192 protein-coding genes, 5 tRNA genes, 3 rRNA genes, 1 pseudogene and 4 riboswitches (2 of these 205 only partly in view) are annotated in these 225,516 nt (G+C 71.6%); of the genes and pseudogenes, 67 read left to right on the top strand and 134 right to left on the bottom strand.

Going from position 1 to position 225,516, the window contains the following annotated elements; translation table 11 throughout:
• The 3 genes from solA to ACUYMY_RS04425 all read right to left on the bottom strand — a co-directional run.
• Positions 1 to 1,085, bottom strand: the 5' portion of a protein-coding gene (gene solA / locus ACUYMY_RS04435; protein WP_481702414.1) for an N-methyl-L-tryptophan oxidase. 91 nt of this gene lie to the left of the window's left edge; 1,085 of the gene's 1,176 nt are visible here — the first part of the coding sequence; it begins with the start codon at positions 1,083 to 1,085; its stop codon lies beyond the left edge, outside the window.
• Positions 1,086 to 1,164: 79 nt separating this feature from the next.
• Entirely contained in the window at positions 1,165 to 1,932 is a 768-nt protein-coding gene (locus tag ACUYMY_RS04430) for a TIM barrel protein (RefSeq protein WP_481702413.1), read from the bottom strand.
• Entirely contained in the window at positions 1,929 to 3,095 is a 1,167-nt protein-coding gene (locus tag ACUYMY_RS04425; protein ID WP_481702412.1) for a Gfo/Idh/MocA family oxidoreductase, read from the bottom strand. The genes ACUYMY_RS04430 and ACUYMY_RS04425 overlap by 4 nt, the downstream gene beginning before the upstream one ends.
• A gap of 157 nt (positions 3,096 to 3,252) precedes the next feature.
• Here ACUYMY_RS04425 and ACUYMY_RS04420 point away from each other — a divergent pair, with 157 nt between their 5' ends.
• Positions 3,253 to 4,236, top strand: coding sequence for a LacI family DNA-binding transcriptional regulator (locus ACUYMY_RS04420; protein WP_481702411.1), 984 nt, complete (start codon positions 3,253 to 3,255; stop codon positions 4,234 to 4,236).
• Between the two features lie 147 nt (positions 4,237 to 4,383).
• Here ACUYMY_RS04420 and ACUYMY_RS04415 read toward each other — a convergent pair whose 3' ends face one another.
• The 5 genes from ACUYMY_RS04415 to ACUYMY_RS04395 all read right to left on the bottom strand — a co-directional run bounded on the left by ACUYMY_RS04415 (position 4,384) and on the right by ACUYMY_RS04395 (position 9,704).
• A complete protein-coding gene (locus ACUYMY_RS04415) occupies positions 4,384 to 5,409 on the bottom strand; it encodes a Gfo/Idh/MocA family protein (protein ID WP_481702410.1) in 1,026 nt (341 codons plus the stop codon).
• Positions 5,406 to 6,410 (bottom strand): Gfo/Idh/MocA family oxidoreductase, encoded by a 1,005-nt coding sequence (locus ACUYMY_RS04410; protein WP_481702409.1) that lies wholly within the window; start codon positions 6,408 to 6,410, stop codon positions 5,406 to 5,408. The genes ACUYMY_RS04415 and ACUYMY_RS04410 overlap by 4 nt, the downstream gene beginning before the upstream one ends.
• A 168-nt stretch (positions 6,411 to 6,578) precedes the next feature.
• Positions 6,579 to 7,562 carry an ATP-binding cassette domain-containing protein gene (locus ACUYMY_RS04405; protein WP_481702408.1) on the bottom strand — a complete coding sequence of 328 codons (984 nt, stop codon included), beginning with the start codon at positions 7,560 to 7,562 and terminating at the stop codon, positions 6,579 to 6,581.
• Between the two features lie 18 nt (positions 7,563 to 7,580).
• The gene (locus ACUYMY_RS04400; RefSeq protein ID WP_481702407.1) at positions 7,581 to 8,636 is read right to left on the bottom strand and encodes an ABC transporter permease; all 1,056 of its coding nucleotides are present in this window, start codon (positions 8,634 to 8,636) and stop codon (positions 7,581 to 7,583) included.
• A 75-nt stretch (positions 8,637 to 8,711) separates the two neighbouring features.
• Positions 8,712 to 9,704, bottom strand: coding sequence for a substrate-binding domain-containing protein (locus ACUYMY_RS04395; protein WP_481702406.1), 993 nt, complete (start codon positions 9,702 to 9,704; stop codon positions 8,712 to 8,714).
• A 308-nt stretch (positions 9,705 to 10,012) separates the two neighbouring features.
• Here ACUYMY_RS04395 and ACUYMY_RS04390 point away from each other — a divergent pair, with 308 nt between their 5' ends.
• Both ACUYMY_RS04390 and iolB read left to right on the top strand, forming a co-directional pair.
• A complete protein-coding gene (locus tag ACUYMY_RS04390; protein WP_481702405.1) occupies positions 10,013 to 10,753 on the top strand; it encodes a GntR family transcriptional regulator in 741 nt (246 codons plus the stop codon).
• Positions 10,754 to 10,797: 44 nt separating this feature from the next.
• Complete coding sequence (gene iolB / locus ACUYMY_RS04385) at positions 10,798 to 11,706, top strand: 5-deoxy-glucuronate isomerase (protein ID WP_481702404.1); 909 nt, start codon at positions 10,798 to 10,800, stop codon at positions 11,704 to 11,706.
• A 159-nt stretch (positions 11,707 to 11,865) separates the two neighbouring features.
• On the opposite strand, the gene ACUYMY_RS04380 is transcribed toward iolB, so the two are convergent.
• The 9 genes from ACUYMY_RS04380 to ACUYMY_RS04340 form a co-directional block, all read right to left on the bottom strand.
• Positions 11,866 to 12,753, bottom strand: a complete 888-nt coding sequence (locus ACUYMY_RS04380) for a sugar phosphate isomerase/epimerase family protein (protein ID WP_481702403.1) — start codon at positions 12,751 to 12,753, stop codon at positions 11,866 to 11,868.
• Positions 12,750 to 13,787, bottom strand: a complete 1,038-nt coding sequence (locus ACUYMY_RS04375; RefSeq protein ID WP_481702402.1) for a Gfo/Idh/MocA family protein — start codon at positions 13,785 to 13,787, stop codon at positions 12,750 to 12,752. The genes ACUYMY_RS04380 and ACUYMY_RS04375 overlap by 4 nt, the downstream gene beginning before the upstream one ends.
• A 32-nt stretch (positions 13,788 to 13,819) precedes the next feature.
• Positions 13,820 to 14,731, bottom strand: a complete 912-nt coding sequence (locus ACUYMY_RS04370) for a sugar phosphate isomerase/epimerase family protein (protein ID WP_481702401.1) — start codon at positions 14,729 to 14,731, stop codon at positions 13,820 to 13,822.
• A 13-nt stretch (positions 14,732 to 14,744) separates the two neighbouring features.
• Entirely contained in the window at positions 14,745 to 16,244 is a 1,500-nt protein-coding gene (locus ACUYMY_RS04365; protein ID WP_481702400.1) for a CoA-acylating methylmalonate-semialdehyde dehydrogenase, read from the bottom strand.
• 30 nt (positions 16,245 to 16,274) lie between these two features.
• Positions 16,275 to 18,227, bottom strand: a complete 1,953-nt coding sequence (iolD, locus tag ACUYMY_RS04360) for a 3D-(3,5/4)-trihydroxycyclohexane-1,2-dione acylhydrolase (decyclizing) (RefSeq protein ID WP_481704956.1) — start codon at positions 18,225 to 18,227, stop codon at positions 16,275 to 16,277.
• Between the two features lie 14 nt (positions 18,228 to 18,241).
• Complete coding sequence (locus tag ACUYMY_RS04355) at positions 18,242 to 19,225, bottom strand: Cgl0159 family (beta/alpha)8-fold protein (RefSeq protein ID WP_481702399.1); 984 nt, start codon at positions 19,223 to 19,225, stop codon at positions 18,242 to 18,244.
• On the bottom strand, positions 19,222 to 20,211 hold the full coding sequence (iolC, locus tag ACUYMY_RS04350) for a 5-dehydro-2-deoxygluconokinase (RefSeq protein ID WP_481702398.1): 990 nt from the start codon (positions 20,209 to 20,211) through the stop codon (positions 19,222 to 19,224). Before iolC ends, ACUYMY_RS04355 begins: the two co-directional genes overlap by 4 nt.
• Before the next feature lie 176 nt (positions 20,212 to 20,387).
• Positions 20,388 to 20,792 carry a tautomerase family protein gene (locus ACUYMY_RS04345; protein ID WP_481702397.1) on the bottom strand — a complete coding sequence of 135 codons (405 nt, stop codon included), beginning with the start codon at positions 20,790 to 20,792 and terminating at the stop codon, positions 20,388 to 20,390.
• A gap of 204 nt (positions 20,793 to 20,996) precedes the next feature.
• A complete protein-coding gene (locus ACUYMY_RS04340; protein WP_481702396.1) occupies positions 20,997 to 22,304 on the bottom strand; it encodes an MFS transporter in 1,308 nt (435 codons plus the stop codon).
• A gap of 105 nt (positions 22,305 to 22,409) precedes the next feature.
• On the opposite strand from ACUYMY_RS04340, the gene ACUYMY_RS04335 reads away from it, so the two are divergent.
• Positions 22,410 to 23,768, top strand: a complete 1,359-nt coding sequence (locus tag ACUYMY_RS04335) for an FAD-binding oxidoreductase (protein WP_481702395.1) — start codon at positions 22,410 to 22,412, stop codon at positions 23,766 to 23,768.
• Positions 23,769 to 23,814: 46 nt separating this feature from the next.
• Here ACUYMY_RS04335 and ACUYMY_RS04330 read toward each other — a convergent pair whose 3' ends face one another.
• The 4 genes from ACUYMY_RS04330 to ACUYMY_RS04315 all read right to left on the bottom strand — a co-directional run bounded on the left by ACUYMY_RS04330 (position 23,815) and on the right by ACUYMY_RS04315 (position 29,889).
• Entirely contained in the window at positions 23,815 to 25,353 is a 1,539-nt protein-coding gene (locus tag ACUYMY_RS04330) for an aldehyde dehydrogenase family protein (RefSeq protein ID WP_481702394.1), read from the bottom strand.
• Between the two features lie 63 nt (positions 25,354 to 25,416).
• On the bottom strand, positions 25,417 to 27,027 hold the full coding sequence (locus tag ACUYMY_RS04325; protein ID WP_481702393.1) for an APC family permease: 1,611 nt from the start codon (positions 27,025 to 27,027) through the stop codon (positions 25,417 to 25,419).
• A 356-nt stretch (positions 27,028 to 27,383) separates the two neighbouring features.
• A complete protein-coding gene (locus ACUYMY_RS04320) occupies positions 27,384 to 29,024 on the bottom strand; it encodes a GMC family oxidoreductase (RefSeq protein ID WP_481702392.1) in 1,641 nt (546 codons plus the stop codon).
• A 184-nt stretch (positions 29,025 to 29,208) separates the two neighbouring features.
• Positions 29,209 to 29,889 carry a hypothetical protein gene (locus ACUYMY_RS04315; protein WP_481702391.1) on the bottom strand — a complete coding sequence of 227 codons (681 nt, stop codon included), beginning with the start codon at positions 29,887 to 29,889 and terminating at the stop codon, positions 29,209 to 29,211.
• A 68-nt stretch (positions 29,890 to 29,957) separates the two neighbouring features.
• Between ACUYMY_RS04315 and ACUYMY_RS04310 the strand changes: the two genes are divergently transcribed.
• Complete coding sequence (locus ACUYMY_RS04310; protein WP_481702390.1) at positions 29,958 to 30,377, top strand: Lrp/AsnC family transcriptional regulator; 420 nt, start codon at positions 29,958 to 29,960, stop codon at positions 30,375 to 30,377.
• 48 nt (positions 30,378 to 30,425) lie between these two features.
• Here the strand turns inward: ACUYMY_RS04310 and ACUYMY_RS04305 are convergent, their stop codons facing one another.
• Entirely contained in the window at positions 30,426 to 30,593 is a 168-nt protein-coding gene (locus tag ACUYMY_RS04305; protein ID WP_481702389.1) for a hypothetical protein, read from the bottom strand.
• Positions 30,594 to 30,860: 267 nt separating this feature from the next.
• Here ACUYMY_RS04305 and ACUYMY_RS04300 point away from each other — a divergent pair, with 267 nt between their 5' ends.
• A complete protein-coding gene (locus ACUYMY_RS04300) occupies positions 30,861 to 32,291 on the top strand; it encodes a GntR family transcriptional regulator (RefSeq protein WP_481702388.1) in 1,431 nt (476 codons plus the stop codon).
• A 73-nt stretch (positions 32,292 to 32,364) separates the two neighbouring features.
• Here ACUYMY_RS04300 and ACUYMY_RS04295 read toward each other — a convergent pair whose 3' ends face one another.
• Genes ACUYMY_RS04295 through glyA (ACUYMY_RS04265) form a run of 7 tightly spaced genes read right to left on the bottom strand, consistent with a single transcriptional unit; the run spans position 32,365 to position 41,140 of the window.
• The gene (locus tag ACUYMY_RS04295) at positions 32,365 to 33,741 is read right to left on the bottom strand and encodes an L-serine ammonia-lyase (protein ID WP_481702387.1); all 1,377 of its coding nucleotides are present in this window, start codon (positions 33,739 to 33,741) and stop codon (positions 32,365 to 32,367) included.
• 34 nt (positions 33,742 to 33,775) lie between these two features.
• Positions 33,776 to 34,645 (bottom strand): formyltetrahydrofolate deformylase, encoded by an 870-nt coding sequence (gene purU / locus ACUYMY_RS04290; protein WP_481702386.1) that lies wholly within the window; start codon positions 34,643 to 34,645, stop codon positions 33,776 to 33,778.
• A 3-nt stretch (positions 34,646 to 34,648) separates the two neighbouring features.
• Positions 34,649 to 35,341, bottom strand: a complete 693-nt coding sequence (locus ACUYMY_RS04285; protein ID WP_481702385.1) for a sarcosine oxidase subunit gamma — start codon at positions 35,339 to 35,341, stop codon at positions 34,649 to 34,651.
• Positions 35,334 to 38,240, bottom strand: a complete 2,907-nt coding sequence (locus ACUYMY_RS04280) for a sarcosine oxidase subunit alpha family protein (RefSeq protein ID WP_481704955.1) — start codon at positions 38,238 to 38,240, stop codon at positions 35,334 to 35,336. Before ACUYMY_RS04280 ends, ACUYMY_RS04285 begins: the two co-directional genes overlap by 8 nt.
• A 59-nt stretch (positions 38,241 to 38,299) precedes the next feature.
• On the bottom strand, positions 38,300 to 38,614 hold the full coding sequence (locus tag ACUYMY_RS04275; RefSeq protein WP_481702384.1) for a sarcosine oxidase subunit delta: 315 nt from the start codon (positions 38,612 to 38,614) through the stop codon (positions 38,300 to 38,302).
• Between the two features lie 19 nt (positions 38,615 to 38,633).
• Positions 38,634 to 39,851, bottom strand: a complete 1,218-nt coding sequence (locus tag ACUYMY_RS04270) for a sarcosine oxidase subunit beta family protein (protein ID WP_481702383.1) — start codon at positions 39,849 to 39,851, stop codon at positions 38,634 to 38,636.
• Positions 39,851 to 41,140, bottom strand: a complete 1,290-nt coding sequence (glyA, locus tag ACUYMY_RS04265) for a serine hydroxymethyltransferase (RefSeq protein WP_481702382.1) — start codon at positions 41,138 to 41,140, stop codon at positions 39,851 to 39,853. Before glyA (ACUYMY_RS04265) ends, ACUYMY_RS04270 begins: the two co-directional genes overlap by 1 nt.
• 124 nt (positions 41,141 to 41,264) lie before the next feature.
• Here glyA (ACUYMY_RS04265) and ACUYMY_RS04260 point away from each other — a divergent pair, with 124 nt between their 5' ends.
• Together ACUYMY_RS04260 and ACUYMY_RS04255 are read left to right on the top strand one after the other, a co-directional pair.
• Positions 41,265 to 41,927 (top strand): GntR family transcriptional regulator, encoded by a 663-nt coding sequence (locus ACUYMY_RS04260; RefSeq protein ID WP_481702381.1) that lies wholly within the window; start codon positions 41,265 to 41,267, stop codon positions 41,925 to 41,927.
• A gap of 105 nt (positions 41,928 to 42,032) precedes the next feature.
• Complete coding sequence (locus ACUYMY_RS04255; protein WP_481702380.1) at positions 42,033 to 42,845, top strand: IclR family transcriptional regulator; 813 nt, start codon at positions 42,033 to 42,035, stop codon at positions 42,843 to 42,845.
• A gap of 100 nt (positions 42,846 to 42,945) precedes the next feature.
• Here the strand turns inward: ACUYMY_RS04255 and ACUYMY_RS04250 are convergent, their stop codons facing one another.
• Positions 42,946 to 44,082 (bottom strand): aromatic ring-hydroxylating oxygenase subunit alpha, encoded by a 1,137-nt coding sequence (locus tag ACUYMY_RS04250; RefSeq protein ID WP_481704954.1) that lies wholly within the window; start codon positions 44,080 to 44,082, stop codon positions 42,946 to 42,948.
• Between the two features lie 72 nt (positions 44,083 to 44,154).
• Entirely contained in the window at positions 44,155 to 45,333 is a 1,179-nt protein-coding gene (locus ACUYMY_RS04245) for an NAD(P)/FAD-dependent oxidoreductase (protein ID WP_481702379.1), read from the bottom strand.
• A 252-nt stretch (positions 45,334 to 45,585) separates the two neighbouring features.
• On the opposite strand from ACUYMY_RS04245, the gene ACUYMY_RS04240 reads away from it, so the two are divergent.
• The 4 genes from ACUYMY_RS04240 to ACUYMY_RS04225 are packed head-to-tail and all read left to right on the top strand — an operon-like array spanning position 45,586 to position 51,376.
• Entirely contained in the window at positions 45,586 to 45,936 is a 351-nt protein-coding gene (locus ACUYMY_RS04240) for a bifunctional 3-phenylpropionate/cinnamic acid dioxygenase ferredoxin subunit (protein ID WP_481702378.1), read from the top strand.
• Positions 45,937 to 45,970: 34 nt separating this feature from the next.
• On the top strand, positions 45,971 to 47,917 hold the full coding sequence (locus ACUYMY_RS04235; protein ID WP_481702377.1) for a BCCT family transporter: 1,947 nt from the start codon (positions 45,971 to 45,973) through the stop codon (positions 47,915 to 47,917).
• A 26-nt stretch (positions 47,918 to 47,943) separates the two neighbouring features.
• Complete coding sequence (purU, locus tag ACUYMY_RS04230) at positions 47,944 to 48,846, top strand: formyltetrahydrofolate deformylase (protein WP_481704953.1); 903 nt, start codon at positions 47,944 to 47,946, stop codon at positions 48,844 to 48,846.
• A gap of 22 nt (positions 48,847 to 48,868) precedes the next feature.
• Positions 48,869 to 51,376: a GcvT family protein gene (locus ACUYMY_RS04225; protein ID WP_481702376.1), complete on the top strand. Its 2,508-nt coding sequence runs from the start codon at positions 48,869 to 48,871 to the stop codon at positions 51,374 to 51,376.
• Between the two features lie 320 nt (positions 51,377 to 51,696).
• Here ACUYMY_RS04225 and ACUYMY_RS04220 read toward each other — a convergent pair whose 3' ends face one another.
• From ACUYMY_RS04220 to ACUYMY_RS04205, 4 genes are all read right to left on the bottom strand, one after another.
• Positions 51,697 to 52,320, bottom strand: coding sequence for an MBL fold metallo-hydrolase (locus ACUYMY_RS04220; protein ID WP_481702375.1), 624 nt, complete (start codon positions 52,318 to 52,320; stop codon positions 51,697 to 51,699).
• Complete coding sequence (locus ACUYMY_RS04215) at positions 52,320 to 53,405, bottom strand: S-(hydroxymethyl)mycothiol dehydrogenase (protein WP_481702374.1); 1,086 nt, start codon at positions 53,403 to 53,405, stop codon at positions 52,320 to 52,322. The genes ACUYMY_RS04220 and ACUYMY_RS04215 overlap by 1 nt, the downstream gene beginning before the upstream one ends.
• Before the next feature lie 133 nt (positions 53,406 to 53,538).
• Positions 53,539 to 54,003 carry a DUF2087 domain-containing protein gene (locus tag ACUYMY_RS04210; protein WP_481702373.1) on the bottom strand — a complete coding sequence of 155 codons (465 nt, stop codon included), beginning with the start codon at positions 54,001 to 54,003 and terminating at the stop codon, positions 53,539 to 53,541.
• A gap of 52 nt (positions 54,004 to 54,055) precedes the next feature.
• The gene (locus tag ACUYMY_RS04205; RefSeq protein ID WP_481702372.1) at positions 54,056 to 55,561 is read right to left on the bottom strand and encodes a PucR family transcriptional regulator; all 1,506 of its coding nucleotides are present in this window, start codon (positions 55,559 to 55,561) and stop codon (positions 54,056 to 54,058) included.
• A gap of 165 nt (positions 55,562 to 55,726) precedes the next feature.
• Here ACUYMY_RS04205 and ACUYMY_RS04200 point away from each other — a divergent pair, with 165 nt between their 5' ends.
• The 4 genes from ACUYMY_RS04200 (at position 55,727) to ACUYMY_RS04185 (ending at position 61,019) form a co-directional block, all read left to right on the top strand.
• The gene (locus ACUYMY_RS04200; RefSeq protein ID WP_481702371.1) at positions 55,727 to 57,376 is read left to right on the top strand and encodes a purine-cytosine permease family protein; all 1,650 of its coding nucleotides are present in this window, start codon (positions 55,727 to 55,729) and stop codon (positions 57,374 to 57,376) included.
• 103 nt (positions 57,377 to 57,479) lie between these two features.
• Positions 57,480 to 58,286, top strand: coding sequence for a creatininase (locus tag ACUYMY_RS04195; protein WP_481702370.1), 807 nt, complete (start codon positions 57,480 to 57,482; stop codon positions 58,284 to 58,286).
• Between the two features lie 101 nt (positions 58,287 to 58,387).
• Positions 58,388 to 59,707, top strand: coding sequence for an MFS transporter (locus ACUYMY_RS04190; protein WP_481702369.1), 1,320 nt, complete (start codon positions 58,388 to 58,390; stop codon positions 59,705 to 59,707).
• 52 nt (positions 59,708 to 59,759) lie between these two features.
• Positions 59,760 to 61,019: an aminopeptidase P family protein gene (locus ACUYMY_RS04185; RefSeq protein WP_481702368.1), complete on the top strand. Its 1,260-nt coding sequence runs from the start codon at positions 59,760 to 59,762 to the stop codon at positions 61,017 to 61,019.
• A gap of 89 nt (positions 61,020 to 61,108) precedes the next feature.
• Here ACUYMY_RS04185 and ACUYMY_RS04180 read toward each other — a convergent pair whose 3' ends face one another.
• Both ACUYMY_RS04180 and ACUYMY_RS04175 read right to left on the bottom strand, forming a co-directional pair.
• A complete protein-coding gene (locus tag ACUYMY_RS04180; RefSeq protein ID WP_481704952.1) occupies positions 61,109 to 62,917 on the bottom strand; it encodes a glycoside hydrolase family 15 protein in 1,809 nt (602 codons plus the stop codon).
• 5 nt (positions 62,918 to 62,922) lie between these two features.
• Positions 62,923 to 63,399, bottom strand: a complete 477-nt coding sequence (locus ACUYMY_RS04175; protein WP_481702367.1) for a hypothetical protein — start codon at positions 63,397 to 63,399, stop codon at positions 62,923 to 62,925.
• 104 nt (positions 63,400 to 63,503) lie between these two features.
• On the opposite strand from ACUYMY_RS04175, the gene ACUYMY_RS04170 reads away from it, so the two are divergent.
• On the top strand, positions 63,504 to 64,289 hold the full coding sequence (locus tag ACUYMY_RS04170; protein WP_481702366.1) for an IclR family transcriptional regulator: 786 nt from the start codon (positions 63,504 to 63,506) through the stop codon (positions 64,287 to 64,289).
• Between the two features lie 340 nt (positions 64,290 to 64,629).
• On the opposite strand, the gene ACUYMY_RS04165 is transcribed toward ACUYMY_RS04170, so the two are convergent.
• From ACUYMY_RS04165 to ACUYMY_RS04110, 12 genes are all read right to left on the bottom strand, one after another.
• Complete coding sequence (locus tag ACUYMY_RS04165) at positions 64,630 to 65,232, bottom strand: Rho termination factor N-terminal domain-containing protein (protein WP_481702365.1); 603 nt, start codon at positions 65,230 to 65,232, stop codon at positions 64,630 to 64,632.
• Between the two features lie 110 nt (positions 65,233 to 65,342).
• The gene (locus ACUYMY_RS04160; protein WP_481702364.1) at positions 65,343 to 65,780 is read right to left on the bottom strand and encodes a nucleoside deaminase; all 438 of its coding nucleotides are present in this window, start codon (positions 65,778 to 65,780) and stop codon (positions 65,343 to 65,345) included.
• Positions 65,777 to 66,844, bottom strand: a complete 1,068-nt coding sequence (locus ACUYMY_RS04155) for a zinc-dependent alcohol dehydrogenase family protein (protein ID WP_481702363.1) — start codon at positions 66,842 to 66,844, stop codon at positions 65,777 to 65,779. Before ACUYMY_RS04155 ends, ACUYMY_RS04160 begins: the two co-directional genes overlap by 4 nt.
• 63 nt (positions 66,845 to 66,907) lie before the next feature.
• Positions 66,908 to 67,459: a hypothetical protein gene (locus ACUYMY_RS04150; RefSeq protein ID WP_481702362.1), complete on the bottom strand. Its 552-nt coding sequence runs from the start codon at positions 67,457 to 67,459 to the stop codon at positions 66,908 to 66,910.
• A 308-nt stretch (positions 67,460 to 67,767) separates the two neighbouring features.
• A complete protein-coding gene (gene sucD, locus ACUYMY_RS04145; RefSeq protein WP_481702361.1) occupies positions 67,768 to 68,703 on the bottom strand; it encodes a succinate--CoA ligase subunit alpha in 936 nt (311 codons plus the stop codon).
• A 13-nt stretch (positions 68,704 to 68,716) separates the two neighbouring features.
• Positions 68,717 to 69,886 carry an ADP-forming succinate--CoA ligase subunit beta gene (sucC, locus tag ACUYMY_RS04140; protein ID WP_481702360.1) on the bottom strand — a complete coding sequence of 390 codons (1,170 nt, stop codon included), beginning with the start codon at positions 69,884 to 69,886 and terminating at the stop codon, positions 68,717 to 68,719.
• A 158-nt stretch (positions 69,887 to 70,044) separates the two neighbouring features.
• Entirely contained in the window at positions 70,045 to 71,496 is a 1,452-nt protein-coding gene (locus tag ACUYMY_RS04135; RefSeq protein WP_481702359.1) for an NCS1 family nucleobase:cation symporter-1, read from the bottom strand.
• 46 nt (positions 71,497 to 71,542) lie between these two features.
• A complete protein-coding gene (gene pcrA, locus ACUYMY_RS04130) occupies positions 71,543 to 74,074 on the bottom strand; it encodes a DNA helicase PcrA (protein WP_481702358.1) in 2,532 nt (843 codons plus the stop codon).
• A 61-nt stretch (positions 74,075 to 74,135) separates the two neighbouring features.
• Positions 74,136 to 74,381 (bottom strand): hypothetical protein, encoded by a 246-nt coding sequence (locus ACUYMY_RS04125; RefSeq protein WP_481702357.1) that lies wholly within the window; start codon positions 74,379 to 74,381, stop codon positions 74,136 to 74,138.
• A 23-nt stretch (positions 74,382 to 74,404) separates the two neighbouring features.
• On the bottom strand, positions 74,405 to 74,923 hold the full coding sequence (locus ACUYMY_RS04120) for a DUF892 family protein (RefSeq protein WP_481702356.1): 519 nt from the start codon (positions 74,921 to 74,923) through the stop codon (positions 74,405 to 74,407).
• Between the two features lie 232 nt (positions 74,924 to 75,155).
• Positions 75,156 to 75,341, bottom strand: a complete 186-nt coding sequence (locus ACUYMY_RS04115; protein WP_481702355.1) for a hypothetical protein — start codon at positions 75,339 to 75,341, stop codon at positions 75,156 to 75,158.
• A 131-nt stretch (positions 75,342 to 75,472) separates the two neighbouring features.
• Positions 75,473 to 76,306, bottom strand: coding sequence for an inositol monophosphatase family protein (locus ACUYMY_RS04110; RefSeq protein ID WP_481702354.1), 834 nt, complete (start codon positions 76,304 to 76,306; stop codon positions 75,473 to 75,475).
• Between the two features lie 33 nt (positions 76,307 to 76,339).
• Here ACUYMY_RS04110 and ACUYMY_RS04105 point away from each other — a divergent pair, with 33 nt between their 5' ends.
• On the top strand, positions 76,340 to 76,990 hold the full coding sequence (locus tag ACUYMY_RS04105; RefSeq protein ID WP_481702353.1) for a hypothetical protein: 651 nt from the start codon (positions 76,340 to 76,342) through the stop codon (positions 76,988 to 76,990).
• Here the strand turns inward: ACUYMY_RS04105 and ACUYMY_RS04100 are convergent.
• Positions 76,942 to 77,820, bottom strand: a complete 879-nt coding sequence (locus ACUYMY_RS04100; RefSeq protein WP_481702352.1) for a DUF998 domain-containing protein — start codon at positions 77,818 to 77,820, stop codon at positions 76,942 to 76,944. The genes ACUYMY_RS04105 and ACUYMY_RS04100 overlap by 49 nt on opposite strands.
• A gap of 117 nt (positions 77,821 to 77,937) precedes the next feature.
• On the opposite strand from ACUYMY_RS04100, the gene ACUYMY_RS04095 reads away from it, so the two are divergent.
• Both ACUYMY_RS04095 and ACUYMY_RS04090 read left to right on the top strand, forming a co-directional pair.
• Positions 77,938 to 78,011: transfer RNA gene (locus tag ACUYMY_RS04095), tRNA-Arg, on the top strand.
• A 1-nt stretch (position 78,012) separates the two neighbouring features.
• Positions 78,013 to 78,468 carry a DUF6314 family protein gene (locus ACUYMY_RS04090; protein WP_481702351.1) on the top strand — a complete coding sequence of 152 codons (456 nt, stop codon included), beginning with the start codon at positions 78,013 to 78,015 and terminating at the stop codon, positions 78,466 to 78,468.
• A gap of 136 nt (positions 78,469 to 78,604) precedes the next feature.
• Here the strand turns inward: ACUYMY_RS04090 and ACUYMY_RS04085 are convergent, their stop codons facing one another.
• Together ACUYMY_RS04085 and ACUYMY_RS04080 are read right to left on the bottom strand one after the other, a co-directional pair.
• Entirely contained in the window at positions 78,605 to 79,006 is a 402-nt protein-coding gene (locus ACUYMY_RS04085; RefSeq protein WP_481702350.1) for an NUDIX hydrolase, read from the bottom strand.
• A 117-nt stretch (positions 79,007 to 79,123) separates the two neighbouring features.
• A complete protein-coding gene (locus tag ACUYMY_RS04080; protein ID WP_481702349.1) occupies positions 79,124 to 81,028 on the bottom strand; it encodes an ABC transporter ATP-binding protein in 1,905 nt (634 codons plus the stop codon).
• A 181-nt stretch (positions 81,029 to 81,209) separates the two neighbouring features.
• Here ACUYMY_RS04080 and ACUYMY_RS04075 point away from each other — a divergent pair, with 181 nt between their 5' ends.
• Together ACUYMY_RS04075 and ACUYMY_RS04070 are read left to right on the top strand one after the other, a co-directional pair.
• Positions 81,210 to 81,962 (top strand): hypothetical protein, encoded by a 753-nt coding sequence (locus ACUYMY_RS04075; protein ID WP_481702348.1) that lies wholly within the window; start codon positions 81,210 to 81,212, stop codon positions 81,960 to 81,962.
• Entirely contained in the window at positions 81,959 to 82,666 is a 708-nt protein-coding gene (locus ACUYMY_RS04070; protein WP_481702347.1) for a hypothetical protein, read from the top strand. Before ACUYMY_RS04075 ends, ACUYMY_RS04070 begins: the two co-directional genes overlap by 4 nt.
• Before the next feature lie 184 nt (positions 82,667 to 82,850).
• Here ACUYMY_RS04070 and ACUYMY_RS04065 read toward each other — a convergent pair whose 3' ends face one another.
• The 11 genes from ACUYMY_RS04065 to ACUYMY_RS04015 form a co-directional block, all read right to left on the bottom strand.
• Complete coding sequence (locus ACUYMY_RS04065; protein ID WP_481702346.1) at positions 82,851 to 85,901, bottom strand: alpha-mannosidase; 3,051 nt, start codon at positions 85,899 to 85,901, stop codon at positions 82,851 to 82,853.
• Positions 85,902 to 86,022: 121 nt separating this feature from the next.
• Positions 86,023 to 86,880, bottom strand: coding sequence for a formate dehydrogenase accessory sulfurtransferase FdhD (gene fdhD, locus ACUYMY_RS04060; RefSeq protein WP_481702345.1), 858 nt, complete (start codon positions 86,878 to 86,880; stop codon positions 86,023 to 86,025).
• Between the two features lie 9 nt (positions 86,881 to 86,889).
• Positions 86,890 to 89,217, bottom strand: a complete 2,328-nt coding sequence (locus ACUYMY_RS04055) for an FdhF/YdeP family oxidoreductase (protein ID WP_481702344.1) — start codon at positions 89,215 to 89,217, stop codon at positions 86,890 to 86,892.
• A gap of 71 nt (positions 89,218 to 89,288) precedes the next feature.
• Complete coding sequence (locus ACUYMY_RS04050; protein WP_481702343.1) at positions 89,289 to 90,632, bottom strand: molybdopterin molybdotransferase MoeA; 1,344 nt, start codon at positions 90,630 to 90,632, stop codon at positions 89,289 to 89,291.
• A complete protein-coding gene (locus ACUYMY_RS04045) occupies positions 90,629 to 91,003 on the bottom strand; it encodes a DUF6457 domain-containing protein (RefSeq protein WP_481702342.1) in 375 nt (124 codons plus the stop codon). The genes ACUYMY_RS04050 and ACUYMY_RS04045 overlap by 4 nt, the downstream gene beginning before the upstream one ends.
• Complete coding sequence (gene mobA / locus ACUYMY_RS04040; RefSeq protein ID WP_481702341.1) at positions 91,000 to 91,761, bottom strand: molybdenum cofactor guanylyltransferase; 762 nt, start codon at positions 91,759 to 91,761, stop codon at positions 91,000 to 91,002. The genes ACUYMY_RS04045 and mobA overlap by 4 nt, the downstream gene beginning before the upstream one ends.
• Positions 91,725 to 92,225: an HNH endonuclease gene (locus ACUYMY_RS04035; RefSeq protein ID WP_481702340.1), complete on the bottom strand. Its 501-nt coding sequence runs from the start codon at positions 92,223 to 92,225 to the stop codon at positions 91,725 to 91,727. Before ACUYMY_RS04035 ends, mobA begins: the two co-directional genes overlap by 37 nt.
• A gap of 277 nt (positions 92,226 to 92,502) precedes the next feature.
• Positions 92,503 to 93,252 (bottom strand): NlpC/P60 family protein, encoded by a 750-nt coding sequence (locus tag ACUYMY_RS04030; protein ID WP_481702339.1) that lies wholly within the window; start codon positions 93,250 to 93,252, stop codon positions 92,503 to 92,505.
• 98 nt (positions 93,253 to 93,350) lie between these two features.
• Positions 93,351 to 93,983: a C40 family peptidase gene (locus ACUYMY_RS04025; protein ID WP_481702338.1), complete on the bottom strand. Its 633-nt coding sequence runs from the start codon at positions 93,981 to 93,983 to the stop codon at positions 93,351 to 93,353.
• A gap of 82 nt (positions 93,984 to 94,065) precedes the next feature.
• Positions 94,066 to 94,218: riboswitch (cyclic di-AMP (ydaO/yuaA leader) on the bottom strand.
• Positions 94,219 to 94,445: 227 nt separating this feature from the next.
• Positions 94,446 to 95,237, bottom strand: coding sequence for a M23 family metallopeptidase (locus ACUYMY_RS04020; protein WP_481702337.1), 792 nt, complete (start codon positions 95,235 to 95,237; stop codon positions 94,446 to 94,448).
• 10 nt (positions 95,238 to 95,247) lie between these two features.
• Positions 95,248 to 95,489, bottom strand: a riboswitch (cyclic di-AMP (ydaO/yuaA leader).
• A 168-nt stretch (positions 95,490 to 95,657) separates the two neighbouring features.
• Positions 95,658 to 96,353, bottom strand: a complete 696-nt coding sequence (locus ACUYMY_RS04015) for an iron-dependent transcriptional repressor DtxR (protein ID WP_481702336.1) — start codon at positions 96,351 to 96,353, stop codon at positions 95,658 to 95,660.
• A 216-nt stretch (positions 96,354 to 96,569) separates the two neighbouring features.
• Here ACUYMY_RS04015 and serC point away from each other — a divergent pair, with 216 nt between their 5' ends.
• Positions 96,570 to 97,703 (top strand): phosphoserine transaminase, encoded by a 1,134-nt coding sequence (gene serC, locus ACUYMY_RS04010; RefSeq protein ID WP_481702335.1) that lies wholly within the window; start codon positions 96,570 to 96,572, stop codon positions 97,701 to 97,703.
• A 72-nt stretch (positions 97,704 to 97,775) separates the two neighbouring features.
• Here serC and ACUYMY_RS04005 read toward each other — a convergent pair whose 3' ends face one another.
• Entirely contained in the window at positions 97,776 to 98,339 is a 564-nt protein-coding gene (locus ACUYMY_RS04005; RefSeq protein ID WP_481702334.1) for a DUF3027 domain-containing protein, read from the bottom strand.
• A gap of 2 nt (positions 98,340 to 98,341) precedes the next feature.
• Positions 98,342 to 98,716 (bottom strand): cold-shock protein, encoded by a 375-nt coding sequence (locus ACUYMY_RS04000; protein WP_481704951.1) that lies wholly within the window; start codon positions 98,714 to 98,716, stop codon positions 98,342 to 98,344.
• A gap of 183 nt (positions 98,717 to 98,899) precedes the next feature.
• Here ACUYMY_RS04000 and ACUYMY_RS03995 point away from each other — a divergent pair, with 183 nt between their 5' ends.
• The 7 genes from ACUYMY_RS03995 to ACUYMY_RS03965 all read left to right on the top strand — a co-directional run bounded on the left by ACUYMY_RS03995 (position 98,900) and on the right by ACUYMY_RS03965 (position 107,065).
• Positions 98,900 to 99,181, top strand: a complete 282-nt coding sequence (locus ACUYMY_RS03995) for a hypothetical protein (RefSeq protein WP_481702333.1) — start codon at positions 98,900 to 98,902, stop codon at positions 99,179 to 99,181.
• Between the two features lies 1 nt (position 99,182).
• Positions 99,183 to 101,570, top strand: coding sequence for a helicase-associated domain-containing protein (locus tag ACUYMY_RS03990; protein WP_481702332.1), 2,388 nt, complete (start codon positions 99,183 to 99,185; stop codon positions 101,568 to 101,570).
• Positions 101,571 to 101,611: 41 nt separating this feature from the next.
• Positions 101,612 to 103,249 (top strand): DNA repair helicase XPB, encoded by a 1,638-nt coding sequence (locus ACUYMY_RS03985; RefSeq protein ID WP_481702331.1) that lies wholly within the window; start codon positions 101,612 to 101,614, stop codon positions 103,247 to 103,249.
• Between the two features lie 50 nt (positions 103,250 to 103,299).
• A complete protein-coding gene (locus ACUYMY_RS03980) occupies positions 103,300 to 104,013 on the top strand; it encodes a response regulator transcription factor (RefSeq protein WP_175637500.1) in 714 nt (237 codons plus the stop codon).
• 2 nt (positions 104,014 to 104,015) lie between these two features.
• Positions 104,016 to 105,542 (top strand): sensor histidine kinase, encoded by a 1,527-nt coding sequence (locus tag ACUYMY_RS03975; protein ID WP_481702330.1) that lies wholly within the window; start codon positions 104,016 to 104,018, stop codon positions 105,540 to 105,542.
• A gap of 138 nt (positions 105,543 to 105,680) precedes the next feature.
• Positions 105,681 to 105,971, top strand: coding sequence for a WXG100 family type VII secretion target (locus tag ACUYMY_RS03970; RefSeq protein ID WP_481702329.1), 291 nt, complete (start codon positions 105,681 to 105,683; stop codon positions 105,969 to 105,971).
• An 80-nt stretch (positions 105,972 to 106,051) separates the two neighbouring features.
• Entirely contained in the window at positions 106,052 to 107,065 is a 1,014-nt protein-coding gene (locus tag ACUYMY_RS03965; RefSeq protein WP_481702328.1) for an RNase H family protein, read from the top strand.
• Positions 107,066 to 107,148: 83 nt separating this feature from the next.
• Here the strand turns inward: ACUYMY_RS03965 and groL are convergent, their stop codons facing one another.
• The 4 genes from groL to ACUYMY_RS03945 all read right to left on the bottom strand — a co-directional run bounded on the left by groL (position 107,149) and on the right by ACUYMY_RS03945 (position 111,313).
• On the bottom strand, positions 107,149 to 108,777 hold the full coding sequence (gene groL, locus ACUYMY_RS03960) for a chaperonin GroEL (protein WP_481702327.1): 1,629 nt from the start codon (positions 108,775 to 108,777) through the stop codon (positions 107,149 to 107,151).
• A 270-nt stretch (positions 108,778 to 109,047) separates the two neighbouring features.
• Positions 109,048 to 110,328: an ABC transporter substrate-binding protein gene (locus tag ACUYMY_RS03955; protein ID WP_481702326.1), complete on the bottom strand. Its 1,281-nt coding sequence runs from the start codon at positions 110,326 to 110,328 to the stop codon at positions 109,048 to 109,050.
• A 1-nt stretch (position 110,329) separates the two neighbouring features.
• Positions 110,330 to 110,962 carry a LytR C-terminal domain-containing protein gene (locus tag ACUYMY_RS03950; protein ID WP_481702325.1) on the bottom strand — a complete coding sequence of 211 codons (633 nt, stop codon included), beginning with the start codon at positions 110,960 to 110,962 and terminating at the stop codon, positions 110,330 to 110,332.
• 39 nt (positions 110,963 to 111,001) lie between these two features.
• A complete protein-coding gene (locus ACUYMY_RS03945; RefSeq protein WP_481702324.1) occupies positions 111,002 to 111,313 on the bottom strand; it encodes a DUF3263 domain-containing protein in 312 nt (103 codons plus the stop codon).
• A gap of 219 nt (positions 111,314 to 111,532) precedes the next feature.
• On the opposite strand from ACUYMY_RS03945, the gene ACUYMY_RS03940 reads away from it, so the two are divergent.
• Entirely contained in the window at positions 111,533 to 112,204 is a 672-nt protein-coding gene (locus tag ACUYMY_RS03940; protein WP_481704950.1) for a uracil-DNA glycosylase, read from the top strand.
• Positions 112,205 to 112,236: 32 nt separating this feature from the next.
• A complete protein-coding gene (locus ACUYMY_RS03935; protein ID WP_481702323.1) occupies positions 112,237 to 113,106 on the top strand; it encodes a siderophore-interacting protein in 870 nt (289 codons plus the stop codon).
• Between the two features lie 11 nt (positions 113,107 to 113,117).
• Here the strand turns inward: ACUYMY_RS03935 and ACUYMY_RS03930 are convergent, their stop codons facing one another.
• Positions 113,118 to 114,797, bottom strand: a complete 1,680-nt coding sequence (locus tag ACUYMY_RS03930) for a threonine/serine exporter family protein (protein WP_481702322.1) — start codon at positions 114,795 to 114,797, stop codon at positions 113,118 to 113,120.
• Positions 114,798 to 114,824: 27 nt separating this feature from the next.
• A complete protein-coding gene (locus ACUYMY_RS03925) occupies positions 114,825 to 115,940 on the bottom strand; it encodes a lipid II:glycine glycyltransferase FemX (protein ID WP_481702321.1) in 1,116 nt (371 codons plus the stop codon).
• A 130-nt stretch (positions 115,941 to 116,070) separates the two neighbouring features.
• On the opposite strand from ACUYMY_RS03925, the gene ACUYMY_RS03920 reads away from it, so the two are divergent.
• Entirely contained in the window at positions 116,071 to 116,637 is a 567-nt protein-coding gene (locus ACUYMY_RS03920; RefSeq protein ID WP_481702320.1) for a type 1 glutamine amidotransferase domain-containing protein, read from the top strand.
• Positions 116,638 to 116,789: 152 nt separating this feature from the next.
• Positions 116,790 to 117,479, top strand: coding sequence for a haloacid dehalogenase type II (locus tag ACUYMY_RS03915; protein ID WP_481702319.1), 690 nt, complete (start codon positions 116,790 to 116,792; stop codon positions 117,477 to 117,479).
• Positions 117,480 to 117,490: 11 nt separating this feature from the next.
• Here ACUYMY_RS03915 and ACUYMY_RS03910 read toward each other — a convergent pair whose 3' ends face one another.
• The 12 genes from ACUYMY_RS03910 to ACUYMY_RS03855 all read right to left on the bottom strand — a co-directional run bounded on the left by ACUYMY_RS03910 (position 117,491) and on the right by ACUYMY_RS03855 (position 131,721).
• Positions 117,491 to 118,174 (bottom strand): nucleoside/nucleotide kinase family protein, encoded by a 684-nt coding sequence (locus ACUYMY_RS03910; protein WP_481702318.1) that lies wholly within the window; start codon positions 118,172 to 118,174, stop codon positions 117,491 to 117,493.
• Between the two features lie 86 nt (positions 118,175 to 118,260).
• Complete coding sequence (locus tag ACUYMY_RS03905) at positions 118,261 to 119,673, bottom strand: L-serine ammonia-lyase (protein WP_481702317.1); 1,413 nt, start codon at positions 119,671 to 119,673, stop codon at positions 118,261 to 118,263.
• Positions 119,674 to 119,762: 89 nt separating this feature from the next.
• The gene (gene glyA, locus ACUYMY_RS03900) at positions 119,763 to 121,097 is read right to left on the bottom strand and encodes a serine hydroxymethyltransferase (RefSeq protein WP_481702316.1); all 1,335 of its coding nucleotides are present in this window, start codon (positions 121,095 to 121,097) and stop codon (positions 119,763 to 119,765) included.
• A complete protein-coding gene (gene gcvH / locus ACUYMY_RS03895) occupies positions 121,094 to 121,474 on the bottom strand; it encodes a glycine cleavage system protein GcvH (RefSeq protein ID WP_481702315.1) in 381 nt (126 codons plus the stop codon). Before gcvH ends, glyA (ACUYMY_RS03900) begins: the two co-directional genes overlap by 4 nt.
• 38 nt (positions 121,475 to 121,512) lie before the next feature.
• Positions 121,513 to 122,685: a glycine cleavage system aminomethyltransferase GcvT gene (gene gcvT / locus ACUYMY_RS03890; RefSeq protein ID WP_481702314.1), complete on the bottom strand. Its 1,173-nt coding sequence runs from the start codon at positions 122,683 to 122,685 to the stop codon at positions 121,513 to 121,515.
• 86 nt (positions 122,686 to 122,771) lie between these two features.
• Entirely contained in the window at positions 122,772 to 125,654 is a 2,883-nt protein-coding gene (gene gcvP, locus ACUYMY_RS03885) for an aminomethyl-transferring glycine dehydrogenase (protein WP_481702313.1), read from the bottom strand.
• A 39-nt stretch (positions 125,655 to 125,693) separates the two neighbouring features.
• A riboswitch (glycine riboswitch) is annotated at positions 125,694 to 125,801 on the bottom strand.
• Position 125,802: 1 nt separating this feature from the next.
• Positions 125,803 to 125,901: riboswitch (glycine riboswitch) on the bottom strand.
• A 164-nt stretch (positions 125,902 to 126,065) separates the two neighbouring features.
• Positions 126,066 to 126,251, bottom strand: coding sequence for a hypothetical protein (locus ACUYMY_RS03880; protein ID WP_481702312.1), 186 nt, complete (start codon positions 126,249 to 126,251; stop codon positions 126,066 to 126,068).
• Positions 126,252 to 126,367: 116 nt separating this feature from the next.
• Positions 126,368 to 127,102 carry a hypothetical protein gene (locus ACUYMY_RS03875; RefSeq protein WP_481702311.1) on the bottom strand — a complete coding sequence of 245 codons (735 nt, stop codon included), beginning with the start codon at positions 127,100 to 127,102 and terminating at the stop codon, positions 126,368 to 126,370.
• A 74-nt stretch (positions 127,103 to 127,176) separates the two neighbouring features.
• Positions 127,177 to 127,830, bottom strand: coding sequence for a GNAT family N-acetyltransferase (locus ACUYMY_RS03870; RefSeq protein ID WP_481702310.1), 654 nt, complete (start codon positions 127,828 to 127,830; stop codon positions 127,177 to 127,179).
• Between the two features lie 88 nt (positions 127,831 to 127,918).
• Positions 127,919 to 130,426, bottom strand: a complete 2,508-nt coding sequence (locus ACUYMY_RS03865) for a Tex family protein (RefSeq protein WP_481704949.1) — start codon at positions 130,424 to 130,426, stop codon at positions 127,919 to 127,921.
• Between the two features lie 131 nt (positions 130,427 to 130,557).
• Positions 130,558 to 131,418 (bottom strand): metal-dependent hydrolase, encoded by an 861-nt coding sequence (locus ACUYMY_RS03860; RefSeq protein ID WP_481704948.1) that lies wholly within the window; start codon positions 131,416 to 131,418, stop codon positions 130,558 to 130,560.
• A 66-nt stretch (positions 131,419 to 131,484) separates the two neighbouring features.
• On the bottom strand, positions 131,485 to 131,721 hold the full coding sequence (locus tag ACUYMY_RS03855; protein ID WP_481702309.1) for a hypothetical protein: 237 nt from the start codon (positions 131,719 to 131,721) through the stop codon (positions 131,485 to 131,487).
• A 143-nt stretch (positions 131,722 to 131,864) separates the two neighbouring features.
• On the opposite strand from ACUYMY_RS03855, the gene ACUYMY_RS03850 reads away from it, so the two are divergent.
• The 5 genes from ACUYMY_RS03850 to ACUYMY_RS03830 all read left to right on the top strand — a co-directional run bounded on the left by ACUYMY_RS03850 (position 131,865) and on the right by ACUYMY_RS03830 (position 137,117).
• Positions 131,865 to 132,485 (top strand): L-threonylcarbamoyladenylate synthase, encoded by a 621-nt coding sequence (locus ACUYMY_RS03850; protein ID WP_481702308.1) that lies wholly within the window; start codon positions 131,865 to 131,867, stop codon positions 132,483 to 132,485.
• Positions 132,486 to 132,574: 89 nt separating this feature from the next.
• Positions 132,575 to 133,270: a hypothetical protein gene (locus ACUYMY_RS03845; protein ID WP_481702307.1), complete on the top strand. Its 696-nt coding sequence runs from the start codon at positions 132,575 to 132,577 to the stop codon at positions 133,268 to 133,270.
• A 120-nt stretch (positions 133,271 to 133,390) separates the two neighbouring features.
• Positions 133,391 to 135,586: a transglycosylase domain-containing protein gene (locus tag ACUYMY_RS03840; protein ID WP_481702306.1), complete on the top strand. Its 2,196-nt coding sequence runs from the start codon at positions 133,391 to 133,393 to the stop codon at positions 135,584 to 135,586.
• Positions 135,587 to 135,686: 100 nt separating this feature from the next.
• On the top strand, positions 135,687 to 136,721 hold the full coding sequence (locus ACUYMY_RS03835; protein ID WP_481702305.1) for an NAD-dependent epimerase/dehydratase family protein: 1,035 nt from the start codon (positions 135,687 to 135,689) through the stop codon (positions 136,719 to 136,721).
• Between the two features lie 51 nt (positions 136,722 to 136,772).
• On the top strand, positions 136,773 to 137,117 hold the full coding sequence (locus ACUYMY_RS03830) for a hypothetical protein (RefSeq protein WP_481702304.1): 345 nt from the start codon (positions 136,773 to 136,775) through the stop codon (positions 137,115 to 137,117).
• Between the two features lie 62 nt (positions 137,118 to 137,179).
• On the opposite strand, the gene ACUYMY_RS03825 is transcribed toward ACUYMY_RS03830, so the two are convergent.
• Together ACUYMY_RS03825 and ACUYMY_RS03820 are read right to left on the bottom strand one after the other, a co-directional pair.
• Positions 137,180 to 137,253 (bottom strand) — tRNA-Thr (locus ACUYMY_RS03825).
• Positions 137,254 to 137,412: 159 nt separating this feature from the next.
• Complete coding sequence (locus ACUYMY_RS03820) at positions 137,413 to 138,315, bottom strand: DsbA family protein (RefSeq protein ID WP_481702303.1); 903 nt, start codon at positions 138,313 to 138,315, stop codon at positions 137,413 to 137,415.
• A 217-nt stretch (positions 138,316 to 138,532) separates the two neighbouring features.
• On the opposite strand from ACUYMY_RS03820, the gene otsA reads away from it, so the two are divergent.
• The 4 genes from otsA to ACUYMY_RS03800 all read left to right on the top strand — a co-directional run bounded on the left by otsA (position 138,533) and on the right by ACUYMY_RS03800 (position 143,667).
• Positions 138,533 to 140,005 carry an alpha,alpha-trehalose-phosphate synthase (UDP-forming) gene (gene otsA, locus ACUYMY_RS03815; protein ID WP_481702302.1) on the top strand — a complete coding sequence of 491 codons (1,473 nt, stop codon included), beginning with the start codon at positions 138,533 to 138,535 and terminating at the stop codon, positions 140,003 to 140,005.
• On the top strand, positions 140,002 to 140,808 hold the full coding sequence (otsB, locus tag ACUYMY_RS03810; protein WP_481702301.1) for a trehalose-phosphatase: 807 nt from the start codon (positions 140,002 to 140,004) through the stop codon (positions 140,806 to 140,808). The genes otsA and otsB overlap by 4 nt, the downstream gene beginning before the upstream one ends.
• A 244-nt stretch (positions 140,809 to 141,052) precedes the next feature.
• Positions 141,053 to 142,135, top strand: coding sequence for an ABC transporter ATP-binding protein (locus tag ACUYMY_RS03805; RefSeq protein ID WP_481702300.1), 1,083 nt, complete (start codon positions 141,053 to 141,055; stop codon positions 142,133 to 142,135).
• Positions 142,136 to 142,278: 143 nt separating this feature from the next.
• The gene (locus tag ACUYMY_RS03800; RefSeq protein WP_481702299.1) at positions 142,279 to 143,667 is read left to right on the top strand and encodes a DUF4032 domain-containing protein; all 1,389 of its coding nucleotides are present in this window, start codon (positions 142,279 to 142,281) and stop codon (positions 143,665 to 143,667) included.
• A 52-nt stretch (positions 143,668 to 143,719) separates the two neighbouring features.
• Here ACUYMY_RS03800 and ACUYMY_RS03795 read toward each other — a convergent pair whose 3' ends face one another.
• The 8 genes from ACUYMY_RS03795 to ACUYMY_RS03760 all read right to left on the bottom strand — a co-directional run bounded on the left by ACUYMY_RS03795 (position 143,720) and on the right by ACUYMY_RS03760 (position 158,754).
• Complete coding sequence (locus ACUYMY_RS03795; protein ID WP_481702298.1) at positions 143,720 to 144,370, bottom strand: DUF2461 domain-containing protein; 651 nt, start codon at positions 144,368 to 144,370, stop codon at positions 143,720 to 143,722.
• 45 nt (positions 144,371 to 144,415) lie between these two features.
• On the bottom strand, positions 144,416 to 144,907 hold the full coding sequence (locus ACUYMY_RS03790) for an SRPBCC family protein (protein WP_481702297.1): 492 nt from the start codon (positions 144,905 to 144,907) through the stop codon (positions 144,416 to 144,418).
• Positions 144,908 to 145,055: 148 nt separating this feature from the next.
• Positions 145,056 to 145,172 (bottom strand): 5S ribosomal RNA (rrf, locus tag ACUYMY_RS03785).
• A gap of 176 nt (positions 145,173 to 145,348) precedes the next feature.
• Positions 145,349 to 148,477 (bottom strand): 23S ribosomal RNA (locus ACUYMY_RS03780).
• A 481-nt stretch (positions 148,478 to 148,958) separates the two neighbouring features.
• Positions 148,959 to 150,481 (bottom strand): 16S ribosomal RNA (locus ACUYMY_RS03775).
• The 16S, 23S and 5S rRNA genes sit together here, the layout of an rRNA operon.
• 477 nt (positions 150,482 to 150,958) lie before the next feature.
• Positions 150,959 to 154,858 (bottom strand): 1,4-alpha-glucan branching protein GlgB, encoded by a 3,900-nt coding sequence (glgB, locus tag ACUYMY_RS03770; protein WP_481702296.1) that lies wholly within the window; start codon positions 154,856 to 154,858, stop codon positions 150,959 to 150,961.
• Complete coding sequence (gene treS / locus ACUYMY_RS03765; protein WP_481702295.1) at positions 154,855 to 156,651, bottom strand: maltose alpha-D-glucosyltransferase; 1,797 nt, start codon at positions 156,649 to 156,651, stop codon at positions 154,855 to 154,857. Before treS ends, glgB begins: the two co-directional genes overlap by 4 nt.
• A gap of 75 nt (positions 156,652 to 156,726) precedes the next feature.
• Positions 156,727 to 158,754 (bottom strand): alpha-1,4-glucan--maltose-1-phosphate maltosyltransferase, encoded by a 2,028-nt coding sequence (locus ACUYMY_RS03760; protein ID WP_481702294.1) that lies wholly within the window; start codon positions 158,752 to 158,754, stop codon positions 156,727 to 156,729.
• Positions 158,755 to 158,953: 199 nt separating this feature from the next.
• On the opposite strand from ACUYMY_RS03760, the gene glgP reads away from it, so the two are divergent.
• The gene (glgP, locus tag ACUYMY_RS03755; RefSeq protein WP_481702293.1) at positions 158,954 to 161,563 is read left to right on the top strand and encodes an alpha-glucan family phosphorylase; all 2,610 of its coding nucleotides are present in this window, start codon (positions 158,954 to 158,956) and stop codon (positions 161,561 to 161,563) included.
• A gap of 68 nt (positions 161,564 to 161,631) precedes the next feature.
• Here glgP and glgX read toward each other — a convergent pair whose 3' ends face one another.
• Positions 161,632 to 163,719, bottom strand: a complete 2,088-nt coding sequence (gene glgX, locus ACUYMY_RS03750; RefSeq protein WP_481704947.1) for a glycogen debranching protein GlgX — start codon at positions 163,717 to 163,719, stop codon at positions 161,632 to 161,634.
• Positions 163,720 to 163,893: 174 nt separating this feature from the next.
• On the opposite strand from glgX, the gene ACUYMY_RS03745 reads away from it, so the two are divergent.
• Positions 163,894 to 164,688 carry a carbon-nitrogen hydrolase family protein gene (locus ACUYMY_RS03745; protein ID WP_481702292.1) on the top strand — a complete coding sequence of 265 codons (795 nt, stop codon included), beginning with the start codon at positions 163,894 to 163,896 and terminating at the stop codon, positions 164,686 to 164,688.
• A 9-nt stretch (positions 164,689 to 164,697) separates the two neighbouring features.
• On the opposite strand, the gene rlmB is transcribed toward ACUYMY_RS03745, so the two are convergent.
• The 6 genes from rlmB to ACUYMY_RS03715 all read right to left on the bottom strand — a co-directional run bounded on the left by rlmB (position 164,698) and on the right by ACUYMY_RS03715 (position 169,547).
• Complete coding sequence (rlmB, locus tag ACUYMY_RS03740) at positions 164,698 to 165,708, bottom strand: 23S rRNA (guanosine(2251)-2'-O)-methyltransferase RlmB (RefSeq protein WP_481702291.1); 1,011 nt, start codon at positions 165,706 to 165,708, stop codon at positions 164,698 to 164,700.
• Positions 165,709 to 167,235 carry a cysteine--tRNA ligase gene (gene cysS, locus ACUYMY_RS03735; RefSeq protein ID WP_481702290.1) on the bottom strand — a complete coding sequence of 509 codons (1,527 nt, stop codon included), beginning with the start codon at positions 167,233 to 167,235 and terminating at the stop codon, positions 165,709 to 165,711. It abuts the gene before it with no gap.
• A 63-nt stretch (positions 167,236 to 167,298) separates the two neighbouring features.
• Positions 167,299 to 167,631: a hypothetical protein gene (locus tag ACUYMY_RS03730; RefSeq protein WP_481702289.1), complete on the bottom strand. Its 333-nt coding sequence runs from the start codon at positions 167,629 to 167,631 to the stop codon at positions 167,299 to 167,301.
• 45 nt (positions 167,632 to 167,676) lie between these two features.
• The gene (gene ispF, locus ACUYMY_RS03725) at positions 167,677 to 168,174 is read right to left on the bottom strand and encodes a 2-C-methyl-D-erythritol 2,4-cyclodiphosphate synthase (protein ID WP_481702288.1); all 498 of its coding nucleotides are present in this window, start codon (positions 168,172 to 168,174) and stop codon (positions 167,677 to 167,679) included.
• Positions 168,171 to 168,941 carry a 2-C-methyl-D-erythritol 4-phosphate cytidylyltransferase gene (gene ispD / locus ACUYMY_RS03720; protein ID WP_481702287.1) on the bottom strand — a complete coding sequence of 257 codons (771 nt, stop codon included), beginning with the start codon at positions 168,939 to 168,941 and terminating at the stop codon, positions 168,171 to 168,173. The genes ispF and ispD overlap by 4 nt, the downstream gene beginning before the upstream one ends.
• A 123-nt stretch (positions 168,942 to 169,064) precedes the next feature.
• The gene (locus tag ACUYMY_RS03715; protein WP_043124850.1) at positions 169,065 to 169,547 is read right to left on the bottom strand and encodes a CarD family transcriptional regulator; all 483 of its coding nucleotides are present in this window, start codon (positions 169,545 to 169,547) and stop codon (positions 169,065 to 169,067) included.
• A gap of 292 nt (positions 169,548 to 169,839) precedes the next feature.
• Between ACUYMY_RS03715 and ACUYMY_RS03710 the strand changes: the two genes are divergently transcribed.
• Positions 169,840 to 170,418 (top strand): hypothetical protein, encoded by a 579-nt coding sequence (locus tag ACUYMY_RS03710; protein WP_481702286.1) that lies wholly within the window; start codon positions 169,840 to 169,842, stop codon positions 170,416 to 170,418.
• A 93-nt stretch (positions 170,419 to 170,511) separates the two neighbouring features.
• On the opposite strand, the gene ACUYMY_RS03705 is transcribed toward ACUYMY_RS03710, so the two are convergent.
• Together ACUYMY_RS03705 and ACUYMY_RS03700 are read right to left on the bottom strand one after the other, a co-directional pair.
• Complete coding sequence (locus ACUYMY_RS03705) at positions 170,512 to 171,192, bottom strand: response regulator transcription factor (RefSeq protein WP_077489290.1); 681 nt, start codon at positions 171,190 to 171,192, stop codon at positions 170,512 to 170,514.
• Complete coding sequence (locus ACUYMY_RS03700; RefSeq protein ID WP_481704946.1) at positions 171,189 to 172,349, bottom strand: sensor histidine kinase; 1,161 nt, start codon at positions 172,347 to 172,349, stop codon at positions 171,189 to 171,191. The genes ACUYMY_RS03705 and ACUYMY_RS03700 overlap by 4 nt, the downstream gene beginning before the upstream one ends.
• A gap of 207 nt (positions 172,350 to 172,556) precedes the next feature.
• Between ACUYMY_RS03700 and phoU the strand changes: the two genes are divergently transcribed.
• Positions 172,557 to 173,216, top strand: a complete 660-nt coding sequence (phoU, locus tag ACUYMY_RS03695; protein ID WP_481702285.1) for a phosphate signaling complex protein PhoU — start codon at positions 172,557 to 172,559, stop codon at positions 173,214 to 173,216.
• Positions 173,217 to 173,327: 111 nt separating this feature from the next.
• Here phoU and ACUYMY_RS03690 read toward each other — a convergent pair whose 3' ends face one another.
• From ACUYMY_RS03690 to ACUYMY_RS03675, 4 genes are read right to left on the bottom strand one after another with little or no spacing between them, the layout of a single operon-like run.
• Positions 173,328 to 174,074, bottom strand: coding sequence for a phosphoglyceromutase (locus ACUYMY_RS03690; RefSeq protein ID WP_481702284.1), 747 nt, complete (start codon positions 174,072 to 174,074; stop codon positions 173,328 to 173,330).
• Between the two features lie 9 nt (positions 174,075 to 174,083).
• Positions 174,084 to 174,935, bottom strand: a complete 852-nt coding sequence (locus tag ACUYMY_RS03685; RefSeq protein WP_481702283.1) for a class I SAM-dependent methyltransferase — start codon at positions 174,933 to 174,935, stop codon at positions 174,084 to 174,086.
• Positions 174,936 to 174,986: 51 nt separating this feature from the next.
• Entirely contained in the window at positions 174,987 to 175,307 is a 321-nt protein-coding gene (locus ACUYMY_RS03680) for a DUF2516 family protein (RefSeq protein ID WP_481702282.1), read from the bottom strand.
• A gap of 9 nt (positions 175,308 to 175,316) precedes the next feature.
• Positions 175,317 to 176,486 carry a trans-sulfuration enzyme family protein gene (locus ACUYMY_RS03675; protein WP_481702281.1) on the bottom strand — a complete coding sequence of 390 codons (1,170 nt, stop codon included), beginning with the start codon at positions 176,484 to 176,486 and terminating at the stop codon, positions 175,317 to 175,319.
• A gap of 114 nt (positions 176,487 to 176,600) precedes the next feature.
• Here ACUYMY_RS03675 and tmk point away from each other — a divergent pair, with 114 nt between their 5' ends.
• The 3 genes from tmk to ACUYMY_RS03660 are packed head-to-tail and all read left to right on the top strand — an operon-like array spanning position 176,601 to position 180,065.
• Positions 176,601 to 177,374: a dTMP kinase gene (gene tmk / locus ACUYMY_RS03670; RefSeq protein WP_481702280.1), complete on the top strand. Its 774-nt coding sequence runs from the start codon at positions 176,601 to 176,603 to the stop codon at positions 177,372 to 177,374.
• On the top strand, positions 177,371 to 178,513 hold the full coding sequence (locus tag ACUYMY_RS03665; RefSeq protein ID WP_481702279.1) for a DNA polymerase III subunit delta': 1,143 nt from the start codon (positions 177,371 to 177,373) through the stop codon (positions 178,511 to 178,513). Before tmk ends, ACUYMY_RS03665 begins: the two co-directional genes overlap by 4 nt.
• Before the next feature lie 13 nt (positions 178,514 to 178,526).
• Positions 178,527 to 180,065: an alpha/beta hydrolase gene (locus ACUYMY_RS03660; protein ID WP_481702278.1), complete on the top strand. Its 1,539-nt coding sequence runs from the start codon at positions 178,527 to 178,529 to the stop codon at positions 180,063 to 180,065.
• A gap of 155 nt (positions 180,066 to 180,220) precedes the next feature.
• On the opposite strand, the gene ACUYMY_RS03655 is transcribed toward ACUYMY_RS03660, so the two are convergent.
• On the bottom strand, positions 180,221 to 180,931 hold the full coding sequence (locus ACUYMY_RS03655; protein ID WP_481702277.1) for an HAD-IA family hydrolase: 711 nt from the start codon (positions 180,929 to 180,931) through the stop codon (positions 180,221 to 180,223).
• Positions 180,932 to 181,178: 247 nt separating this feature from the next.
• Here ACUYMY_RS03655 and ACUYMY_RS03650 point away from each other — a divergent pair.
• Both ACUYMY_RS03650 and ACUYMY_RS03645 read left to right on the top strand, forming a co-directional pair.
• Positions 181,179 to 181,251: transfer RNA gene (locus ACUYMY_RS03650), tRNA-Thr, on the top strand.
• A gap of 169 nt (positions 181,252 to 181,420) precedes the next feature.
• On the top strand, positions 181,421 to 183,340 hold the full coding sequence (locus tag ACUYMY_RS03645; protein WP_481702276.1) for an amylosucrase: 1,920 nt from the start codon (positions 181,421 to 181,423) through the stop codon (positions 183,338 to 183,340).
• Positions 183,341 to 183,409: 69 nt separating this feature from the next.
• Here the strand turns inward: ACUYMY_RS03645 and ACUYMY_RS03640 are convergent, their stop codons facing one another.
• The 5 genes from ACUYMY_RS03640 to ACUYMY_RS03620 all read right to left on the bottom strand — a co-directional run bounded on the left by ACUYMY_RS03640 (position 183,410) and on the right by ACUYMY_RS03620 (position 186,915).
• A complete protein-coding gene (locus ACUYMY_RS03640; protein WP_481702275.1) occupies positions 183,410 to 183,769 on the bottom strand; it encodes an SPW repeat domain-containing protein in 360 nt (119 codons plus the stop codon).
• Positions 183,770 to 183,966: 197 nt separating this feature from the next.
• The gene (locus ACUYMY_RS03635; protein ID WP_481702274.1) at positions 183,967 to 184,449 is read right to left on the bottom strand and encodes a universal stress protein; all 483 of its coding nucleotides are present in this window, start codon (positions 184,447 to 184,449) and stop codon (positions 183,967 to 183,969) included.
• A gap of 88 nt (positions 184,450 to 184,537) precedes the next feature.
• On the bottom strand, positions 184,538 to 185,107 hold the full coding sequence (locus ACUYMY_RS03630) for a DUF6328 family protein (protein WP_481702273.1): 570 nt from the start codon (positions 185,105 to 185,107) through the stop codon (positions 184,538 to 184,540).
• Positions 185,088 to 185,357 carry a DUF7218 family protein gene (locus ACUYMY_RS03625; protein WP_481702272.1) on the bottom strand — a complete coding sequence of 90 codons (270 nt, stop codon included), beginning with the start codon at positions 185,355 to 185,357 and terminating at the stop codon, positions 185,088 to 185,090. Before ACUYMY_RS03625 ends, ACUYMY_RS03630 begins: the two co-directional genes overlap by 20 nt.
• Before the next feature lie 82 nt (positions 185,358 to 185,439).
• Positions 185,440 to 186,915 carry a PfkB family carbohydrate kinase gene (locus tag ACUYMY_RS03620; protein ID WP_481702271.1) on the bottom strand — a complete coding sequence of 492 codons (1,476 nt, stop codon included), beginning with the start codon at positions 186,913 to 186,915 and terminating at the stop codon, positions 185,440 to 185,442.
• Positions 186,916 to 187,097: 182 nt separating this feature from the next.
• Here ACUYMY_RS03620 and ACUYMY_RS03615 point away from each other — a divergent pair, with 182 nt between their 5' ends.
• The gene (locus ACUYMY_RS03615) at positions 187,098 to 188,231 is read left to right on the top strand and encodes a glycosyltransferase family 9 protein (protein ID WP_481702270.1); all 1,134 of its coding nucleotides are present in this window, start codon (positions 187,098 to 187,100) and stop codon (positions 188,229 to 188,231) included.
• Here the strand turns inward: ACUYMY_RS03615 and ACUYMY_RS03610 are convergent.
• From ACUYMY_RS03610 to ACUYMY_RS03580, 7 genes are all read right to left on the bottom strand, one after another.
• Positions 188,228 to 188,917, bottom strand: a complete 690-nt coding sequence (locus ACUYMY_RS03610) for an SDR family oxidoreductase (RefSeq protein ID WP_481704945.1) — start codon at positions 188,915 to 188,917, stop codon at positions 188,228 to 188,230. The genes ACUYMY_RS03615 and ACUYMY_RS03610 overlap by 4 nt on opposite strands.
• Before the next feature lie 179 nt (positions 188,918 to 189,096).
• On the bottom strand, positions 189,097 to 190,521 hold the full coding sequence (locus tag ACUYMY_RS03605; RefSeq protein WP_481702269.1) for a PfkB family carbohydrate kinase: 1,425 nt from the start codon (positions 190,519 to 190,521) through the stop codon (positions 189,097 to 189,099).
• A 1-nt stretch (position 190,522) separates the two neighbouring features.
• The gene (locus tag ACUYMY_RS03600) at positions 190,523 to 191,251 is read right to left on the bottom strand and encodes a D-sedoheptulose-7-phosphate isomerase (protein ID WP_481702268.1); all 729 of its coding nucleotides are present in this window, start codon (positions 191,249 to 191,251) and stop codon (positions 190,523 to 190,525) included.
• Positions 191,251 to 192,537: a glycosyltransferase gene (locus tag ACUYMY_RS03595; protein WP_481702267.1), complete on the bottom strand. Its 1,287-nt coding sequence runs from the start codon at positions 192,535 to 192,537 to the stop codon at positions 191,251 to 191,253. The genes ACUYMY_RS03600 and ACUYMY_RS03595 overlap by 1 nt, the downstream gene beginning before the upstream one ends.
• The gene (locus tag ACUYMY_RS03590; protein WP_481702266.1) at positions 192,534 to 193,565 is read right to left on the bottom strand and encodes a glycosyltransferase; all 1,032 of its coding nucleotides are present in this window, start codon (positions 193,563 to 193,565) and stop codon (positions 192,534 to 192,536) included. The genes ACUYMY_RS03595 and ACUYMY_RS03590 overlap by 4 nt, the downstream gene beginning before the upstream one ends.
• Positions 193,565 to 194,623, bottom strand: a complete 1,059-nt coding sequence (locus tag ACUYMY_RS03585) for a glycosyltransferase family 9 protein (RefSeq protein WP_481702265.1) — start codon at positions 194,621 to 194,623, stop codon at positions 193,565 to 193,567. Before ACUYMY_RS03585 ends, ACUYMY_RS03590 begins: the two co-directional genes overlap by 1 nt.
• Entirely contained in the window at positions 194,620 to 195,213 is a 594-nt protein-coding gene (locus tag ACUYMY_RS03580) for a D-glycero-alpha-D-manno-heptose-1,7-bisphosphate 7-phosphatase (RefSeq protein ID WP_481702264.1), read from the bottom strand. Before ACUYMY_RS03580 ends, ACUYMY_RS03585 begins: the two co-directional genes overlap by 4 nt.
• Positions 195,214 to 195,329: 116 nt before the next feature.
• Here ACUYMY_RS03580 and ACUYMY_RS03575 point away from each other — a divergent pair, with 116 nt between their 5' ends.
• Positions 195,330 to 196,274, top strand: a complete 945-nt coding sequence (locus tag ACUYMY_RS03575; RefSeq protein ID WP_481702263.1) for a glycosyltransferase family 9 protein — start codon at positions 195,330 to 195,332, stop codon at positions 196,272 to 196,274.
• A gap of 12 nt (positions 196,275 to 196,286) precedes the next feature.
• Here the strand turns inward: ACUYMY_RS03575 and ACUYMY_RS03570 are convergent, their stop codons facing one another.
• Positions 196,287 to 197,048 (bottom strand): sigma-70 family RNA polymerase sigma factor, encoded by a 762-nt coding sequence (locus tag ACUYMY_RS03570; protein WP_481702262.1) that lies wholly within the window; start codon positions 197,046 to 197,048, stop codon positions 196,287 to 196,289.
• Between the two features lie 46 nt (positions 197,049 to 197,094).
• Positions 197,095 to 197,769: an SDR family oxidoreductase gene (locus tag ACUYMY_RS03565; protein WP_481702261.1), complete on the bottom strand. Its 675-nt coding sequence runs from the start codon at positions 197,767 to 197,769 to the stop codon at positions 197,095 to 197,097.
• Between the two features lie 310 nt (positions 197,770 to 198,079).
• Between ACUYMY_RS03565 and ACUYMY_RS03560 the strand changes: the two genes are divergently transcribed.
• Positions 198,080 to 198,493 carry a hypothetical protein gene (locus ACUYMY_RS03560; protein WP_481702260.1) on the top strand — a complete coding sequence of 138 codons (414 nt, stop codon included), beginning with the start codon at positions 198,080 to 198,082 and terminating at the stop codon, positions 198,491 to 198,493.
• 121 nt (positions 198,494 to 198,614) lie between these two features.
• Here the strand turns inward: ACUYMY_RS03560 and ACUYMY_RS03555 are convergent, their stop codons facing one another.
• Positions 198,615 to 199,580 (bottom strand): DNA topoisomerase IB, encoded by a 966-nt coding sequence (locus tag ACUYMY_RS03555; RefSeq protein WP_481702259.1) that lies wholly within the window; start codon positions 199,578 to 199,580, stop codon positions 198,615 to 198,617.
• Positions 199,581 to 199,723: 143 nt separating this feature from the next.
• Here ACUYMY_RS03555 and ACUYMY_RS03550 point away from each other — a divergent pair, with 143 nt between their 5' ends.
• A complete protein-coding gene (locus ACUYMY_RS03550; protein ID WP_481702258.1) occupies positions 199,724 to 200,626 on the top strand; it encodes an SDR family oxidoreductase in 903 nt (300 codons plus the stop codon).
• Between the two features lie 117 nt (positions 200,627 to 200,743).
• On the opposite strand, the gene ACUYMY_RS03545 is transcribed toward ACUYMY_RS03550, so the two are convergent.
• Positions 200,744 to 201,262, bottom strand: a complete 519-nt coding sequence (locus ACUYMY_RS03545) for a hypothetical protein (protein WP_481702257.1) — start codon at positions 201,260 to 201,262, stop codon at positions 200,744 to 200,746.
• Positions 201,263 to 201,420: 158 nt separating this feature from the next.
• On the opposite strand from ACUYMY_RS03545, the gene ACUYMY_RS03540 reads away from it, so the two are divergent.
• Positions 201,421 to 203,208 (top strand): glycoside hydrolase family 15 protein, encoded by a 1,788-nt coding sequence (locus ACUYMY_RS03540; RefSeq protein WP_481702256.1) that lies wholly within the window; start codon positions 201,421 to 201,423, stop codon positions 203,206 to 203,208.
• On the opposite strand, the gene ACUYMY_RS03535 is transcribed toward ACUYMY_RS03540, so the two are convergent.
• From ACUYMY_RS03535 to ACUYMY_RS03505, 7 genes are all read right to left on the bottom strand, one after another.
• Positions 203,194 to 203,727, bottom strand: a complete 534-nt coding sequence (locus ACUYMY_RS03535; RefSeq protein ID WP_481702255.1) for a very short patch repair endonuclease — start codon at positions 203,725 to 203,727, stop codon at positions 203,194 to 203,196. The genes ACUYMY_RS03540 and ACUYMY_RS03535 overlap by 15 nt on opposite strands.
• A 75-nt stretch (positions 203,728 to 203,802) precedes the next feature.
• Positions 203,803 to 204,657, bottom strand: coding sequence for an aldo/keto reductase (locus tag ACUYMY_RS03530; protein ID WP_481702254.1), 855 nt, complete (start codon positions 204,655 to 204,657; stop codon positions 203,803 to 203,805).
• A 101-nt stretch (positions 204,658 to 204,758) separates the two neighbouring features.
• Entirely contained in the window at positions 204,759 to 205,199 is a 441-nt protein-coding gene (locus ACUYMY_RS03525; protein ID WP_481702253.1) for a hypothetical protein, read from the bottom strand.
• Between the two features lie 8 nt (positions 205,200 to 205,207).
• The gene (locus ACUYMY_RS03520) at positions 205,208 to 205,777 is read right to left on the bottom strand and encodes a bacterial proteasome activator family protein (protein ID WP_481704944.1); all 570 of its coding nucleotides are present in this window, start codon (positions 205,775 to 205,777) and stop codon (positions 205,208 to 205,210) included.
• A gap of 158 nt (positions 205,778 to 205,935) precedes the next feature.
• Entirely contained in the window at positions 205,936 to 206,154 is a 219-nt protein-coding gene (locus tag ACUYMY_RS03515; protein WP_481702252.1) for a YbdD/YjiX family protein, read from the bottom strand.
• The gene (locus ACUYMY_RS03510; RefSeq protein ID WP_481702251.1) at positions 206,151 to 208,430 is read right to left on the bottom strand and encodes a carbon starvation CstA family protein; all 2,280 of its coding nucleotides are present in this window, start codon (positions 208,428 to 208,430) and stop codon (positions 206,151 to 206,153) included. Before ACUYMY_RS03510 ends, ACUYMY_RS03515 begins: the two co-directional genes overlap by 4 nt.
• 82 nt (positions 208,431 to 208,512) lie before the next feature.
• Positions 208,513 to 209,496 carry an NAD(P)H-quinone oxidoreductase gene (locus ACUYMY_RS03505; protein WP_481702250.1) on the bottom strand — a complete coding sequence of 328 codons (984 nt, stop codon included), beginning with the start codon at positions 209,494 to 209,496 and terminating at the stop codon, positions 208,513 to 208,515.
• A gap of 75 nt (positions 209,497 to 209,571) precedes the next feature.
• Between ACUYMY_RS03505 and ACUYMY_RS03500 the strand changes: the two genes are divergently transcribed.
• Together ACUYMY_RS03500 and ACUYMY_RS03495 are read left to right on the top strand one after the other, a co-directional pair.
• Positions 209,572 to 209,659 (top strand) — tRNA-Ser (locus ACUYMY_RS03500).
• A 166-nt stretch (positions 209,660 to 209,825) separates the two neighbouring features.
• Entirely contained in the window at positions 209,826 to 210,620 is a 795-nt protein-coding gene (locus ACUYMY_RS03495; RefSeq protein WP_481702249.1) for a VOC family protein, read from the top strand.
• Between the two features lie 45 nt (positions 210,621 to 210,665).
• Here ACUYMY_RS03495 and ACUYMY_RS03490 read toward each other — a convergent pair whose 3' ends face one another.
• Positions 210,666 to 212,639 (bottom strand): FAD/NAD(P)-binding protein, encoded by a 1,974-nt coding sequence (locus ACUYMY_RS03490; protein ID WP_481702248.1) that lies wholly within the window; start codon positions 212,637 to 212,639, stop codon positions 210,666 to 210,668.
• 38 nt (positions 212,640 to 212,677) lie between these two features.
• On the opposite strand from ACUYMY_RS03490, the gene ACUYMY_RS03485 reads away from it, so the two are divergent.
• The 4 genes and pseudogenes from ACUYMY_RS03485 to ACUYMY_RS03470 form a co-directional block, all read left to right on the top strand.
• On the top strand, positions 212,678 to 214,795 hold the full coding sequence (locus tag ACUYMY_RS03485; protein ID WP_481702247.1) for a prolyl oligopeptidase family serine peptidase: 2,118 nt from the start codon (positions 212,678 to 212,680) through the stop codon (positions 214,793 to 214,795).
• Positions 214,796 to 214,853: 58 nt separating this feature from the next.
• A tRNA-Ser gene (locus ACUYMY_RS03480) sits at positions 214,854 to 214,942 on the top strand.
• Between the two features lie 249 nt (positions 214,943 to 215,191).
• On the top strand, positions 215,192 to 216,277 hold the full coding sequence (locus ACUYMY_RS03475) for a glycoside hydrolase family 15 protein (protein WP_481702246.1): 1,086 nt from the start codon (positions 215,192 to 215,194) through the stop codon (positions 216,275 to 216,277).
• Between the two features lie 167 nt (positions 216,278 to 216,444).
• Positions 216,445 to 216,576, top strand: a pseudogene (locus ACUYMY_RS03470) (recombinase family protein); the annotation flags it as partial.
• 171 nt (positions 216,577 to 216,747) lie between these two features.
• Here the strand turns inward: ACUYMY_RS03470 and ACUYMY_RS03465 are convergent.
• Positions 216,748 to 217,755 (bottom strand): hypothetical protein, encoded by a 1,008-nt coding sequence (locus ACUYMY_RS03465; RefSeq protein ID WP_481702245.1) that lies wholly within the window; start codon positions 217,753 to 217,755, stop codon positions 216,748 to 216,750.
• Positions 217,756 to 217,921: 166 nt separating this feature from the next.
• On the bottom strand, positions 217,922 to 220,126 hold the full coding sequence (locus ACUYMY_RS03460) for a RecQ family ATP-dependent DNA helicase (RefSeq protein WP_481702244.1): 2,205 nt from the start codon (positions 220,124 to 220,126) through the stop codon (positions 217,922 to 217,924).
• A 104-nt stretch (positions 220,127 to 220,230) separates the two neighbouring features.
• On the opposite strand from ACUYMY_RS03460, the gene ACUYMY_RS03455 reads away from it, so the two are divergent.
• From ACUYMY_RS03455 to ACUYMY_RS03445, 3 genes are all read left to right on the top strand, one after another.
• The gene (locus ACUYMY_RS03455; RefSeq protein ID WP_481702243.1) at positions 220,231 to 221,964 is read left to right on the top strand and encodes a thiamine pyrophosphate-dependent enzyme; all 1,734 of its coding nucleotides are present in this window, start codon (positions 220,231 to 220,233) and stop codon (positions 221,962 to 221,964) included.
• A gap of 91 nt (positions 221,965 to 222,055) precedes the next feature.
• Positions 222,056 to 223,501, top strand: coding sequence for a phosphomannomutase/phosphoglucomutase (locus ACUYMY_RS03450; RefSeq protein ID WP_481702242.1), 1,446 nt, complete (start codon positions 222,056 to 222,058; stop codon positions 223,499 to 223,501).
• The gene (locus ACUYMY_RS03445) at positions 223,498 to 223,935 is read left to right on the top strand and encodes a hypothetical protein (RefSeq protein WP_481702241.1); all 438 of its coding nucleotides are present in this window, start codon (positions 223,498 to 223,500) and stop codon (positions 223,933 to 223,935) included. The genes ACUYMY_RS03450 and ACUYMY_RS03445 overlap by 4 nt, the downstream gene beginning before the upstream one ends.
• Before the next feature lie 15 nt (positions 223,936 to 223,950).
• Here ACUYMY_RS03445 and ACUYMY_RS03440 read toward each other — a convergent pair whose 3' ends face one another.
• Complete coding sequence (locus ACUYMY_RS03440) at positions 223,951 to 224,874, bottom strand: EamA family transporter (RefSeq protein ID WP_481702240.1); 924 nt, start codon at positions 224,872 to 224,874, stop codon at positions 223,951 to 223,953.
• A gap of 72 nt (positions 224,875 to 224,946) precedes the next feature.
• On the opposite strand from ACUYMY_RS03440, the gene ACUYMY_RS03435 reads away from it, so the two are divergent.
• Positions 224,947 to 225,516, top strand: the 5' portion of a protein-coding gene (locus ACUYMY_RS03435) for a LysR family transcriptional regulator (protein ID WP_481702239.1). 348 nt of this gene lie beyond the right edge of the window; only the first 570 of its 918 coding nucleotides appear in the window; the start codon lies at positions 224,947 to 224,949; its stop codon lies off the right edge, out of view.

Here is a 225,516-nt window from a genome sequence, read left to right as displayed (position 1 = left end):
TCGACCGTGAGATCGGCGAGGATCTGCCCCATGAGGCTCGCGAACTTCCCGGCGTGCCCGCCGCCGTTGAAGACCGCGACGTGCGGGCTCCCCGGCAAGGTGTCGAGGACGAAGTCCCGGTCCGGGGCCATGTCGTAGACGCACGTCCGGTTGGCCCAGACCGGGCCCACGGCCCGGGGCAGGTGCCGCTCGAGGAAGCCTCGCAGGATCGCGGCCTCGGCGTCGTCGCCCTCGAAGACCCGCTCCTCACTGCTGATGAAGCGCCCGCGCATGTCCCGGGCGAGCTTGACCGCGGGCTCGCCGTAGACCGGGAAGCCGTAGAACGTCTCCTCGCCGTGGAAGATCCAGATCGGGAACCTCTCCGGCGTGAACTCGGCCAGGTTCCCGGAGGTGAAGTAGCCGACCTGCTCCTGGGAGAGCGTGAGGCGGTACTCGAGGCCGAGGTCCGCCATGAGCTCGGGGAGCCAGGACGCCGCCGCGACGACGAGGCTGCCGGCCTCGAAGTCGCCGCCGCCGGTGCGGACGGTGACGCTGTCCGGGTGCACGTCGATGCCCTCGACCCGCGTGTTCGGCAGGAACTCGACGCCGGCGGCGAGGGCGAGCGAGGTGTGCGCTGCAACGGACCGGCGGATGTCGATGAGCCCGCCGGCCTCTTGGTACATGCCCGTCACGTCGTCCTCGATGCGCCACTGCGGGTAGCGGGCGCGGATCTCGCGCGCCGTGAGGTCCTCGTAGGGGATGCCCTCGGCCGCGAGCGCGCGGCGGTAGGCGTCGATGCCGGCGAGGCTCGCCTCTGCCGAGGTCGCCAGATCCAACCCTCCGGTCTTGAGGTACAGCGGCAGGCCGGAGCGCTCCTCGACCTCGGCCCACGCCTCGAACATGGCCGGGGTGAGCCTCGTGTAGTCGGTGCTGTGGTAGGCGTGGCGGATGATCCGCGAGACGTCGCCGGAGGAGTTGAGCGTGTTGACGAGGTCGAACTGCTCGAGCACGAGCACGCGCGTCCCGGCCCGGCGGGACAGCCAGTACGCGGCCGCGGATCCGATCGCGCCCGCCCCGATGACGATGTGGCTGTACCCGTTCTGCATGCACCTTCTCCTTGCCGTGGTCCGGACCATCCTCGCCCAGGTTGGGCGCGGAGCGAGAACGCTGTTCGGCGGGGGCGCCTCAGCGCCCGAAGGCGGCGCCGAAGGCCTTGAGGGCGTCGTCGGGGTCGGCGGCGGCGTAGGCCTCCATCCCCACGGTCCCGGTGTACCCCGCCTCGGCGAGCGCCCGGTGGACGGCGGTGTAGTTGACCTCCCCGGTGCCGGGCTCGCAGCGGCCCGGGACGTCCGCGACCTGGATCCCGCCGACCCACGGCAGGGCCTCGCGGACCAGCTCGATGAGGTTCCCCTCCCCGATCTGCGCGTGGTACAGGTCCAGCATGAGCCGCACGTTGGGGTGGCCGACGGCGCGCACGAGCGCGAGCGTGTCCTTCGCCCGGGCGAGCGGGATTCCCGGGTGGTCCACGATCGTGTTGAGGTTCTCGAGGCAGAACGTGAGCCCGTGCCGCGCGCCGAGCTCGCCGAGCCGCTCGAGCGTGCGCGCGGCCGTGAGCCACATGGTCCCGTCCGAGCGCCAGTGCGGCCGGGCGGCCCGCCCATCCACGAGCTCGGCCGGGTGGACCACGAGGCGGTCGACGCCGAGCTCGAGGGCCGTGGGGATGAGCGCCTCGGCGGTGCTCACCACCTGATCGGCGGTGTCCGGCTCGACGAGCGAGCCGGCCGCGTAGCCGGTCATGGAGGAGATCCTCGCGCCCGTGGCCTTGAGGGCGGCGATGTCCTTGGTGCGCGAGTCCCACATCTCGATCTCGAACCCGGCCTCGTGGATGCGCCGGACGCGCTCCGCGAACGGCAGGTCCGTGAAGACCATCTCGGCGCAGACGGCGAGCCTCACGCGCGCACCCCCTCGGCCTCGGCCGGCGCAGCCGCCGGCGAGCCGGCAGCGGCCGGCGCGGCGCCGCCGTCGTGCGCGGGACCGACGAACGAGCCCTGGACCTGGACGGTTGCGCCCGTCTGCACCGACTCGACGCAGGCGCGGGCGACGGCGAGCGCCCGCCGCGCGTCGGGCAGGCCCGGCGTGAGCGGCACGCCGTGGTCCGGGGCCGGGGTGCCGTCGCGCCGCGCGGCGACGTGCGCGGCGAAGTCGGCGAGCTCGTCCCGGTACGCGTCGGCGAAGAGCTCGACGTTGAGCCGCGGCGTCCGCGCGGAGAGCCCCTCGGCGCCGTAGCGGACGGCGGCGGTCTCGGTCGCGCGGCCGGCCTGGACCATGCCGGCCGAGCCGAAGACCTCCCCGCGCACGTCGTAGCCATAGAGGGCGGAGAAGCTGGCCTCGGCGACGGCGATCGCCCCGTTCGCGTAGCGCACGGTCACGACCGCCGTGTCGAGGAAGCCTACCTCCTTGAACGCGGGCTCGACGAGCGCGCCGGCGACGGCGTGGACGTTCACGGGCTCCGACCCGGCGTTGAACCAGTGCAGGGCATCGAAGTCGTGGATGAGGGTCTCGAGGAACACGGTCCAGGCCGGGATCCCGGCGGCGTGCGGGATGCTGCCGGTGCCGGGATCGCGCGTGAGCGAGCGCAGGAGCTGCGGCGTGCCGACGGCGCCCGCGGCCACGTCGCGCCGCGCGGCGAGGAAGTCCGCGGCGTAGCGGCGGTTGAAGCCGATCTGCCAGTGGATGCCCGCCTCGGCGACGGCGGCCTCGACGGCGGCGAGCTCGTCGAGGCCGAGCGCGCCGGGCTTTTCGCAGAAGACGTGCTTGCCCGCGCGGGCGGCGGCGATCGACAGCTCGGCGTGGAAGCGGGCGGGCCCGGCGATGACGACGGCGTCGATCGCCGGATCGGCGAGGAGGTCGGCGGGGTCTGGGGTCACGGCCGGGACGCCGAGCTCGGCGGCGAGCGCGGAGGGGGCCTCGACGGCGGGGTCCGCGATCGCGGCCAGGACCGCGCCCGGGATGGCGAGGGCGAGGCTGCGGGCGTGGAAGGCTCCCATCCAGCCGGCGCCGATGAGGCCGACGCGGACGGGCTCGGGGCGGGCCGAGGCGATGGGCAGGTAGCTCATGGTGGTCCTCTCGGGGGCGATCCGGCGGAGCTCACGCGGCCGCCGTCTAGATCGATCTAGTCCTGCTGGTCCCGCCAGTGTGGCACGCTCGACGCCCGCTGTCTAGATCGATCTAGTACAGTGGCGGGAAGAGCCCAGAGCATCGAGGGAGGGAGCCATGGCCAAGCGGCCCACCATGGCGGACGTCGCCGCCGAGGCCGGCGTATCGCGCGCGCTCGTCTCGATCGTCTTCCGCGGCGCGCCGGGCGCGAGCGAGGCGACCCGCGAGCGCGTGCTCGCCGCCGCCGAGCGGCTCGGCTACCGGCCGGACACGCGCGCCCGGCTCCTGCGCAGCGCGCGCAGCGGCCTGCTCGGCGTCGTCTTCGCGCTGGACGGCGCCTTCCACGCCGAGCTCGTCGAGGCCCTCTACCCCGCGGCCGCCGCGGCCGGGTTCGACCTTGCGCTGAGCGCGCGCGGGCCGCGGCGCACCGAGGCCGAGGCGGTCGGCTCGCTCCTGGACTTGGGCGTCGAGGCGCTGCTCGTGCTCGCCCCGGACACGCCCGCGGAGGGGCTCGCGGCCCTCCCCCTGCCCGTCGTCGCGGTCCTCGAGCAGGCCGGGCACGACGGCGTCGCGAGCGTCGCGACCGACGAGGCCGCCGGGATCGGCCTCGCCGTGGAGCACCTGCGCGGCCTCGGGCACGCGCGGATCGCGCACCTCGACGGCGGCTCGGCCGTCGGCGCGGCGGCCCGCCGCGAGGCCTTTGCGGCGCTCCTGGGCGGGCAGGCCGCCGTCGTGCCCGCCGGGGCCACCGACGCTGCCGGCATGGAGGCCGCCCGTGCCCTCCTGGCCCTCGCGCGGGAGAAGCTGCCCACCGCGGCGCTCGTGTTCAACGACGAGGCCGCGCTCGGCGTCGTCCACGTGCTGCGCACCGCGGACGTCCACGTGCCGGAGGACATCTCCGTGGTCGGCTACGACGACTCGCGGCTCGCGGCGCTCGCCCACGTGGGCCTCACGAGCGTGCGCCAGGACCCCGACGCGCTCGCCGCGGCCGCCGTCCACGCCGCGGCGGAGGCGCTCGAGGGGCGGCACGAGCACGTCCTCGTGGCGCCCTCGCTCACGGTGCGCTCGAGCACGGCGCCGCCGCGCGCCGTCGTCCGCTAACCAGGCCGCCCTCAACTCCCCCATTCGACGGGGCCGGTGCGCGCCTGACCTCCGGACTGCGTCAGAAAGTGCACAACCCACGGCCGGAACCGCCCCGGATCAGGCGATCCCGGCCCGAGTTGTGCAGTTTCTGACGGTCCGCCCGCGCTACTCCCCCGGGAACACGATCGCGGCCTGGCGCCTCAGCTCGTCCGCGACGCGCAGGGCGAGGATGCTCAGCCCGAGCGGCCGCTCGGCGACCTCGGTCTCCCCTGCGGCGATGGCGCGGGCCGCGGCCGCCGCCTGGAAGTGCAGCCCGTCGACGTGGCTCCCGGCCTCGCCGTCCCAGCGGTGCACGGCTCCGTCGGCGGTCCGGACGGTGAGGCCGCCGGGGCTGTTGAATGGGCCGTCGAACGTGAGGGCTGCCTCCGTGCCGACGACCGTGAGCTGGGCCGGTGTGAAGCCGAGCATCGTCGTCGTGAGCGTGGCCTGCGCCCCGCCCGGGAACCCGAGCAGCGCCGAGAGCTGCCCGTTGACCCCCGAGGGCAGCGCCGACCCGAGGCCGAGGACGCGATCCGGCTCGCCGAGGAGGTCGGTCGCGAGCGCGAGCAGGTAGATGCCGAGGTCGAGCAGCGGTCCGCCTGCGAGGGCCTGGTCGTGGGCGCGGTGGGCCTCCGGGAGGAACTCGCCGTAGTCGCCGATGACGGCGGTCAGCTCGCCGAGGCGGCCGCCGCGCACGAGCTGCCGCGCGACGTCGTACGAGGGCAGGAACACCGTCCAGAGCGCCTCGGCGGCGAAGAGCCCGCGGGCGCGGGCGGCCTCGGCGACCTTCTCCGCCTCGGCAGCGCTGATCCCGAGCGGCTTCTCGATGAGCACGTGCTTGCCGGCCTCGAGCGCGGTGAGGGCCACCTCGAGGTGGGCCGTGTGCGGGGTGGCGACGTAGACGACGTCGACCTCGGGGTCCGCGGCGAGCGCCTCGTAGGAGCCGTGCGCGCGAAGCCCCCGCGGGCCGGCGAAGGCCGCAGCCCGCTCGGGGGAACGCGAGCCGACGGCGGTCACGCGCTGCGTGCCGTGGCGGGCGAGGGACCCGGCGAAGCGCTCGGCGATCCACCCGGGCCCGGCGAGGCCCCAGCGCAGGCTCGGCGCGTCGGCGGGGTCCGGGACGCGGGAGGCGGGGAACGCGAACGCGCTCACGCGTACACCACCGGCACGAACGCGCCGCCGGCGTCGATCGAGGCGGCCAGGGCCGCGGCGACCTCGGAGGCGCGCAGCCCGTCGCGGGCGCTCGCGAGGGGCGACGGTGCGCCGGTCCGGAGCGCGTCGACCCACGCCTGGAGCTCGATCCGGTAGGCGTCCGCGAAGCGGGGCCGCCAGTCCGTGGGGTAGTCCGTGGCGCGGCGCCGGTCCGCGCTGAGCTCGAGCAGGGGCGCCTCGGTGAAGCTCGCGGTGCCGCGCTCCCCCACGAGCTCGAGCCGCGTCGAGTAGCCGTACTCGGCGTTGAGGAACAGCTCGAGGGTCACGAGCGTGCCGTCCGCCATGCGCAGCAGCATGAAGGCCGGGTCCTGGAGCCCGGCGGGCGCGAGCGAGGTGGCCTTGCGGCCGGGCAGCCACGCGGCCTCGGCGACCTCGGTCCCGAGGAGCCAGGGCATCGAGTCGAGCTCGTGGATCGCCGAGTTGGTGATCGCGGAGACGTTGGTCGCGTCCGGGGCGGAGCGGACGTTGCGGCTCACGCAATGGGCCACGAGCGGCTCGCCGAGCTCGCCTCCGGCGAGGCGGCGCCTGAGCTCGGTGTGCGCGGGGTCGAAGCGGCGCATGAAGCCGAGCGAGACGAGGCTGCGCCCGAGCTCCGCGGCGACGGCCTCCTCGGCCTCGACGACGGCGCGGCCCTCCGCGACGGTCGGGGCGAGCGGCTTCTCGCACAGCACGGGCTTGCGGGCGTCGAGGCACGCGAGCAGGAGCTCGGCGTGCGTCGAGTCGTGCGAGGCGATGACGACGGCGTCCACGTCGGGGGCCTTGATGAGAGCCAGCGGGTCGGTGGTGCTGCGCGCGCCGGCGGGGCGGGCGGCCTGGGCGGCGCGCTCGGCGTCGAGGTCCGCGACGAGCTCGACGGCGGCACCGCTCACCGCGCCCGCGAGGTTGCGCACGTGGTCCGCGCCCATGATCCCGGCGCCGACGACGCCCACTCTGATGGTCATGCCTGTCCTTTGCTCGACAATGATGGAACGTTCCAAGGTCAGCCTACCGGCGGTCGACTTTGTCCTGTCAAGGTCTCTCGATTGCGGTGTTGCACGACGACGGCGCGGGGCGGCTGGGTGCCGCACCGCGCCGTCGTGCGTGTCCCCCGGGCCCGAGGTGGGTGGGGGTCAGGCCCGGGGCGCCTCCGCGGCCTCTGCCGCTTCTTGGGGTACGTCGGCCCGCGACGCCTCGGCCTTGGGCGCCTCGGCGGCGACCGCGGCGGCCTCGGCCTTGGCCTCCTTGAGGGCCTGGCTGTGGCCGCCGAGCTGCTCGAGCTCGTGGGCGAGCTCGGCGAGCTCCGCGCCGCCGGCCATCTGGGCGGTGAGCTCCTCGAGGGTGATGTCCTTCTTGTCGTAGTAGCCGATCGAGCGTCCGCGCTTGAGCAGGAGGAACCTGTCGCCCACGGGGAAGGCGTGGTGCGGGTTGTGGGTGATGAAGATGACCCCGAGGCCGCGGTCGCGGGCCTGGAGGATGTAGCGGAGCACGACGCCGGACTGCTTCACCCCGAGGGCCGCGGTGGGCTCGTCGAGGATGAGGACCTTCGCGCCGAAGTGCACGGCGCGGGCGATCGCGACGCACTGCCGCTCGCCGCCGGAGAGCTGGCCGATGGGCTGCTCGACGTCCCGCAGGTCGATGCCCATGTCGGCGAGCTCCTTCTTGGTGATCTCCTTCATCCGCTGCACGTCCATGCGCCTGAAGGGGCCCCAGCCGGTGGTGAGCTCGGAGCCGAGGAAGAAGTTGCGCCAGATGGGCATGAGCGAGACGACCGCGAGGTCCTGGTAGACCGCGGCGATGCCGGAGTCGAGGGCCTCGCGGGGGCTCGAGAGCCTGCGCTCCTCGCCCATGATCGTGAAGGTGCCCTCGTCGTGCTGGTGCAGGCCGGCGATGATCTTGATGAGCGTGGACTTGCCGGCGCCGTTGTCGCCGAGCACGCACGTGACGCGGCCGTTGTCCACGGCCATGGTCACGTCCCGCAGGGCGATGATGTTGCCATAGTGCTTGCCGACGCCGTCGAGCTTGAGCAGGTGCACGGGGCGGTCGGTGAGCGGGTCCGTCTCGTCGGCGAGGAGGGTCTTGTTGCTGATGTGCTGGGCCGCACTGTGCTGGGCCATGGAGGTCACGTCCTTGTCCTACTTGAGTTCCGCGCGGCGCTTGACGATGAGGTTCACGATCGTGGCCAGCAGGAGCATGAGGCCGAGGAAGAACTTGAACCAGTCCGGGTTCCACTGGGCATAGACGATGCCCTTGTTGGCCATGCCGAAGATGAACGCGCCGATCGCGCCGCCGACGGCGGAGCCATAGCCCCCCGTGAGCAGGCAGCCGCCGATCACGGCCGCGATGATGTAGAGGAACTCGTTGCCCACGCCCTCGCCGGACTGAACGGCGTCGAAGGCGAACAGGTTGTGCATGCCCAGGATCCAGCCGCAGAAGCCGACGGCCATGAAGAGGCCGATCTTGGTCCGGGTCACCGGCACGCCGACGGCACGGGCAGCATTGGCGTCGCCGCCAGAGGCGAAGATCCAGTTGCCGACGCGGGTGCGGATGAGCACCCAGGTGGCCACGGCGACCAGGGCGATCCAGAAGAACACCGTGATGTTCACCTGCACCCCGCCGATCACGATCGAGGAGGCGAAGATCGTCCGGGCCGAGTCGAACCCGTCCATGGTCGAGATCGACGGGGAGGAGACCGATCCGCCGATGGCCCGGGTCAGGGCCAGGTTGAGGCCCGTGAGCATGAGGAAGGTCGCGAGCGTGACGATGAAGCTCGGCAGCTTCGTCTTGATCAGGATCCAGCCGTTGACGAATCCGATGGCGAGCGAGACCACGAGGGCGAGCCCGACGCCGACCCACACATTCACGCTGAAGTACCACGAGAACAGGGACGCGGTCAGCGCCGAGGAGATCACGGCGACCCCGGTGGAGAGGTCGAACTCCCCGCCGATCATGAGCAGCGACACGCCGACGGCCATGATCCCGATCGTCGATGCCCCGTACAGCACGGTCGCGAACGCGTTGGGCTGCAGGAACGTGCTCGAGACGAGCGAGAAGAAGACGAACAGGACGACGGCGCCGACGAGCGCCCCGACCTCGGGGCGGCCCAGGAGCTTCTGGAGCGGGCTCCGCCGCCCCATCCGCTCGTCCGCAACGGGAGCGGGCGCCGAAGGCAATGTAGCTGTGCTTGCCATGGAAAGAACTCCTTGTCAGTTCGGGCCGCGCGGCGGGGGCGGGGAGCCTCCGCCGCGCGGGCCCGGATCCTCGAACTAGCGGATGCCCTGCTCGGCGAACTTGAGGACGTCCTCCGCGGACGTCTTGTCCACGATCGTCGGCCCGGTCAGCACCGGCAGCCCGCCGCCGACCTTGAACCCGCCGCGGCTCGCCTGCCAGAGCGCATCCACGGAGCCGTAGCCCTGCAGCCACGGCTGCTGGTCCACCGTGAAGAGCACCGAGCCGTCCGCGATCTTGCCCGCGAGTTCAGCATTCATGTCGAAGCTGGCCACCTTGGCCTGGCTTCCCGCGGACTGCACGGCCTTGAGGATCGTCAGGGTGTAGGGCGCACCCAGGCCGATGATCGCGTCGGCGTCGGCCGTCGCCTGCAGCTTGGCGGTCACGGTGGAGGACACCTGGGTCATGTCCGTGCCGGTGACGTAGAGAGTCTCCGAGGCCGGGACCTTCGCCTTGACGCCGGCGCAGCGATTCTCGAGGCCCACGTGGCCCTGCTCCTGGATCACGCAGATCGGGTGCTTGACCCCGAGGGAGTTCAGCTTCTCGCCCACGGCCTCGCCGGCGAGCTTCTCGTTGGAGCCGAAGTGCGTGAACGCGCCGATCTCCTTGAACACGCTCTCGCCCGCGTTGAGGCTCACCACGGGGATGCCCGCGTCCGTGGCCTTCTTGATCGCATCCTTGAGCGCATCCGGCTTGGCCAGCGTGACGGCGATTCCGTCCACCTTCTGGTCCACCGCCTGCTGGATCAGCTGCGCCTGCCGGCCGCCTTCGGGATCGGACGTGTAGAGCAGGTCGACATTGTCCTTCTTCGCCGCCTCTTCCGCGCCCTTGCGGACGATGTCCCAGAAGGTATCGCCGGGAGCGGCGTGCGTGATGAGGGCGACCTTGATCTTCGGCGTCGATGCGACCTCGCCACCGCCCCCGCCCCCACCTGTGTCAGCCTGACGGCCTCCAGGTGAACATGCGGCAAGGGCGAGCATCGGCACAGCGAGGGCCGCGACGGCTGCGCGGCGCCAGGAGTACTTGGGCAAGGGAATCTCCTTCGATTCATTGGCCCCGCCGGTCACTCCGCCGGACTGGGGGCCTTGGCTTGATCTTGAGTGATCCACCTCACTCATGTCAATAGTTTGTCCACACATAAGCACTAATCTCGGAGCGCTCCTCGCCCGGCGCCGTGGTATGTCACCCCTTGCAGACATGGGCCTTGGATGGAGAGCGGGCCGAAATCCCCCGCAGGATCGGGGTTGCCAGTGCTAGGATCAACTAGGACAATTTGTCCTATCAAATAAACAAGCGGCTCGGGCGTTCCAGGCCCGACGGCGCGGCCCAAGGAGGGGTCATGGCAGCCAGCCTCAACATCCCCATCGACCGCTCGTCCCCGGTCCCCCTGTACCACCAGGTGGTCCAGGGGATCGAGGCGATGATCCGCAGCGGGGCGCTCGAGCCCGGCTCCAAGCTCGAGAACGAGATCGAGCTCGCGGCGCAGCTCAACCTGTCCCGGCCCACGATGCGCAAGGCGATGGACGAGCTCGTCCGCGCCGGCCTGCTCGTGCGCAAGCGCGGGGTCGGCACCCAGGTCGTGGCGAGCCAGGTGCGCCGGCACCTCGAGCTCTCGAGCCTCTGGGACGACCTCTCCCGCGGCGGCAAGGCCCCCTCCACCAAGGTCCTCGCGTTCCGGCACGGCCCTGCCGAGGCCGATATCGCGGACACGCTGCAGCTGCCGCCCGGCGTCGGCGTCTACCACTTCACGCGCCTGCGCTCGGTCGGCGAGAAGCCGCTCGCGCTCATGGAGAACTGGGTGCGGGACGACGTCGCCGAGCTCACCGAGGGCGGGCTGCGCGAACGCGGCATGTACCAGATCCTGCGGGACGCGGGGGTGAACTTCCGGCTCGCCAACCAGCGGATCGGGGCGGCGATCGCTGACGAGTACCAGGCCTCGCTCCTCGAGACGGCCGCGGGCTCGGCGCTCGTGACCATGGAGCGCACGGCCGTGGACGACACGGGCCGCAACGTCGAGACCGGTCGGCACGTGTACCGCGCCGACTCTTACAGCTTCGAGATGACCCTGGTCTCCCGCTGAACCAGCCCAGCGCGAGACCGCGATCCCCTGACGAAAGGACACCCATGGCAGAGTGGGTCTACCCCCTCGGAACGGCTGCGGACGGAGACTGGCAGGTCTCCCTCGGCGCACACGACTCCGCGACCGCCGTCGACGGCTGGGCGCACACGGGCCTCAAGGTCGCCGAGCTCGCCCCGGGCGCGCCGGTGACCCTCGGCGCCGCCCCCGAGGAGCGCATCGTCGTGCCGCTCGAGGGCGCGTTCGCCGTCACGGTCGACGGCGAGAAGTACCAGCTGCGCGGCCGCGCCTCCGTCTTCGCCGGCCCGAGCGACGTCCTGTACAGCGGCATCGGGCGCGAGGTGGAGATCTCCTCGCCCGACGGCGGCCGGGTCGCCGTCGCCCTCGCCCCCGCCAGGGCCGAGTACCCCACGCGGCTCGTACGCGCCGAGGAGACCCCGGTCGAGCTGCGCGGGGCGGGGAACTGCTCGCGCCAGGTGCACAACTTCGGCACGCCGGCCGCGCTCGAGGCCGACCGGTTCATCGTGTGCGAGGTCATCACGCCGGCCGGGAACTGGTCCTCGTACCCGCCGCACAAGCACGACGAGGAGAAGGACGGCGAGACCTCCCTTGAGGAGATCTACTACTTCGAGACGCGCCTCGCCCCCGGCTCGCCGGTCGAGGGCGCGGGCGCCGCTGCGGGCCGGGACCCGGTCGGCTACGCCCGGGTCTACGCCTCCGACGAGCGGCCGATCGACGTGCAGGCCGAGGTGCGCACGGGCGACGTCGTCCTCGTCCCCTACGGCTGGCACGGCCCCGCGATGGCCGCCCCCGGCTACGACCTGTACTACCTCAACGTCATGGCCGGCCCGGGCCGCGTGCGCGAGTGGCTCATCAGCGACGACCCGCACCACGGCTGGGTCCGCCAGACCTGGGACGCCCAGGCGATCGACCCCCGCCTCCCCTTCACGGCCTGACCATTTCGGTACGCACGACGGCGGGTGCCCTGCCCCTAGGGTGGGGCACCCGCCGTCGTGCGCGCCCGCGGCACCTCGCTCGGGAAACAGCAGTGCCGCCAGCGGCGCACCCTGGAGGGTGCACCGCTGGCGGCACATAGAACCATTGGAGTGGGGGGGTCAGCCGCCCAGGGCCGCCCTCGCCTTGTCGGCGCGTTCCTGCATCTCGCGCAGCTGGTAGCGCGAGACCTCCCGGGCGTTCTCGTCCTCGGCGAACACGCTCGAGACCATGACGGTGTCCTCGCGGTCCAGGAAGCCGATCTCCCCGAGCCCGCCGAAGAACTCGTCCCAGTTGACGTCGCCGTCGCCGATCTTGAGGTGCTGGTGCACGCGCACGTCGTTCCCGGGCGGGTTGGTGATGTACCGCAGGCCGTGGGAGGCGTGGTGGTTCATGGTGTCCGAGACGTGCACGACCCGGATCCGCTCCCCCGCGGCCCGCATGATCGTCAGCGGCTCATCCTTCATGTGGAAGGTGTGCGAGGCGACGTACACCATCCCGACGCTCGGTGAGTTGATGCCGCGGATGACCCGGAGCGCGGCGAGGCCCTCCTCGACGAAGTCGTCCGGGTGCGGGTCGATCGCCACGTGGACGCCCTCGCGCTCGAAGACCGGCACCAGCTCTTCCATGGACCTGTAGAAGCAGGCCTCGGACTCCTCGGGCTTCTCGGGCCGGCCGGAGAACTCCGTGTTCATCTGGGTGCAGCCGAGGTCTACGGTGATCTGGACGGCGCGCTTCCAGTACCGCACGGCGGCCTCGCGCATCGCCTCGTCCGGGCCGGACCAGCGCAGGACGGGCAGCACCGAGGCGACCTGGACGCCCGCGTCGGTGCACGCCTTCCGGAACTGGCGGACGAGCTCGTCGTCGGCCTTCGGGTGCGTGAAGAACGGGATCATGTCCCGGTGCGGGGTCATCTGGAGATACTCGTAGCCGAGCTCCGCGGCAAGGGCCGGGAACTCGAGCAGCGAGTGCGTCGAGTGGAACGGTGTGGGGTCAAGGGCGATCTTCACTGTGCTTCTCCCCCATACAGGGCCGGCTTCTCGCGCAGGACGACGGCGACCTTCTCGCCGCTCTTCTGCGCCTCGACGCCCGCCTCGCAGCAGGCCGCGGTCGCGTAGCCGTCCCAGGCCGTGGGCCCGCCGATCTCGCCGCGCAGGGCCGCGTCGACCCAGGCCTGGACCTCGACGTCGTAGGCAGCGCCGAAGCGCTCGATGAAGCTCGGCGTGACCTGGCCGCCCCAGCGGCCCGCGCGGCGGACGTACGGCCCGCCGTCGCCGCCGATGTCCACGATCCCGTCCTCGAACGCCGCCTGCGTCGCGACCTCGTAGCCGAACTGGGCGTTGACGAAGATCTCGACGTCCGCGAGCACGCCGGACTCGGTCTCGATGAGCACGTGCTGCGGATCGTGCTGGCCCGCGGGCGCCTTCGAGGTGGCCTTGCCGAGGCGGACCTGGACGTTGGTGATCTCCTCGCCCGTGAGGTAGCGGATCACGTCGAACTCGTGCACGACCGAGTCGTTGATGAGCATCTCGTTCGTGAACCCGGCCGGGGTGTCCGGGTTGCGGTGCTTGCAGTGCAGGATGAGCAGCTCGCCGAGCTCGCGCGAGCGGACGAGCCCGCCGAGCTGGGCGTACTCGGCGTCGAACCGGCGCATGAAGCCGACCTGGATCCGCTTCCGGCCGAGCTTCTGCTCCGCCTCGACGATCCGCCACGCGGACTCGGCGTCCGGGGTCAGCGGCTTCTCGCACAGGATCGGGATGTCGAGCTCGAGGGCCTCGAGCAGCGCCTGCTCGTGCAGGAACCCGGGGGTGGCGATGACGACGGCGTTGACGCGCCCGCCTTCGAGGTCGGCGGCGTACGCCTCCGCCGGCGTCGCGAACGCTCCGGCACCCCGGATGTCCGCGACGGCGGCCTTGGCCCGGTCGAGGTCGATGTCGATGACGGCGGCCACCTCGGCGCCGTGGATGCGCGTGTGCAGACGCTGGATGTGGTCAGCGCCCATGCGGCCGGCGCCGATGACGGCGACGCGCAGGTTCTCAGCCATGGAGATGCCTTTCGTGACGGCGGGGAGGGTGTTCAGGAGACCCGCGTGCGGGAGCCGCACGAGAGCAGGTAGGTGCAGGTGCGCTTGGCGATCGGCAGCGGGACGTCGAACGCGACGGGGTACATGTCCTGCTCGACGATGCCGAAGATCGGCCGCTCGAGCTTCTCGACCTCCTCAATGACCTCGCGCAGGTCCGGCAGGCCGCCGGGCGGCTCGGTCATGACGCCGGCCGCGTTGGCCGCGGCGAACGTGAGGTTCTCGGCGCGTACCCGCTCCATGACGCCAGGGTCGACCTGCTTGAGGTGCAGGTAGCCGATGCGCTCGGGGTACGTGCGGATGAGGTCCACGCTGCTCGCCCCGCCGTACTCGGCGTGGCCCGTGTCGAGGCACAGGTTGAGCAGGGCCGGATCGGTGTTCTTCAGGAGGGTCTCGATGTCCTCCTGGGTGAGCACGTGCGAGTCCGCGTGCGAGTGGAACTGCTGCTTGAGGCCGAACTGCTCGTGCAGGCGGCGGCCCAGCTCGTTGTGCCCGGTGAAGAGCGAGTCCCACTGCTCGGAGGTGAGGACCTCGTTCTCGACGGCCTGGCCCGTGACGTCGTCACGCCACATGGCGGGGATGACGACGATGTGCTCGCCGCCCATCGCGGCGGTCAGCTCCGCGACGCGGCGGGCGGGCTCCCACGCCTCCTCCCACTGAGCACGTCCCCGGTGGAACGCCGTGAACACGGTCCCCGCCGAGACCTTCAGGTCGCGGGCCGTGAGCTCGTCGGCGAGCCGGGACGGATCGGTGGGTAGGTAGCCGTAGGGGCCGAGCTCGATCCACTTGTAGCCGGCCTCGGCGACCTCGTCGAGGAAGCGCTCCCAGGGGGTCTGCTTCGGGTCGTCGGCGAACCACACGCCCCACGAGTCGGGGGCGGTGCCGATGATGACCTTGTTCTCAGTCATGATGCGGGAGTCCTCAGTTCGACGGGAAGTTGTAGGAGGCGCCGGAGGCGTGGGTGGGCTCGGGCCAGCGCTGGGTGACGACCTTGGCGCGGGTGTAGAAGGACACGCCCTCCTCGCCGTAGATGTGCTTGTCGCCGAAGAGCGAGCTCTTCCAGCCGCCGAAGGAGTGGTACGCGACCGGGACCGGGATCGGGACGTTGACCCCGATCATGCCCACGTGCACCCCGCGGTGGAACTTGCGGGCGTTGGAGCCCGAGGAGGTGAAGATCGCCGTGCCGTTGCCGTACGGGTTGGAGTTGATCAGCTCGATCGCCTCCTCGACGGTCTCGACGCGGACCACGGACAGGACGGGGCCGAAGATCTCCTCGGTGTAGGCCTCCATGTCGGTGCCGACGTTGTCGATCACGGTCGGGCCGAACCAGAAGCCGCCCTCCTTGCCCGGGACGGTGAACTCGCGGCCGTCGACGACGAGCTGGGCGCCGGCGTCGGCGGCCTTGGTGACGATGCCCTTTATGCGCTCCTTGGACGCGGCCGTGATGATCGGGCCCATCTCGGCGTCCGGGTCGGTGCCCTCGGCGACCTTGATGGCCTCGGCGCGATCCTTGACCTTGCCGACGAGCTCGTCTGCGGCCCCGCCGACGGCGACGGCGACCGAGATCGCCATGCAGCGCTCGCCCGCGGAGCCGAACGCGGCCGCGGCGAGGTGGTCCGCGGCGTTGTCGAGGTCCGCATCCGGGAGGATGATCGCGTGGTTCTTCGCCCCGCCGAGGGCCTGGACGCGCTTGCCGTGCGCCGTGGCAGTCTCCTGGACGTAGCGGGCGATCGGGGTCGAGCCGACGAACGAGATCGCGTCGACGTCCGGGTGCGTCAGGAGCCCGTCGACGGTCTCCTTGCCGCCGTGCAGGACCTGGAACACGCCGTCGGGCAGGCCGGCCTGCTTCCACAGGTTCGCGAGCAGCAGCGACGGGGAGGGGTCGCGCTCGGAGGGCTTGAGGATGAACGTGTTGCCCGTCGCGATCGCGACCGGGGCCATCCACAGCGGCACCATGACCGGGAAGTTGAACGGCGTGATGCCGGCGACGACGCCGACCGGCTGGCGGTAGGAGAACACGTCGATCCCGGTCGAGGCCTGGTCGGAGTAGGCGCCCTTGAGCAGCTGCGGGATGCCGCAGGCGAACTCGATGACCTCGAGGCCGCGGCCGATCTCGCCCTTGGCGTCCGAGATGACCTTGCCGTGCTCGGCCGTGATGAGCTCGGCGAGCTCGTCGACGTGCGCGGCGACGAGCTCGCGGAACCTGAAGAGGACCGCGGTGCGCTTGGCCAGGGAGATGTCGTTCCAGGACTCCGCGGCCTTGCGGGCGTTCGCGACGGCGGTCTCGAGGTCCGCGGCGTCCGCGAGGCGCAGCTCACCGGTCTGCTCGCCCGTGGCCGGGTTGAAGACCGGCTGCGTGCGGGTGCCGACGCCGTTCGTCTCCTCGCCGTTGAGGAAGTGGGGAATGGTCTTGATGGTCATGGTTGCTCCTGAATGGTGCGAATTCTGTGCTCAGCCGAGGAAGGGCTTCTGGCGGGACTTGTGGTCGATGTAGGTCTCGAAGGCCTTCTTCGTGGACTCGAGCTCGGAGGCCCCGGAGACGGGGACGTCCCACCAGGACTCGGAGCTCGGGGCGTCCACGAGCGGGTCGGACTCGATGTGGATCACGATCGGCCCGCTGCCCTCCGGGGCCGCCTTGGCCTTGCCCACGGCGGCCTCGAGATCGGCGATCGCGTTCGGGCCCGGCTCGATCCGGTAGACCGTGACGCCGAGGCTCTCGGCGTTCGTGGCGAGGTCGATCGGGAGCTTCTCGCCGTCGTCGAACGTGTGGTGCTCGCGGTCCAGGGTGCGGTACTTCGTGCCGAAGCGCTGCGAGCCGAGCTGCTCCGACAGCGCGCCGATCGAGGCGTAGCCATGGTTCTGGATGAGCACGGTGATGAGCTTGATGCCCTCCGCGACGGCTGTGACGAGCTCGGTGTGCATCATGAGGTAGGAGCCGTCGCCGACCATGACGACGACGTCGCGCGGCGCCTCCTCGGTGCCGCCCGGCCGACCGGCCGCCCGCTCCGCCTCGTCGAGGGCCGCGCGCTTGACCCCGAGCCCGCCGGGGATCTCGTAGCCCATGCACGAGTAGGCGTACTCGACGTGGTAGCCGAACGGGTCGCGCACGCGCCACATCTTGTGCAGGTCGCCCGGGAGCGAGCCGGCGGCGCAGATGACGACGTCGCGCGGGTCCATCACGCGGTTGACCGCGCCGATGATCGCGTTCTGGGACACGAGCGGGGCGTGGTCCTGGGCGAACGCCTCGTCGACGGTCGCGTCCCAGCGGGCCTTCTCGGCGGCGACCGAGGACTCGAGGTCCGCGCCCGCGCGGTAGCCGCCGAGCGCCGTTGTCAGCTGAACGAGCGCCTTGCGCGCGTCGGCGACGATCGGCAGCGAGGTGCCGTGCTTGTAGGCGTCGATCGGGGCGACGTTGATGTTCACGAACGCGACGTCGGGGTTCTGGAACGCCGTGCGCGAGGCCGTCGTGAAGTCCTCGTACCGGGTGCCGATGCCGATGACGAGGTCGGCCTCGCGGGCGAGGGCGTTGGCCGCCGTCGTGCCCGTGGAGCCGATCGCGCCGAGGGCCTGGGCGTGGTCCCAGGGCAGGACGCCGACGCCGGCCTGGGTCCAGCCGACCGGGATGCCGGTGGCCTCGGCGAGCTCGCGCAGCTGCTCGGTCGCGAAGGCGTAGAGCACGCCGCCGCCGGCGACGATGAGCGGGCGCTTGGCCGCGCGGATGCGGCGGGCGGCCTCGGCGATGTCCTCGGCCTCGGGCTCGGGGCGGCGGATGCGCCACTCGCGCTCGGCGAGGAACTCCTCGGGGACGTCGAGGACCTCGGCCTGGACGTCCTGCGGCAGGGCGATCGTCACGGCGCCGGTCTCGGCGGGGTCGGTCAGGACGCGCAGGCCGTGCAGGAGCGCCGAGAAGAGCTGCTCGGGCCGGTTCACCCGGTCGAAGTACTTCGAGAGCGGCCGGAACGCGTCGTTGACCGTGATGTCGTAGCCGTGCGGCTGCTCGAGCTGCTGCAGGACAGGGTCCGCGGCGCGGGTCGCGAACGTGTCGCTCGGCAGGAGCAGGACGGGGAGGCGGTTCGCCGTGGCGAGCGCCGCACCGGTGAGCAGGTTGGACGAGCCCGGGCCGATCGACGTCGAGACGGCGAAGGTCTGGCGGCGGCGGGTGTGCCGGGCGTAGCCGACGGCCTGGTGGACCTGGGCCTGCTCGTTGCGGCCCTGGTAGTACGGCATGAGCGCCGGGTCCACGACCTGCCACTGCTTGAGCGCCTGGCCGACGCCGGCCACATTGCCGTGGCCGAAGATGCCGAACATGCCGGGGATGAGCCGCTCGCGGAACGTGCTGTCCCCGATGCGGTCGAGGGTGTACTGCCTGCCCAGGAACTCGACGAGCGCCTGGGAGACCGTCATCCTGCGGGTCGTGGTCACTGCGCGGCCTCCTTGCCGGACGTTCCGGCGCCCGCGGGTGCCGGGGTGATCTCTTCGGTGTTGAGCAGCGAGGCGGCCGCCGCGACGGCGCCGGCCACGTCGCCGTCGGCCGGGTACAGGAGCGTGCGGCCCACGGTGAGGCCCTGCACGCCGGGGAGGGCGAGGGCGCGGCCCCACGAGGCGAAGACCTCGTCCTGGTGGCCGGCCGGGTCCCCGCCGAGCAGCACGGTCGGCATGGTCGTGGCGGCCATGACGCGCTCCATGTCCTCGACCACGGGCAGCTTCATCCACGTGTAGGCGCTCGTGGAGCCGAGGCCCTCGGCGATCGCGATCGACTTGATCACCGCGTCGGTCGAGAGGTCGTTCTTGACCTTGCCGTCGACCCAGGCGGAGAGGAACGGCTCGACCATGGCGATAAGGCCGCGCTCGGCGAGCGAGTCGATCGCCTTGGCGGTGGCCTCGAGGAAGGGGGCCGTGGCCGGGTCGCCGAGGGCGATCCGCGTGAGCATCTTGCCGCCGTCGGCGCCGAGGTCGGCGAGGGCCTGGGCGGTGTGGCCCGTGAAGCGGTCGTCGAACTCGCTGACGTACCCGGCGAGGCCGCCGCGGTTCATCGAGCCGAAGACAAGCTTGCCCTCGAGCGCGCCGAGCAGGAGCAGGTCGTCCATGATGTCGGGGCTCGCGAGGACGCCGTCGACGGCGGGATTCGCGAGGGCGATCCGGAGCCGGTCGAGCAGCTCGCGCCGGTCGGCCATGGCCGCCGGGCGGCCCTGCGCCGAGAGGGCGCCGCGGGCTGGGTGGTCGGCGGCGACGATGAAGTTCTGCTTCCCCAGCACCGCCCCGGGGTGGCGGCGGCGGGCCTTCGCGGCCCGGGCGATCGCCTGCGGGTCCTCGAGCCGGATCTTGGTGAGGTGCTCGTAGCGGCGGGGATCGTCGTCGTGCGCGTTGGCGAGCGCGACCGCCTGCGCGACGGGGGCGCTCACTGGGCCACCGCCTCGGGGACGAGCCGGCCGCGTTCGGCCAGGAGCGAGGTGACCTCGTCCGGCGTCGGCATCGCGTCCGCGCACGAGAGGCGCGAGGCGACGATCGCGCCCGCGGCGTTGGCGTAGTCGAGGACCTGCGCGAGCGGCCAGCCCGCGAGCAGGCCGTGGCAGAACGCACCGCCGAAGGAGTCGCCCGCGCCGAGGCCGTTGAGGGTCTCGACCGGGACCGGGGCGGAGACGACGCGCTCGGTGCGGGTCTTGGCCATGACGCCCTCCGGCCCGAGCTTGACGACGGCGATCCCGACGCCGGCGGCGAGGAGGCGGTCCGCCTGCTCGTCGGGGGTGCCGTGGCCGACGGCGACCGCGCACTCCTGCTCGTTGCCGATCGCGACGCTCACGTGCGGCAGGACCTTGGCGACCTGCTCGCGGGCGGCCTCCTCGGTGTCCCAGAACATGGGGCGGTAGTCGAGGTCGAGGACCGTGAACCGGCCCGCTGCGAGGCCGGCGCGGGGGCGGGCCTCGTGGGCGGCGATGTGGGCCGAGCGGCTCGGCTCCTGGCACAGGCCGGTGACCGTGGACCAGAAGATGCGGGCGTCCCTGATCGCCTCGAGGTCGAGCTCCTCTGCCCTGATCTGCAGGTCCGGGGCGGTCGGGAAGCGGCCGTAGAAGTACAGCGGGAAGTCGTGCTGCTCGGGCAGGATCGCGCAGAACGTCGCGGGGGTCTGCAGGCCACCGATGGGGCGGACGTAGCGGTCGTCGACGCCGAACTTGGCCAGCTCGCGGTGGAGGTACTCGCCGAAGGGGTCGTCGCCCGTGCGGGTCACGACGGCGGTGCGGCGCCCGTGGCGCGAGGCGGCGACGGCGACGTTCGACGGTGAGCCGCCGAGGTACTTGCCGAAGCTCGTCACGTCCGCCAGGCCGACGCCGATGTCGTTGGGGTAGATGTCGACGCTGATGCGCCCCATCGTGAGAACGTCGTAGGTCACGGGTGCGGTGCCTTTCCTCGAAAGCCCGCGGTGCGGGCCGGCTTCGCTGCCTGTGGCCGCGGCCACAGGTCCACTCTGCTACAGAATCAATGTCCTGTCAAAAGTTTGTACTTACATGCTGCCATCGCGGATGACGGCGCGGGGCGGTTCCCCCTCCCCTCTCGTCGACAGGCTTGTCAGCGCGCGGGGACGGCGAGCTCGCCGGTCATGTACTGCGCGCGGCCAAAGCCGAAGGACCAATCGCCGGCGCCGTTCTCGACGTAGCCGATGAACACGTCCTCGCCAGGAACCCCCGCGTCGGCCAGGTTGCTTGAGATGGCGGCGAAGAGCGACTCCTTCGCCTCCTGGCTGCGGCCGCCCTGCGTGAAGATCTGGATCATGACGACGCCCCCGGAACGCTCGAAGCCGAGCCCGGCGTCCTGCGCCACGATCTGCCCGGGCGTGTGCTCGGTGACGATGTGGAAGTAGTCCCGCTCGGGGATCCGGTACTCGGCGAGGATCGCGTCGTGGATCGCGCGGCTGAGCCGGGAGAGCTGCTCGGGGCTGCGGCCGGCGTTGACGTCGATGCGGACGAGAGGCATGCGGAGAGCTCCTTTGGAGAATTTGTCCTGACATAAAGACAATATGCCGAAGCGGCTTGCGTCGCAAGCATTGTCCTAACAAAGCCAGGAAGTTCTCAGGCGAAGCGTGGGCGCACAGGCCCCCATCTCGGCGTCACAGGCCCCCACCTCGGCATCGCACACCCCCACCTCGGCGTCCTACACCCCCATTTCGGCGGAGCGGGGCTAGCGGGTCCGGATGGCGAGGAGCCCCGCGGCCGTCATGACGACGACCGCCGCGAGGATGGCCGCGAGCGGCGCGGTCCAGCCGCCGGCGGCCTCGCGGAGCCCGCCCACGATGATCGGCCCGGTCGAGGCGACGGCGTACCCGACCGACTGGATGACCGCCGTCATGCGCCGGTTCTCGTTGAGGCTGCGCGCCCGCTGGATCACGACCGTGAAGAGCACGGTGAACGTCCCACCCTGCGCGATGCCGCCCAGCACAGCCCACAGTGGCCACGCCTCGGGCGCCGCGAGGAGCCCGGCCGGCAGCGCGACCCAGCACAGCGCGACGAGCGCGAAGAGCCGCCCCGGCCCCCACGCGAAGGCGTGCGCGAGCGCCGGGACGAGCAGCGGCCCGGCGATCGCGAGGACCTGGAAGAGGCTCGCGGCGAAGCCCGCCTCGGAGGGGCTCATGCCGCGGGTCTGCACGAGGAAGGTGGGGAACCAGAGCGTGACGGCGTAGTACCCGAGGTTGTGCAGCGCGAACGTGACCGTGAAGAGCCACATCATGCGCCGGTTGGCGGGGCTGAGCCTAGAGGCGGGCACGGCCGGCAGCTGGCCGGTCTCGGTGCCCGGCTGAGCCTGGGCGGCGCGGGCCTGCGCACGACGGCGGGCGACGGCCGCCGCTGCCCCGCGCGGGAGGCCCCCGAAGCGCGCGTCGGCCCAGCGCGGGCCGTCCGCGGCGGGCGGGAAGACGAAGAGCCACATTCCGGCCGCGACCGCCGTGATCCCGAGCCAGGACACGAGCGACCAGTCCCAGCCGACGGCCCCCGCGAGCGGCGCCGTGAGCGCGGAGGCGAGGGTCGTGCCCACGTTGACGGCCGCCGTCGTGATCCCGGTCATGAGGGCGGCGCGGTGCGGGAAGTCCCGGCCCACGAGCACGGGCGTCGCGACGTTCACGATCGTCATGGCGACCCCGAGCAGGACCGTGCCGGCGAGCGCGCCGGCCGCGCCGCCGAACGAGCGCACCGCGATCCCGGCCGCGAGCCCCGCGAAGAAGTAGAGGACCGCGTGGTTGACGCCGACCCGTCCGATGAACCACGAGGCCGCGGGGGTGACGAGCCCGAAGCACAGCACGGGGATCGCGGTGAGCAGGCCCACGACGGCGGCGCCGAGTCCCGTGTCCGCCTGGATCTCCCCGAGGACGGGCCCGAGCCCCACGAGCGGGGCGCGCGCGTTGAGGGACAGGAGTCCGACGGCGATGAGCGCAAGCGCAGCTGCGCGGCTGATCGGGGCGCGGCTGGTCCGGGCGCGGCTGATCCGTCGGGGCACAGGAATCCTTCCAGAGCGCGGGCGGACGTTGTGGGAGCCTTCCCACCCTCTCACAGGGGTAGGGTGCCCTCAGGCCGTGTCCCGAGGGCCAACGAAGGAGTGTCCATGCCCGGAGCCAGCCCGACAGCCGTCTTCGCCGCCCACCCGCGCGCGACCGCGGACCCCGCCGCGCGGGCCGCGGCGGCGACCGACCGCTCGGGCTACGAGCCCCCGCACCCGCCCGACGTCGTCGTGCGCTGCGAGACGGCCGACGACGTGGCCCTCGCCCTCCGCCTCGCGCACGAGCACGGCATCCCGGTCGTGCCGCGCGGCACGGGCACGGGCCTCGCGGGCGGCTCGAGCGCGCACGCGGGCCAGGTGGTCGTGGATGTCTCGGGCATGGACCGGATCCTCGCGATCGACCCGGTCGAGATGACTGCCGTGGTCGAGCCGGGCGTCCTCAACGCCACGGTGAACGCCGCCGCCGCCGAGCACGGCCTGTTCTACGCGCCGGACCCGGCGAGCACGGCGATCTGCTCGATCGGCGGGAACATCGCCACGAATGCGGGCGGCATGTGGTGTGCGAAGTACGGGGTGACGCGCGAGTCGGTGCTGGGGCTCGCCGTCGTGCTCGCGGACGGCCGGCTCCTGCGCACGGGCCGCGCGACGATCAAGGGCGTGACCGGCTACGACCTCAACGCGCTGATGATCGGCAGCGAGGGCACCCTCGGGATCGTCGTCGAGGCGACGCTGCGGCTGCGCCCTCGGCCGGTCCGCACCGAGACGCTCGCGGCCTACTTCGACGAGGTCGAGGCCGCCGGCCGCGCGGCGTCGGCGATCACGGCGGCGAGGATCCAGCCGTCGATCCTCGAGCTCATGGACGCCGGGACGCTCGACGCCGTGGACCGCGCCACCGGGACGCGGCACCGCGAGCTCGGCGGGGCATTCCTGCTCGCCCAGACCGACGGGTTCGGCGCGCACCTCGAGCTCGACGCCGTCGAGGCCGCGGTCGCGCCGTTCGCCACCCTCGTGCGCCGGGCCGCCGATGCCGAGGAGGCCGCGGCCCTCGTCACCGCCCGACGCGACGCGATCCCCTCGCTCGAGCGGCTCGGCCGCGTCTCGATCGGGGACATCGCCGTGCCCCGGAACCGGCTCGCCGAGGCGTTCACGGGGCTCGAGGAGATCGCGGCCCGCACGGGCGTCCGGATCTTCTGCATCGCGCACGCCGCGGACGGGAACCTGCACCCGATGATCGTCGTGGGGCGGGACGAGTCCATCACCGAGGGTCCGGCCAAGGCCGCGCTCGGGGAGATGTTCCACCTCGCGCGGCGGCTCGGCGGCACGCTCACGGGCGAGCACGGAGTCGGGCTGCTCAAGCGCGAGTGGGTCGGCGAGGAGCTCGGCGAGCTCTCGCTGACCCTCCAGCGCTCCATCCGGCAAGCCTTCGACCCCGCCGGCATCCTCAATCCCGGCAAGGCGATCTGAGGGGCGCGGGGCCGGCTCTGCCCAGCCGGCCCCGCGCCCCGGTCCCTTACGCCCCCGGGGCCGCCGGCTCCCCGCCGAACCAGCCGCTCGGCGCGGGGGCGATGTTCTGCCAGATGTGCTTGGCCTCGCGGTACTCGTCGAGGCCCGAGCGGCCCAGCTCGCGGCCCACCCCGGATTTGCCGAAGCCGCCCCACTCGGCCTGCGGCACATAGGGGTGGTAGTCGTTGATCCAGACCGTGCCGTGCCGCAGCGCCCCGGCCACGCGCTGGGCCCGCGAGGCGTCGGAGGTCCACACGGCCCCCGCAAGCCCGTACTCGGTGTCGTTCGCGATCGCGATCGCCTCGGCCTCGTCGCGGAACGTCTCGACCGTCAGGACCGGCCCGAACGACTCCTCCCGGAGCACGGTCATGCCGGAGCGGCAGTTGCCGAGCACGGTCGGCGGGTAGAAGAACCCGTCCGCGAGCGCGCCCTCGTCGGGGATGTAGCCGCCGCAGAGCAGCTCCGCCCCCTCCGCGATGCCGGCCTGGACGTAGGCGTGCACCTGGTCCCGGTGGTGGGCGGAGATGAGCGGCCCGGTCTCGGCGGCCGGGTCGAAGGGCCCGCCCATGCGGATCTTCTGGGCCCGCTCGACGATCTCAGCGACGAAGCGCTCCGCGATCGACTCCTCGACCACGAGGCGCGCCCCCGCGGAGCAGACCTGGCCCGAGTGCAGGAACACTGCGGTGAGCGCGTTGTCGACGGCGGCGTCCCAGTCGGCGTCGGCGAAGACGACGTTGGGGTTCTTCCCGCCGAGCTCGAAGGCCACCCGCTTCACCGTCGGGGCCGCCGCGGCCATGATCGCCTGCCCCGTGGAGAGCCCGCCCGTGAGCGAGACGAGGTCGACGCGCGGGTCGGAGCTGAGCGGGCCGCCCACCGTCCGCCCGGTGCCGGTCACGAGGTTCGCGACGCCGGCCGGGACGCCGGCCTCGGCGAGGGTCTCCATGAGCAGGATCGAGGTCGACGGCGTGAGCTCGCTCGGCTTGAGGATGAACGAGTTCCCCGCCGCGAGCGCGGGCGCGACCTTCCAGGCGGCCTGCAGGAGCGGGTAGTTCCACGGCGCGATGAGCGCGCACACGCCCAGCGGCTCGTAGACGACCCGGCTCACGGCGTTGGCGCGGCCCGTGTCGATGACGCGCCCCGCCTCGAGGCCGGCGACCTTGCCGAAGTACCGAAAGCACGCGGCGATGTCGTCGATGTCGTACTCGGCCTCCACGAGCCGCTTGCCCGTGTCGAGCGCCTCGGCCCGGGCATAGGCAGCCTTGTCCCGCTCGAGCAGGTCCGCCACCTTGAGGAGGACGGCCCCGCGCTCGAGGTCGGTCAGCCGCCGCCACGGCCCGCCGTCGAACGAGGCGCGGGCGCTCGCGATGGCGCGCTCGGCGTCGGGCGCGGTGGCGGAGACGACGACGGCGACCTCGCTCCCGTCCGCGGGGCAGCGGACGGTGCTGGTCCCGCCGTCGGCCGACTCCTGCCACGCGCCGTCGATGTACAGGCCCTTGATCGTCTGCTGGCGGGCGTCCTGAGCGCTGTCCTGGACAGTCGCGGTCATCGTGTCTCCTTCATCGGGTTGGTAGAGGCGTGTGGGGCGGGGCTGTCCGTCTGAGAGCGCAGGCTACGATGCACGGCTCGACCCGGCGCCATTGACTGCAAGCTCGTCGGGGATCGGGCCGGCAAGGTCGGCCGCGGCATCGGCATCGGCAGCCGACGATGCGACGCCAGCTGACGGAGCCGCCGGGGCCGCGGCCGCGTGCTCGGCGAGGACGCCGGTCTGGTGCCTGATCTTGAAGCGGTAGAGCAGGGCCCCTCCGACGGTGACCGTGGCGACGAAGATGACCCCGCCCCACTGCAGGTACCACTCAAACGGCGGGACCGAGTTGTAGATCTCCTGGCGCGGCCAGATGAGGTTCACCGTCATGGCGCCGCCCCAGAGGACCGCGAGGATGTTCACGGGCAGTCCCCACTTCCCCATGCTGAATCCAGCCTCCGACCGGTCATCGAGCAGCGGCCACTTCCTGGCGAGACGCTTGCGCAGCAGCGGAACGGTGACCAGCAGGTAGGACAGGTAGATCAGGACGATGCTGATGCTGGACAGGATCGTGAAGATCGCCGGCTGCATGACGTTGACCAGCAGCGGGATGACGGCCAGGACGCCGATCACGATGGCCGCGACGGTGGGGGTCCTGCGGACAGGGTCGACCTTGCTCAGCTGCCGGCTGAACGGCAGGTTGTTGTCCCGGGCCATGGCGAACATCATGCGGATCGCTGCGGCGTGGACGGCCAGCGTGCAGACCACCACGGCCACCACGATGCACACGAGGAAGGCCTTGCCGAAGGGTCCGCCGAGGACCGAGAGCACGATGTGCTGCAGACCGCCGTCGGCGGATCCCAGCTTGGCGTCGCCCAGGTCCGGCGCTGCCATGATGCCGAAGAACAGGAGCAGCCCGCCCAGCAGGAAGGACGCCGTCACGGCCCGCAGGATGGCCTTCGGCGCGGTGCGCTTGGGATCCTTTGTTTCCTCGCCGAGGGAGCTGGCGGTGTCGAACCCGTACATGACGTAACCGGAGGCCATCGCGCCGATGAGGAAGACGCCGAAGAAGCCGAGGTCCTGGCCTTCGCCGAAGCCGGCGGTGTCGAAGAAGACCTCAGGGCCGCGGACGATGTGCCAGCCCAGCGCGAGGATCAGCAGCACGGCCGCGATCAGCTCCACGAAGACGCCGATGCTGTTGATCAGGGTCATGAGCTTCACGCCGAACGCGTTGATGAGCGTGGAGATGGTGATCATGATCGTCGCCAGCAGGACGCCGTTGAGCGCGAAGTCGTACTGTCCGGTCCCGTCGCCGATCAGCTGGAAGCCCGACCAGAGCTGCGGCAGGGTGATCTGCAGCGCGAGCGCCACGGATCCCAGCGCCATGATGGAGGACAGCAGCAGGAGCCAGCCGGCAAGCCAGGCCGAGGTCCCAGAGGCGAGCCGCTTGGCCCAGTTGTAGACCGAGCCGGCCACGGGGTAGCGGCCTGCCAGTTCGGCAAAGCACAGCGCCACCATCAGCTGGCCGACGAAGACCATGGGCCAGGACCAGGCATACGCCGGGCCGGCCATGGAGAAACCAAAGTAGAACAATTGAAAAACACCGGTGAGGATGGAGATGTAGCTGACACCCGCGGCGAAGCTGGCGAATTTGCCGATGCTTCGATCCAACGTCTGGGTGTAGCCGAATTCTTCCATGCCGCTTGAATCAGTACTCTTGCTGGGTTCCGACATCTGAACTCCTAAGTCAGAAAAGCACGACGGTGATGATCCGCGGCCGCCATTGGTCGCGGATTCATTCACACAGGTGAATTCGACGGCCGGGCCCCGCGCCGCAGCGCCCGGCCGTCTCCCCCCATTTGCTGATGACTGGCGTGTTCTGTCCGCCCCGTTCCCGGTGAAAGATCCCTGGGAGCATAGCCAACGAGTGCGGATATGGATTGAAAAAATATGGACGCCCGCCGCCGGACTCCACGGCGTGTGGCGTAGGTCATACGCTCAAGGCTAGTTGATCTTGAACATGCGTTCAAGATGGAAGCCGCGTGCGCCGCCCGTCAGGCGAGTGCCCCAGCGACTTCCGCCTCCGCCGTCGCGGCCTCGCCGCTCCGGCTCGCGCGGATGAGGTCTGCGCAGCGTTCGCCGATCATCATGACGGTGATGTTGGGGTTCACCGTGACGTGCTCCGGCATGACGGAGGCGTCCGCGACGCGCAGGCCCGTGACGCCCTTGACCCGCAGCTCGGGGTCCAGCGGCGACATGACGTCGTCGGCCGATCCCATGCGCACGGTGCCGACGGGGTGGTACACGGTGTTGTGCGTCTTGCGGATGTAGTCCTGCAGCTCCTCGTCGGTCTGGGCCTCGACGCCGGGCGAGAGCTCCCGGCCGGTCCATTCGGCCATGGCCGGCTGGGCGGCGATCTCGCGTGCCTTGCGGATGCCGGCGACCATGACGCGCATGTCGTGGCCCTCCGGATCGGTGAAGTAGCGCGGGTCGACCGCGGGCTTGTCGCGGAAGTCGCGGCTGCGGAGCCGGACCGTGCCGCGGGAGCGGGCGTGCGTGACGTTCGGGGTGAGGCTGAAGCCGTTCTCCGTGGTGGGATAGCCGTGCCGCAGGGTGTTCATGTCGAAAGGGACCGAGCCGTAGTGCATCATGAGGTCCGGGCGGTCCAGGCCCTCCTCGGTGGGCGTGAAGATCCCGATCTCCCACCACTGCGTCGACGTCTGCACCATCGGCTGCTTCGCTTCGAACTGCACGACGCCCTCGGGGTGGTCCTGCAGGTTCTCGCCGACGCCCGGAGAGTCCACCACGACCTGGATGCCGTGCTCGGCCAGATGGGCGGCGGGACCGATGCCCGAGAGCATGAGCAGCTTGGGCGAGTCGATGGCGCCCGCAGAGAGCACCACCTCGCAGCGCGCGGAGAGCCGATGCGTCCGGCCGAACGCCGAGTCCACGACGTCGACGCCGGTGCACCGCTTGTCCGCGTCGAACACCAGCTGGCGGGCGCGCAGGCCGGTCAGCAGGGTGAAATTCTCACGCTCGATGATCGGGTGGATGTAGGAGACCGAGCTCGAGGAACGCGTGCCGTCCGCGCGGCGGTTGATCTGGAAGAAATTGGCGCCGTTGATCACGGTGGTGCCGGTATTGAACTTCGCACGCGGAATTCCAGCCTGTTCGCACGCGTCGAGGAGCGCGACGCCGGCCGGGTCCGCCGGGGGCACGTTCATGAGGTGCACGGGGCCCGAGTCGCCGTGGTGCGGCGCGTCCGGGCCGGCGTCCTCATTGGTCTCCAGCCGCTGGTACAGCGGCCAGGCGGCCGCGGCGTTCCAGCCGGTGGCGCCGTACTTGGACTCCCACTCATCCAGGTCCTCCCGCGGGGCCCAGAAGGCGATGCAGGAGTTGTGGCTCGAACAGCCGCCCATGACCTTCGCGCGGGCGTGCCGCATGAAGGAGTTCCCGTTCTCCTGGGGCTCGATCGGGTAGTCCCAGTCGTAGCCCGATTCGAGCAGCTCCATCCAGCGGTCGAGCTGCAGGATCTCGGGGATGCCGCGGTCGTCCGGCCCGGCCTCCACGAGCGCAACGGACACGTCCGGGTTCTCGCTCAGCCTCGCGGCGACTGCGGCGCCGGCGGATCCGCCACCGATGACGATGTAGTCGAACTCCCGGTCCTCGAGGTTTTCAACATTGTCGATGTGCATCTAGTTCTCCTTGCTGTGGTCAATGGTCCAGCCGGTCACCTGCGCCGCTGGCGTTGGCCCGGGCAATGAGGCAAGAAATCGGGGAAATTGCGTAGCTCGCAACTCGATTCAACATGAACAACAGTTGCCTAGGTCACAGAGCGAAGTCAAGGACTGGACACATGTTCAGGAAAAATGACACACTTCAGAGCATCGCGCCGGCGATCAGGAGCAGGCCGAAGGCCCCGACCGCCACGCTGCCGGCGAGCCCGCTCCACCGGCGCAGGCCGGGTCCGCCCCGGTCGCGGAGGAACCCGCCGCCCGAGACGAGGAGGGCCTGCCAGGTGAAGGACGCTCCCCCGACGCCGGCCAGAAAGGCGATCGCCGCCGCGCCGTCCGCGGACAACTGCGGGAGGCCTGCGGCGATGGCCGCGAAGTACACGAGAGTCGCGGGATTGACCAATGTCAGCCCGAAGAACATCCCGAATCGCCGCAGCCCCCGCCCCGCGGGCACGACGTCGCGCACGATGCCGGCCCGCCGGCCGGGCAGCCCGCCGCGCACGACGCCGACGGGCCGGGCGGGCGCGGACCCGCGCCTGAGGCCGCGGGCCAGTCCCGCGGCCGCGACGGCGAGGAGCGCCGCTCCCCCGGCAATGGCCGGCCAGGGATCCCAGCGCGCGACGAGCGGCGCCGCCACAGCGCCCAGGGCAACCGCGGCGGCGGCGTAGAGGAGGTCGACAGCGGCGACGGCGGCGGCCGCGGGGAGGCCCCCACGCAGGCCCCGCTCGAGGCCCTCGCGGATGAGGAGCACGCCGACGGCGCCGAGGGGCACGGCGACCGCGAGTCCGGCCACGAGGCCGCCCGCGAGTGCCATGCCGGGGTTCATGCCGCCAGTGTGCGCCCGCCGCGCTGCGGGCACTGAGAATTCCGCCGTCCCGCGAGTAGATTCATGGCATGGATGCCATCGATCGTCGGATCACGGACATCCTCGTGGCGGACGGCAGGGCATCGTTCAGCGAGATCGGCCGGCAGGTCGGCCTGAGCACCAACGCGGCGGCGGCCCGCGTCCGCAGGCTCGAGCGGGACGGGGTCATCGTCGGGTACCGCGCCGTCCTCGCCGTCCACGAGCCCGTGCCCCACGCCGGGATCGAGGCCTTCGTCGATGTCCGGCTGCAGCCGGAACGCGACTCCGAGGGGTTCCTCGTGTGGGCGCGGACGAGGGCGGAGGTCGTGGACGCCGCCCATGTCACGGGCCCCTACGACTACTACCTCCACGTCCGGGTCCGCGACGTCCCTGCACTGGATGCGCTCCTGCGGACCCTCAAACGGGACGCAGGCGCGGCCCAGACCCAGACGCGGATTGCGCTGCGCTGAGATGCAGTCCGTTCCGCAGTGGCCGGGCGCCCGCGGTGGCCCAGAGACTCAGAGGAGGTCGGTCAGGATGATCGCGACGTCAAGCTGGCGGACGAGCCGCGAGTGGGCGTCCACGTCGTGGGCCTGCCCGGGGAGGGGCGTCGAGTCGGTGGCGCCCGGCCGCGGTGAGACGGGGGCGGGGAGGCTACCCGGGGTCCGGGGGATGCGCCGCTTCACAGCAGGCCCCCTACGCCCGCGGGACGATCCGCGGTCGGCGCCTGGGCGTGGTGGCCCAGGCGGTCATTCGGCGTCCGGTGTCCGGAACGGTTCCACATCTGGACGACGTCATCGACATCCACCATGGCCCCCGCCTCCTCGGTCTAGCTCTGTGGCGGTCGGTCCGGGGTCTGCATCCCGTCCCGCTGTCGCTTTAACTCTAAACCTGTGAGTTCACATGTCAAGGGTTTACCATGAGGTAGATCACACGCAAGGGAGGACGGGCACATGAGCAGCTGGAGGGAACAACTCGCCTTCGCACCCCTGGAGAACGCGGTGCGCGGGGAGGAGACCGGCCGCCGGCTCCGCCAGGCCATCGAGCTGGGGCTCCTCGAGGACGGCACGCAGCTGCCGAGCGAGAACGACCTCGCCGCGATGATGGGCATCTCGACCCAGACCCTGCGCTCGGCCCTGGCCGAGCTGCGCCATCTGGGCCTCGTCGAGACCCGGCGCGGGCGCGGCGGCGGCAGCTTCGTCCGGGCCAACACCGGGGACATCGCCCGCGCCCGGCGGGAGACCCTGGCCGCGTACTCGCTCGAGGACCTGCGCGACATCCGCGAGTACCGCGCCGTCCTGGCCGGCTCCGCGGCCGCCGCCGCGGCCGGAAGGTCCCAGCAGATCTCCCTCAGCCGCCTCGCCTCCCTCGCCGCGATGGTCGGCCTGGCCGGCGAGCCCGTGGACCGGGCCCGCGCGGACAGCAAGTTCCACACCGAGCTCTCCGCCGCCTCGCGCTCGGTCCGGCTCACCCGGCAGGACATGGCCCTGCAGGCCGAGGTCGGGCCCCTGATCTGGACCAGCCCCGCCGGCGACGCCCGCCTGGCCGCCCAGGAGCACGCCGCGATCGTCGAGGCCATCCGCGCCGGCGACACAGGAGAGGCCCGCGCCCGGGCCGAGGACCACATCCGCCGCGAGATGAACGGCCTCATCGACCTGCGCGTGTCCATGGACACCGCCGCGCCCGGGGCCCCGCCCAAGGCCAGCGGGCAGGCCGACGCGATCGCCGCGATCGAGGCCCTCGCCCAGAAGATCGAGGCCACCGCCGCCGCGTCGATCCACGTCCTCGAGGACGCCGTCCACGCCGCCCTCGACGCCTCCACCGACGGGGCCTCGCTCGAGGCCCTCACCGGCGTCTACGACATCGCCCACCGCACCCTCGCCCAGGCCTCCCCCATGCTCTACGGCCTGGGCTTCTTCACCGAGGCCGCCTACTTCGGCCAGGCCGAGACCATCTGGTCCTACATCCCGCCCGGCCGCACCACACCCCAGCGGCTCGAGATGGACCTGGAGTTCTACGACTTCGCCAGCACCCCCTGGTGGCCCCGCGAGGGCACCGAGCACGCCGTCCAGAGCAGCTACGCCTACGTGGACCCCAACGGCTCCAACGCCTACATCATCAGCTTCAGCAAACGCATCATGCGCGACGGGAAGATGACCGGCGCCGCCACCGCCGACGTCCTCGTCAGCCACCTCCAGACCGACTTCGCACCACTCCTGGACGCCCTCCCCCCAGGCTCCTGCATCGTCGACCAGCTCGGCATCGTCATCGCCACCAACGCCGGCAGCCTCATCGGCGAGATCCTCACCCCCCCACCGAACGGCGGACACACCCTCGACCTCCCCGCCGTCCCCTGGCACCTCCACATCGCCCCGACCCGCTGACCCGCGAGAGGTTAACCCAACAGGGGGCGCGTCGCACGACGCGCCCCCTGCGGGCATCGAGAGCCGAAGGCCCTCAGCACTCGATGACGTTCACTGCGAGACCGCCGCGCGAGGTCTCCTTGTACTTGACCTTCATGTCGGCGCCGGTCTCGCGCATGGTCTTGATGGCCTTGTCGAGCGAGACCTTGTGGGTCCCGTCGCCGCGCAGGGCCATGCGCGCGGCGTTGATGGCCTTGTTGCTGGCCACGGCGTTGCGCTCGATGCACGGGATCTGCACGAGCCCGCCCACGGGATCGCACGTGAGGCCGAGGTTGTGCTCGATCCCGATCTCCGCGGCGTTCTCGACCTGCTCCGGGGTCCCGCCGAGGACCTCGCAGAGGCCGCCCGCGGCCATGGCGCACGCCGAGCCCACCTCGCCCTGGCAGCCGACCTCGGCGCCGGAGATCGAGGCGTTGATCTTGAACAGGATGCCGACCGCCGCAGCGGTGAGCAGGAAGCGCACCACGGCGTCGTCATCGGCCCCGGGGACGAACTTCACGTAGTAGTGCAGCACGGCGGGCACGATGCCGGCCGCGCCGTTGGTGGGCGCGGTCACGATGCGCCCGCCCGAGGCGTTCTCCTCGTTGACCGCGAGCGCGAACAGGTTGACCCAGTCCATGGCCCGGATCGGGTCGGTGCTGTTGCCCTCCGCCTCGAGGTCCCTCAGGAGCTTGGGCGCCCGGCGCGAGACCCTGAGCCCGCCCGGGAGCAGCTTCTCGGTGCGCGTGCACCCGTTGTGCACGCACTGCTTCATGACGCCCCAGATGCGGAGCAGCTCCGCGCGGAGCTCCTCCTCGCTGCGCCAGGACAGCTCGTTGGCGAGCATGATGTCGCTGATGCGCAGGCCCTCGCGGCGGCAGTGCGCGAGGAGCTCCGCCCCGGTCGTGAACGGGTACGGCAGGGGCGTCGAGTCCTCGACGATCCTGTCCGCCCCCGCGGCCGCCTCGTCGACGACGAAGCCGCCGCCCACCGAGTAGTAGGTGGCCTCGCGCAGGAGCTGGCCGGCGCCGTCGAACGCGCGGAACACCATCCCATTGGGGTGGGCGGGAAGGCTCTTGCGGCGGTGCATGACGACGTCCGTGTCCCGGGTGAAGGACACGTACCGCTCCCCCGCGAGGTGCAGCTTGCCGTCAGTGGTGGCCTGCGCGACGCGCGCGTCCGCCGTGTCGGTGTCCACGGTCTCCGGGCTCTCGCCCTGGAGGCCGAGGATCACGGCCTTGTCGGACCCGTGGCCGTGGCCGGTGGCCCCGAGGGACCCGAACAGCTCCGCCTGGACCCGCTCCGTCCGGCCGAGCAGGCCGGCCTCGCGGATCCCGTCGGTGAAGAGGAGCGCCGCGCGCATCGGGCCCACCGTGTGGGAGGAGGAGGGCCCGATGCCCACGGTGAACATGTCGAGCACGCTCAGCGCCACGACAATGCTCCTCTCTTCGTGTTGCCGGTTCGGCTCACCGCAGGACGACCGTCCGGTTTCCGTTGAGCACCACGCGCCCCTCGCAGTGCCAGCGCACCGCGTCGGAGAGCGCCTTGCACTCAGCGTCGCGGCCCACGGCCACGAGGTCCTCGGGCGAGTGGGTGTGGTCCACCGCGATGACCTGCTGGGCGATGATCGGCCCCTCGTCGAGCTCCGCGTTGACGTAGTGGGCGGTGGCCCCGACCGTCTTGACGCCGCGCTCCCACGCCTGGTGGTACGGCTTGGCGCCCTTGAAGGACGGCAGGAACGAGTGGTGGATGTTGATCACCTTGCCCGCCATCCGCGTCGCGAGGGCGTCCGAGAGCACCTGCATGTAGCGGGCCAGGACCACGAGCTCGACGCCGTACCCGTCCACGAGCGAGAGCAGCTTGGCCTCGGCCTCGGGCTTGGTCTCGGCGGTGACGGGGATGTGGTGGAACGGGATCCCGTGCCACTCGACGAGCCCGCGGTGGTCCTCGTGGTTGGACACGACGGCCACGACCTCGACCGGGAGCTCCCCGATCCGGGCGCGGAACAGCAGGTCGTTGAGGCAGTGCCCGAACTTGGAGACCATGATCAGCACGCGGGTCTTCTCCCCCGCCGGCCGCAGCCTCCACTCCATGCCGAACCGCTCCGCGACCGGCGTGAACTCGCCGCTGAGCCGCTCGCCGTCGCCCGCAGCCCCCGACTCAGGCGTCTCGAAGTGGACGCGCATGTAGAAGTGCCCGCCGCGGCGGTCGCCGAACTGCTTGATGTCCACGATGTCGCACCCGCGCTCGGCGAGGAACCCGGAGACCGCCGAAACGATCCCGGGTCCCTCGGCGCAGTCGAGCGTCAGGACGAACTCACGCGCCTCGCCGGTCATGGCCTACGGCACCTCCGGAGCGGCAAACTCGCGCATCGCGTCGATGAGCCAGCGGCCCACGTGGTCGGCGAAGGAGGCGCGCGGCAGGACGCGGAACGTGTCCTCGCCCGTCTTCCAGACGAGCACCGGCACGTGGTCGAGCGAGGTCACGATCGCCTGGCCCACGGCGAAGGCCCGCGGGTGCAGGTCGAACGAGACGCCCTTCTCGAGGACGAGCCGCGCGCCCGGGCCGGTCAGCTCGAACGTGGTGCGGTTCGCGGAGAGGTCGACGACGGCGCCCGGCGTCCGTGCGCCGGCCTCGCCGAGCGCCTGGCCCACCCGGGCGGCCTCGGCCGGGCCTCGGTCGGACGTGAAGTTCTCCGGGCCCTCGTCGCCGACGGCCAGGAACTCGTCCGGGCCGATCCACAGCACCGTGAAGCCGCCGCCCGCCGTCGTGCTGGCGTGGCTCGTGGGCAGTTTCGCGCCGAGCGCGGCCTCGACGGCCGCGGCGCCCTGGGAGCCGGGCACGGCCCGGAGGCCGAGCTGGACCAGGAAGGGGATCTCGCGCACGGCCACCGCGCGCTGGGCACCGGCGGCGGCCGTGGCCGCGGACGCGGCCTCGAACGCCTCGGCGAGCTGGGCGGCGGGGCTGCGGCGCAGTGCCGAGGCCGCTGTGCCTCCGTTGGGTTCAGTCAGTTCAGCAATCGTCTCAGCCATCACGGCGCTTCCCTTCGGGGTCAAAGAGGACGGTCTCACCGACCAGGACATCCACGAGCCGGTCCCCGGCGACGGCGGTGAGCGTCTCGCCGATGCGGTTGCGGCCGTTCTTGATGAGGGCCAGGGCGAAGGAGCGCCCCAGCGCCGCCGAGTGGTAGCTCGACGTGACGTGGCCCTGCATCGGCACGGGGCCGAACGCGGGGCTCGTGGAGATGCCCTGCTCGATGACCTGGGTGCCCTCCGGGAGGCGGAAGGACGGGTCGACCGGGGTCAGGGACACGAGGTGCTTGCGGTCCGTGCGGGCGGTGTCGGCGCGGGAGTAGGAGCGCTTGCCCACGAAGTCCTTGGCCTTGGACACGATCCACTCCATGCCCGCGTCCTGCGGGGTCACGGTGCCGTCGGTGTCCTGGCCGACGATCGGGTAGCCCTTCTCGGCGCGCAGCACGTGCATCGTCTCGGTGCCGTACGGGGTGATGTTGAACTCGGCGCCGGCCTCGGCGACGTCCTCCCAGACCTTCAGGCCGTACCACGTGGCCACGTTGATCTCGAAGGCGAGCTCGCCCGAGAACGAGATGCGGCACACGCGGGCGGGGATGCCGGAGGCGAGGGTCGTCTCGCGCCAGGCCATGAACGGGAACGCCTCGTTGTCGACGTCGAGCTCCGGGGCCAGCTTGGAGATGACCGCGCGGGACTTCGGGCCGACGACGGCGACGGTGGTCCACTGCTCGGTCACGGACGTGAAGTTCACGTCGAGCTCCGGCCACTCGGTCTGGTGCCACTCCTCGAGCCAGTCGAGGACCTTCGCGGCGCCGCCGGTCGTCGTCGTCATGAAGAAGCGGTCCTCGTCGAGGCGCAGGGTCACGCCGTCGTCGAAGATCATGCCGTCCGGGCCGCACATGACGCCGTAGCGGGCCATGCCGGGGGCGAGCTTCTTGAACGCGTTGGTGTAGATGCGGTTGAGGAACTCGCCCGCGTCCGCGCCCCAGATCTCGATCTTGCCGAGGGTCGTGGCGTCCATGAAGCCCACGGACTCGCGCACCGCGCGGCACTCGCGCAGCACGGCGTCGTCCATCGACTCGCCCGGCTGGGGGAAGTACCAGGGGCGCAGCCACTGGCCCACGAGCTCGAACTCGGCGCCGTTGGCGACGTGCCACGGGTGGGCCGAGGTGATGCGCTCGGGGTCGAAGAGGTCACCGCGCTTGCGGCCCGCGACGGCGGCGAAGGCGATCGGCGCGTAGGGTGCGCGGAACGTCGTCGTGCCGATCCCGCCGATGCTCGGGGCCTCGCCCGCCTCGCCCTTGAGCGCGGCCGCGATGACGCCGATCGCGTTGACGCCCGAGGTCTTGCCCTGGTCGTTCGCGGTCGAGATCGAGGTGTAGCGCTTGACGTGCTCGACCGAGCGCATGCCCGCGCCGGTCGCGCGCAGGACGTCGTGCACCGCCTGGTCGCGCTGGAAGTCGACGAAGTGGGTGGTCCACTCCCCGGGCTCGCCGGTCTCGCCCGGGACGAGCCAGACCTGGCGCGTCGGCGCGGAGGCCGTGGCGGGGTTCGTCGGCAGGCTCGAGGCGTGGACGCCGGCCTCGGTCACGAAGCCCGCGTTGAACGCCGCGACGGCGCCGGCGTGCGCGCCCTCGGCGACGCAGTCGCCCAGGGCGTACGAGCCGCGGGCCGAGCCGACGACCTGCTGGGCCGCGACAGTGCTCGCCGGCACGAAGCCCGCGAGGTCCTCGTCCCAGCGCAGCTTGCCCTGGCGCTGGCTGAACAGGTGCACGACCGGGCTCCAGCCGCCCGAGACGGCCAGGAGGTCCGCCTCGATCCGCTCGGCCTCACCGGTCAGGTTGCCGGCTGCGTCGAGCCCGCGGACGACGACGGCGCCCAGGCGGGCGGTTCCCTCGCCCGCCTCGGTGCCCACCACGGCGGAGCCCGAGATGACTCGCAGCCCGGCGGCCTCGGCCGCGAGGGCCACGGCGGTCTTCTCGGCGCGGGCGTCGACGACGGCCGGGACGGCCACGCCGGCGGCGGCGAGGTCGAGGGCCGTGGCGTAGGCGGAGTCGTTGGTCGTGAAGACGACCGCGGAGGAGCCGGGGCGCACGCCGTAGCGGTTGAGGTAGGTGCGCGCCGCGGAGGCGAGCATGACGCCGGGGCGGTCGTTGTCGGCGAACACGATCGGGCGCTCGTGGGCGCCGGTCGCGAGGACGACCTGCTGCGCGCGGATGTGCCACAGGCGCTGGCGGGAGACGCCCTGTGCGTTGAGCTCGCGGGCCTTCTCGGTGCCGAGGTGGTCGGTCCGGGACTCGAGCGCGACGACGTAGTTGGAATCGTACGAGCCGAACGCGTTCGTGCGGCTCAGGACCGTGACCTCGTCCGCGGCCGCGAGCTCCGCGGCGGCCGCCGCGATCCACTCGGGCGCGGGTACGCCGTCGACCGTCTCCGCCGGGGCGGACAGGAGCGAGCCGCCCAGCTCGGGCTGGTCGTCGATGAGGATGACGCGGGCGCCCGAGGCCGCGGCCTGGCGGGCCGCGGAGAGGCCCGCGGGGCCCCCGCCGATCACGAGGACGTCGGTGTGCACGTGCTTCTTGTCGTACACCGCCTCGTCCTTGCGCGGGTCCAGCTGGCCGAGGCCCGAGAGGTACTCGGCGCGCAGGCCGTCGACGAGCTCGACGGTCGAGGCGGGGAGCATCGACTCGTCGACGCCGCCGGCGCCGCGGTCGATGACCTTCAGGAGCGCGTTGGGCTCCTCGACGCCCGCGGCGAGGATGCCGCGCGGGCGGCCCAGGTACAGGGACGGTGCCGTCTCGATGACGCCGTGGGCGAGCAGGGCCGAGGCGACGGTGTCGCCCTTGAAGCCGGTGTACTCGGTGCCGTCGACCGTGAAGGTGACGACGCCGTCGCGCTGCACGCGGGCGGCCGGCGCCTGCTCGGCGGAGAGGCGGAACGCCTGGGTGGACTCGGCGGGGCTCACTGCTGGCCTCCATTCGTGCTGGTCGCGGGTGCCGTGGCGGCCGGGGCTGCCGGGGCGGCGCCCGTGTAGACGCTCTTGAACTCGTAGGTGACGGTGTCGCGCAGGGCGTTGAACCACTTGCGGCAGCCGGCGGTGTGGACCCAGCGCTCAGCGAAGAGGCCCTTGGTGTTCTCGCGGTAGAAGAGGTACTTGGCCCACTCCGCGTCGTTCAGCTCGGACGGGTTCTCGGGGTAGGCCACGTGGGCCTGGCCGCCGTAGTGGAACTCGGTCTCGTCGCGGGGCCCGCAGTTCGGGCAGGTGATGAGCAGCATGTCGCGTACTCCCTTCTCGCTAGTGGGCCACGGCGGCGGCGCCGTGCTCGTCGATGAGCGCGCCGGTCTCGAAGCGCTCGAGGGCAAAGGGTGCGTTGAGCGCGTGCGGCTCGTCCTGGGCGATCGTGTGCGCCATGGTCCAGCCGGCGCCCGGGGTGCCCTTGAAGCCGCCCGTGCCCCAGCCGCAGTTGACGTACATGCCCTCGACGGGCGCCTTGCCGACGATCGGGGACGCGTCGAGCGTGACGTCGACGATGCCGCCCCACGTGCGCAGGAGGTGCGCCCGGGCGAAGATCGGGAAGAGCTCGACGGCGGCGGCCATCTGCTCCTCGATGACGTGGAACGCGCCGCGCTGGCCGTAGCCGTTGTACGCGTCGATGCCCGCGCCCATGACGAGCTCGCCCTTGTGCGCCTGGGAGACGTACACGTGGACGTGGTTCGACATGACGACCGTCGGGTGGACCGGCTCGTGCAGCTCGGAGACGAGCGCCTGGAGCGGGTGGGACTGGATCGGCAGGTCGAAGCCGGCGAGCTTGGCCAGGACCGAGGAGTGCCCGGCCGCGCACAGCGCCACCTTCGGCGTCGCGATCGTGCCGCGGGAGGTCTGGACGCCGACGACGCGGTTGCCGTCCTTGACGAAGCCCGTGACCTCGCAGTTCTGGATGATGTCGACGCCGAGCTCGTCCGCCTTGCGGGCGAAGGCCCACGCGACGTGGTCGTGCTTCGCGATGCCCGCGCGCGGCTGGTACGTCGCGCCGAGGACCGGGTAGCGGATGTCATCCGACGTGTTGAGGATCGGGCAGAGCTCCTTGACCTGCTCCGGCTCGAGCCACTCGGCGTCGACCCCGTTGAGCTTGTTCGCGCCCACGCGGCGCACGGACTCGCGCACGTCCTGGAGAGTGTGCGCGAGGTTCATGACGCCGCGCTGGCTGAACAGGAAGTCGTACTCGAGCTCCTCGGGCAGGGCCTCCCACAGCTTGAGCGAGTGCTCGTAGATCGCCGCCGACTCGTCCCAGAGGTAGTTCGAGCGGATGATCGTCGTGTTGCGGGCCATGTTCCCGCCCGCGAGCCAGCCGCGCTCGAGGATCGCGATGTTGGTCATCCCGTGGTGCTTGGCCAGGTAGTAGGCCGTCGCGAGGCCGTGCCCGCCGCCGCCGACGATCACTGCGTCGTAGGAGGGCTTCGGGTCCGGATTGCGCCAGAGGAAGTCCGGGTGTTCGGGCAGGAGGTCCGCCATCACTGGGCTCCGTTCGTGAGGGTGGGGTAGAGGGGGTGCTTGTCGGCGAGGACGGCGACGCGGGCGCGCAGCTCCGCGGCGAGCGCGTCGTCGAAGCCGGGCTTGAGCGCGGCGGCGATGATCTCGGCGACCTCGGTGAACTCGGCGGCGCCGAAGCCGCGGGTCGCGAGGGCCGGGGTGCCGATGCGCAGGCCCGAGGAGACCATCGGCGGGCGCGGGTCGAACGGGACGGCGTTGCGGTTGACGGTGATGCCGATGCGGTGCAGGCGGTCCTCGCCCTGCTGCCCGTCGAGGTCCGAGTGGCGCAGGTCCACGAGGACGAGGTGCACGTCGGTGCCGCCGTTGACGACGCCGACGCCCGCCTGGGTGAGGTCCTCCTGCAGGAGGCGCTCGGCGATGATGCGCGCGCCGTCGAGGGTGCGGCGCTGGCGGTCGCGGAACTCCTCGGTCGCGGCGAACTTGAAGGCGACGGCCTTGCCGGCGATGACGTGCTCGAGCGGGCCGCCCTGCTGGCCCGGGAACACGGCCGAGTTGATCTTCTTGGCCAGTGCCTCGTCGTCGGTCAGGATGATGCCGCCGCGCGGGCCGCCGAGTGTCTTGTGGGTCGTCGTGGTCGTGACGTGGGCGTGCGGGACCGGGTTCGGGTGCAGGCCCGCGGCGACGAGGCCCGCGAAGTGGCTCATGTCCACGAGCAGGTACGCGCCCACGAGGTCCGCGATCCGGCGGAACTCAGCGAAGTCCAGCTGGCGCGAGTACGCGGACCAGCCGGCGATCATGAGCTGCGGCTTGTGCTCGACGGCGAGGCGCTCGACCTCGGCCATGTCGATGCGGTGGTCCTTCTCGCTCACCTGGTACGGGACAACCTTGTAGAGCCGGCCGGAGAAGTTGATCTTCATGCCATGGGTGAGGTGGCCGCCGTGGGCGAGGTCCAGGCCCATGATCGTGTCGCCGGGCTTGATGAGCGCGTGCATCGCGGCGGCGTTGGCCTGCGCACCGGAGTGCGGCTGGACGTTGGCGAAGCCGGCGCCGAAGAGGGACTTCGCGCGGTCGATGGCGAGCTGCTCGATCACATCAACGTGCTCGCAGCCGCCGTAGTAGCGCTTGCCGGGGTAGCCCTCGGCGTACTTGTTGGTCAGGACCGAGCCCTGGGCCTCCATGACGGCAGTCGGGGCGAAGTTCTCGGACGCGATCATCTCGAGGGTGCCCTGCTGGCGGCCGAGCTCCTGCGCAATGGCCGCGGCGATCTCGGGATCCGCCTGGCTGAGCGGCAGGTCGAGAAGGTTCTGCATGATGCCCTCCTGGGTCTGACTCCACTTTGATATCTGACTAATCATCAACTGATATATTAGTTCTGGGATCGATAGTATGGTTGATGTCACAGGGAGTCAACCGGCGCCCGGAAGGAGGCAGAAGGTGACCGCAACAGCAGTGGAGGGAGCGGCGTCGACCGTGTCCCTCGCGGAGCAGGCGTACCTGACTCTGCGCGATCGGCTCATCATGCTCGAGATCCGCCCGGGCGATCCCATCAACGACACCGCGCTCGCCGCGGAGCTGGGCGTGGGGCGCACCCCGGTGCGCGAGGCGCTCAAGCGGCTCGAGGTCGACCACCTCGTGGTGTCCTACCCGCGCCGCGGGACGTTCGCGACGATCGTGGACATCACGGAGCTCGCGGACGTCTCGGAGATCCGCGAGCAGCTCGAGCCGCTCGCGGCGCGGCGGGCGGCCAGGGCGGCGTCCACTGCCATGCGCGCGCGGCTGCGCGAGACCGCCGCGGCGATCGAGGGCCTCGCCGAGCCGATCGACCAGCGCGAGCTCATGCGCTACGACATCACGGTCCACCGGCTCATCTACGAGGCCGCCGGAAACCCGCACCTCACCGACGCGCTCATCCGCTACGACAACCTCGCGACGCGCATCTGGTGCCTTGTCCTGGACAAGGTGGCCTCCGTGGCCGGCCACGTCAAGGAACATGCTGACCTCCTCCGGGCGATTGCCGACGGCGATGCCGAGACCGCCGGCCAGATGGCCCTCGAGCACGTGACGAGCTTCGAGAAGACGATCCGCCAGGCTCTCTGAGCCTGCAGGCGTCGCCGCCTTCGCCTCACTCGGCGACGGCCCCCTGTTTCGGGCTTGTGACGACTTAGTAGTGTCCGACCTCACACTCCCCGTAGGATCGGGACCATGGTGGCGGCAAGCAGTGCACTGGAACCCGACGGCGAGATCGAGGGTGTCCAGCCAGGCGGCGTGCAGTCCGTGGACCGCGCGCTGGCGATCCTCGAGATCCTCGCGCGCGAGGGCCACGCCGGCGTGAGCGAGATCGCCGAGGAGATGGGCATCCACAAGTCCACCGTCTCGCGGCTGCTCGGCTCGCTCGTGGTCCGCGAGCTCGTCCACCAGAACAGCGAGCGCGGCAAGTACCAGCTCGGGTTCGGGATCCTGCGCCTGGCGAACTCCGTCCCGGGGCGGCTGAGCCTCGTCCGGGAGGCCCGCCCCGTGATCGAGCGGCTCGCCGAGGACGCCAAGGAGACCGTTAACCTCGCGGTGCTGCGCTCCAACTACGCCGTCAACGTCGACCAGGCCATGGGCCCCTCGACGCTTGCCACCTACGACTGGGTGGGCAGCCTGACCCCGCTCCATGCGACCTCCAGCGGCAAGGTGCTGCTCGCAGCCCTGCCCGCCGACGAGCGGGACCGGATCCTCAAGGAGACCGGACTGCCGCCGCGGACCCCGCTCACGATCACGGACCGGCGCACGCTCGAGGAGCAGCTCGTCGAGATCTCCCACCGGGGCTACGGCGTGACCCGCGAGGAGTTCGAGATCGGCATCAACTCGGTGTCCGTGCCCATCTTCAACCACGTCGGCGCCGTGATCGGCGCCGTGAGCGTCTCCGGCCCGATCTTCCGCTTCGACCCGGAAACCATGCCCGAGCTGATCGACCTGCTCAAGGAGGGCGGCCTCGAGATCAGCGCGCGCATGGGCTACATGCGGCGCTAGCGTCGGCTCCACCGGCCGGCCTGCCCACGCTGCGCCTGCCGCCACCAACGCCCAGGGGGCCCGCCGGATACCGACGGACCCCCCAAGGACACGCTGCAGACTAGGAGTTCGGGACGATGTCGCCAACCTTCTCCTGGACCCAGTCGTGGAAGGCGCCGATGTGGTGCTCGCTCGGGACGAGCACGCCGCCCTTGTTGTAGATCTTGGAGTGCATGCCCGGCTGGGTGCGCTCGCACGCGTCGAAGTCCTGCTGGTTGACGCGGTGGAACAGCTCGACGGAGGCCGTGACGTCCTTGCCGCTCTCCACGACGCTGGGGAGGTAGAGCCAGTCGCACTCGACGATCGTGTGGTCCGCCGCGAGCGGGAACATGCGGTGGATGATCACGTGGTCGGGAACGAGGTTCACGAACACGGTCGGCTTGATCGTGATGGCGTAGTAGCGGCGGTCCTGGTCCTCGCTCACGCCGGGGATGACGTCGAGGCCCTCGGAGCCGTCCACGGTGAAGCCCTTGATGTCCTCGCCGAACTCCGCGCCGTGGCCCACGAAGTACTGGGCGGCGAGGCCGTCCGCGAACTCCGGCAGGACCTCGGTCAGCTCCGGGTGGATCGTGGCGCAGTGGTAGCACTCCATGAAGTTCTCGATGATGAGCTTCCAGTTGGCCTTCACGTCGTACTTGATCCGGCGGCCGAGGGCCAGGTTGGCGATGTCGTAGCCCTCGATCTTCTGGTGGTCGCCCAGGCGCTCCTCGACGGCGCCCATGACGTCCTCTTCGAACGACGGCGGCTCGTCGGCCAGGCAGACCCACACGTAGCCGAGGTACTCGCGGATGTGCACCTTGACGAGGCCGTACTCGTCACGGTCGATATCCGGCATCTTGGTGAGGTTGGGCGCGGCGATGAGCTTGCCCTCGAAGTCGTAGGTCCAGGCGTGGTAGGGGCACTGGAAGTTGCGGGCGGCTTCGCCCTGCTCCTCCATGCACAGCTTCACGCCGCGGTGGCGGCAGATGTTGTAGAAGGCGCGGATCTCGCCCTTGCGCGTGCGGGAGATCAGGACGCTCTCGCGGCCGATCTGCACCGCGCGCCAGGCGCCCGGCTTGTCGAGGTCCGCCGAGCGGATGGCACAGAACCACATCTTCTCGAAGATGCGCTCCTGCTCCGCCCGGAAGATGGCCTCGTCCACGTACGTGTATCCCGGCAGCGTGGGGATGAGGCTGGGGGAAATGACTTCAGCAGACAACATGTCCTCCTTGTAGACAGCTCGTAGAGAAACTCGACGAAAATTCGACGAAAAGATGAGAAGGGGTGGAACTTACGAGACGGATGCCGCCAGGGAAGCCGGCACGATCGTGCGACGGCGCTTGGCGAAGAGGCGCGGCTGGTTCATACCGAGGACCGCGATCGGCGCGTCCCCTTGGTAGTAGACGGCGAGGAAGCTGTGCTCCGCCGGGTCGCCGGCCTCGATCTCCACGCGGTCGTGGCCGTCCGCACGGCCGGCGAACTGGAGCTTGACCCCGTGGAAGTCGGACCAGAAGTAGTGCGGCTTGTGGGGCCGTTGCGGTGCGTCGTCGTCGAGGAGGGCCTCGACCGCGAGAGCGGCACGCTCGAGCGCGCCCGTCCAGTGGCCGCTCAGGTGGTGGGTCCCGGTCGCCTCGTCGAACCAGGCGGCGCAGTCGCCGACGGCGACGATGCCGGGGACTCCCGTGCGGCCCATGGCGTCGCACACGACGCCGGGCTGAAGCTCGATCCCCGAGCCCCGGAGCCATTCGGTGTTGGGCTCGGCGCCAATCCCGACGACGACGAGGTCCGTCGCGATGATGCGCCCGCCCGCGAGCCGGACCGCGGTCACCTGCCGCCGGGACGTGACGAAGCCGTCCACGGTGGCCGAGGAGATGAGCTCGACGCCGCGGAGGCCATGGAGGCCGCCGACGACGGCGCCCATCTCAGTCCCTAGCTGCGCGGCGAAGGCGACGGGCTTGGTGTCGAGGACCGTCACCTCGAGGCCGCGCGAGGCGGCGGCGGAGGCGACCTCGGCGCCGATGAAGCCGGCGCCGACCACGAGGAGCCGGCGGCCGGCGACGAGCTCGGGTCCAAGCCGCGCGGCGTCGTCGAGCGTGCGGAGCGTGTGGACGTTCTCGACGTCGGCCAGCTCGGGCAGCTGGCGGGCGCGGGCCCCGGTGGCGATGACGATGCCGTCGGACGTCACCGAGCGGCCGTCCCGCAGGTGGACCGTCCGGGTCGCCGCATCGAGCGCCACGGCTTCGGCGCCCAGGAGCCACTCTGCGTCCAGGCTGTCCGTCTCGGTCTCGAGGGCGATGTCCTCTGTGGTGATCTGCCCGAGCAGGAAGTCCTTGGACAGCGGCGGCCTGTCGTACGGCCGGTGGGGTTCGTCGCCGATGATGACGAGCTGTCCCTCGAAGCCCTGGGCCCGGGCTGCACGCGCGGCGGAGAGCCCTGCCAGGGAGGCTCCGACAATGGTGAGCTTCTCCATGTCGACCCCCTTTCCTCTATTGCTTAAGACGCAACATCAAGCGCTATATGCAACAGCGTGATGTACGCCACGGGCCATGTCAAGGCGGGAACCCGGGACGCCTTCATATCGCTGCACATGACCTCTGGCCCTTGACAGAAGCCTGTGAGCCAGAACACTCTGTTGCATATCGTGAAGCGAGTTGATGGATGTGAAACGAAACCGAAGACTCGCTTTGGTCCCTGGGTCCCCTAAGGAAGTAGAGGTCGACCAATGCACAAGGCCTGCCCGCTGAGTGAACTTGCGCCGGGAGATGCAATCCGGCTCAACACCGCGCCCCCCATCGCGGTCTTCCATACCGAGGACGGCGAGCTGTTCGCCCTCGATGACACGTGCACCCATCAGGACGCCTCGCTCGCCGACGGCTATGTCGAGGACTGCTGGGTCGAGTGCCCGCTCCACGCGTCGCGCTTTAACCTTAAGACAGGCGAAGTCGACGCCCCGCCGGCCAAGCTGCCGGTCCGCCGCCACGAGGTCACCGTGATTGACGGCGACATCATGGTCATCGAGTCCGAGGAGGCCCCCAACCTCCCGCCGGGCCTGACCCCCCATGGCCACGTCTAGGCCCCCTGCCCACGGCTCAACCAAGGAAGCCCCCATGGCAATCAACAGTGACCTCAAACCCCCCACACCTGAGAAGAGTCCCGTCGGCGATGGCGCCGAGGAGACCGCGAAGGAGCTCATCGAAGAGGCGATAGAAGACGTCCAGGCGGAGATCGTGGCGGACGTCGACGAACACGTGCAGATCCTTCAGGAGCTGCGCCAGACCAAGGCGGAGCAGGCCGTCGCCGCGCGGCGCAACCGCAAGCTCACCCTGGACAAGATCACCTTCGGGATCACGGGCGTCATCGCCGTCGCCTTCGTTGTCTGGGGCTTCACCGGTCGGGACAGCCTGTCCGCGACGTCCAAGGGCGCCCTGAACTGGGTGATGGAGTACACGGGCTGGCTCTTCATGCTCCTGGCCTCGCTGTTCGTCATCTTCGTCCTGTGGCTCGCCCTGGGCAAGTTCGGCAACATCCCCCTGGGCAAGGACGGCGAGAAGCCTGAGTACCGGACCGTGTCCTGGGTCGCGATGATGTTCGCCGCCGGCATGGGCATCGGGCTCATGTTCTACGGCGTCGCCGAGCCGCTCTACCACTACATCTCCCCGCCGCCGGGAACCGTGGACGGCCAGACCCCCGAGGCCATCCAGACGGCCATGGCCACCTCGATCTTCCACTGGACCCTGCACCCGTGGGCCATGTACGCCGTGGTCGGCATCGCCATGGCCTACGGCACGTACCGGCTCGGCCGCCGGCAGCTGATCTCGGTCGCCTTCACGTCGCTCTTCGGCATCCGCACGGTCGAGGGCCCGATCGGCAAGTTCATCAACATCCTGGCCATCTTCGCCACGCTGTTCGGCACCGCCGCGTCCCTGGGCCTCGGAGCCCTGCAGATCGGCTCCGGCATGACCTCCAACGGCTGGTTCGGCGAGATCGGCACCCCCGTGCTCGTCGTGATCGTCGCCGTCCTGACGTTCTGCTTCGTCGCGTCGGCCGTGTCCGGCATCAGCCGCGGCATCCAGTGGCTCTCGAACATCAACATGGTCCTGGCGGTCGTGCTGGCCCTCGTCGTCTTCGTCGCCGGGCCCACCCTGTTCATCCTGAACCTGATCCCGTCCGCCGTCGGCGACTACGCCCGTGACCTGGCAGAGATGTCCTCCCGCACCGAGGCCGTGGGCGACGAGGCCCTGCGCACCTGGATGTCCGGCTGGACCATCTTCTACTGGGCCTGGTGGGTCTCCTGGACACCTTTCGTGGGCCTGTTCATCGCCCGCATCAGCCGGGGCCGCACGATCCGCCAGTTCGTCACCGGTGTGCTGCTCGTGCCCAGCCTCGTGTCCGTCATCTGGTTCGGCATCTTCGGCGGCACGGCCTTCCACATCCAGTCCGAGGCCGACAAGGCGGGAACCCCAGGCCTGGTCACCATGGTCGACGGCGTCCCGACCGTGAGCTTCGACGGCGCCCTGTTCGACCTGGTCAAGAACCTGCCCATGCCTGCCTGGGCCATCACCGCGCTCATCGTCCTGGCGATGGTTCTGGTTGCGATCTTCTTCATCACGGGTGCCGACGCGGCCTCCATCGTCATGGGATCGCTCAGCTCCAATGGCGCAGAGGAACCCCGCCGCGGTGTGGTCATCTTCTGGGGCAGCCTGACCGGTGCCGTCGCCGCCGTCATGCTCCTGGCGGGTGGAGACGAACCCTCCGAAGCTCTGTCAGGCCTGCAACGCATCACCATCGTCGCGGCCCTGCCCTTCGTGATCGTGATGCTCCTGCTCTGCTTCGCCCTCGCCAAGGACCTCCGCCGCGACCCGCTGTCCCTGCGCCGCCGCCTCGCCGACAACGTCGTCGAGCGTGCCATCCGCACCGGCGTCGAGCAGCACGGCGGCGTCCAGTTCGAGCTCGTCACCAGGTGCCCGAGCGACAGCGATGACGGGGAGCCAGACGGCCGCGCTTCCGCAAGCGACCCGGGCCCAGACACCACAGCATCGAAGGAGAACAAGTGACAGCAGTGGCCGACGGCCACTCCGCAGTGCGCACCCCGGCCGAGGCAGGCAACGCCTCGGCCGGGGGCCGTACCCGGACCGCCGACTTCGTCCTGACCCTCTCGTGCCCCGAGCGCCCCGGGATCGTCCGGGCCATCTCCGCATTCCTCGCGGACCGGGGCTTCGACATCGTCGAGCACCAGCAGTTCGACGACCACGTGAGCGGCAAGCTCTACCTCCGCACCGCCTTCACGGGCGGGAGCGCCGGAGCGGTCGAGGCGGACGCACTCGCCTCCGAGTTCGAGGCCACGGCCGCCGAGTTCGGCATGGACTTCCAGCTGCACGACACCCGCCCGCAGCGGCTCCTCGTCATGGTCTCGAAGGCGGGGCACTGCCTCAACGACCTGATCTTCCGCTGGAAGGCCGGCAGCCTCGGCGCGGAGATCGCCGTCGTCGTCTCCAACCACGAGGTGCTCCGCCCCATGGCCGAGGCGGCAGGTCTGCCCTTCATCCACGTCCCCGTCACGGCCGGCACGAAGGCCGAGGCCGAGGCACGGCTGCTCGAGATCGCCGCGGAGTACCAGACGGACCTGGTCGTCCTCGCCCGCTACATGCAGGTGCTCTCGGACGAGCTGTGCCGCGAGCTGCGCGGGCGCGCGATCAACATCCATCACTCCTTCCTGCCCGGCTTCAAGGGCGCCAAGCCGTACCACCAGGCCTACGACCGGGGCGTCAAGCTCATCGGCGCGACCGCCCACTACGTGACCGCGGACCTCGACGAGGGCCCGATCATCGAGCAGGAGGTCTTCCGGGTGGACCACAGCCTGGACGCCGACGCCCTCGTGACCGTCGGCCGCGACGCGGAGTCGCAGGCCCTCGCACGGGCTGTCACGTGGCACTGCCAGCACCGCGTCCTGCTCAACAACACCCGAACCGTCGTCTTCCGCTAGACATCCCAGGAGAGAAGAACCCATGACCGCTTCCCCCCGCGTCGTCATCATCGGCGCCGGCATCGTCGGGACCAACCTCGCGGACGAGCTCGCGACCCGAGGCTGGACCAACGTCACCGTCGTCGATCAGGGGCCCCTCGAGCTCGCCGGCGGCTCGACGTCCCACGCGCCCGGGCTCGTATTCCAGACCAACGCGTCGAAGACGATGACCGAGTTCGCCCGCTACACGGTGGACAAGCTCCTCTCGCTGACCGCCGACGGCGTCTCGTGCTTCAACCAGGTCGGCGGGCTCGAGCTCGCCACGACCGAGGCCCGGCTCGAGGAGCTCAAGCGCAAGCTCGGCTACGCGACGTCGTGGGGCCTCGAGGGCCGGATCATCGACCCCGACGAGTGCGAGAAGCACTACCACCTGCTCGGGGCGGGCCCGGGCGTCGAGCGGACCCCGGTCCTCGGCGGCCTCCTCGTCCCGAGTGACGGACTCGCCTCGGCCGCCCGCGCGGTCCAGCTGCTCATCGGCCGCGCCCGCGAGGCCGGCGTGACGTTCCTTGGCTCCACGACCGTGACGGGCATCGAGCAGACGGACGGCAAGGTCACCGGCGTCGAGACGGACAAGGGCCTGATCCCGGCGGACATCGTCGTCTCCTGCGCCGGGTTCTGGGGCCGGGAGCTCGGCCGCATGGTCGGGCTCGAGGTGCCGCTCCTGCCGCTCGCGCACCAGTACGTCAAGACCACGCCCGTGGCTGAGCTCAAGGGCCGGAACGAGCTGCCCAGCGGCGCGACCCTGCCCATCCTGCGCCACCAGGACCGGGACCTGTACTACCGCGAGTGGGGCGAGCGCGTCGGCATCGGCAGCTACGCCCACCGGCCGCTGCCGGTGGACATGGCCACCCTCCCCAAGGTCTCCGCCGAGGAGATGTCCGACCGCCGCATGCCCTCACGCCTCGACTTCACCCTCGAGGACTTCCTCCCGGCCTGGGAGGACAGCAAGGCCCTGCTCCCGGCCCTCCGCGGCGCGGAGATCGAGGACGGCTTCAACGGCATCTTCTCCTTCACGCCGGACGGCGGCCCGCTCATGGGCGAGCACCCGGACCTCGACGGCTTCTTCGTCGCCGAGGCCGTGTGGGTCACCCACTCCGCGGGCGTGGCCAAGGCCATGGCGGAGCTCCTCATCGAGGGCGGCTCGCGCACCGACCTGCACGGGTGCGAGCTGTCCCGCTTCGAGAAGGTCCAGACCTCCGACGCATACGTCAGCGAGACCTCGCAGCAGAACTTCGTGGAGATCTACGACATCCTGCACCCGCTCCAGCCGAAGGAGTCCCCTCGGGACCTGCGCGTGAGCCCGTTCAACGTCCGGCAGAGGGAGCTCGGGGCGTTCTTCCTCGAGTCGGCGGCGTGGGAGCGCCCGCACTGGTTCGAGGCCAACCGCGGCCTGCTCGAGGAGCTGCCCGCCGAGTGGCAGACGCCCGAGCGGGACGCCTGGTCCGCGATGTTCCACTCCCCCATCTCCGCGGCCGAGGCCTGGAAGACGCGCACCGCCGTCGCCCTCTACGACATGACGCCGCTCAAGCGGCTCAGCGTGAACGGCCCCGGCGCGCTCACCCTCCTGCAGCGGCTCAGCACGGGCAACATCGCCAAGAAGCCCGGCGCCGTGACGTACTGCCTGCTCCTCGCGGAGGACGGCGGCATCCGCAGCGACGTGACCGTCGCCCGGCTCGGGGAGGACACCTTCCAGCTTGGCGTCAACAGCAACGTCGACTTCGACTACCTGCGCGTCGAGGCCCGGAAGCAGTCCAAGGCCGATCCGGCCCAGTGGGTGCATGTCGCGGACATCACCGGCAGCACGTGCTGCATCGGCCTCTGGGGCCCGCTGGCCCGCGAGGTCATCGGGAAGGTCAGCGACGACGACCTCACCAACGACGGCCTGCGCTACTTCCGCGCGAAGGAGATCCACGTCGGCGGGATCCCCGTCACGGCGATGCGGCTCTCCTACGTCGGCGAGCTCGGCTGGGAGCTGTACACGTCCTCCGAGTACGGGCTCAAGCTCTGGGACCTCCTCTTCGAGGCGGGCCAGGAGCACGGCATCATCGCGGCCGGCCGCGGGGCGTTCAACAGCCTCCGCCTCGAGAAGGGCTACCGCCTCTGGGGCACGGACATGACGACCGAGCACGACCCGTACCAGTCCGGCCTCGGCTTCTCCGTGGCCAAGGACAAGGAGGGCTACGTGGGCTTCGAGGCGCTCGTCGAGCGCAAGGCGGCCAAGCCCGCGAAGATCCTGCGCTGCCTCACGGTCGACGACGGCACGTCCGTGGTCCTGGGCAGGGAGCCCGTGTACATCGGCGGCGAGCCCGCCGGATACGTCACGAGCGCGGCCTACGGGTTCACCATCCGCAAGCCCATCGCCTACGCGTGGCTCCCGGCCGGCGTCGAGGAGGGCAGCAAGGTCGAGATCGAGTACTTCGGCCGGCGCGTCGCGGCGACGGTCTCGGCCGAGCCGCTCGTCGACCCGGGCATGGAGCGCCTGCGCGGCTGACGCAGCCCCGGCCTGACCCTCACCCAGGCTGACAGAGGTGGCCACCCAACCCGAGAGGGTTGGGTGGCCACCTCTTCCGTCGTTGCGGGGTCACCTCCCAGAGTTGCGGGGTCACCTCCCAGCGTTGCGGGGTCACCTCCACCATCCGCCTGCCCGAGAACGACGACGGCGACACCCCGCGCAGGGGGCGTCGCCGTCGTCGTTCTCGGATATAGCGGGTGGGAGGTGACCCCTCAACGCATGGGATGTGACCCTTCAAAGCAGAGGTGGCCGCTCAGCCCTGGGCTGAGCGGCCACCTTCCGCGCGTCGTGGAGTGTCGCTACTTGTCGGCCAGCTTGGAGAGCGTCTCGCGCTCGGCGCCGATCGTCGTGGACTCGCCGTGGCCCGTCCGCACCACGGTCTCCGCGGGCAGCGGCAGGAGCCGCTCGCGGATCGAGGTCAGGATCGTCGGGTAGTCGCTGAAGGACCGCCCCGTAGCACCGGGCCCGCCGTTGAACAGGGTGTCGCCGGTGAAGACCGTGCCCTCGCTCGCGAGGAGGAAGCACGTGGATCCAGGCGAGTGGCCGGGCGTGTGGATCGCCTCGAGGGTCGCCCCGCCCACCTCGAAGACGTCGCCGTCCGCGAGGAAGCGGTCCGGGCTGACGTCGGGGTAGACCTGCGACCACAGCACCATGTCCTCGGGGTGCAGGTGGATCGGCGCGTCCACCGCCTTGGCGAGCTCGAGGGCGACGCCGATGTGGTCGTTGTGCGCGTGCGTCAGGAGGAGGGCCAGGACCTTGCGGCCGCGGACCTGCTCGAGGATCGGGGCGGCGTCGTGCGGCGCGTCGATGATGACGCACTCCTCGTCGTTGCCCACGATCCAGACGTTGTTGTCCACGTCCCACGTGCCGCCGTCGAGGGAGAAGGTCCCGGACGTGACGGCGTTCTCGATCTGGACCGCCATCAGAGCTCCACCACCGAACGCAGGACCTTGCCCTCGTGCATGCGCTCGAATGCCTCCTCGACCTGGTCGATCGCGATGCGCTCGGTGACGAACGCGTCGAGGTCGAGGTTGCCGAGCTTGTAGTGCTGCACGAGCATCGGGAAGTCGCGGCTCGGGAGGCAGTCGCCGTACCACGAGGACTTGAGCGAGCCGCCGCGGCCGAACACGTCCAGGAGCGGCAGCTCGAGCTGCATCGTGGGGTTCGGGACGCCGACGAGGACGACGCGGCCCGCGAGGTCGCGCGCGTAGAAGGCCTGCTTGTAGGTCTCCGGGCGGCCGACGGCGTCGATCACCACATCTGCGCCGTGCCCGCCCGTGAGGGCGCGGATCGCCTCGATGGGGTCCTCCTCGGAGGAGTTGACGCCATGCGTCGCGCCGAGGGTCTTGGCCATGTCGACCTTGTTGGGGTCGATGTCGACGGCGATGATCGTCGTCGCGCCGGCGAGCTTGGCGCCAGCGATCGCCGCGATGCCCACGCCGCCGCAGCCGATGACGGCGACGGACTCGCCGCGCTTGACCTCACCGGTGTTGATGGCGGCGCCGATGCCCGCCATGACGCCGCAGCCGAGGAGGCCGACGGCGGCCGGGTCGGCGTCGTCGTCGACCTTCGTGCACTGGCCGGCCGCGACGAGGGTCTTCTCCGCGAAGGCCCCGATGCCGAGGGCGGGCGTGAGCTCGGTGCCGTCCTCGAGGGTCATCTTCTGCGTCGCGTTGTGGGTCGCGAAGCAGTACTGCGGCTGGCCCTTCGCGCACGCGCGGCACGAGCCGCAGACGGCGCGCCAGTTGAGGATGACGCGGTCGCCGGGCTTGACGTCGGTGACGTCGGGGCCGACGGCGCTGACCACGCCCGTGGCCTCGTGGCCGAGCAGGATGGGGAACTCGTCGGTGATGCCGCCGAGCTTGTAGTGCAGGTCAGTGTGGCAGACGCCGCACGTGAGGACGTCGACGAGCGCCTCGCCCGGACCCGGGTCCGGCACGATGACGGTCTCGACCGTCACGGGCGCGTTCTTCTCCCTGGCGATGACCGCCTTCACTCTGTGAGCCATGTGCTGTTCCCTTCCGGGGGGCTGTGTAGCTTGTTGCGAGAGACGCAACGACGCGCACATAACGCGTCCTAGCCAGCATATGGCACGGGTCACAGCCGGTTCAACGGATGTCGTGAGCTGGGGGCACCAAGACTCAGCCCGCAGACGTGCGCCAGTAGGCTCGGCCGTCGGCCTCCCTGGCCACGAGGCCCTCGTCCACGAGGGCGCGGCGCACGCCGGGGATGTCCAGGACCTGCTCGCCGAGCCGCTCGTTGAGCTCCTTCTCCGGGATCCGCTCGCCCGCGCCGAGGACGGCGTCGGCGACCCTGGCCAGGACCTCGAGCCGCAGCCGGCGCTGGCGGGGCAGGAGGTCGACCTTGCCCTCGGGCCTGGGCTCGAGCGTTCCGCGCGCGTGGTCCAGGAGCGCCCGCAGGCCGGACCCGCTGATCCGCACGCCCCCGTCGGGGAGCTCCTCGAGGGCACCGGCCGCCGCGAGGGGCCTGTCAGCGTCGGGATCCGCCGGGACACCGGCCCTGCCGCCGAGCTCGATCTCGGCGAAGCGGCGCCGCACCTGGTGGTTCGCGAGGGCCGCCATCATCTGGATGAGCTGCTGCTGCATGCCTCCACTGTGCCGCATGCTGCCCCCGGCCGGGAGGGCGCCGGCCCGAAGGTCAGCGGGGGTCGTCGCGGAGCTGGGCGTTGCCGCGCACCAGCTTGACCGCGAACGCGACGGCCCCGAGCTTGCCGCGGTTCCGGGGGTCGCCGCCGAGGGCCTGGAAGATCCTGCGCAGCCGCTTGTGCAGGGACTGCCGCTCGAGGAACAGCAGCTTGGCCGCCTCGCTCGCGTTGCACCCCGAGGTGATCCAGACGTCGAGGGTGCGCACGAGCTCGCCGCCGTGCCGCTGCTCGAGCCGGATGAGCTCGCCGAGGAGCTCCTCGACGAGCGCGTCCACGGCCCCGCGGGTGAGGGACCGCTCGGCGAGCCGCTCCACGAGGAAGTCAGACGCGTCGTAGACGCCGTCGGTCCACTTGGACGAGCGCCCGATCCGCCACGTGGCCCGCGCCTCGGCGAGCGACGCGGCGGCCTGCCGCACCGTCGGGGCCGTCGGCCCGAGCGCGCCCGTGAGCCCAGTCCCGCGCACGGCGCCGCGCAGGACGCCGAGCAGCCGCTCCCGCTCGGCATGCCCGGCTCCGGGCGGCAGCGGCACGAGGACGTCGACCCACGCCCCCTCCCCCACGAGGAGCGCCGCGGGGAGCGCCTCGCGGACGCGCTGCTCGATGTCCCCGGGCCCGCCCGAGGGGCGCCGGACGACGGCCATCGCGAGCGGCCGGTCGGCGCCGAGGCCCGCGGCCTGGGCGAGCTCGAGGAGCCGGTCCCCGCCGCCGCCCGCGGCGACGAGCCGCACGAGCTCGTCCTCGGCGAGCCGCGCGAGGCTCGGGCGGTGGCGCTGCGCGAGGGCGAGCGCGACGATGCTGCGCACCCGCGCGAGCACGGTCTCGAGCAGCTCGGCGTCAACGCCGGGCCGCCCGAGCAGCTCGAGGCGGGCGACGCCGATCCCGCCCACCGCGAGCTCGGCGTCGGACGCCGTCCACGCGCCGTCGGCCGGCTCTGGCCCCGCCGAGGCGAGCAGCCCGCCGCGGGAGTCGACCACCCGGGCGTGCACGCCGAGGGTCTCGGAGAGGAGCTCGAGCAGCGGCGCGAGCTGGGCGCCGGTCGCCGCGATGCGCTCGGCGAGGGACTGCGAGAGCCTGTCCGCGAGCTGCAGCGCCGTCACCTGCCCCGAGACGATGCGCCGGTTCACCGCCTCGGCCACCTCGACGAACGGCACCACCTGCCGCAGCTCGACGAGCGGCAGCCCGGCCTCGTCCGCCGCGGCCACGATCTCGGCGGGCAGATGCCGCCCCGAGCCGGCGGTCTCGACCGCGAGCGCGGCCACCCGCCGCGACGCGAGGCTCCACACGTACTCGGCCTGGGCCGCGGGCTTGAGCGCGAGCAGCGCGGCGCCGCCGGTCAGGAGGAGCTCGCCGCCGCTGAGCAGCGGCGCGATCTCGAGCACCTCGCTCGAGTGGACCCAGCGGACGCGGGCCCCGGAGATGGCGGGCTTCCCGCCGACGACGACGGGCGCGCCCGCTGCGAGCGCGTCGCCGGCGAGGATCTCGGCGAGGGGCAGGGACACGGCGCCTCCAGACGGCACGGGGAAAACAGGGGACAGACTGTCGCCCGGAGCAGACCTTTCAGGCGACACAACGAGTCTATGGCGTGACCAGCCCCACACCTAACCTTGAAAGCAAGCCGGCTGCTCGCTCCCCCAGCGATTTACCTTCAAGAAAGTAGCCTCACCATGAGCCTTCGAACGCAGAGCCGTTCCGAGAACGCCACGCACGTCGTCGAGGACGTGCTCCAGCCCGTTCCGGAATCGGCCCGCACCACCAAGCTCTCTGGACAGTTCTGGATCTGGGCCGGTGCCAACGTCGCCCCCATCAACTGGATCCTCGGCGCCCTGGGCATCCACCTCGGCCTGAGCCTCGCCGACACCCTGACCGTGCTCATCGCCGGCAACGTCATCGGCATGCTCGGCTTCGGCTTCTTCGTCCTGCTCGGCCAGAAGACCGGCGCGACGGGCATGATCCTGGCCCGCGGCGCCTTCGGCCGCCGCGGCGCCTACCTCCCCGCGGCGATCCAGGCGGTCATCGCGATCGGCTGGTCGGCCGTGAACACGTGGGTCATCCTGGACCTCATCATGGCCCTGTTCGGCATGATCGGCTGGGTCGACCCGACGCAGCAGAACCTCGGCTGGAAGATCGGCACCGCCGCCGTGATCATGTCCATCCAGGTCGCCATCTGCTACCGCGGCTACAGCGCGATCGCGAAGTTCGAGCGGATCACCATGCCGCCCACGATCCTCGTCCTCATCGGCATGAGCGTCATCGCCTGGACCCAGCTGCCCATCGACTGGGGCTACCAGGGCCCGGTGGGCAACGTCCTCGAGGGCGCGGAGCGCATCTCGGCCATGTCCTCGATCATGACCGCCATCGGCATCGGCTGGGGCATCGGCTGGTTCACGTACGCCCCCGACTACTCGCGCTTCGTCTCGACGTCGATCCCCCGGCCCAAGCTCTACCTCGCCTCGGTCCTGGGCCAGTTCCTGCCGGTCGTGTGGCTCGGCGTCCTCGGCGCGAGCCTCGCGACGATGAACGGCACGGCCGATCCGGGCCAGCTCGTCGTCCAGAGCTTCGGCGCGATGGCGATCCCCGTGATCCTGCTCGTCATCCACGGCCCCATCGCGACCAACATCATCAACCTGTACACCTTCGGCGTCGCGACCCAGGCCCTCGACGTCCGCATCCCGCGCAGGGTCCTCTCGATCCTCGTCGGCTGCCTGTCCATGGGTGCGGTCATCGGATTCCTCTTCGCCTCGGACTTCGCCCACATGCTGCACAACTGGATCATCGCCATCGCGGCCTGGGTCGCGACGTGGGGCGGCATCATGGCGGTCCACTACTTCGTCTTCGAGCGCCGGCACCAGCACTTCCGGTACCTCTTCCTCGCCGCCGGGGACACGAAGCTCAAGGCAGTCAACCCGGCCGCGCTCATCGCCTTCGCCGCTGGCCTGCTCATGACGTGGATGGGCATGTACGGCTCGACGCCGGCCCTGCAGGGCCCGATCGCGACGGCGCTCGGCGGCATCGACCTCTCGTGGCTCACCGGTGCCCTCACCTCGGCCGCGGTCTACGGCGCCCTCGGCTGGCTCCGCTTCCGCACCCGGGCCGCGGCCGGCGTCCCGCTCGCCGTCCGCCAGGACGTGGGCGACGAGGAGTACCTCCGCACCGAGGGCGACGCCGCACTGCCCGCCCCCGCCAGCGAGGCGCAGCCCGCAGCAGGCGCCCGGGCGCACGACGGCGCGTCCCCCGCTCCCGTGGCCAGCTCGCCGTCGGCCGCCGAACCCGGCGGCGAGGCGCCCACGGGGCCGCTCGCCCCCGCGGGCCGGTAGGCCCAACCCTCTCACCGCACCACCTTCACCGCCGGCGGCGGGCACGAGCCCGCCGCCGACGGCTTCCTGAGCCCACCACCCACCCGTGCCCCGAGGAGGAGCCATGCCCGCCACCGTCTTCATGGAGGAGCTCGACGCGTTCAGCTACCGCGAGGCCATCGCGGACGGCGCGCCGATCGTCATCCCCGTCGGCTCGATCGAGCAGCATGGGCCGCACCTGCCGCTCAACACCGACGTCCTGCTCGCCCAGGCCATGGGCGAGCGCCTCGCCACCGCCGTGGACGGCCTCGTCGCGGCTCCGATCGTCTACGGCTACAAGTCGCAGCAGCGCTCGGGCGGCGGGAACCACCTCGGCGGGACCACGAGCCTCGACGCGGCGACGGTCATCTCGATCGCCCGGACACTCACGCTCGAGTTCGCCCGGCACGGCGCCCGCCGGCTCGTGTTCCTCAACGGCCACTTCGAGAACTACCAGTTCCTCTACGAGGGCGTCGAGCAGGCTACGGCCGAGCTCGCGGCCCGGGGGCAGGACGTCTCGGCAGTGCTCGTCTCGTACTGGGACTTCGTGGACGAGGGGACCATCGAGGAGATCTACCGAGGGTCGTTCCCCGGCTGGGACGTCGAGCACGGCGGCGTCCTCGAGACCTCGCTCATGCTGCACCTGCACCCCCGCCTCGTGCGGATGGACCGGGCAATGGACCTCCCCGCGGCGCAGCTGCCGCGCTACGACGTCCTGCCCGTGCGCCCGGAGCTCACGCCGGCCTCGGGCTGCCTCTCCTCCGCCGCGGCGGCGACCGACGGCGCCGGCCGGCTCCTGCTCGAAGCCACCTCGGCGGCCCTCGCCGCCTCGATCGGGGCGGAGCTCGCGGCGGGCCGCAGGGCGGACGAGCCCGTCGGAGCGTTGCGTTGAACGCAACCTAGATGCATGCCTATTGACCGTGACCCGCGCCACAGCTACGCTGGTGCAACCGAGTTGCGCTAAACGCAACCCCAAGTCTCTGGTGGTTTCCCATGAGCATTGAGAACTCCCGGCTGGCCGACGCCCCCTCCACGATCGAGGTGGGCAAGGACGCCCGCCGCCGCGTCCTGTGGGGCAGCTTCATCGGCAACTTCGTCGAGTGGTTCGACTACGCGGTCTACGGCTACCTCGCCGCGACGATCTCGCAGGCGTTCTTCCCGGAGTCGGACCGGCAGACGGCCCTGCTGGCCACGTTCGCCGTGTTCGCGATCTCCTTCTTCATCCGCCCGCTCGGCGGCTTCGTGTGGGGCCACATCGGCGACCGCGTCGGCCGCCGCACGGCCCTGTCCCTGTCGATCCTCATCATGAGCGGCGCGACGTTCTGCATCGCGCTCATCCCCTCCTACGCGATGATCGGGCTCTGGGCGCCGATCCTGCTCCTGGTCATCCGCGTCGTGCAGGGCTTCTCCGCCGCCGGCGAGTACGCGGGCGCCTCGGCGTTCCTCGTCGAGTACGCCCCCGCAAACCGCCGCGGCCTGTACGCCGCCGTCGTGCCGGCGTCGACCGCCGCGGGCCTCCTGCTCGGCTCGCTCCTCGCCGCGCTGCTGTCCCTCGCGCTCACCCCCGAGCAGATGGCCGAGTGGGGCTGGCGCCTGCCGTTCCTGCTCGCCGCGCCGATGGGGCTCATCGGCCGCTACATCCGCACACGGCTCGAGGACACCCCGGCGTTCCGGGAGCTCGAGGCGGAGGACGACGTCGACCGCACACCCGTGCGGGACATGGTCACCAAGCACTGGCGCTCGCTCCTGCTCGCCGTCGGCGCGGTGCTGCTCAACGCCGTCGGCTTCTACGTGATCCTCTCCTACATGCCGACGTACCTCTCCGAGGAGCTCGGCTTCGGCGCCACCGAGTCGTTCTTCGCCACGACGATCGCGCTCCTGACGTACATCGGCTTCATCTTCCTCACGGGCCTTGCCTCGGACCGGTTCGGCCGCCGGAAGGTGCTGCTGTCCGCCTCGGTCGCGTTCATCCTCTTCACGGTCCCGGCGTTCATGCTCCTCGACACCGGCAGCTTCGCCGTCGTCCTGCTCGTGCAGATCCTGCTCGGCGCGATGCTCACGCTCAACGACGGCACCCTGCCGAGCTTCCTCGCGGAGCTGTTCCCGACCCGGATCCGCTACTCGGGCTTCGCCGTGAGCTTCAACCTCGCCAACGCCGTCTTCGGCGGCACGGCGCCGTTCGTGGCCACGCTGCTCATCGGCGCCCTGCACACCGAGCTCGCCCCGGCCTGGTACCTCGTGGCGGCCGCGGCCGTCTCCCTCGTCGCCGTCCTGCGCGCCAAGGAGACCTCGCGGGCCCCGCTCGCCCACTGACCTCCCTGACCCACCTCAACAACGCAACACAACCCCTGAAAAGGAGACATCCATGTCCATCGACACGTCCGCCCCCGCGGCAACTTCCGTCGCCGAGCTCGAGCGCCTCAAGGTCCTCCACAACGGCGTCAAGGGCAAGCTCACGTTCTCGGATGCCGAGTTCGAGCGCCGCCTGGCCGGCCTGCGCCAGATCATGGCCGCCAAGGAGCTCGACGCCGTGATCCTGACCAGCTACCACGGCATCAAGTACTACTCCGACTTCCTGTACACGACGTTCGGCCGCAACTACGCGCTCGTCGTCACGGCCGACGACTCGGTCACCGTCACCGCCAACATCGACGCCGGCATGCCCTGGCGCACGAGCTACGGCGAGAACATCGTCTACACCGACTGGCGGCGGGACAACTTCTACTTCGGCCTCCAGGAGGCCCTGCGCCAGCGCGGCGTCACGGCCAGCCGCCTCGGCGTCGAGGACGATGTCCTCCCGGGCCTGACCCGCGAGAAGATCTCCGCCGCGTTCCCGGGCGCCGAGCTCCTGGACGTCTCCCAGGACGCCATGCGCCAGCGCATGATCAAGTCCGCTGAGGAGATCGAGGTCATCAAGCACGGCGCCCGCATCGGAGACCTCGGCGGCGAGGCCATCCGCAACGCGATCCGCGAGGGCATCACCGAGTACGAGGTCGCCCTCATCGGCACCGAGGCCATGGTCCACGAGATCGCCCGCACGTTCCCGGACCGCGAGGTCCGCGACACGTGGGTCTGGTTCCAGTCGGGCATCAACACGGACGGCGCCCACAACTGGGCCACGACCCGGAGGCTGCAGAAGGGGGACATCCTCTCCCTGAACTGCTTCCCGATGACCTCCGGCTACTACACGGCCCTCGAGCGCACGCTCTTCCTCGGCCAGCCGGACGAGGAGAGCCTGCGCCTGTGGAACATCAACGTCGAGGTGCACCGGCGGGGCCTCGAGCTCATCAAGCCGGGCGCCGTCTGCAAGGACATCGCCGCCGAGCTCAACGAGATCTACATCGGCTACGGCCTCCTCCCCAACCGGACGTTCGGCTACGGCCACTCGTTCGGCGTCCTCTCGCACTACTACGGCCGCGAGGCGGGCCTCGAGCTCCGCGAGGACATCGAGACGGTGCTCGAGCCGGGCATGGTCGTCTCGATGGAGCCGATGATCACTGTCGCCGACGGCCTCCCGGGCGCCGGCGGCTACCGCGAGCACGACATCCTCGTCATCGGCGAGGACTCGGTCGAGAACATCACGAAGTTCGGCTTCGGCCCGGAGCACAACATCGTCGAGGCCTGATCGGCTGCTCGGCGGATGCGCACGACGGCGCCGCACCTCGCCTGGATCCTCCCGGCTGGGGTGCGGCGCCGCCGTCGTGCGCCAACGCCCTACCCGCCGCCGCTCCCCGGCCCGCTGCCCGCGGTGTCGCGGAGGGCCAGGGCCGCCTGCACGAGCGCGGCGTGCGTGAGGGCCTGCGGGAAGTTCCCGAGCTGCTCGCCCGTCTCCGGGTCCATCTCCTCCGCGTAGAGGCCCAGCGGCGTCGAGCGCCCGAGCAGTGATGAGAAGAGCCCGACGGCCTCGTCCCGCCTCCCGGTGAGGGCCAGCGCCTGCACGAGCCAGAACGAGCAGGGGAGGAAGGCGCCCTCGGTCCCGGGGAGGCCGTCGCGGCCGGGCGGGTAGCGGTAGACGAGGCCGTCCCCGGCGGACAGCTCGCTCCGGATGCGGTCGATGGTGGCCCGGACCCGCGGGGAGGCGGGATCGTCGAAGCCGAGCACGGGGAGCATCAGGAGGGCCGCGTCGACGTCGTCCGCCCCGTAGGCGCGCGCGTAGCTGCCCGTGGCGGCGTCCACTCCCCGCTCCCGCACCTCCGCGGCCAGGGCGGCGCGCGCCTGCTCCCACCGGCGCCGCCGGCCCCGCCCCACGCGGTGGCGCTCGGCCAGGCGCAGGGCGCGGTCGAGGGCCAGCCAGCCCATGAGCTTCGAGTGCACATGGTGGGCGGGTGCCCCCCGGACCTCCCAGATGCCGGCGTCGGGCTCGCGCCACCGGGCGGCGACCAGGTCGGCGAAGGCCCGCATCGCGCGCCACGTCTCCGAGTACAGGCGGTGGCCGCCCTTCTCGAAGACCCACGCCGCGTCCAGGACCCACCCGTAGCCGTCCAGCTGGTGCTGCTCGGCGGCGAGGTTCCCCAGGCGCACGGGCGTGCTCCCCGCGTAGCCGGGCCACGCCAGCTCCCGCTCCCGCGGCACCGTGCGGCCCATGAGCGTCAGGAGGGCGGGCAGGCGCGGGCGGGCCAGCCTGCTCGCGTGCAGGAGCCAGCTCAGGAAGCTGCCGGCCTCGCGGGTCTTGCCGGCGCCGAGGAAGGTCGCCACCCCGATGCTCGCGTCCCGAGGCCAGGTGAAGCGGTAGTCCCAGTTGCGGACGCCGCCCGGGTTCTCGGGCAGCGACGTCGTGGGGGCGGCGACGGGCGCCCCCGACGGGGAGTAGGTGAGCAGCCGCAGCGTGAGCAGGCTGCGCACGACGGCGGGGCGGAAGGGCAGGTCGGTGGCGATCTCCGCGGCCCACGCGTCCCAGCGGGCCTCCTCCGCGGCGACGAGCTCCCACGCCGCGGCCGGGTCCACGTAGACGAGCGGCTCGCCGTAGGCGATGCCGAGCACGAGCGTGAGCGGCTGGCCCGGGACGACGACGGCCCGCAGCGGGGCCCCCGGCTCCAGCTGCAGCGTCGGCTCGCACTGGAGCGAGAGCGCCAGGGGGCCGGACTCGCAGACCAGGTGCCCGTTCCGCCTCGACCACCGGAGCTCGCGGGGCCTCGCGGGCCGGGGGTTGTACTGCACCTCGACCTCCACGGGCTGTCCCTCCGCCGCGACCCGGCGCACGAGGAGGCTCGTCGGCAGCAGCCGGCCGGAGACCTCGGCGACCATGGCCTCGGTGAGGGTGAGCCGCCCGCCGTCGGCCGCCCACACGGTCTCGAGCGTGGCGGAGTCGCCGCGGTAGCGGCGGGACAGGACGGAGCCGGGCCGGGCGGGGCTCACCCGGAAGGAGCCCGCCTGCGGGCCCCCGACGAGCCGGCCGAACACGGGCGGGCTGTCGAAGGCGGGCGCGCACATCCAGTCGATCGAGCCGGAGCCCGAGACCAGCAGGGCCGTCCGGGTGTCGCCGAGCAGGCCGTAGTCCCCGATCGGGACCGGGGCCGTCGGCATCGCGCTCACCGGGCCCCGAGGAGCAGTCCGAGGACGACGCCGTAGAGCACGTGCGCCGCGGCGGCGACGGCGGGCGTCTGGATGCCGTAGTTGAGCCCCAGCAGGCCTGGCGGCTCGAGACCCGCGCGGCTCGACGGGCCCGCCCGGTGCGAGGCCATGCGCGGGTGGACCCCGGGCAGGAGCGGGAGGATGAGCGTCAGCGCGACGAACCCGTGCAGGAGCCCGAGCAGTCCGCCGAGCCACCAGCTGCTCCAGCCCAGGAGCGCGAAGGTCCCGGCGTAGCCCAGGGCGAACGTCTGCCCGGCGATCAGGTGGAGGAAGAAGCCCACCACCCGGGCGCGGTCGGGATCAGGGGTGACGAGGGTGCCGAGGACGAGGGGGAGGTCCAGGCGGGTGAAGCCGGCCATCTGCGCGGCGATCATCACAGCGGTAAGGGCCCCGGTGGCCATCAGCCCGAACAACGCCCAGCCTGACCAGTCCATGCCAGACACTCCCTGTACGTCCTCGTGGTGGCATGTAGAGCGGCGCAGGGACGGCCGCTATTCCCGGCACGGCCCCCGGCCATCGGCGCAACTAAGGTGGACCCATGAGCGAGAACGGCGAGCAGGCCGAGGGCCGCGCCCCCTCCCCCATCTCGAACGCGGTCGCGGTGCTGCGCTGCTTCAGCGTGGACGAGCCGCTCCTCGGCGTCACGGACATCGCCGCTCGCGTGGGCCTGCACAAGAGCTCGGCCTCGCGGATCCTGGCCACCCTCGAGTCCGAGGGCCTCGTGGAGCGGGACGAGCCGAGCCGGCGCTACCGGCTCGGCCTCGGGCTCATCGCGATCGCGGGCCCGCTCCTGGCCGACCTCGACGAGCGCCGCGTCGCCTACCCCGTGCTGTGGGACCTCGCGGAGCGCACCGGCGAGACGACGGCGCTGCTGCTGTGGAACGGGCACGAGGCGGTCTCGGTCGAGCAGATCCCGAGCCGGCAGCAGGTCAAGCACACGACGACGCTCGGCACGCGCTACGGGACCGCGCTGTCCTCGTCGGTGCAGGTGTTCCTTGCGACGCTCGCCCCCGAGCGCGTGCGCGAGCTCCTGACGAGCGGCGCCGTCGCGTACGCGGAGGCGGACGACGCCGGGCTGGACGCCTACGCTGCCCGGCTCGCCGAGGCGGCGGAGCGCGGGTATGCGGTCAACTACGGCGAGACCTCGGACGAGGAGGTCGGCGTCGCCGCACCCGTGTACGACCACCGCGGCGACGTCGCCGCGGCCGTGCTCATCTCGGCGCCGCGCTTCCGCGTCTCGCCCGAGCAGCTCACCACCCTCGGTGAGGCCTGCGCGCTCGCGGCCGCGGACGTCACGCGCCGCCTCGGCGGCAGTCCGAACTGAGCCATCCGCCCCACACCCTATGTTGCGGGGTCACCTCCCAACGTTGCGGGGTCACTTTCCTGTGATGCGGGGTCACCTCCCAACGTTGCGGGGTCACTTTCCTGTGATGCGGGGTCACCTCGACTCGCAGTGCGGGGTCACCTCGACTCGCAGCGAGGACCGGGGCCAGCCTCTGACGCACGACGGCGGCTGGTCACCCCTTGGGGCCGAAGGCGACCAGCCGCCGTCGTGCATCATCGCTCTGATCCGGATCGCAGGGACATGACCCCGCATCGTTGAGACATGACCCCGCATCGTTGAGACATGACCCCGGATCGCTGGGGACGTGCCACCGGGTCGCTCAGGCGTCCTCGCGGTCCGGGTTCTCGAGCCGGAAGAAGGTCGACTGCCGCCCGTCGGTACGCGTCTCCTGGTAGATGAAGTTGAGTCTGCGCTCGTCGAAGGTCTTGAACCACTCGTCCCAGCTGACCCGATCGAGCGAGTCGCTGTCGCCGCCGAAGTCGATCCGCAGCACCCCGAGCCGGTCACCGTGCTCGGTACCGGGGACGGTCGCAGGGAGGCCGTTGCGCTCCTCGGCCCACCGGCGGATCACGTCGTGGTGGGTCGTGACGAGGCTGCGGCCCTCGCGCTCCGGCTCGTCCTCCGGCGAGGTGACCTCCTGGGAGTACTTGAGCGAGTCCGAGCTCCCGCTGCCGGTACGCATGCGGCCAGCGTCCGGGCCGGCGTCCTCTGCGGCGTCGGCCCGCCGTCCTGCGTCGCCTGCCCGACCCCCGCGTCCGGCCTTGACAAGGGCCTCGACGAGCTCATCCTTGCGCAGGTCCGAGGTGCTGCCGATCCCCGCCTCCTTGGCCTTCTCGCGGAGCTCGTCCACGGTCATCTCACGCAGTTCGGTCTCGCTGACCTCGGGCGTGTTGGGCGTCTGGTTTCCGGGCTGGTCCGCCATGGTCCCTCCTCGTGAGGACGTGGCCTGATAGGAACGTCTGGACACTTCCCCGCTCCCCCAGCACCAAACCCGCCGGCGGCGCCTCCCTCGCCACGCCCGCCCCGCGGCGCCTACTCGGCGATGTCCTCCGCCCACAGCTCGGGGTGCTCCCGCTGGAACGCCTCCATCATCGCCACGCAGCGCTCGTCGTCGAGCACGACGACGTCGACGCCGCGCGAGCGCAGGAGCTCGAGCTCGCCGCCGAACGTGCGCTGCTCGCCGACGACGACGCGCGGGATCTTGAACTGGATGACCGTCCCGGCGCACATCGCGCACGGGGCGAGCGTCGTGTACAGGACGGTGTCGCGGTAGGTCCGCTGCCGCCCGGCCGCGCGCAGGGCGGACATCTCGCCGTGCGCGATGGGGTCGCCGCCCTGGACCCGCTCGTTGTGGCCGACGGCGACGACCTTGCCGCCGCGGACGAGGGCCGCGCCGATGGGGATGCCGCCCTGCCGCAGCCCCTCCTGGGCCGCGGCGAGGGCGGCCTCGAAGCCCGGGTCGCGAGTCACCGGCCGCCTCCCGGGACGAGCATGACCTTGACCGCGCGCCGCTCGTCCATCGCGGCGTAGGCCTTGGCGGCGTCCTCGAGCGGCATGACGGAGTCGAACACGAGGCCGGGGTTGATGGCTCCGGAGAGGACATCCTCGAGCAGCTCGGGCAGGTAGTGCCGCGTCGAGGCGGCCCCGCCGCCCACGCTGATGTTCTTCGAGAAGAGCACGCCAATCGGCAGCTCGGCGCCGCCGGCCGGGACGCCGACGAACCCGAGGCTCCCGCCGGGCCGCGTGCAGCGCAGCGCCTGGTCCATGGATTCCTTCGTGCCGACGCACTCGAGCACGGAGTCGGCGAGCACTCCCCCGAGCAGCCCGCGCACCCTCTCCGCGGCCTCGGCGCCGCGCTCCGCGACGACGTCGGTCGCGCCGAGCTCCCGCGCGATCGCCGCGCGGTCCTCGTGGCGGGACATCGCTATGATCCGCTCGGCCCCAAGCCGCCGGGCGGCGAGGACCCCGCAGAGGCCGACGGCGCCGTCGCCCACCACCACGACGCTGCGCCCGGGCCCGACGCGCGCCGCGACGGCCGCGTGCTGCCCCGTGCCCATGACGTCGGAGAGCGTCAGGAGGCTCTTGAGGAGGTCCTCGTCCGGGTCGGCAACACCGGGGACGGGCACGAGCGTCCCGTCGGCGAGCGGCACGCGGACGCGCTCGCCCTGGCCCCCGTCGACCGGGAGGCCCTCCTCGTCGGAGCCGCCCCACGAGGCGCGGTGCTCGCACGCGACCTGGACGCCGTTGCGGCACGGAGGGCACGCGCCGCACGAGACCGCCCACGGCGCGACGACGAAGTCCCCCACGGCGAGGGTCGAGACCGCGTCGCCCACGGCCTCGACGACGCCGACGAACTCGTGCCCGATGGGCTTCGGCCGGGAAATCTCGCGCACGCCGCGGTAGGGCCACAGGTCAGAGCCGCACACGCAGGTCGCAGCGACGCGCACGATCGCGTCGCCGGGGAGCCGCAGCTCGGGGTCCGGCCGGTCCTCGACGCGGATGTCGCGGGTGCCGTGGATCATGGTGGCGCGCATGGTGCTCCTCGGGTAGGCCGTCCCTTCGACCCTACCGGGTGGACTGCGCGCCTGATCGCCCTGTCAGGACACGATTCCCCAGTCGGCCAAGACTGCCTCGCAGAAGTCGTCGTTGGTGCCGGTGGAGCCGAAGATCAGCTTCTCGCTGAGCACGTTCCCGGTTGCCATGTCGATCAGGAGCAGCGTGCGGACCTGGCCGTCGTTCTTGGCGATGACCTTCCCCTCGTGGCCGACCACCCGGGCTCCGCCAGTGGCGAGGAGGGTGATGCTGAGGGTTCCGTCGCCGTTGTCCACGATGGACAGGTCCTTGGCGGTCCCGCGGATGTACTCGGTGACCGTCATGCCCTGGTAGGTGAAGGTCCGGGCCAGCCGGGTGTTCTCGTGGTAGAACTCGAACTCCCCTGGGCCCCTCTGCACGATCCTGGCGGTTCCGGTGAGTTCGAAGGTGAGGTCAGCAGTGAGCCCGCTCACTCCGCAGAAGTTGGTGAGCGGACCCGAGAAGGATTCGCTGAGGTCCCAGCGGTCAAGGACGGCGGCGCTGGACGGGGCCGCGGCCCCCGCGACGAGGCCTATGGAGACGGCGGCTGTGACGATGCTGCGGTGCAGGCGGGACATGGGAGTGTCCTCTCGGTGTGCCCGGGGCCCTGGCCCCATCATGGGCAGGAATGCGGCGAGTCGCGGCGCCCCCAGCGGCCGTCAGGAGGCGGCCAAGGCGGTGATGACCCGCCGTGGCCGGACGTGGCGCTCTGGTTCGCAGGGGCGCCAGACAATCCCCCCGAACGGACGGACCGCGCCTCCGCAGCACGAGGATACGCCCGTCCTGGGGCCTGCACTAGAAGCACGACGGCGGCCGGTCGCCTTCCGCTGCGGAAGGCGACCGGCCGCCGTCGTCAGTCTGCCGGAACTGCCGGAAGGTCAGCAGATCAGAGGTTCGACTCCGGGAGGTGCACCGGGTAGACCTCGCGGAGGAGGTGGGCGGTCTCGGACGGCGTCTTGCCGACCTTGACGCCGGCGGCCTCGAGGGCCTCCTTCTTGGCCTGGGCCGTGCCGGAGGAGCCGGAGACGATGGCGCCGGCGTGGCCCATGGTCTTGCCCTCGGGGGCGGTGAAGCCCGCGACGTAGCCGACGACCGGCTTCGTGACGTTGTTCTTGATGAACTCGGCCGCGCGCTCCTCGGCGTCGCCGCCGATCTCGCCGATCATGACGATCGCCTTCGTGTCCGGGTCCTTCTCGAACGCTGCGAGGGCGTCGATGTGGGTCGTGCCGATGACCGGGTCGCCGCCGATGCCGATCGCGGTCGAGAAGCCGAGGTCTCGCAGCTCGTACATCATCTGGTAGGTCAGGGTGCCGGACTTGGACACGAGGCCCACGCCGCCCTTGCCGGTGATGTTGGCCGGGGTGATGCCCACGAGGGCCTCGCCCGGGGTGATGATGCCGGGGCAGTTCGGGCCGATGATGCGCGTGGTCTGGTTGCCCTCGGCGTCCTTGCGAGACTGCGCGAGCGCCCAGAACTCGGCAGAGTCCTGGACCGGAACGCCCTCGGTGATGACCACGACGAGACCGATCTCGGCCTCGATGGCCTCGACCACGGCGTCCTTCGTGAAGGCCGGCGGGACGAAGACGATGGACGTGTCCGCGCCGGTCTCGGCCATGGCCTCCTTGACGGAGCCGAAGACGGGCAGCTCGACGTCCGCGCCGTGCTGGTCCTGGTGCTTGACGGTGGTGCCGGCCTTGCGCGCGTTGACGCCGCCGACGATGTTGGTCCCGGCCGCGAGCATGCGGGCCGTGTGCTTGGAGCCCTCGCCGCCCGTGATGCCCTGGACGATGACCTTGTTGTCCTTGTTGAGGAAGATCGACATTTTCTCTCGTCCCTTACTTCGAGGCGTTGGCCAGCTCGGCGGCCTTGTCGGCGCCCTGGTCCATGTTCTCGGCCAGCGTCACGAGCGGGTGGTTGGCCTGGTGGAGGATGCGGCGGCCCTCGTCGACGTTGTTGCCGTCGAGGCGCACGACGAGCGGCTTGTTGGCCGAGTCGCCGAGCTTGTTGAGGGCGCCGACGATGCCGTTGGCGACGGCGTCGCACGCCGTGATGCCGCCGAAGACGTTGACGAACACGCTCTTGACCTGCTCGTCGCCGAGGATGATCGACAGGCCGTTGGCCATGACCTCGGCCGAGGCGCCGCCGCCGATGTCGAGGAAGTTCGCCGGCTTGACGTTGCCGTGGCGCTCGCCCGCGTAGGCGACGACGTCGAGCGTGGACATGACGAGCCCGGCGCCGTTGCCGATAATGCCGACCTCGCCGTCGAGCTTGACGTAGTTGAGGTCGAGGGCCTTGGCCTTGGCCTCGAGCGGGTCCTCTGACTCCTTGTCGACGAGCTCCTCGTGCTCGGCGTGGCGGAAGCCGGCGTTCTCGTCTATCGAGACCTTGCCGTCGAGCGCGATGATCTCGCCCGAGCCGGTCTTGACGAGCGGGTTGACCTCGACGAGCGTGGCGTCCTCGCCCTTGAAGACGTCCCACAGCTTGACGAGCACGTCCTGGATCTTCTCGCGCAGCTCGGGGGCGAAGCCCGCCTTCTCGACGATCTCGGCGGCCTTGGCGGCGTCGATGCCGACCGTCGGGTCGACCGGGACCTTGGCGAGGGCCTCGGGCCGCTCGACGGCGAGCTGCTCGATCTCCATGCCGCCCTCGACCGAGCACATGGCGAGGTAGTTGCGGTTCGCGCGGTCGAGCAGCAGCGAGAAGTAGTACTCCTCGGCGATGTCGGCGCCCTGCGCGATCATGACCTTCTTGACCGTGTGGCCCTTGATGTCCATGCCGAGGATGTTCGTCGCGTGCTCGAAAGCATCGTCAGCGGACTTCGCGACCTTGACACCGCCGGCCTTGCCGCGGCCGCCGATCTTCACCTGTGCCTTGACGACGGTGACGCCGCCGATCTTCTCGGCCGCAGCCTTGGCTTCCTCAGGGGTGTGCGCAACGATTCCGGCCAGCACGGGCACGCCGTGTGCCTCGAACAGATCGCGCGCCTGGTATTCAAACAGGTCCACGGTTCAGTGTCCTCTACGTCGAAGTAGTTCTGACTCGGAACACCCGTGGTTCGCCGCGGGAGCTACCCGCCGCGGGCCCAGTGCTCCAAGGGGAAACTCTAGCCCCTCGCTTTGGCGACAGTCCCCTGAGGCCGGGATTCGTGACCAAGGGCACACCTCTACATCGTGTAGAATTCGCTGCCCGTCGCCGCCACCGAGGCCGCGAGGGACGTGTCGTTGCGGGAGATCGCGTAGTGGACCGCGGCGGCGATGGCGGCCCCGATGAACCAGGAGAACGGCGCGAGGGCGGCGAACACGGGGACCAGCGCCAGGATCACCGCGGGGACGGCCGAGGCCGCGAACGAGACGATGGCCCGGGGGTTCCAGCCCCGCCTGTACGTGTAGAAGCCCTCTTCACGGAACAGGTCCCGGACCACGACGCGCTGCCTGCGGAGCACGTAGTAGTCGACCATGATGATCCCGAACAGCGGGCCGAGCAGCGCCCCGAGGCCGCCGAGGAAGAGGTTGACCACCACGGGGCTGTTGAACAGGTTCCACGGCGTGATGAGGAGGGCGATCACGGCCGCGGCCAGGCCGCCGCGCCTGAAGTCGATTTTCGCGGGCCACACGTTCGAGAGGTCGTAGGCGGGCGAGACGAAGTTCGCCACGACGTTGATGCCGAGCGTTGCGACCGCGAACGTCACGGCCCCGAGCAGCATCGCCCAGATGTTGTCGATCCGCCCCACGATCTCGACCGGGTCGTAGATGTGCTCGCCGTAGACCGCGAACGTCCCGGCGGTGACGACGACGGAGACGAGGGAGAACGCCATGAAGTTCACCGGCAGCCCCCACAGGTTCGCCGTCCACACTGCCTTGCGCGTCGGCGCGAAGCGCGAGAAGTCGCAGAAGTTCAGCAGCAGGGTCGAGAAGTACGTCACCGTGAGCGCGACGGCCGCCAGGAAGGCATGCCCCGTGCCCCAGGCCGCCGTGCCGCCGGGAAGGTCGAGCGAGATGGTCCAGCCGGCGTTGGCCAGGATGTACACGACGAGCAGGGCCATGACCGCCCACACGGCCGGGCCGGCCCAGTCCTGGAACCGCCGGATCGTCTCCATCCCGTGCCGGAGCAGGAACAGCTGGAGCGCCCACATCAGGAGGAAGCCCAGCCAGCCGAGGGTCGACTCGCCGAGGAAGTCGTTGCGCGTGAGGCCCTCGAGCTCGGGCCAGACCTGCAGGGCGATGACGATGACGGCCCGCGAGGCGAGCCACGTCTGGATCCCGTACCAGGCGATGGCGACGAGGGCCCGGATGAGAGCGGGCAGGTTCGCGCCGAAGGTCCCGAAGGAGATCCGGGCGAGCACGGGGTAGGGGACGCCCATCTTCTGGCCCGCGTAGCCGGACAGGTTCATGAGGAGGAAGACGACGACGATCCCCACGACCAGCGCCAGGAACACCTGCCACGCCCCGAGGCCAAGCGCGAAGAGCCCCGCCGCGAAGGTGTAGCCGCCGAGCGAGTGGATGTCCGACATCCACATGGCGAAGAGCGAGTAGAAGCCCCAGCGGCGGTGCTCCGCCGGTGCGAGGTCCTCATTGTAGAGGCGCGCGCTCACATCCGGTGGGACTGGCTGAGGCATCGTCACCGCCCCCTTCCAGGGCTTCCTGTGCTGTGGTTTCTGCTGGTCAGCTCACCTTCGTGAGCGGCGCGTAGCGCAGCAGGAGGCGCTTCTCCCCCACCGAGAAGCTCACCTTCGCCACGGTCTTGTCCCCGCTGCCCTCGACGCCGATCACGGTGCCGTTGCCGAAGGCGGTGTGGTTGACCTGGTCGCCTACGGACACGGCGATGACCTCCTTCTGCGGCTGCACGCGCCCGGCCCGCTGGGCCGGCGTCGCCGAGATGGTCTGGAACTGGGCGCCCTTGCTCGTCCCGGCGCCCCACGAGGAGCCGCCGTAGCGCGACCCGAGCCTGTCGTACCTGTCGCTCGCGCTGCCGACGGCGGGCGGCCGCTTGGTGCCCTCGCGCTTCCAGTCGATGAGCTCGGCCGGGACCTCGCCGATGAACTGGCTCGCGGGGTAGTACTCGCTCTGCCCCCATAGGCTGCGCACCTCGGAGCGGGTCAGGTAGAGCCGCTTGCGGGCGCGGGTGAGCCCCACGTACGCGAGCCGGCGCTCCTCGGCGAGCTCGTCGGGGTCCGTTGCCGAGCGGCGGTGCGGGAACACGCCGTGCTCCATGCCGGTGAGGAACACGACCGGGAACTCGAGGCCCTTCGCGGTGTGCAGGGTCATGAGGGTCACAACGCCCTGGCGCCGCGCCTCCGCGACGGCCGCGTCCACCTCCTCCTGGCTCGCGCCCTCCGGCGCGTCCGGGATCTGGTCCGCATCCGCGACGAGCGAGACCTGCTCGAGGAAGTCCCCGAGCGTGCCCTCGGGGTTGTCCCGCTCGAATTCGCGCACGACGGCGACGAGCTCGGCGAGGTTCTCGACGCGCGACTCGTCCTGGGGATCGGTCGAGGCGCGCAGGGCCGCGAGGTAGCCCGTCTGCTCGAGGACGGCCTCGAGCGACGCGGCCGCGCCCGAGCCCTCGGCCACCGCGGCGAGGTCGTCGAGGAGCTTCACGAAGGCCCGGACCGAGTTGACCGAGCGCGTGGCCATGCCCGGCGCCTCGTCGGCGCGGCGCATGGCGGCCATGAAGGAGATCCGGTCCCGCTGCGCGAGCGCGGCGATCGTGCCCTCGGCCCGCTCGCCGATCCCGCGCTTCGGCTCGTTGAGCACGCGGCGGAGGTTGACGTCGTCGTCCGGGTTGACGAGCACGCGCAGGTAGGCGAGCGCGTCCTTGATCTCCTTGCGCTCGTAGAAGCGAGTGCCGCCCACGACCTTGTAGGGCAGGCCCACGCGCATGAGGATCTCCTCGAGGCTGCGGGACTGGGCGTTGGTGCGGTAGAAGACCGCGACGTCCCCGGGGCGGAACTCGCCGGAGTCCGTGAGCCGGTCGATCTCGCCGGCGATGAACCGGGCCTCCTCGTGCTCGTTCTCTCCCGCGTAGCCGATGATCTTCTCGCCGTCGCCCTCGGCCGTCCACAGCCGCTTCTCGGGGCGGTTCGGGTTGCGGGCGATGACGGCGTTTGCGGCCGAGAGGATGGTCTGCGTCGAGCGGTAGTTCTGCTCGAGCTTGATGGTCCGCGCCTCGGGGTAGTCCTTCTCGAACTCGACGATGTTGCGGATGTCCGCGCCGCGGAATGCGTAGATGGACTGGTCCGAGTCGCCCACGACCGTGAGCTCGGCGGGCTCAGTCCCGTGCCCGTCCTCCTTGGCGCCGACGATCTCCCGCACGAGCGCGTACTGGGCGTGGTTGGTGTCCTGGTACTCGTCGACGAGGACGTGCCGGAAGCGGCGGCGGTAGCCCTCGGTGATCGCCGGGAAGGCCCGGAACATGTACACCGTCTGGGCGATGAGGTCGTCGAAGTCCATCGCGTTGGCTTGGCGCAGGCGGTCCGTGTAGCCCTTGTAGACCTCGGCGACGCCGGCCTCGAAGGGGTCGTTCATGTTCGCCCGGGCCGCGAAGTCGTCGGCGTCGACGAGCTCGTTCTTGAGGGCCGAGATCTTGTGCTGGATCGCCTTCGGGGTGACCTTCTTCGGGTCCAGCTCGAGGCCCTTGTGCACGAGCGTGATGAGCCGCAGCGAATCCGCAGCGTCGTAGATCGAGAAGTTCGAGTTGAGCCCGATCGACTTGGCCTCGCGGCGCAGGATCCGCACGCACGAGGAGTGGAAGGTCGAGATCCACATGCGCTGGGCGCGCTCGCCCACGAGGTGCTCGATGCGCTCCCGCATCTCGGCAGCGGCCTTGTTCGTGAACGTGATCGCGAGGATCTCGCCGTGGTGCGCGCGGTGCGTCGCGAGGAGGTAGGCGATGCGGTGCGAGAGCACGCGGGTCTTGCCCGAGCCAGCGCCCGCGACGATGAGCAGCGGGCCGCCCGCGTGGGTCACGGCCTCGAGCTGCTGCGGGTTGAGCCCCTCGAGGAGCCGCGCGGCGGCAGCCTCCTCCTCGCGCCGGGCGTCCTCGGCGGGGTCGGACGCGGGCAGCCAGCCCGCGGGGAGCTCCTCGGGGGGCCCGTCCTCCTCCGGGACAGGGGGCAGCTCCTCGGCGTCCGGTTCGTACGCGCCGCCGGGCATGCCGGGCTTGGGCACGTTGGCATAGGGATCGAAGAGCATGTCCATGATCCCTCCATTTTAGGCGGCGAGGCCGACACTCCTCACGCAGGGCCGGCCCGCCTGCCGGTCACTCGGCCTTCGGCTCCTGTGTGGGTTCCCGGCGCACCCCGTAGTGGTGCCCCTCGCTGTCCGTCTCGACGTCGATGCCGTTGAGCTCGCTCAGCTCTTTGGCGTCCTCCGGGTTGGTACCGTACCGTTCCGGCTCGCCGGGGTCGCGGCGGTTGGCGGCCCCGTAGACGCTGCGCAAGTGCGCCATGGCCCGCATGAAGGCGCGCACGCGGGTCTCGTGGGAACCTGGCTCGTGCCGTTCCATGGCGTCTTCCTCCCTGCCGTCCCTCACGGCGTGTCCGGGCGCGTGGCCTGCATCGTCTCGCTGCTTGCGAACACCTCGCGCATGATCTCGAGGACCCTGTTCCTGGATGAGAGCTGCTCGACGAGGCAGTTCTCGAGCCGCTCGGCGACCGACTCGTCCAGCCACTCGCGCGCGTACACCGCGAGCGGCTCGTACGCCGCGATCGCGCTGTACTGCACCTCGAGCGCGAGCGGCAGGACGGCCAGGTCCGCGATCGTCTCGTCGGTCTTGCGCAGGACGGCGTGTGCCTCGCGGTCGAGCCCGTCCGCGAGGTGGCCCGGCGGCACCGCGACGTTGCGCCCGAGGTCGGCGAAGAGGTCCTCGAGGACGGCGGCATGCAGGCGCGCCTCCTCGGCCAGGTCCAGGACGAGCGCGTTGACCTCGCGGCGCTGGGAATGCTGCTCGAGGACGCCCAGGGTCACGATGGCCCGGCGGCTCGTGCCGCGCGCAATGCCCAGCCGGTACACGAAGAGCTCGTGCGCCTCGGTGAAGTGCTCGAACATGGTTCTCCCTCGCCTCCTGCGGGGGCGGGTGTGCGAGATCCGGACACTCCGGGAGCATCCGCCCCGGTCGTATCCCCATTCTCGCCCCGCCCGAAGACGCGAGCAATGGAGGGCACGTGCACTGGAGGCGCGGGCAGGGGAGGGCATGAGCAATGGACGGTGCCGGGACTTCCCCAGGCACCGTCCTCAGGCCTCGGCGCCGCAGGCCCCTCTGCCATCGGCGCCGGGCGGGTCACCCGTCGGCGCTGCGGTGCTGCTCCGCGATGTCCGCCGGATCGGCCTCGTCGACCACGATCTCCTCGGAGTCGAACAGCCCGTCCTCCTCGTCCCAGACCGTGAGGTCCGGCTCGACGACGAAGTCCTCGGACGGGTCCTCCTCACGGCGGGCCTGCTCGTCGTCGTTATCGATGACGGCCACGTCGTCCTCCTTCCGCTCCTCGAGTGCGTCCAGCACAGCACCGCGGATGCGGCTGGTCAAGGGCCGCAGGAGGCCAGCCGCGCCCGGTCCGGGCGCGGCCTGCAGGGGCCCAGATGGCGCCCCGGAGAGGCTCAGGTGAGCCGAGCGGAGGCGAGCGCGGCGACGATCTCCCGCACCGCCGTCGTGCCTCCCGCGGCGAACCACGTGAGCCCGTTGACCTCGACGGTGTCCGTCGTGCCCCCGGCGGCCGTCACTATCGCCTTGCCCGGGAGCCAGTCCCACTGCGGGCACGAGTGCTGGAACCAGGCCCCGATCTCGCCCGTGGCCACGCGGGCCAGGTCGCACGAGCCCGAGCCGAGGATCCGGATCGACGCCGAGGCGACGGCCGCGGCGTGCCACGGCATGGCAGAGAGCGGCTGCTCGAGCCAGCGCGGCTGGATCGACGTCGCCACGCCGGTCACGCGCAGCCGCTCCCCCGCGGGGCCGGCGAGCGGGCTCCCGTTGAGGGTGGCGGGCGTGTCCACGCCGCCGCGCCAGAGCTTGTCCTCCTCGGGCTGGTAGATCGCGCCGAGGAGCGGGGCCGGGTCGTCCTCGGCCGCCGAGGCCTCGCCGCGCAGGGCGATCGCCGAGCACCAGTAGCTCGAGCCGGTGAAGAAGTTCAGCGTGCCGTCGACGGGGTCGATGACCCACGTGCGCCCCGAGGAGGAGGCGACGGACGCGCCCTCCTCGCCGAACACGCCGTCGTCCGGGCGGCAGCGGCGCAGCTGGCCGAGCACGTACTCCTCGGCTGCCTTGTCCGCTGCCGTGACGATGTCCGAGACGGACGTCTTGCGCTCCGCGGTCAGCCCCGCGCGGCGCATCGCGAGGGCCAGACCGCCCGCGTGGCGGACGAGATCCGCGGCGAGGTCGGCATCGGAGAGCGCGGGGTCGAGGTCGGGCAGGGAGTCAAGGGGGTTCTCAGCCACAGTGCCAGCCTACCGGGGCCGGATAATGGAGGCATGTCCAAGACCCCCGCCCAGCGGGCCCGCAAGCACGGGGACCGGGCCGCCGTCGCCCCCGGGGCCCGCGCTGGCCAGCCCGCCAACCCGACCACCCGGCGCTCGCCCCAGCAGGCCGAGGGCAACGCGAAGCTCATCATCATCGCCGGGCTCGTCGCGAGCGTGTTCATGTTCTGGTACCTGCACCTGCTCACGCTCCAGCAGATGACCCAGCTCTCGGACGGGCTCGCGATGCCGGACTCCCTCATCGGGGGCTTCTCCCCCGAGTACATCGCCCAGCTCGCCGGAGTCATGGGTGCGGACGAGCTCGGCCAGCTCAACTACGTGCACAAGACTGCCGGGACGATCTTCCCGCTCGCCGCGGGCTTCACGTTCCTCCTCGTCTTCGGAACCTGGCTCAAGGCCAAGGCACAGCGGTGGGCGGCGTTCGCGCTCGTGGCCACGTTCGCCGTCGTGCGCCTGTGGGGGAACGTGGCCGTCGACACGGCCCTGGCCTCGCCCTCCGACACGGGCGCAGCCGTCCTCGCCTCGGTGCTCGTGGTGCTCGGGTGGGTGCTCCTGCTGGTCCTGCTCGTCGGGGCGGGGGCCGTGGTGCTGATCGCTCAGCGCCGGGCGCGCGCGGCCGCGCGGGAGGGCACGCCCAGGCGGTAGGCGATCACGGCGCCCGCGAGCGCGGTCCCGGCGGTGATCGGGTAGCCCATGAAACGCTCGAGGGTGCCCGGCTCCGGGACCTCCATGCGCAGCGCCCCGCCCACGAGGGTCGCCGTGAACGCGGCCGCCCCGCACAGGAGGACCGGCCAGGCCGCCGCCGTGCGGCGCAGCCACAGGATGCCCAGGACCACGAGCGCGAGCGAACCCGCGAGGAAGTACGCGCCGGCACCGACCAGGTGGACGGCCGGGACGACGTCCTGCGGGATGAGCCCGACGACCATGACGCCCGCCCCCGCGAGCCCCAGCAGGACGCGCACGGCAAGGGTCACGAGCCACGGGACGGCCGCGGCCGGGTGGCCCGCGCGGAGGGCGGCGAGCGCCGCCCGCCCGGGACGCGGGGCGCCGTCGGAGGCGCCCGCCGTCGCCAGTCCCGCGAGCGCCGCGGCGAGCCGCGCCTGCGCCCTGACCCCGGGCCCGTGGGCTGCGACCCGGAGCACCGCCGAGGTGATGAGCAGGGCCGCAAGGACCATCCCGGCGCCCTGCAGCACGAACGAGACGTTCATGAGGGCGTGCAGCGGGGAGCAGATCTCGCGGGTCCCGTGCAGCCCGCACGAGACCTGGCCGAGGTCGCTGATGAAGCCCAGCCGGCGGCTGTACGGCGTCGGCCCCGCCCACCACGCGATCACCGCGGCCTCGGCGGCGAAGAACTGGGCGACGCTCACCGCCGACCACGCGCCGAGGTACTGGCGGACGCCGTCGGTGCCGTCAGCACCCTCTGTGCCGTCCGTGCCGTCCCGGTCAGCTCCCCTGCCCTCCGCCGCGCGTGCCATTCCCCCAGACTAGCCACGTCCTGCCCGGCGCAGGCTGCACCATGGCGCTGACGGCAGCGCGGAGCCGAGGGCACCTGGGAGCCGGTATGCTTGAGCGTGCCCGGGCTTCCCGGGCGGGCCCCCGTAGCTCAGTAGGATAGAGCGGCCCTCTCCTAAAGGGCAGGCCATCGGTTCGATTCCGGTCGGGGGCACTTGTCATATCCAGTGCCGGACCTGCGCGCGTATCTCGCGGGCACGTGGGACGTCGAGCGGAGCCTCAGCGACCGCGCCACGGGCGCGCGGGGCAGCTTCGCGGGCACGGTCGCCTTCGAGCCGACGGACGACGGCGGGCTGCGGCAGAGCGAGTCGGGCACCCTGCGCTGGGGCCCGCACGAGGGGCCGGCCGAGCGCGTCTACGTGTGGGCGCCCACGGGCACGCCGGGCGCGATGGACGTCTTCTTCCCCGACGGCAGGCCGTTCCACCGCGCCAACCTTGCGGGCGGGTCCTGCGATTCGGGGCACTGGTGCTCGCCCGACGACTACCGCGTGCGCTACGAGGCCGTCGGTCCCGACGAGCTGCGCTACTCCTGGGACGTGCACGGCCCGGCCAAGGACCTCCTGCTCGAGACGACCCTCCGCCGCCTCGCCCGCCCCCGGCCCCACCCCTGACGTAGGCCCTCCCCCTGACCCAGTTGCGGGGTCACGTCCCTGCGTTGCGGGGTCACGTCCCAACGTTGCGGGGTCACCTTCCAGCGATGCGGGGTCACCTTCCAGCGATGCGGGGTCACCTTCCAGCGATGCGGGGTCACCTGAGGGCAGGGAGGATGTGATCGGTCAGGAGAGGCGCGAGGTCGGCCTCCGCCCCGGCAGCGGGATCGATCCACCGAAGCTCGGCGATCTCAGCCGCTGGATGCACCTCCGCCGGATCATGAATCCCAGGTGCACGGAAGACAGTCGCCTCGATGTCGGTGCCTGCCTCGTTTGCGGCACGGGCAATCCACACCCCCATGAGCTCGAGGTCCTCGGCGGCGACGTCGATGCCGACCTCCTCGGCGAGCTCGCGGCTCGCCGCCTCGGCCGCACTCTCTCCGGGCTCGGGCTTCCCGCCAGGATGCATGAAGCGGTCGGTGCCTCGTTTGCGGACGGTCAGGAGCCGCCCGTCCTGGGAGAAGACGCAGACGGCAGAGACGATGATGCGTTCGGCCACGACTCGAGCCTAGCCAACGAAGAGACCTCGCGTCGCTGGGACGTGACCCCGGAACGCTGGGACATGACCCCGCAACGTTGAGACGTGACCCCGGAACGCAGGGACGTGACCCCGCGTCTAGGTGGGGAGATCGGCGCCGGCCTCGTCTGCTATGGCTGACGCCTCGGCGAACTGGGTGTGGTAGAGCTCGGCGTAGCGCCCCTCGGCGGCGAGCAGCTCGCCGTGCGTTCCCCGCTCGACGATCCGCCCGTCCTCGACGACGAGGATCATGTCCGCCGCGCGGATCGTCGAGAGGCGGTGCGCGATCACGACGGCGGTGCGGCCCTCGAGCGCCTCCGTCAGCGCGGCCTGGACGGCGGCCTCATTGGTTGAGTCGAGGGCCGCGGTGGCCTCGTCGAGGATCACGACGCGCGGCGACGCGAGCAGGAGCCGGGCGATGGTGAGCCGCTGGCGCTCCCCGCCGGAGAGCCGGTAGCCGCGCTCCCCGACCACCGTCTCGAGGCCGTCGGGCAGCGAGCGGACCATCGCCTCGAGCCGCGCCCTGCGCAGGACGCCCCAGAGCTCGTGCTCGGTGGCCCCGGGGCGCGCGAGGCGGAGGTTGGCGGCGATCGACTCGTGGAAGAGGTGGCCGTCCTGGGTCACCATGCCGACCGTGGCCCGCATCGAGGCGAAGGTCGCCTCCCGCACGTCCACGCCGCCGATCCGCACGGCGCCAGAGTCGACGTCGTACAGGCGCGCGAGCAGCTGCGCGATGGTCGACTTCCCGGCGCCGGAGGAGCCCACGATCGCGACGGTCTGGCCCGGGTCCACGCGGAAGGAGATGCCGTGGAGCACCTCCTCGCCGCCCCGCGTGTCGAGGACGGCGACCTCCTCGAGGGAGGCCAGCGAGACCTTCTCGGCGCTCGGGTATGCGAAGCGCACGTCGTCGAACTCGACGCTCACGGCGCCGCCGGGCAGGGCGCGCGCGCCGGGCTTCTCCCGGATGAGCGGGGTGAGGTCGAGCACCTCGAAGACGCGCTCGAAGCTCACGAGCGCGCTCATGATCTCGACGCGCGCGTTCGAGAGGTTGGTGATGGGCGCATAGAGGCGCGTGAGCAGCAGCGCGAGCACGACGACGTCGCCCGCGGCGAGGCTGCCCCCGATCGCGAGCCAGCCGCCCACCCCGTAGACGAGCGCGAGGGCGAGGGCCGAGACGAGGGTGAGCGCCGTGATGAAGGTGTAGGTGAGCATCGAGCTGCGGATGCCGATGTCGCGCACGCGCTTGGCGCGCACGGCGAACTCGCGCGACTCCTCCTCGGGGCGGCCGAACAGCTTGATGAGGGTCGCGCCGGGTGCGGAGAAGCGCTCGGTCATCTGGGTGCTCATCGCGGCGTTGTGCGCCGAGGCCTCGCGGCGCAGGTCGGCCACGCGTGAGCCCATGCGCCGGGCCGGGACGAGGAAGACGGGCAGGAGCACGAGGGCGAGCGCCGTGACGAGCCAGGAGGTCTGGACCATGACGGCCACCGTGAGCACGAGCGCGACGGAGTTGCTCACGACGCCGCTGAGCGTCCCGGCGAAGGCGGCCTGGGCCCCGATGACGTCGTTGTTGAGCCGGCTCACGAGCGCGCCGGTCCGGGTGCGGGTGAAGAACGCGATCGGCATCTTCTGGACGTGGTCGAACACGGCGCGGCGCAGGTCCAGGATCACGCCCTCGCCGATGGTCGCCGAGAGCCAGCGCGTCAGCATCCCGAAGGCGGCATCGGCAACGGCGACGCCGGCGATGAGCAGGGCGAGGAGCACCACGGTCTCAGCGGCTTCCCGGGCCACGATCGCGTCGACGACCTTGCCGGCGAGGACGGGCGTGGCGACGGCCAGGAAGGCCGTCACGATCGAGGTCGCGACGAACGCCACGAGCCGCCCCCGGTGGGGGCGCGCGAAGGCCATGACCCTGCGGAGGGTCTCGCGGTTGAACGGATTCTGGCCGTCCTTGGCCCGCGTGATCTGGTGCAGCGAGCTCCACGCCGCGTTGTACATGCTGCTCATGAATGCTCCCGCCGAGTGGTCCGGACCGGAAATGAAAGGCCCGCCGACTCGCGATTGGGGGGTGCGCGAGCCGACGGGCTGCAACAAGCATAGGGCACGGCGCGGGCGACGTAAAATCAAGTGTGCTGCGAAACGCAGCGCCAGTATTCGAGCAGTCGGATGCCGACGGGGAGGGGGGACCGTGCCTGTGTCTGCGCTGGACTTCCGGCATTGGCTGCAGGAGCTCGCGCCCGGTTCGAGTGCCGCGGACGTGTCCCGGCTCTCGGGCGTCAAGCGGAGCACGCTCGCCCAGCAGCTCGTCCGCGGCCGCGTGGCCGAGGCGACCGTCGTCGCGGTCGCCCGCGCCTACGGGCAGAACCCCGTCCTCGGGCTCGCTCGCTTCGAGCCGTACCGCGAGCTCGCGGCGAGCGTCGCGCCGCCCACCGACGCCGAGCTGCTGAGCCAGGTGCCCACCGCCCGGTTCCTGCACGAGCTCCTCGTGCGCGGCCAGCGCGAGGGAGCCCCGGCCGGCGCCCCGGTCGGGGGCGACCTGCCGCCGCCAGAAGCCACTCCGACCGCGGGAGAGCTCACCGTCAGGCAGTGGGTCGAGGCGATCGACGACGGCGAGCTGCGCCAGCGCGTGAGCCAGGCCGCCGGGATCGCGCCGCAGAACTTCTCCGCCCAGCTCAGCGCCAACCGGCTCAGCCCCGAGCTCGCCGTGAGCACGGCCCGCGAGGCCGGCGTCGGGCTGCGCAATGGCCTCGTGGTCACGGGCCTCGTCACCCCCCGGGAGGCCGGCTGGCCGCCCGAGGCGTTTGAGCAGGCCGTGCTCCGGCTGCCCGACGCCGACCTGGCCCTCATGGCCGCGGACCGGCTCGCCGCCCTCGGCCGCGCCCTGCGCCGCGAGGAGCGGGACGTGCACGCGACGCGCCGCGTGTGGGAGCACCTCGGATGACGTGGCTCGCCTGGACGACATTCGCCGTCGCGCTCGCGCTCGCCCTCGTGCGCGTCCCCGCCGCCCTGCGCGGGGAGAACCGGCTCATGCTGGGCGTCTTCGGGCTCTTCGCGGCTGTCATCCTCCTGAGCATCGGCGGCCCCTATGTCGCGATCGATGGCCTGCTCGGCGGCATCAACCTCACGAACCTGCTGCTGCGCTTCCTCGTCTACGGCGTGTGCCTCCTGCTCGCCGTGCGCATCGCGAGGGCCTTCGCGGCGCGCAGCGCCGAGGAGGCCCTGCTCGGGCCCTGGGGGCTCGCGGCCCTCGCCGTGGTGGCGGCCGGGACGGTCCTCTCCTTCCTGCTCATGCGCGAGGCGCCCTCGAGCGTTGGCCTCTCGGCGCTCGACGGCGACCCGTGGTTCGAAATCTACGCCGCGCTCGGCAGGATCTACCCGACGTTCACGGGCGTCGTCCTGCTGCCGTCCCTCGTGCGATCCGCCCGCGGCGGCATCCGGGGAGCGCTCCGGGCAGCGGCAGCGCTTCTGGCGACGGGCTACGTGCTGCTCGCATGCACCAACACGTTCCTCGTCATGCCGCCGACGTGGGGCCTGGTCATGCAAGTCATGAACTACGGAACCCTCCTGCTCCTGTTCTCCGGCCTCGCCGTGATCTGGCTCGCCGCCGTCAGGGGCCGCCGCCGGGCTCCCCGTTCCGCGGCCTGACCGAACGCGCTTCCGGTGTAAAAAATCCACTCGTGAGCGGAACGAATTCACATATTCATTAGTCCATGCCAGAATGATGATTGTGTGAGCACGGCCTGTCAGGGGGACAGGGGTTTCTTGCATTGGGGGGATGAGTGGCGGCGGCCCGCAAGGGCCGCCACCACTCAGCCATTTAAGTCGCGGCTCAGGGGAGCCGCCGGAACCGCAGCGTCACGAGCTCGAAGGGCCGCAGCCGCAGCCTCGCCCGCCCCTCGCCCAGGTCCTCGACCGGATGCGGCGCCCCGTTGGCGAGCGGCCGCTCGAGCAGGTCCACAGACTCGACGCCGGCACATGGGAAGTCCGCGACGACCTCCGTCACGACGCGCGAACCGAGCGACTCGTAGAGCCGGACGACAACGTCGCCGCTCCCGTCCTCGGCGAGCTTGACGGCCTCGACGACGGCAGCCGGGTCAGCCACGCTGACGAGCGGCCCTACCGCGCTGCCGCCGCGGACCGTGCGCTCGGCGAGGTTGACGCGGTAGCCCTCCCGCACGGCGTCCGCGATCCCGGCACCCGGAAGGACGGTCACCGTGAAGCGGTGCGTCCCGGCGTCGGCCCCCGGATCGGGGTACTGGGGCGACTTGAGCAGCGAGAGCCGCACCGACGTCGTCGTGCCCCCGTCCCCGCGGACGGCGTGGGTCACGTCGTGGCCGTAGGTCGCGTCGTTGGCGACGGCCACGCCGTAGCCGGCCTCGCCGACGTGGATCCAGCGGTGGGCGCAGACCTCGAAGCGGGCCGCGTCCCAGGACGTGTTCTCGTGCACCGGCCGGAACACGTGCCCGAACTGGGTCTCCGCGGCGCTGCGCTCCGCCCGCACGTCGAACGGGAAGCCGAGCTTGAGCATCTTCTGCCGCTCGTGCCAGTCCACCTCGGTCTCGATCCGCAGGGACGCGGCCCCCGGCGCGAGCACGAGGCGCTGCCGCGCGCGCGAGGCGCTGAAGGAGCGATCGACCTCGAGCACCGCCTCACCGGCCGCCCCCTCGGCCGGGCGCACCGCGTCGGCCCGCGGGAAGGCCTCGACGCTGTGGCGGTAGAACCCGTCGAGGTCCCAGGCGTCCCACTCGTTGGGCGTGTCCCGGTGGAGCTCGAACAGGTTTCCCCCGGCGCCGGGGGCGATCGCCTCGCGCCCTGTTGCGGCGTCCGTGAGCGAGACGAGGAGGCCGCGCTCGTCCACCTCCGCCCGCACGATCCCGTTGTCGAGCACCCAGCGGCGGCCGCCCACCGTCGTCCGCTCCTCGAGGCGCGCGGGCGCGGCGGTGGGTACGACGGCGCCCGCGGCCAGGGCGGGCACGCCGGCGCGCTCGTGGGGCGCGGCGTTGAGGAGGAGCTCCGTCTCCCCCGGGCCAACGATGACCCGGGCGGCCTCGTCGATGAGCCGTTCGGCATCCCGGACGATCTCCCCGTAGATGCGCTCGGCGTCGCGGTGGACCCACGCGATGGCGCTCCCCGGCAGGATGTCGTGGAACTGGAGCAGGAGGGTCTGGCGCCAGAGCCGGCGAAGCTCCTCGGCGGGGTAGTCTGCGGACGCGCGCACCGCGGCGCCCGCGCACCAGAGCTCGGCCTCGCGCAGCACGTGCTCGGCGCGGCGGTTGCCGCGCTTCGTGCGGGCCTGGGCGGTGTAGGTCCCGCGGTGCTTCTCGAGGTACATCTCCCCGACCCAGACCGGCGGCGAGGCGTACTCCTGCTCCGCCTCCGCGAAGAACCGGCGGGGGGAGGCGACCTCCATCCGGGGCGAGCCCTCGAGGTCGGCCCAGCGCCGCGCGGCGGCCATCATCTCGCGCGTCGGGCCGCCGCCGCCGTCGCCATAGCCGAAGGGGATGAGCGAGAGGCTGGCCCGCCCGTGCTCGCGGAAGTTCCTCTCGGCGTGCGCGAGGTCGGCGGCGCGCAGGTCGGAGTTGTACGTGTCCGCGGGCGGGAAGTGTGTGAAGACGCGCGAGCCGTCGATCCCCTCCCACAGGAACGTGTGGTGCGGGAAGCGGTTGATCTGGTTCCACGAGATCTTCTGCGTGAGGAACCAGCGGTTCCCCGCCGAGCGTGCGATCTGCGGGAGCGCGGCGGAGTAGCCGAAGGTATCCGGCAGCCAGGTCTCCTCGCACTCGACGCCGAGCTGCTCGAGGAAGTAGCGCTTGCCCTCCAGGAACTGCCGGGCCATGGCCTCGCCGCCGGGCATGTTGGTGTCCGACTCCACCCACATCCCGCCCACGGGGATGAAGCGGCCGTCGGCGATCTTCTCCTTGATCCGGTCGAAGAGCTCGGGGTAGTCGGCCTGGATCCACGCGAACTGCTGCGCCGAGGAGCACGCGAAGACGAAGTCCGGGTCCGTGTCCATGAGGGCGACGACGCTGGAGAACGTGCGGGCGCACTTGCGCTTGGTCTCGCGCAGGGGCCAGAGCCATGCCGAGTCGATGTGCGCGTGGCCGGTGGCCACGAGCCGGTGCGCGCTGGCCGAGGCCGGCTCCGCGAGCACCTCAGCGAGCGCCTCGCGCCCCGCGGCGGCCGTGTGGGCGACGTCGTGCGGCTCCACGGCGTCCGCCATCCGCTCGAGCGCGCGCAGGATCCGGTGGCGGCGGGGACGGTCCTCGGGAAGCTCGTGCATGAGCCCGATGAGGCACTGGACATCCTGCACGAGCTCCCACACGGCCGTGTCCCGTTCGGCGAGCACGAGCTGTCCCAGCCGGTAGAGCGGCTGAGGCCCGGCCGTCTCACGGGCGCCGAGCGGCGTGGGCTGGAAGGTCCAGCCCTGCGCGATGTCCGGGTTGGCGGCCGCCTCGACGTAGAACTCGACACGGGGCCCGCCGCCGAGCAGGGCGATGGGGACGTAGTGGTTGCGCGGGTTGAGCCCCTTGACCGTGGTGCCGTCCGGCCGCCACACGAGCCCCTCGCACTGGAAGCCCGGCAGGGCGTGGCTGAAGCCGAGGTCGACGACGGCCTCCAGGTCGGTGCCGGGCCCGCCCCAGCCGGCGGGAACCTCGGCGCTGAGCCGGAGCCACGTCGTGCCCCACGCGGGACCCCAGGGGTCCCCGGCGGAGGCCGGCACGAACTCCTGGGCGAAGGCCTCCGCGGCCCTGACCGGCTCACCCGGCGCGTCCCACCGCTCGGCGGAGAGCGGGAGGGCGCGGCGGTAGATCGCGGGCTGAAGCCGCTCGCGCAGGAACCTGTCGACGCGGGCCTCGGTGATCCGCCGGTCGTCATGCACGGAATGATCCAATCAGTTGACTAACCTCTTGGCATTCCAACCTACTCCCCCGTAGGTCCCGAGCGGAACCCCCTTTCCCAACCCGTTATCCGGGCACCGAATCTGACGCGCTTTCGAGACGTCAGGGCGTGGGGAAGCGGTCGTGGCCCGCGTAGACGTTGAAGCCCGTGCCCCGGCTGAAGCCCACGAGCGTCACCCCGGACTCCTCGGCGAGCTCGACGGCGAGCGACGACGGCGCGCTCACCGCCGCGAGAACGGGGATCCCGGCCATGGCGGCCTTCTGGACGAGCTCGAACGAGGCGCGGCCGGACACCTGCAGGACCGTCCCGCTCAGCGGCAGCATGCCCTCGCGCAGCGCCCAGCCCACGACCTTGTCCACCGCGTTGTGCCGGCCCACGTCCTCGCGCACGCACAGCAGCTCGGCGCGCGCGCCGTCGTCCTCGATGCGGAACAGGCCCGCGGCGTGCACGCCGCCCGTCTTGTCGAAGAGCGCCTGCGCCTCGCGCAGGCGGTCGGGCAGGGCGGCGACGACGGCGGCGTCGAGCCGCACGCCGTCGTCCACCGGGGTGTGGTGCCCGGCCCGGCGCACGGCCTCGATCGAGTCCGTGCCGCAGATCCCGCACGAGCTCGACGTGTAGACGTTCCGCCCGATCTCCGGCACGGCCACGCCGGGGCGCAGCTGGGCCTCGACGACGTTGAACGTCTGGACGCCGTTCTCGTCCTCGCCCGCGCAGAAGCGCTCGGCGACGAGCTGCCCGGGCTCCCAGATGACGCCCTCGGAGACGAGGAAGCCAGCGACGAGGTCGAAGTCGTGCCCCGGGGTGCGCATCGTGACGCTGTAGGACATTGTCCCTGCAGGCGAGGTCAGCCGGATCTCGAGGGGCTCCTCGACCGCGAGCACATCCTCGCGGTGCCGCACCGGATGCTCGCTGCCCAGGACATAGCGGTGCACCCGACGACGCTGGCTCAGCCTGCCCACGCGTTCCTCCTAGCTCAGCTGGCCCACACGGGCCTCGTCCTCGGTGGGCACGTGCGGCTCGAAGCGGACCGTGAGCGCCTTGAACCCGGGCGTGTTCGACTCGCGGGCCACGAGGTCCCGGTGGACGAGCACGTTCGCCTCGGGGAAGTAGGCGGCCGCGCAGCCGCGCGCCGTCGGGTAGGCGATGAGCCGGAAGCGCTCGGCCCGCCGCTCCTCGCCACGGAAGACGCTCACGACGTCGACGAGCTGGCGGTCCTCGAAGCCCAGCTCCACGAGGTCCTCGGGGTGGATCAGGACGACGCGGCGGCCGTCCCGGATGCCCCGGTAGCGGTCGTCCAGACCGTAGAACGTCGTGTTGTACTGGTCGTGGCTGCGCACCGTCTGCAGGATGAGGTGCCCCTCGGGGGCCTCGAGGTACTCGAGCGGGCGCACTGAGAACTGCGCCTTGCCCTCCTCGGTGGCGAAGGTGCGCGTGTCCCGCGGCGGGTTCGGCAGCACGAAGCCGTTCTTCGTCCGGATGCGCTCGTTGAAGTCGTGGAAGCCGGGGATGACGCGGGAGATGTGGTCGCGGATGACGTCGTAGTCCTCGGCCATCGCGCGCCAGTTGACGGGGTGGTCCTCGCCGAGGGTCGCGGCCGCCATCCGGGCGACGATGACCGGCTCAGAGAGCAGGTGGTCCGAGATCGGCTCGAGCCGGCCCTGGGTCGAGTGCACGCAGGACATGGAGTCCTCGACGGAGAGGAACTGCTTCCCGCCCGGGTGCTTGTCGTCCTTGTCGGTGCGCCCGAGCGTGGGCAGGATGAGCGAGGTCCTGCCGTGCACGATGTGCGAGCGGTTGGGCTTGGTCGAGATGTGGACCGTGAGGCCCGCCTTCTGCATGCCGGCCTCGAGGCCCTCGGTCTCGGAGTTCGCCTGGGCGAAGTTGCCGCCCATCTGCACGAAGACGTCCACATCCCCGGACTCGAAGGCGTGCAGGGTCTCGGTCGAGTCGAAGCCGTGGTGCCGCGGGGAGGTGATGCCGAACTCGGCGTCGAGAGCGTCGAGCAGCCACTCCTTGGGCTTCTCCCAGATGCCCATCGTGCGGTCGCCCTGGACGTTCGAGTGGCCGCGCACGGGGCACGCGCCGGCGCCCGGCTTGCCGAAGTTGCCCTGCAGGAGCAGGAGGTTGACGATCTCGCGGATCGTGTCCACGGAGTGCGGCTGCTGCGTGACCCCGAGGGCCCAGCAGATGATCGTGCCCTTCGAGCGGGCGAGCATGCCGGCCACGTGCGAGATCTGGAGCCGCGAGAGGCCCGTGGCCCGCTCCGTCTTCTCCCAGTCGACCGTCGAGCGGGCCGCGGCATACGCCTCGAAGCCCTCGGTCTGGGACTCGATGAACGCGTGGTCCACGATCGTGCCGGGCGCGCGCTTCTCCTCCTCGAGCAGGAGGTGGCCGAGGGCCTGGAACAGCGCGAGGTCGCCGCCGACCTTGATCTGCAGGAACTCGTCGGCGATCGAGACCCCGTCGCCCACGACGCCTGCCACGGTCTGCGGGTCCTTGAAGTTCAGCAGCCCCGCCTCGGGGAGCGGGTTGACGGCGACGACCTTGCCGCCGCGGGCCTTGCAGTCGGCCAGGGCCGAGAGCATGCGGGGGTGGTTGGTGCCGGGGTTCTGTCCGACCACGAACACGAGCTCGGCCTGGTGGATGTCCTCGAGCGAGACCGTGCCCTTGCCGATGCCGATCGTGGGGTTGAGTGCCGAGCCGGAGGACTCGTGGCACATGTTGGAGCAGTCGGGCAGGTTGTTCGTGCCGACGCTGCGGGCGAAGAGCTGGTACATGAACGCGGTCTCGTTCGCCGTGCGGCCCGACGTGTAGAAGACGCAGCGGTCCGGGGTCGAGGCCCGGATGTGCTCGCCGATGAGCTCGAAGGCGTCGGTCCACGAGATGCGGCGGTAGCGGTCGTCGCCGGGGCGCAGGACGACGGGCTCGGTGAGCCGCCCCTGCTTGCTGAGCCAGTAGTCGGTCTTGTCCCGAAGGCTCTCGATGGGATGCGCCTCCCACCACTCGGGGGTCACGGCGGAGACGGAGGCCTCCTCGGCCACGGCCTTGGCGCCGTTCTCGCAGAACTCAGCCGCCTTGCGCCGCCCGTCGGACTCCGGCCACGCGCAGCCTGGGCAGTCGAAGCCGCCACGCTGGTTGAGGCGCAGGAGCGCCCGGGCCGTGCGGGCGGGACCGGCCTGCTCGAGCCCGCGTTGGAGCGCAACCGTCACCGCCTTCACCCCTGCCGCGGCGGTCTCAGGGGCCTCGACGTGCAGAAGATCCTCGTTGATGTCCGTCACCGGCGAGTTGTGAGTCATGCAACCAATCGTGCTATGTGGAACAAATCTTGGGTAGGGGGTTCCACGATGCGGGCGTCCCCCTGCCATCCTCAGCCATCGAGTGCGCTCCAGTCCACAGGGTCCTTCGAGGCGACCGAGCGCCGCTTCGCCCTGCCCTGTCCCGCCGCGCCGGACGACGGCGCGGCGAGAGGCCGCCCCCATGGGAGCGGCAGGCACGGGACGGGCTCGCCCAGCTCGGCCCCGTGCGGCGGGACGACCATGAAGCCATCCGCCGAGGCCAGCCCGCGCAGCATCCCCGAGCCGACGCCCGTCGCCGGCGAGGCCATGCCGTAGACCCGCCGGAACGGGATCACCCGGGTGCGCTTGAGCTCGGGCTCGAACACCTCGCCGCTGGGAAGCTCGACGGCGGCGAGCGGCTCGCGCCCCGACAGGGCCGCGAGCAGCGGCTCGCCGACGGTGATGAGCCCCACGATGGCCGCGAGGGGGTTCCCCGGGAGGCCGAGGAAGAACCGGCCGTCCGGCAGCTCGGCGAGGACCGTGGGGTGGCCGGGGCGCATCGCGACGCCGTCGACGAGGAGGCGCCCGCCCATCGCGGCGACGGTCTCCCGGAAGTAGTCGGTGCCGCCCTTGCCCGTCCCGCCGGTGGTGATGACGACGTCGGGTGGTGCCGCCTCTTGGTCTGCGTCCTGCGCTGTGTCCTGCTCCGCGAGAGCGGCCGCCCACTCCTGAGCACCGTCGCCGATCTTCTCGTGTCCCACGAGGATGCCGCCGTAGGCCTCGAGCAGCGGCGGGATGAGGAAGCTGAAGACGTCCCGCACGCGGCCCGGACCCGGCAGCCCGCTCTCCTCGACCTCCCCGCCGGTGCGGACGAGGGTCACGAGGGGCCGGCCCGTGACCCGGAGCGTGTCGTAGCCAGCGAGGGCGGCCAGGGCCACCTGCGCGGGCCCGAGCACGGTCCCCGCCGGCAGCAGGGTCTCGCCCTCCTTGGCCTCCTGGCCCGCGGGGCGGATGTCGGCGCCGCCCCCCGGGGACCCGGGGGGCGCGCCCGGCCCGGTCCGCAGGTGCGGGAGACCGTCCTCGTCGGGTACAACCTCGCCGCGCTCGCGGCGCAGGACGGCGCGCGTGCCCGGCGGCAGGGCTCCGCCGGTGACGATCGGGCTCGCCTGGTGCGCGCTGAGCGGCTCGCCCGGCTCGGCGAGGATCCAGGGGCCGGTGCCGCTCACGGCCCAGCCGTCCATCGCCGAGGATGCGTAGTGCGGCATGTCGCGCAGGGCGGTCAGGTCCTCGGCGAGCGTGCGGCCCGCGGCGCGGGCGAGCGGGACCTCGGACGGCGGGAGCGGACCGGCCGCGCGGGCGGCGGCCTCGCGCGCCTCGGCCCAGGTGTGCTCGAGCGCGTGGTGGTGGGAGTCGGCCGCGTCGGAGCCGGCCGTCATCCCTCGGTCCCGGCCGCCCCGTGTGCCTTCGCGAGGCTCAGGGCGGCCTGTATCGCAGACTCCATGGCGGGCCCCTCCTCGGCTCGCCCGCTGCCGACGGCGAGCCCGGCCGCGTAGGCGGCGATGAACGTCGTCAGCGGGGCGGCGGGGCGGACCACCCGGTGGGCGGCGACGCCGGCGAGGCCGAGGATCGCGCCGATGTCGATCTGCACGTCCTGCAGTCCGAGCTCGTCGAGGAGCCGGTCGCTCCACGAGCGCAGGAGCGCGTCCTGGTCCGCGGTGTCGTTCGGGCGCGCGGCGCCTGCCGCGCCTGCGCCGTCGGCGCGCGCAGCATCGTCCGCAGGGCCTGCGCCTGTCGAAGGCTCGCTCATCGGGGGTCCTCTCGCCGTGCCGCGGCCCCCGGCGACTCCGGGCGGCCGATGCCCCAGCGCTCGGCGGCCTCCCAGGTGTCGACGTCGTCGGACAGACCCGGCGGCAGCGGCAGGGGCAGCAGGTCAAGATTAGCAACGAGGTCGCGCAGCGGGCGGTCGGCGAGGCCGCCGCGGGCCGTCAGCGCGCCGACGACCCGCTCGAGGGCCTCGCGCCGATAGAGCGCGAGCAGCGGCTGCGTGCGGCCCGACTCGTCCCGGCCCACGATCCCGTCCGCGGCCGGATCCGCCTCCGCGGCCTCGAGGAGGAGGGCCACGGCCTCGGCCGCGCGGGGCAGGTCCGCCGCGAGCAGCGCCGTCCACGGTCCGCCGTCGGGGCCCGCGCCCGCTGCGGCGAGGGCGGCGAGCCCCGAGCCGAGGGCTGCGAGCGGGCCGCCGTAGCGCGGTTCCTCGAGCGCGTAGACGACGCGCCGGGGACCGGTTCCGGGGCCCGGCACGGCCCGCGGCCCGCCGGGCTCCCCGGGCCCGGGGCCGACGACGACGGCCATCCGGGCAGCGCGCACCGCACCGAGGGCGCGGTCGAGGAGGGTCGTGCCGGCGTAGTCGAGCTGAGGCTTGGGGTATCCGCCGAGGCGGGTGGCGCGGCCGCCCGCGAGCACGACGGCGTCGAACTCCAGACTCAGAGCGCCGCCGGCGCCAGAAGCCTTCTGGGGGTCCGCCGGGCTCAGGCTGCAGACTCCGGGGCGAGGAAGGGGCTCCACTGCTCGACGGGCTTCTCGAGCTCCTTGATCTGCCAGAACGTCCCGGCCGGCGGCCCGGGCGTGAAGCGCAGCTTCCAGCCCATCTCGGACGGGGTGTGGTCGCCCTTGACGTTGTTGCAGCGGAGGCAGCAGGCCACGAGGTTCTCCCACGAGTCCGCTCCCCCGCGTGAGCGGGGCAGGACGTGGTCCACCGTGTGGGCCGCCTTGCCGCAGTACGCGCATGTGTGCCCGTCGCGACGGAGCACCCCCCGTCTCGTGACGGCGGTGGCGTAGGTTCGACGGGGCCTGATGTAGCGGTTCAGCAGGATCACTGACGGGCGGCTCAGCACCTCGCGCGGTCCGACAACTGGATCGTCGTCTTCCGCGACAATGCTCGCCTTGCCGGCGAGCACGAGCACAAGCGCCCGGCGGAAGGTGACCACCGCGAGCGGTTCATAGCCTGCATTCAGAACGAGTGTGCGCATGCGCGTTCCTCTTAACGGCCGCACCCGGTCAGGGGCACAGGGCCGGCTGCCCTGTGCGTAGCCGGGCTGGATCGACTCTTCCAGCCTACTGAACCCGTCAACCGCCCATCGAACACGGGGCCCGGGAGCGCCAAGGTGTCGGCGAACATTCACGTGCCGGACACCTGCGGCGCTGCGCCCCCGGAACGCACAGGACGCCCCCTCCGCCAGGCGGAGGGGGCGTCCTGTGCAGTGCTATCCGGGGCCGTTCGCTGCCCCCGGGCACGTCTGCGTTGTATCAGCCGCCGACGCGGATGAAGACGGGGCCGGAGCCCACGTTGACGGAGAACAGCGCCGTGGTGCCGCCGTTCCAGCCGCCGTGCACGGCCTGGCCGTTGCCGACGTAGACGGCGATGTGGGCCATGCCCATGCCGCCGTCGGCGTAGTAGGCGAGGTCGCCCGGCTGGGCCTCGGCGGCGCTCACGGTGCGGCCGAGCGAGAGGTATCCGGCCGGCCAGCCGTGGTAGTGGATGCCGACGGCGGCGAGCGAGTTGGTCGCGAGCATCGTGCAGTCCTGAGCGACGCCGAGCTGCGCGTACGCGGCGGCGGCGATCGCGGCGCCCATACCGCTCGAGGCCTTGGGGGCCGCGGGGGCGGTCGAGGCGACCTGGAGGGTCGCGGAGGCCTGGACCTTCGGCGCTGCCTCGACGGCGGGGGCGGGCGCCGGAGCCGGGGCCTCGACGACCGGGGCGGCGACGGACTCGACGGCCGGGCGCTCGAAGGTCACGTCGGCCGTGGTCTCGGCGGAGACCGGAGCCTGGACGGCGGTGACCGCCTCGAGGGCGACCGGGGCGGAGGCCTCGCGCTGGGCTGCGGCCTCAGCGGCGTTGGCGGCGACGCCGCTGGTCAGGACGAGGCCGCCCGCGGCTGCGATGACAGCCGCCTGGCGGCCCACGCCGCCGGCGTTCTCGGAGACGGCCTTGGCGATGACAGCGAGCGAGGACGTGGCCTCGGCGCGGTGGCGGGCGATGCCTGCACGTGTGGTCATGGGGTTCTCTCTTTCGTGTCCTCGGGCCGCAGGGGGGAACGGCCCGTGGCAGGCGCTGCGGTCATGAGGGGGACACCGCACCGCCCGGTGGGTTGGTCTCAGTTGAGGGTGTAGAACACCGAGGAGCCGGTCGCGTTGACGGCGTGGAGCAGGGTGCCCTGCGAGGGGTTGAGGGCGCTGATCATCATCCCGTTGCCGACGTAGATGCCGACGTGCGCGCCGCCGTTCTGGACCACCAGGTCGCCGGGGGCCGGGGTGGCCGTGGGCTTCATGATGGTCCATGCCTGGACGCGGGGGATGCTGATGCCAGCCTGGGCGTAGACCCACTGGGTGAAGCCGGAGCAGTCCCAGCCGGACGGCGTGGTGCCGCCCCAGACGTAGGGGCTGCCGATGCCGGTGTAGGCGATCGCGGCGAGGGAGGAGCCGGCGACGCTCGAGCCGTCGAGAAGGCTGGCAACCTTCGTGCTCAGGGTCTTCGTGCTCGTGGACTGGGTCTGGACACGCTCGACGACGGGCGCGGCCACCGAGGCGACGGCGGGGCGCTCGAAGTCGACCTGCGCCTGCTCGGGCGCAACGACGGTCGGCGCAGCGGTGCTGGCCACGTCGGAGAGGGCGGAAGCCTCGCGTTGGGCTTCCGCGGCCTGGGCGGGGAGCCCGGCCGAGATGATCAGGCCGGAGGCAGCCGCGATGACGGCAGCCTGACGGCCGATGGTGCCTGCATTGTCGGACATGGCGTGCGCGACAGCCTCGAGCGGGCTGGTGCGAACCGGAACGGCGCGATGACGCGCAGTCATGGTGCGTGACGACACAGAAATAGCCTCTCCCAGTGCCTGCGAGGTGAGCTGTCGGGTTCGGATTGGAAGTATCCGGCCTCCCGGCTCGCGCCGGGCTGCTTGACCCCAAGGCCCTCCGAAGAGGACCGAAAGTGGTTCCCCCGCCTCTGCCAGACGAGTGTGCGAACGGATTCCGAGGAGTGGCAGAGCTAGGCATGCTCCCCGGATGTTCCGACTTGGTAGGAGCCGGAACAAGAACGACCCTACCTGACGTCCCCCAAAAAGTCACATTCGGATCACGGCCCGGTTACCGAGGGTCACAAAACGGACACGACGATTTTCCGGGCCCCCACGCAACGAGCCCCAGACCGCGTAGGCCGGGGGCTCGTCGGGTACAGGGAAGACGGGTTGGTGCGCGCGTCAGAGCCAGCCGTTGGGATCGACGACTTCGCCGTTGACCATGACCTCGAAGTGGAGGTGGCACCCGGTCGAGGCGCCGGTCGTGCCGCTGAGGGCGATGAGCGCCCCGCGCTCGACCTTCTGGCCCACCGAGACGGACGAGGACGAGAGGTGGTTGTACGTCGTCTCGAGACCATTGCCGTGGTCGATGACGACGCGGTTGCCGCCGCCATAGGGGTGCCATCCGGCGAAGGTCACGGTGCCGCTCGCGGCAGCCTTGACCGCGGTGCCGCACTGGGCGGCGAAGTCCTGGCCGCGGTGGAACTCGCCGGCCCAGCCGCTCAGGGGGCTCACGCGGTAGCCGAACGGCGAGGACGGGACCATCGAGTCGAGGGGAGCGCCGAGCGTGTTCTTCGCCTGCGCGGCGGTCACACTGCCCGCGGACTGGGCGCTCAAGAGCTGCTTGAGGCGGCCGTCCGGGTCCACGTGGCTGCCAACGGACGTGCGGCTGAAGGCCACGACCGCCTCGCCGGAGGCCGTGACCTGCGGCTGCTGGGCGGTGTCGACGGCGGCGGTGGGCGCCGCGGCGTCGGTGCCGGCGGTCGGGAGAGTGACGGTCAGGACCAGTCCGGTGGCGGCGAGAGCGACGCCGGCCTTCTGGCCGACACCGGCGATCTCCGCGAGCTGGCGGACGGGTCCGGGGCGGGCGGCGGCGCGGCGGCCGCGGCGTGCGGCGTCGCGCGGCCGGAGGCCGTAGGCCTCGGCGGCCGAGGTCTCGGCGCGGCGGCGGCCGGTGACAGCGTGCTGGGTCAAGCGACTTTCCCTCTCTGTACGAAAAGCGCCTGCGAAGTTAGCTGTCGGGTTCGAGCCCACAGAGTCCGGACTCGGCCCAGCTGCCGGGGATCCGGGCACGCGGGTAGCCAAGGACTGGACCTGCGCGCCGGAGCTCCGAGCATGCTGCGGGCTTCACCCCAAGGCGGCTCGCGCCGCCGCTGGTGGTTCCCCCGCCTCTGCCATGGATGGAACACCCCCGGTCCCGCTGGCAGAGCTCGGCGTACGGGCGGAGGTCACGCCGAAGTCTCAGCGCTTGGTCTCCAGCATAGGGCACTCTGGGCCCGATGTAATAAATCCGTGACCTTTACTGAGACCAAACTCACATCAGAAATGCAAGTAAGGGTTTGTCCAGTAGTTGGAGGTTCTGTGATGTTGTGTTCGCCTCTGTGACGAAGGACGTCAGCCGATCGAGACGAAGACGTGTGAGGCGACCTCGAGGGGCAGCTCGAGGGCGCCGTCGACGTTCGCGACGCGCACGGAGATGTAGTCCCCCACGCGCTCGAGGGCCACCTTGGCGCCGGGGCGGATGCCGCCCTCCTCGAGCTGCGTCAGGAGCTCCGGGTCGACCTGGATCGGCTCCGCGAGCCGGCACACGACGACGCGAGAGCCCTGCGCGTACTGCTCCATCGCCTCGACGAGGGTCACGACGCCCTCGCCGAAGCCCTCGGCCGGAGAGCCGCCGAGCGCCTCGAGGCCCGGGATGGGGTTGCCGTAGGGGGACTCGCTCGGGCGCCCGAGCAGCTCATAGAGCCGCCGCTCGACGCGTTCGCTCATGACGTGCTCCCAGCGGCAGGCCTCGTCATGCACGTACGCCCAGTCGAGCCCGATCACGTCCGCGAGGAGCCGCTCTGCGAGGCGGTGCTTCCGCATGACCTCGACAGCACGGATCCGGCCCGCGTCCGTGAGCTCGAGGTGCCTGTCGCCCGAGACGACGACGAGCCCGTCGCGCTCCATGCGGCCCACCGTCTGGGACACCGTGGGGCCGGAGTGCCGCAGGCGCTCGGCGATCCGGGCGCGCAGGGGGACGATGCCCTCCTCCTCGAGCTCGAGGATGGTCCGCAGGTACATCTCGGTGGTGTCGATGAGGTCGGACATGCGAGGCATCTGCTCCTGAGGACGAGGCGTGGGGCGCGGCTGCGGCCGCAGCCACAAGTCTAGCTTATTTTGACCTGCTCAGATTAGTATTCGCCGGGCAGCCCCGCGTCTCACACCGACCGCGAATTTCCACGCCCCGGAGCGTGTGCGGCACACTTGTGCGGGGCGGAGGGGCACGGCCTTCGCCCGGACCCGAACCGTCAGGAGGCTTCACCCGTGGTCGAGACCAGCCAGCTTCAGATTCCCGCCGAGCTCCTCCCGGCCGACGGCCGCTTCGGCGCTGGCCCGTCCAAGGTCCGCGGGGAGCAGGTGGAAGCGATCGCCGCCGCGGGCGCGAAGCTCCTCGGGACGTCCCACCGCCAGGCCCCGGTGAAGAACCTCGTCGGCAGCGTCCGGGAGGGCCTCAAGGAGTTCTTCCAGGCCCCCGAGGGCTACGAGGTGGTCCTGGGCGTCGGCGGCTCGACGGCCTTCTGGGACGTCGCCTCCTTCGGCCTCGTCCGCTCCAAGGCCCAGCACCTCTCCTTCGGCGAGTTCGGCTCGAAGTTCGCCAAGGCCACCGACAAGGCGCCCTTCCTCGACGCGTCCTCCATCATCACCTCGGAGCCGGGCACGCGCCCGCAGCCCGCCGCCGAGGCCGGCGTCGACGTCTACGCGTGGCCGCAGAACGAGACCTCGACCGGCGTCGCCGCGCCCGTGCAGCGCGTCGCTGGCGCCGACGAGGGCTCGCTCGTGGTCATCGACGCGACGAGCGCCGCGGGCGGCCTCGCAGTGGACGTCTCCGAGAGCGACGTCTACTACTTCGCCCCGCAGAAGAACTTCGCGTCCGACGGCGGGCTGTGGCTCGCGCTGTTCTCCCCCGCCGCGCTCGAGCGCGCCGAGGAGATCAAGGCCTCCGGCCGCTGGATCCCTGACTTCCTGGACCTCAAGACGGCGATCGACAACTCGAAGCTCAACCAGACGTACAACACGCCGAGCCTCACGACCCTCGTCGGCCTCAACGCGCAGGTCGAGTGGCTCAACGCCTCGGGCGGGCTCGACTGGGCCGCCAAGCGCACCGCCGACTCCGCCGGCCGGGTCTACGCGTGGGCCGAGGCCTCCGAGTACGCGACCCCGTTCGTGGCCGACCCTGCCGACCGTTCAAATGTCATCGTCACGGTCGACTTCGACGACTCCATCGACGCCGCCCAGGTCGCCAAGGTCCTGCGCGCCAACGGCGTGGTCGACACCGAGCCGTATCGCAAGCTCGGTCGCAACCAGCTGCGCATCGCGACCTTCGTGGCCATCGAGCCCGAGGACGTCACGAAGCTCACGCAGTCCATCGACTGGGTCGTCGGCCAGGTCAAGGGCTGACGCCTCCGGGCACAGACGACGGCGGGCCCCACCTTCTGGTGGGGCCCGCCGTCGTTCTGTGGGCACGAGCTGCTAGTCGGCGTCCTGCTCTGCGCCAAGCTTCTGCTCTTCGCCCGGCTCCTGCTCTCCGCCCGGCTCCTGCTCAGCGCCGGGCTCCTGCCCTGCGCTGGCGTCTTCGCCCTCGGCCTCGTCGGCAGCCTGCTCATCGGCCGTCTGGGCCTCATTGGCCCGCTCCGCCTCACGGTCCTCGGGCCGCACGCGCTCGGCCCAGGGCACCCACTCGGGGGCCAGGACCGCGTCCTCGGACGGGACGAGGCCGACCTCGCTGACGGTGACCGACTTGGAGCGGGCCACGCGCGCGACGGTCACGAACCAGTGCCAGCCCCGGTAGCCGGCGAGACGGGACTCGAACAGGTGCGTCACGACGCGCTCGCCTTCGCTCTTGGCGGCAACGTGCTCGCCGACCTCAGCGGCAGGGACGGTCTCGAGCAGGGCCGAGCGCGCGGCGTCGACCGCGGAGGCGAGGAAGGCGTCCGGCTTGCCGACGCGCCAGACGGGAACACCGGCCTTGCGCTTCGGCACAGAGGACGCCGGGGACGCCGGGGAACCCGAGGAGGAGGCAGTGGGGGCGGCCATGGCTAGGCGTCGAGCTGGTCTGCCACGCGGCGGAGCGCGGCGGCGATCGCAGGGCCCTTCTCCGGGTAGCTGCCCTTGGCGAGCTGGCCGGAGAGGTTGTCGAGGACGCTCACGAGGTCCTGGACGATCGGGGCGAGCTCGCGGGCCGGCATGCGCTTGGCGCGGGCCACGGACGGGAGCTTCTCGAGCACGCGCACGCTCAGGGCCTGCGGTCCGCGCCGGCCGTCCGCCACGCCGTACTCGAGCCGGGAGCCGGTCTTGACCTCGGCATCGGCGGGCACGGCGGAGCCGGGCAGGAAGACCTCCTGCCCGTCGTCGCCAGCGATGAAGCCGAAGCCTTTCGCCTTGTCGAAGAACTTGACCTTGCCAGTGGGCACTGCCGCAACCCCCATCTGTGAGGAATCGAAGGGGAGCGCTCGCGGCTGACAGACGACACCCCGGGCAGGGGACCGCCTGCCCGTGATCTCGAGCGCTCGTGTACTGCTTCTAGGTTACTGTCTCGCACCGGCCGTGTCGGCCTGTTGCCCGCACCGCCCGCCGGTCGCTGTTAGGTTGTAGCCATGGTGCCTTCTCTTCCCCAGCAGGGACCCTCAGAGCAGGCGGGCAGCCGGGACCCGCTCGGATCCGACGGCGCGCCCGGGTGGCGGCGGGCCGCCGCCCTGGGCGGAGCCCTCCTCGCGGGGGTCTCCCTCGCGGCCTGGGCGCTGACGCTCGGGCTCGCGGCCGGCGGCGCGACGGCGCCCGCGTGGGTCACGGCGCTCGCGCTGTACGGCCTGCCGGTGGCCTTCGTCCTCATGGCGGCGGCCGTCATCGCCGGGGTCCGCGAGCGCAGGCGCCACTGATATGTCATCGATCCGTGCACTCGCCGAAGAGCTCTCCGCCCGGGGCAACGACGCCCTGCGCCGGCTGTTCGCTGCCCGCCCTGACCTCATCTCACCCGGAGTGCCGGACTTCGCCGCGCTCGCCGCCCGGGCATGCGCCCGGATCAGCCTGCAGCGGGCGCTCGAGTCGCTCTCGAAACCCGAGCTCCAGGTCCTCGAGGCGCTCGTCCTGACGACGAACGAGGACGAGGGCCGCAGCGGCAGCAGCGTCGAGCTGCGCCACGCCGTCGGCAACGCGACCCTCGGTACCCTCGAGACGCTCCTGGCGAACCTCTCCCAGCTCGGCCTCGTCTACCGGGCCGACCCGCCGGACACGATCCACTCGGCCTCGGGCAGCCGGCGCCGGTACTACCTGCCCGTCGCGCGGGTCCGCGAAGTCCTCGGCAGCTATCCCGCCGGGCTCGGCAGGCCGTACACGGACCTCGCGACGGCCTCCCCCCTGTTCGCGGAGCACGCGGCCCGGATCGCCAACGCCCTCCCCGGCGCAGTCCAGCAGCAGCCGATCGAGCACCACATCGCCGCCGCCTACGCCCTCGAGCGCTGGGCGGCCCTGCCCGAGTCCCTCGACGACGCGCCGCCGCGGACCCGCGAGGTCCTGGCCAAGTTCGAGAATTGGCCCGTCGGCGCGGTCCCGCACGCCGCCGCCCGCATCCGGCCCGGGCGGCGCACGGACAACCCCGTGGACTGGCTCCTCTCGCATGGCCTCCTCGTCCCGCTCGACGACGAGCACGTCGAGTTCCCCCGCGCCGCGGGCCTGGCCCAGCGCGGCGGCAGGATCGTCCCCGAGCTCGCCCTCGCGGCCCCGCCGGTAGAGATGGGCAGCACGACCGACCTGCTGCGCCGCAACGCTGCCCTCGGCGCGATCGCCGACGTCCTGCGCCTCGTGAGCGCCCTCGCCGTGGAGGCTTCCGAGCGCCCGGTCGAGACCCTGCGCTCCGGCGGGGTGGGCACGCGCGAGCTGCGCCGCGTCGCCATCGCGCTGCGCGCCGACCCTGACCCCACTGTCTTCGCCCTCGAGCTCGCGGCCGCCGCGGGCGTCCTGACCCTGGACCCGGACACGTCCTCGTGGCGGGCCACCGGCGCCGAGGAGTGGCTCGCCCTCTCCCGGCCCGAGCAGTGGCTCCTGCTCGCCACGGCGTGGCTCGACACGACCCGCGTGCCCTCCCTCGCGATGTCCGCCGAGGGCAGCGACCAGCTCGCCCCGCTCTCGGGCGAGGGCCAGCGGCCCGACGCCCCCGCCGTCCGGCGGCGGGTCCTCGAGGTCGCCGCCTCCCTGGCCGAGGATGCCGGCCTGCCCGAGGGGCGCTGCGCCGTCGTGACCCCCGAGGCGATCCGGAGCCGCATCGACTGGCTCCAGCCCCGTCTGGGCCGGCGGCTGCGCGGTCTCCTCGAGGGGGTCCTCGCCGAGGCCGCCCTCCTCGGCTTCACGGGCTCCGGCGCGCTGACCCGGGTCGGGGCCGCAGTCCTCGCCGACGACTTCGACGCAGCGCGGGAGCGGCTCACCGAGCTCCTGCCGGCGAGCGTCGACAGGGTCCTGCTCCAGGCGGACCTGACCGCCGTCGCCCCCGGCTACCTCGACCCGGTGCTCGCGCGGCGGCTCGCGCTCCTCGCCGACCCCGAGGGGCAGGGCCCGGCCACCATCTACCGCTTCTCGGCGGCGAGCCTGCGCCGGGCGCTCGACGCGGGCGAGGACGCCTCGTCGATCCGCGCGTTCCTCGCCGAGCACTCGTCGACGCCGGTCCCGCAGCCGCTCGCCTACCTCATCGACGACACCGCCGCCCGGCACGGCCGGATCCGGGTCGGGCGGGCGGGCAGCTTCATCGCGAGCGACGACGCGGCCGCCCTCGCGGGGCTCCTCGCCGACCCTGCCGCGCGGCAGCTGGGGCTGACGCAGATCGCGCCCACCGTCGTCGTGAGCAACGCCTCGCCGGCCGAGGTCGCCGCGCTCCTGCGCGAGCTCGGGCTCGCGCCCGCCGTCGACTCCTCGCTCGACCCCGTCGTGCGGCTCCGCCGGCGCCCCGGCGCCAACCCGCTGCCGACCCCGCGGCCGCGCGCGGCCATCCCGGACCCCGAGGCGGTGGAGGCGCAGCTCGCCATCCTCCGGACGCAGTCGCCCGTGGGACCGCTCGCGGACGAGGCGGTGCCGCTCCTGGGCATCGAGACGCTGCAGAAGGCCATCCGGCTCAAGCGGGCGGTACGCTTGAACATCGTCGATGCGCTGGGCAATTCGAGCGTCGAGGAGCTGCGTCCCGTCTCCATCTCAGCGGGGCGTGTGCGCGTCTTCGACCCGGAGCGCGAGACCGAGAGGGTCCTGAGCGTGCACCGGATCATCGACGTCGAGCTGGCCTAGCGCGCCGGCTGCGCGCCAGACGCTACGGCCAAGGAGGAGTTGTGGGCGACGGACCGCTCATCGTCCAGAGCGACAAGACGATCCTCCTCGAGGTGGACCACGCCGACGCCGTCGACGCACGCCACGAGATCGCGGCCTTCGCAGAGCTCGAGCGCGCACCCGAGCACGTCCACACGTACCGGATCACGCCGCTGGGCCTGTGGAACGCCCGGGCGGCGGGGCTCGACGCCGAGAAGGTCCTCGACGCCCTCCTGCGGCACTCGCGCTTCCCCGTCCCGCACGCGCTCCTGATCGACATCGAGGAGACGATGTCGCGCTATGGGCGGCTGCGGCTCGAGAAGGACCCGGTGCACGGGCTCGTGATGCGCAGCCAGGACTACCCCGTGCTCGAGGAGGTCATGCGGGCCAAGAAGATCGCGCCCATGCTCGGGCCCCGGATCGACGCCCAGACCACGGTCGTGCACTCCTCGCAGCGCGGCGCGCTCAAGCAGGCCCTGCTCAAGATCGGCTGGCCGGCCGACGACCGCGCCGGCTATGTGGACGGAACGCCCCACCTCATCCGGCTCGAGGAGAAGGGCTGGTCGCTGCGGCCGTACCAGAAGGTGGCCGCGGAGAACTTCTGGGCCGGCGGCAGCGGCGTCGTCGTGCTCCCCTGCGGCGCCGGGAAGACGCTCGTCGGCGCGGCGGCGATGGCCCAGTCCTCGACGACGACGCTGATCCTCGTGACCAACACCGTCTCCGCCCGGCAGTGGCGCGACGAGCTGCTCAGGCGCACGTCGCTGACCGAGGACGAGATCGGGGAGTACTCGGGCGCGGTCAAGGAGGTCCGGCCGGTCACGATCGCGACCTACCAGGTGCTCACGTCCAAGCGTGGGGGCCTGTACCCGCACCTCGAGCTCGTGGACAGGAACGACTGGGGCCTCATCGTCTACGACGAGGTGCACCTGCTGCCCGCGCCGATCTTCCGGATGACCGCGGACCTGCAGGCCCGGCGCCGGCTGGGGCTCACGGCGACCCTCGTGCGCGAGGACGGGCGCGAGGGCGAGGTGTTCTCGCTCATCGGGCCCAAGCGCTACGACGCGCCGTGGAAGGACATCGAGGCGCAGGGGTACATCGCCCCCGCCGACTGCGTCGAGGTCAGGGTGGACCTCCCGCGCGACGAGCGGATGGCGTATGCGATGGCGGAGGACGCCGACAAGTACCGGCTGTGCGCTGCGAGCGAGACGAAGACCGACGTCGTCACCCGGCTCGTGGCGCGGCACGCGGACGAGCAGCTGCTCGTGATCGGCCAGTACCTCGACCAGCTTGAGGAGATCGGCGAGCGCATCGGGGCTCCGGTCATCACGGGCGCGACGAGCGTCAGGGAGCGGCAGCGGCTGTTCGACGCGTTCCGGTCCGGCGAGGAGCGGCGGCTCGTCGTGTCCAAGGTCGCGAACTTCTCGATCGATCTGCCTGAGGCGTCCGTCGCGATCCAGGTCTCCGGCTCGTTCGGCTCGCGGCAGGAGGAGGCCCAGCGGCTGGGTCGGCTCCTGCGGCCCAAGGCCGACGGGCGTGCGGCGCGCTTCTACGCGCTCGTCGCGCGGGACACGCTGGACCAGGACTTCGCGGCCAAGCGGCAGCGGTTCCTCGCCGAGCAGGGGTACGCGTATCGGATCCTGGATTCCGGCGAGATCCCCTGACTCGACGCTCTCAGCAGACGTCCAGACGATTCACAGAAACTGGGCGCACCATGGGAACCGTGAAGAAGACAGAACCCGAGGCGAAGCTGCTCGTCGTCGACGACGAGCCCAACATCCGCGAGCTCCTCTCCACCTCCCTGCGTTTCGCGGGGTTCGAGGTCATCGCCGCCGGCAACGGCCGCGAGGCCCTCGCCGCCGCCGAGGAGCAGGCCCCGGACCTCGTGGTCCTCGACGTCATGCTGCCCGACATGGACGGCTTCACGGTCACGCGCAAGCTCCGCGCCGCCGGCCGGCACGTCCCCGTCCTCTTCCTCACCGCGAAGGACGAGACCGAGGACAAGGTCCAGGGCCTCACCGTCGGCGGCGACGACTACGTGACCAAGCCCTTCAGCCTCGACGAGGTCGTGGCCCGCATCCGTGCCGTCCTGCGCCGCACGCAGCCCGTGCTGGACGACGACGCCGTCATCCGCGTCGACGATCTGGAACTCGACGACGACGCGCACGAGGTGCGCCGCGGGGGCGTCATCATCGACCTCTCCCCCACCGAGTTCAAGCTCCTGCGCTACCTCATGCTCAACCCGAACCGGGTGCTCTCGAAGTCGCAGATCCTGGACCACGTGTGGGAGTACGACTTCAACGGCGACGCCTCGATCGTCGAGTCCTACATCTCCTACCTGCGCCGCAAGGTCGAGGCCAACGGGCCGAGCCTCATCCAGACCAAGCGCGGCGTCGGCTACGTCCTGCGGACAGCGGAGAAGCGCTGACCGTGCTGGCCCTGTGGAAGGGCGCGTCGCTGCGCTCGCAGCTCGTCGTGATCATGATGGTCCTGCTCACCGGCGCCATCTTCCTCACGGCCGCCGCGACCGTCACGCAGCTCAAGACGTTCCTCGTGAGCCAGCTCGACGACAAGCTCGTCAACGCCGCGACCTTCGCGCAGAAGAACCAGGACATCGCGCTCCTGACCAACCCGAACCCGCTCCTGCCCAACGACTTCGTGCTCGTCATCTACGGCGAGGACGGCTTCCAGCCGCGCATCTACTCGAACGTGTCCAACACCCCGGGACGTCCGGACGTCGACGTCCTGACCCCGGACGAGGCCGGGCGGATGCAGACGGTCCACGAGATCCGCCAGTCCCGCGGCACGGAGCGCGCCGTCGACTGGCGCTACACGGCGATCCCCGTGCGGGTCGTGGACACCGGAGAGCGCGCGACGCTCATGATCGCGCTGCCGCTCACGGGCGTTGACAATGCCATCCAGCACACGCTCGGGCTCACCGCCGCCGTCGGGATCATCACCCTCGCCTCGGCCTTCGTCATCGCCACGTGGACGGTCACCCGGGCGTTCCGGCCGCTGCGACGCGTCGAGAAGACCGCCGCCGCGATCGCCGCCGGGGACCTGTCCCAGCGCGTCGACGTCGAGGCCCCCGGGACCGAGCTCGGGCGGCTCTCCTCGTCGCTCAACGCGATGCTGGCCCACATCGAGGTCGCGTTCCAGGCCCGCATGGCCTCGGAGGCGCGCATGCGGCGCTTCGTCTCGGACGCGTCGCATGAGCTGCGCACCCCGCTTGTGACCATCCGCGGCTTCTCCGAGCTCTACCGGCACGGCGCGCTCGGGACGGAGGAGGACGTCGCGACAGCCATGGGACGCATCGAGAGCGAGGCGAAGCGGATGGGCACCATGGTCGAGGACCTCCTGACCCTGGCCCGGCTGGACGAGCAGCGCCCCCTCCAGCTCAAGCCCGTCGACCTCCTCCCGCTCGCCCACGACGCGCTCGTGGACGCCCAGGCCGCCGCCCCCGAGCGCGCCGTGCGGCTGGTGGGGCTGGACGACGACGGGCGGCCGGCTCCCGCTCCGACGCTCGGCGACGAGGCCAGGCTGCGGCAGGTCGTCGGCAACCTCGTGGGCAACGCGCTGCGCTACACCCCCGCCGGCTCGCCGCTCGAGATCGCCGTCGGCACCCGGACCGTTGGCCCGCGGGAGGCTGCCGTCCTCGAGTTCCGGGACCATGGGCCCGGGATCGCCCCCGAGGACGCCGCGAAGGTCTTCGAGCGGTTCTACCGTGCGGACACGTCCCGCACGCGCGACACGGGCGGCACGGGGCTCGGCCTCGCCATCGTTGCCGCGATCGTGGGCTCGCACGGCGGCAGCGTGCGGCATGAGGAGACCCCCGGCGGCGGCGCGACCTTCGTGATCGAGCTCCCCCACGTCGCTGTCCCGGAACGGCCGGCCGAACCCCCCGCGAGCGCCGCGGAGCCCGATCGCGCCGTGGACACTGCCTCCGAGCGGTCCTGACTTCTCCTCCACAGGAGGACCGATTCCCCGGGGTTGTCCACAATCGCCCCGCTGCGCCTCCCCCCGGCCATGCAGACTCCTAGGCTCGAAGGGCAGGCGCGGCACGGGCCGCGGACCGACCACGGAGAGCAGGATGACATGGCCATTGTGAAGGTGGACACCGACGCGATCGACACCAACGCCCAGCAGGTCCTGGCGACCGCCGAGCGCGTTCGGGCGGAGATCCAGACGATGAGGGGCAACCTCGAGAACCTGCGCAGCAGCTGGCAGGGGCAGGCATCGAACAGCTTCCAGTCCCTCGTCGCCGAATGGGCGCGAACCCAGGCCCAGGTCGAGGCCTCGCTCTCCCAGATCGGCGGCACGCTCCGGAACGCGGGCGTCGCCTACGGCGACATCGAGAGCGACAACGCCCGCCGCTTCGCCTTCTGAGCGGATCGCGGGGCTGCCGGGCCCTCCCCGCAGCTGGGGGCGGGCCCGGCCCACCGGCACGGTCTGGCAGGATTGGGGCCATGACCATCACCGCCGCCGCAGACGGCTCCGCCCTCGGCAACCCCGGCCCCGCGGGCTGGGCCTGGTACGTGGACGACTCCCGCTGGCACGCCGGCGGGTGGCCCCACGGGACGAACAACCAGGGCGAGCTCATGGCAGTCCTGGACCTGTTCCGGGCCACCGCCCACCTCCCCGAGGAAGCGCTGCACATCCTCTGCGACAGCCAGTACGTCATCAACTGCATCACGAAGTGGATGCCGGGCTGGAAGCGCCGGGGCTGGAAGAAGGCGGACGGCAAGCCTGTGCTCAACGTCGACCTGCTCAAGCAGATCGACGCCGAGCTCGCGGGGCGCACGTACACGTTCGAATGGGTCAAGGGCCACGCCGGGCATACGCTCAACGAGGCGGCCGACGAGCGGGCACGTGCGTGCGCCCTCGCGTTCCAGTCCGGCACGGCGCCCGTCGAGGGGCCCGGCTTCGACGGAGTTCCCGCCGTCGGCGTCGCGGTCGGAGTGCAGGAGATGCCTGCGCGCGCGTTCCCGGACGGGACTGTGCGGGAGGCGGCCGGCGCGTTCCAGGCATCTGCGCTCCTCGAGGCCGAGCGGCCGCTCGACGCCCAGCAGCCCGGGCTGTTCGACGACGAGGCGCTCCTCGAAGCCGCGCCGGCGGGCCAGGGCTCGCCCCTGGCGAGCGAGCAGGACGTCGAGGCGGTCGTGGAGCTCGAGCAGGAGCTCCTCGACCCCGAGGTGCGCAGCGACTACGGCCAGCTCGCCTACCTGCTCCACCCTGACTACTCCGAGATCGGCGCCTCCGGCCGGCTCTGGGGCCGGGAGGAGCTTATCGAGGAGCTCGTCGACGGGCCCGAGCTCCAGGTGCGCTTCGAGCTCATCGACGCCGCCGCCGTGGGCCCGGACGTGATCCAGATCGTCTACCGCACGGTGGGCGCCACGGGCTCCGCCCTGCGCTCGTCCCTGTGGCAGCGCTCCGAGGGGCGCTGGCGGCTGCGCTTCCACCAGGGCACCCCGGAGGCCTGACGCCCGGCCCAACGCCGACGGCGGGGCCCCCACCGCAGTGGGGACCCCGCCGTCGTGCTTTGGCCTGGGCCGGGGGGTGGGGGCTAGAAGCCGCCCATGCCGCCCATGTCGTCGCCACCCGGGACGGCCGGGGCCGCCTTCTCGGGCTTGTCGGCGACGACGGCCTCGGTCGTGAGGAAGAGGCCGGCGATGGACGCGGCGTTCTGCAGCGCCGAGCGGGTGACCTTGACCGGGTCGTTGACGCCGGCGGCCAGGAGGTCCTCGTAGACGCCCGTGGCGGCGTTGAGGCCGTGGCCGGCGGGCAGGCCGCGGACCTTGTCGACGACGACGCCCGGCTCGAGGCCAGCGTTGAAGGCGATCTGCTTCAGCGGGGCGTCGATGGCGACCTTGACGATGTTGGCACCCGTGGACTCGTCACCCTCGAGGGCGAGGTTCGCGAACGCCTTGGCACCGGCCTGGATGAGGGCCACGCCACCACCGGCGACGATGCCCTCCTCGACGGCGGCCTTCGCGTTGCGGACGGCGTCCTCGATGCGGTGCTTGCGCTCCTTGAGCTCGACCTCAGTGGCCGCGCCGGCCTTGATGACGGCGACGCCGCCGGCCAGCTTGGCGAGGCGCTCCTGGAGCTTCTCGCGGTCGTAGTCCGAGTCGGAGTTCTCGATCTCGGCGCGGATCTGGGCCACGCGGCCGGCGATCTGGTCGGCGTCGCCGGCACCCTCGACGATCGTGGTCTCGTCCTTGGTCACGACGACCTTGCGGGCCTTGCCGAGCAGCTCGACTGTGGCGTTCTCGAGCTTGAGGCCGACCTCCTCGGCGATGACCTGGCCGCCCGTGAGGATGGCGATGTCGGTCAGCATGGCCTTGCGGCGGTCGCCGAAGCCCGGGGCCTTGACGGCGACGGACTTGAAGGTGCCACGGATCTTGTTGACGATGAGCGTGGCCAGGGCCTCGCCCTCGACGTCCTCGGCGATGATGAGCAGCGGCTTGTTGGTCTGCATGACCTTCTCGAGGACCGCGACCAGGTCCTTCACCGAGCTCACCTTGGAGTTGACGATGAGGATGTACGGGTCCTCGAGGACCGTCTCCTGGCGCTCGGCGTCGGTGACGAAGTACGCGGAGATGTAGCCCTTGTCGAAGCGCATGCCCTCGGTGAGCTCGAGCTCGAGGCCGAAGGTGTTGGACTCCTCGACGGTGATGACACCCTCCTTGCCCACCTTGTCGAGGGCCTCGGAGATGAGCTCGCCGATCTGGGTGTCGCCGGCGGAGATGGACGCGGTGGCGGCGATCTCCTCCTTGGTCTCGATCTCCTTGGCGGACTCGAGGAGCTCCTTGGTGACGGCGTCGACGGCCTTCTCGATGCCGCGCTTGAGCGAGAGCGGGTCAGCGCCGGCGGCGACGTTGCGCAGGCCCTCGCGGACGAGCGCCTGGGCGAGGACCGTGGCGGTGGTGGTACCGTCGCCAGCGACGTCGTCGGTCTTCTTGGCGACCTCCTTGACGAGCTCCGCGCCGATCTTCTCGTACGGGTCGTCGAGCTCGATCTCCTTGGCGATGGAGACACCGTCGTTCGTGATCGTGGGGGCGCCCCACTTCTTCTCGAGGACGACGTTGCGGCCACGCGGGCCGAGGGTGACCTTGACGGCGTCGGCCAGCTGGTTCAGGCCGCGCTCGAGACCGCGGCGGGCCTCCTCGTCGAATGCAATGATCTTGGCCATGACGGCTTCGAGTCCTTTCGGGACGTGACTGTCTTCGTGGTCACCTGCTGCAGCGCCCGCGACGGCCGGCTCCCCCCGGCCCGCGAACGGGCCTGAGGTCGCCTCACCCCAGCGAGGTGTTCCCTTCCCCCCGCCGCCGACGGCGCCTCACTGCCCTCGCGGGCCCGCTCGGTTAGCAGTCTTGCTGCGGGAGTGCTAGGTCAATCATTAGCACTCGACCCCTCCGAGTGCAAGCGTGGGGGACGCCGAGTGTGGCCTCGGGCCAGCGCCTCAGCGGGCGACCGCGACCTCGCCGTCGACCTTGGGCAGGTTGTCCGCCCCGAAGCCGAGCACCATGAACCGGGCCGTGGTGATGTCCCCGTGCCCGTCGAAGGCGACGGGCCCCGACTGGCCCTCGTAGTCCACCGCCGTGCCGGCGGCGAGGAGCCCGAGGCAGGCAGGGAGGCCAGTGCAGTCGGTTCCCGCGGCGCCGGCAGCGCCTGTGCCGGCGTCCCCGCCCGAGACGGCGGTGAGCCGCGCGGCGATGGAGGTGCCGGCGTCGTCCTTGGCGTCCGCGGCGGCGAGGATCGCGAGGGCGGCAGCGTCGTAGGCCTCGGCGGCGAACGCCATGTCCTTCAGGTCAGCGTCCTGGCCGAGGACCGCGGTCTGGAACTCGGCGCTCGGGAAGACGCCCGGGACGGCGACGCGGGCTCCCTCGAGCGAGCGGGCAGCGAGCGCGGACCCGTGGCGGCCCACGAGACCGCCCGAGAGCACGAGGTCGTTGCCGCTGATCCCCGCCTCGGCGAGCTGGGCCAGGACGGCCGGCCCGCCGTCGTCCGCGACGACGGCGACCGCGTCCGCGCCCTGGGCGCCGAGGGCGGCCCCGCCGGCGTCGTGCCCCGTGAACTCGGCGCTGCCCGCGTCCCTGAGGCCCGCGGCGGTGAGCGCCGCCTTGGCCCCGTCCGCAATGGCCTTCCCGTGCGGCCCCGCCTGGTTCAGCACCGCGATGCTGCGGGCGCCGGACTGCCGCGCTAGCTCGACGAGCGCGGCGCCCTCGGCCGCCTCGGGCGCCATGGTGCGGAAGTAGAAGCCGCTGCTCGGGTACGAGCTCAGGACCGCGGACGTGTTCGCGGGCGAGATGAGGGGGACCTTGGCGCGGGCGAGCACGTCGATCGCCGTGGGGGCCCGGCTCGAGTCCGTCGGGCCGATGACGACGTCGGCGCCGGCCTCGACGAGCCGGCGCGCGGCCGCGCCCGTGTCCGCGGACGGCTCCGGGTCGAGCAGCTCGACCGGCTTGCCCGCGTGCCCGCCGGCGGCGTTGGCCTCCTGGACGGCGAGGACGACGGCGGCGAGCTGGGCGTCGTTGAGGTACGCCGACTCGCCCACGTTGTCGAGCAGGAGCCCGATCCGCAGCACGCCGTCCCCCGAGGGCGCGGGCCGCGCGGTTCGCGCGTCGCCGCCCGGGGTGCACGCGGCGAGAGCGAGGACGGCCGCCGCGCCGCCGGCGAGGGCACGCAGTTGGGCCCTGCGAGGCCGGGAGCCGGCACCGCGGCGAGGGGTCGGCGCGACCACGTCAGCCGGCATACCCGGGCCCGATCACCGCGGCGAGCGGGATGCCGAGGCCGGGGGCCTCGAGGACCGTGCCGATGCCGAGGTCCGCCGCGAGCGCCCGGGCCGAGGCCGCCGCTGACGCGTCACGGTAGAAGACGATCGACGTGTTCACCGGGCCCCCGCTCCAGTTCCCGACGCCGGTGACGGCCCAGCCTGCGGCGCGGGCCCGATCGCCGATCCGGCCCGCGAGGCCGGCGGTGCCGGTCGAGTTGTAGACGCCGACCTCGAGGGAGCGGTTGACGCCACTGGAATTGGAGGCCGCGGTCGTGGTCGGGGTCGGCGAAGCACTGGCGGCCGACGGCGAGGGGCTCGCCTCGGTCGGGCTCGCCGAGGGCGAGGGGCTCGCCTCGGACGCGCTCGGCGTCGGGGTGGCGCTGGAGGCAGCGGAAGAGGGGGCTGCGATGCCTGCCGAGGATGTGTCGGCGAGGCGTGGCATGAGGAAGAACGCTGCGGCGCCGATCATCAGCGCGGCGATCCCGGCGGCCATGATCCAGCCGAGGCCGCGGCGCGGCTCAGTCGAGCGCGTACGGTGGACACCCTGCCGGCGCGGGGACTCGGGGACTGCATCGAACTCGTCGCGGGGGTAGGTGCTCATGCCTGCGTGGGGTCCTCGTTCTCGGCTGGATGGGCAAAATCAGGCGTCGCCGCCGAGACGGCGGGCCGTGCGGGCGCGCTGCCGCGACGTCCTCAGTCTACGCAGCCGCTTGACCAGCATCGGATCGTGCGCGAGCGCGGCCTCTGTGTCGATGAGGGCGTTGAGGAGCTGGTAATAGTGGGTCGCCGAGAGGTCGAAGAGCTCGCGCACCGCCTGCTCCTTGGCCCCGGCGTACTTCCACCAGCCGCGCTCGAGGGCGAGCATCTGCACCTCGCGTTCGGTCAGTCCGGCGGTGGGACGGCCCTGCGCTCCGAGATCGAGCTCATGGGTCTTCTGCGCTGCTGCCGACATGCCCTCCAGTCTATGGAACGAACTACAGACATGTCATTCGACGCGGCCGCCGGGGCGCCAACCTGCCCTGGCCGGCTCTGGCAGACTAGGCCGGTGATGGAGTCCGAGCCGCTCTTCGACCTGCCCGTCCCGCCGGCCGGCACCGTCGGGGCGCGTCCGCCGGGCGCTCCGCCCCGTCCTGCCGCGGATCCGGCCGCGGACGCCCGCGCCCTGGCCGGCATGGCGGAGGCGCCCCTGAAGGAGCTCGTGCATCCAGAGTGGGTCCCCGCGCTCGCCCCCGCCGAGCCGGCCCTGCGCCGAGCGCTCCGTGCGCTGGCGGCCGAGGCCGGGGACGGCGCCGTCGTGCTCCCCTCCCCCGCCCGGCTCCTGCGGGCGTTCGAGCGGCCGCTCTCGGCGGTGCGCGTCCTGCTCCTGGGCCAGGACCCGTACCCGACGCCGGGGCACGCGATCGGCCTGAGCTTCGCGGTCGACGCGAGCGTCGACCCGCTCCCGCGAAGCCTGAAGAACATCTACCGCGAGCTCACCGCAGACCTCGGGGTCGCCGCGCCGCACGACGGCGACCTCTCGCCGTGGTCGGACGAGGGCGTCCTCCTGCTCAACAGGGTCCTGTCCGTCCGCGCCGGGGCGGCCGGCTCGCATCGGCGGCTCGGCTGGGAGGACGTCACGGACGCGGCAGTGCGCGCCGTCGTCGAGCGCGGAGGCCCGCTCGTCGCCGTGCTCTGGGGCCGGGACGCGCAGTCGGTCGGCCCGATGCTGAGCACGACGCCGGTCATCGCCTCGGCGCACCCCTCGCCGCTGAGCGCGTCCCGCGGCTTCTTCGGCTCGCGGCCGTTCAGCCGCGCGAACGAGCTCCTCGCGTCACAGGGCGCCGCGCCCGTGCGCTGGGCCTGAGGCCTGCCCGGCCAAGCCGGTAGTCTGGCCCCATGACACTGCCTGCCCAGACCCCTGCGGCGCAGGCCGCTGCCGACGCCGCCCCGGCCCGGAAGGCGCGCCCGACGCTCGACCTCGTGGTCGTCCGCACCGAGCAGCTGAGCCCGCACCTCGTCCGGGTCGTGGCCGGCGGTCCGGGCTTCGACGCGTTCGCGGACAACGGCTTCACGGACAAGTACGTCAAGGTCTCGTTCCCCACGGCCCTCCCCGGTGGGGCGTGGCCCGAGGGGCCCGTTGACCTCGCCGCGCTCAAGGAGGGGCTCCCGGCGGAGCAGTGGCCCGTGATCCGCACGTACACCGTCCGCTGGTTCGACGCCGAGGCGCGCGAGCTCGCGATCGACGTGGTCGTGCATGGGGACCAGGGCATCGCCGGCCCGTGGGCCGCGGCGGCCCAGCCCGGCGACCGGCTCGTGTGCTCGGGCCCGGGCGGGGCCTACTCCCCCGACCCGGACGCGGAGTGGCACCTCTTCGCCGGCGACGAGGCCGCCCTGCCGGCCATCGCCGCGGCGCTCGAGGCGCTCCCCGCGGACGCCACGGGGTTGGCCTTCCTCGAGATCGGATCCGCCGAGGACGTCATCGAGGTCTCCGCGCCGGAGGGCGTCGAGGTCCGCTGGCTCTCCCGCGAGGGCTTCCCGGCCGGGGAGACGCTCGTGCTCGCCGAGGCCGTCGCCGAGGCGACGTGGCCGGACGGCACGCCGAGCGTCTTCGCACATGGCGAGCGCGGGGCCATGAAGGAGCTGCGGGCGATCTTCAAGGAGCGCGGGATCCCGCGCGAGAAGCTCTCCCTCTCGGGCTACTGGGCCCTGGGGCGCGTCGAGGACCAGTTCCAGGCGGAGAAGAAGCTGCCCATCGGGCAGATCTGACGCGGCAGGCCTCAGCGCCGCCGGGACCTCCGGCGCCGCTCGAGCGCCGCGACATTGCGCGTGAACGGCCGGGCGAGGTTGTCCCCGAGCACGATCCCGCCGGCCGCCCCGAGGATGATCGCCATGGCCGTGAGCATCCCGCCGGCCCCCGTCACGATCTGAGCGGCGTCGACGCTCGCGACGTACATGGACCGGAAGATCGTCAGGCCGGGCAGCAGGATGAGCGCCGCGGGCACGGCGACGACGAGCTGCGGCGCCCCGAGACGCAGCGCGATGATCCGGGCCAGGAAGCCCATGACGACGGCGCTGACGGCGGGCGCGATGCTGTCCGCCGCCCCGAGCAGCCCGGCGCCCGTGAGGGCGAGGTACCCTGCCACGCCCACGCCCGCCGTCGGCAGCACGAGCCTGCGCGAGGTCTGCTCGGTGACCGCGATCGCGGCGACGGCGGTCGCGGTGAGCAGCACCTGGACCACATACGGATAGGCGGGTGGGAAGGTCTCGGTGACGTCGATCCGCTCGATCCCGAGCAGCTCGCCTGCCGCGGAGGCCACGGCGATGCCGCCCACGACGGCGCCGAACGTCAGGAACGCCGAGAGGAACCGGCCCGCGGCGGTCACGGGGAAGCCGTTGATCGCGTCCTGCGTCGCGGACACGAGCCGCGCCGTCGGCAGGAGCAGGAGGATGCCGCCCACGACGACGATCGCCGGCGCGATGGGCAGCTTGGCCCAGAACAGCAGGAGCGCGACGATCGTGACGAGGAACGAGCTCGCGAGCGTCGTGAAGAAGTCCGGCACGCGCCAGCGCCCGAAGACCCGCGCGACGACCGAGATGAGCAGGTTCGAGCCGAACGCGATGAGCGAGGCGAGCTGCCCGCCGCCGAGCACCCCCACGAAGGCCGCCGCGAACACGCCGAACGCGGCCGTGACGGCCCACTTGGGGAACGGCTTGGCGCGCCGCGTGATGCCCTGGAGCCGGCGCATCGCCTCGTCGCGGCCCACCCCGCCGGAGGCGATCTCGCTCACGAGCTGGTGCACGAGGGTCAGGCCCGCGTAGTTCGACGTCCACGAGCGCACGACGCGCATGAGGGTGATGGGCGTCGCGTCCTGGGGCGCGTAGTTGATCGCCACCGACTGGTTCGTGATGTCCACCTCGACGTGCTGGAGCCCGAACGCGGCCGTCACGGCGATGATCGACGTCTCGACCTCGAGGGCGCCTGCGCCGAAGCGGAACATCGTCTCGGCGAGCTGGAGCACGAAGTCCAGGGTCCGGCGGGCCGACTCGTCGACTCCCTGCCGGACCGTGGGGTTCTCGTAGGGGCTGCCGGCGAGCCGGTCCACGATGCTCAGCGGCGCCGTGGGCGGGTTCTCGCCACGCATGAGCCGGGCGAGGACCCGCTTCGCGGCCGCGTTGGCGCGCACCTGCGAGGCCGTGATCGGCTCGGTCGGCGTCGAGGGCCCGGCAACGCTGGGCACCGGCGAGGTCAGGGGCGCCGGCGCAGTCAGGGGCGCCGGCTCGGCGGCGGGCGCCACGGGCTCGGGCCGGGCGGACGGGGACAGGGCGGACGACGCCGGCCGCTCCCCCGCCGTCGTCGTCCCGCCGGGTGCGTCGGTGAACGCGACGGGCGTGATCTTGGGGATGGCACCGGCAGGGATGTCCCCGCCCGAGCCCTGCAGATGCTCCGTCTCAGCCATGGGCCGCTCTTTCGTCCGCGGGGGGCCTCAGTAGAACTGCTGGCCGGTGCGGCGCGTGTAGAGGCGGCGGGCCACCCGCTCGCCCGCGAGCGCCCACGCCCTGTACCGCACGGGGTCGATGACGAAGTCCCAGCAGCCCACGAAGTCCGTGATGGTCTTCGAGAACGAGGTCTTGAACAGGCCCAGGCCGTGGAACGGGTGGTCCTTGTCCTTGGCCTGGGCGGCGGGCGGGGTGCCGCAGAAGTCGTACTCGGTGCAGCCGAGGGCCTTGACGTCGTTGATGGCGCGCCACTGCACGAGGTGCGAGTCGCCGTACTGCGAGCGGTTCTGGAGGGATCCGCCGTCCTTGTACGTGCCCTTGCGGCCGTAGTTGATGACGAAGGCTCCGACGGACGGGCGGCCGTTCTCGTAGACGAAGTAGAGCCGGCCCTGGCCACGCGAGGTGAATTCGGTCCAGAACTGGCGGTAGTAGTCGAAGCCGCGCACCTGCGCGCCCGTGCGGGACTTGGTGGTCAGGGTCCCGGTCATGAGCTCGTGCATGATCCGGTAGTTCGCCACCGTCGGCTCGGCCTCGACGACCTCGACGCCCTCGCGCTCGGCGCGGCGGATGGCATTGCGCCCGCGCGACGAGATGGCCTTGAGCACGAGGTGGGGTTCGGCGCTGATGTCGAGGAGCGCCGTCGAGTCGTTGGGCTGGAGGTTGGGGACCTTGACGAGGCCGGCGCCGGAAAGGACGGCCCGTGCCTCGTCGGAGTCCACGATGTCCGGCTCGATCTTGACCGCGAAGACGCCGAGGCGCTCGCGGTGCACGAGGTCGCGGACGGCGTCGAGCGCGGCCGGCACGTCGCCGACGGCGGCGACGTCGGGCCCCTTGATGAGGTACCAGAACCGGCCCAGGAGGGGGACGGACTTCTCGAGGACAAGGTTGTAGCTCGGCTGTGCTGCTTCCACCGAGCCGGCGCCTCCCGCGGCGGGCTCGAGCACGAGGCGCCGGACGTCCCAGCCGAAGTTCCGCTTGACCGCCGCGAAGGCCTCCGACTGCAGGAGGTTGCCCCCGTTGGGGTTGGCCGTCACGTGCTTGTCCCAGTTCTCGATCTCGGACTCGTTCGCAAAGCGTGCGGTGAAGCTGGGGAGGCTGGTCACGGCGCGGGATCCCTTCGATCTGACTGCGGGCCCTTGACAGTCTAGCCAGTCGGCGGCCGGCGGCCGCCCCACCCTCTGAGCGTCGGATCACGGCCGGTTTGCGACCGGCAAGACGGGGAATGCGGAGGGCATGGCACACAGCAGCACCGACAAGATCAATGGCAAGAGGGTCGCGTTCCTGGCGGGCCGGGGGGTCGAGCAGGCCGAGCTCACGGAGCCCTGGAAGTCCGTCGAACGCGCCGGAGGGCAGCCCGTCCTCATCTCGCCGGAGGAGGGGAAGGTCACCGCGATGAGGCACGACTGGGAGCACGGCGACACGTTCCCCGTGGACGTCCCCCTCTCCCAGGCCAGCGCCGACGACTTCGACGCGCTCGTCCTGCCGGGCGGCACGCTCAACGCGGACAGGATGCGGCTCGAGAAGGAGGCCGTGGCCCTCGTGAAGGCCTTCGCGGAGGCCGGGAAGCCGATCGCGGCGATCTGCCACGGCCCGTGGATCCTCATCGAGGCCGGGGTGGCCCAGGGCCGCAGGATGACCTCGTACCCCTCCCTCGAGAGCGACCTGCGGAACGCAGGAGCGGACTGGGTGGACGAGGAGGTCGTGACCGACCGCGGCCTCACGACCTCCCGCAGGCCCCGCGACCTCGAGCCGTTCTGCGCGAAGATGCTCGAGGAGATCGCCGAGGGCCGGCACGCCTAGAGCAGGTCTGCTAGCCCTGCCCGGCCCGCTCCTGCGAACCAATCCCATCAAACCTCTTGACCCTCTCCTCGTCGCCGATATACATTCAAGACGCATAGAAATTGTCGTCGACAATCGACGACCTGCGGTTGCCCGACAGCAAGGAGAGATCCATGGCATTCGACACCCTGCCCAAGTTCGTCACGTTCGACATGAATGGGACGCTCATCAAGTTCGCGATCAACGACTCGATGCGGGAGGTCCTGGGCGACAGGCTGCCCGCCGAGGTCGCCGACGAGTACCTGCGGATCTGCAAGGCGTACCGGATCGACGAGTGCATGGGGGACTACAAGCCGTTCCACGAGATCGTGGCCAACTCCATGGAGCGCGCCTCGCGCAAGGTCGGCCTCGAGTTCCGCTCGGACGAGGCGCGGGAGGTGTACGAGCGGATCCCCACCTTCGGCCCGTATCCAGGCGTCACCGCCGCCCTCAACCGCCTGGCCGAGGCGGTCCCGCTCGTCATCATCACGAACAGCGACACCGCGCAGGCCGAGCGCCTCGCGGAGAACCTCAAGGCCCCCTTCGAGGTCGTCATCACGGCCGAGCAGATGGGCTGCTACAAGCCGCGCCTCGCTGCCTTCGACTACCTGTTCGAGAAGCTCGGGGTGACCCCCGACGAGCTCGTGCACGTCTCCGCGAGCCCGATGTACGACCTGCGCTCCGCGGCCGTGATGGGCATCGAGAAGAAGGTCTACGTCGACCGCGGCTTCGAGCACGACGAGCACTGGCTCGGCTACGAGCGCATCACCGACATGGCAGACCTCCCCGTCCTCTTCGGCCTGCCGCGGCCCGATGCGTCCTAGGAGAGAGAGGCCTACCGCCCCGCGGGCTCCCGCGCGGGGGAGCCGGCGACGGCGGCTCCGAGCGCGCCGTCGACCGCCGTGAGCACGCGGGCCGCGGCCTCATCCTCGCTGCCCGAGGCGTCCACGCGCAGGAGCCCGGGGAACGCGGCGAGTGAGCGGTAGGCCGCGTCGAACGCGGCGAGGTCCTCCTCGGTCTCGACGTCGGTTCCGCGCACGCGCACGCGCTCGGCGGCCAGCGCCGGCGGCACCTCGAGGAACACGACGAGGTTCGCGGGCGGGAGCCGGTCCGCGAGCCGGTGGAACCACCGGGGGGTCGCGACGCCGCGGGCGGCGTCGAGCGCGAGCTGGCACACCGCATGCCGGTCGTGGACGACGACGGCGGGCGGCCGGGTGAGCGCGGCGAGCCGCGCCTCGCCTCGCAGCAGGTTGAGGGCGCGCACGGCCGCCTCGAGGAGGCTCAGGCCGCGCGCGCCGAGGAGGCCGCGCGCCGTCGTGCCCGCGCGGCGGGCGAGCGTGTCGATCCTCCGCCGGCCGCCGGGGGCGGCGAGCAACTCGGTGTCGAGGCCCCGCTCCGCGAAGGCGTCCGCGAGGGCGCGGGCCGCCGTCGACTTGCCCGAGCCGTCGATGCCGGCCAGGACGATGCGCACGGGCGCGGGAGTCGTCGGACGGGGCGGGCGGGACGTTCGCTGGGACATGGGACCTCCTGGACTCCCTCCCACCCTACGGAAGGAGCGTCAGCCGCCGCTGGGCGTCCCCTGTGCGCCCGCTGAGAGCAGGGGCGTCAGCACTCGACGACGTTGACGGCGAGGCCCCCCATCGCCGTCTCCTTGTACTTGTGGCTCATGTCCTTGCCGGTCTCGCGCATCGTCACGATGACCTCGTCGAGCGAGACGCGGTGCGAGCCGTCGCCCCAGAGGGCCATCTTGGCGGCGTTGATGGCCTTGGCCGCGGCGATCGCGTTGCGCTCGATGCACGGGACCTGGACGAGCCCGCCGATCGGGTCGCACGTGAGGCCGAGGTTGTGCTCCATCGCGATCTCGGCCGCGTTCTCGACCTGGGCCGGCGTGCCGCCCATGACCTCGGCGAGGCCCGCGGCCGCCATGGACGACGCCGACCCGACCTCGCCCTGGCAGCCCACCTCGGCGCCGGAGATCGAGGCCTGCTCCTTGTAGAGCACTCCCACGGCGCCGGCGGCAAGCAGGAACCTCACGACGACGTCGTCCCTGTCCTCCTGGCTGGCCTGGTCCATGCCTGGGGCGTAGTTGAGCGCGTAGTAGAGGACGGCGGGGATGATCCCGGCGGCGCCGTTCGTGGGGGCCGTGACGACGCGCCCGCCCGAGGCGTTCTCCTCGTTCACGGCGAGGGCGATGAGGTTGACCCACTCCTGCCAGTACTTCGGGTCGCGGTCCTTGTCCTCCTTGAGGAGCCGCTCGTGCCAGCCGGGCGCGCGGCGGCGGACCTTGAGCCCTCCGGGCAGGAGGCCCTCGCGCTTGAGGCTCGACTCGACGCAGCCCTCCATGACGGACCAGATGTGCAGCAGCCCCTCACGGATCTCCTCCTCGGAACGGGAGGCCTTCTCGTTGACGAGCATGATCTCGCTGATGGACAGGCCGTGGGAGGCGCACCAGCGGAGGAGCTCCGCAGCCGTCCGGAACGGCAGGGGCAGCTCCTTCTTGGACTCCTCGAGCTCGGCCTGCGCGGCCTTCTCCTCGCCCTCGCGGACGATGAACCCGCCGCCGACCGAGAAGAACGTCGCCTCGTGCAGGAGCTCGGGCGAGCCCGCGCCGTCGTCCGCGCCAAACACCTGGAATCGCATGCCGTTGGTGTGCCGGGGCAGGACGGTGAGCGGGTGCAGGACCATGTCCTGCACGCCGTAGGTCAGGAGTGTGCCGCCGGCGAGGTTGAGCTTGCCGGTCTCGGCGATCGAGGCGAGGCGCTCCTCGACCTGGTCGGGGAGGATCTCCTCGGGCTCGAAGCCCTCGAGGCCGAGGAGGACGGCGGTGAAGGTGCCGTGGCCGTGCCCCGTGGCCGCGAGCGAGCCGTACAGGTCGACGCGCAGCGACGTGACCCGGTCGAGGAGGCCCTGCTCGCGCAGCTCGCGGGCGAAGACCGCCCCAGCGCGCATGGGGCCGACGGTGTGGGAGCTGGAGGGGCCGATGCCCACGGAGAAGAGCTCGAAGACGCCGACTGCCATGTCGACCACTCCTTCCTCGAAAGATGGTGGAGGTGCGCGCGCCCCGGACCGGCCGGTGGGCCGGGGTGCGGGGCGCGCGCGGCCCGGTGCTAGGCGAGGTCCGCCACGCCCGGGTAGAGCGGGTGCGCCGCGGCGAGTGCCTCGACGCGGGCCTTGAGGCCGGAGAGGTCCTCGTCCGGGCCCGCGATGAGGGCCCGGGCGATGATGTCCGCGACCTCGCGGAAGGCGGCCTCGCCGAAGCCGCGTGTGGCCAGGGCCGGGGTGCCGATGCGCAGGCCCGAGGTGACCATCGGCGGCCGCGGGTCGAACGGGACCGCGTTGCGGTTGACCGTGATCTCGATCGCCGCGAGCCGGTCCTCGGCCTGCTGCCCGTCGAGGTCCGCGTGGCGCAGGTCCACGAGGACCAGGTGCACGTCAGTGCCGCCCGAGACGACGCCGATGCCGGCGGCCTTGACATCCTCGGCCGTGAGCCGCTCGGCGATGATCTTCGCGCCTGCGAGGACGCGCTCCATCCGCTCGCGGAACTCGTCCGAGGCGGCGATCTTGAACGCGACGGCCTTGCCCGCGATGACGTGCTCGAGCGGCCCGCCCTGCTGGCCGGGGAACACGGCCGAGTTGACCTTCTTGGCGATCTCGGCGTCGTTGGTCAGGATGATGCCGCCGCGCGGGCCCGCAAGGGTCTTGTGCGTCGTCGACGTCGTCACGTGCGCGTGCGGGACCGGCGAGGGGTGCAGGCCCGCGGCGACGAGACCCGCGAAGTGGGCCATGTCCACCATGAGGTACGCCCCGACGGAGTCGGCGATGCGCCGGAACTCGGCGAAGTCGAGCTGGCGCGCGTACGCGGACCAGCCGGCCACGATGAGCTGCGGCCTGTGCTCCTGCGCGAGGCGCTCGACCTCGGCCATGTCGATCCGGTGGTCCTCCTCGCGGACCTGGTACGGGATGACGTTGTACAGCTTGCCGGAGAAGTTGATCTTCATCCCGTGCGTGAGGTGCCCGCCGTGGGCCAGGTTCAGGCCCATGATCGTGTCGCCGGGCTTGATGAGCGCATGCATGACCGAGGCGTTCGCCTGGGCGCCCGAGTGCGGCTGGACGTTCGCGTACTCGGCGCCGAAGAGCGCCTTGACCCGGTCGATCGCGAGCTGCTCGATGACGTCGACGTGCTCGCAGCCGCCGTAGTAGCGCTTGCCCGGGTAGCCCTCGGCGTACTTGTTCGTCAGCACGGAGCCCTGGGCCTGCATGACGGCCACGGCCGTGTGGTTCTCCGAGGCGATCATCTCGAGGCCCCCGCGCTGGCGGGCGGCCTCGGCGTTGATGCTCGCGGCGATCTCCGGGTCGAAGGCGGCGAGGTCGGCGTCGAGGGACGCCGAGCGGACCTGCTCGAAGACAGGGGCTGTGTTCTGCCTGACGGCAGCGGCGCTCACAGCTCGCCCCCGTTCTTGGACGCGTACTCCTCGGCGGAGAGCAGCGGGCCCTCCTCGGAGACCTCGACCGTGAAGAGCCAGCCGGCGCCGTACGGGTCCTCGTTGACCAGGGCGGGGTTGTCGATGGCCTCCTGGTTGATCTCCACGACGGTGCCGGACACCGGGGAGTAGAGGTCGGAGACGCTCTTCGTGGACTCGATCTCGCCGCACGTCGAGCCGGCGGTGACCTCGCTGCCGACCTCGGGCAGGTCGAGGTAGACGACGTCGCCGAGGGCGTCGGCGGCCACCTGGGACACGCCGATCTTGGCCGGCGAGGCGGTCGTGTCGAGCCACTCGTGCTCTTCGGAGTACCGGAGACCGGTCTGGACCTTGCTCATGTCAGGGCTTCCTTCTTTCGTCGCGGGAACGGCTGGGGCTACTTCTGGCGCTGGTAGAACGGCAGCTCGACGACCTCGAAGGGCTCGGCCTTGCCGCGCAGGTCCGCATCGAGGCGGGTGCCCGGGGCGGCGTGCTCGACGTCGACATAGGCGAGCGCGACCGGGTAGCCGAGGGTCGGGCTCGGCTGGCCCGAGGTGACCTCGCCGACCTGCACGCCGTCCTTGAGGACTGGGTAGTGCGAGCGCGCGGCGCGTCGCCCGAGGCCGCGGAGGCCCACGAGCCGCTGGCCGCTCGTGGCGCCCTCGCCGTCGTCCTTCGCCGCCTGCAGCGCGGCGCGGCCCACGAAGTCGCCCTCCTTGCTCTTGAGCGCGACGACGCCGCCGAGGCCCGCGGCGAACGGCGTGCCCGCCCGGGAGAGCTCGTTGCCGTACAGCGGCATGCCCGCCTCGAGGCGCAGCGAGTCGCGCGAGGCGAGCCCGCAGGGGACGAGCCCGTGGCCCTCGCCCGCGGCCGCGAGGGCCTTCCACAGCTCGACGGCACGGGCGTTGGGCACGAACAGCTCGAAGCCGTCCTCTCCGGTGTAGCCGGTGCGGGCGAGGAGTACTGGGATGCCGGCAGCCTCGAGCTCGACGGCGGCGTAGTACTTCAGGCCGGTCACCGCGGCAGCGTCGTCGGGGTGCACGACGGCGAGCACGATCGCCTGGGCGTTCGGGCCCTGCACCGCGATGAGGGACGTCTCCGCGGAGGCGTCGCGCAGCGTCACCGCCGCCCCGCCGCGGGCATCCCCGAACGCCGCGAGGCGAGCGTCGAGCTCTGCGGCGACGGTCGCGGCGTTGCCCGCGTTGGGGACGACGAGGAAGTCGTCCTCGGCGACGCGGTAGACGATGAGGTCGTCGATGATCCCGCCGTCCTCGGCGCAGATGAGCGAGTACTTGGCCTTGCCCACCGCGATCGCGGACAGCTTGCCCACGAGGGCGTAGTCGAGGAAGGCGGCCGCGTCGGGGCCCGTGGCCCAGACCTCGCCCATGTGGGAGAGGTCGAAGAGGCCGGCCGTGGCACGGACGGCGCGGTGCTCGGCGAGCTCGGAGCCGTACTTGAGCGGCATCTGCCAGCCGCCGAAGTCGGTGAAGGACGCCCCGAGGGCAGCGTGCTCGTCGTAGAGCGCCGTGCGCTGCTCTGCAGCGGCCGGCGCGGTGGTGGTCTCAGTCATGGGAGTCTCCTGGGAGGTGGCGTGTCAGTGGCCCGCCGGCGGGGCCGCGTCGAGGACGCGGCCCCGCCCGGCGACGTGCGGGGGCGTCAGTTCTCGAAGGACTCGAGCGGCGGGCACGCGCACACAAGGTTGCGGTCTCCGCCGGCGCCGTCGATGCGGCCGACGGGGGCGAAGTACTTGTCCTGGGTGCGGGTGCGGCCGGGGAAAGCGGCCTGCTCCCGGGTGTAGGGGCGCTCCCACTCGCTGGTCACGACGGCGGCGGCCGTGTGCGGGGCGCGGCGCAGCGGAGAGTCCGCGAGGGCGAAGTCGCCCGCGGCGACCTGGTCGATCTCGGCGCGGATCGCGATCATCGCCTCGATGAACCGGTCGATCTCGCCGAGGTCCTCGGACTCGGTCGGCTCGACCATGAGCGTGCCGGCCACCGGGAAGGCCAGGGTCGGGGCGTGGAAGCCGAAGTCGATGAGGCGCTTGGCCACGTCCTCGGCGGTGACCCCCGTCTTGGCCGTGAGCTGGCGCAGGTCGAGGATGCACTCGTGCGCGACGAGCCCGCCCTCGCCCGTGTAGAGGACGGGGAAGTGCTCGTCGAGCCGCTTGGCGATGTAGTTCGCCGCGAGCAGCGCGGACTTCGTGGCCTCGGTCAGGCCCTCCCCGCCCATGAGCTTGACATAGGCCCACGAGATCGGCAGCACGCCGGCGGAGCCGAAGCGCGAGGCCGAGATCGGGACATCGCCACCGCCCTGCCAGTCCGCCGCGTTGCCCGGCATGAACGGGGCCAGGTGCGCGCGCGCCGCGACGGGGCCGACGCCGGGGCCGCCTCCGCCGTGCGGGATGCAGAAGGTCTTGTGCAGGTTCAGGTGCGAGACGTCGCCGCCGAACCGGCCGGGCTGGGCCAGGCCGACGAGCGCGTTCATGTTCGCGCCGTCGATGTACACCTGGCCGCCCGCGGCGTGCACGGCGTCGCAGACCTCGCGCACGTCGGCGTCGTAGACGCCGTGCGTGGACGGGTAGGTGATCATGATCGCCGCGAGCCGGTCCCCGTTCGCCTCGATCTTGGCGTAGAGGTCCGTGTGGTCGATCGTGCCGTCCGCGGCCGTGGCCACGACGACGACCTTCATCCCGGCCAGGACGGCCGAGGCGGCGTTCGTGCCGTGGGCCGAGGCGGGGATGAGGCACACGTCGCGCTGGGCCTCGCCGCGCGAGTGGTGGTATCCGCGGATTGCGAGCAGGCCCGCGAGCTCGCCCTGCGAGCCGGCGTTGGGCTGGATCGAGACCTGGTCGTAGCCGGTGATCGTGGCGAGGTCCGCCTCGAGGTCGGCGATGAGCTCGCGCCAGCCCTCGGTCTGGGAGTCCGGGGCGAAGGGGTGGATGCCGGCGAACTCGGGCCACGTGATGGCCTCCATCTCGACGGTCGCGTTGAGCTTCATCGTGCAGGAGCCGAGCGGGATCATCGTTCGGTCGAGCGCGAGGTCGCGGTCCGAGAGGCGGCGCAGGTAGCGCAGCATCTGGGTCTCGGACCGGTGGGTGTGGAACACCGGGTGCGTGAGGTACGGGCTCGAGCGGTGCGCGGCTGCCTCGATCGCGAAGCCCGCACCCGCGGACCCGGCGGTGTCGACGCCGTCGCCCGCCGCGCCCGCGCCGAAGACACCGGCGACGGTCGCGACGATCTCCGCCGTCGTCGTCTCGTCGCACGAGATCCCCACGGTGTCCGCGTCGACGAGGCGCAGGTTCACGCCCTGCTTCTCGGCCGCGGCGACGAGCGCCGCGGCGCGGCCCGGGACGTGAGCGGTGACGGTGTCGAAAAAGCTGCGGTGCGCGATCTCGACGCCGGCGCCCTCGAGGGCCGCGGCGAGCGAGCGGGCGTGCGCGTGCGTGGTTTGCGCGATCGCCTTGAGGCCCTCGGGGCCGTGGTAGACGGCGTACATCGAGGCGACGATCGCCAGGAGCGCCTGCGCGGTGCAGATGTTCGAGGTCGCCTTCTCGCGGCGGATGTGCTGCTCGCGGGTCTGGAGCGCGAGGCGGTAGGCGGGGGCGCCGGCGTCGTCCTTCGACACGCCCACGAGGCGGCCCGGGAGCTGGCGCTCGAGGCCAGCGTGCACGGCCATGAACGCCGCATGCGGGCCGCCGTAGAACAGCGGGACGCCGAAGCGCTGCGCGGAGCCGACGGCGATGTCCGCGCCCTGCTCGCCCGGGGACTTGATGAGCGTCAGCGCGAGGAGGTCGGCGGCGACGGCGACCATCGCCCCGCGCTCCTTGGCCTCGGCGATGAGGGCCGTCGCGTCGGCGACGCGGCCGGACGCGCCGGGCTGCTGGAGCACGACGCCGTTGATCGGGCCGTCGGGCAGGCCCTTCGAAAGGTCCGCGACCTCGACCTCGAAGCCGAGCGCCTCCGCGCGGCCCTTCACGATCGCGATCGACTGCGGGAACAGGTCGGCATCCAGGACCGTCTTGCCGCCGGCGGCCCTCTTGTCCTTGTTCGCCCGGCGCATGAGCAGCACGGCCTCGGCCACGGCCGTGGCCTCGTCGAGCAGGGATGCGTTGGCGATCGGAAGGCCCGTGAGGTCCTCGACCGCCGTCTGGAAGTTCAGCAGGGCCTCGAGCCGGCCCTGGGAGATCTCGGGCTGGTAGGGGGTGTAGGCCGTGTACCAGGCCGGGTCCTCGACAATGTTGCGGCGGATCACCGGCGGGGTCACGGTGTCGTAGTAGCCCTGCCCGATCATCTGGATGCGGGGCTTGTTCTTGGCCGCGAGGCGGCGGAGGGCGGCGAGGGCCTCGGTCTCGCTCAGGGCGCGGGAGAGGACGAGCGGCTTGTCCTGCTTGATGCTGTCCGGGACGGCGGTGGCTGCCAGTGCATCGGCGCTGTCGAAGCCGACCGTGTCGAGCATGTGCTTGATGTCCGCGTCGCGCCGCGCGCCGATATGGCGCTCGACGAAGGCTGCGGGGGCTGAAAGGTCCGTCACGGGGAACTCCATCAATCTGGCCGACCCGAGGGTTCGGCGATTTAACAGGCTCCTCCCCGCTCTGTATCGGACCTGAGAGATTCCGCTGACGTTCTGCACTTGCGACGCCGGCTTGCACCGTCGGTGAGCCCAGCATCGCTGGGCATCTTTCCAGAGTTGCCTTGCCGCGGCGGTACGGGTGCCTGAGAGATTCCTGGGGAGGTGTTGCTCCTACGGCGCCTGCTCGCTCATGCTCGCAGGACTCTCCCGCCGCAGATCAGAGGCTTATTCAGTTGTGCTGCCTTCCAATTCTGCTATGCACAGGCTCATATCAGCAAATGACGACCGTCCCCAGGGCGGCGTACCGCACCGCACGCACCCTACGCGGCAGGGCCCGTCGATCCGCGGGGGATCTCCGGGCCCTGCCGTTCGTGCCGGCCGCGCCTAGCGCGCGGCCTGCGAGCGCTTCATCAGGCGCTCGGTCGCGGCGTCTGTGGACCGGTGCACGCCGCGGATCGCGCCGAGCAGCATGGTCGCGCCGACAAGGGCCAGGATGGCCAGGACGAACAGCAGCCCACCCAGGGCCACGGTGCCGAAGAACACGGCAGTCTGAAGGTTGAACTCGAACATCGCTCCACTCGCTCTGGGCCCCACTCCGGATGGGAACCCCCTCAATTCTGAGGCCGCCCAGGAGGCCCGACGGCCTGTCCTCGACGTGAATTCGGACACACTCGCGCGAGAGGGGGTCAGGAGCAGGACTTGCCGTCGGGCGAGGTCCCGGGCAGGCCCCCGAGGAGACTGCCAAGCCCCTGCTCCTCCTCCGGACGGCACTCCTGGACAGGGGTCGGCGACGGGGACGGAGCGGGGGCGGCGGAGGCGGCCGGGGCAGGGGCCGGCGCCGCAGCGGACGGCACGGTGGCCGCCGGCGTCGTAGGGGCCGCGGCGGGCGCCGACGGCGTCGTGGAGGCTGTCGGGGTAGCTGTGTGCGTCGCTGTCGGGACCGGCGAGGAGGGAGCCGCCGGGATGGAGGACGGCGACACCCTGGACGGCGCCGAGGACGGCGTGGGTAACGATCCCGCCGCCGTGCCCCCTGGGCCGGGGGCAAACCCCCGCTCGTGCGCGACGAGGCCGCTCAGCGCAGCGGTCCACGCGCCGAGGACGCCCTGCAGAGAGGCGGCGCCGAGGGCGAGGAGGAGGGCGACGACGGCGCCCCACACGACGACGGTCGGGATGAAGACGGCGGGTTCGGACCGGCGCCCCGACGGCCTCCGGATGAGGGCGGCGCACAGGACCACCGCCGCGACGGAGAGGACCACGAGTGGCGCGGCGGCCAGGCCCACGATGGCGGCCGCGGCCAGGAGCGCGCCCGCCGCCGCGGCGGCCAGGGTCCGGGGGGAGAAGCGGGACGGTTCGCGGAGGGCCCGCCGGGACCTGGCTGGTCCTCCGGCGGCTCCTGCGCGCGATCGTGTTTGAGCTGACACCGCCGCATATTGTGCCATGCCGAGATGACTGGATCAGTCACGGCCGTTCACGGGCCATCCGGCCTCACTGGGCGTCAAGAACCCGGGCGCCCGTGCCAGCCCGGCCGTTTCTCCCACTCCGAGCGCAAGACGCCGCACACGACGGCGTCGTACAGCTGGCCGCGGACCTTGCGCGCCTGCCGGAACCTGGCCTCCTCGGTGAAGCCGAGCTTCTCGCCGATGCGGAGCATGCCGGCGTTGCCGCTCCAGGTCGCGTAGTCCAGCCGGCCGCTGTCGGTGGCGCGGAAGAGGTAGTCGGTCCACAGGGCGAGGGCCTCGGTCCCGTAGCCCCCGGACCAGTGGGCCGGGTCGAAGATGACGAGCCCCATCCGCCGCCACGGGAGCAGCGCGGTGCCCTCGGCGTCCCCCTCGCCGGGCTTCTCCTCCCAGTACCAGGAGACCTGGCCGACGAACTCCCCGGTGGCGGCATCGGCGACGGCGAGCGCCTCCCGCGGCTCCGGCCAGTCACGGTAGCGCACCCGGCGCTGGAGTCCGTCGCACCAGCCGTTGGCGCCCTCGGCCGACCATCTCGAGTAGAAGGGGCCGTCATAGAGCTGCCATTCATGCACTCCCCCGCTGCCCGTGCCGGGGGCGGGAGGGACGATCCAGCGGCGGTAGGCCTCGACGTCGTCGTGCGTCCAGTCGCGCAGCACGACGCGGGACCCGGTCAGGAGGAGGGGCTCGTTCACCCCGCCCACCCTACCGATCCCCGCGCAGCACCCATCCCTGCATGTCCCGGTCCCCGCGCAGCACCGATCCCTGCACAGCGACCGCCCGTCAGCGGGCGAGGCCCGCCCGCCTCAGCGCGTCGGCCAGAGCGGTGTCGGCCCCGCCGCCCTGCGGCTGGCCTCCCCGCGGCCCCTGGCCCCGCTGGCCTCGCTGTCCCTGGCCGCCCTGTCCCTGGCCGTTCTGCCCCTGTCCCCTCTGTCCCGGGCTGTCCGACCCGCCCCGGCCCCGCTGCCCTTCGCCGCGTGACCCCTGGCCTCGCTGTCCCTGGCCGCCGCCGCGGCCGCCCTTGCCCCCGGAGCGGCCACCCTCCCGGTCATTCGCCTCGTCGTCAAGGCGCAGCGTGAGGGAGATCCGCTTGCGTGCGACGTCGACGTCGAGCACCTTGACCTTGACGACCTGCCCCGACGTGACGACCTCGCGCGGATCCGAAACGAACTTGCTGCTCATCGCCGAGACGTGGACGAGCCCGTCCTGGTGCACGCCGAGGTCGACGAACGCGCCGAAGGCCGCGACGTTGGAGACGGTGCCCTCGAGCACCATCCCCGGCCGGAGGTCGGAGATCGTCTCGACGCCCTCGGCCAGCGAGGCCGTGACGAACTCGGGCCGGGGGTCGCGGCCGGGGCGGACGAGTTCCGCCATGACGTCCCGGACCGTCGGCAGGCCGAATTGCCCGTCGACGAACTGCGCGGGATCCAGGGTGGCCACGCGCTCCTTGGAGCCGCCGGCCGCGGCGAGGATGCGCTCGGCGAGCCCGTAGGCCTCAGGGTGCACGGCCGAAGCGTCGAGCGGCTGCTTCCCGCCGGTGATCCGCAGGAAGCCGGCGCACTGCTCGAAGGCCTTCGCACCGAGCCGCGGGACCTTCTTGAGCTCCGCGCGCGTGGCGAAGGCGCCGTTGGCGTCCCGGTACTCGACGATGTTGCGGCTCAGCGTCGGGCCCACGCCCGCCACTCGGGCGAGCAGGGCGGGCGAGGCCGTGTTGACGTCCACGCCGACGGCGTTGACGCAGTCCTCGACGACAGCGCCGAGGCTGCGCTCGAGCTTCGCCGGCGTGACGTCGTGCTGGTACTGGCCCACCCCGATGGACTTCGGGTCGATCTTGACGAGCTCCGCGAGCGGGTCCTGGAGACGCCGCGCGATGGAGACTGCACCGCGGAGCGAGACGTCGAGGTCGGGCAGCTCGGCGGAGGCCAACGCGGAGGCGGAGTAGACCGAGGCGCCGGCCTCGGACACGATGACCTTGGCGTTGCGCGGCTTCCCGAGGCGCGTGAGCAGCTCGCCCGCGAGCCGGTCGGTCTCGCGGCTCGCGGTGCCGTTGCCGACGGCGATGAGGTCCACCCCGTGCCGCCTGGCGAGGGCCTCGAGGGTCGCGAGCGACTCGTCCCACTTCTTGGCCGGCGCGTGCGGGTACACCGTCGCTGTGTCCACTACCTTCCCGGTCGGGTCTACGACGGCGACCTTGACGCCCGTGCGCAGGCCCGGGTCGAGGCCGAGGACGGCGCGGTTCCCCGCGGGTGCGGCAAGGAGGACGTCCCGCAGGTTGGCCGCGAAGACCCGCACGGCTTCCTCCTCGGCGGCGTCGAAGAGCCGGGCGCGCAGATCGGCCTCGAGCTTGGCCAGGAGCCGGCCCTGCCACGCGACCCGCACGGTCTGGGCGAGCCACTTCCCGGCAGGCGCCCCGGCCCCGCCCCGCACCCCAAGGGCGCGGGCCACCGCATTCTCGTACCCGGCGCGGGCGTCGGCCAGGCCGGCCTCGTCGCGAGGATCCGCCTCGGCAATCTCGAGGGACAGGGCGCCCTCGCGCTCGCCGCGCAGGAGGGCCAGGACCCGGTGGCCGGGCACGGACGCGACGGGCTGGACCCAGTCGGCGAAGCCGTCATACTTCCCGGCCGCGTCCGTGCCCTGCCGCTGGCCCGGGGCGGCGGAGCCCTCGGCAGCGCCGGGCTTGGCGGCGGAGCGCAGCCGGCCCCCGGAGAAGAGCCGCTCGCGCAGCTCCGACACGAGCGCGGCGTCCTGGCCGGCTCGCTCGGTGAGGATCGCGCGGGCGCCGGCGAGTGCCTCGGCGGCACCCTCGATCCCGTGCTCGGGGTTGAGGTAGGCCGCGGCGAGGGCCTCGGGGTCCTGGGACGGGTCGGCAAGGATCGCGTCGGCGAGCGGCTCGAGGCCTGCCTCGCGGGCGATCTGGGCACGGGTGCGCCGCTTGGACCGGTAGGGGAGGTAGAGGTCCTCGAGCTCGCCCTTCGTCGCTGTCGCGAGCACGGACTCCTGGAGGGCTCTCGTGAGCGCGCCCTGCTCGGCAATCGAGGTCAGGACGGCCCGGCGGCGGTCCTCGAGCTCCCGCAGGTAGCGCAGCCGCTCCTCGAGCTCGCGGAGCTGGGCGTCGTCGAGCGTCCCCGTGGCCTCCTTGCGGTACCGGGCGACGAAGGGCACGGTCGCCCCGCCGTCGAGGAGCTCGACGGCGGCCCGAACCTGCCAGGCCTGCACCCCCAGCTCAGTGGCGATCCTCCGGGCGATCGCGGCGGCGGTCTCCTCAGCGCTGGGCAGCGACGGCTCGGCGATCGTGGCGCCCGCAGCAGGGGCGGCGGGTGCCGGGGCAGCCGGGGCGGAGGGGCGGTTCACAGTGGGGCCAGGCTCAATGCTCACCGTCCTACTGTGCACCATCCCCGGCGACATCCCGCCCGGCGCCCTCGTCATCCGGCCCCGATCCCCCAGCTCAGGGCGAGGGCCACGGCGCCGGCCTTGCCCAGCGCGAACAGCGCCGCCCCCACGCCCGCGAGGGCGTAGAGGCCCACGGGGACGAGGACGAGCCACTCCCGCCACGAGCCGGCGTCCCCCAGGACGGGGACGGACAGGTGGCCACCCCTGCGCCACATCCACCGGATCACGGGCACCTTGTGCAGGGCCTTCGGCCGGCGGAGCCTGAGCGGCCACAGGAGGTTGCACCCGCCCGTCGTGAGCATGTCGCCGGCGATGTGCACCGCGGCACCGAGCCCGACGGCGAGGGGGAACCAGTCCTGCTCCTCGGGCGCGTACAGCGCGATGAACAGCGCGAGCGGCGCGGACAGGATCCACGGCAGCTTCTGCACGCCGTCGGGGAGAACACCGAGGACCTTCGCCGCGAAGGAGACGAGCAGGAGGGAAACGAGCCCTGCCCCGACGTAGACCGTCCCCCATTCTGGGGTCTCGATGGTCCACTGGCCCGCGAGCCACGCGAGCCCTACGAACGCCGCAACCCCGAGGAGGGAGTGCGTGCCGTTGCGGTGCCCGCCCGAGACGGCTCCGACGACCCGGCAGAGCGTGCTCGAGACGGGCGGGAGGGACTGGGCGATCGTCGCGCTCCGGTGGTCGGCGTCGGGCAGCAGGGCAGCGCCCGCGGTGACGAGCGCGCCGACGACAACGCCGACGGGCGTGGCCTCGATGAGCGGCCAGCCGAGGTCGATGGCGGCCGGTCCGAGCCCGAGGGGCACGGTGGCGCCGGAGAGATCGAAGTGGACATGGGTGGTCACCGCGACCCAGGCTGCTGCGCCGCAGGCCGCGTGATGGGCTCCCATCATGCTGCGGAGCCCTCCCTCGCCAGACGAGGGACGGTGAATCTGCCGTGCTTCACGCGCGGCGGCTCACGCGAGGCAGTCGGCGCACGCGCCGGCATCGAGATCGGCATCCCTCAGGACGCTGCCGCAGTCGCGGCACTCCGTGTGCAGGGCCAGGTCCGCGCAGCCCGCGCACCGGTTCTCCTCGAACACCGCGAGCGCCGAACCGCAGTCGAGGCAGGTGTCCTCGACGACGGCCAGGCTGGCCCGCCGTGCCCGGTGCCGGCCGGAAGCTTCACGTGTCATCACTGCTGCTGTGCTCATGCAACGAGGCTACGGACGGGCTCCGACATTTCTCGCGCTGCCCCGCCGGGCGGGGCCGAATCCGGCCCGCCTTCCGCGCTCTTCCGCGGCCTTTCGGCCCTTTCCGCCCTTCCACGCCCCCGCACAGGCGTAGGCTGACGCGCATGGCGAGATTCTTCGACGTCCACCCGGTCGACCCGCAGCCGCGGGCCATCAGCCAGGCCGTGCAGATCCTGCGCGACGGCGGCCTCGTCGCATACCCGACCGACTCGTGCTACGCGCTCGGCGCCGTCATGGGCAACCGCGAGGCGCTGGAGCGGATCCGCCAGATCCGCCGGCTCGACGACAAGCACCACTTCACGCTCGTCTGCCGGGAGTTCGCGCAGCTCGGCCAGCTCGTCGACATGCCCAACGACGTGTTCCGAGTGATCAAGTCCGTGACGCCGGGCCCCTACACGTTCATCCTCCCGGCCACGCGCGAGGTCCCCAAGCGCATGCTGCACCCGAAGAAGAAGACCGTCGGGGTGCGCATCCCCGACCACGCCGTCGTCCGGGCCCTCCTGGCCGAGCTCGGCGAGCCCCTCCTCTCCTCGACCCTCCTCCTGCCGGACGAGGACGAGCCGCTCACCGACGGCTGGGAGATCAAGGAGCGCCTCGACAACGTGGTGGACGCCGTGATCGACGACGGCGAGACGGGTTCCGAGCCGACGACCGTCGTCGACTTCTCCTCGGGCGCCGCGGAGATCACCCGGCGCGGGGCCGGGGACCCGAGCCGGTTCGAGTAGCGCGACGCCGGGCCGAGTCCGGACATCCTCGGTCAAGAGCTCGACGAGGCCTGCCGCTCCTACAATGGAGAGAGCCAGAGGAGGCCCCCGTGGGACATGTCCACTACCGGGTTCGGCGCCTGCGGCACGGAAGCAGCTACCGCGGCACCGGTGCTCGCGGCCGCCCTGCCTCGGCAACTCCCCCTCCCCCGCCGTCGACGGGCCGCCCGGCCCGGGTGCGCAAGGAGGGCCTCGGCGTCGTGAGCCGCGAAACGACCAGCGCGTGGCGCGCGCTCCTGGCCCCCGACGGCACCCCGCCCGCGCTCCCCCTTCAGGTCGCGTACGTGCGCCGCGCGGTGTGGCGCGAGACCGGCATGACGCCGAGCCTCAGAGGGCTCACGATCGGGCAGGCCGAGCGCGTGCTGGGCGCCGTCGGGGCCGACCCGGCTCCCCTCTGGCGTGTGGGCCGCAATGCCGCGGCCGCCAACTGGGCCGCTGCCGCCACGAAGTGGCTCGTCATCGTGCTGCTGTGCCTCGAGTTCCTCGCGGTCGGCCGTATCGCAGGCGTCCCGTTCATCCTCGTGGCCGTGGGCATCGCCACGGTCGCGTTCGCGAGGCGCCAGCGGCAGCAGGCCTTCGAGGACCGGCACTACCGGACGCCCGGGGCTTCCCGGCGCATGGATCGCCCCAATGCGGAGGGCCACGGCGCCGCCGCACCGCCATCCGAGGGACCGGCCACACGGCCGCCGGCCAGCCCGTACGACCTCGACGAGTACCTGCGGCGGCTCAACGACGAGGGCGCGTAGCGGTCCCAGGCGCCCGGACGACGGCGGGTGGGAACCCGCCGTCGTCCGGACGCCATCGGCTCACCCCGACCCGCCCGCGCACCCCCTGTGCTATGTGGCCAGCCTCCCTACAATGTGGTCATGGGCCGCGTCGTCCATGCTGCGGGCGGAGTCTTCCGCCGGCTCTTCGCGTTCCTCGCCATCAGCGCGGTGGCGGGGATTCTCGCCGCGGGCCTCACTGCTCCGGTCATGGTCGCGACGTGGGGCGCCACCTACAGCTCCGCAGAGTTCTTCGACAGCCTCCCCACCGAGCTCGAGGTGACGCCGCCGGCCCTCGTGACAAAGGTCCTCGCCGTGGACGGCTCCCTCATCGGCACCGTCTTCACCCAGAACCGGACGCCCGTGACCCTCGACCAGATCTCGAAGCACGCCAAGGACGCCGTGATCGCGATCGAGGACTACAGGTTCCACGAGCACGGCGGCGTCGATCCCGCGGGCATCGTCCGCGCCGTCATCGCCAACGTCCAGGGCGACCGGCAGGGGGCATCGACCCTCACCCAGCAGTACGTGGCCAACGTGCTCAAGGAGAACGCGTTCGCCCGGAGCGAGGGCGCGGCGGTCGCGCTCGGCGGCCAGAAGAGCCTGGGCGACAAGCTGCGCGAGATGAAGCTCGCGATCGCCCTCGAAAAGCGCTACTCGAAGGACCAGATCCTCGAGGGGTACCTCAACATCGTCTTCTTCAGCACGCACGCCTACGGGATCCAGGCGGCGAGCCAGTACTTCTTCTCGGTCGATGCCAAGGATCTGACTCTGCCCCAGGCCGCCCTCCTCGCGGGCATCGTCAACGGGCCCTCGGTGTACAGCCCCACGGACCGGCCCGACGCCGCCCTCGAGCGGCGCAACCTCGTGCTGGACGCCATGCTCGAGCACGGCTACATCACCCAGACCGAGCACGACGAGGCCGTCGCGAGCCCGCTCGAGCTGAAGCTCAACCCGTCCCGGCAGGGCTGCGCCTACGCGGTCCAGGCCCAGTACTTCTGCGAGTACGTCCTGCACCAGATCCTCAACGATCCGGCCTACGGGGCCACCCCCGAGGATCGCGTCCAGACGGTCCAGCGCAGCGGCCTCGTCATCACGACGACGCTCGACCCGCGGCTCCAGGGTCCCGCCCAGGCGCGGGTGGACGCGACGGCGGGCGCGAACCCGGACAGGTGGGGCGCCTCGCTTGTCACCGTCCAGCCGGGGACCGGCAGGGTACTCGCGATGGCGCAGAACACCCGCATGCTCGAGGGCCAGGGCCTGGACTTCGTCACGAGCTACAACTTCAACGTGGACCGGACCGACGCCAACGGCAACGACCTCGGCGGCGCCGGCGGCTTCCAGCCCGGCTCGGCGATGAAGCCGGTAACGCTCACGGCGTGGCTCAACGAGGGCAAGCCGACCGACCAGATGGTCAACGCGGCGCAGCGCCGCTACCCGCTCAACCACCCCTGGAAGACCACCTGCAAGCGCGTCACGGGGGCGTTCGACGACACCACGGTGAGCCTCGGGACGGCCCCGGACCTGCGGAACAACGATGAGGGCTGGTACCGGCCGCTGACCGTGCGGGAGGGCGTCTACAACTCGATCAACACTGCGACGTTCGCCTCAGCGGCGGCCCTGAACGACTTCTGCAACATCCAGCGGGCCGCCGACGCGCTCGGGCTGCACGACGGCGAGGGCCGGGGCCAGCCGCTGGACATGTCGACCCTGGGCAATATCCTGGGCGGCCCCAACGTCTCCCCGCTGACCATGGCGAACGCGTTCGCGACCTTCGCCTCGAACGGGACTCACTGCATCCCGATCTCCATCCTCGAGGTGAAGGACTCCGAGGGCAGGAGGATCGGCGGCCAGCAGGAGCAGTGCCGCCCCGGGGCCCTCAAGCCTGACGTCGCCAAGGCCGTCACGAACGTCCTCCAGGACACCCTGACGAAGGGATCGGGCTTCCACATCAAGGACGACGCGGGCAAGACCATCCAGGTCGGAGCGCCCGCCGCCGCCAAGACCGGCACGAACCAGTTCAACAGCCAGACGTGGGTCATGGGCTACACGCGCGGCCTCGCGACGGCGTCGTTCTTCGGCGAGGCCCTGCGCAACCCGGAGGACCGGGTGGGGCGCAACGTCGTGGTCAACGGCAAGTTCTGGGAGACCGTCGACGGCGCCTACATCGCCGGTCCGCAGTGGGCCTACTATATGCGCGACGTGCTCGGCTACTACGACCGCGGGGGATTCGACCCGCCGCCGCCGAACCTCATCCGCGCCGGGGGCCCGCCTCCGTCGCCCGGGCCCCAACGCTGACGCCGGCCCTCGCCCGCTTCGGCAATCTGGTTGCGGCCGCCCCCGAGCGGGGATGAAGCAGGGGGAACACTCCATGCGCCGTGACCCGAAGGAGCACCCCATGCGCATCGCCATCGTCGGAGCGACAGGGAACGTCGGCACCGCCCTGCTGCGGAAGCTCTCCGCCGAGGGAGGGCATGAGCTCGTCGGCATCAGCCGCCGCGAGCCGGATGCCTCGGCGGAACCGTACCGGAACGCCACATGGCACGCCGTCGAGGTCGGCGGCACGGACGCGCCCGGCCGGCTGCGGTCGGCATTCGAGGGGTGCGACGCCGTCGTGCATCTCGCGTGGGTGATCCAGCCCAACCACCGCGTCGCCGAGCTGCACCGCATCAACGTCGATGGGAGCGCCCAGGTGTTCGAGGCCGCGGCGCAGGCCGGCGTCGGGCATGTGGTCTACGCATCCTCGGTAGGGGCGTACAGCCCCGGCCCCAAGGACAGGCGCGTCGACGAGTCCTGGCCCACGGGCGGCCTGCACACCTCGCACTACAGCCGCCAGAAGGCGGAGGTCGAGCGGGTCCTCGACCGGTTCGAGGCCGACCATCCCGAGGTCGCCGTGGCCCGGCTCCGCCCCGGGCTCATCTTCCAGTCCGGCCAGGCGTCCCAGGTGGGCCGGTTCTTCCTGGGGCGGTTCGTCCCGCAGCGGATCGCCCGCGTCCGGGTCCCGTTCCTGCCCATGCCTGCCCGCATGGCCTTCCAGGCCGTGCACACCGAGGACGCCGCCGAGGCCTACGCGCGGGCCCTCGGCACCCGTGCCCGCGGGGCCTTCAACATCGCCGCCGAGCCGGTGCTCGACACGACGACGCTTCCTCCTGTCGTGGGGGCCAAGGGCTGGTTCCCGGTCCCCGGGGCCGCGCTCCGGGGGCTCGTGTGGCTGTCGTGGGAGCTCCGGGCGCAGCGCAGCGACCCCGGCTGGATCGACATGGCCCTCGAGGTTCCCCTCATGGACACCTCCCGTGCGCGGGACGAGCTCGGCTGGCAGCCCCAGCGCACGTCCCAGGAGGCGGTGTCCGCAGTCCTCGGCGGCATGCAGGAGGGCTCGGGCGTGGCCGCCTCGCCGGCGCTGCGGCCCGGCGAGCAGGCGGACGGGCACTGATAGCTCATGGCTGGCAGCGACGGCCGACGGCGCCCTTCCGCACGTTTGGCGGTGGCCCACGGCCTGTTCAACATCGCCAGCGGCCTCTGGCCGCTCGTGCACATGCCCAGCTTCGAGGCCGTTCTGGGGCCGAAGACGGACCGGTGGCTCGTGCGGACCGTGGCGGGCCTGCTCATCGCGAATGGGTGGGCGCAGGTCAGGGCGGCCCAGGAGGGCGCGGAGGGCCGCCGCCAGGCGAGGCGGCTAGGCATCGCGACCGCCGCGACGTTCCTGGCCATCGACCTCCGCTACGCGATCCCCGGCCGGATCAGCCGCAGGTACCTCGTCGACGCCGCAGTCGAGGCCGCGTGGATCGTCCTGTGGCTCCGTGGAACGCGGGACAGGGCGCGGTCCTGACGGCGGTCCAGACGAAGGAGGCCCCGTCGTTCCTGACGGAACGCCCGGGGCCTCCTGCTGCGAGCCCCCTGCCGGATTCGAACCGGCGACCCTCTGTTTACAAGACAGATGCTCTGGCCAACTGAGCTAAGGAGGCGCGTCGCCCGCAGCGGGAGCTGGCCCGCGGGACGTACCCCACCAGCGTAGCGCGAACGGCGGCGGGCTTGGCAATCGGAGGAGGAAGCGGCGCCGGCCCGGCCCCGCGAGGGGACCGGGCCGGCGTCGTGCGCCCGAAGCGCGAGGCGAGGCGCCGGTGTCAGGCCGAGGCCTTCGCCGCCACGGCGGCGTCGAGGAACTGGTCGAAGCCCTGCTGCGCGCTCTCGCCGATGCCCCACTGCTTGCCATCCACGAAGGCGGTCGGGGTGCCGGTCACGCCGGAGGACGAGGCGAGCTGGGTGTCGTACTTGACCATCGGCCGGTAGGTCTTGTCCTCGACGCACTGGTCGATGTTGGCGCCGAGGCCGCGTGCGATCTCCTTGAGCTTGTCATCGGAGAGGCCGGCCCCGCCCTCGGCGGGCTGCTGGGCGAAGAGCGCGTCGACGAACGCGGCGTAGTGCTCGGGCGTCGAGTTCACGACGCACGCCGCCGCGTTCGCCGCCCGCGAGGAGTAGTTGGTCGTGGACTGGCGGTCCAGGAAGCCGAGCGGACGGTACTCAAGGGTGATCTTGCCCTCGTCGCGGAGCTGGCCGAGCTTCTGGCCGTAGGTGTCCTCGAACTGCTTGCAGACCGGGCAGATGAAGTCGATGTAGACCACGACCTTGACGGGCTCGCCCGCGGCGGACGCCTCGACGCCCGGTGCGCTCGCGGGCTGCCCCGCTGTCGGCTGGGAGGTGGGCGCGGGGATCGAGGCCACGTCCACGGTCGACGCCGGCACGGCCGTCACCTCCGTGCCCTGGCGGAGGGTGACGCCGCCGTACTGGTTGGTGTTCGCCGCGCGGGGCCCGGAGTCCGCGATCGGGGCGTTCGAGCGCAGTGACGTCGTGACGACGAGCGCGACGACGGCTACAACGGCGACGAGCGCTGCCACGACGCCCCAGCGGATGAGCAGCTTGTTGCGCTTCTCCTTCTTGAGCTGCTCCTCGCGGATCTGGCGGGCCTTCTCGCGGGCGGCCGCGGTGCGCTCGGCCTTGGTCTGTCGTGGCTGGTTGGCGGGGCTCATCGTTCCTCGTGATCGGTTCGCGGCGCGCACGAAGCACGCACGTGGTCGGCGTCGGGGTCAGTGTATTCCAGTGGGCTGAACCGGCCCCCGGCCGGGTATTCCTCTTCGGGCAACGAGCCGTGCCCGCCCGCAGTTCCGCGCCGCCGTGTGACGTGCGGCTCAAGCCCCCGGGTAGGGTGGACGCCAAGACCAACGGACCAAGTCCAGGGAGCCGAACGTGAGTCAAGAGACCATCAGCAGTCCGCTCGAGGACCAGGGAAGCGCGCCGCAGCAGGCCTCCGACCCCACCACCGCTTCCTACGACTTCCTCGTCGTCTCGAACCGCCTCCCGGTGGACCGGGCGTCCGACGTCGACGACAACGGCTGGCGCCGCTCCCCCGGCGGCCTCGTCACGGCGCTCGCGCCGGTCATGGAGAAGTCCGACGGCGCGTGGGTCGGCTGGCACGGCGCCCCGGACGAGGAGCTCGAGCCCTTCGAGCACGAGAACATGGCGCTCGTGCCCGTGCCGCTGAGCGCGGATGAACTCGAGCTGTACTACGAGGGCTTCTCGAACGCGACGCTCTGGCCGCTCTACCACGACGTCATCGCCCCGCCCGAGTTCCACCGCGCCTGGTGGGAGGCATACCAGCGGGTCAACCGGCGCTTCGCGGACGCCGTCGTCGCCCACGCGGCCGAGGGCGCCATGGTGTGGGTGCAGGACTACCAGCTCCAGCTCGTCCCCGCGATGCTCCGGAGGGAGCGCCCGGACCTGAAGATCGGGTTCTTCAACCACATCCCCTTCCCGCCGCAGGAGATCTTCGCGCAGCTGCCGTGGCGGCGCCAGGTGCTCGAGGGTCTCCTCGGCGCCGACCTGCTCGGGTTCCAGCGCCCCAACGACGCCTCGAACTTCGCCCGCGCCGCCCGCCGCTTCGCCGACGCCCAGGGCAAGGGCACGCGCCTCAGCATCATGGAGAACGGCCGCGAGCGCCTCGTCCGCGCCGAGGCCTTCCCCATCTCGATCGACACGCAGCGCATCTCCGAGCTCGCCGCGCGCCCGGACATCATCGAGCGGGCCCGCCAGATCCGCCACGATCTCGGCGACCCGAAGACGATCATGCTCGGGGTGGACCGCCTCGACTACACGAAGGGCATCCGCCACCGGCTCAAGGCGTTCGAGGAGCTCCTCACGGACGGCCGGGTCACGGTCGGCGAGGTCACGCTCATCCAGGTCGCGAGCCCGAGCCGTGAGCGCGTCGAGCAGTACCGGCTCCTGCGCGAGGAGGTCGAGGGGACCGTGGGCCGGATCAACGGCACCTTCGACACGATGCAGCACACCGCCGTCCGCTACCTCCACCACTCCTATCCAGTGGAGGAGATGGTCGCGCTGTACCTCGCGGCCGACGTCATGCTCGTCACGGCGCTGCGGGACGGCATGAACCTCGTGGCCAAGGAGTACGTCGCTGCCCGCCGCGACGGCACCGGGGCGCTCGTCCTGAGCGAGTTCACCGGCGCCGCGGACCAGCTCAAGCAGGCCCTCCTGGTCAACCCGCACGACATCGCGGGGCTCAAGAATGCCATCACCACGGCGATCACCCTGCCCCCGGGCGTGGCCAGCCGCCGCATGAAGGCGATGCGCCGGCAGATCCTCGTGCACAACGTCGAGGAATGGTCCTCGATCTTCCTCTCGCGCCTCGCGGAGGTGTGCCAGTGACCCTCGACGAGCCACTGCTCACGGCGCTGCGGCGCCTCGCCGGCGTCGAGCGCCTCCTCGTCGCCCTGGATTTCGACGGCGTGGTCTCGCCGATCGTCGAGCGCGCGGAGCAGGCGCGGCCCACTCCGGCGACGGCCGACGCCGTCGTGCGCCTCGCCGCGCTGCCCCTGACGTGGACCGCCTTCGTGTCGGGGCGCTCGCTCTCGAGCCTGCAGACCGTCGCGTCGCCGGACGCGCGGACGCTGCTGATCGGCAGCCACGGAGCCGAGGTGCGGCTGGGCGGCGAGGAGCACCCCGTGGTGCTCGACCCGGACCAGACCGCCGCCCTCGCGGACCTGCACCGCGTCTGCACGGAAGTCTCATCCCAGGCGCCGGGGACGTGGGTCGAGGAGAAGCCGGCCGGCCGCGTGCTGCACACGCGCCAGGCCCCTCCGGACGTCGCCAAGGCGGCGGTGGCCGAGGCGCGCCGGCAGCTCGATGGGCGCACGGACATCTTCCTCAAGACCGGAAAGCAGGTCCTCGAGGGCTCGGTCGTGCACGCAACGAAGGGCGAGGGGCTCGCGTTCCTCCGTCAGGTCACCGAGGCGGACGGCGTGTTCTTCGCCGGCGACGACGTCACGGACGAGGACGGCTTCCGCGCGCTCGAGGCCGCCGATGTCGGGATCAAGGTCGGCGCCGGGGAGACCGCTGCCCGATTCCGGATCGACACGACGGAGGACGTGGCGCGCGTCGTCGAGTTCCTCGCGCGGCTCCGGTCGGAGCTCACCGCCGAGCGCACGGCGGGCGAGGCCGAGCCGCGCTGACTCCCCTCGCCGGGCGTCCGCATCGTGGACGTTAGGTAGCTCACATTTCCTCCCGTCTGTGATGCATGCCATACTCGAGCCTGTGAGCGAGGGCGCTGCCCCCGCTGAGGTGTCTGTGCCAAAATGGGCGGCGTCAGGATCGACGGCCCGTTTCGGCCCGGATTCCCGCACACACAACTGAACAACAAGAACCATTCACTACGGATCGTCCGGCACGTACCTGCCGGTGAAGGGATTGATGACTGTGGCTACAGTTACTTTCGACAATGCGACGCGCCTGTACCCGGGCACTGACAAGCCCGCCGTCGACAAGCTCAACATCGAGATCGCAGACGGTGAGTTCCTCGTCCTGGTCGGCCCGTCGGGCTGTGGCAAGTCGACCTCCCTCCGCATGCTCGCGGGCCTCGAGGACGTCAACTCGGGCCGCATCCTCATCGGCGACCGCGACGTCACGGACGTCCCGCCGAAGGACCGCGACATCGCCATGGTCTTCCAGAACTACGCGCTGTACCCGCACATGACGGTCGCGGACAACATGGGCTTCGCGCTCAAGATCGCCGGCGTCTCCAAGGAGGAGCGCGCGCAGCGCGTCCGCGAGGCCGCCAAGCTCCTGGACCTCGAGCAGTACCTCGACCGCAAGCCGAAGGCCCTCTCCGGCGGCCAGCGCCAGCGCGTCGCCATGGGCCGCGCGATCGTGCGCAACCCGCAGGTGTTCCTCATGGACGAGCCGCTCTCGAACCTCGACGCCAAGCTCCGCGTCCAGACCCGCACCCAGATCGCCTCCCTGACCCGCCGCCTCGGCGTCACGACCGTCTACGTCACGCACGACCAGGTCGAGGCCATGACAATGGGCGACCGCGTCGCGGTCCTCAAGGACGGCCTCCTCCAGCAGGTCGACACCCCTCGCAAGCTCTACGACCGCCCCTCGAACGTGTTCGTGGCCGGCTTCATCGGCTCCCCCGCCATGAACCTGCTCGAGCTCCCCGAGGTCGACGGCGGCGTGAAGTTCGGCGGCGCCGTGTACCCGGTCTCCCGCGAGGTCCTCTCCGAGGCCCACGGCAGCACGGTCACCCTCGGTGTCCGTCCGGAGGACCTCGAGACGGCAGCCGTCGGCGACGGCCTCGAGGTCGAGGTCGACGTCGTTGAGGAGCTCGGCGCCGACGCCTACGTGTACGGCCATACGACGCTCAACGGCGAGAACCACGACATCGTCGCCCGCGTCGACGGCCGCCGCCCCCCGATGAAGGGCGAGAAGATCTGGGTCCGCCCGCAGCAGGGCCACGTCCACCTCTTCGACACGAAGACCGGCCTGCGCCTCGGCGACTGACGCCGACGCCTGACACCGTCACCAGCTGTGCCCGCCGGGTTCCGCCCGGCGGGCACAGCCGTGTGCAGGGAATGGGCTGAAGCATGCTCGGCGAAGGGGACCAGCAGGAACGAGCGGGGGAAGACAGGGGAAGAATGGGAGACATGACGGAACAGAGCAGCGCCACATGGCAGGACGAGCCCACCGACTACGCCGAGCTGGGCAAGCTCCCCCGGCGCGAGCCGCTGGCCGAGCCGCCGTCGGGTCCCGTCCTGGGCTCCCTGAGCATCACGGCCGCGGCGGCGGATCCGGAGCTGCTGGACCTGCCCTGGCACATCAGGCTCGAGGAGTGGCCGGACAAGCATCTCGCGGCACTGCCCCGCGGCATCTCCCGCCACATCGTGCGCTTCGCGAAGCTGGGCAACTCCGTCATCGCGGTCAAGGAGACGGGCGAGCACGTCGCGCGGCACGAATACCACATGCTGCGGAAGCTCCAGCGGCTCGATGTGCCCTGCGTCGAGCCGGTCGCCGTCATCCGCGACCGCCAGGCACCCGACGGCACGCCCCTCGACCCCGTCCTCGTGACCCGGCACCTCAAGTTCTCGCTCCCCTACCGCGCGCTGTTCTCGCAGACCCTGCGCCGGGACACCCTCACGCGCCTCATCGACGCCCAGGCCCTGCTGCTCGTGCGCCTGCACCTCGTGGGCTTCTACTGGGGCGACGTCTCGCTCTCCAACACGCTCTTCCGCCGCGACGCCGGCGCCTTCGCGGCGTACCTCGTCGATGCCGAGACCGGCGAGCTCTACCCCGACCTCTCGACGGGCCAGCGCGAGTACGATCTCGAGATCGCCCGCGTGAACATCGCCGGCGAGCTCATGGACCTCCTCGAGGGCGGGCTCATCGACAAGGAGGTCGATCCCGTCGCCACGAGCGAGCGCATCATGGACTCCTACCGCAACCTGTGGGCCGAGCTCACCGAGAAGGAGTCTTTCGAGCTCGGCGAGCGCTGGCGCGTGGGAGCCCGCATCCGCCGGCTCAACGAGCTCGGCTTCGACGTCGAGGAGTACGCGATCAAGACGACGCCGGACGGCGCGACGATCCAGCTCCAGCCCAAGGTTGTCGACGCCGGCCACCACCAGCGCCGCCTGCTGCGGCTCACGGGCCTCGACGCCCAGGAGAACCAGGCCAGGCGCCTCCTGAACGACATGGACTCGTTCCGGGCGGACAACTTCCCGGACCAGGACGAGGAGATCAGCGCGCACGCGTGGGTCAGCCAGGTCTTCGAGCCGGTCGTCAGGGCCATTCCGCGGGAGCTCTCGGGCAAGCTCGAGCCCGCCGAGGTCGTGCACCAGGTCCTCGAGCACCGCTGGTACATGTCCGAGAAGCTCGACCGCTACGTCCCCCTCGCGGAGACCCTCCAGTCGTACATCGACAACGTCCTGCGGCACCGCCGGGACGAGGCCGCGATCATGCTCAACCCGGACACGCAGACGCTCAAGGTCATCGAGGTGGAGGACGCGGACGACGAACAGCAGGACGCGGACGACGACTGACGCGGCTCAGCGTCGAGGGGTCACGAGGTGCCGCTGAGGGTGGGGGCAGGGGTCATGCCCGCCCGGCGGCCGGCCCCACGTGCTCGCCGAGCCATTCGACGAAGGGCCGCAGCTGCCGCCATCGGTCCCGGATGTGGTCCTGGGCGGCGGGCTGACCGAGCCACTCAGGCTCCCCGAACGTGATGCCTGCCGTGATCGACTTGTGCTTGAGCAGCTCCGCCCGGGGATGGTCCTTCGGGAACTCCCGCGGCACGGTCTTGAGGCGTTCACCGCCCACGGTGAACCCCGCGTCCTGCACCTCGCCGACGACGCGCTCGAGCTCCTTGCCGGAGGCCTCGGAGTCGACCGCCCTGCGGAAGCGCGCCACGGTCTCGGGGGTGTGCGCATGGAAGCCACCGCCGACCATGAGGCCTGTCGCATCGAGGTGGAGGTAGTAGCCAATGCCCTCGGCCAGCGCGACGAACCCGCCCTGGTACGTCTTGTACGGGGACTTGTCGGGGCTGAACCGCACGTCCCGGTTCGGGCGGAACGCCTTGCCGGGCCCGAACTCCTCGGACAGGGCGTCAAGCAGCGCGAGCATCGGCTCGTGCACGGCCCGCTCGTAGACGTCCTTGTGCTCGAGCCACCAGTCGCGGGTGTTGTTCGTCTCGAGCTCGGCGTAGAAGCGCGGCCCCTCAGGGGGGAACCCCTCGAATGCTCCCATGGGCAGCATCTTCTCCCCTGCCACGGGGCGAGTCCAGACCCCGCCTCACCCCCGGACGACGCTGTCCGACGGCTGCCCGAAGAAGGCCGCGAAGCGCCCAAGCACCGCCGCCCAGTCGAGGACTAGCGCGTCCCCCGCACTCCGGGCCGGTGTTCCACTCTCCACGCGCAGCGTGAGGGACGTGCCCTCGCCACTGGCCACCGTTCCGACGACGACGCGCGCGGGACGCGCGAGATCGCCGCCCAGGACCCAGTCGAGCACGAGCGAATGCGGAGCATCCTCGTCGACGACGCGGGCCCACAGGGCGACCCGGCCATCCTCTGACTCCTCGCCGAGCACACCCCCCTCGAGGGCGGGATGGGTGCCCTGACCGAACACTGTCTGATCGACGGGCCACCACAGGTGGAGGTCCCCCGTGAACGCCCCGTAGGCGACGTCCTGGGGCGCGGGGACAGCTACCGTGAAGAGCTCGTTGCGGCCGCGTGCCGGCAGCGCCTCCGCCTCGGGCTGCTGTGCATGGGAGAAGAGAGGATCCATGGACCCGATCCTAGGCCCCACCGCCAGCGCGCCGGGGCACATGTAGCCCAGATGTGCCATTTCATGGGAAGGCCGCGATGATGTCGTGCTGGGCTGTTAAATGTGGGAGCCCCCCAACCGGGTGGTTGGGGGGCTCGACCGAGTGGTTGTCCGGCGGTGTCCTACTCTCCCACACCCTGTCGGGTGCAGTACCATCGGCGCTGTGGGTCTTAGCTTCCGGGTTCGGGATGGGACCGGGCGTTTCCCCCACGCTATGACCGCCGTAACCCGTTGTCCCGGCCCCCGGGGTGGGGGTGGGAAGCCTGGTCACGGTGTTCCGTGAGTGTGTTCGGTTGTGTGGTGGTGCCCTGCCGCCGCTTTTTTGGTGGCGGGGGTTTGTTGTCTGGGGACCGTAGAGTGGACGCGAGCAGTGTGTTCCTGCCACCCCGGGTGGGGTGGGTGTGTGTGAAGTTGTCGGCCTATTAGTACCGGTCGGCTTCGCAAGTCTTCAGTCCTTGCTTCCACGTCCGGCCTATCAACCCAGTGGTCTGCTGGGGGCCTCCCGGACACGAGGTCCGTGGAAATCTCATCTTGAAGCGGGCTTCCCGCTTAGATGCTTTCAGCGGTTATCCCATCCGAACGTAGCCAACCAGCCGTGCACCTGGCGGTACAACTGGCACACCAGAGGTTCGTCCGTCCCGGTCCTCTCGTACTGAGGACAGCCCTTCTCAGATTTCCTGCGCGCGCAGCGGATAGGGACCGAACTGTCTCACGACGTTCTAAACCCAGCTCGCGTACCGCTTTAATGGGCGAACAGCCCAACCCTTGGGACCTACTCCAGCCCCAGGATGCGACGAGCCGACATCGAGGTGCCAAACCATGCCGTCGATATGGACTCTTGGGCAAGATCAGCCTGTTATCCCCGAGGTACCTTTTATCCGTTGAGCGACGGCCCTTCCACGAGGAGCCGCCGGATCACTAGTCCCGACTTTCGTCCCTGCTCGAGATGCCTCTCTCACAGTCAAGCCCCCTTGTGCACTTGCACTCGACACCTGGTTGCCGACCAGGCTGAGGGGACCTTTGGGCGCCTCCGTTACCCTTTGGGAGGCAACCGCCCCAGTTAAACTACCCATCAGGCACTGTCCCTGACCCGGATCACGGGCCGAGGTTAGATGTCCAAAGCGACCAGAGTGGTATTTCAACGATGACTCCACCGGCACTGGCGTGCCCGCTTCACAGTCTCCCACCTATCCTACACAAGCCGCTCCGAACACCAATACCAAACTATAGTGAAGGTCTCGGGGTCTTTCCGTCCTGCTGCGCGTAACGAGCATCTTTACTCGTAGTGCAATTTCGCCGAGTTCACGGTCGAGACAGCGGGGAAGTCGTTACTCCATTCGTGCAGGTCGGAACTTACCCGACAAGGAATTTCGCTACCTTAGGATGGTTATAGTTACCACCGCCGTTTACTGGGGCTTGAATTCTCCGCTTCGCCATTGCTGGCTGACGGGTCCTCTTAACCTTCCAGCACCGGGCAGGAGTCAGTCCGTATACATCGTCTTGCGACTTCGCACGGACCTGTGTTTTTAGTAAACAGTCGCTTCCCCCTGGTCTCTGCGACCCTTGCCCGCTCGGGCCGGCATGCGGCCTCCACGGTCGGGGTCCCCCTTCTCCCGAAGTTACGGGGGCATTTTGCCGAGTTCCTTGACCGTGATTCTCTCGATCGCCTTGGTATTCTCTACCTGATCACCTGTGTCGGTTTGGGGTACGGGCGGCTGGGACCTCGCGTCGATGCTTTTCTCGGCAGCATAGGATCACCCGATCCCCCCGTGAGGGGGTCCCGTCGGATCTCAGGCTTCGTGCGCGGCGGATTTGCCTGCCGCGCGCCCTACGTCCTTGGACCAGGTCAACCATCGCCTGGCCGGGCTGCCTTCCTGCGTCACACCTGTTAATACGCTTGCCTCGCAGCTCTGGGTCCCGCGCGCGCCCCACGGTGCCGGTCCCGAAGGACTGGCGGTGCGGGGGTTGGGCGGTCAGCATCGGCTGTCCGGCATGGGCGGTCCTTCGCCGGTACGGGAATATCGACCCGTTGTCCATCGACTACGCCTGTCGGCCTCGCCTTAGGTCCCGACTTACCCAGGGCAGATGAGCTTGACCCTGGAACCCTTGATCATCCGGCGGACGGGTTTCCCACCCGTCTTTCGCTACTCATGCCTGCATTCTCACTCGTGCGGCCTCCACCCCTAGGTCACCCTGGAGCTTCACTGCCCGCACGACGCTCCCCTACCCAGCAACACCCCTGGAACCGCAAGGTCCTGGGTTCGTGTGTCACTGCCACGGCTTCGGCGGTGTGCTTGAGCCCCGCTACATTGTCGGCGCGGAATCACTTGACCAGTGAGCTATTACGCACTCTTTCAAGGGTGGCTGCTTCTAAGCCAACCTCCTGGTTGTCTGGGCAACTCCACATCCTTTCCCACTTAGCACACGCTTGGGGGCCTTAGCCGGTGGTCTGGGCTGTTTCCCTCTCGACTGCGAAGCTTATCCCCCGCAGTCTCACTGCTGCGCTCTCACTTGCCGGCATTCGGAGTTTGGCTGACGTCAGTAACCTGGTGGGGCCCATCGGCCATCCAGTAGCTCTACCTCCGGCAAGAAACACGCAACGCTGCACCTAAATGCATTTCGGGGAGAACCAGCTATCACGGAGTTTGATTGGCCTTTCACCCCTACCCACAGCTCATCCCCTCCATTTTCAACTGAAGTGGGTTCGGTCCTCCACGACGTCTTACCGTCGCTTCAACCTGGCCATGGGTAGATCACCCCGCTTCGGGTCTAGACCACGCCACTGAACGCCCTGTTCAGACTCGCTTTCGCTACGGCTCCCCCACACGGGTTAACCTCGCGACATGGCACTAACTCGCAGGCTCATTCTTCAAAAGGCACGCCATCACCCCACCTGGAGGCTCTGACGGCTTGTAGGCGCACGGTTTCAGGTACTGTTTCACTCCCCTCCCGGGGTACTTTTCACCTTTCCCTCACGGTACTGGTCCGCTATCGGTCATCGGGTAGTATTCAGGCTTATCAGGTGGTCCTGACAGATTCGCACGGGATTCCTCGGGCCCCGTGCTACTTGGGGACATCCGCAAGGGCGGCAGACAAGCGTTCCGGCTACGGGACTCACACCCTCTCCGGCCGGCCCTTCAAGACCGTTCGCCTACACTCCTGCACTCACCCCCGGCCACCGGCAGATGACCGAAGCAGAGCCCCACAACCCCCGACGCGCAACCCCTGCCGGGTATCACACACGCCGGGTTTGGCCCCATCCGCGTTCGCTCGCCACTACTGACGGAATCACTCTTGTTTTCTCTTCCTGCGGGTACTGAGATGTTTCACTTCCCCGCGTTCCCCCCACACCGTCTATGCGTTCAACGGCGGGTCACCACATCACCTCGCGGCGCATGGCGGGGTTTCCCCATTCGGACACCCTGGGATCACAGTCCGGTTATCGACTCCCCCAGGCTTATCGCAGATTCCCACGTCCTTCATCGGCTCCCGATGCCAAGGCATCCACCGTGCGCCCTTGGAAACTTCACACAGAAGAAACCAAGGACACGCACACAATGCATGTCCTACAAAACACAGCTATCGAATCACGGCGACATTCGAAGACATCGCCAGAGACAAAATTGCTAGATGCTCGCGTCCACTATACAGTTCTCAAACAACAACCCCCTCAACCCACACCACACGCACACACAACGGCGTGCGCGGGCGCCGGGAAGGAGGGCACCAATCCAGGGACTGTTGCCCCAGGACCCAACAGCGTGCCAAGGACCCCACCCCCACAGCAACCGACCCCACGCTTTCCCACCGCACCCCCACACTCTGCAAAGAGAGCACCAGGTTGCGGCGTACTCGCCGGGGCCGGCCCCACAGGGCACGGGCCACGAATCCGTTCATGTTCCACCCACGAGCACCCACCGGACCACGAACGGGTCCGCAATGGGCTGCATCAATCCCGGCAACCACCACCACGGCCAGGGGCCGCGGGGCGTCTTCCGGTGCTGCTCCTTAGAAAGGAGGTGATCCAGCCGCACCTTCCGGTACGGCTACCTTGTTACGACTTAGTCCCAATCGCCAGTCCCACCTTCGACGGCTCCCTCCCACAGGGGGTTGGGCCACCGGCTTCGGGTGTTACCGACTTTCGTGACTTGACGGGCGGTGTGTACAAGGCCCGGGAACGTATTCACCGCAGCGTTGCTGATCTGCGATTACTAGCGACTCCGACTTCATGGGGTCGAGTTGCAGACCCCAATCCGAACTGAGACCGGCTTTCTGGGATTGGCTCCACCTCACAGTATCGCAACCCTTTGTACCGGCCATTGTAGCATGCGTGAAGCCCAAGACATAAGGGGCATGATGATTTGACGTCGTCCCCACCTTCCTCCGAGTTGACCCCGGCAGTCTCCCATGAGTCCCCACCTTCAAGTGCTGGCAACATGGAACGAGGGTTGCGCTCGTTGCGGGACTTAACCCAACATCTCACGACACGAGCTGACGACAACCATGCACCACCTGTGAACCGGCCCCGAAGGGAAGCCCCATCTCTGGGACGGTCCGGCACATGTCAAGCCTTGGTAAGGTTCTTCGCGTTGCATCGAATTAATCCGCATGCTCCGCCGCTTGTGCGGGCCCCCGTCAATTCCTTTGAGTTTTAGCCTTGCGGCCGTACTCCCCAGGCGGGGCACTTAATGCGTTAGCTGCGGCGCGGAAACCGTGGAATGGCCCCCACACCTAGTGCCCAACGTTTACGGCATGGACTACCAGGGTATCTAATCCTGTTCGCTCCCCATGCTTTCGCTCCTCAGCGTCAGTTACAGCCCAGAGACCTGCCTTCGCCATCGGTGTTCCTCCTGATATCTGCGCATTTCACCGCTACACCAGGAATTCCAGTCTCCCCTACTGCACTCCAGCCTGCCCGTACCCACTGCAGACCCGGGGTTGAGCCCCGGGCTTTCACAGCAGACGCGACAAGCCGCCTACGAGCTCTTTACGCCCAATAATTCCGGATAACGCTCGCGCCCTACGTATTACCGCGGCTGCTGGCACGTAGTTAGCCGGCGCTTCTTCTGCAGGTACCGTCACTTGCGCTTCTTCCCTGCTGAAAGGGGTTTACAACCCGAAGGCCGTCATCCCCCACGCGGCGTCGCTGCATCAGGCTTCCGCCCATTGTGCAATATTCCCCACTGCTGCCTCCCGTAGGAGTCTGGGCCGTGTCTCAGTCCCAGTGTGGCCGGTCACCCTCTCAGGCCGGCTACCCGTCGTCGCCTTGGTAGGCCATCACCCCACCAACAAGCTGATAGGCCGCGAGCCCATCCAAGACCGCACAAGGCTTTCCACCCCCCACCATGCGATGAGGAGTCCTATCCGGTATTAGACCCAGTTTCCCAGGCTTATCCCAGAGTCAAGGGCAGGTTGCTCACGTGTTACTCACCCGTTCGCCACTAATCCACCCCCGAAAGGGCTTCATCGTTCGACTTGCATGTGTTAAGCACGCCGCCAGCGTTCATCCTGAGCCAGGATCAAACTCTCCGTCAAAAAACGAGAAAACCAGCCGGCAGGACGGGAAAACGCCCACACCAGCCAGCAAATCCAAAACTGGCAAAAACAAGACAGCCACACCCACGGGGGTGGGCAGGCCGCCCAATGTATCAACCAAAAAAAATGGCATCAACGAACTTGGCACACTATTGAGTTCTCAAACAACAGGCACACCCGGGTAACAACCGCGGACCACATCCGCGCCGCCTCCCCGAGGCAACTTCTCAAACCTACCGTTCCAGCATGTCCGAGTCAAACCGGCCCTCGCGGGCGTGATCGGCTCTGACGTGTTGGAGTGTCGGTCGCGCCGCCTTCCGGTGTTCCCCGGTTCCCGGCGCGGGATAAGACTCTACCACCATCGGGGCGGGAGCGCCAACCGACGCCGGAGGGCCCGGAACCGTGCGGTTCCGGGCCCTCCGGGTCCAGCCACGAGGCCCTCCTCGGCGGCCACGCGCCGAGGCCGGGCTGCCCGCCCTAGGTGAGCTCGTCGTCGCCCGCGCTCCGGGTGAGCTTCGCAGACTCCACTCCGCCCGCGGAGGTGTCCGGCTCGAGCCAGACGACGCCGAGCGGCGGGAGCGTCAGCACGGCGGTGGCCGGCTTTCCGTCCCACTCGCTGTCCTCCGCGTGCACGAGCCCGCCGTTGACGACGCCGGAGCCGCCGAACTCGGTGCTGTCGGTGTTCAGCACTTCGCGCCACCGCCCGGCCTGCGGCAGCCCGATCGTGTAGTCGATGTGCGGGTGCCCGGCGAAGTTGGCGATGCACACCAGGGGGGTGCCGTCCTTGGCCAGGCGGACGAAGGACAGGACGTTGTGGTCGGCGTCGTCGCCCCTGATCCACTCGTAGCCGGCGGGCTCGTGGTCGAGCTCGAAGAGCGCAGGGGTCTCGCGGTAGATCGCGTTGAGCCTGCGGATGAGCTCCTGCAGGCCGCGGTGCGGCTCGAGCTCCGTGAGCCACCAGTCGAGCCCGTGCTCCTGGTTCCACTCCGATTCCTGCCCGAACTCACAGCCCATGAAGATGAGCTGCTTGCCGGGGTGCGCCCACTGGAACGCGTAGAACGCGCGGAGGTTGGCCAGCTGCTGCCACCGGTCCCCGGGCATCTTGCGCAGCATCGACCCCTTGCCGTGCACGACCTCGTCGTGGCTGATCGGCAGGAGGAAGTTCTCGCTGAACGCATAGACGATCGAGAAGGTCATCTTGTTGTGGTGCCAGCGGCGGTTGACCGGGTCCTCCTGCATGTACTGCAGGGAGTCGTGCATCCAGCCCATGTTCCACTTGAGCCCGAAGCCCAGCCCGTTGAACTCGGTCGGCTTGGTCACGCCGGGGAACGCCGTGGACTCCTCGGCGATCGTGACGATGCCGCGGTTGCGCTTGTACGCCGTGGCGTTGGCCTCCTGGAGGAACGAGATGGCCTCGAGGTTCTCCCGCCCGCCGAACTGGTTCGGCCGCCACTGCCCCTCCTGCCGCGAGTAGTCCAGGTAGAGCATGGAGGCGACGGCGTCGACGCGGAGGGCGTCGACGTGGAACTCCTCGAGCCAGAAGAGGGCGTTGGCCACGAGGAAGTTGCGCACCTCGGTGCGGCCGAAGTTGAAGATGAGCGTGCCCCAGTCCGGGTGCTCGCCCTGCTGCGGGTCGGCGTGCTCGTAGAGCTGCTCGCCGTCGAAGTTCGCGAGGGCCCACTCGTCCTTCGGGAAGTGCGCGGGGACCCAGTCGACGATGACGCCGATGCCGGCCTGGTGCAGCCGGTCCACGAGGTACTTGAAGTCGTCCGGGTGGCCGAAGCGGGACGAGGGCGCGTAGTAGCTCGTGACCTGGTAGCCCCACGACCCACCGAAGGGGTGCTCCGCGACGGGCATGAATTCGACGTGCGTGAAGCCCATCCACGTCACGTACTCGACGAGCTCCTCCGCGAGCTCCCGGTACCCGAGGCCGGGCCGCCAGGAGCCGAGGTGCACCTCGTAGACGCTCATCGGGCTGTCGTGAATATCCCGCGTTGCGCGGGCCTCCATCCACGCCGAGTCCTTGAAGGAGTACCGCGACTCCACGACGCGCGAGGCCGTGCGCGGCGGAACCTCAGTGCCGAACGCCATCGGATCGGCCCGCTCGACCCAGTGGCCCCAGCGCGTGCGGATCCCGAACTTGTAGCACGCCCCTGCGACAACGCCCGGGATGAAGATCTCCCAGATGCCCGAGGAGCCGAGGCTGCGCATCGCATGCTCGCGGCCGTCCCAGCCGTTGAAGTCGCCCTTGACCTGCACGGCCTGGGCATTGGGCGCCCAGACGGTGAAGGCCGTGCCCTCGACGTCGCCGAGCACCGAGTGGTGCCGCTCGACGCGCGCCCCGAGCGCCTTCCACAGCTCCTCGTGCCGGCCTTCGCCGATGAGGTGCAGGTCGAGCTCGCCGATGCTGGGCAGGTAGCGGTAGGGGTCGTCTGTCGTGACGAAGTGGCCCTCGCCGTACTCGACCTCGAGGCGGTAGTCGGGCACGTGGCCCTCCTCCGTCTCGGGGAGCGTGCCGGCCCAGACCCCGTGCGCCTCGTGCCGCAGGGGGACGCGGCCCGCGGGGGTGATCGCCGTGACGCCCGCGGCGAGGTGCCTGAGGGCCCGGATGGTCACCGTCCCGGCGGCGTCGAGATGCGCGCCGAGCACGGCGTGCGGCGCATGGAACTCGCCGGCCGCCACCTTGCCGAGCACGTCATGGGAGACCGGGATGGGCTCCTTCACGTTGGCCCCCTCCGCGATCGTCGTCGGAGGGGGCAGCGGCGCCGCCCTTTCCTGTCGAGCGTAGGACATGTCCGTCTCCTCTCCAGACCGCGGGGACGCGGCCTGCTGCGCATCGCCGGGGGCCCCGCCGGTGGCGGCTTCCGTGATGCTCTCCACTGCTTGATTCTGCACCAACACGGCGGGGACCCACGGCTCGAGGGCGCTCCGCACCGCACGGAGGGGGATCTCGGCCCACGCCGGCCTGTTCCGCTCCTCGTAGGCGACCTCATAGAGCGCCTTGTCGAGCCACAGCGCCGCGAACAGCGGGGTCCCGAAGGGATCGTCGCCGCCCGTCACGGACGCGTAGCCCTCCCAGTACGCTCGCCCTGCGGACTCCGCCCATCCTTCCGGAACACGGGCAGCCGGCTCGGCGCGGCGAGCGGCCCCGGCCGCATAGTCGAACGACCGCAGCATGCCCACGACGTCGCGCAGCGGCGCATCGGGCAGGCTGCGCTCCGCGACAGGCCGCAGGGGTTCGCCCTCGAAGTCCAGGATCGCGAACGGCCGCTCCGGATGCGCCGGGAAGTGCAGCACCTGGCCGAGATGGAGATCCCCGTGGATGCGCTGGAGCGTGATGCCGGCGGCCGAGCCTGCGAGCCCCTCGAGGAGCGCCTCGAGCGCCTCGCCGGGCATGCCGACGCTCTCCCCCACGTCGCGCCAGGCCGTGCGCAGGCGGTCGGCGATGCGGCCCACGAACTGGGCGGCCGAGCGCTCGTCGAGCGTCTCAGTCCCGAGGGTCGCGGCCAGGGCGGCGTGCACTCGGGCCGTCGAGGCCCCGAGCTCGCGCGCATGCTCCTGGATGTCCTTGCCCTCCGCAGCGGCGTCGAGGGCCACGCGCCACATGTCCGCGCCGTCGGGGAGGAACTCGTGGACGACGGCGAGCTGGCCGCTCGCGCGGGTGCCCTCGGCTCGGCTCCACTCGCCATCGACCCAGCCGAGCGTCGCGGGGACGTCGGTCGACCCCGCCTTGGCGAGGGCGGCCCCGAGTTCGACCTCGGGGTTGAGGCCCTCGTCGAGCTGCCGGAAGACCTTGAGCATGCCAGAGCCGGCCTCGGACCGGACGATGATGGAGGAGTTCGACTGCTCCCCGCGCAGCACCGACGTCCTCAGCGGGCCCGACGGCAGGTGGCCCGCGCCGCTGACCCGGCCCCGCGCCGTCGTCCATCCGCCCGCAGTGTGCGCGAGGGCGCCCTCACGGCGTGCATCGAGGCTGCCTTCGGCGGTCGCGCCGTGCGCCATGAGCGACAGCAGTGCGGCCGCGAAGGCCGGATCGTGGACGGCGTCGTAGACCCAGACCCTGCCGGCGTCCGGATGCTCGGCCTCGCCGACGAGCGCGTGCTCGCCCCCGGCGAGGGGCGCGGCGCGCAGGCTCAGCGGAACGTTGAGGAGTGCCTCGAGCCTGCCGGCCTGAACGCGCACGAGCCGGACCTCGAGCCGCGAGGGCTCGGCGCCGGCGGCGTCAGGGCCGGCGACGGCGGGCGGCAGCTCGAAGCCGCCGGCCGGGGCGAGCTGGACGGCCCGTCCCTTGGCCGGGAACCAGCGCTGGCCGGGCAGCCAGTCCTCGAGCAGGGCATCGAGGGTCGGAAGGGCACCGGACGTGCTCGGGGCCGTCATTCGCCCAGCTCCCCGGTCGTGGGGCCGCCGGCAATGACCGGCAGCGCCGTGGTGTAGGGGCTCGACGGGATCGAGGCGGCGCTGCGGATGCGCAGCCAGAAATAGCCGTGCGGGGCGAGCGTGACGTGGAACCGGCCATCCGGGCCGACCTGCGAGAAGGGCTCGCCGCCGAAGAGGTCGCGCAGTCCGCGCCCGGCATACTCCGGCATGTCGAGGGAGGACGCGACCGGATGGCCCGCGAGGTTGAAGACGCACAGGACCGTCTCGGGGCGTTCGCCGTGGACCTCGCCCTCGCGGACCTCGCGGAGGTAGGCGAGCACGTGCTCGGAGTCTGCGTCGACGTTGCGGTAGCTGCCCAGACCGAAGACCGGGTGGGCCCGGCGCACACCGAGGATGTTGCGCGTCCAGCGCAGGAGGGACCCCGAGTGGGCCATCTCGGCCTCAACGTTCGCCATCGCGTAGTTGTAGACGAGGGACTGGATGGTGGGCAGGTAGAGCTTGCCCGGATCGGCGGTCGAGAAGCCCGCGTTGCGGTCCGGGTTCCACTGCATCGGGGTGCGGACGGCGTCGCGGTCCTCGAGCCAGATGTTGTCCCCCATCCCGATCTCGTCCCCGTAGTACAGGAAGGGGCTGCCCGGCAGGGACAGGAGGAGGGCGTTGATGAGCTCGATCTCCGCTCGGGAGTTGTCCAGGAGCGGCGCGAGGCGGCGCCGGATGCCGACGTTGGCCCGCATGCGGGGGTCCGAGGCGTACCAGCCGAGCATCGCCTCACGCTCCTCGACCGTGACCATCTCGAGGGTCAGCTCGTCGTGGTTGCGCAGGAAGGTGCCCCACTGGGCGCCAGCGGGGATCGCCGGCGTGTCCACCATCGTGTCGATGATCGGCTGCGCCCGCTGGTCGCGGAGCGCGTAGTAGAGGCGGGGCATGATCGGGAAGTGGAAGGCCATGTGGCACTCGGGCTCCTCGGCACTGCCGAAGTACTCCACGACCTCATGCGGGGGCTGGTTCGCCTCGGCGATGATGATGCGGCCGGGGTACTTCTGGTCCATCATGGCGCGCAGCTTGACGAGGAACTCGTGGGTCGCCGGGAGGTTCTCGCAGTTGGTCCCGTCCTCCTCGAAGAGGTAGGGGATCGCGTCCGCCCTGATCCCGTCGACGCCCTGGTCGAGCCAGAACCTGAAGACGTTGAAGACGGCGTCGACCACGGCCGGGTTCTCGAAGTTCAGGTCAGGCTGGTGGCTGAAGAAGCGGTGCCAGAAGAACTGCCGGCGGATCGGGTCGAAGGTCCAGTTGGACTCCTCGGTGTCGATGAAGATGATGCGCGCGTCCTGGTACTTCTCGTCGGTGTCGCTCCAGACGTAGAAGTCGCCGTAGGGGCCGTCGGGGTTGCGGCGGGACTCCTGGAACCAGCGGTGCTGGTCGGAGGTGTGGTTGAGCGGCAGGTCGATGATGATCCGCACGCCGCGGGCGTGGGCCTCGGCGACGAGCCGCTGGAAGTCGCTGATCGAGCCGAATTCGGGCAGCACAGACTCGTAGTCGGCGACGTCGTACCCGCCGTCGCGCAGCGGCGACTCGAAGAAGGGCGGCAGCCACAGGCAGTCGACGCCGAGCCACTGGAGGTAGTCGAGGCGGTCGATCAGGCCTTGGATGTCCCCCGAACCGTCCCCATTCGCATCGGCGAACGCCCGCACCAGCACCTCGTAGAACACGGCCTTCCGGTACCAGTGGGGGTCGTGCTGCAGCCCCGGAGCGTTGACGTTGAAGTTCGGCGTGGACTGCTGGCCGATGTTCATGTGCTGTGGAACTCCTTCATCGTGTGTGGCACGGTGGCGGGTCTACGCCACGTTAGCGCTGCACTGGCGTCCCTTCTACCGCCTCACGTGCAGAATGTGCGCGGGTTCGACGTGGGCGTCAAGCCGCACGTAGTTGTGCTCGCCCCACTGCCACGACTGTCCGGTGATGAGATCGTCGACACGGAACTTCCCGTCATCGCCCCACAGGTCCGGGTCGATGTCGAGCGCGTCCAGCTTGAGGGTCACCATGGACTCGCGCGCCGAGTGCGGGTCCACGTTGACGACGACGATGAGGGTGTCCTTCGAGCCGTCGTCGTTGACCTTGTGCTTCGAGTACACGAGCGTCGCGTCGTCCGTGCACTCGTGCAGGGTCAGGTTCTGCAGGTCCATGAGGGCGGGGTGCGCGCGCCGGATCTCATTGAGCCGGGTCAGGTACGGGGCGAGCGAGCGGCCCGCGGCCTCCTCGGCCGCCCAGTCGCGGTGCTTGTACTCGTACTTCTCGTTGTCGATGTACTCCTCCGCTCCGGGTCGGGCCACATGCTCGTAGAGCTCGTACCCCGCATACACGCCCCAAATCGGACTGGCCGTCGCCGCGAGCACCGCGCGGATCTTGAATGCCGGCTTCCCGCCGTACTGGAGGTACTCGGTGAGGATGTCCGGGGTGTTCACGAAGAGGTTCGGCCGGTAGAACGGCGCCCACTCCTTCGTGATCATCGTGAAGAACTCTTCGAGCTCCGCGCGCGTGTTCCGCCAGGTGAAGTAGGTGTAGGACTGCTGGAAGCCGGCCCGGCCGAGGGCCTTCATCATGGCCGGGCGCGTGAACGCCTCCGCGAGGAACACGACCTCCGGGTTCTTCTTGTTCACCTTCGCGATGATCCACTCCCAGAACCACACGGGCTTCGTGTGCGGGTTGTCCACACGGAAGATCTTCACGCCGTGGTCGATCCACAGGTTCACGATCCGCAGGATCTCCTTCGACAGGCCCTCGGGGTCGTTGTCGAAGTTCAGGGGGTAGATGTCCTGGTACTTCTTCGGGGGGTTCTCGGCGTACGCGATCGAGCCGTCGACGCGGGTCGTGAACCACTCGGGGTGGTCCGTGACCCAGGGGTGGTCGGGCGAGGCCTGGAGCGCGAGGTCCAGGGCGACCTCGAGTCCGAGCTCCTCGGCGCGGGCCACGAAGGCGTCGAAGTCGTCGAACGTGCCGAGGTCCGGGTGGATCGCGTCATGTCCGCCCTCGGCGGCGCCGATCGCCCACGGCGAGCCCGGGTCGTTCGGGCCGGCCGTGAGCGTGTTGTTCGGGCCCTTGCGGAAGGCCCGCCCGATCGGGTGGATCGGCGGCATGTAGATGACGTCGAAGCCCATCGCGGCGACAGCGGGAAGGCGCTCCGCGGCGGTGCGGAACGTGCCCGAGGTCCAGACGCCCGACGCCGGGTCCCGGTACGCGCCCTCCGAGCGCGGGAAGAACTCGTACCACGACCCGCGCCCGGCGCGCTCGCGCTCGACGAGGAGCGGGAAATGCTCGCTCACGGCCACGAGCTCGCGGATCGGGAGGCGCCCGACCGCTGCCCGGACCTCCTCGCTCTCTCCCGCGGCGAACCGGTCGTCGGTCCACATCGACGTGTTCCCGAGCGCATCAGACGCCGCACGGAACACCGCGCGGTCCGCCGCCGAGCGCGCGGACTCCTCCGCCGCCTCGGCGAAGAGCGCCGCGCCCTCGGCGAGCATGAGCTCGACGTCGATCCCGGCGGCGATCTTGACCTCCGCGTTGTGGTGCCACGTGCCGTAACGGTCGTGCCACGCCTCGATCTGGAACGTCCACGCGCCCGTCTTGGGCGGGGTCAGGATCCCGTGCCACCGGTCCAGGCCCTTGCCGAGCGGCTGCAGGCGCACGCGCTCCTTCTCCTTGCCGCGGGGGGTGTAGAGGACGGCGGTCACGCCGAGCTGGTCGTGCCCCTCGCGGAAGGCCGTCGCGCTCACGACGATGCTCTCCCCTGCCACCGCCTTCGCGGGGAACGCCCCGCCCTCGACGACGGGCTGCACGTCGGTGATGGGGAAACGGCCAAAGCGCAACTTCGCGGGAAGGTTGGGCTCGAGTGCGGGCAAGGGACGTCCTTTCCGATGCGGGCATGGCCGTCAGGCCGGTCCAAGCGCCACCATAGCCCGGGCGCGACACGATTGCGAAGGCTGTGACGCCGGCCGTCGTGTTGCTCGACGGGCCCTTGCACACGTGTCTTCTCGTCATTCACCAATCCGTAACCTGCGCCTATTCAGGACGGCGCTGGACTGCACTAGGGTGACGCTCGTGAAGGCCATCCGTAGATTCACCGTCCGCACCGTGCTCCCCGAGCCGATCGCGGCACTCGACACCCTCTCCATGAACCTGCGCTGGTCGTGGCACGAGCCCACGCGCGAGCTCTTCGAGAGCCTCGACCCCGTGCTGTGGAGGGAGAGCGGGCATGACCCGGCGGGCTTCCTCGGGCTCATCACGCGCGAGAAGCTCCAGGAGCTCGCGCTCGACGGCGGCGTCGTGGACCGCGTCCGGGCAGCCGCTGAGGACCTGCGGGCCTACCTCGAGGAGCCGCGCTGGTACCAGGGACTCGGACCGGACGCGCCTACCGCGATCGCCTACTTCTCCCCCGAGTTCGGCATCACGGAGGTCCTTCCCCAGTACTCGGGCGGCCTCGGCATCCTCGCCGGCGACCACCTCAAGAGCGCCTCGGACCTCGGCGTGCCGCTCATCGGCGTCGGCCTCCTCTACCAGGCCGGCTACTTCAAGCAGTCGCTCTCCCGGGACGCCTGGCAGCAGGAGACGTACCCGGTCATCGATCCTGACGCCCTGCCGCTGACGCAGCTCAAGGAGCCGGACGGCACCCCGTGCGTGGTCACGCTGCCGCTGCCCAACGGCCGCAAGCTCCACGCGCACGTGTGGCGCGCCGACGTCGGCCGCGTCCCGCTCCTGCTGCTGGACTCCAATGTGCCGGCGAACGACGACGGCGCCCGCCAGATCACGGACCGCCTCTATGGCGGCGGCGGGGACCACCGCCTCCAGCAGGAGCTCCTCCTGGGCATGGGTGGCGTCAAGGCGATCCGCATCCACCAGAGGCTCCACGGCGGGCCCGCGCCCGAGGTCTTCCACACGAACGAGGGGCACGCGGGCTTCCTCGGCATCGAGCGGATCCAGGAGCTCATGAGCGGCCCCGAGGCCCTCTCGTGGGACGAGGCGCTCGTCGCCGTTCGCTCCTCGACGGTGTTCACGACGCACACGCCCGTGGCCGCGGGCATCGACCGCTTCGACGCCGCGCAGATCAAGTACTTCTTCGATGCGGGCCTGGCCGCGGACGTCCCGACGGCGAAGGTCCTCGAGCTCGGCCGGGAGAGCTACGAGGGGGGCGACCCCTCCGTCTTCAACATGGCCGTGATGGGGCTGCGCCTCGCCCAGCGGGCGAACGGCGTCGCGAAGCTGCACGGCGAGGTGTCCCGGGCCATGTTCTCGGGGCTGTGGCCCGGCTTCGACCATTCCGAGGTGCCGATCACCTCGGTGACCAACGGCGTGCACGTGCCGACGTGGGTCGACCCCTCGATCGCGGCCATGGCCGAGGAGCTCGAGCCCGGCTCCGGCGTGGGCGGACGCTGGGACCTCGTGTTCAACGTCTCCGACGAGAAGATCTGGGAGGTGCGGCGCCAGCTGCGCATGCGCCTCATCGAGGACGTCCGCCGCCGGCTGCGCGCCTCGTGGAGGAAGCGGGGCGCGGGCGAGGCCGAGCTCCGGTGGACCGACTCCGTGCTGGACCCGGACGTCCTCACGATCGGCTTCGCCCGGCGCGTGCCGACCTACAAGCGTCTGACCCTCATGCTCCGTGACCCGGCCCGGCTCAAGAGGCTCCTGCTCGACCCGGAGCACCCGATCCAGATCGTCATCGCCGGCAAGTCCCATCCCGCGGACGATGCCGGGAAGAAGATGATCCAGGACCTCGTCCACTTCACCGACGACCCGGAGGTCCGGCACCGCATCGCGTTCCTGCCGAACTACGACATCGCCATGGCGCGCACGCTGTTCCCGGGCTGCGACGTCTGGCTCAACAACCCGCTGCGCCCGCTGGAGGCCTGCGGCACGTCCGGCATGAAGGCCGCGATCAACGGCTCGCTGAACCTCTCCGTCCTCGACGGCTGGTGGGACGAGATGCACGACGGCTCCAACGGGTGGGCGATCCCGACGGCGAGCGGCCAGGCGAGCCCGGCGGAGCGCGACGACATCGAGGCGGACGCGCTCTACGAGCTGCTCGAGACCCAGGTGGCTCCGCGCTTCTACGGCGCCTCGGGCTTGGGGGCGAGCGCCGCCGGCGCCGCGGGCCCATCGATCGAGGACCCGTCCGAGGTGCCGAACCAGTGGATCTCGATGATCAAGCACACCCTCTCGCACCTCGGCCCCGCCGTCTCGGCGGACCGCATGCTCGGCGACTACGTCTCCAAGCTGTACACCCCGGCGGCCGGAGCGGGGCGCAAGGCCATGGCGGACGGGTACCGGCACGCGCGCGAGCTCGCCGCGTGGACCAAGCACGTGCGCAGCAACTGGTCCCAGGTCCACGTCGAGCACATCGACTCGGGAGGGCTCTCCGACGTCCCGCAGATCGGCGACAAGCTGCAGGTCAGCACCTATCTCAACCTCGGCGTCCTCAACCCGACGGATGTTCTCGTCGAGCTCGCCTACGGCAAGGTCGACGAGTCGGACGAGATCGCGACGATCGGCCTCGCCGAGCTCGAGGCCAGCGAGAACCTCGGCAACGGGCGGTACCTCTTCGCCGGCGCCGTGACGATCGACCACTCAGGCGCGTTCGGGTACACCGTGCGCGTCATCCCCCGGCACGAGGGCCTGGCCTCCAAGGCCGAGCTGGGGCTCGTGGTCAACGCCTGAGCCGTAGCAGGAGCGGGGCCGGGACCTTGAGGTCCCGGCCCCGCTTCGCTGTTCGAGGCGGGTACGGGCTAGTCCGTGCTGCGCGCCCGGAAGATCGTGATCGAGTAGGGCTCGGCGATGTCCTCCTGGCCGCTCGCGAAGACCGTGCCGATGCGCTGCTCGGTCAGGTGCGCGGTCGAGTACCGCAGCTCGTACGCGAGCTCGCGTTCCTCGGCATCGGGGAACACGGTGGCCTCGGGGAACACGGTCTCGATCTTCTCGGGGCCGCCGTTGATGACCACGAGGCCGTCGAGGAAGCCGTCCTTGGAGCCGAGCAGGAACTGCAGGAGCCGGTGGCGGGGGTCCTGCCAGCGATCCGGATCCATGGGCAGCCCGTCGGCGCCGAACCAGTGGAAGTAGTTGCTCTCCTCGCGCGTCGGGTAGCTCGCCGGCTGGCGCGTGAGGAAGTCCCGCCGGATCCGGATGAGCCACTTCGTGTGGTCCAGCATCTCGCGCCCGGCCGTGTCGAGGTGCCAGTTGAGCCACGTGGTCTCGTTGTCCTGGCAGTACGCGTTGTTGTTGCCCTGCTGGGTCCGGCCGAACTCGTCGCCCGCGGTGATCATGGGCACGCCGAGGGACACGAGCAGGGTGGCCATGACGTTCTTGGCCGTCTGCGTGCGGGCGGCGATGATCGACTCGACCTCGGTGCGGCCCTCGAATCCGTGGTTGTAGGAGCGGTTGTGGCTGTGGCCATCGCGGTTCTGCTCGCCGTTGGCCTCGTTGTGCTTGCGGTGGTAGGCGGTGAGGTCCGCGAGGGTGAACCCGTCGTGAGACGTGACGAAATTGATCGACGCGAGGGCCGTTCGACCCGACGCCGCGAACAGCCCGTGCGAGCCAGAGACCGCATCGGCGAGGCGCGCCGTCGACCCGCCCAGCCCCCCGGCGTCGATCACGCCCCGGTCGGCGAGCCAGAAGTCGCGCACGGTGTCCCGGTAGTGGTCGTTCCAGTCCGCCCAGCCCTGGGGGAACTGGCCGGTCTGCCAGCCGCCCATGCCCACGTCCCACGGCTCGGCAATGAGCTTGGTGCGGGAGACGACGGGGTCCTGGGAGGCGGCGACGAGGAACGGATGCGCGGGGGTGAAGGCATGCTGCCCGTCCCGGCACAGCGTGACCGCGAGGTCGAACCGGAACCCGTCGATGTGGTACTCCTCGGCCCACATCCGGAGCGAGTCGAGGGCGAGCTGGACCACGCGCGGATTGGAGAAGTCGAGCGTGTTCCCGCAGCCGGTCGTGTCGATGTACCGGCCGTCCGGGTCGCACCGGTAGTACTGCCGGTCGCCGAGGCCCCGGAAGCTCAGGGTCGTCCCGTCCGGCCCCTCCTCGGCGGTGTGGTTGTAGACGACGTCGAGGATCACCTCGAGCCCCGCGGCATGCAGGAGCTTGACCATGCCCTTGAACTCGTCCTGCACGGCCTGGGGGCCCGCCTCCCGGGCGGCAGCCGTCGCGTAGTCGGGGTGCGGGGCGAAGAACGCCGCGGTGTTGTAGCCCCAGTAGTTCGTCAGGCCCAGGTCCTGGAGGTGGGCCTCGTCGAGGTGGAAGTGCACTGGGAGCAGCTCGACGCTCGTGATCCCGAGGCGCTGGAGGTGCTCGATCATGACCGGGTGCGCGAGGCCCGCGTAGGTGCCGCGCAGCTCCTGGGGGATGTCCGGGTGCAGCATCGTCTGGCCCCTGACATGGGCCTCGTAGATGATCGTGTCCCTCATCGGGATGTTGGGCCTTACGACGGCGCCCCAGTCGAAGTGCGCGTGGACGTGGACGTTGAGCCACTGGCCGTCCACGCAGTCCACGGCCCTGCCGTAGGGGTCCAGGAGGAGGGTGCCCCTGCCCGCGGCAGGCACGCGACCGGCGTCGTCCGTGCGCGCCGCGAAGGCGTACCTCGTGCCCTCCGGCATGCCCGCGACGAGCCCGTGGTGCACGCCGTCGGTGAACTCGGGGAGGGGCTCCTTGTGCCACACGCCCGCGGCGTCGAGGAAGTGGACGTCCACGGCCTCGAGGCCTGGGGCGTAGACGGCGAGGTTGACGGTGTGCGTGGCCTGCTGCTCCGCCGCGCGGGCAGCCGTGAGGCCGAGCGGGAACGGCTGCGACGGCGTCACCACGAACGCCAGCGGCATCGTCATGTTGCTCATGCTCATCTGCATCCCGACCCGAACGAGGGGCCTAACGTCCTTTCGTTGTCCACGGCAGGCACCGTCCGCGCGCGGCTCCCCTTCAGCACGCCCATCCTAGTATCCGGCATGCCGCGGGGGCGCGTCCCGGGGCGAACGTGACGGGGACAGGGCCATACTGTTCGCATGCGCATCGCCCTCGTCCAGCTGACCACCTCCCGCGAGCTCGAGGACAACCTCGCCCTCGTCCGAGCCAAAGTCGCCGAGGCCGCGGCCCGGGGCGCCGGCCTCGTCGTCTTCCCCGAGGCCACCATGCGGGCCTTCGGCAACTCCCTCGTCGACGTCGCCGAGCCGCTCGACGGCCCGTGGGCGACCGCCGTCCGGGCCGCCGCCGACGAGGCGGGGGTCGCCGTCGTCGTCGGGATGTTCACGCCCGGCGAGGACGGCCGAGTGCGGAACACGCTGCTCGTGCACGGGCGCGGCGTCGAGGCGCACTACGACAAGATCCACCTCTACGACGCGTTCGGATTCCAAGAGTCGGACACCGTCACCGCGGGCACCGTTCCGGTCACGTTCACGCTCGACGGCGTGATGTTCGGCCTCGCGACGTGCTACGACGTGCGCTTCCCCGCACTCTTCCAGACCATGGCCGACGCCGGCGCCCAGGTCCACCTTGTGTGCGCCTCGTGGGCCCCCGGGCCCGGCAAGGCCGAGCAGTGGGACCTGCTCGTGCGGGCGAGGGCCGCAGACTCGACGAGCTTCGTCGTCGCCGTGGGCCAGGCCGACCCCGAGGCCGCCGGAGTCGAGGCCCGCCCCGGTGCGCCGACGGGCATTGGCCGCTCCGCCGTCGTGAACCCGTTCGGCCACCTTGTGGAGCGGGCCGGGACCGGCGTCGAGACGCTCTACGTGGACCTCGACGTGGCCGAGGTGGCCAAGGCCCGGGAGGCGCTCCCGGTCCTGGCCAACCGCGTCCGCTTCTGAGGCCTCGGCTCAGCTGGCCTCGGACGCCGCGCGGCGCGTGGAGACCTCGTAGAGCGAGATGGCCACGGCCATGCCGGCGTTGAGCGACTCCATGTCCGAATCGATCGGGATCGAGACGATCTGGTCGCACAGCTCGCGCGTGAGCCGCGAGAGGCCCTTGCCCTCGGAGCCCACGACGAGGCACACGGGCTCGGTCGCGAGGGAGAGCCCGGGCAGCGCGACATCCCCGCCGCCGTCCAGGCCCAGGACGAAGATGCCCATCTCCTTCATCTGGCGCAGCACGGTGTTGAGGTTCGGCGCCTTGGCCACGGGAACCCGCACGGCGGCGCCCGCCGACGTCTTCCAGGCCGCGGCCGTCACGCCCACCGAGCGGCGCTCCGGGACGATCACGCCGTGGCCCGAGAAGGCCGAGACGGAGCGGATGATCGCGCCGAGGTTGCGAGGGTCGGTGATCCCGTCGAGCGCGACGAAGAGCGGCGCCGAGCCGATGTGGCCCTTCTTCCACTTCTCCACAGTCGACTCCGCGAGCTCGAACGCGTCGGGGTACTCGTACGGCGGGACCTGCAGGGCGAGGCCCTGGTGGATCGCGTCGTCCGTCATGCGGTCCAGCTCGGGCTTCTGCGTCTCGAGCAGCGGGATTCCGGCCTCCGCGGCGAGCTTCATGGCCTCGCGCACGCGGTCGTCCATCTCGATCCGCACCGCGACGTAGAGCGTCTTCGCCGGGACCCCGGCGCGCAGCGCCTCGACCACGGAGTTGCGGCCCGTGACCATCTCCTCGGCGTGCTTCGAGCGCGCGCCGGCCCCGGCCCGGCCGGCGGCGAGGCGCCCCGGCTGCCCGGACCGCTTCGCAGCCGAGCGCTCGGCGAGCTCCTTGGCCCGGTACGCCTTGTGGTACGGGCGGTCCTCGGCCTTGGGCGTCGGGCCCTTGCCCTCGAGCGCTTTCCGGCCGTGCCCGCCGGTGCCGACGCTGGGGCCCTTCTTCGACTTGCGGATCGCTCCCGGGCGTCCCTTGCCAGCCATCTATGCTCCCGTTCCGGTAGTAGTCTGCGCGAGGCTCCAGGCGGCGCCGTCGGCGGTGTCCTCGACGGCGATGCCCGCCGCCGAGAGAGTGTCGCGGATCGCGTCCGCCGCGGCCCAGTCCTTGGCGGCGCGCGCGGCGGCGCGGGCGTCGAGCTGGGCCTGGACGAGGGCGGACAGGGCGCGGTGGACACTCTTGTTCTCAGTGCCATCCGGCCACGTCGTCCCCCCGCCGCCCGCGGCGTCGAGCCCCAGGACGCGGGTCATCGTCAGGACCTCGCCCAGGGCCGAGGCCACAGCCTCCGTGTCGCCGTCCGCGAGGGCAGTGTTGCCCCGGCGCACGGTGTCGTGCAGGGCCGCGAGGGCCTGGGGGATGTTGAGGTCGTCGTCCATGGCGTCGCCGAACGCCTCTGGGACCGTCCCGTGGCCGAATCGGCCCCGGCCCGCCCGGGGCGACCCCGCGCCGTCGTCCGCCACGCCCAGCTTGGCGAGCGCCTTCGCGATGAACCCGTCGATGCGCTCGACGGCGGCGGACGCCTCCGTGAGCGACGTGGGCCGGTAGTCCAGCACGGACCGGTAGTGCGCCTGGCCGAGGTAGTAGCGGACGACGCGCGGGCTCGCGAGGGCGAGCATCTCGGCGGGCGAGATCACGTTGCCGATCGACTTCGACATCTTCTCGCCCTCGAAGGTGACCATGCCGTTGTGCATCCAGAAGTTCGCGAACCCGTCACCGGCCGCGGTGGACTGGGCGAGCTCATTCTCGTGGTGCGGGAAGCGCAGGTCCAGCCCGCCGCCGTGGATGTCGAAGCGGGGCCCGAGGTACTTGCTGGCCATGGCCGAGCACTCGAGGTGCCAGCCGGGCCGGCCGCGGCCCCAGGGCGAGGGCCAGGACGCGGTCTCCGGGTCCTCGGGCTTGCGCCCCTTCCAGAGGGCGAAGTCGCGCGGATCCCGCTTGCGGTGCGTGAACAGGGGGTCGGCGTCCCCCGCGGCCTGCATGTCGTCGATGCTCTGCCGCGTGAGCGAGCCGTACCGCTCCCACGAGCGCACGTCGAAGTACACGTCTCCGGAGCCGTCCTCGGCAGCGTAGGCGTGGCCGCGCTCGATGAGCCGGGCGATGAGCTCGTGCATCTCCGTGATGTGGCCCGTCGCGCGCGGCTCGTAGGTGGGCCGCTGGACGCCGAGCACCTCGTACGCGGTCTCGAACTCCTGCTCGTAGCGGTACGCGAGGGCGAACCACTGCTCGCGCGGGATGTAGGTGCCCTCGGGCACGAAGTCCGGCTCGAACGACGCCGCGGACTTGGCCAGGATCTTGTCGTCGATGTCCGTGACGTTGCGGATCACGGTCGTCTCAAAGCCGCGGTACGTCAGCCAGCGCGTGAGCTGGTCGAACACGATCGCGGAGCGCACGTGCCCCACGTGCGGCGAGCCCTGCACCGTGGCACCGCAGTAGTACACCGACGCCCTGCCGGGCTCGAGGGGGACGAAGTCACGGACTTCGGCGGTCGCGGAGTCGTAGAAGCGCAGGGTCACTGGATAAGGGTATCGGTACGGGTCGGGTGGGCGGGTTGAGCGGACGACGGCGGGCGGGGACGACTACTGCGGGCAGATCTTGCCGATGCTGTTGAAGGCGTCCGTGAGCTGCTTCTGCTGCTCGGGCGTCGCGATGCCGGTCGACGACGAGGCGATCTTCTCCTGGAGGCCTGCCATCGTCTCGATGAAGGCCGCGATCGACGGGTCGAGCTGCTTGGCCACCTCCCGGTAGTGCTCGGCCTTCTGGCGGGCCTGCTGGACGGCGTTGCCCGTGGGCTGGAAGACGTCCGTCTTGAGGAACTCGCAGCTCTCCTGGATGTTCTTGCGGCCCTCCGCGCCGCACGCCGTCAGCAGCATCGTGGCCGCGAGGACCAGGGCGATCGAGCCTCTCTTCATGCGAATCTCCCGAAAGTAGGGGGCGGGTCGGGGCGGAACGACCCCCTAGTCTACGCCAGGGACATAGACGAGGGCGGTCGCGATGGCCGCAACGCCCTCGCGCCGGCCGGTGAAGCCGAGGTGGTCGGTCGTCGCCGCCGAGACCGAGACCGGGGCCCCGGCCGCCTCGCTCAGGATGCGCTCGGACTCGCCACGGCGGGGCCCGAACTTGGGCCGCTGGGCGACGAGCTGGACGGCGACGTTGCCGATCTCGAAGCCCGCCGCGCGGACGATCCGCGCAGCCTCGGCCAGGAGCACGGTGCCCGGCGCGCCCGCGTACTCGGGGCGGTCGGTGCCGAAGTGGGTGCCGAGGTCCCCGAGGCCCGCGGCCGAGAACAGGGCGTTGGCCGCGGCGTGCGCGACGGCGTCGGCGTCGGAGTGCCCCGCGAGCCCCCGCTCCCCCGGCCACTCGAGGCCGCCGAGCCACAGGGGCCGCGGCTCGTCCTCGGGCGCGAACGCGTGCACGTCGACGCCGATCCCGGTGCGCGGGATGACAGGACTCATGCTGCGCCCTCGACCGAGAGGAGGGCCTCGGCGAGGACGTGGTCGGTGGGGGTCGTGATCTTGAGCGAGCGGAGGTCGCCCGGGACCACGTAGACGGGGATGCCGAGGGACTCGACGAGCATCGCGTCGTCGGTGATGCCGGCGGCCTGCTCGGCGGGCCATCCCGCCGCCACCTCGTGGGCGCGCAGGAGGGTCGCGGCGTCAAACCCCTGCGGCGTCTGCACTGCCCGCAGCTGCTCGCGGACCGCGGTCCCCGTGACCACCTCGGCGGCGATCCCCGCGGAGTCCCCTTCCGTCGGCGCCGTCGACTTGATCGTGTCCACGACCGGGACGGCGGGGATGACGGCGTGGGCGCCGCGTGTGAGGGCATCGGCGACCCGGTGGAACACGTCCGCGGGCGCGAGCGGCCGGGCGGCGTCGTGCACGAGGACCTGGGCCGTGCCGGGGGCCAGGGCGGCCAGCGCGGCGCGCACCGAGTCAGCGCGGGTCTCTCCGCCCTCGACGACGGTGATCGCCGGGGCATCCGCGCCGTACTCCTCGGCGAAGGTGCGGCACAGCCCGCCGAGCTCCGCGTCTCCGGCGGGCACCGCCACGCAGATCTGGGACGCGACCCCCGAGCCGGCCACGCCGCGCAGGGCGTGGAGGAGCAGCGGGGCGCCGCCGAGCGGGACGAGCGCCTTGGGCATCCCGTAGCCGAGGCGAGTCCCCGACCCTGCAGCCACTATCACGACGGCGAGCTCGGCGGCAGGGCGGGGGGCGTCAGTCATGCGCTACAGCCTAGAGCACCGCCCCGGCGGTCCCAGTCCGGAGTCATCAGTGCGGAGTCTGTCCGGGACGCAGAAAAGGCCCCGGCGGCAAACGCCGCCGGGGCCTTTCGACGTGAATCTGCGTCAGGACGCGAGGACCTCGTCGAGGACGCTCGCGGCCTGCTCCTCGTCCGTCTTCTCCGCAAGTGCAAGCTCGGAGATGAGGATCTGGCGCGCCTTCGCCAGCATGCGCTTCTCGCCCGCGGAGAGACCGCGGTCCTGGTCGCGGCGCCACAGGTCGCGCACGACCTCGGCAACCTTGATCACATCGCCGGAGGCGAGCTTCTCGAGGTTCGCCTTGTAGCGGCGGGACCAGTTGGTGGGCTCCTCCGTGAACTCTGCGCGGAGGACGTCGAAGACGTGCTCGAGGCCTTCCTTGCCGACGACGTCGCGGACCCCCACGAGGTCCACGTTCTCCGCCGGCACTTCAATTGTCAGATCACCCTGGGCGACCTTGAGCTTGAGGTACATCTTCTCTTCGCCCTTGATGGTGCGCATCTTGATCTCTTCGATCTTGGCTGCACCGTGGTGGGGGTAAACAACCGTCTCGCCAACCTCAAAAACCATGTGGACTTTCCCCTTTCCCGCAAGCCAGTCTATCACGGCCGGTCTTCCCGCCCGGGGACGCGACGTCCCGTGAAGCCCGGAATGACGCGGAAGTCGGCCTAGTGACGCCCCGGTAGGTGACTTGACCGAGATTCAAAAAGATGCTTCAGGTCTGTGTTCACCCCGCGCGGGCCGCCCGCGCGACGCGCCCGAGCGCGTGGGAAGGGCCCGGCGTCGCGAATCTACAGAACGTCGAAATTGGGGATACGCTAGGGGGCGACCAGACTTCCACACCTCTTCTCAGGAGCCAGCTGTGCGTTTCACTGCATCGACGCCGGCCCGTCGCGTCGCCCTCTCTGTGGCACTCGGCGCCGCCCTGCTGTCGGCCACGGGCTGCGGGTACATCAACGCCCAGCAGACCACCCACGTGTACTCCGCCTCCGACGGGGCGCGCGAGAACATCGGCTCGCTGCAGCTGCGCAACGTGCTCATCGTCTCCTCGGGCACGGACGGGGCCTCCAAGGAGCTCAGCGCCGACGCTCCGGGCCGCCTCATCGGCACGGTCTTCAACACCTCCGCCAAGCCAGTCGCGCTGACGTTCTCCGACGGCGGGAGCACGGTTCGCCTCGACGTCCCGGCCAACGGCGAGCTCCGCCTCGAGGAGGAGAGCACGCCCGTCGAGCTCTCCGAGGCCGGCGCAATCCCCGGCGGCCTGTCGCCCATCAAGTTCACCGCCGACGGCCAGACCAAGGAGGTCGGCGTGCCCGTGCTCGACGGCACGCTTCCGGAGTACCGCGAGTTCCTGCCGACGCCGACCGGCACGGCGACCGGCCCGGCCAGCACTTCGACCGCGACGCCGTCGCCGACGGCGACCTCCGGCACCGGCCACTGAGCAGCACTCACGACGGCGGCCGCTCACCTCGCCCGAGGGGAGCGGCCGCCGTCGTGCTCGCCTGAGCACCGATGGAAAGCGGATAGTGGGGGCTCAGGGCTCGAACTTGTAGCCCAGGCCGCGGACCGTGACGAGGTAGCGCGGGCTCGAGGGGTCCGGCTCGATCTTGGAGCGCAGGCGCTTGACGTGCACGTCGAGCGTCTTCGTGTCCCCGACGTAGTCCGAGCCCCACACCCGGTCGATGAGCTGGCCCCGGGTCAGGACGCGGCCCGAGTTCCGCAGCAGCATCTCGAGCAGCTCGAACTCCTTGAGCGGCAGCGAGATCTGCTCGCCGTCGACGCTCACGACGTGCCGCTCGACGTCCATGCGCACGGGCCCGGCCTGCACCGTCGAGGAGATGAGCTCCTCCGGCTCCCCGTGGCGGCGCAGCACGGCCCGCACGCGGGCCACGAGCTCGCGCGACGAGTAGGGCTTGGTCACGTAGTCGTCGGCGCCGAGCTCGAGGCCCACGACCTTGTCGATCTCCGAGTCCTTGGCCGTGAGCATGATGACCGGCACATTCGAGCGCTGGCGGAGCTGGCGGCACACCTCCGTGCCCGGGGTACCCGGGAGCTGGAGGTCCAGGAGGACGAGGTCCGCGCCGTTGCGGTCGAACTCGACGAGCGCCTCGCTCCCGTCCTCCACCACCTCGACCTCGTAGCCCTCCTTGGCCAGGAGGAAGGACAGGGGGTCGCTGAACGACTCCTCGTCCTCGACGATCAGGATCCTGCTCAAGCCATTGCTCCTTGCTCCGGCGGCCGCGCGGCCGCGTCGTCTTCCTGCATGTCGGGAAGCCTGATCGTGAACGTCGACCCCTTCCCGAGCTGGGACCACACCGTCACCTCGCCGCCGTGGTTCTCCACGACGTGCTTGACGATGCTCAGCCCCAGGCCTGTACCGCCCGTGCGCCGCGACCGGGCCGCATCGACGCGGTAGAACCGCTCGAACACCCGCTCCTGGTCCTCGGGCTTGAGCCCCTCGCCCACGTCCGTCACGGACACGGACACGAGCCCGTCCCTGTGCCGGACGCCGATCCCGACCTTGGTGTTCTCGGGCGAGTAGCGGATGGCGTTGTCGATGAGGTTCCGCAGGGCGTTCGTCAGCAGGTCCGGGTCGCCGAACACCGGCGCGTCGGAGCGGCCGCCGACCTTGACCTCGATGCCCTTGGCCTCGGCGGCGAGGCGCGAGCGGTCGACGGCGTCGGCCACGACGTCATTCATGTCCACGGCCCGGCCCTGGTGCATGACGTCGGCGCCCTGGAGGCGGGAGAGCTCGATGATGTCCTGGACGAGCGCGGCGAGCCGGCTCGACTCCTTGTGCATGCGCTGGGCGAAGCGGCGGACGGAGTCTTCGTCGTCCGGGCTCGCCTCGAGGGCCTCGGCCAGGAGGGAGATGGCCCCGACCGGCGTCTTGAGCTCGTGCGAGACGTTGGCCACGAAGTCGTTGCGGATGCGTTCGGTGCGCGTGATCTCGGTCCGGTCGTCCGCGAGCAGCAGGATGTACTCGTCCCCGAGGACCGCGGCACGGACGTTGACGATGATCGTCCCCTGACCGAGCGGTCCGCGCGGGAGCTCGAGCTGCTTCTCGAGGATGACGCCGTTCCCGCGCACTTTCGCCGTCATCTGCAGGAGCTCGCGGTGCACGACGGTGTGCCCGCGCACGAGCCCGTACGCATAGGCCGCCGGGCTCGCCCGGACGACCCCGTCGATCGCGTCGACGACGACGAACGCCTTGCCGAGGACCGAGAGCACGTCCGCGGCCCCGTCCGGGAAGCCGAGCTCCTGCGCCGGACCCTCGAGGAGGTGGCGCTGGCGTTCGCTGGCCCGGAAGGCGAGCACGCCGAAGGCGCCGAACGACAGGCCGATGAGGCCCGCGACAATGCCGACGACGATGGGATCCACGCTTTTAGCTTAGGCCCGACCGCGCGGCCCTCCCGCCCATGCGACCGCCGGAATGCTGGCCAGTGCGCTGGTCCTGCCGGAGTCGTTCAACTAACGTTCACTTCCAGGCGGACAACAATTCATCCGCCGCTGCCAGTGTGACGAGTCGGGGCCGGCCGAGGCTCCTCGACCCGGCTCACCCAGGGAAAGGACGCCACCGTGCGCAAGGTATTCCAGGCCGAGCTCCAAGAGGTCCGCGAGGAGCTCGCCGAGATCGCGAAGCTCGTCGCCGAAGCACTGGACCGGGCCTACGAGTCCTTCGACACCGCAGACGTCGAGCTGGCCCAGGAGGTCATCGCCGCGGACGCCCGCATCGACTTCAAGCAGACCGCCCTCGACGAGAAGGCCATCGAGATCCTCGCGCTCCAGGGGCCCGTGGCCTCTGACCTGCGCACGATCGTCGGGTCGCTGCGCATGAGCGCCTCGCTCGAGCGCATGGGCGACCTTGCCCGGCACATGGCCCAGCTCGCGCGCCTGCGCTACCCCGAGCACGCCGCGCCCGAGCCGCTCCGGAAGACCTTCGGCCGCATGGCCGAGCTCGACCGCCAGATCATCGCCGACGTCGCCGAGCTCCTCGAGACCCGGGACCTCGACCTCGTGGCCAAGATCCAGGCCGCCAACGCCGAGGTGGACGAGCTGCACGCGAGCGTCTTCCGGGCCGTCGCGGACCCGGAGTGGTCCTCGACCCCCGCCCAGAGCGTGGACGCGGCGCTCGCGAGCCGCTACCTCGAGCGCTTCGCGGACCACGGCGTCTCGGTGGCCCGCAAGGTCTCCTACCTCATCACGGGCGAGTGGGACGGGGACAACACCTCGAGCTGACCGCTCGGTTCAGCGTGGCCAGCACCCAGTGGCCAACACCCAGACACGAACGACGGCGGCCGCCCACCTCGCGAGGTGAGCGGCCGCCGTCGTCTCTTGCCGCTGCTGCCGCTACTTGCGGCCCTGGTTCTTGACGGCCTCGATCGAGGCCGCGGCGGCCTCCGGGTCGAGGTAGGTCCCGCCGGGCGTCAGGGGCTTGAAGTCCTCGTCGAGCTCGTACACGAGGGGGATGCCCGTGGGGATGTTCAGGCCCGCGATGTCGTCATCGCTGATCCCGTCGAGGTGCTTCACGAGGGCGCGCAGGGAGTTGCCGTGCGCGGTCACGAGGACCTTCTTGCCGGCGCGCAGGTCGTCCTTGATCTCGCTCTCCCAGTACGGCATGAGGCGCTCGAGGACGTCCTTGAGGCACTCCGTCCGGGGCATGTCGTCCCCGAGGTCCGCGTAGCGCGGGTCGCCGGCCTGCGAGAACTCCGAGTCGTCCGCGAGGGCGGGCGGCGGGGTGTCGTAGGAGCGGCGCCACGTCATGAACTGCTCCTCGCCGAACTCGGCGAGGGTCTGGGCCTTGTCCTTGCCCTGCAGCGCGCCGTAGTGGCGCTCGTTGAGCCGCCAGCTGCGCTTGACGTCGATCCAGCCGCGGTCCGCCGCGTCGAGGGCGATGTTCGCGGTGTTGATCGCGCGCTTGAGCCGCGAGGTGTGCAGGATGTCCGGGAGGTAGCCCTCCTCGACCAGCAGCTCGCCGCCGCGCTGGGCCTCCTTGCGGCCCTGGTCGTTGAGGTCCACGTCCACCCAGCCGGTGAACAGGTTCTTGGCGTTCCACTCGCTGTGCCCGTGGCGCAGGAGGATGAGCGTGTAGGTCATGGGGCCATGCTATCGGCCGGGCGGGCCCGGCCCGTCCTCCATGACGCCGCCCGGCCTCACCGCCTCCCACGCGACGGTGAGCTCGCCGAGCCGCCACCGCGCGGGTCCGTGCAGCAGTGGCCAGCCCGCGTCCTTCGCGGCGAGGCACATCGCGATCCAGCGCTGCCGGTTCCCGAAGGGCGCGAGCGGGGCGGCGGCCAGCCACGCGGCGTCGAGCGCGGCGAGGAACGCGTGCACCCGCTCGCCGGGCACGTTCCGGTGGATGAGCGCCTTGGGCAGGCGCTCGGCGACGTCGGAGGGGCGCTCGAACGAGCCGAAGCGGACGGCGAGGGACAGCGTGAGCGGACCCTCGGCGTCGAGCGCGACCCACGCGGCGCGGCGGCCGATCTCGTCGCACGTCCCCTCGACGAAGAGCCCGCCCGGGGCCAGCCGCGAGCACACGAGCTCCCAGATGGCCGCGACGTCCGCCTCCTCGTACTGGCGCAGGACGTTGAACGCGCGCACGAGCGCGGGCGGCTCGGCGACGGGCAGCTCGAATCCGCCGAGGCGGAAGTCGAGGCCCTCGCGCTCGAGCGGCTTCGCGGCCTCGACGCGGCCGGGCTCGATCTCGACGCCCGTGAGGCGCAGGTCGGGTCTCAGTGCGCGCAGGCGCGTGAAGAGCTCGACGGCGGTGGTCGGGGAGGCGCCGTAGCCGAGGTCGACGGCGAGCGGAGCAGGCGCCAGTGACAGGATCCGGCGCGCGTGGGTCCCGGTGATCCAGCGGTCGACCCGGCGCATGCGGTTGGGGTTCGTCGTCCCGCGCGTGACGTTGCCGACGAGCCCGCGGCGCCCCGCGCGGACGGGGCTCGCCTTCTGCACCACGGCCCGCGGCCTAGTTCCGAGCGGACACGTCGGTCACAACGGCGGGGGCGGTCAGCGGGAGGCGACCGCGGGGCGGACGTCCGCGAGGTAGACCCCGGCCGCCGTGACGGCGGCGATGTTGAACAGCCCGTAGCCGCCGAAGCTGAGCAGCAGCCCGCTGCCGGGGACGAGGAGGCCGAGGAGCGTCACGAGGGTCGCGCCGCCGGTCAGGCCGAGCCAGAAGCCCTTGGTCCGCTTGAGGTTGGCCTCGAAGGCCGGCCCCTTGCGGATGATGCAGTCCACGAAGGCCCACACGGAGATGGCCGCACAGATGAAGCCCGTCGCGAAGTACGTGGCGATCTGGATGTAGGAGATCAGGAGGGAGCCGTCCACCCCACCAGCCTACCGCCCGGCGTCGAGCGCCCTGCGGAGGTCGTCCCACAGGTCGTCGACGTTCTCGATCCCAACGCTGAGGCGCACGAGCCCCTCGGGCACGGTGAGCGGCTCGGCGACGTGCCGGCGGCGCCGCTCGATCGTGGACTCGACGCCGCCGAGCGACGTGGCCGGGAGCCACAGGGCCAGGCGGGCGACGAACGCGTCCGCGGCCGCGGCGTCCTCGAGCTCGATGCTCACGACCGAGCCGAAGCCCGCAAACTGCTGGGCCGCCCGCTCGTGGCCCGGGTCCGAGGGCAGGCCCGGGAAGCGCACCCGCACGACTGCGGGGTGCTCGTCGAACCGGCGGGCCAGTTCCGCGGCGCTCGCCTGCGAGCGCTCGACGCGCAGCGCGAGGGTCCGCAGGCCGCGGAGGCCGAGCCACGCCTCGACCGGGCCGGCGATCGCGCCGTGGAGGGTGCGGTGGGTGTGGAGGCGGCCGCGGAGCTGCTCGGTCGCGGCGACGGCCACGCCGAGTAGCACGTCCGAGTGCCCGGCCAGGTACTTGGTCGCCGAGTGCACGACCACGTCGGCGCCCACCGCGAGCGGCCGCTGGCCGAGCGGGGTGCTGAACGTGTTGTCGACGACGACGAGCACACCGCGCGCGCGGGCCGCCTCGACGAGGGCGGGCAGGTCCGCGACCTCCATCATGGGATTGGTGGGGCTCTCGACCCAGAGCACGTCCGCGCCGTCGAGCGCCCCGACTGTCTGGGCGGTGTCCGCGATGTCCACCTCGATGAGCCGGAGCTCGCCGCGCTCGGCCTTGCTCTGGGCGAGCCCGAGCGTGCCCGAGTAGGAATGCCGCGGGACGACGAGGACCCCGCCGACGGGGACGAGGGCCATCGCCGCGGCGACTGCGCCCATGCCGGAGCTGAAGAGGAGCGCGGGCAGCGCGGAGCCCTCGAGCTGGCCCACGGCCGCCTCAAACGGCTCCCACGTTGGATTCGAGAAGCGCCCATAGCCGCGCGCGCCCTCGCCGATCCCGCCGAGCCCCATGAAGGTCGAGGACAGGACGATCTCCGGGTTCACCGGCGCGTCGGCTCCCCGGCCGGGGCGGCCCGCGGCGACCGTGAGGGTCTCCGGGTTCAGCCGGGCAAGGGCGTCGGCGTCCAGATGGGGGTATTCGGGGTCAGCGGCCATACGCCCCAATCTAGGGCACGGCCGGGGGCGCCCCCGGCCATGGTCGAGTCGGGGGATGTCCACAGGCTAGCCGGCGGTCGGCGGGCGTCCAGCTTCCCCCGGTACCCTTGAATGGTGACCCCCTCGCACGCTTCCCTCCCCTCGCATGGGCACGCCTCGCATAGGCACGCCTCCCGCGGTCCGGCCCAGGCGCCCGCCGCCGGGCTCTTCGTCGCGTTCGAGGGCGGCGACGGTGCGGGGAAGTCCACCCAGGCGCGGCTCCTGGCCGAGGCCCTGCGCGCGGCCGGGCACGAGGTGCTGCTCACGCGCGAGCCGGGCGGGACGGAAATCGGCGAGAAGCTGCGGGCCCTCGTCCTCGAGCACGGGCACGGCGAGGTCGACGCCCGGACCGAGGCCCTCATCTTCGCGGCGGCGCGGGCCGCCCACGTTGCCCAGGCAATCGGGCCCGCCCTCGCGCGCGGCGCCGTCGTCATCACCGACCGCTACATCGGCTCCTCGATCGTGTACCAGGGCGTCGGCCGCGCCCTGGGGGAAGGCGCCGTGCGCTCGCTCAACGAGTGGGCGACCGATGGCCTGTGGCCGGACCTGACAGTGCTGCTCGACGTCGACGAGGCGGAGGGCCGCGCGCGGCGCACCTCAGGCGACGCGGCCGAGGATCGCCTCGAGTCCGAGCCGGACGCCTTCCACCGGCAGATCCGCTCGGCGTTCCTCGAGCTCGCGGCCGCCCGTCCCGAGGCCTCCCTCGTCCTCGACGCGGGGCGCGCGCCGGAGGACCTGGCCCGCGAGATCGTCGCCGAGGTCGAAGCGCGGCTCCGGGCACGGCTCGAGGCCCGATCCGGGGCCCAGTCGGCCGGGGAGCGGACGGCCCACGATCGGGCGCCTGCGTGAGCGTCTGGACCGACCTGCGCGGCCAGGCGCCCGTCGTCGAGCAGCTGCGCCGCGCCGCCGCGGGCGAGGGCCTGACCCACGCGTGGCTCTTCACCGGCCCGCCCGGGTCCGGGCGCTCGACGGCGGCGAAGGCCTTCGCCGCGGCGCTCAACTGCGAGGCCGACGACGTCCTGGCCCGCGGCTGCGGCGTGTGCGAGGGCTGCCGGGAGGTGCTCGCCGAGACCCATCCCGACGTCGTCTTCGTGCGCACCGAGAAGGTGACCATCACGATCGACGAGGCCCGCGAGATGGTGGCCAAGGCCGGGGACCGGCCGCAGGCGGGCCGCTGGAGGATCATCGTCGTCGAGGACGCCGACCGGATGGCCGAGCGCACCACGAACGTGCTGCTCAAGGCGATCGAGGAGCCGACCCCGCGCACCGTCTGGATGCTCTGCGCCCCCTCCCCCGCGGACGTGCTCGTCACGATCCGCTCGCGCTGCCGCCCGGTGGGGCTGCGGCTGCCGCCCGTGCAGGACGTCGCCGCGCTGCTCGTCGAGCGCGACGGCGCCGACCCGCAGCTCGCGCTCGAGGCCGCCCGGGCCGCCCAGAGCCACATCGGGATCGCCCGCCGGCTCGTCCAGGACGCCGCGGCCCGCGAGCGGCGGAGCGAGACCGTTCGCCTGCCCCTGAGCCTCAAGACCGTCTCGCAGGCGGTGGCCCTCGCCGAGCAGCTGACGAGGATCGCCACGGACGAGGCCACGGCGTCGAACGAGGAGCGCGACGCCGCCGAGCGGGCGCGCCTCCTGGCGACGCTCGGTGTGCAGGAGGGCGACAAGCTGCCCCCGTCGCTGCGCGGCCAGGTCCGCCAGCTCGAGGAGGACCAGAAGCGCCGCGCGAAGCGCAGCGTGACGGACTCGCTCGACCGCACGCTGACGGACCTGCTCTCGTTCTACCGGGACGTCCTCGTCATCCAGCTGGGCAACGGCGTCGAGCTCGTCAACTCGGGGCTCTCGGCGGAGATCGCCGAGTTCGCCGCCGGCTCGACGCCCGAGAAGACCCTGGCCAGCATGGACGCCATCAACCTGACCCGCCAACGCATCACCACCACGAACGTCGCGCCGCTGCTCGCGGTCGAGGCGATGGCCGTGGGCCTGATCTGAGGAGAGACACCCCGTGACGTTCCCCGCCCCGCTCGCCGCCCGGGCCCGCGCCGCCGTCCTCATGTTGGTCGCGGCCGCCCTCGCGCTCACGGGCTGCGTGCCGCTGACGTCGGGCATCGGTCAGCCGTCGACGGACCCCGCCGCGGCCGAGGGCGCGCCCGCGGGCCTCGAGCGGTTCTACAGCCAGAGCGTGGACTGGGCGCCCTGCGAGAACAACTTCGAGTGCGCAACCGTGACCGTGCCCGTCGACTACGACGCCCCGGACGGGGAGACGATCGAGCTCGCGCTCATCAAGCTCACGGGCCGCCGCGCGACCTCGAGCCTCGTGGTCAACCCGGGCGGCCCCGGCGGCTCGGGCGTGGACATGGTCAAGGACTCGGTGCAGGCCATGTTCACGGAGGACCTCCTCGACGCGTACTCCGTGATCGGCTTCGACCCGCGCGGGGTCAAGCGCTCGGCCCCCGTGACGTGCCTCGACGACGCCGGGCGGGACCGCGTACGCCAGACGAGCGTGGACCCCAGCACGGACGCGGGGCTCGAGGCCGCGTTCGCGCTCCAGCGCGAGATCATCGACGCCTGCACGGCCAACACCGGCCCCGTGCTTTCCCACACCGACACGGAGAGCTCGGCCAGGGATCTCGACATCATCCGCGCCGCCGCGGCCCGCCAGTCCCAGCTGAACTACCTCGGGTACTCCTACGGGACGTTCCTCGGCTCGACCTATGCGGGCCTGTTCCCCGACAGGGTGGGCCGCATGGTGCTCGACGGCGCGATGGACCCCTCGCTCGACAACCACGCGATCACCCGTGGGCAGGCCCGCGCCTTCGAGACCGCGATCCGCAGCTACGTGCGCGCGTGCCTCGGGCAGAACGGCTGCCCGCTCAGCGGCACTGAGGACGAGGCCGTCGCCCAGATCCGTGCCCTCCTGGACAGGGTCAAGGCGAGCCCGCTGCCCACGACCGACGGCCGGACCGTGAACTCGATCGACTTCGTCAACGGGTTCATCCTGCCCCTCTACAACGACCGCAACTGGCCCGCCCTGAACCAGGCCCTGACGGGCGCCTTCCGCGGCGACGGCTCGGGCATGCTGCGCCTCGCCGACCTCGCATCGGACCGGAACCCCGGCGGGACGTACGGCTCGAACAGCACGAACGCGTTCATGGCCTACAACTGCCTCGACTACCAGGTCAACGCGGACCCCGCGTCCATGCGCGCCGAGGCCGCCGAGCTCATGGAGGACTCCCCCACGCTCGGCGAGTTCTTCGCCTACGGGCCCGTGAACTGCCGCGACTGGCCGGCCAAGTCCGTCCGGACGCCGGCCGCTGCCCATTACGAGGGCAAGAGCCCGATCCTCGTCGTGGGCACGACCGGCGACCCGGCCACGCCCGTCGAGTGGGCGGGCGCCCTGCGTACCCAGCTCGGCAACGCCGCGCTCCTGACCTGGACCGGCGAGGGGCACACGGCCTACGGCCGCGGTTCGCAGTGCGTGGACGACGCCGTGGACGCCTACCTCATTGACGGCCGGGCCCCGGCCGACGGCGCGCGCTGCTGACCCTGATACCGCGCCGAAGGGCCCCAGCCTTCCCGCCGGACCTCCCCGCCATTCGCGCTGGTGCCCCGGAATGACGCGGCCGGGCCTCGGTGCCGGTAGGACCTGAACCCTAAAGCTGGGGAAGTACGGCAAAGCCCCATTCTTCAGCGGTCTTGCTACGCCGCCCCACGGGGCCAGAGAAGCCCCGGCAGGTCGGCGATGGAGGGCACGACGGCGGTCGCCCCCGCGGCGGCCAGCTCGCCCTTGGACTGCGCCCCCGTGAGGACGCCGACGGCCGCGCCGGCCCCCGAGCGCAGGCCCGAGGCGATGTCCGCCGCCGTGTCTCCCACGACGAGGACGTCGCGGACGTCGTCGACGTCCAGGGCCAGCACGGCGGTGAGGACCATGTCCGGGTAGGGACGCCCGCGCCCCGCGTCCTCGGAGCACAGCGACAGGTCGGCGAGACCCATCCAGCCCAGGGCCTCGAGGATGCTGTTCTGCGTGTGCCGGCCAAAGCCCGTCGCGAGGCACACGCGGACCCCGTTGCTGCGCAGCTCGTGCACCGTCTCCTCGGCCCCCGGGACGGCGCGGACAGCGCCCTCGGCAATCATCGCGTCGTAGGCGACGGCGAAGGCGCGCGTCGCCGCCCGGGCGGCGCCGGCGTCGTCCGCGAACACCCCGGCAAACAGCTCCGACCGGTCGAGGCCCGCGCTGCGGCGAGACCGGGCGAGGGCCGCGTCGAGCCGCGCCCCACCGACGCCACACGAGGTGAGGGCGTGCGCGACGGCGCGCTCGGCCGCCCCGCCGTCCGTCACGGTCGTCCCGTTCATGTCCAGCACCGCAAGGCGCGGGGCGAGCCGTCCGACGGCCGGCGGGTACAGGGTCACAGTCGTCCTCGATCCTCTCGGTGGCCCCGCATGGTTGCGGTCATCCATATCCGGGGTCATCCGAGGATCGCAGAGCGCCCCATCGGGCCGCTGAACTCGCCGCGTACGCGAGGTGAACACCCCTGGCCTGCAAGCGCGTTGCCGTCCCGGGCCGGGGCGGGCGGCCGCGGGGGCCCGTTTTGACCGCGAGCGCCGGGCTCGTCTAGAGTAGACACTCGGTGGAACCGCCCCGGCGGTCCAGCCGGTTGCCTCCTTAGCTCAGCCGGTAGAGCGTCTCACTCGTAATGAGAAGGTCAGCGGTTCGATCCCGCTAGGAGGCTCACACACGCGAAGAACCCCTTCCCTCGGGAAGGGGTTCTTCGCGTTTCCAGGGCGGTGATGGCGCGCCACGACAGCCACTCCCGTCACAGTTTCACTCCCGCCGACGCGAAAGTAACGTAGGCCACACGGTCCGTCCGGGCCGATGCCGACCGGCCGAGGAGGAGCCCCATGGCGGAGACCGCCACCGTCGAGCAGCAGCCCCGCGAGCACGCGCTCGCGGCGCTCGAGGCCGCGGAGGGCCTCGAGCGTTCGGGGCCAGAGTGGGAGGCCTTCCGCCGCCGCTTCGACGAGCACTTCGCCGACCTCGCCGGCCTCTTCGGGCAGCTCTATGGTCAGCGCGGCGACTGGCTCGAGCACCTGAGCGCGCTCGTCGTCGAGTGCGCGGCCTCGTGGCAGCGCCGGCCCGCCGAGCTCAAGGAGCTCGACGCACGGCGGGACGCGAACCCCGGCTGGTTCCAGTCCCGCGAGATGCTCGGCGGGGTGTGCTACGTGGACCGCTACGCGGGCAGCCTCGCAGGCCTGCGGGACCACATCCCGTACTTCAAGGAGCTCGGCCTGAGCTATCTGCACCTCATGCCGCTCTTCCTCGCCCCGGAGCCGAACTCCGACGGCGGCTACGCGGTCTCGAGCTACCGGGTGGTCGACCCCCGGCTCGGCACGATGGACGAACTGCGGGAGCTCGCCGCCGAGCTGCGCTCGAACGGCATCAGCCTCGTCGTGGACTTCATCTTCAACCACACCTCGAACGAGCACGACTGGGCACGGCGCGCAGCCGCCGGGGAGCCCGAATTCTCGGACTACTACTGGATCTTCCCCGACCGGACGATGCCGGACGCCTACGAGCGCACCGTCCGGGAGATCTTCCCCGACGACCACCCTGGCTCCTTCGTCCCGATGCCGGACGGCCGCTGGGTCTGGGCCACGTTCCACACCTTCCAGTGGGACCTCAACTACTCGAACCCGGCCGTGTTCCGTGCGATGGCCGGCGAGATGCTGTTCCTGGCCAACCAGGGCGTCGACATCCTGCGCATGGACGCCGTCGCCTTCATCTGGAAGCGGCTCGGCACGACCTGCGAGAGCCTGCCGGAGGCGCACTGGCTCCTGCGCGCCTTCAACGCGGTGTGCCGGCTCGCGGCCCCCTCGCTCCTGTTCAAGTCGGAGGCGATCGTGCACCCCGACGAGGTCGTGACGTACATCGACCCAGCCGAGTGCCAGATCTCCTACAACCCCCTCGAGATGGCCCTCACATGGGAGGCACTCGCGACCAGGGACGCGTCCCTGCTCTCCCAGGCGCTCGAGCGCCGGCACAACCTCCCCGAGGGCACCGCCTGGGTCAACTACGTGCGCAGCCACGACGACATCGGCTGGACGTTCGCGGACGAGGACGCCGCCGAGCTCGGCATCAACGGCTTCGACCACCGCCGCTTCCTCAACCGCTTCTACGTCAACCGCTATCCGGGGAGCTTCGCGCGCGGCGTGCCCTTCCAGGACAACCCCCGCACGGGCGACTGCCGCATCTCCGGCACGACGGCGTCCCTGTGCGGCCTCGAGGACGCCGCCGACGTCGACGCAGCGGTCCGGCGGATCCTGCTCGCCCACTCTGTGGCGATCAGCACGGGGGGCATCCCGCTGATCTACCTCGGCGACGAGGTCGGCCAGCTCAACGACTACCGCTACGCCGAGGAGCCCGGGCACGAGGCCGACAGCCGCTGGGTCCACCGGCCGCGCTACCCCGCCGAGCGCTACGCCCGCCGCAACGACCCCTGGAGCCCCGAGGGCAGGATCTACGCGGGCCTGCGGAAGATGCTCGCCGTCCGCGCCAGGACGCCCGAGTTCGAGGGCAACCGGCTCGTGGACTTCGCGTCAGGGAACAGGCACGTGCTCGCATATCAGCGCCCCGGCCAGTTCGGCGCCGTGCTCGTCCTCGCCAACTTCTCGGACGGGCCCCAGCACATCGCCCCGCTCACGCTCTCCGGCTTCGACCCCGACGCCGAGGACCTCTTCACGGGACTCGTCGTGCCCCTCGGGGACGGGGTCACGCTGCCCCCGCAGGAAGTCGCGTGGCTGCGGGTCCGGAGCCGCACGTAGGGCAGGACCCCGGGCATGAGGCGGCCGCGGCGCGCAGTGCGCCGCGGCCGTTCAGTGGATTGACGCCGCTCAGTGCGAGGGCATCGCCCGGTGGTGCCGTGCATCCATGGCCGGCTTGATCGCTGCGGCCGTCACGCCTGCGGCGACGAGACCTGTGATCCAGGACGTCCAGGACGCGCCCACCTGGGAGGTGTACATGCCCATCCAGGGGGACAGGAACAGCAGGACGCCGCACGCGGCCTGTGCGTACTCGAGCCACGGAGTGCCCGGCATGGCCAGGTTGAGCACGCCCGTGACGATCAGCAGGACGCCGAAGACGAGCATGAGCGTCATCGATGTGGGCGTCTGCCTGGTCCACAACACCGAGAGCGCCGTGTAGAGGCCCGCCGCGATCGCGACGTAGTCTTCCCAGCGCGTCCACTTCTTCATAGGTGCCTCCGATCTCTCACGCCCCCGGCCTCCCGGGGGAGCCGGTCAGTGGTGGGTCGGTGCACAGAGGCGCCGGCGCCTGAAGCCGCTGGCCGACTCCAGTACACGCCCGGCGGGCAGCCCTGTAAAGGCCCCGTGGTCAAGCGACGCCTCTGTGACGGCGACCGCGGCGGCTTCGGGTGGGGCGTGCGCGGGGCTCACATCGGCGGGCCGGGAACGGCGGCGCTCCCCGGCCTGCTTCCCCCGGCGTGCAGCACGAGCACGGGGACTTCGGCATGCTCGGCGCAGGCCCGGCTCACGGAGCCGAGGAGCATGCCCATGAAGCCTCCGAGGCCACGCGAACCCACGATGAGCAGGCTGGCCCCGCGGCTCTCCCCGATGAGGGTCGGCGCCGGCCTGCCATGCACGAGCCGAACCTCGAGGCCCTCGGGCCGCTCGTCGCCGAAGGCCTCGGACAGCGCGCCCTCGAGGACCATCCTGGCATCCTCCTCCGGGTCCCACTCAATCCCCGCGGCGTCGATGAACCCGGCATTGGGAACGTGCCACGCGGCGACGGCGATGATCGGCCCGCCGAGGATCGGGACGAGGCGCGCGGCCCAGCGCAGGGCTTCAATGGACAGCGGTGAGCCGTCCACGCCCACGACGATCCCGCGGCCACGCGTGGGGAACCCGTCCGCCATGCTCTGACGGTAGGCCTCGGGAGGCCGGGCGGCTAGGGGCAGGCGGCCCCGCCCAGCCCTGGCCGGCCACCCGAGGCGAGTTCAGCCGTCAGGCTTCCGTCTCGCGCTCCGGCTGGTCGGCCGGCACGTAGCCGTTCCCCGACTTGCGGCTCAGGGAGGCCGGGACGCCGAGGAACAGCACGAGGCACAGCACGAGGAGGCAGCTGCCCGCGATCCACGACTCCGGCCGCCCCAGCACCGTGTCGAAGATAAGGGCCGTGGTCCCGACGATGAGAACGCACGCGAGCGCGAGGCCGAGCTTGGCCGCCCAGGCGCCGCTGTTGACGAGCCGGTTCTTGACCTGCCGCCGGAAGAGCCAGCGGTGCACGCTCAGCGGCATGAGGACGACGGCGAGCGCCGACGCGGCCGTGAGGACCATGGCGAGGTAGAGCCACACGCCGTAGGTGTCCAGCTCGGTGAACCGCGCCTGGAACGGCAGGGTCAACAGGAAGCCGGCGATCAGCTGGAGCCCGGTCTGCAGGATGCGCAGCTCCTGGAGGATCTCGCCCCAGTTCCGGTCCAGCTTCTCGGCGTACGTCTCGCGGCGCCTGTACTCGTCTGCCGGGGGGTCCTCCTTCTTCCGGACGTCCGCCCCCGGGTCAGTGATTCCGGAGGGCATCGATCAGCTCAGCCTTCTTCATCGACGAGTACCCGGACAGGCCGAGCTCCTTGGCGCGCTTGCGCAGCTCGTCCACCGTGCGGTCCTCGTAGTCCTGGGCCTTGCCTCCGCGGCTTCCGACCTTCTTCTTGCCCTCCTTCGCGGAGGCGTTGGAGATCCGGGCCGCCTTCTCCTTCGAGTTGCCCTCGTCGCGGAGCTTCTCGTACAGCTTCGGGTCCTTGAGGCTCGATGGCGTCTTCTTGCCTGGCATCGCCGCCACTCCTTCTTTCCCATCCCATGGGCACGCGTTGCGTATCCATCGGTGCCCGAGCCCGCATGAAGCGGACAGAGGACTATTCCCCCGGCGCGGGAACCTCACACTGCTCGGACTCGGGGACGGAGCCGGCGCCGTCCACGTAGCCGAGCATCTCGAGCCGCCCGTCGCAGTCCTCGACGGCGGCGGACTCGGCGAGCATGCCGGGCAGGTAGTCGCCGCCCTTCACGTAGACGTCTGGGCGCAGGGCGCGGATGATCGGCACGGCCGTCTCGGAGTCGAACACGAAGGCGTGGTCCACGGCGGCGAGGGCCGCGACGACGGCGGCGCGGTCCTTCTCGCCCACTGCCGGCCGGGCGCCACGGAGCCGCCGCACGGACGCGTCCGAGTTGACGCCCACGATCAGCAGGCCGCCCAGCTGCGCGGCCTCGGCGAGGAACGAGGTGTGGCCGCGGTGGAGTCCGTCGAAGATCCCGTTCGTGAGCACGATGCGCATGCCGTGCGCGCGTGCCTCCTCGGCCGCGCGGAGCACGTCCTCCCAGGCCTCGACGCCGCGCGCGGCAGCGCCCTCGAGGCCCCGCAGGCCGAGCGCCAGCCGAGCCGCGCTGCACGTGGACGTCCCCGGCGACTCGACGACGGCGTCGGCCGCTGCCTGCCCGACGTCGGCGGCGTCGTCGACCCCGAGGCCGGCGGCGAGCGCGAGCGCGAGGCCCGCGACGAACGTGTCTCCCGCCCCCACGGCATTCTGCTCGGGGGCCGGGTGGGCCAGCGTGCGGTGCCTAGCGCCGCCCTCGCCGAGGAGCACGGTCCCGTCCCGGTCGAGGGTCACGATCGCGTGGCGCGCGCCGGTGGCGTGCACGATCTCGGACGCGTGCTCCGACGCCCACCGCTCGCGCTCCTGCCGGGGCGGCTCGGAGCCGAGCAGGGCCGCGGTCTCGGCCGCGTTCGGCGTCGCGACGTCGGCGTGAAGGCTCGCCCACTCGCCGACCCGGCGCGCGTCGACGATGAGGATGGGCGCCGTCTCGCGGACGCGGGCGCGGTCGAGCGCGGCGAGCGCGCCGAGCCCGTAGTCGCAGAGCACGACGGCGTCGGCGCCGTCGAGCGCGGAGACCGCCCGTTCCGCGACGGCCGCCGCCTCGTCGGGGTCCGCCGGCCGGCACGTGTCGGCCCGCAGGAGGAGCTGCCCGTCGGCGACGAGCCGGGCCTTGACCGCGGTGCTCCGCCCGGGAAGCCGGACGAGCTCGTCGGTCCCGACCCCGGCCGCCTCGAGGCGTGCCGCGAGCGCCCGGCCCGGCTCGTCGTCGCCCACGACCCCCACGAGCCGCACCGTGGCGCCGAGGGACGCGAGGTTCATCGCGGTGTTGCCCGCGCCGCCCGGCGCGTCCACGATCCGGGCGACGTCGAGCACCGGGACGGGCCCCTCACGGCAGAGCCGCTCGCTCGTGCCCTCGAAGCGCCTGTCGAGCACAAGGTCGCCGAGGACGGCGATCGTGGGCGGGCGCCGGCGCAGGGCGGCGAGGAGCTGGTCGGCGGCGCGTGGATCGACGGTCGTCATAAATCCTCCCTCGAAGTCGTGGGGCCCCGTCCGCCCGGACGGGGCCGTTGCTGCCTGTCGCGTTGCCGCGTGTCGCGGATTGGCTTACCCCGCTGGCGGGTACGGCAAGCGTGAGTCGAGCACGAACGCAGCAAGCACGAACGCTGCAAGCACGAACGCAGCACGAGCATCCAGGAGGAAGCATGCAGTCCCGCAAGCACCAGGCCCCCTCCCTCACGGCGGCGGAGCCTCCCTTCGAGGACGTGCGGCGCCTCGCCGTCCTGCGCGGCGGCGGGATCGGTGACCTCATGGCGGCGCTCCCGGCGCTCGACGCGCTGCGGGCGGCGTACCCGGACGCGGAGATCGTCATGCTCACGACGCCGCTGCTCGCCGCCCTCATGGAGGGCCGCCCCGGCCCCGTGGACCGCACCGTCGTCGTCCCGCTCTTCCCCGACGCTGAAGGGCCGGGTGGGATGCGCTGGTGGGACGACGCGAGCACTCTCGGGCTGATCGAGGACGTTCGCGACGGCGGGGTGGACCTCGCGGTCCAGCTGCACGGCGGGGGCCGCAACTCCAACCCCTTCCTCCTGGCCCTCGGCGCCCGGCACACCGCCGGCTGCGCGACCCCCGACGCACCGCGCCTCGAGCGCTGGATGCCGCACGAGTACTACCAGCGGGAGCTCGACCGCTGGCTTGAGGTCGCCGCCCTCGCCGGCGCCCCGGCCGTGGGCTACGAGCCGCGAGTCCGGCTCCGGGACGAGGACCTGGCCGCCGCCGAGCCGTGGATCGACCCCGCGGCCCGGGGCCTCGTCGTCGTCCACCCGGGCGCGACGGACGTGCGGCGCCGCTGGCCCGCCGAGCGCTTCGCCGCCGTCGCCCGCGAGCTCGCCGAGGGGGGCTGGCAGGTGCTCGTCGTGGGCGACAACGGCGAGCGTGGCCTGGCCGAGGAGATCGTCGGGCGCGCGAACGGCCGTGCGGCGTCCGCCGCGGGCTCGGTGGCCTCGGCGGCGGGTCAGACAAGCCTTGCGGGCCTCGTGGGGCTGCTCGGCGCGGCGCGGCTCGTCGTCGCCAACGACAGCGGCCCCCGCCACCTCGCGGATGCCCTCGGCACGAGGACGGCCTCGGTCTTCTGGGCCCCCAACCTCGTCAACGCGGGGCCTCGCGGCCGCCGCCACCACCGCGTCCAGGTCGCGTGGCGCACGGGCTGCCCCGTGTGCGGCGCAGACGGCACGGACCATACGGCGGACCGGTGCGGCCACGAGGTGTCGTGGGTCGACGCGGTCCCCGTCGAGTCCGTGCTCGCCGACGCCGCGAGCCTCCTCGGCGGGCAGTCCTAGGGCCACGAGTCTTCCATGGAGCCGGCGACGAGGAGCTCGCGGACCTCGCACCCCTTCGGCTGGGACAGGACGAAGAGGACGGAGCGCGCGACGTCGGAGGGCCGGTTGAGGTTGGTCCGATCGTGCGGCTTGTACTGTTCCGGGCGGTCGTCGAAGAACGGCGTGTCCATGCCGCCGGGAATCAGGGTCGTGACCCCGACCCTGCCCTTGAGCTCGGCCGCGAGGGCCCGGCTGAAGCCGATGACTCCGAACTTCGAGGCGCAGTAGGCCGTCGCGCCGGCGGCGCCCCGGAGGCCGAGGGTCGAGGCGACCGTCACGACCCGCCCGTGCGAGCGCTCGAGGTAGGGCAGCGCGGCCCGCACGACGGCGGCCGTCCCGAGCAGGTTCACCCGGATGACGCGCTCCCAGTCCTCGGCGGGCACCTCGCCCAGCTCGCCGCACTTGTCCATCCCGGCGGCGCACACGACGGCGTCGAGGCCGCCCCATTCCTCGGCGGCGCGCACGACGGCGGCCTCGGCCGCCTCGCGCTCGGCGAGGTCCACCGTCCAGGCCTTGAGGGGCTCGGGGGCCGGCTGGCGGTCGAGGATGAGCGGCCTCGCGCCGACGGCGGTGGCCGCCTCGACGACCGCGGCGCCAAGGCCCGAGGCGCCGCCCGTGACGAGGATGCGGGCGCCCTTGAGCGACATCCCGCCGAGCCCCTCGGCGAGGGCTTGGGGCGCTGCGGCAGTGGTCTCGGGAATCTGGGTCGTCTCGGGGGCCTGCGTGGTCTCTGTCATGCTCGCGGTCCTTCCTCTCGTGTCGTGCTGAAGGCTGTCTGCCGTGGTGTGGGCGTGCGTGGTGTGCGTGGCGTGCGGGGGTGGGACCGTCAGCCGAGGCCGGCGATCGCCTCGGCGAGCAGCGTCGTCGACCGCCCCGGCTCGAGCGGGACCGTCACGGTCTGGCCGCCCCAGCGGCGCAGGACGGACGTCTCGGGGAGGTCCTCGGGGCGGTAGTCGCCGCCCTTGACCCACAGGTGGGGCCTGAGCCGGCTGATGGCCTGCTCGGGCGTGTCCTCGTCGAAGATCTCGACGGCGTCGACGCAGGCCAGGCCCTGGAGGAGCTCCGCGCGGTCGGCCTGGCCCATGACGGGCCGGCCCTCCCCCTTGAGCCGGCGCACCGAATCGTCCGAGTTGAGGCACACGATGAGGCAGTCGCCCATCGCCCGCGCGGCCTCGAGGAGGCGGAGGTGGCCCGCGTGCAGCAGGTCGAAGCACCCGCCGGCCGCGACGACCGTCCCGCCGAGCGCCCGGACGCGGCGGGCGAGGTCCACCGCGGGGCTCGCCGCGGACGCCGGCTCGCCGCCCTGGGCGGGTGCGGACGCCGTGCCCGCGGACGACGGCGCCTCGGGCACCGCGGGGCCGTCGCCGCCGTGGGGCGCGAGGGAGGAGACGCCGCCGCTCGCGAGGAAGGCGACGGCCGTCGCCACGCTCGCTTCCGCGGCGGCCTCGAGGGACTCGCCCCGGGCGAGCGCCGCGGCGAGGGCCGAGGCGAAGCGGTCCCCCGCGCCGCACGGATCCTCGATGCGCAGCCCCGCCGAGGGGACCGCGACGTGCGTCTCCCCGTCCGGGGAGCACACGAGCGCGCCGCGCTCGGCGAGCGTGACGATGACCGAGGCGGCCCCCCAACGACTCCGCAGGCGGGCGGCGGCCGCGGCCACGGCCCCGAGCTCGCGGACGTCCCGCCCCGAAAGCGCAAGCAGTTCGGGCAGGTTCGGCGTCACGGCCGCCGCCCCCGAGACGGGGCGGGCTCCGCGCTGGTGCGGGTCCCACACGAGCGGGACCCTTCGGGCCGCGGTCTCGAGGGCCGCGCGCAGGGCCGGGGACTCGGCGAGGCCGCGGCCGTAGTCGGCGACCACGATCGCGTCCACGCCCTCGAGCGCGGCGAGCATGCCAGCGTCGACACGCGGCTGTGGCTGCGGCGCGCAGCCCTCATCGATCCGGGCAATCCGCTGGCCGTCTGCCGTGACCCGCATCTTCACCGGCGTGGGTCCCGCGAGTTCGCCGGCGGCCAGCTCGACGCGGGCGAGCAGGCGGCGCAGGCGGTCGGCGGCGTCGTCCTTCGACAGCGCTGTGATGAGCCTGACGTCGTGGCCGTCGTCGGCGAGCAGCGTCGCGACGAGCCCGGCGCCGCCGGGGCGCTCGAGGCGCCTGCCGACGTCGACGACGGGAGCCGGCGCGTCGGGGCAGAGCCGGGCGGCGTGCCCGTGCAGGTCGATGTCCAGGAGGGTGTCCCCCACGACGGCGATCCTCATCTCACACGTCCCCTTCCTCGGCGTCTCGGGCAGCCGCCTCGGCCGCCCGCACGCACGCGTCGAAGCCCTCGCAGAGCGCGTGGATCGCCACGAGCTGGGACTCCTGGACATGGCAGTTGCGGGCCTCGAGGGCGAGGACCTCGTCGACCGCGGAGCCGAGCGGGTTGGGGACCGGCCCCGTGAGCGCCCAGCTCAGCGCCCCGCACTCGCGGGCGGCGCGGGCCGCGGCGAGGAGGTTGGCGCTCGCCCCGGACGTGGAGAGGAGCATGACGATGTCCCCTGGGCGGGCGTGGGCGCGCACCTGGCGGGCGAAGACCTCGGCGTAGCCGTAGTCGTTGCCGATCGCCGTCACCGAGGACGTGTCGGCGTGGAGCGCGATCGCCGAGAACGGGGTGCGCTCGCCGTCGTACCTGCCTACAAGCTCGGCGGTGAGGTGCTGGGCCTCAGCCGCCGAGCCGCCGTTGCCGGCCACGAGGAGCCGGGAGCCCTGGCCGAGCCGCTCGGCGAGCACGGCGGCCCACCGCGCGAGGAGCGCGGAGTGCTCACGCAGCACCTCGAGCGACCGGGCCGAGGCGGCGATGTGCTCCTCGATCCCGCGCTCGAGCTCGAGCGCGACGGGCCGGAGGGAGGTGGCGACTGGGGCTCGGGCGCCGGACGGGGAAGGTCCGGGGGCGGCGGCGAGTCCTGCAGGCCGGGGCGGCCAGGGGCCAAGCGAGGCGGCTGCGCTCATCAGTGTGCTCCTTCGACGCGCCGAAGACGGCTCCTGGAGGCCTCGACATCCGCGGCCGGTCGTTCCCAGTGGTCGCGCATCGCGCGGTACACCCGCTCGGTGTCCGCCGCGACCCGGTCCCACGTGTAGCGCGAGCGGGCCCGGTCGACGCCGGCGGCTCCGAGGGCGGCGCGAAAGTCGGCATCGTCTGCCAGCCGTCCGATCGCCTCGGCGACGGCCGCGGGGTCGCGCGGGGGCACATGCAGCCCCGTGACGCCGTCGACGACGGTCTCGCTGAGCCCCCCGACCGCGGCGACGATGAGCGGGACCCCGCTCGCCATGGCCTCGAGGGGCACGATCCCGAACGGCTCGTACCAGGGGGTGCAGACCACGGTGTCCATGCTGCGCATGAGCGCCGGCATGTCGTCCCGCGCCACCTGGCCGGCGAAGATGACCTGGCCCTCGACGCCGAGCGACTCGGCGAGGGCCCGCAGCCGGCGCACCTCGGGGTCCGAGGCGATGCGGTCCTTGGGCACGGCCCCGCCGACGACGACGAGCTCGATGTCCTTGCGCCCCCTCGCCGCGAGCAGGCCGAGTGCCTCGACGACGGTGTCGACGCCCTTGCGCGGAACGAGCCGCCCGATCGCCGCGAGCCGCAGCCGCGAGCCGCGCGGCCGCGCCGGGCCCTCTGGCGTGAACCTCGAGGTGTCCACTCCGCACGGGACGATGGAGATGCGCCGCTGGCTCACCCCCAGGGCGCGCAGCTCGAAGGCCTCGTCGGGGCAGGTTGCGATGACGCGGTCCACGCTGCGGGCGACCCACGGCTCGAGCGTGGCCCGCTCCTCCGGGCTCGTGTCCTCGACCCCCTGGTGCCGCTTCTTGACGACGCCGAGGGCGTGGAACGTCTGGGCGACGGCGGGCAGCGGCAGCCCGAGGCGCTGCAGCGCGCCGACGGCCTCGATGCAGGCGATGCCGGACATCCAGAAGTGGCCATGGACGACGTGCGGCGGGTCCTCGGCCCAGTACCGGGCGATGTTCTCGGCGAACTCGGGGATGTACGGCAGCAGGCGGTCCTTCGAGACGGCCTGGGCCGGGCCGGCGTCGACGTTCACGAGGGCGACGCCGGAGGGCAGGACCTGCTCCCAATGGAGCCGCTCGCTGTCCCGGCGCGTGAACACCGTCACCTCGTTGCCGCGGCGGACGAGGGCCGCAGCGAGCTCGGCGACGTGGATGTTCTGGCCGCCTGCGTCCTCGCCGCCGACCGCCGCGAGCGGACTCGCGTGTTCGGAGACCATCGAGATCTTCATGTGCTGCTCCTCGTCTCGCTGAGGGCCGGGGCTGGGGCCCGGTCCTGACTTCCCGATTCACTGCCCGCGGACATCTCGGCGAGCACGCCGTCCCAGTCCGCCAGGAAGCGTTCCAGCCCGTAGCGGGCGAGGGCGGCCTCCCGCGCCGCGAGCCCCGCGGCGCGCGCCGCCTCGGGGTCCGCCACGAGCGCGGCCGCCGCGGCGGCGAGTTCGGCGGGGCTCGAGCTGACCAGCCCCGTCCCCGGCGGCAGCGCCCGGAACGCCTCGGTGGATCCGACGGCGATCACGGGCATCCCCGCGTGCATGGCCTCGATGAGGGCCAGGCCCAGCGAGGTCCACCGGAAGGGGTGCAGGTAGGCGCGACGGCGGGCGAGCTCGGCGTGGAGCCGCGGCGGCGGGACGTCGCCGGCCCACTGCAGCCTCTCGGGTCCCAGCCCGGTGGCCTCGTGCAGGCCGTCCCCGCCCATGCCGAAGACGTCGAGCGGGGCGGCCGCGGCGAAGCCGGCCAGGAGGTCGGTCCCGGCCGTCCGGCCGCGGCGCACGGGCTCGTTGACGGCGACTGCGAGCCGGCCGAGCTCCCCCGTGTAGAGGTAGCCCGGGTCCGGCACACCGTGCTCGACGACGTGCACCGGCGCGATGCCGCTGTCCCACAGGAGCGCGTTGAAGTGCGTCACGTGGACGATGGGGATGTCCGTCTGGTCCGCGAGGGCGTGCCTCGTGTCCGGGACGGAGCCCTTCGGGGTGTTGTGCTCGACGTAGACCGCCGGCACGTCGACCCCGGGCCGCAGCCCCGTGAGCCCTTCGACCCGATCGGCCTCGCCGGGACGCTGGAGCACGACGGCGTCGATTTCCGCCGCCCGCTCGGCGAGCTGCTCCGCCGTCGCCTCGACCGCACGGGGCCAGTCGCGCCCGCCCCGGCCGAGGCCCCACGGGCCGCGTGCGGCGTCGACGGGGAGCACGTACTCGTGCCGGCCGCGGACGAACGCGTCGGTCCAGCCGCCGTGGACATGCCACAGGAGGATGCGCATCAGCCCACCACCTCGCTCTCGCGGGCAGGGAGCGCCTCGAGCGCCGCAAGGGCGTCCCGCGGGGACACGCCGGCCAGGCACGGGTGGCCCTCGACCGGGCACTCGCGTGCCCGGGTGCCGGCGCATGGGGCATCCTGCTGGCCGAGGAGCATGACGGGCGCTCCGCGGGGGGCCCACGAGGCGGCCGAGACCACCGGGGAGAAGAGGCTCACGACGGGAGTGCGCACGGCGGCGGCGATGTGGGCCGGGCCCGTGTTGCCCGCGACGACGGCCCGGGCGCCGGCGAGCAGCACGGTGAGGGCCATGATGTCGGTCTTCCCGCCGAAGTCGAGGCCGTGGCTGCCGGCCACGCGGGCGGTGAGCCCCCGCTCCGCGGGGCTGCCGGTCACGACGACCGTCGTGCCCTGCGCATCGAGGAGGCGGACGAGCTCGGCGGCGTTCAGTGCAGGCCAGGCCCTCGCGGGGACATCGGCACCGGGATGGACGACGACGTACTCCCCCGCCGGGGGCAGGCCGGCCGTGAGCAGGTCGCCCTCGGCGAACCCCGCCGCCGGTTCCGGGACCGCGAGCGCCGGGAGCCCGTCGTCGTGCGCCGGAAGCCGGAACCCCGCCGCCACGACGATGCCGAGCGCGCGGTCGACCTCGTGGAGCCCCCAGGGAAGGTCGCGGCTCGTGACGCGCACGTCGAGCAGGCTTCCCGGATAGTCCTCGGACAGGCCCGTGATGCGCCGGACGCCGCAGCGGCGCAGCTCGAGCGCGAGCGGGAGGGGCGACTGGTGGAACGACGTGAGGATGACGGCCTCGTCGACGGCCGCATCGGCGACGAGTCGCTCGAGCACTGCGAGGTGCTCGGCCGTCGGCGCGGCGGGCGGATTGCCGATCCAGGGGCAGTCCCACTCGAGGTGCTCGGCCACGCCCGGAAGCAGGGGCGCGAGCGCGCTCCCGCGGGGGCCCGTGAGGAGGACGACCTCGGCGTGCGCCGCGACCGCCCGGATGGCGGGGCCAGCCAGGACGAGGTCCCCGAGGCTGTCGAGGCGGGCCACGAGGACGCGCTTCATCGCATCCCTCCAGCCTCGACGGAGGCAGGCACGGCGGCGCGGCCTGGGGAGAGGGCGAGTCCGACGGCGGCGACCAGGTCCGGCGCCACGGCCGGCGCCTCGGCGACCTCGTGCGGGAGGGTGATGGGGGTCGGCACGAGGATGCCGCGAGCGCCGGCGGCCAAGGCGGCCGCCATGTCCGCGCCGATGTCGCCCACGAGGACCGTCTCGGCCGGCTCGACGCCGAGGTCCCGGCACGCGGCGAGGACCATCCCTGGGGCTGGCTTGCGGCACTCGCAGCCGTCCTCGGGCGCGTGTGGGCACAGCTGCCATGTGCCGAACGGCCCCAGCAGCTCGTCGACGCGGGCGTTGACGGCGTCGACCTGTTCTCGACTCACGAGGCCGCGGCCGATGCCCGACTGGTTCGTGACGACGCCGAGCGCGATGCCCGCCTCGCGGAGCCTGGCCAGGGCCTCAACGGCCTGCGCCACGGGCTCGACGAGCGCGGGATCGCCGTTGTAGGGGACGTCATGGATGAGGGTGCCGTCCCTGTCGAAGAGGACGGCCGCGCAGGGTCGCGGACCGGTGGTGCCCAGACGATGCGTGTGCATGGGAGGGCACTTCCCGAAGACAGGTAGACTAAACCATCTCTATAGAAGGCGCCCTCGGCGCCCCGCGAGTCTTGCAGCGGGCTCATCCGTTCCACGCACGTCTTCCGGAGGCTCTCATGGGCGAGGGTTCGGCCCCTCCCGTCCTGCTCGCGCTGCGCGCGCTCAAGCTCGGCGATCTCCTCGTCGCGGTTCCCGCGCTGCGCGGACTCCGCGCGGCCTTCCCCGAGCACACCATGGTCCTCGCCGCGCCCGGCTGGCTGGGCGACGTGCTGCCGCTCATCGGCGGCATCAACGTCCACCTGCACACCCCGGGCCTCGACGGCCCCATCCCCTGGGAGGGCGACGTCGACGTCGCCGTCAACCTGCACGGGACGGGCCCCGAGAGCTACGAGCGCCTCGACGAGCTATCCCCGCGGCACCGGATCGCCCACGAGGGCTACGGCTGGTCGGGCCCCCTCTGGGACTGGAGCCTCCATGAACGGGAGCGGTGGCCGCGCCTCCTCGCCTGGCACGGCATCCCTGCCGATCCCCAGGACTACCGGCTGTGCATTCCCGAGACCGAGGCGCCGGCTCACGGGGCCACGATCATCCACGTCGGCGCTGCCCACGGCAGCCGAAAGTGGCCCGCCGAGAGGTTCGGGGCCGTCGCCGCGCAGCTGCGGCGGGCGGGCCATGACATCCGCATCACTGGTGGCCCGGCCGATCGGCCGCGCGCGGAGGAGGTTGCGAGCATCGCCCAACTGCCGCCGAGCGCCGTCGTTGCCGGCCAGTGGAGCATCGCGGAGTTCGCGGCGGCTGTCGCCGCGGGCAAGCTCGTGGTCACGGTCGACACGTCCGCCGCGCATTTCGCCACGGCCTACCGCACCCCGTCGGTCGTCCTGTTCGGCCCCGCCACGCCACAGCAGTGGGGGCCGCCCGCGGACGGCCCCCACATCGTGCTCACCGACGAGTCGCGGCGGGTCGGGGACGTCTTCGGCGAGGAGCCGGACCCGGCGCTCCTGGCCGTGTTCCCCGGCCACGTGCTCGACGCCGTCGAGCAGCTCGAGCTCGAGATCTCGTGACGGGCCGGCGGGCTAGGCGGCCATCCGGCGGCGGAGCCTGTCGAGCAGGCGCCTGAGGAGCCGCGAGACCTGCATCTGGCTGACGCCCAAGGTCTCGGCGATCTCGTCCTGCGTCATCTCTCGGACGAAGCGCAGGTAGAGCAGGCGCCGGTCGTCCTCACTGGCGTCCTCGAGCGCGCTCGAGAGCGACTGGAGCGTGTCCACGCGCTCGTACCCGGTGTCGATCTCGCAGGGGACGAACGAGGTCCGCCGCTCTTCGGGATCGTCCGCCCCATCGCCGTGCTCGATGCGCTGGATGACGAGGGACGAGTCGGCAATCTGCGCCTCAGCCACGTCCGCGGCTGGGATTCCGATCGTCGCGCTGAGCTCGGCCGTGGTGGGCTCGTGCCCGAGCTCCTGGGTGAGCCTCGGCCGGAGGGAATTGATCTTGAGCCGCAGCTCCTGGATCGAGCGCGGGGGGCGGACCATCCAGGACTGGTCGCGTAGATAGCGCTTGAGCTCGCCCGCGATCGTGGGCACGGCGTAGGGGACGAAGCCATGGCCGATGCTCGCCCGGTAGCGCTGGGCAGCCTTCATGAGCCCAAGCCGGGCGACCTGACGCAAGTCTTCGGCGTCGTGCCCCGGGCACCGGAAGCGCCTGGCGAGCGCGTCGGCCACTCCGAGGTACTCGACGGCGAGATCCGCGGCCGAGCCGGTCTCGGGCCCGGGTATCTCGGGCTCCGGATCAGCTGCCGGCGCGACCTGGGCCGCCCGGGGGTGGTGGACTGGCTTCATGAGGGAACTCCTTCTGGGGTAGGAGTGGGCCATCATCGGGGCTGGGCTAGCGCGCGTCCTGTAAGTCGCGCGCCACGCCGAGGATCGAGCCGGTGACACGCCGTGACTCCTGTGAGGCCAGGTAGACGAAGACGTCGAGTTCCTCGTCGTCGTCCACGGGGGGCCCCAGGAGATAGGGGCCGAGCTGGCTGGTGTCTGTGGCAATCCGTGTGGGTGCCGCCGCCACAGCGTTGACGCGGATTCCCCGCCGGGCTAGGACCTCCGCCCAGCCCTGCGTCGTGTCCAACACGGCTCCGGCGAGCGCCTCGAGCGCTGGCTGGGTGCCGCGGGAATGAGACGAATAGAGGACGGTGTTGATGATGCTCGCTCCGGGCTCCATGGCGGCCAGCGCCGCCTCGGTGCTCGTCACGAGAAGGCTCATGGATTCGGCAAGCGCCCGTTCCACGGCCTGAGGTGCCGAGGTGCTGATATCCCGCGGGAGGTCCGCGGGGCCCGTGTTGATGAGGACGTCGATCCCACCGAGTCTGGCCACTGCCTCGTCGGCGGTCGCTGTGCCATCTGCGGCCGTGAGATTCCCGCCGTGGACCTGCTCCTCAGAGAAGGTCCGTACCCATACGAGCGCTCCTGCCCGGGCCAAGACTGCCTTCAGCCTCGCCGCGAGGCCGCCGTCTTCTCCCGCGATGAGCACCTTGCGGTCCTCGAGACGGGCTGGTCCGGACATCAGGATGGCTCCTACGGTCGGTGGACGTTCACTGGCTGCGGACGTTCACAGCGTTAGACCTGGCGCCCCACTTCCTCCTTTTCTCCTCGTTCACCTAATTCACGGTAGGCCTACCCGAAACGGGGGAACAAGGCTTCGAGAAGAAGCTTCCCTGATGCTGTTCGGGCTCCAGAGGTCCTCAACTCTTGGACTGTCTGCCAGTGTTCTCACAGGTGGCGCGGTGGGGAGCGCGCTCAGGGTTTACCCCCGCCGCAAGAGGGTAAACACGCCTAAGACGGCCTCCCTCGAGGCATCAAGGCAGGAGGAACTGATGACCGGCATCCACTCCCACCCCGAGCATGAACCCGAGCACGAGGCCGCGCGCCGGCAGCCCCGCGAGGAGCCCGAGGCCTACGAGGACCGTCCAGGCGCCGAGGGGCAGCTGGACGCTGAGCCCGGCAAGCCGATCCCCCGCAACGCGGAGGACGACGACGCGCCGGGCCGCGCGGACGTCACCCCAGCCTCCCAAGGGGTGGGGGCTATCTACGGCGATGCCGGGCGCACTCCCAACCCGGGCCCCGTCAAGCCCCCGGGGCCGGTCGACCAGGCCGCGATGGACGCCGTCGCCGAAGAGTACGAGGTGGGCCAGACCGAGGAGGGCGAGCGCTACCTGACCCCGCGCGACGAGGACACGGAAGCGCCGCGCACGACCGACGACTTCCCCGACCGGTCCCCGGGCGCCTAGCGGCGACGGCGCCTCTGGGCGCACGGGTTGTCCGGAAGGCGGCGGGCAGGGGCTGGGGCCCTGCCCGCCGCCTTGTACTGTGCCTTCGACAAACGCCGCCGACAAACCCCGGCCCGTACAGCTAGCGGCCCGCGCCCATGTCCTGGAGCAGGCGTGCGACGGCGGCCTCGGACCGGCTCGTCGCCGGGACGGCCCTGCCCTGCTGATACGCCGTGTGGAGCCGCGGGTCGAGGTAGGAGGATCGCGCGACAGCCGGTGTGTTGTGCAGCCACGCCGCGGCCTTCTTGACGGCTCCCCGCCAAGCCACATCCTCACCCTCGCCGGCCTCGAGGCTCTGCGCGAGGGCGTAGGCTGCGAGGACTGTCGCTCGCCAGGTCCGCAGATCCTTCGCGCTCACGCTCATCCCCGCGCACTCGCGGAGGTAGGCGTTGAGGGCGGAGGCGCCGATCGGGTGGAAGCCCTGCTCGTCCTCGTACCCGAGGGCGTGGGCGGTGGGCCCGCCCGCCGGCAGCGAGCGCAGGTACTGGGCAAGATCCGCGTCGGTGAGCTCAAGGGTCCACTGCAGGCCGGATTTGCCGGGGAAGTCGAAGGCGATGCGGTCGCCGTCGAGCTCGACGTGGCGGCGCTGGAGCGTCGTGACTCCGTAGGTCCCGTTCTCCCGGGCGTAGCGGCGCCCGCCCACGCGCATCCCGAGCCGGTCCACGAGGCGCAGGCCCGCGGCGAGGGCCTGGAGCCGGGGGCCGCGGGCCCCCCGCAGGTCCGACGTCACCCGGCGGCGGACGGCCGTGATCCTTCCGGCGAGTTCGAGCGCCCGCTGGAACTTCCGCGCGTCCTGCCGCTCGCGCCACGAGGCGCGGTAGATGTACTGGGTCCGCCCGGCGGCGTCGACCCCGCGCGCCTGGACGCGGGACCTCGGCGAGGCGGCGATGCGCACGTTCCGCCACGCCGGCGGGATCGCGAGCGAGCGGATGCGCTCGAGATCCTCCTCGGAGGTGATGCGCCGCCCGTCGGCGTCCCGGTAGGTGAAGCCGCGGCCGGCGCGGCGGCGGATCCAGACGCTGCGCGGGGATGATCGTGCACGGGCCACGGGCAGATTCCTACCCCCTGGTAAGGCACGCGAACCATCTTGGCGGAAGGCGTCGACGGCCCTTCCGTAGCGGCCCGCCTCGGCCTACCGTGGCCATGGGTCCAGTAGCGGCCCTTCCCGCCATCGACCGTGTGGAGTCTGCCATGAACGAGACCGATTCCCCTGACAGCACAGCAGCCGACGACCCCCGCACAGCCCATGGGACGGGCGACCTGCCGAAGCAGGAGCAGGAGCCCCCCGGCACGACGGCCGAGACGACCCCGCGCCCCGAGCATGGGGAGAAGACCTACGAGGGCCATGGCCGCCTCGCGGGACGCGCCGCGCTCATCACCGGCGGCGACTCCGGGATCGGGCGCGCCGTCGCGATCGCCTTCGCCCGAGAGGGCGCGGATGTCGCCTTTACGCACCTGCCCGAGGAGGCCGACGACGCCGCCGAGACCGAGCGCGAGATCGTCGCCGCCGGGCAGCGCGCCGTCGTTATCGAGGGCGACCTCCGCGACGAGACGGTGAGCGCGTCGCTCCCGGAGCGGGTCCTGCGCGATCTGGGCCGTCTCGACATCATCGTGCTCAACGCGGCGTACCAGCAGGCGCGCGACGGCCTCGACTCGGTGCCCACCGAGGAGTTCGACCGCGTGCTGCGCACGAACCTGTACAGCCAGTTCTGGACGCTGCGGGCCGCGCTCCCGCGCCTCGCTCCGGGCGCCTCGATCATCATCACGAGCTCGATCCAGGCGGCCCAGCCCTCGGGGGGCCTCTTCGACTACGCCATGACGAAGGCCGCGCAGGTGGCGCTCGTGAAGGCTCTCGCGCCGGAGCTCGGGCCCAAGGGCATCCGCATCAACGCCGTGGCGCCGGGGCCGATCTGGACGCCGCTCATCCCCTCGACTGGCTGGCCGGACCATATCTCCGAGTTCGGCCAGGACACTCCCCTGGGCAGGCCCGGCCAGCCGGCCGAGCTCGCCGCGGCCTACGTCCTCCTCGCCTCGGATGAGGGAGGCTACATCTCGGGGGCCGTGCTGCCCGTCACGGGGGGCAAGCCCTTCTAGCCCCTCGAGCTCTTCTCACCTGCAGGCTTCCCGTGCTGGGGCGCGGAACAGCGCGGCGGGTCCGGTGCAGCGGGCCCGCCGCGCCTCCGGGGCTTCTGCGCTGTCGGGCGACGGCGGTCAGGCGCGCCGGTCGCCGGGATCCGGGTGCCGGCGGGTCTCCGTGTCGTCGTGCCGGAGGTCGGCCGCGCGGGCGTCGGCATCGGGGTCGCGGGGCATCGAGCGCGGACCCATGTCTTCCCGGCCCACGGTGTCGTCGCGGCCCGTCGTGTCCCGGGTCCTCGCATCGCGGTCGCGGTCCGTGTCGACCCGCGGATCCATCTTGTCCGCCTTGCGGCGCTGCTCCTCGATGCGCTCTCGCTCCTCGCGGGCGGTCGCCGTGCCGTCGGTGGCCTCGCGGCGCAGCCGCTCGGCCTCGACCTCGGCCTGCTGGGCCCGGGCCCGCGCTTCCATGGTCTTCGCCTCGCGCTCGCGCACGGCCAGCTCGCTCTCGGCCGCCTCGTTCCGCAGGGTCTCGGCCCGCTCGTGCTTGCGTTCCTCGATCTTGGCCCGCCCCTTCCGGGACACGAGCGCCACGGCCACGAGGGCCGCGAGGACGATCACGATGATGATGATCCATGTCGTCACGGTGGCGTCCATGGGTCCACCTCCTCGGTGTGTCTGCCCTTGAGGACTACCCGCCGAGGCGCAGGCTCAACCACGGCCGCCCCCAAATGCGCCCGCGGCGCAGGCAGGGCGCGCTCCACTCCCAGCAAACCACCGGCCCCATTCGAGGGTGCGTGCGCTAGGGTGCGGCCATGTCTCGGATCGAAGACTACGCGCTGCTGGGCGACCTCCAGACGGCCGCCCTCGTCGGACGGGACGGCTCGATCGACTGGCTGTGCCTGCCGCATTTCGACTCGCCCTCATGCTTCGCCGCGCTCCTCGGGACGCCCGAGCATGGCCGGTGGCGGCTCGCCCCGGCCGGATCGGTCGAGTGCACCTCGCGCCGCTACCTGCCGGGGACGCTCGTGCTCGAGACGACGTGGCGCACGGATGCCGGCGAGGTGCGGGTTCTGGACTTCATGCCGCCGCGCGACGGCGTCGTGGACCTGGTCCGGATCGTCGAGGGCGTCAGCGGCGACGTCGACATGGAGTGCGACCTCGCGCTGCGCTTCGACTACGGGCACGTCGTGCCGTGGGTGCGCCGCCGCGCCGGCGTGCTGCACGCCGTCGCCGGGCCGGACGCCGCCTACCTGACCACGACGGCGCCGCTCGTCGGCCGCGGGAAGCGCACGGCGTCGTCGTTCACCGTGAGCGCGGGCGAGAGGGTGCCCTTCGTGCTCACGTGGCGCCCGAGCCACGAGGACTACACGCCGCGGCCCGACGTCGGGGAGTCCCTCGAGCGGACCCTGGCCTTCTGGAGCGAATGGACCGGACGCTGCCGCATGCACGGGCCGTGGAAGGAGGCCGTGGACCGCTCCCTCATCACGCTCAAGGCGCTCACCTTCGAGCCCACGGGTGCCATCGTGGCCGCCGCGACGACGTCGCTGCCCGAGTGGCCCGGCGGGGAGCGGAACTGGGACTACCGGTTCTGCTGGCTCCGCGACTCGACACTGACGCTCCAGCCCCTCCTCGCGGCGGGCTACACCGACGAGGCCGTCGCGTGGCGCGAATGGCTCCTGCGCGCGGTGGCCGGGGATCCCGCGGACCTGCAGATCATGTACTCGATCACGGGCCGACGCCGGCTCCCCGAGGTCAGGCTCGACTGGCTCCCGGGCTTCGACGGCGCCTCCCCCGTGCGTACCGGCAACGCCGCCGCGGAGCAGCTCCAGCTGGATGTGTGGGGCGAGGTGCTGGACGTCCTCGCGCTCACGCGCAATGCGCTCGGCTCCGGCGACGACGCGTGGGACCTGCAGACCGCGCTCATGAAGCATCTCGAGAGAATCTGGCGCGAGCCCGACAACTCCCTGTGGGAGATGCGCGGGCCGCGGCGCCACTTCACGCACTCGAAGGTCATGGCCTGGGTCGCCGCCGACCGGATGGTCAAGGGAGTTGAGGCGGGCCTTCCCGGCCCGCTCGAGCGCTGGCGGGCCGTGCGCGAGGAGATCCGGGCGGACGTCCTGGCCAACGCCTTCGACCCGTCAGGGAGCCACTTCGTGCAGTCCTACGGCTCGGTCGAGCTCGATGCGGCGCTCCTGCTCATCCCCCGGGTGGGCTTCCTGCCGTATTCGGATCCCCGCGTCATCGCGACCGTCGAGGCGGTCCAGCGCGAGCTCAGCGCCGACGGCTTCCTCCTGCGCTACCGCACCGAGTCCCCCGTCGACGGGCTCCCGCCGGGTGAGGGCGTGTTCCTCGCGTGCTCGTTCTGGCTCGTCACCGCGCTCGTGGGGATCGGCCGCGACGTCGAGGCGCGCGAGCTGTTCGAGCGCCTCATCGCACTGAGCAACGACGTGGGCCTCCTGAGCGAGGAGTACGATCCGAGGACGGGCCGCCAGCTGGGGAACACGCCCCAGGCCTTCAGCCATTTCGGCCTCATCAACGCGGGCCTCGCCCTCGAACACGGCAGCCCGTCGAGCGACGAGCACCCCTCAGCGTCCCGCTGACGGTGCGCGCACGGCCTCGGCGATCCGGCGGGCGACCTCGTGCGGGTCCTCGTGGCTCCAGAAGCGCAGAACGCGCCAGCCCGCCTCGCCCAGCAGGGCGCTCGTCTCGACGTCGCGCTCGCGGTTGCGGGCGATCTTGGGCCGCCAGTAGTCCACGTTCCGGGCGGGCTCGATGTAGTGCTCGGGGCAGCCGTGCCAGTAGCAGCCGTCGATGAACACGGCCACGCGCGCCCGCGTGAAGACGAGGTCCGCGGTGCGCCGCAGCCGGGGCTCGGGCCGGTACGCGACGCGGTAGCGCAGGCCCATGGCGTGCACCGCGCGGCGGACGGCGAGCTCGGGCGCCGTGTCCCGCGAGCGGTTGCCGAGCATGGTCTTGCGGATCGCCGGCGTCGAGGCCCACGACGCCGTGCCCTCCTCCGCGCCGGGCGGCGCAGCGCCGACCCCGGCGCCGGGCGGGGCGGACGACGGCGGTGCGCCGCCGCCGTCGTCCGCCCCAGCCTCACGCTGTGCCTGGCTCATGCGGCCAGAGTACAAGCCCAGGGGCCACCTCCTGGAGGCGGCCCCTGGGGGGATGCGTCGGGGCGGGTGCGCCCGTCAGGCGAAGTCGGCCGTCGCGGGGTCGGCGCCGATGCGGCCGGCCGCACCCTTGTCGAGGGCCTCGATCGCGGCGAGATCCTCTGTATCGAGCTCGACGCCCAGCGAGGCCCAGTTCTGGGCGATGCGCTCGGGCGTGACGGACTTCGGGATCACGACGTTGCCGAGGGCGAGGTGCCACGCGATGACGGCCTGCGGGACGCTCACGCCGTGCTTGTCCGCGATCGCGGCCAGGACCGGGTCGGCGAGCAGGTCCTTGCCCTGGCCGAGCGGGGACCAGGACTCGTGCAGGATGCCCTTGGCCTCCTCGATGCCGCGCAGCTGGGCCTGCGGGAAGTACGGGTGCGTCTCGACCTGGTTGATGACCGGCACGACGCCGGTCGCACGCTCGATCTCCTCGAGCGCCTCGACAGTGAAGTTGGAGACGCCGATCGAGCGGACCCGGCCGGACTCCTTGAGCTTGATGAGCTCCTCCCACGTCTCGAGGTAGAGGCCTCGCTTGGGCTGGAGCCAGTGGATGAGGTACAGGTCCACGTACTCGAGGCCGAGCTTCTCGAGCGAGGCCTCGAAGGCGGGGGCCACCTTCGCGCGGCCCTGGTCGGCGTTCCAGAGCTTGGTGGTGATGTACAGGTCCTCGCGGGCCAGGCCCGCGGAGGCGATGGCGCGGCCCACGCCCGCCTCGTTGCCGTAGATCGCGGCCGTGTCGATGTGGCGGTAGCCGACCTCGAAGGCCTCGCCGACCACGCGCTCGGCGACGGCGTCCTCGACCTGCCACACGCCGTAGCCGAGCTGCGGAATGGTGTTGCCATCGTTGAGTGCGAGCACGGGGGACGTCAGGGTCTCAGTGGAAGTCATGCGCTCCATCCTTCCACCGTGAAGCCCGGAAGGAAGGGGCAGAGACCGATTTCTTCACGATCTTCGCCCACTGCGAAACCCGCGTCCCGCTGGGAATAATTTCAGTGGGCGACGAGTCGCTCGGCGAGTTCGACCTGCTCGAGCACGGCTGCGGCGCGCCGCTGGACCGAGAGCGCGCCGACGGGCACGGGCCCGACCGCCAGGCGCAGCATCGCGGCGGCCTCCGCCGTGGTCGCCAAGGCGTTGCCGGCCCTCGAGAGGGCGCGGTGGACGTCGGCGAGCTCGCCGGGGACGTCGAGTCCGTCGCTCGGGGCGCCCTCCTGGGCGGCGGCGCACACGGCGCGCACGCGCGGCAGGAGCCCCGCGAGCGCGTCCGCGATGACGACGAGCTCGGCGTAGAGCGACTCGTCCTCGATGCCCTCGAGGACCTGGTGGTAGCGGTCGAGGCCGCGCTTGAAGCGGTCGTGGGCCCGCCGCCAGAGGCCCTTGCCGAGCTCGGCATCGTCGCGCCGGCTCTGGAACGCCGTACTGAAGAGTCCCACGGGAGCGCTCAGAGGTACTGCCCCGGGCCGTGGTCCGGTTCCTGGCGTTCCCCGTGCCCGCCCAGGCGCTGGCCCATGCCGGGCGCGCGCTGGGGCTCGCCGTTCTCCCCGATCACGACACCGGGCGCGATCATCGTCCCGGGCGGGAGCTGGCGCAGCTGGACCTGCGCCGCGGCGAGCTGGTGGGCCGCCTGTTGTGCGGCGATGGCCGTCTGGATGCCGTGGAAGAGGCCCTCGAGCCAGCCGACGAGCTGGGCCTGGGCGACGCGGAGCTCCGACTCGGACGGGACGGCCGCGTCGGTGAACGGGAGTGAGATGCGGTGGAGCTCGTCGACGAGCTCGGGGGCGAGCCCGTCCTCGAGCTCGGCGATCGAGCGCTCGTGGATCTCCGCCAGGCGGTTCCGGGCCGCCTCGTCCAGCGGGGCGCCCTTCACCTCCTCGAGGAGCTGGCGGATCATCGTGCCGATGCGCATGACCTTGGCAGGCTCGTCGACGAGCTCCTGGAGGCTCGCGCGCTTGCCGTGGCGGCCCCCGGCGGCCGACTCGCCGTCTGAGGCGACGCTGCCGTCGTCCAGCATCGTCCCCTCGACGGGGACCTCCACGGACTCCTCGACGCCCTCCTCCTCCGGCTTCTCCGCCGGCTGTCCCGGCCTCGTCTCCGTGTGCTCGTTCCCCTGGCCTGCACTCATGGGGCCATACTCCCACAAAGCCCCGTCAGCACCATCTCAGCATCGCCTCAGCAGCATCTGCCCTGCGGATTGGTGTCCTGGCGGTCCGTGCGGTCCCGCCAGAACTCCCGCTCCGACATCTGAGGCGCCACGCACCGACCCGCTGCCTCCTCGGCTCGATGGTGCTCGAGGTACTTCTCGTAGGCGTCCGCCCCCATGACGCCGCGCAGGAAGGCCCGTACGGGGGCGAGGGCCTGGCCTACGGCCGCGAGGGTCCTGGCGCTCATGGGTGGTGCCCCGCGGGGACCGTGCTGATGCCCGCGGCCTTCCACTCGTCGAGGACGGCCTTCTCCGCCGGAGTCGGGACGGGGCCCGAGGGGGCGTAAACGCGGGAGGGGACGGCCGGGTCCTCGGTGCTGACGCCCCCGCCGGCGCGGAACGCCCTCACGGTGGCAATGAGCGCCGTGACGATCACGATGATCGCGAGCACGACGAACACGACGCTCAGGACGCCCTGGACCATCGTGTTGCGCACGACCGCCTCCATCGCGGCCACGCTCCTCGCCGTCCCGAACGAGGTCTTCCCCTCCGCGAGGGCCCGCGAGAAGGCCGCGTTCTGCGCGAAGTAGCCCACGGCCGGGACCGTCGAGAAGATCTTGAACGCGCTCGCCGTGATGGTCACGACGGCGGCGAACGCGAGCGGCAGCGCGACGATCCACAGATGCCTGAAGGTCCCGCGCTTGGCCGCGATGGCCAGGCACACCGCGAGGGCGATGGCCGCGAGGAGCTGGTTCGCGATGCCGAACAGCGGGAAGAACGTGTTGATGCCGCCGAGCGGATCGGTCACGCCGAGGAGGAGGATGTAGCCCCAGCCCGCGACCATGATGGCCGTGCAGAGCCACGCGCCCGGACGCCACGAGGTGTCCTTGAACTTGGGCACGAAGTTGCCGATCGAGTCTTGGAGCATGAACCGGGCCACGCGCGTGCCGGCGTCGACCGCCGTGAGGATGAACAGCGCCTCGAACATGATCGCGAAGTGGTACCAGAAGGCCGCGAGGCCGGCACCGCCGATGAACTGCTGCATGATGTGGCTCAGGCCGACGGCGAGGGTCGGGGCGCCGCCCGTGCGCGAGACGATTGACGGCTCGCCGACGGCCTGCGCCGTGCCGGCGAGGAACTCGGGGGTCACGTTGACCCCCGCGAGGCCGAGGCCGTTGACCCACGCCGCTGCCGTCTCGACGGTCCCGCCCGTGAGCGAGGCCGGGGAGTTCATGACGAAGTACAGGCCGCGGTCGATCGAGATCGCCGCGACGAGCGCCATGATCGCGACGAAGGACTCCATGAGCATGCCGCCGTAGCCGATGAAGCGCGTCTGGCGCTCCTTCTCGACGAGCTTGGGCGTGGTGCCCGAGGAGATGAGCGCGTGGAAGCCGGAGAGCGCGCCGCACGCGATGGTGACGAAGAGGAACGGGAACAGGGCGCCCGCGAACACGGGGCCGTTGTCCCTGAAGGCGTACTCGCTGAACGCCGGGACGCTCACCTCGGGGCGGACGACGACGATCGCGACCGCGAGGAGCACGATCACGCCGATCTTCATGAAGGTCGAGAGGTAGTCGCGCGGGGCCAGCAGGAGCCACACGGGCAGGACGGCGGCGATGAAGCCGTAGACGATGATGCCCCACGCGATGGGGAGCCGGTCGAGGTGGAAGAGCGCCTGGCCCCAGCCGGTGTTGGCCACGGCGCCGCCGCCGATGATCGCGGCCATGAGCAGCACGAAGCCGATGATCGAGACCTCCATGACCTTGCCCGGCCGGATGAACCGCAGGTAGACGCCCATGAAGAGGGCGATCGGGATGGTCATGGCGACGGAGAAGACGCCCCACGGGCTCTCGCCGAGGGCGTTGACGACGACGAGGGCGAGGATCGCGACGATGATGATCATGATGAGCAGCGTCGCGAGCAGCGCGGCCGTGCCGCCGACGACGCCCAGCTCCTCGCGGGCCATCTGGCCGAGCGACCGGCCGCCGCGGCGCATCGAGAAGAACATCACGAGGTAGTCCTGCACTGCGCCGGCGAGCACGACGCCGACGATGATCCACAGCGTGCCCGGCAGGTAGCCCATCTGGGCCGCGAGGACCGGGCCGACGAGCGGGCCCGCGCCCGCGATCGCCGCGAAGTGATGGCCGAAGAGCACGTTGCGGTCGGTGCGCACGTAGTCCTTGCCGTCGGCCTTGTATTCCGCCGGGGTGGCGCGGACGTCGTTGGGCTTGAGCAGGTGCTTCTCGATGTACTTCGAGTAGAACCGGTACGCGATGAGGTAGGTGCAGACAGCGGCGAACACGAACCAGATCGCGTTCACGGTCTCACCGCGGACCAGCGCGAGCATGACCCATGCCAGGCCTCCGACGAGCGCGATCGCCACCCACACGCCGATCTTGGTCGGGGTCCACCGCCGCAACTCCGCCTCCCGGACGGATTCGTCGACGGCGACCGGCGGCAGCGCCGGGTCTTGGACGAGTGTGGTCTCTGGCGCTCCGCCAGCGCCGCGTGAGACGGGGCTCATGACTCCTCCTCGAGTGGGACAGGGCTCCACAATGATGGAACGCTGATGAGCCTAGCCCCGGGGTGCGACAGAACACACCTGTCTAGACGGTGAGCAACACCTTGCCCACGTGCTCGCCCGAGTCGAAGTGCGCGTGCGCGGCCTGGACCTCCTCGAGCGGGAAGGTGCGGTCGACGAGGGGCTTGATCCGGCCGTCCTCGATGAGCGGCCACACGTGCTCGCGCACGGCGGCCATGATGGCCGCCTTCTCCTCGACCGGCCGGGAGCGCAGCGTCGTGCCGATGACCGCAGCGCGCTTGCTCAGGAGCATGCCGAGGTTGAGCTCGGCCTTCGCGCCGCCCTGGAGGCCGATCACGACGAGCCGGCCGTACGGGGCGAGGGCCTCGACGTTGCGCTCGAGGTACTTCGCACCAACGACGTCGAGGATCACGTCCGCGCCCCGCCCGCCGCTCGCGGTGCGCACCGCCTCGACGAAGTCCTCGTCGCGGTAGTTGATCGCGAGGTCCACGCCGAGGAACGCCCGGGCCGTGCTGACCTTCTCCTCGGTTCCGGCCGTCGCCGCGACGCGCGCGCCGAAGGCCTTGGCCATCTGGACGGCCATGGTCCCGATCCCGCCGGTGGCGCCGTGGATGAGCAGCAGCTCGCCCGGGCCGAGCTGGGCGGTCATGTACAGGTTCGAATACACCGTCGCCGCGGTCTCGGGCAGGCTCGCGGCGGTGACGAGGTCAACCCCTTCGGGCACGCGCAGCACCTGTCCCGCGGGCACCGCCACCTTCTCCGCGTAGCCGCCGCCGGCGAGGAGGGCGACGACCCGGTCCCCGATCGCGAAGGGCCGCGCCACCTCCGGGCCGAAGCCCGCGATCCGGCCCGAGACCTCGAGCCCGGGGATCTCGGAGGCGCCGGGCGGGGGCGGGTAGAAGCCGCGGCGCTGCTGGACGTCCGCGCGGTTGATGCCCGCGGCGACGACGTCGATGAGGACCTCGCCCGGCCCGGGCTCGGGGGCGTCGGTGTCGCGGAGCTCGAGAACTTCAGGCCCCCCGGGCTCGGCGATGAACACAGCCTTCATCGTTGACGCTCCTTATGCCCCCGAGGGACGTCGGTTTCTCGAGCTCACCTGCCTGTGAAACACTACTAGGCACGAGGAAGGTTGTCCGAGCGGCCTATGGAGCTGGTCTTGAAAACCAGTGTGCGGTAACCCCGTACCAAGGGTTCAAATCCCTTACCTTCCGCGCTTGCGAGGCGGCGTCCCGGCATTCGGGACGCCGCCTCGGCCCGTTCCGCGCGCCCGGGAAGGTGAGGCCGGCACGCGGCCGTCCTTGAAAACTGTCGGAGGGCGCGCATAGCGTCGGACACGTTAGGCGAGACACCTGAGATCCGCAGACTGAAGGAGTCACCATGCCCACGCCCGAGATCACGCCGGGAGCGCCCTGCTGGGCCGATCTGACCACGAGCGACCTCGAGAAGGCCAAGGAGTTCTACGCCGAGATCTTCGGCTGGACGTACGAGACGGGGGACAAGGAGACGTACGGCGGCTACACGACCGCCTCGAAGGAGGGCGCCCCCGTCGCGGGCCTCATGCAGAAGACCGAGGACCAGGCGGCCATGCCGGATGTCTGGAGCGTGTACCTCGCCTCATCCGACATCAACGCGACGACGGACGCCGTGGCCGAGGCCGGCGGGAACGTGTTCATGCCGCCGATGGAGGTGCCGGAGCAGGGGCACATGGCGATGTTCTCCGATGCCGGAGGGGCGGTCTTCGGCGTCTGGCAGCCGGGGAAGATGCCGGGGTTCAGCAAGCTGGCGGAGCCGGGCTCGCCCGTGTGGTTCGAGCTGCACACGCGCGCCTACGAGGCGAGCGTGGACTTCTACCGCAGGGCCCTGGGCTGGCAGACGGACGTCATGAGCGACACCCCGGAGATGCGGTACACGACGCTCGGGGCGGGCCGAGAGGCCAAGGCGGGGATCTTCGACGCGAGCTCCGACCTTCCCGAGGGCATGCCGAACAACTGGCAGATCTATTGGGGCGTCGAGGACGCGGACGAGGCGATCTCCAAGGCCACCGCCCGCGGCGCGACCGTCCTGCAGGGCCCCGAGGACACACCCTTCGGGCGGCTCGCGACGCTCACGGACCCCACCGGGGCCGTCTTCAAAATCATGCAGGACCTCGGCCAGGGCGGCCAGCCGGAGTAGCGCCCGCGTCTAAGTCACGTGGAGTCGAGATCCCGACCCACGACCTCAGGGGGCGGCGCGGGACAGGATGTCGCGCGCCACGGCGTCGGCGTCCCTGAGGGTCCGCTGGGCGCTCGGGTAGGGGGTGCCGTCGGGGGCCTCGCCCGGCGCCCCGAAGGGATGCGCCTCGGCGGCGATCGCCGTGCCCCACTGGACGGCCGAGAGCTGGAGCCCCAGCACGTAGAGGCCCTCGACAGGGTGCCCGTTGACGTCGAGGGCCCTGTAGGGCGGGGTGGTGACGTCGAGCCCGCTCGAGGGCTGGGGCGTGCCATCGGCCCCGGCGAGGAATCGTGGGCGCGCGAGCCCGTCGGCGAGCAGGCCGGACAGGAGCGGAGAGTCCGCTTGGGCCACGCGGTTGGCGGGGGCGAGCGCCTCGACGAGGTACTTCGCCCGGACTCCGGGCCCCCCGACCCACGGCGAGAGACCGGTGAAGGACGGCCCGGAGTCGCCGGTCCGTGCCACCCCGAAGCGCGGCTCGGGCCCCACCGTGCCCACGATACCGGCGCGCATGAGCGCGGCGAGCTGGCGGATCCGCAGCGAGGGCGGCCCGCTCGCGAGGCCCTCGATGACCCCCTCGAACCACCCGCGCAGCCCCGAGGCCCAGGACTCCTCGGTGATGCCTCCGTCCGCGACGGCCTCCTTGAGCACGGCCCGGCCGCGGTGGAGGGCGGCGATGGCCATCTTGACCGGGTCGTCCTCGCCGCGGGCGGAACCCGCCGCGTCCTCGTCGAGGTGGGCGAGCACCCGGGCGTCGAGCTCGGCCCGGTCCCGCGCGTGCCATCCGGCCAGCGGCGCGCCGAGCGCCCGGAGGTCGAGGCGCCTGGCCGGCGACACGCCGTCGTGCACCGCCTGCGATGCCGAGTGCTCCCACGCGGGGCCCTCGAGGGCGAGCGCGGCGGCGAGCTTGTCGAGGAATCCCGGGTCCACGGACTCGGGCTCGACGCGCACGAGCGTCGAGTAGTACGCCCACAGCGCGTCCCGGTGCAGGAGCGGCCACAGGTCCTGGTCGAAGGAGGGCTCGATGCCGGCGCGGCGCGGCGCGAGCGCGGCCTCGCGCGTGAACCAGCGCAGCGAGACGGAGGGAGCGTAGTACGCGTCGAGGTCGGCCTTGCCGCGGTAGGGAACCCCGCGGCGGGACGCGGCCACGATCCTCGGCTCGCGACCGCTCGGGGTGTAGGCGAGCCGCCCGTGCCCCGCATCGGTGAAGCGCCCGCCGCGGCCCTGGGTGAGCTGGATCAGGACGTCGAAGAAGTTCAGGCCCATCCCCCGCACAAGCACGGTCTCCCCGGCCGGGAGCACGTCCCAGTCGACGTCCGCCGGCGCGGCGGGCGGGAAGTAGTGCAGGCCGAGGCGCGCGGCGGCGTCGGCCAGCCCGCGCTGCTCCCTGCCCAGCTCCCCGGGCACGTGCCCGAGCGCGAGGACGACGGCGTCCGCCTCCCTCGCGCGCCCGCTCGCGAGAGTCAGGGCGAAGCCCCGCGGGGTGCGGCCCACCCGCACGACCTCCTGGGCGACGTGCCGGACAGCCGCCCCGGCGGGCGTGGCCGCGGTCACGGCCTGCCAGGTCTGGGTGAGGTAGCGGCCGTACAGGGCACGGGGCGGGAAGTCGCGGGCCTCGAGGGCCAGCAGCTCGGCCTGCTCCTCGGGCGCCAGGGCGCTTCGCCCGGCCTCGGCGGCCGCACGCTCCGCGGCACGCCACTCGTCGAAGCTCCCGCCGGCGAGAGGCGGCGCGAGCCCAGGCTCGCTCGGGATGAGGGTCGGGTAGAAGGCCGGGGTGTTCATGAGGAACAGCCGGGGCTGGCCGGTCCGCCACACACGGCCGGGGCCGGGATCGAAGGGGTCGTACACCGTGATCTCGACGCTCCGCACCAGGTCCCCGGAGGCCGCGCGCTGGGCGATGTTGGCGAGGAGGCGCTCGACGGCGGAGGCCCCGCGGGGGCCGCCGCCCACGACCGCAACGCGCAGCATCCCGCCCCGAACCATAGGGTTGAGCTTAATGCGTGGCGTGCAAGGATGGCCTCATGAGTGCCGACCCCGCGCAGACGCTGGCCCACGCACCGGGCGAGCCCGTCGACGAGAACCTGTGGCTCGAGGACATCCACGGCGAGGACCAGCTCGCCTGGGTCCGCGAGCAGAACGCACGCACCGAGGAGCTCCTCGAGACCGGCGACTACCCGGAGCTCGAGGCGCGGATCCTCGAGGTCATGGACTCCTCGGACCGGATCCCCATGGTGGCCAAGCGGGGCGACTGGTACTACAACTTCTGGCGCGACGCCGAGCACCCCAAGGGCCTGTGGCGGCGCACGCGCTGGGACAGCTACGTCACCGACGCCCCGGAGTGGGAGACCGTCCTGGACCTCGACGCGCTCGCCGCAGCGGAGGGCACCGAGTGGGTGTGGGGCGGCGCTAGCTTCCTGCGCCCCGAGGACGGCGTCTCGTGGCGCCGCTGCATGGTGCGCCTCTCCCCCGACGGCGGCGACGCGGCCGCGCAGCGCGAGTATGACGTCGAGGACCGCACCTTCATCGACCCCGCCGCGGGCGGCTTCAGCCTCCCGGCGGCCAAGGGCGGGGTCGACTGGCTCGACCCGGACACGCTCCTCGTCTCCTCGACGCTTGGCGAGGATGCCGTGACCACGTCCTCATACCCCCGCATCGTGCGGCGCCTGCCCCGCGGCGGCACCCTCGAGGAGGCCGAGGTCATCTTCGAGGTCCCGGCCGAGCACATGATGGCCGGTGCCGGCTTCGACGACACCCCGGGCTTCGAGCGCATCATCGCTAGCGACAGGATCAGCTTCTTCGACGTCGAGCACTCCGTCTGGCGGGACGGCGGCTGGGCCAAGATCCCCGTCCCGACCGACGTCGACATCGACCTCCACCGCGAGTGGATCCTCTTCCGCCCGCAGCGCGACTGGGAGGTCGACGGGAGCCTCTTCGCCGGCGGTTCCCTGCTCGCCGCGGACTTCGAGGCGTTCATGGCCGGCTCCCGGGAGCTCACGCTCCTGTTCTCGCCGGATGAGCACACGTCGCTCCAGTCGTGGTCCTGGACGCGGAGCAGCCTCATGCTCAACCTCCTGCGCGACGTCTCGTCCGAGATCCGCGTGCTCACCCCGGCGCACGACGGCGCGTGGCCGGCCGAGGTGCTCGACGCGTGCCCGCCGCTGCACCTCGTCGAGAGCTACGCGGTCGACGACGAGGACCCCGAGGCCGGGGACGACTACTGGCTCATCGCCACCGGCTTCCTCACCCCGACTACGCTCCTCCGCGGCACCCTCGGCGAGGGCAGCGCGGCGGTCAAGCGCGCGCCGTCGTTCTTCGACGAATCCCTGTGCACGGTCGAGCAGCACTTCGCGACCTCCGCCGACGGCACCCGCGTGCCCTACTTCCAGGTCTCGCCGCGGGGCCTCGAGCTCGACGGCACGGCGCCGACGCAGCTGAGCGGCTACGGCGGATTCGAGATCGCCCGGACCCCGGCGTACAGCGGGACCGTGGGGCGCGCGTGGCTCGAGCGCGGCGGCGTGTACGTCGTGGCGAACATCCGCGGCGGGGGCGAGTATGGGCCCTCGTGGCACCAGGCGGCGCTCAAGGGCAACCGCCACCGGGCCTACGAGGACTTCGCCGCCGTGGCGCAGGACCTCATCCGCCGCGAGGTCACCTCGCCCGAGCACCTGGGCTGCTCCGGCGGGTCCAACGGCGGCCTGCTCGTCGGCAACATGCTGGTTTCCTATCCCGAGCTGTTCGGCGCGATCTCGTGCGGGGTGCCGCTGCTGGACATGCGCCGCTACACGAAGCTCTCCGCGGGCTACTCCTGGATCGCGGAGTACGGCGACCCCGAGGTCCCCGAGGAGTGGGAGTGGCTCAGGACGTTCTCGCCCTACCACCTCCTTCGGGACGGCGTGGAATACCCGGACACGTTCATCTGGACCGCGACCTCCGACGACCGCGTGGGCCCGGTGCAGGCGCGGAAGATGGCCGCCCGGATGCTGGCCATGGGCATCCCCAACGTGTGGTTCCACGAGGCGCTCGAGGGCGGCCACGCAGGGGCGTCGGACAACCGGCAGGCGGCCTCGCTCCAGGCCCGCAGCCAGAGCTTCCTGTGGCGGGCGCTCACCGGCACGCTGCACACGCCCGACGGCGCGTGAGGGCGCTTTTGCGTCTCCGCCGGTCATCTGGGTAACCTTGGGGAGCTAGCGATAGCAAGGAGACGTGCCAGAGCGGCCGAATGGACTTCACTGCTAATGAAGGGTCCGGGGAAACTTGGACCGGGGGTTCAAATCCCCCCGTCTCCGCGGTGTGATGCAGCGGGACATCCTTCGGGGATGAATCGCGACATCGGGAACACCCCCGGTCTTCGGACCGGGGGTGTTCTGTTTTCTCGGCTGGTAGTCCTTGGTGGGTGTGGATCGCAGCGCTTGAGGCATCTCGCTACCGCTAGAGGCGGGCGGACCGATAGACCAAGGTGGCTGTTGGTAGCACGAGGCGACCCCGCAGAACGTCTCGCTGGGTTCTTCTAAGCCACTTCATCGGAGGCTTACAGCATGACCTTGACCATGGCCGGCTCCATCGAGCTTCTCCTCTCAGCACAGACCGCTTCGGGCGCCATTCCGGCGAGCACGGTCCACGACATCTACCAGTACGGCTGGCTGCGGGATGGCTCCTGGTGCGCCTACGCGCTGCAGCGCGCCGGGCACGCAGATGCGGCGGCGCGTTGGCACCACTGGGTCGCGGCAACCCTGCTTTCGCACCGTCACCGATTCGCCCAGGCGACGGACGCCGTCCGGAACGGCGCCATAACTGGGCGGTCGATGCTGCCCGCACGGTTCGCGCTCGATGGCCGTGAAGAACCGCAGGGCGAGTCGGAGGAGGAGTGGCCGAACTTCCAGACGGACTGCTACGGCTTCTGGCTTTGGGCACTGGCCGATCACCTCACCCGTGGGGGCGAATTGGACGATGTCCTGCGTGATGCTTCGGAGCTCGTGGTCGGATACCTGCTCGTCGCCGGGGAGACGCCATGCTTCGACTGCTGGGAAGAACATCCCGGCAACGTGCATACCTCCAGTCTCGCCGCGGTCGCTGCCGGTCTCCGTGACATCGGCGCCCTGCTCCACGACGAGGCCGCGCAACGTTACGCAGTCCAGCTCCTCCAGCGCATCACCGGCCCCGAGCACGTCCTCGGCGGGGCCTTCATCCGGTTTCCCGGTGACACCCGCGTCGACGGTTCGCTCCTCTGGCTGGCCATCCCGTTCAACCTGGTCACGGTCGACAACCCGCTCTTCCAGAACACTCTCAGCCGTATCCGCGACGAACTCCTCGTCCCAGACGGCGGCCTACACCGATACCTCGGCGACACCTTCTACGGTGGCAGCGAATGGATCCTTCTCGCCGCGACCTACGGGTGGGTCGCAGTCGCCTCCGGAGACCGCGCGACCGCTGAACGCATGCTCGACTGGATCGAGGCGGCGGCGACACCGGAAGGGCTTCTCCCGGAGCAGGTGCAGAACCACGTGCAGTCGCCCTACATGCTCGAGTTCTGGCAGCGACGCTGGGGTGCGACGGCCACGCCCCTCCTGTGGTCGCACGCCATGTACATCGTCCTCAAGGAGGAACTGGATTCCCAACGCTGACTCTCCTGCCGTGGCCGGTGTGAGCAACAAGTCTGAGTGCCCCCTCCTCGCCTTAGCGCATCCGCCAGCCAGGCCGGACGGCACATCCGGCCTATGGTCGGCCAGGATGCGAGGCTGCAGCTCGACGCTCTCCGCGGTGCCGGGGTGGAGTCCAGGGATGTGTTCTCTGTGTCAACCTTCTGCGCGAGAACGGAGTGAAGATCCGGACGATCTCGGACGGGATCGATCCAGAGACGTCTTCTGGCCGGATGATGCTCGGGATGCTCGCGACCTTGGCCGAGTACGAGCGCGAGCTCCTCCCGGCTCACCAGTGAACGATCAGCAGTGAACGATGTCCCGACTCATGCGAGAACGATGTACTGAACTCACACACCCCCGTCTCCGCGGCATGAAACGAAGAGCACCCCCAGCCTGGCTGGGGGTGCTCTTTGGTTGCCAGGGCCCCGGGAGCGGGCAGGCGTCTGGCGGGCTCAGTGCCGGGTCTTGGACCAGAAGAAGACGCCGCCGGCCACCGCGAGGGAGATCATGATGCCCCAGGCCAGCGGCCCGGGCGCGGCCACGCCGACCTGCGAGGACGGCTCGGCGGCCGTCCGCGTCGTGTCCCCCGTCGGCACGACACTGGGGAGGGTGGACGACGGCGCGGGGGCCGTCGGCGCCGGGCTCGCCGTCGTCGGGGGCACCGCGCCGGGCTCGGGCTCGGGCTCGGGGGCGATGGGGGCAGGGGTTGCCTCGGCCGCCGGTGGCGGGGCCGACGAGGGGCAGGGCTCGGCGCTGAAGGTGCCCACCCAGCGGGACGGCCCGCTGAGCGTGTACCCGGGCCGGGCCGTCGCGTCAACCGTCACGAGGCCGTGCGCGGCGTTCGCCCCGGGGACGAGCTCGGTCTCCCCCGCGCGGTAGTCGACGCCGATGATCCGGGGCACGAGGACGGCGTCGCGCTCGGTCCCGCACCGGTCATCGAAGTGCGGGGCGTCTGCCGTGATGGCGACGGGGCACGCCTGGCGGAGGTCGGCGGAGGCGGAGCTCGCGAGGGCCTCGCCCTCGGCGGCCTCGCTCACGTGCGCGGTGTAGGTGTGGCCCGTCGTCACCGGCAGGGCGGCATCGAGGGATCCGGTGAATGTGCCCGACGCCGCGGTGCGGCCGGCCTCGTCCGTGATGCGGTACGTGAGCGTGTGGCCGGCGTTGGTCGTCGCGGAGAGCTGCAGCGTGTCGCAGGCCGAGCGGACGAGGCTCACCTCGGCATGCGCGGGCGTGGGGGTCGGAGTCGGCCCCGGCGTTGCCGTCTCGGTGGACGTCGGCTCCGGCCCGGGCGTCGTGGAGCTCGTCGTCGACGGATCCAGGGCGCCGCCCGTCGCGACGGCCGGCGCCGCGACGGTCAGCCCCGCCGCGCCCGCGACCCCGAGGGCGCAGAAGGCCACGACGGTCAGCAGAAGGGCACGGAAGGCCCACCGGTGAACTCTCGGCGGGGCGGGATACGTCACGTCAGGGTTCTCCTGGGCAGGGTTCGCGTTCCCTCCTACCCTACGCACTCGAGACCATTTCGTGATCATCGCGTGACGTGTGACACATCCTGTGTTGCGGGAAACCGCGCCGGCGGCGCTTCAGTGCCCCGCCAGGCCCTCCGCCGCCCGCCGCAGAGCCCCCGGCTCAGCCCGCCAGGGCCAGCGCGAGCGGCAGGACCGGCCCCGCCCCGGACCGGCGCAGGAGGCGGCCGGCGACGGTGAGGGTCCAGCGGCTGTCCACGAGGTCGTCGACGAGGAGGACGGGCCGCCCCCCGAGGCCCGCGAGCGCCTCCCCCAGCTCGGGCCCCACGTCGAAGGCCTCCCACACCCCCGCGAGCCGGAAGGCGCTGTTCCCGCCACCCTGACCCGGGCGCGCGGATGGCGTGCGCTCGAGCGCCCCGAGGTAGGGCAGGCGCCCGACCTCGGCTATGCCGCGGGCGAGAGAGTCGACGAGCCGCGGACGGGTCGCCGAAGGGACGCTCACGACGGCGGCCGGCCGGCCCGCGCCGCTCCACGGCCCCGCCGCCGAGTCGCCCCGGGCCCATGAGGAGAGCAGCTCGACGCAGGCCGAGCGGAGCCCCAGGGGGACCTCGGCGTCGCCGGCCCCGGCGGCGAACAGGTCCCGCAGCGCCCCGCCGTAGCCGAGGTCCGTGAGCCGCGCGAGGGCCCGCCCCTCCGCGAGCTGCTCCCCGACCGCGATCTTGCCCTTCGCGGCGACCCCGAGCTTGTCCATGCCGCTCGGCCACTGGGCCCGCGGCTCGATGGGGACGCCCGGGTGCCGCAGTTGCCGCCCCGCGGTCTCGAGCACGGACGTGTCGACATCGGCGGGGAACCAGCGCCCCGCGCAGTTGTCGCAGCGCCCGCAGGGGGCCGCGGTCTCGTCGTCGAGGACGCTCGTGATGTACTCCATCCGGCAGCCCGAGGTCTCCTCGTACACGATCATCGAGTCCTGCTCCGCGACTCTGGCCTCGGCGATGCGCGCGTACCGCTCGCCGTCATAGGCCCAGGGCAGGCCCGTGGCCTGCCAGCCGCCGCCCACGCGCTCGACCGCGCCGTCGACGGCGAGCACCTTGAGCAGGAGCTCGAGCTGGGTGCGGCGCAGCTCGACGAGCGACTCGAGCGCGACGGTCGAGAGCGGCCTGCCGGCATCGCTGAGCGCGCCGACCACCGCGTGCGCCTTGCGCTCGTCGGGCATCGAGGCCGTGGCGAAGTACCGCCAGATGTCCCGGTCCTCGGGGCCGGGCAGGAGCAGGACGTCGGCGTTCGCCGCGCCGCGGCCCGCGCGCCCGACCTGCTGGTAGTACGCGACGGGGCTCGAGGGCGCCCCGAGATGCACGACGAAGCCGAGGTCCGGCTTGTCGAATCCCATCCCGAGGGCCGAGGTGGCCACGAGGGCCTTGACCTGGTTGTCCTTGAGCAGCTGCTCGGCCTGCTCGCGCTCGGCGGTGTCCGTCTTGCCGGTGTAGGCGAGCACGCGGTGCCCGGCGTCGGCGAGGATGCGCGCCGTGTCCTCGGCCGCGGAGACGGTGAGCGTGTAGATGATCCCGCTCCCGGGCAGCGAGTCGAGGTGGGACAGGAGCCACGCGAGGCGGTGGCCGGCGTCGGGCAGGCGCAGGACGCCGAGGCGCAGCGACTCGCGGCCGAGCGCCCCGCGCAGGGTCAGCACACCCTCGCCGAGCTGCTCCTCGATGTCATGCACGACGCGCGCGTTGGCGGTCGCCGTCGTCGCGAGCACCGGCACCGTCCCGGGGAGCTCGTCGATGAGGGCGGCGATGCGCCGGTAGTCGGGGCGAAAGTCGTGGCCCCAGTCGGAGATGCAGTGCGCCTCGTCGACGACGAGCAGGCCCGTGCGTGCGAGGAGCTCTGGCAGGTGCTGCTCGCGGAAGCCGGGGTTGGTGAGCCGCTCGGGCGAGACGAGGACGACGTCGGCCGCGTCCGCCTCGAGCGCCGCGTGCACCTCGTCCCACTCGAGCCGGTTCGCGGAGTTGATCGCGACGGCGCGCACGCCGGCCCGGGCGGCGGCGGCGACCTGGTCCCGCATGAGCGCCAGGAGCGGGGAGACGATGAGCGTGGGGCCGGCGCCGCGGGCGCGCAGGAGGAGCGAGGCCACGAAGTACACGGCCGACTTGCCCCAGCCCGTGCGCTGGACGACGAGCGTGCGGCGCCCGTGCGCGACGAGGGCCTCGATGGCCTCGAACTGGCCGGGGTGGAAGTCGGCGTCGGGGCTCCCCACGAGGTTCGCGAGGACGCCGCGGGCCTCCTCGCGCAGGCCCCCCGAGGGCGCTCCGGCCCCGCCCCTCGTCGTCAGGGTGGAGGCGTCCGGCTGGCTCGTTCTGGGATTCGGGACCATGTCCTCAAGTATGGGCGTGACGTCTGACACTTCTCGCTCCGCGGGCGCCCCGCCCCCGTTACGGTGGATGAAATCTCAGTGCCAAAGAGAAGGATGACACTCCCATGACGGCAACGGCGCCGCTCCTGTCCGATTCCAGCCTGCCTGCAGACTCCAGCCTGCCCGCAAACGGCACGGCCGAGCTGGCCGCCCCGGAGGCGGCCCCCACGACGAAGTCCGCGGGACACGTGATCGTCGATTCCCTCATCGCGCACGGTGTCACCCGGACCTACGTCGTCCCCGGCGAGTCGTTCCTCGATGTGCTCGACGGCCTGCACGAGTCCGAGATCGAGACGGTGGTGTGCCGGCACGAGGGCGGTGCGGCCTACATGGCCGAGGCCGACGGGAAGATGAACCAGCTCCCCGGCATCGCCATGGTCACCCGCGGCCCGGGCGCGGCGAACGCGCACGTGGGCCTGCACACCGCGTGGCAGGACTCGACCCCGATGGTCCTGTTCGTGGGCCTGATCCCGTTCGCGCACCGCGACCGCGAGGCCTTCCAGGAGTTCGACATCAAGTCCTGGTTCGACACCGGCGCCAAGCGCGTGATGGTCCTGGACCACGCCGAGCGCGCCTCCGAACTCGTCGCCGAGGCCATGTTCGCCGCGATGTCCGGCCGCCCCGGCCCGGTCGTCGTCGGCCTGCCCGAGGACGTCATCCGCCAGCAGATCGACCCCGCGATCCACCCGGCCATCCCGGTCGCGAACGGCGGCATGACCGTCACCGACTGGAAGACGCTCAAGTCCGCCCTGTCCGAGGCCGAGAAGCCGCTGTTCGTCGTCGGCGGCAACGACTGGACCCAGGAGGGCGCCACCGCCCTGACCAACTGGCTCGAGGACCACAGCATCCCCGCCGCGGCCGAGTGGCGCTGCGAGGGCACCATCCCCTTCGACTCGCCCTCCTACGTCGGGCCCATCGGCTACGGCCGGCCCAAGCCCACCTACGACCTCTTCGAGGAGACCGACCTGCTCGTCTTCGTCGGCACCGTCCCCGGGGATGTGATCACCGACGGGTTCGTCTGCCGGCAGGACTGGAACACGAAGAACTTCCTCGTCACGATCGACCCGTCCCTGCGCGGCCGCTCCGGCCCGGTCTCCTACCAGATCGTGGCCAAGCCGGACGTGTTCGTGCGCGACCTCGTCATGATGAACCTTCCCGTCCGCGAGGAGTGGAAGGCCTGGACCGAGCGCATGCGCATCGAGCAGGAGAAGTTCTCCGCCCTCCCCCCGGCCGAGCCCACGGACGGCCCGGCCCGCATGGACACCCTCATGGCCAACCTCTGCGCGAACCTGCCCGAGGACGCCATGGTCACCCTCGGCGCCGGCGAGCACACCAACTGGGCCCACCGCTACTTCCCCACCCAGCGCTACGCCTCGATGATCTCGGCCCGCAACGGCTCCATGGGCTACTCCGTCCCGTCCGCGATCGCGGCCTCGCTGGCCTACCCTGGCCGGCGCGTCGTGACGATCGCCGGCGACGGCGAGTTCCTCATGAACGGCCAGGAGCTCGCCACCGCCGCCCAGTACGGCGCGACCCCGCTCGTGATCGTCATGGACAACCAGGAGTACGGCACGATCCGCACGCACCAGGAGCGGCACTACCCCGAGCGGATCTCCGGCACCCAGCTGAAGAACCCCGACTTCGCCCTCATGGCCCAGGCCTTCGGCGGCTTCGGCATCAAGGTCGAGAAGGACAAGGACATCCCCGCGGCCCTCGACGCCGCGCTCAAGGCGATCGACGAGGACGGCGTCTTCGCCCTCATCCACCTCGTCGTCGAACAGCGCGTCAAGGCGTACTGACGCCACTGCCGCCGAAGCGCACGACGGCGCGTCCCCCACTCGAGTGGGGGACGCGCCGTCGTGCGCTTCCCCCAACAGTAGAATCGAGCCCGTGACCAACGTGAGCAGCCCTCTCAGCACGCCCGCCGGCAAGGCGCCCGTGACCGACCTCTCCGCGTCCTTCAAGGCCTACGATGTGCGCGGGATCGTCGGCGAGACGATCGACGCGACCATCGTCGAGGCCGTCGGCGCGGCCTTCGTGGACGTCCTGGGCCTGGCGGGGAAGACGGTCCTCGTGGGCGGCGACATGCGCCCTTCCTCCCCCGAGTTCATCTCCGCGTTCGCCAAGGGCGCGGCGGCTCGCGGCGGCAAGGTCGAGACCCTCGGCCTCATCTCCACCGACGAGCTCTACTACGCCTGCGGCGCCCTCGGCGCGGCGGGCGCGACGTTCACGGCGAGCCACAACCCGGCCCAGTACAACGGCATCAAGATGGCCAAGGCCGGCGCCCTGCCTGTCTCCTCCGAGACCGGGCTCGCCGAGGTCCGCGCCGCCGCCGAGGCCTACCTCACCGCCGGCGTGATCGAGCCGGTCGACGAGCCCGGCCCGATCGCCGTGCGGGACGTGCTCGCCGACTACGCCGCACACCTCCGCGGCCTCGTGGACCTCTCCGGCATCCGCCCGCTCAAGGTCGTAGTCGACGCCGGCAACGGCATGGCCGGCCTCACGACCCCCGCGGTGCTCGGCGACCAGCTCCTGCCGGCCCTGCCGCTGGACATCGTCCCGCTCTACTTCGAGCTCGACGGCACGTTCCCGAACCACCCGGCCAACCCGCTCGAGCCGGAGAACCTGCGCGACCTGCAGGCCGCCGTCGTGCGCCACGGCGCCGACATCGGCCTCGCGTTCGACGGCGACGCCGACCGCTGCTTCGTCATTGACGAGAAGGGCGAGCCCGTCTCGCCGTCGGCCATCACGGCCCTCGTCGCGCGCCGCGAGATCGCCCGGGCCAAGGCCGCGGGCGAGGCCGAGCCGGTCATCATCCACAACCTCATCACCTCGCGCGCCGTGCCCGAGCTCGTCGAGCACGACGGCGGCCGGCCCGTGCGCACGCGTGTGGGCCACTCCTTCATCAAGGCCGTCATGGCCGAGGAGGGCGCGGTGTTCGGCGGCGAGCACTCGGCGCACTACTACTTCCGCGACTTCTGGAACGCGGACACGGGCATGCTCGCGGCGATGCACGTCCTCGCGGCCCTCGGCGGCCAGGAGCTGCCGCTGTCCGAGCTCGGGGCCGAGTACGAGCCCTACGTCTCCTCGGGCGAGATCAACTCCGAGATCGAGGACAAGGCCGCCGCGGTCGCTCGCGTGCGCGAGGCGTACGCGGGCGAGGACGTTGCGGTCGACGACCTCGACGGGACGACCTTCTCCGCCGCCGACGGCACATGGTGGTTCAACCTGCGCCCCTCGAACACCGAGCCGTACCTGCGGTTCAACGGTGAGGCCAAGGACCGCGAGACCCTCGAGTCGCTGCGCGACAACGTGCTCGCGATCGTGCGCGCATGAGCGCTGCCGCCGACCAGTCCGCGCAGCTGCGCGAGGTCCTCGGCACGGCCCTCGGCATCGCGCAGGAGCACCTCGAGCAGAATGGCGGGTTCCTCCCCTTCGGCGTGACCCTCGCGGACGACGGCGAGCTGCGGCTCGTGCTCGTCACCCCGCCGGAGCCGGACGCGGAGGGCGAGCTCGACGCCGAGTCGATGATGGCCGACGTCATCGAGCTCCTGCGGCAGGGCCGCGACGGGTACCAGGCGGTCGCCTTCGCCTCCGACGTCGCCCTGCCCGAGCACGGCGCCGGCGGCTCCGATGGCATCCATGCCGCGGCCGAGCATCGCGACGGCGGGCTCATGGCCGCCGTCGTCCCGTACACCGTCACGGCCGAGGGCTACGTCTTCAGCCCGCTCGAGCCCGACGGCCACGAGCCGGCGGTCTTCACCGCCTGAGCCGGCCCGGCCGGGTCACCGGCGGACTGCCGCCTCGCGGGGCCCCTTCGGCGCGGCATCCGCGGGGCGGTCCATGCCGGGACGCCGCCGCGGCCTGAGCAGGGTCGTCGCGACCCCGCCGAGGAGCAGCGCCCCTCCCGCGAGCTCGAGCGGCTCGGGCACCTCGCCGAAGACGAGCCACGCCGCGAGCATGCCCACGGGCGGGACGAGCAGCGTGTAGGGCACGACGGCGGCGGACGGGTACTTCCCGAGCAGCGTGTTCCAGGCCGAATAGCCGACGAGGGACGCGAGCACGACCGTGAAGAGCGTCGCGGCCCACGCCTGCCAGGACAGCTGCGCGAGCGCGCCGAGGGCCACGGTTGGGCCGTCGACGGCGACGGCGAGCCCCAGCATCGGGACCGGGACCACGAGGGCGGACCACACGACGATCCCGAGCCCCGAGGCCCCCTTGGCCGCACGGGCCACGGTGTTGCCGATCCCCCAGGACAGCCCGGCCAGGACCACGAGCAGCACGGGGCCGAGCGGGGCCACCGCCCCGCGGCCGAGACCCACGAGGACGAGCCCCGCGACGCCCGCGCCCATCCCGGCGAGCTGCGCCGCCGTCGGCCGCTCCCGCAGCACCGCGGCGGCGAGCAGGATCGTGAAGACCATCTGGCTCTGGAGCACGAGCGGGGCGAGGCCCGCGGGCATCCCGAGGTGCAGCGCGACGTAGACGAGCCCGAACTGGCCGGCGCTCATGAACACCCCGACTCCCATGAGGACGCGCCACGGGACCTGCGGTCGCGGCACGAAGAACACCGCGGGCACGGCGACGAGCGCGAAGCGCAGGGCCACGAAGACCAGCGGCGGGACGTCCCGCAGCCCGAGCTCGATGGCGACGAAGTTGACGCCCCAGAGGACGGCGACGAGGGCGGCGAGGGCACTGTGCTGTTGCTTCACCCCTCCATCCTCACGTCCCACACCATGAAGCACCAGCACACATTCGTGCATGTCACCATCTACAATCTCTTCATGATCGACCTCCAGGCGCTGCGCTCCCTCGTCGCCGTCGAGCGTCACGGCTCGGTCGTCGCCGCCGCAGAGTCCCTCGGCTTCAGCCCGAGCGCCGTGTCGCAGCAGATCAAGAAGCTCGAGCGCCAGTCCCGCGCCGCCCTGCTCGAGCGCGCCGGCCGCGGCGTCCTGCTGACCGAGCGGGGGCGCGCCCTCGTCGAGCGGGGCGTCCGGCTCCTCGCCGACCTCGAGCGGGTCGAAGCGATGCTCGCCGCCGACGACTCGCCGCAGGGGACTCTCGCCGTCGCATCCTTCTCGACGGCGACCCGTGCCTTCTTCGGGCCCGTCGCCCGGCGGGCGGCCGAGGAGGCTCCGGGACTGCGCCTCGAAATCACGAGCGTCGACCCGGCCGACGCCGTCCGGCTCCTAGCGCACGGCGACGCGGACGTCGCCGTCGTGCACAACTGGAACTCGGTGGCGCTCGAGGTCCCCGCCCACGTCGCGCTCGAGCCTCTGTGCGAGGACGAGGCCGACGTCGTGCTCCCCGCCGGCCACCCGCTCGCGGCGCGGCGCGAGCTCGAGCGCCGGGAC

The sequence above is a fragment of the Sinomonas sp. T428B genome, assembly GCF_056780155.1.
The sequence above is the reverse complement of the archived record's forward strand: the minus strand, read 5'-3'. Positions and strand labels throughout refer to the sequence as shown.

What these genes read in the sequence shown, in the direction of transcription:
- ACUYMY_RS04055 (WP_481702344.1), bottom strand. Translation starts at nt 89,217, where the DNA reads ATGACTCACAACTCGCCGGTGACGGACATCAACGAGGATCTTCTGCAC.
- ACUYMY_RS03835 (WP_481702305.1), top strand. Translation starts at nt 135,687, where the DNA reads ATGCGCATCGCCATCGTCGGAGCGACAGGGAACGTCGGCACCGCCCTG.
- ACUYMY_RS04300 (WP_481702388.1), top strand. Translation starts at nt 30,861, where the DNA reads ATGAGCAGCTGGAGGGAACAACTCGCCTTCGCACCCCTGGAGAACGCG.
- ACUYMY_RS04335 (WP_481702395.1), top strand. Translation starts at nt 22,410, where the DNA reads ATGCCCGGAGCCAGCCCGACAGCCGTCTTCGCCGCCCACCCGCGCGCG.
- ACUYMY_RS03965 (WP_481702328.1), top strand. Translation starts at nt 106,052, where the DNA reads ATGACCATCACCGCCGCCGCAGACGGCTCCGCCCTCGGCAACCCCGGC.
- ispD (WP_481702287.1), bottom strand. Translation starts at nt 168,941, where the DNA reads ATGACTGACGCCCCCCGCCCTGCCGCCGAGCTCGCCGTCGTGATAGTG.
- ACUYMY_RS03920 (WP_481702320.1), top strand. Translation starts at nt 116,071, where the DNA reads ATGGCACACAGCAGCACCGACAAGATCAATGGCAAGAGGGTCGCGTTC.
- ACUYMY_RS03715 (WP_043124850.1), bottom strand. Translation starts at nt 169,547, where the DNA reads ATGGTTTTTGAGGTTGGCGAGACGGTTGTTTACCCCCACCACGGTGCA.
- ACUYMY_RS04275 (WP_481702384.1), bottom strand. Translation starts at nt 38,614, where the DNA reads ATGCTGCTCATCACCTGCCCGAACTGCGGGCCCCGCGACGAGACCGAG.
- ACUYMY_RS04025 (WP_481702338.1), bottom strand. Translation starts at nt 93,983, where the DNA reads ATGTCCGACAATGCAGGCACCATCGGCCGTCAGGCTGCCGTCATCGCG.
- ACUYMY_RS03460 (WP_481702244.1), bottom strand. Translation starts at nt 220,126, where the DNA reads ATGGTCCCGAATCCCAGAACGAGCCAGCCGGACGCCTCCACCCTGACG.
- ACUYMY_RS03615 (WP_481702270.1), top strand. Translation starts at nt 187,098, where the DNA reads ATGCAGTCCCGCAAGCACCAGGCCCCCTCCCTCACGGCGGCGGAGCCT.
- ACUYMY_RS03980 (WP_175637500.1), top strand. Translation starts at nt 103,300, where the DNA reads ATGGGAACCGTGAAGAAGACAGAACCCGAGGCGAAGCTGCTCGTCGTC.
- ACUYMY_RS04410 (WP_481702409.1), bottom strand. Translation starts at nt 6,410, where the DNA reads ATGACCATCAGAGTGGGCGTCGTCGGCGCCGGGATCATGGGCGCGGAC.
- ACUYMY_RS04015 (WP_481702336.1), bottom strand. Translation starts at nt 96,353, where the DNA reads ATGTCCGACCTCATCGACACCACCGAGATGTACCTGCGGACCATCCTC.
- ACUYMY_RS03880 (WP_481702312.1), bottom strand. Translation starts at nt 126,251, where the DNA reads ATGTTCGAGTTCAACCTTCAGACTGCCGTGTTCTTCGGCACCGTGGCC.
- ACUYMY_RS04200 (WP_481702371.1), top strand. Translation starts at nt 55,727, where the DNA reads ATGAGCCTTCGAACGCAGAGCCGTTCCGAGAACGCCACGCACGTCGTC.
- treS (WP_481702295.1), bottom strand. Translation starts at nt 156,651, where the DNA reads ATGAACATCGGCCAGCAGTCCACGCCGAACTTCAACGTCAACGCTCCG.
- ACUYMY_RS03970 (WP_481702329.1), top strand. Translation starts at nt 105,681, where the DNA reads ATGGCCATTGTGAAGGTGGACACCGACGCGATCGACACCAACGCCCAG.
- ACUYMY_RS03820 (WP_481702303.1), bottom strand. Translation starts at nt 138,315, where the DNA reads ATGAGCCCCGCCAACCAGCCACGACAGACCAAGGCCGAGCGCACCGCG.
- ACUYMY_RS04245 (WP_481702379.1), bottom strand. Translation starts at nt 45,333, where the DNA reads ATGGAGAAGCTCACCATTGTCGGAGCCTCCCTGGCAGGGCTCTCCGCC.
- ACUYMY_RS03910 (WP_481702318.1), bottom strand. Translation starts at nt 118,174, where the DNA reads ATGTCCCAGCGAACGTCCCGCCCGCCCCGTCCGACGACTCCCGCGCCC.
- ACUYMY_RS04190 (WP_481702369.1), top strand. Translation starts at nt 58,388, where the DNA reads ATGAGCATTGAGAACTCCCGGCTGGCCGACGCCCCCTCCACGATCGAG.
- ACUYMY_RS03550 (WP_481702258.1), top strand. Translation starts at nt 199,724, where the DNA reads ATGAACGAGACCGATTCCCCTGACAGCACAGCAGCCGACGACCCCCGC.
- ACUYMY_RS04235 (WP_481702377.1), top strand. Translation starts at nt 45,971, where the DNA reads ATGGCAATCAACAGTGACCTCAAACCCCCCACACCTGAGAAGAGTCCC.
- ACUYMY_RS04310 (WP_481702390.1), top strand. Translation starts at nt 29,958, where the DNA reads ATGGATGCCATCGATCGTCGGATCACGGACATCCTCGTGGCGGACGGC.
- gcvP (WP_481702313.1), bottom strand. Translation starts at nt 125,654, where the DNA reads ATGGAGTTCCCCGTGACGGACCTTTCAGCCCCCGCAGCCTTCGTCGAG.
- ACUYMY_RS04175 (WP_481702367.1), bottom strand. Translation starts at nt 63,399, where the DNA reads ATGGACTGGTCAGGCTGGGCGTTGTTCGGGCTGATGGCCACCGGGGCC.
- pcrA (WP_481702358.1), bottom strand. Translation starts at nt 74,074, where the DNA reads ATGGACATGCTCTTCGATCCCTATGCCAACGTGCCCAAGCCCGGCATG.
- ACUYMY_RS03915 (WP_481702319.1), top strand. Translation starts at nt 116,790, where the DNA reads ATGGCATTCGACACCCTGCCCAAGTTCGTCACGTTCGACATGAATGGG.
- iolB (WP_481702404.1), top strand. Translation starts at nt 10,798, where the DNA reads ATGGCAGAGTGGGTCTACCCCCTCGGAACGGCTGCGGACGGAGACTGG.
- ACUYMY_RS03510 (WP_481702251.1), bottom strand. Translation starts at nt 208,430, where the DNA reads ATGAGCCCCGTCTCACGCGGCGCTGGCGGAGCGCCAGAGACCACACTC.
- ACUYMY_RS04080 (WP_481702349.1), bottom strand. Translation starts at nt 81,028, where the DNA reads ATGAGCAGCATGTACAACGCGGCGTGGAGCTCGCTGCACCAGATCACG.
- ACUYMY_RS03485 (WP_481702247.1), top strand. Translation starts at nt 212,678, where the DNA reads ATGAGTGCCGACCCCGCGCAGACGCTGGCCCACGCACCGGGCGAGCCC.
- ACUYMY_RS03590 (WP_481702266.1), bottom strand. Translation starts at nt 193,565, where the DNA reads ATGCGCATCCTCCTGTGGCATGTCCACGGCGGCTGGACCGACGCGTTC.
- ACUYMY_RS03640 (WP_481702275.1), bottom strand. Translation starts at nt 183,769, where the DNA reads ATGAAGAAGTGGACGCGCTGGGAAGACTACGTCGCGATCGCGGCGGGC.
- ACUYMY_RS04070 (WP_481702347.1), top strand. Translation starts at nt 81,959, where the DNA reads ATGACGTGGCTCGCCTGGACGACATTCGCCGTCGCGCTCGCGCTCGCC.
- ACUYMY_RS04165 (WP_481702365.1), bottom strand. Translation starts at nt 65,232, where the DNA reads ATGGCGGACCAGCCCGGAAACCAGACGCCCAACACGCCCGAGGTCAGC.
- ACUYMY_RS03455 (WP_481702243.1), top strand. Translation starts at nt 220,231, where the DNA reads ATGACGGCAACGGCGCCGCTCCTGTCCGATTCCAGCCTGCCTGCAGAC.
- ACUYMY_RS04270 (WP_481702383.1), bottom strand. Translation starts at nt 39,851, where the DNA reads ATGGCGGACCTCCTGCCCGAACACCCGGACTTCCTCTGGCGCAATCCG.
- ACUYMY_RS03950 (WP_481702325.1), bottom strand. Translation starts at nt 110,962, where the DNA reads ATGAGCACCTACCCCCGCGACGAGTTCGATGCAGTCCCCGAGTCCCCG.
- ACUYMY_RS04135 (WP_481702359.1), bottom strand. Translation starts at nt 71,496, where the DNA reads ATGCCTCAGCCAGTCCCACCGGATGTGAGCGCGCGCCTCTACAATGAG.
- ACUYMY_RS03575 (WP_481702263.1), top strand. Translation starts at nt 195,330, where the DNA reads ATGGGCGAGGGTTCGGCCCCTCCCGTCCTGCTCGCGCTGCGCGCGCTC.
- ACUYMY_RS04155 (WP_481702363.1), bottom strand. Translation starts at nt 66,844, where the DNA reads ATGCGCGCCACCATGATCCACGGCACCCGCGACATCCGCGTCGAGGAC.
- ACUYMY_RS04390 (WP_481702405.1), top strand. Translation starts at nt 10,013, where the DNA reads ATGGCAGCCAGCCTCAACATCCCCATCGACCGCTCGTCCCCGGTCCCC.
- ACUYMY_RS04285 (WP_481702385.1), bottom strand. Translation starts at nt 35,341, where the DNA reads ATGGCTGAGACGATTGCTGAACTGACTGAACCCAACGGAGGCACAGCG.
- ACUYMY_RS04125 (WP_481702357.1), bottom strand. Translation starts at nt 74,381, where the DNA reads ATGGAACGGCACGAGCCAGGTTCCCACGAGACCCGCGTGCGCGCCTTC.
- ACUYMY_RS03610 (WP_481704945.1), bottom strand. Translation starts at nt 188,917, where the DNA reads ATGTCGCTCAAGGGCGCCCGCATCCTCGTCACGGGCGGCGCCTCGGGC.
- glyA (WP_481702382.1), bottom strand. Translation starts at nt 41,140, where the DNA reads ATGCAGAACCTTCTCGACCTGCCGCTCAGCCAGGCGGATCCCGAGATC.
- ACUYMY_RS03995 (WP_481702333.1), top strand. Translation starts at nt 98,900, where the DNA reads ATGGTGCCTTCTCTTCCCCAGCAGGGACCCTCAGAGCAGGCGGGCAGC.
- ACUYMY_RS03530 (WP_481702254.1), bottom strand. Translation starts at nt 204,657, where the DNA reads ATGACTTCCACTGAGACCCTGACGTCCCCCGTGCTCGCACTCAACGAT.
- ACUYMY_RS04120 (WP_481702356.1), bottom strand. Translation starts at nt 74,923, where the DNA reads ATGTTCGAGCACTTCACCGAGGCGCACGAGCTCTTCGTGTACCGGCTG.
- ACUYMY_RS04420 (WP_481702411.1), top strand. Translation starts at nt 3,253, where the DNA reads ATGGCCAAGCGGCCCACCATGGCGGACGTCGCCGCCGAGGCCGGCGTA.
- ACUYMY_RS03630 (WP_481702273.1), bottom strand. Translation starts at nt 185,107, where the DNA reads ATGCCCTCCGGAATCACTGACCCGGGGGCGGACGTCCGGAAGAAGGAG.
- ACUYMY_RS03570 (WP_481702262.1), bottom strand. Translation starts at nt 197,048, where the DNA reads ATGAAGCCAGTCCACCACCCCCGGGCGGCCCAGGTCGCGCCGGCAGCT.
- ACUYMY_RS03490 (WP_481702248.1), bottom strand. Translation starts at nt 212,639, where the DNA reads ATGGTTCGGGGCGGGATGCTGCGCGTTGCGGTCGTGGGCGGCGGCCCC.
- gcvT (WP_481702314.1), bottom strand. Translation starts at nt 122,685, where the DNA reads ATGACTGAGACCACCACCGCGCCGGCCGCTGCAGAGCAGCGCACGGCG.
- ACUYMY_RS04050 (WP_481702343.1), bottom strand. Translation starts at nt 90,632, where the DNA reads ATGACGGCCGGCTCCGACGCGGCCGACTCCCACCACCACGCGCTCGAG.
- ACUYMY_RS03585 (WP_481702265.1), bottom strand. Translation starts at nt 194,623, where the DNA reads ATGAAGCGCGTCCTCGTGGCCCGCCTCGACAGCCTCGGGGACCTCGTC.
- ACUYMY_RS04035 (WP_481702340.1), bottom strand. Translation starts at nt 92,225, where the DNA reads ATGCGCACACTCGTTCTGAATGCAGGCTATGAACCGCTCGCGGTGGTC.
- ACUYMY_RS04255 (WP_481702380.1), top strand. Translation starts at nt 42,033, where the DNA reads ATGGTGGCGGCAAGCAGTGCACTGGAACCCGACGGCGAGATCGAGGGT.
- ACUYMY_RS04325 (WP_481702393.1), bottom strand. Translation starts at nt 27,027, where the DNA reads ATGGAAGAATTCGGCTACACCCAGACGTTGGATCGAAGCATCGGCAAA.
- ACUYMY_RS04330 (WP_481702394.1), bottom strand. Translation starts at nt 25,353, where the DNA reads ATGACCGCGACTGTCCAGGACAGCGCTCAGGACGCCCGCCAGCAGACG.
- ispF (WP_481702288.1), bottom strand. Translation starts at nt 168,174, where the DNA reads ATGAGTCCTGTCATCCCGCGCACCGGGATCGGCGTCGACGTGCACGCG.
- ACUYMY_RS03860 (WP_481704948.1), bottom strand. Translation starts at nt 131,418, where the DNA reads ATGGGAGCCCATCACGCGGCCTGCGGCGCAGCAGCCTGGGTCGCGGTG.
- ACUYMY_RS04170 (WP_481702366.1), top strand. Translation starts at nt 63,504, where the DNA reads ATGAGCGAGAACGGCGAGCAGGCCGAGGGCCGCGCCCCCTCCCCCATC.
- purU (WP_481702386.1), bottom strand. Translation starts at nt 34,645, where the DNA reads ATGACCGGCGAGGCGCGTGAGTTCGTCCTGACGCTCGACTGCGCCGAG.
- ACUYMY_RS04225 (WP_481702376.1), top strand. Translation starts at nt 48,869, where the DNA reads ATGACCGCTTCCCCCCGCGTCGTCATCATCGGCGCCGGCATCGTCGGG.
- rlmB (WP_481702291.1), bottom strand. Translation starts at nt 165,708, where the DNA reads ATGGCTGGCAAGGGACGCCCGGGAGCGATCCGCAAGTCGAAGAAGGGC.
- ACUYMY_RS04240 (WP_481702378.1), top strand. Translation starts at nt 45,586, where the DNA reads ATGCACAAGGCCTGCCCGCTGAGTGAACTTGCGCCGGGAGATGCAATC.
- gcvH (WP_481702315.1), bottom strand. Translation starts at nt 121,474, where the DNA reads ATGAGCAAGGTCCAGACCGGTCTCCGGTACTCCGAAGAGCACGAGTGG.
- ACUYMY_RS03605 (WP_481702269.1), bottom strand. Translation starts at nt 190,521, where the DNA reads ATGAGGATCGCCGTCGTGGGGGACACCCTCCTGGACATCGACCTGCAC.
- ACUYMY_RS03745 (WP_481702292.1), top strand. Translation starts at nt 163,894, where the DNA reads ATGCGCATCGCCCTCGTCCAGCTGACCACCTCCCGCGAGCTCGAGGAC.
- ACUYMY_RS03545 (WP_481702257.1), bottom strand. Translation starts at nt 201,262, where the DNA reads ATGGACGCCACCGTGACGACATGGATCATCATCATCGTGATCGTCCTC.
- ACUYMY_RS04405 (WP_481702408.1), bottom strand. Translation starts at nt 7,562, where the DNA reads ATGGCCCAGCACAGTGCGGCCCAGCACATCAGCAACAAGACCCTCCTC.
- groL (WP_481702327.1), bottom strand. Translation starts at nt 108,777, where the DNA reads ATGGCCAAGATCATTGCATTCGACGAGGAGGCCCGCCGCGGTCTCGAG.
- ACUYMY_RS04400 (WP_481702407.1), bottom strand. Translation starts at nt 8,636, where the DNA reads ATGGCAAGCACAGCTACATTGCCTTCGGCGCCCGCTCCCGTTGCGGAC.
- ACUYMY_RS04215 (WP_481702374.1), bottom strand. Translation starts at nt 53,405, where the DNA reads ATGGCTCACAGAGTGAAGGCGGTCATCGCCAGGGAGAAGAACGCGCCC.
- ACUYMY_RS03795 (WP_481702298.1), bottom strand. Translation starts at nt 144,370, where the DNA reads ATGGGAGCATTCGAGGGGTTCCCCCCTGAGGGGCCGCGCTTCTACGCC.
- glgB (WP_481702296.1), bottom strand. Translation starts at nt 154,858, where the DNA reads ATGACGGCCCCGAGCACGTCCGGTGCCCTTCCGACCCTCGATGCCCTG.
- ACUYMY_RS04220 (WP_481702375.1), bottom strand. Translation starts at nt 52,320, where the DNA reads ATGGCGGTCCAGATCGAGAACGCCGTCACGTCCGGGACCTTCTCCCTC.
- ACUYMY_RS03730 (WP_481702289.1), bottom strand. Translation starts at nt 167,631, where the DNA reads ATGAAGAGAGGCTCGATCGCCCTGGTCCTCGCGGCCACGATGCTGCTG.
- ACUYMY_RS04150 (WP_481702362.1), bottom strand. Translation starts at nt 67,459, where the DNA reads ATGTCCCGCCTGCACCGCAGCATCGTCACAGCCGCCGTCTCCATAGGC.
- ACUYMY_RS03850 (WP_481702308.1), top strand. Translation starts at nt 131,865, where the DNA reads ATGGCGAGATTCTTCGACGTCCACCCGGTCGACCCGCAGCCGCGGGCC.
- ACUYMY_RS04370 (WP_481702401.1), bottom strand. Translation starts at nt 14,731, where the DNA reads ATGACTGAGAACAAGGTCATCATCGGCACCGCCCCCGACTCGTGGGGC.
- ACUYMY_RS03565 (WP_481702261.1), bottom strand. Translation starts at nt 197,769, where the DNA reads ATGTCCGGACCAGCCCGTCTCGAGGACCGCAAGGTGCTCATCGCGGGA.
- iolD (WP_481704956.1), bottom strand. Translation starts at nt 18,227, where the DNA reads ATGACGGTCTCCCAGGCGCTCGTCGAGTTCCTGGGCAGGCAGTACACC.
- ACUYMY_RS03515 (WP_481702252.1), bottom strand. Translation starts at nt 206,154, where the DNA reads ATGAGCGCCAGGACCCTCGCGGCCGTAGGCCAGGCCCTCGCCCCCGTA.
- ACUYMY_RS03600 (WP_481702268.1), bottom strand. Translation starts at nt 191,251, where the DNA reads ATGAGCGCAGCCGCCTCGCTTGGCCCCTGGCCGCCCCGGCCTGCAGGA.
- ACUYMY_RS04030 (WP_481702339.1), bottom strand. Translation starts at nt 93,252, where the DNA reads ATGACCACACGTGCAGGCATCGCCCGCCACCGCGCCGAGGCCACGTCC.
- ACUYMY_RS04375 (WP_481702402.1), bottom strand. Translation starts at nt 13,787, where the DNA reads ATGGCTGAGAACCTGCGCGTCGCCGTCATCGGCGCCGGCCGCATGGGC.
- ACUYMY_RS03580 (WP_481702264.1), bottom strand. Translation starts at nt 195,213, where the DNA reads ATGCACACGCATCGTCTGGGCACCACCGGTCCGCGACCCTGCGCGGCC.
- ACUYMY_RS03535 (WP_481702255.1), bottom strand. Translation starts at nt 203,727, where the DNA reads ATGAGCCAGGCACAGCGTGAGGCTGGGGCGGACGACGGCGGCGGCGCA.
- ACUYMY_RS03905 (WP_481702317.1), bottom strand. Translation starts at nt 119,673, where the DNA reads ATGGCAGTCGGCGTCTTCGAGCTCTTCTCCGTGGGCATCGGCCCCTCC.
- ACUYMY_RS03505 (WP_481702250.1), bottom strand. Translation starts at nt 209,496, where the DNA reads ATGAAGGCTGTGTTCATCGCCGAGCCCGGGGGGCCTGAAGTTCTCGAG.
- ACUYMY_RS04005 (WP_481702334.1), bottom strand. Translation starts at nt 98,339, where the DNA reads ATGGCCGCCCCCACTGCCTCCTCCTCGGGTTCCCCGGCGTCCCCGGCG.
- ACUYMY_RS03560 (WP_481702260.1), top strand. Translation starts at nt 198,080, where the DNA reads ATGACCGGCATCCACTCCCACCCCGAGCATGAACCCGAGCACGAGGCC.
- glgX (WP_481704947.1), bottom strand. Translation starts at nt 163,719, where the DNA reads ATGACGATGCCGCTGGCGTTCGTGGTGACGCCGTCGCAGCCGTTCCCG.
- ACUYMY_RS03800 (WP_481702299.1), top strand. Translation starts at nt 142,279, where the DNA reads ATGACGGAACAGAGCAGCGCCACATGGCAGGACGAGCCCACCGACTAC.
- ACUYMY_RS03620 (WP_481702271.1), bottom strand. Translation starts at nt 186,915, where the DNA reads ATGACGACCGTCGATCCACGCGCCGCCGACCAGCTCCTCGCCGCCCTG.
- ACUYMY_RS03540 (WP_481702256.1), top strand. Translation starts at nt 201,421, where the DNA reads ATGTCTCGGATCGAAGACTACGCGCTGCTGGGCGACCTCCAGACGGCC.
- ACUYMY_RS04195 (WP_481702370.1), top strand. Translation starts at nt 57,480, where the DNA reads ATGCCCGCCACCGTCTTCATGGAGGAGCTCGACGCGTTCAGCTACCGC.
- ACUYMY_RS04210 (WP_481702373.1), bottom strand. Translation starts at nt 54,003, where the DNA reads ATGCAGCAGCAGCTCATCCAGATGATGGCGGCCCTCGCGAACCACCAG.
- ACUYMY_RS03625 (WP_481702272.1), bottom strand. Translation starts at nt 185,357, where the DNA reads ATGCCAGGCAAGAAGACGCCATCGAGCCTCAAGGACCCGAAGCTGTAC.
- ACUYMY_RS03445 (WP_481702241.1), top strand. Translation starts at nt 223,498, where the DNA reads ATGAGCGCTGCCGCCGACCAGTCCGCGCAGCTGCGCGAGGTCCTCGGC.
- ACUYMY_RS03475 (WP_481702246.1), top strand. Translation starts at nt 215,192, where the DNA reads ATGACCTTGACCATGGCCGGCTCCATCGAGCTTCTCCTCTCAGCACAG.
- ACUYMY_RS03520 (WP_481704944.1), bottom strand. Translation starts at nt 205,777, where the DNA reads ATGCTGGACGACGGCAGCGTCGCCTCAGACGGCGAGTCGGCCGCCGGG.
- ACUYMY_RS03645 (WP_481702276.1), top strand. Translation starts at nt 181,421, where the DNA reads ATGGCGGAGACCGCCACCGTCGAGCAGCAGCCCCGCGAGCACGCGCTC.
- ACUYMY_RS04105 (WP_481702353.1), top strand. Translation starts at nt 76,340, where the DNA reads ATGTCCAAGACCCCCGCCCAGCGGGCCCGCAAGCACGGGGACCGGGCC.
- ACUYMY_RS04045 (WP_481702342.1), bottom strand. Translation starts at nt 91,003, where the DNA reads ATGAGCGAGCCTTCGACAGGCGCAGGCCCTGCGGACGATGCTGCGCGC.
- ACUYMY_RS03595 (WP_481702267.1), bottom strand. Translation starts at nt 192,537, where the DNA reads ATGAAGATCTCGATGGTCTCCGAACACGCGAGTCCGCTCGCGGCGGTC.
- ACUYMY_RS04180 (WP_481704952.1), bottom strand. Translation starts at nt 62,917, where the DNA reads ATGCCGACGGCCCCGGTCCCGATCGGGGACTACGGCCTGCTCGGCGAC.
- ACUYMY_RS03990 (WP_481702332.1), top strand. Translation starts at nt 99,183, where the DNA reads ATGTCATCGATCCGTGCACTCGCCGAAGAGCTCTCCGCCCGGGGCAAC.
- ACUYMY_RS03940 (WP_481704950.1), top strand. Translation starts at nt 111,533, where the DNA reads ATGGCGGAGGCGCCCCTGAAGGAGCTCGTGCATCCAGAGTGGGTCCCC.
- ACUYMY_RS03635 (WP_481702274.1), bottom strand. Translation starts at nt 184,449, where the DNA reads ATGGCGGACGGGTTCCCCACGCGTGGCCGCGGGATCGTCGTGGGCGTG.
- ACUYMY_RS03945 (WP_481702324.1), bottom strand. Translation starts at nt 111,313, where the DNA reads ATGTCGGCAGCAGCGCAGAAGACCCATGAGCTCGATCTCGGAGCGCAG.
- ACUYMY_RS04425 (WP_481702412.1), bottom strand. Translation starts at nt 3,095, where the DNA reads ATGAGCTACCTGCCCATCGCCTCGGCCCGCCCCGAGCCCGTCCGCGTC.
- ACUYMY_RS03690 (WP_481702284.1), bottom strand. Translation starts at nt 174,074, where the DNA reads ATGACCTACACGCTCATCCTCCTGCGCCACGGGCACAGCGAGTGGAAC.
- ACUYMY_RS04185 (WP_481702368.1), top strand. Translation starts at nt 59,760, where the DNA reads ATGTCCATCGACACGTCCGCCCCCGCGGCAACTTCCGTCGCCGAGCTC.
- ACUYMY_RS03840 (WP_481702306.1), top strand. Translation starts at nt 133,391, where the DNA reads ATGGGCCGCGTCGTCCATGCTGCGGGCGGAGTCTTCCGCCGGCTCTTC.
- ACUYMY_RS03935 (WP_481702323.1), top strand. Translation starts at nt 112,237, where the DNA reads ATGACACTGCCTGCCCAGACCCCTGCGGCGCAGGCCGCTGCCGACGCC.
- ACUYMY_RS03495 (WP_481702249.1), top strand. Translation starts at nt 209,826, where the DNA reads ATGCCCACGCCCGAGATCACGCCGGGAGCGCCCTGCTGGGCCGATCTG.
- ACUYMY_RS03855 (WP_481702309.1), bottom strand. Translation starts at nt 131,721, where the DNA reads ATGAGCACAGCAGCAGTGATGACACGTGAAGCTTCCGGCCGGCACCGG.
- ACUYMY_RS04320 (WP_481702392.1), bottom strand. Translation starts at nt 29,024, where the DNA reads ATGCACATCGACAATGTTGAAAACCTCGAGGACCGGGAGTTCGACTAC.
- ACUYMY_RS04100 (WP_481702352.1), bottom strand. Translation starts at nt 77,820, where the DNA reads ATGGCACGCGCGGCGGAGGGCAGGGGAGCTGACCGGGACGGCACGGAC.
- ACUYMY_RS03790 (WP_481702297.1), bottom strand. Translation starts at nt 144,907, where the DNA reads ATGGATCCTCTCTTCTCCCATGCACAGCAGCCCGAGGCGGAGGCGCTG.
- ACUYMY_RS04315 (WP_481702391.1), bottom strand. Translation starts at nt 29,889, where the DNA reads ATGAACCCCGGCATGGCACTCGCGGGCGGCCTCGTGGCCGGACTCGCG.
- ACUYMY_RS03675 (WP_481702281.1), bottom strand. Translation starts at nt 176,486, where the DNA reads ATGGCCGCTGACCCCGAATACCCCCATCTGGACGCCGACGCCCTTGCC.
- sucD (WP_481702361.1), bottom strand. Translation starts at nt 68,703, where the DNA reads ATGTCGATCTTCCTCAACAAGGACAACAAGGTCATCGTCCAGGGCATC.
- ACUYMY_RS04345 (WP_481702397.1), bottom strand. Translation starts at nt 20,792, where the DNA reads ATGCCTCTCGTCCGCATCGACGTCAACGCCGGCCGCAGCCCCGAGCAG.
- ACUYMY_RS04365 (WP_481702400.1), bottom strand. Translation starts at nt 16,244, where the DNA reads ATGACCATCAAGACCATTCCCCACTTCCTCAACGGCGAGGAGACGAAC.
- ACUYMY_RS03930 (WP_481702322.1), bottom strand. Translation starts at nt 114,797, where the DNA reads ATGGCTGAGACGGAGCATCTGCAGGGCTCGGGCGGGGACATCCCTGCC.